Genomic DNA, 228,466 nt, shown 5'->3' on the forward strand with positions numbered 1-228,466 from the left:
GGCCTGCCCGGCGCGCGCGTCCCCCCCCTCGGCCGGCTGCGGAACTTCTGGTCACGCGGGGGTGGGCTTGCACTGCACCAACGCCGGCGCGGCCCGGTGGTTGGGCCCCCCGCCGCTGTACGTTTGCCCCCGAACAGATCAGTCCCCGGTAGTCTCTATCGAAATCTCGAGTCTCAGTCGTCGCTGACCACTCGATTTTCCAATCGACTTGCCGGGGGCCTGGCCGAATCCTGTGGGCTCCACCGCTCATTTTGACGGACGTCTCCATCGCCATTGCGGCGTTCTCCGGTGTTTCGGTGTATACACAAGTGTCCTCCACCTTTGCCCGTAGTCAATACATGCGGGCACATCGGTGGCAATTTTTTTCTCGGCCCGCTACGGCGACCCGATCGCGGCGCGGATTCGGGCGACGAGGCTGTTCAGGCGGGGCTGATGCGAGCCCTGCCAGTAGATCCGGCCGCACTCCGGGCACTCGCGGAAGGTGTCGTAATAGCGGCGGGTGAGGGGTTGGAGCCGATCGATGATGTCCTGCTTGGGCACGTCGGTGAGCAGGCCGCCGCAGCGCAGGCAACGGGTGAAGGGGGCCAGCCGATCGGCCAGGTCGAGGCGGCGGATCACCTCCACCAGCTGTTCGAACGGGCGGTTCGAGCGGACGAAGACGCCGTGGGTCACGTTGCGCCGCTTCAGAAGTCCGCGGTCGCGGGTGAGCAGGATGCGATTCTCCGCGGCGGCCGTCGCGGCGAGAGTGGCGTCGTCGGCGTCCCACTCACAGCGAGCGTCGAGTCCCATCAGTCGCAGCAGCGGTCCGAGCCCGCCGAGATTGACATCGACGACGAAACGCGGATCACGCAGCGGATGGGGGCGTACCCGGGTCAGCGGGCCGATATCCAGCGTCTCGAACATCGGGTAGGCGACGAGCCGATCGCCCGGCTGCGGGTGGTGGCCGAAGCCTACGGATTCGCCGTTCACCAGGATCAAGTCGACCTCGGTGTGCGGGATACCGGCAGCCTCGACGACGTCTTTCACGGTCTGATGGGGACGGATCGGCCGAGGCTGCGCCGTGTACCGGACGTCCTGGTGCAGGAAGTCGTTCAGCTCGGCGTACACGCGCAGTTGAACACTGCCGGTCATATGACCATTGTCGGCCCCGGCAACGGCACCCGGCTGTCGAGCGGCGACCCCCGCGAGCGCGGCCTTCCCGATTCCCCCATCCGGTGCTATAAATTAGGGGAGGCTTACCTCTGAGTGGTGGGCCTCTTCGGAAAACAACTCCCGCCAGCGAGGCCCGCCCGTGTATGTCTGCATCTGCAACGCCGTCTCCGAAGACGATGTGCACGACTGCGTTTCGCGTGGCGCCCACTCCGTCCGACAGGTCAAACGCGCTTGCGGCTGGCGACCGGGCTGCGGCAACTGCGCGAGGCGACTGGCGGAGGTTTTCAGCCAGGCTCAGGCGTCGTCCGGCGCCGAGTCCTCAGCGGCCTGATCCGACACGCGCGCTCGCACCTCGCCGCCCCGTGTGATCTGTGCCACGATCACGCCATGAAGGGCGACAAGGACATCATTGCACTGCTCAATGACCAGCTGACGGCCGAACTCACCGCGATCAACCAGTACTTTCTGCATGCCAAGATGCAGGAGCACTGGGGCTTCCCGAAACTGGCCCAGCACACCCGCCACGAGTCGATCGACGAGATGCGGCACGCGGAAATCCTCACCGATCGAATCCTGTTTCTCGATGGGCTTCCCAACTACCAGAAACTCGGCCTGCTACGTATCGGACAGACCATCGCCGAACAGCTGCAGGCCGATCTGCAGATCGAAATCGACGCCGTCGACCGGCTGCGCCCGGGCATCGAGCTGATGCGCTCGCGAGGCGACGCGATCTCGGCTCGCCTCTTCGAACAGATCCTCGAGGACGAAGAGCAGCACGTCGACTACCTGCAGACCGAACTCGACCTCCTCGAGAAGCTCGGCGAAGCCCTCTATCTCCAGCGCTACACCGACGCCGCGGAGGACTGATCCTGCCTCGTCACAGTCGGCACACCATCGACCGTGGCGACACCCAGGCGCCGGGCCGTGAGCCGCGCGAGCGCGGCATCGGTGAAGACCGACAACCCGAGGTCGGGGTTGTAGCCGTGGATTTCCTTGACGTCGAGCTCGGCCAGGAAATAGAGGATCTCCCGCGAGATCACCTGACCAGGGACCAGCACCGGGAAGCCTGGCGGATAGGGGACGACGAACGTCGTCGACACCAGGGTCTTTCCCTGGGCGATCCGGCGCCCGGCCTCGCCGAGCAGGACGTGTTCGCGGTCGGACTCCTCATATCCGGCGTAGAAGGCCGATCGCATGTCGCCGAACGAGCTGGCGCCGTCGGGACGGAAGGCGGTGTCGAACTCGCTGAAGTCGGGTAGCGCGGGCAGATCCTTGGTGATCGCGTCGACCCGGCGCAGCTGCAGGGCGCGATCGGCCTTGCCGGCCGCGCTCTCGCTGCGCTCGAAGTCCATGGCGATCCGCCGCAGCACGTCGAGCAGGTACTGCACGCTCGACCAGGTGACGCCGATCGTGAAGATCAACAGCACGCTGTTGATCGAGGTCTTGTTGATCTGGATGCCGAAGCGGTCCATCAGGATCTTCCCGCGGAACTCGTATCCGTTCATGCCGGTCTTGCCGATGAACAGGGTGACCCGCGTCGCGTCGAGCACGAACTGATCGGACCGCCACGCCTCGTTCCACTCCGCCAGCCCACCCTGCCTGACCTGCCGGTACGAGCTGACCTCGGAGGCCCGGAACTCCTCGGGCACCAGGTCGGCCTCGTCCAGGATGCGGAACCACTTGCCGATCAGCCGGTCCTTGCGGACCCGGTGCCGGAAGACCAGCGCCATGTCGTAGACGTTGCGGACCAGCTGGAAGCCCTCGATGTCGACCTGCCGGCGCGCCAGGTCCAACGACGCCAGCAGTTGCTGGTTCGGCGACGTCGAGGTATGGGTCAGAAACGCCTCGGTGAACATCTCGCGGACGAGGGCGGCGAAATCCTGGTCGCGGATATGGATCATCGACGCCTGCCGAAGCGCCGACAGCGACTTGTGGGTGGAATGCGTCGCGTATACGCGCACCCGCGCCCGCCCGGGGTCGGGAAGCAGCCGGCGGTCGGCCCACTCGGCACGGTCCACGCCCTCCATCGACGCCTGCCACCGGCGGTACTCCTGGGCGTAACCGGGTGAGGACAATGTCGATTCGAGTTGCTCGGCGGCGACCATCGCGGTCCGCTGCCGGGCCCACGGCACCGCGGTCGCGAACGCGTACCACGCCTCGTCCCACAGGAAGCAGATGTCCGGCTTGATCGCCAGGACCTCCTCCATCACCCGCCGGGGGTTGTAGACGATGCCATCGAACGTGCAGTTGGTGAGCAGCAGCATGCGCACCCGGTCCAGCTGCCCGGCAGCCTCGAGGTCCAGCAACGCCTTCTTGATGGTGTGCAGGGACACCGCTCCGTAGATCGCGAACGGCGCGAGGGGGTAGGCGTCCAGGTACATCGGGTACGCGCCGGCGAGCACCAGGCCGTAATGGTGCGACTTGTGGCAATTGCGGTCGATCAGAACGATGTCGCCCGGCCGGGTCAGGGCCTGCACGACGATCTTGTTCGCGGTGGATGTTCCGTTGGTGACGAAGTACGTCTGATCGGCACACCAGGTCGCGGCGGCCTTGTCCATGGCCGCCCGGATCGTGCCGTGCGGGTCCAGCAGCGAGTCCAGCCCGCCGGAGGTGGACGACGTCTCCGCCATGAAGATGTTGCGGCCGTAGAACTCGCCCATGTCCTGCAGCGACTTGGAGTTGAAGATGCTGGCGCCGCGCGCGACGGGAAGGGCGTGGAATTGGCCGACCGGTGCGGCCGCATAGGCGCGCAGAGCATCGAAAAATGGTGTGGCGAACCGGTTCCGGATGCCGGCGAGCACTGTGCTGTACAGGTCGGTGACATCGTTGAGCCGATAGAACGTGCGGTCGTACACGTCCAGCTCGCCCTCGGTCTCCGCTGCGATCGACTCGTCGGTCAGCAGATACAGGTCGATATGAGGCCGCAGCTTCCGGATCCACTCACCGCATTCGACCCAGTCGTGGGTGCGGTCGGTCACGACCACGTCTTCGTTGGCGCCGAGCAGCGTGTTCATCAACGGCACCCGGTCGCGGGAACGCAGCGGCAGGTCATGCCGGATGATCGCCGCCTGAATCTCGCCGTTCAACGCGACGGCGGTGATGGCGTCCTCGATGCTCGTGACGACGAGCAGCTCGAACTGCACATCGTCGCACGGGTCACGAAGCGCCCGCAGGCTCTCCGCCAGGCTCTCGGGAGCCCCGGGCGGGGAATCGTCGCCGAGCACGACGGTATAGAACTGCTGCTGTTTGGTCCGAGCCACGAGCTCCTGATCGGCCAAGGGCGCGGAGGTGTCGAACAGGGCTGTGCGGTCGCCGTATTCGGAGAGCAGGCGCACGGCCAGCGACACCTCCTCGGTGAGCCGCGCCGTGGCCAGGTCGTCGACATATCTGTGAAACGCCGCCAGTCGCTCCGCTCCCGGATACAGCCAGTACCGCTCGTAGGCGCCGAGACGATCGAGCAGACGTCGCACCACGGCGGCCTCATGTGTGGTGTCCTGACCGGCACGGTCGACATCGGCCAGCTGACGGCAGGCGTCGTCGAGAAGATTCCAGGTATCGATTCGCGAGTACGACGGGTTGGCTACCGCCGCCAGCGCGGAAACACTGAGGCGTTTCGGTCGCTCACCGTCTCGGTGCATGTCGGTTCCGCCCCAATCAGTGCGGACGAGGTGGGTCTGCCGAAAACGGCAGATCGCTCTGGAACAGTCATCCCTGCAAGTATTGTGTCCCGTTGTCGAGCAAATTCCTAGCTCGCGTTCGGCGGCAGTGCGCCGCCACCGGGTTGCCCCGCGGCGACGCGCGGGGCGATGCCGTGAATATCGGATCTCGGGTTGTTTTACTGGCAGGGTGCTCGTTCAGGGCAGTCGTCAGCGCGTCGCCGATCTCGATGCACGCAGGAATCAGCAGGAACCAACTGTGAGGAGGGCTAGTGACGAACAACGTGATCCGCCGGGTTGCCGGCGCGGTCGGCAAGCTGGGTTTCGCGGGTGCCATGGCAAGTGCGCTGGTTCTGGGGCAGCACGCCGTCGCTCACGCCGCGGAGACGACCACGTTCCAGCTCCCGTTGATGGAAGTGTCCCAATCAATCGGAGGCCCCAGGCAGTTCACGATCGGCTTGACGGCGACCGTCGGCGAGCAACGCGGCGTCACCACCTTCGGTGTCGCCACCCCACCACAGTTCGACGGTGGCAGCATGCCCGACTCGGCCGTCCAGATCCACTGGGCGAACCTGACGACCGGAAAAACGGCGGTGACCGACCTGCCAATTCGAGCAATATCACAGCAATCCTGCGACTGCGCCCCGGCATCGGTGTCGGTGTTCACCGGAGCAGGCCGGATCGTCGCAGCCGCCACCGCCAACGGCGTCGCCATCAACCTGTCCTCGGGGCTGGGTACGTTCACGGCTTCTTGAGCCCAGAGGGCGGATGGGTGGTCGGTCGGAGCACGATGCTCCACGGGATGACGGTGCCGGGCTTGCGTGGATTCGGTTGCGGCAGACGGGAAAAGAACGGCGCGTTCTTCATCAGGCTGTCACCACTACGCCCCAGACGCTCGGCAATCACGACCGACACGATGTCGACCACCCACCAGGCGATCTCCTCGCGCCGGAAGTCCACTGCCAGTTGCCGGACCTCGTCGGGCCGCAGATACATGACCATTGCTCGGTACGTGTCGGCGGGCGTCTGCGGAGTCTGCGGTCTACCGTTCCCGGGTATGGCAAGCAGGGACATCGTGGTGACCGTCGGCGATGACGACTGGCTCACCTTGAAGGATGCAGCCGACGATGCGGGGATGAGCGTGGAGGCATACGTGTCCTGGGGCGTACGGCTACTGGCGATGCAGGCCAGACCCGGCGGGGCACCGCGACGCGAAAGCTACAGCGGCTCGACCGCGACCCGGCGCACCTACGACACCGCCGAGGTATCGGAGTCGGCGGCATGGGCGGAGACATTCACCGAGCGCTTATCGCACCGGGCCGACCGGCCCCACAGGGACTGACCGGCCCGCCGGGTTCCGTTTCTCGAGGGTCACGAAGTCCGGTGGCATTGCCCACCGTTAGCCTGTTTCTGCTGGTCAGCGCAACTGTCGTGGTTCGACGAAGATGGAGCCATGCGGACCGAGTATCACGAGAGTCTCGCTCGTCTCGCCACGCTGCTCGTGGCGATGAGTCTGCGCGATCGGACCGCGGTGGCGTCGGCGACGAACGCGTTGCTCAACGCCGACATCGAACAGGCCGAGCACGCTATCGACATGTGCACGGAGATCGAGACCATGCGTGATCACTGCGAACAGGCCGCCGTCGATCTTCTGGCCCGGCAAGCCCCGGTCGCCGGTGAACTGCGCCAGGTCGTGACCGCCCTCCAGCTCGTCGGCGACCTCGCCCGCATGGGCACCCTGGCCAGCCACATCGCCACCGTCGCCCGACGCCGGCACCCCGACCATGCCGTCCCGGACTCGGTCCGCCCCATTGTCGCGAGCATGGGTGCGGCTGCGGTTGCCATAGTCACCAGCGCCGCAGCGGTTTTGGAGTTTCGCGACCCCGACGACGCCGCGCAACTCGATCAGCAGGACGACGTGATGGACGAACTGCACCGCGAACTGTTCACCGTGGTACTCGCTCCGGACTGGCACGGCGGAGTAACTGCCGCTGTGGATCTCGCTCTGCTAGGTCGCTACTACGAGCGGTTTGCCGACCACGCCGTACAAGTCGGACGCCGCACCATCTTCCTCGCCACCGGCGAAAACCCACAAACCTGGCTCGCCGATCGCCAATCACTCGACACCTGACCGAGCGCGAGACCTCTGACACGGAATGCTTGTCCAACATCGCATAATCGGCATTCCAATGCGTTGGTAGGTCCTGGGGTCAGCTGCCCGATCGTCCCAAGAGGTTGTTCGGCTTCGGAACTCGAGGTGCTCCGCTCGCGAACCGGCCACGTGACGTGATCATCTGCGAAAGACGCTGTGTAACAGCACATTCGAGATGGCAGGTTTCTGATCATGCTGATCGTCGACGCACACTCGCCATCACCGGCGAGGCCATGATCGCGGCCCGCCCGGACATCCTCCTCGTCATGACCGACGGGCTCGATTCGATCGGTGGCACAACGGGATTGCTCAAAATCCCGGGCATCGCACAAACCCCCGCCGGGCACGCGCACCGGATCATCGACATGTCCGACAGTGTCCTACTCAGCTTCGGCCCCAACACCGGCAGAGTGCTGGCCGCACTGCGATCGGCGATATTCCGCTGATCGACAAGCAACCCCCTCGGATATCGAACATGCGATGCGGCGCCCGCACGTGCGAAGGACCCGTCCGGCTGCCACGCACCTTCATCGATGTCGGGTCCGCGGAGGGCTTCGCGCTGAAACGCTGAACGCGGACCCCTGACCGGGGCCTGGCGGCAGCGTACGAACATCCGGTCCGGACGAGCGCCGACGGAGATATTCTGGCTGGTGCCCGCTGGTAGATCACGAGTAACCGATGGTCGAGAACGATCCCTGCAAGACCCAGCGTGATGTCGGCGTCGATGTCATCACGGAGCTGAGAACTGCCGGTTTCGAGGACGCGGTGGAGATCGGGCGGGGCGGGTTCGGAGCGGTGTACCGGTGTCGCCAGGTCGGTGTGGATCGCACGGTGGCGGTGAAGGTGCTGACCGAGGAATTCGACGAGAATCGCGAGCGGTTCCTGCGCGAGCAGCGAGCGATGGGTCGGTTGACCGGACACCCGAACATCGTCGGCATGCTGGAGGTCGGTGCCACCGGCAGCGGTCACCCCTACCTGGTGATGCCGTACCACTCGTTCGGCTCGCTGCAGACGCGCATTCAGCGCGACGGCCCGTTGCCGCTGCCGGAGATCCTGCACCTCGGGGTGAAGATCGCCGGTGCGCTCGAAACGTCGCATCGCACCGGCGTTCTGCACCGCGATATCAAGCCGGGGAACATTCTGCTGACCGACTACGGTGAGCCGGCGTTGACGGATTTCGGGATCGCGCACATCACCGGCGGTTTCGAGACCACGACCGGCACGATCACCGCTTCTCCGGCTTTCACCGCACCCGAGGTGCTCAGTGGGGAGGCTCCGAGCCGGGCCTCGGATGTCTACGGGCTGGGAGCCACATTGTTCTGCGCGCTGACCGGTCACGCGGCCTTCGAGCGCCGCAGCGGTGAACAGGTGGTCGCTCAGTTTCTGCGCATCACCCAGCAACCGATTCCGGATCTGCGCGACAACGACATTCCCGAGGATGTGTGCACGCTGATCGAGGGTGCGATGGCGCGCAACCCGCTCGACCGCCCCACCGCCGCGGAGCTGGGAGACCAACTCCGGGAGCTCCAGCGCCGGTACGGCTTCCTGGTCGACCGCATGCCCCTGCGGGCCGAACCTGGAACCGAGTCCTACTCGGTGGCGACATCGGCGGACACGGCACCGAACGGCGCCGGGAATCTTCCGCTCGAGTTGACCAGTTTCGTGGATCGCCGCATCCAGGTGACCGAGGTCAAGAACCTGCTCGCCGGTTCGCGTCTGGTGACGCTGACCGGGATCGGCGGGGTCGGTAAGTCGCGGCTCGCACTGCGTGTCGCGCACAAGGTGACCGGAGAGTTCACCGACGGCGTGTGGCTGGTCGAGCTGGGCGATATGCGGGATCCGGCATTACTGATCGACATCGTCGCCACCGCGCTCGGCCTCCGCAGCAGAGGGGGCGGACCGATGCTCGACGTGCTGGTCGGATATCTGTCCACCCGCAACGTGCTGGTGGTGCTGGACAACTGCGAGCAGGTGATCGACGCGGTCACGGCACTGACCGAATCGCTGCTGAGGGCCTGTCCGGAGGTGCGGATTCTGGCGACCAGCCGCGAGGCTCTCAATGTCAGCGGAGAATCGGTGCTCACGGTGCCCCCGTTGACGATTCCCGATCCAGCGGTCAAGTCGGCATCGAGAGTTGCTCGTGAAGACGCCGTGGCCCTGTTCGCCGAACGAGCCGCCGCGGTGGTGCCCGGCTTCGAAGTCGACGACGACAACAGAGCCTGCGTGACCCGGATCTGTGCTCGCTTGGACGGACTCCCGCTGGCGATCGAACTTGCGGCGGCCCGGCTGCGCACGATGTCGCTCGACCAGATTCTGACCCGGCTCGACGACCGCTACGGTCTGCTGACTCGCGGACGGCGCGGCGCCCCGATGCGACAGCAGACCCTGGCCTGGTGCATAGGCTGGAGCTATGACCTGTGCACGCCGGACGAACAACGGTTGTGGACCCGATTGTCGGTCTTCGCAGGCGGTTTCGAGCTCGACGCCGCCGAACAGATATGCCGTGGCGACCTGACGCAATCGGAGTTGCTCGACTCCTTGTCCGCACTGGTCGACAAGTCGATTCTGATCCGCGAGGAAGTCGATCGAACTGTCCGCTTCCGGATGCTCGAGACCGTCCAGGAATACGGTAGGCACCAGGCTGAGGACGCCGGCGAGTACATGGATTCCGTTCGGCGACACCAGGATTGGTGCTTCGGTCTGGCGCTGCAGGCAGAGGCGGAATGGATCGGACCGCACCAGATGCAGTGGGTTGCCAGGCTGGAGCGGGAACTGCCGAATCTCCGTAAAGCACTGGAATTCGCGCTGTCCGAGGCGAACGAGGCAGCGTTGCGGATGACGATGGCCCTCTACCCGTTCTGGATAATGCGCGGACGGCTCAGCGAGGGCCGCCGCTGGGCCGCTCGTGCACTCACCCACACGGCCGGGGCGCGGACCATTGACCGGGCCAAGGCGCTCCATGCCGCCGAGGCAATGGCCACGCTGCAAGGCGACCTCGCCGATGCCACCGACAAACTGGCACAACTCAGGCACGTGGCCGAACAGACCACCGAACCCGTGGTTGGGGCTCTGCTCGCTCACTCTGCCGGCAACACCGTTCTGATGAGGGGCGACGCTGACGTGGATCACGCGCACAAGCTCGTGGCCGAAGCCGTCGAGATCTACGAAGCATTCGGTGAGCTCAGCCTGCAATTGGATGCGCTGATCTCCCTCGGATGGTCTTGCGCGCTCCTGGGTGACATGTCGCGGGCCATCCAATGCTTCGAGCGGGTGCTCGCAATCACCGAATCCGCCCACGAAACGATGCTCCGGTCCTGGACATTGTGGGCAGCGGGGTACACCGCTTGGCGCGGGGGCGAGCCCGACCGCGCTGCGCGCTTGCTGGAGGAGGGCATTCGGCTGGCCCGGCTGGCGGCGGATCCGCTCGTCGCCGCGGCCTGTATGGAGGCACTGGCCTGGGTCACGGCCGGGCAACACCCTGATCGACGCGCAGCTGTGCTGATGGGTGCCGCCGATTCGCTGGTGAGCGTTGCCGACAGCTCCGCCTTCGTGTTTCCCGTTCTGCGCGTTCACCGCGACGACTGCGTGCGCACCACCCGGGAGGCGCTCGGTGCGAGAGCATTCGAGGCGGCCCGCCAGGAAGGCGCCGCCATGACGTTCGATTCCGCTGTGGCCTTTGCGCTCGGCGAGCAGTCCAGCGCCGCCGCACCCGCCCAGGGTCCCGGTGCGACCCTGACGAAACGGGAGCGCCAGGTCGCCGAGCTCGTTGCCCGAGGTTTGTCCAACAGGGCGATCGCCGCCCAGCTCGTGATCTCACAGCGCACCGCGGAAGGTCACGTCGAACACATCCTGACCAAGCTCGGCTTCACTTCGCGCTTGCAGATCGCGACATGGGCGGCCGAGCAGCCCGAATCCTGAATCCGCTCACTCGGTTACCACCCGACAGGTTGCGGATCGAGGAACAATCGCTCATTCGGCAGGCGCGTTTCCGGCAGCGATTCCTCGAGCTCCTGCATGATCAATTCGATTGCACACCAGCACTTTCGGCGACAATCATGAATCAGATTCCGCGCGGCGGCCAAGGTTGCCCGGTAGTCGAACACCGTTCCGCCCAACCAGATCCGCACGTGCACATCGCCCTGGGCCGACAACCGGGCTTCCTCGGCACGGGTCAGCATCGAAGATCACCAGCCCTGATGTGGCCATCAACGCGCCACGCCGATGTCAACGCGTCCGACAATCGCTGCTTGAACCACCGCTGCTCCGAATTGTCGGATCGCCGGGTCCGCAGCCCTTCCTCGAGCAGCGTCATGAACCGCCGCCGGTCGACACCGAATGCCACCAACAGCTCGCCCGCGCTCGCACCACCGAACGGCGCCCACCGGATCGCGAATTCGATCACCGACCTCGCGTCCGGTTCGATCGATCTGCCGGACGTGAGAAACGCCAGCTGACTCAGCGCCGACCGAACCCAGAACGCGTCGCGACCTCGCTGCTGATTCCGTCCATCCATGATGTTCCCGAGCGGTAGTGGCTGACCTGTCCTCCACCACCTTCTTCGGGAAGCGCCGCTCGGACGACGGGATATCTACCTACCCCCATACCTGTTTTCTGCACGATCGGGCCCAGACGAGGCTATTCCTCGGATATCGCAGCCGAGGTCGCGAACGGGATGCCTGCCTGCAGCGACGTCCCCTCGCCCGGATGGCTGGTCAGCTCCATCCGGCCGCCGAGGGCTTCGATGCGATCTCGCAATCCGACCAGCCCGGAGCCCTTGGCCAGGTCGGCGCCGCCGATTCCGTCGTCTCGGATCGAAAGCTGGAGCTGGTGACCGACGGTGGTGATGCGCACGGTCACTTCGGTGGCCCGCGCGTGTTTGGCCGTGTTCGTCAGCGCCTCTGCCGCGATGTAATAGGCGGCTGTCTCGGTGGATTCGGGCATGGGCGTGCCGAGGTTCAGGTCGAGGTTCACCGGAACGGTGCAGCGACGGGCGAGCGCCTTCAGCGCCGGGCCGAGTCCGCCCTTCGACAGGATCGCCGGATGGATCCCGCGGCAGATCTCGCGGAGTTCGTCCGAGACGCCGACCAGGCCCTGCACGACGTCGGAAAGTTGCGCTTCGAGCGTGGTCAGCTCGGGTGGCACCGATGCCTCGGCGGTGCGGAGCGCGAGTCCCAACGAGACGAGGCGTTGTTGCGCGCCGTCGTGCAGATCACGTTCGATCCGGCGCCGTGCCTCGTCGGCGGCCGCGACGATGCGGGCGCGGGATGCGGTGAGTTCGGCCCGGGCCTCGGTATTCGCGATCGCGGTCGCGACGAGGTCCGCGAATTCGGCGAGGCGCTCCTCGGTGTCGGCCGGCAGGGGCCCGCGGCGCGACGATCCGGCGACGATCGCGCCCCAGAGGTGGCCGTCGACGACGATCGGCGCCCCGACGCCCGAGCGCAGACCCAGCTCACGGATGCGCGCGGCGGCGGAACCGGTCGCCTGGTCGTGGCTGTCCATCCGGGCGGTGCCGCCGGTGCGCAGCACCATCGCCGCGATGTTCTCGCCCTCGAGTGTGAACCGCTCGCCGACCGGCATCCTGGGCAGTCCGGGTTCGTCGCGTGCCGCGACGAACCTGCCCGAGCCATCGGGTGCGTAGCGGAACAGGGAGGCGTTGACCACGCCCAGACACCTGGCCGACTCGTACGCCACCGCGGAGAACACCTCCGACGATGTCGCACCGCGCGCGACCAGGGTGGCGACCCGCCGCAACGCGGCTTGCTGCTGGGCGACGAGGTCGGCGGCACGGCGGCGGCGATTCGCCTCCGCGGCATGCGATCGGGCCACTGCCGCAAGGGTATTGGCCAGAAGCGCCACGCAGAGGAAGACCGCGATGGTGACGCCGTTCTGGACTGCGGTCGGACTGGATTGCTCCGGCCAGTTCTGGAAATAGCCGAAGGCGATGGCGCTGGCGACCGATGTCGTCACCGCCAGGCCGAGTCCCCACACCGTCGACACCACCAGAACACCCAGCAGATAGACGACACCGAAGGCATTGCCGGGAGCGATCTGCCCGAGCCAGAGGACGAGAACCGACTCCGCCGCAATGAAGAACGCGGCCACCGCGACGCCCAACGGCAGGGGCGGGGTCGTCGGGCGCATCGACCACGACAGCACATGTGCACGCATCGAGAAGAGGGGCTTATCGGACTGGTAGCGCGCGGATTCTGCACCTGGCGTGGAAGTTTGCCAGTCGTGCACTTCAGACCGTTTCCACATCATCACCCAGCGTTCACGTCAAGCCGACGGGCTCGGACAAGGTCCTCGAATTGGATCTCGATCGTCACCTTGCAGCCTACGTACCGTCCGGCACCTGTTCGGCGATGGACATCGGAGTGGCGGGTCAGCGGCTCGCGACGCGGTCCGGGACGGCACGCACGGCCGTCACGGCGTCCGCGCGTTCACGAAGATGCGCCGCGCCCACTCGGCGTGCGCCAGCAGGTCGCCGTCGCGCCCGGACGGCAGCGACAGCAGCAGCCCACACGCGGGCCCGCCTGCCGAAGTCCCGACAGGCAGCGTAATTCCGCAGGTGCCCAGGTAGCTGAGGACCATCGTGGTGCGCAGAGTGGCGGCATTCGCGCTGTCGTAGCCGGCCGGGTCGCGGAGATCGGCCAGGCGTGGCGGTGGGTGACGCACGGTGGGGCACAGCAGTGCCGCTCCGTCGAGTTCAGCGGCGAATTCCGCGCGCAGGGCGCGCATCCTGGCGTACACCGGGGCGATGGAATCCGCTGTGTGCGAGTTGCTTTCGAGCCTTCGCCGGGTGGCGGGCTCGATCGGCAGGCCGGAGCCGAGACGGTGACGGTGCAGACGGTATGCCTCCGCGCCCACGATGGTGCCGCCACCGTCCATCAATTCCTGTGCAGCACTCAGCGATGCCATGTCGCGCCTGCGAATATCAGCTCCGGCGCGGCGGATTTCGGCAAGTGCGGCCTCGAAATCGGCGGCGATCCCAGGCGTGACGTCTTCTGTCCACTCGCCGCCGGGAACGATGAATCGACGAAGCGGCGAGTGCTCGCCGTGTCGAATGGGCGCGAAAATCCGGTCGAGAGCGATGATGTCGTTCACGCTGGTGGCGAGGATGCCGGTGCTGTCGAGTGTGCTGGACAGGGGCGCGAAGTCGTTCGCACCGTAGCGTCCCGGGCTGGCGCGATACCCGACGATTCCGCAGTAGGCGGCGGGCACCCGTACCGATCCCGAGGTGTCGGTGCCGACCGCCAGCGGGACGATGCCGCGCGCGACCGCCACCGCGGATCCGGATGAGGAGCCGCCCGGGACCAGCTCCGGGTCGACGGGATTGGCCGGGGTGCCGAAGTGGAGGTTGATCCCGAGACCGGAGAAGGCGAACTCGCTGAGGTTGGTCTTGCCGATGGTGACCAGCCCGCTGTCATGGGCGCGCCGGACGAGGCGGCTGTCCACCGCGGCGGGTTCGTCGTGCAGGTGGCCGGCCGAGCCGCTGGTCGTGACCGTGCCCTGGATATCGAAGACGTCCTTCCACGCGATCGGGACTCCGTCGAGCGGACCGCGCCGGGTGCCGCGCAGGCGGCGGCGATCGGCAGCCGCGGCCTGGTATCCGGCGCGCTCGGCGGTGACGGTGATGAGTACCGCGGTCGAATCCGATTGCTGGGCCCGGTCGACGGCGACGGCGGCCAGGTGGGCCGCGGTCGTGCCGCCCGCTGCGAGTGCCTGAGCCATGGCGGTGGCGGTGGTCATGGACAGGACGCTACCCAGCAGCATTTCCGCTTCGGTATGTAGGAAGATCCACCGAATTCCAATGATGCTGTGTGATCATCCATTTCAACAGCGCCCGGTCGTTCGGTTGACTGACCTCCATGACAGTGTTGAGCCATCCGGAGCCGATTACCGTGCCGGCGAGGCGAGCCCGAGCGGTGACCCTGAGCGCCGGTGAGCGGTTGCGGATCACCGACGTCGATGGCGGCCAGGTGGGTGATGTGTTCGCCTACAACGCCCACGACCTCACCGAGCACCACAGCGCCTCTCACACGCGCACCCACACCGCGCGACTGTTTCCCGCGCTCGGCGAGTCATTCGTGACCAACCGGCGGCGACCGATCCTCACGTATGCCGACGACACCTCGCCGGGTGTGCACGACATGCTGATCGCCGCCTGCGACCCGGAACGCTATGCGGCGTACGGGGATCCGGGACACGCCAACTGCGCCGACAATCTGCGCCACCTGTTGACCGAGCTGGGATACGGTGCGCCGCCGTTCATTCCGCAACCGATCAATGTGTTCATGCGCATTCCGGTAGCCGCGGACGAGAGCCTGACCTGGCTCGAGGCCGCCACCGCGCCCGGGGACGCCATCACCTTCCGCGCCGAAATGGACTGCCTGGTGGTGGTTTCCGCCTGTCCGCAAGACCACAACCCCATCAATGGGGCGCGGCCCACGCCACTGGCCCTGACCGTCCTTCCCCCGACCAGCGAGGAGAACCACCGATGACCACCACCGAACTCGCCCACCCCGCGCTCGAGCCGTTCGGGCTGGACACCCTGAAACTACGCAACCGATTCGCCGTGGCGCCGATGACCCGGGTCTCGGCCGCCCCCGATGGCACTCCCACCGCGCAGATGGCCGCGTATTACCGCGAATACGCGCTGGGCGGATTCGGCCTGATCGTCACCGAGGGCATCTATCCGGACGCCGCCCACAGCCAGGGTTACTTCAATCAGCCCGGCCTGGTCACCGAACAGCACGTCGCGGGCTGGCGCGCGGTGGTCGACGCCGTGCACGCGGCCGGGACTCCGATCGTCGCGCAGCTGATGCACGCCGGAGCCATTTCCCAGGGCAATGCGCACGGTTTCGAGACCATCGGGCCGTCCGCGGTGGCGCCCCGCGGGCAGATGATGGTCGATTACGGCGGAGTCGGTGGAGCGTGGAACGCGCCCCGGGAGATGACCGCGCACGACATCGACGATGTCGTGGCCGGTTTCGTCGCGGCGGCGGAGAACGCCCGCGCGGCTGGTTTCGACGGTGTCGAGATCCATGGGGCCAACGGCTATCTGCTCGATCAGTTCCTGACCGACTACACCAACCAGCGCACCGACGAATACGGCGGGCCGGTGCGGAATCGCATCCGGCTCACCGCGCGGGTGCTGCGTGCGATTCGTGACGCCCTCGGGGACTTTCCGATCGGAGTCCGGCTGTCGCAGACCAAGGTCAACGACTTCACCTATCGCTGGCCGGAGGGTGAGGCCGACGCGCGCACCATCTTCGCGGCCCTGACCGAGGCGACGTACCTGCACATCGCCAGTGAGGGCCGGGACTTCCTCGAGACCGCGAAACTCCCCGGCGGCACGACCGTCACCCAGCTGGCTCGGGAGGTGTCCGGCCGCCCGGTCATCGCCAACGGGGGCATGCACAATCTGCCCCAGGCCGCCGATGTGCTGACCGGTGGGCACGCCGACATCCTGTCGCTGGGTACGGGCGCACTGGCCAATCCGGACCTGCCGCGCCGGGTCGAGGCCGGGGCCGAACTCTCCTCGTTCGATCATGAGATGCTGCACCCCATGGCAACTCTGGACTGCGCCGCGGCCTGGCGCGAGCGCACGGGCGAATGAGCGCTCGGACCTGGACCCGCGGCGGGGCCGCGGTGGCGACGCTGACCTTCGACGTGGACGCCGAGACGCCGATCCTCGCCGAGGGCCGGCACTACGCCGAGCACCCCATGGTGATGTCACACCAGGCCTACGGACCGGATGTGGGGGTGCCGCGCATTCTCGACCTGCTCGACGAGATGGGTGTTCCCGCAACGTTCTTCGTACCCGGTTGGGTCGCCGAGCAACGCCCGGGACTGGCCGCGTCGATCGTCGAGCGCGGGCACGAGGTCGCGCACCATTCCTACAGCCACCGGCCGCCCACCTCGCTGCCCGCCGGCGCCGAGCGCGCCGATTTCGAACGCGCCCTGAAGGTATTCATGTCCCAGGGCATCGAGATCGCCGGGCATCGCGCCGCGATGTGGAGCGCCAGTCGCGAAACCCTTTCCCTGATAGCGGAATACGGCCTGGCCTACGACTCCTCGCTGATGGGCGATGACCGGCCGTACCACGTGGACACCCCACAGGGCTCGGTCATCGAACTGCCCGTGCACTGGTCGTTGGACGACTGGGAGCAGTACGCGTACCTGCCCGCACCGCGCATCGGCTCGGTCATCGAGTCGCCGGTCAAGGTCGAGCAGATGTGGCGGGCCGAGCTCGACGGCATGCGTCACTACGGCTGCCTGTTCAACGTGTGCATGCATCCGTTCCTGACCGGTCGTCCGGGCCGAATGCTGGCCCTGCGCAACCTGATCGCCTACGCCCAGGAATGCGGAGACGTCACCTTCGCCCGCTGCCGCGAGGCAGCGACCTGGGCACGGGAGGACGCCCACACTCCGGCCCGTCCCCTGCCTGCCTACGACGTGGACGAAGCCGTCTACCCGCGGTAGCACACGCTCACGGGCCCGGCGGTTCGGCCACCAGGGCCAGGTACAGGTCGATGGTGTCCTCGAGGCGATTGACATTGCGGCCGGTCAGCTCGGTGATGCGGGCCATGCGATTGCGCAGGGTGTTGACGTGGACGTGCAGGGCAGCGGCCGTGACCGCCCACTGGCCGTCGTGGGCGAGGAAGGTGCGCAGGGTGTGCTCGAGATCGGTGTGGGTGCGGGCGTCGTGGTCACGGATGACGCCCAGCACCTGCTCCGAGAACCGTTGCCGCACCTGGTCGTCGAGCAGGCCGAGCAGCATCCGGAAGGTCGCGATATCGGCGAAGACAGCGGTGTCCGGGCCCTGCTGCACTCGCAGGATCTGGCAGACCTCGCGGGCGCGCACCAGCGATTCCCGCAGCCCGCCGGCCGTGGCGATATCTCCCACGCCGATCACGACCCGGTCGGCGGAGACCCGTCTGCCGACCTCCGCGGCCAGGTCGCGGGCGAAGCGCGCCAACTCGTCCGCCGAGCGCTCCCACAGGCAGATGGACACCACATCCCGGCTGCCCGCCGCGGTGAAGACGGGTATGCCGTGGGTGGCGAAGAACGCGCCGATCGCGTGCGCGATATCGCCGGGCAGGGCATCGGCGTCGGAGGCGGCGACCGGTGCGGACACGAGCACTCCCAGCGGCCGGTCCGGCGGCACGCCATAGGCGCGCAGGCGGCGAATCACCTCACCGCTACTTCGGGGGCCGGAGAGGATCATCTCCAATAGCTCGGTGGCGAAACGCGCCTCGATGGCGTGTACGGCCTGCTGTTTGGTGACCTCCAAGCTCAGGAAGCGCGCCGCCTGGGCCAGCGCGTCCCGATCGGCAGCGGTGAGAGTCGCCGCCGGTTCCAGGCAGTAGAGCCCGGCGTCGATCTCCCCCATCGCACCCTCCACGAGATACAACGCCGCCGGTCCGGGCCCGAGCAGATCGACCTCGATCGGCGGCGGGGTGCGATTGAGCGCGGCCGCGGCCATCCGCACCTGCTCATCGGTGGGCTCACAGCCGATACTGGCCAGACGGCGACCTTTGCGGTCTACCACGAGCAGCGGCAATTCCGTTTCGCCACGCAGGATTTCGAGTACGCCCGCCGCACCGCTGCCGCGCGAGAGAGCGGTGGCGAGGGCGTCGCCACGATGGACAGTGGCAGTCAGTTCCGCCTGCAGCACCTCGTTCTGGATCCGGGCGGCCGCTCGGGTGAGCGCGGCGAACGGCACCCCGGCACACAGCTCGATGAGCGGCAATCCGTGCGAAAGGCACAGCGCGGCAAGCTCTTCGGGCAGCGACGGGGTTTGCGCCGTGAGCCCGAACACCAACCCGGCCGCACCCGCCCCCGCGACGGCCGCCACGAACCGGTCCGCCGAAACATGTGACAGCCACAGGCCATTGGTGAGCACGAGTTCGCCGGACCGGACATAGGGCGACGGGTCGGCGAGCTCCGTCGTGTGCAGCCAGTGGATCTCCGTCCCCAAGGATTCGGTGAGTTCCGCCGTCACGACTCGCAGCCCCAGGGCAGGATCCGCGACGAGTCGGCCAATAGTCAACACCTGGTGGAATGTACACGGAGAGCCGGTAATTGGTGGATGAACATCCATCCCTTCGCTGGCATTGACGGTGCTGTTATGAGGTACCTCACTACGAAGGAACTCCGCTATGTCCTCTCCGCAACCACCCGGCACCGCTGAGATCACGTCCCCCACCGATACCGGCGTCCGCTTCGACGAGCACGGCATCCTGCCCATTCCCGACCAGCAGCGCGACTGCTCATCCTGGGAACTGTTCTGGATCTGGTGCGGCGCGAATATCGCTCCCATCAACTGGGTGCTCGGTGCGCTCGGCATCACCCTCGGGCTCAGCCTGTTCGAGACCCTGATCGTCGTTGTGGTCGGAAATCTCTTCGGCTGCGCGATATTCGGCCTGTTCAATGTGATCGGTCACCGCACTGCCGTCAATCAGATGGTGCTGGGGCGCTCGGCCTTCGGTATCAGCGGCGCGGCGCTGCCGGCCATCGTGCAAGGTCTGCTGACCATGGCCTGGGTCGGCGTGAACAGCTGGGTGGTGCTCGACCTGGTACTGGCCGTACTCGAGCAGATAGGCATCCGAGGTGGTCTGGGGCTGAAAATCGCTGTGGCGGCGGTCATCATGGCCGTGCAGCTCGCCCTCGCGCTGTACGGCTTCTACGCCATCCGCGCCTTCGAGAAGTACACGGTACCGCTCACTGTCGCGGTCATGGTGGTGATGACGGTGGTGGCGCTCGCCCGAACCCACCTCGACTGGTCACCTGCCAAGGCCGACTCCCCCGCCGAAAAGCTCACCGCCATCACGCAGCTCGTCACCGCCATCGGCGTCGGCTGGGGCTTGACCTGGATCCCCTACGCCGCCGACTACAGCCGCTTCGCCCGCCCGGAGCTGCCCGCCCGGACCGTCTTCTGGGCTTCGGCCTCCGGCATGTACATTCCGACGGTCTGGCTCGCTGCCCTCGGCGCCTGTCTCGCCAGCGCCGGCGGCAGCGCCGACCCGTCCACCTTGGTCGTCGGCACCTTCGGTGCCCTCGCGATCCCCGTACTCCTGCTGATCATGCACGGCCCGATCGCCACCAATATCCTCAACCTCTACTCGTGCTCGCTGGCCGCCCTGACCATCGGCATCCGCACCGCCCGGTGGAAGATCACCCTCTTCGCCGGTGCGATCGCCGCTGTCGTTCTGGCGATCTTCATCAACTCATCGAGCTTCGCCCACGCCTTCGACAATTGGATGGTTTCCATACTCATGTGGATCAGTCCCTGGATGTCCATCCTGCTCGTCGATTATTTCCTGATCCACCGCCGCACCCCGTCGATCCCCGACCTGTACCGCGATGCCACGATCTCGGCCTACGGCAAGGTCAACATCCCCGGCCTGGTAAGTGTCGTGGCCGGCTTGCTCGCCAGTTGGAGTTGGCAATACGGTCTGGTCCCCGCGATGCAAGGCCCACTTGCCAAGGCCCTGGCCAATACCGACTTCTCCTGGCTATCGGGCAGTCTTGTCGCCGGTGGGCTCTACGCCTTCCTCACCGCCGCCCGTCGGCGGCGCCGCCCGACGGGCTCGTGCCGAGAGCGCGGGCGAGCGTGAACGTGCCGGCGCCGGTGACGGTCACCAGCTCACACACTCTCCGGAGACGGCCCGGCGATCGGCATGGCCCAGGCCATGATCTTGTCGATCTCGTCCAGGTCGGAATCGTCGAGCACGATGTCCGCGGCGCGGAGGCTGTCCTGGATATGGCCGGCCTGCCGGGCGCCGACGATCGCGACCTGTACGGCGGGATTGGCCAATGTCCAGGCGATCGCCAGTTGACCGACCGTGATGTTGTGGTCGGCGGCGAATGTCTCCAGTTCCCACAGGGCTGTCAGATTCTGCCGGTAGACGTCGCCGGTGAAGTCGGGGCTCGTGCTGCGCCAGTCGTCATCGGCGAATGTCGTATCTCGATGCAGCGTTCCGGTCAGCAAGCCATGTGCCAGCGGCCCGTACACCAGCACGCCGACGTTCTGAACCCGGCAGTACGGCAGCAGGTCGTCCTCGATGTCCCGCCGGAACAGGTGGTATGGCGGTTGCACCGTCTCCACCGGCAGCACGGCGGAGAATTCCGCGATCTGCGCCGGGCTGTAGTTCGAGACCCCGACGTGGCGGATCTTGCCCGCGGCGACGAGGTCGGCCAGCGCGCCCGCGGTCTCGGCGGCCGGCACGGCCGTATCCGGCCAGTGCACCTGATAGAGGTCGATGTGGTCGACGCCGAGCGCGGCCAGGCTGGCCTCGACTCCCCTGCGCAACCAGTCGGGGCTCGCGTCGCGGACCAGGCCGGCTTCGGTCCTGCGCAGCCCGCCCTTCGTGGCGATCACGAGTTCTTCACGGGCGCTGGCGAGTTCGGGGCGCAGCGCCCGGCCCAGGATCCGTTCGGACGCACCGAAGCCGTATGCCTGCGCGGTGTCGAAGAAGTTGACGCCGAGATCACGGGCGCGCCGGATCGCCGTGATCGCGGCGTCCTCGTCGAACCGCCCCCAATCACCGCCGAGTTGCCAAGTGCCGAAGGCAATTCGGGAAACGTGCAGTCCGCTTCTTCCCAAAATTGTTGTCTTCATGTCGCTCTCCGAATCTCTGTAGGGGTCTTGCTGCCTACTGTCGCGCTTCGGAAGGCGCCTGTCGCCACGGCCAGCGCCCATCGACGATTCCTGCCAGCAGCAATCCCGGCCTTCCCGGCAGCTGCACCTGCCCTGCGTTGCGCAGGACGGCGGCCCTGCGTCGGCGCAGCACGGCGGCCCTGCTGCGGCGCAGCCCGGCGGCCCTGCGTCGGCGCAGCACGGCGGCCCTGCTGCGGGGCGCGGGAGCGGCCCGGGTCAGCGCGACTCGAGGAAGGTGATCACCGCCAGCACCCGGCGATGATCGTCGTGGGTCTCGGCCAGATTCAGCTTGGTCAGGATGCTGCGCACGTGCTTCTCGACGGTGCCTTCGGTGACCCACAACTGCCGGGCGATGCCGGCGTTGGAACGCCCCTGCGCCATCAGGGCCAGCACCTCGTGCTCGCGTGCGCTGAGCGCTGCGAGCGGATCGTTGCGCCGGCGGGCGGACACCAACTCCGTCACCAGCGCCGGATCGACGACCGCCGCGCCCTTGGCGATTCGCTGGAGCGTGTCGATGAAATCCTCCACATCGGTGACCCGGCTCTTGAGGAGGTAGCCGATCGCCCGGCCGCCGGCCAGCAACTCCATCGCGTGCTCGACATCCGAGTGGGCCGACAGCACGAGAATGCCGGTTTCCGGGAATTCGTCGCGGATCGCGCGGGCCGCGTCGAGCCCCTCGGTGGTGTGGGTCGGCGGCATTCGAATGTCGACCACCACCAGATCGGGCCGCGCGTCCCGGACCAGCTCCAGCAAGCGCGAGGCGTCTCTGGCCTGGGCCACGACGTCGAAACCCGAACGCGTGAGCAGGCTCGCCAACCCCTCCCGGAGCAGCACATCGTCATCGGCCAGCAGCACCCGCAACGGAGTCGTCACTGAACTCTCGCCTTCCTTGCTCCGGACATGGATGGCCGATAGAGGTCGAGCATAACCGGGCCGATTGCAGGTAGCCGCCATACCCACTGTGGTGCTGGCCGGGAGCACCGATGGATGTCAGCAGCGACGACACCGGCTCGGGTGACAGCGATTCTGGAAGTCCCAGAAGGCAAACCGAGGAGCTGATCGGTGATGGGGATGTTCGCACCACCAGAAAGGCAAGACCATGACCAACACGGCGCCCAGAGCGACGACGACCGATGCCGGTATCCCGGTACAGAGCGACGAGCACTAAACCTCTGGCCCGAATAGTCCACCACCCCAACACATTCAGGAGCACCATCATGACCACCCACATGGAATCGGCAATCGCGTTTCGCGCGTCGTCACGACTGGCCGGCAATCTGCAGCAGGTCCTCGTCGAGCTCACCGCTCTCCACCTCAACGGCAAGCAGGCGCATTGGAACGTCGTCGGTCACAACTTCCGTGACCTGCACCTGCAGCTCGACGAAATCGTCGATGCCGCACGCGAAGCCGGTGACACCATCGCCGAACGGATGCGCGCCCTCGACGCGGTGCCGGACGGCCGGCCCCAGACGGTCGCGGCGACCAGCCTCCTGCCGGAACTCCCGGCCGGTGAGCAGCACACCGCCGTGATCGTCGACCTGATCACCACACAGATTCGCGACGTGGTGGCGACACTGCGCGCCGTGCACGACGACACCGATACCGAAGATCCGTCCACCGCGGACCTGCTCCATGCCGTCATCCATCAACTCGAGAAGCAGGCGTGGCTGCTCAGCAGCGAAAACCGCACCGCGGGATAGACAGCGGCGATGTCGGACGAGGCGATGTCGGACGAGGGGAGGACGATGGATCGGGCTCGGTCCGCCCGGCCCCACTGGCCTTCGACCTGGAGACGGCCGCCGCTCACCCGGTCGGCCGACGACGACAACGAGGAGTGTGTGATGACCGGAATGACAGTTGGTTTCATCGGGCTCGGCGCAATGGGACAGGGCATGGCCGCCAGCCTGCTGCGGGCCGGCCATCGGCTCCGGGTCTGGAACCGCTCCCCCGAGCCGGTCGCCGCGCTGGTCGCCCAGGGCGCCGACGCGGCCGGAAGCCTCGCTGACGTGTTCGCCGCCGAGGCGGTCGTGTCCATGCTGGCCAACGACGACGCCGTCGAACAGCTGCTGCTCGACCCGGCGCTGCTGGCCGGCGCGAAGGCCGCCGTGCACGTCAACATGGCGACAGTCTCGATCGCGCTCGCCGACCGGGCCGCGGCCCTGCACACCGAGCACGGCATCGGATACGTCGCCGCGCCCGTCCTCGGCCGGCCCCAGGTCGCCGCCGCCGGCGAACTGAACATCCTCGCCGCCGGCGGTGACACGGCGCTGGCGCAGGCGGCACCGTTGCTGTCCGCGATGGGCCGGCACACCTGGCCTTTCGGCACCCGCCCCAGCCACGCCAACGCCGCGAAGATCAGCGCCAACTTCCTGATCGCCTGCGCCATCGAGTCCATGGCCGAGGCGTGCAGTTTGGCGGAGTCCCACGGTGTCCGGCCCGCCGACCTGGTCGAAATGTTCAGCGGCACACTGTTTCCCGGTCCGATCTACACCGGCTACGGCGCGATGGTCGCCGAGCGCCGCTACGAACCGGCCGGCTTCCGGCTGCCACTCGGTCTCAAGGACGTCAACCTGGCCCTGACCGCCGGCGCCGCGGCGAACGTCCCGCTGCCCTTCGGCAGCGTGCTGCGCGACGCCTTCCTCGACGCCCTCGCCCACGGCGACGCCGACAAGGACTGGGCCGCCGTTGCCGCCGTGGCCCGCCGCCGGGCCGGCCTTCCGGCGTAGCCGAGGCAGCCCCTCGGCACCACAACTCGGCTGGTCAACGACCTATAAACCGGAACTGCAGACATCGAACCGGTCCCACGGAGTAGCGTGCGATCCATGAGCGCATGCGAGGTTTGCGGTAACGATTACGCGATGCCGATCGTCGTCGAAGCTCAGGGAGTACGGCACGTTTTCGACTGCTTCGAATGTGCGATCCACCGAATGGCACCCATCTGCGAGCACTGCGAATGCAAGATCATCGGTCACGGCGTGGAGGCAGACGGCAGGTTCTTCTGCTGTGCGCACTGCGCCCTGTCCGAGGGTGCCAGAGGCCTGGTCGACCACATCTGAAATCCCCAACCCGACAACGAGAACGGGGCCGAAGCCGCACAACCCGCGGCTTCGGCCCCGCCGGGATCATCAGGCGCTCAGATCGCCAGGAAGAACAGCACACTCGTGGCGAGCGCTGCGGTGAGGCGGCCGACGTTGGAGGCGTGGAAGCGGCCGATTTCGGTGCGGACATCGTCCGGTACGGCCTCGGCTTGGCTCCATTGTGCGACGGCTTGGTAGATCGGCAGGTTGAACACGGCGGTCCACACGAAGAAGCCGATCAGGAACACGCCGCCGCCGGTCAGGGCGCAAACCTTGGCACTGGTGTCCGGTTGCATGGAGGAACGCCATCCAGACGGCGCTGATGTTGGGGATGATCGTGAGCGTGGACAGCACGCGGTTGGTGGCGGCGTGTTGGAGGAAGTTCTGGAAGCTGCGTGCTGCGTCGGCGTCGCTCTGCTGATTCCACATGCCGCGCATGACGGTCGAGAGCGTGGTCATCAGGCCAATCAGCATGGCAGCCGGCAGGTGGGGTCGGTCGAGCATCGAATGTCGTCCATGTGGTGCTCAGGGTGCTGTGACCGGGGTGTTGCAGCTGGCGGGGGGATCGACCAGCTCGCAGTCGGCGGGGGCGCGGACCGGTAGGTACTCGGCGGCCACGCCATTGTGGGCGATGATGTCGCGGTAGGCGTCGACCGCGTCGGTGGGTACGCGGTTCAGGGCCGGGTCGCTGCGCACGTTCACGGTGTAGAGGCCGAATCGTGGTGTGTAGGAGCCCCATTCGTAGTTATCGGTCAGGCTCCAGTAGTTGTAGCCGATGAGGTTCATGCCGTCGGTCTTCGCGCGCTGCAGCCAGTAGACGGTGTCTCGCAGATGCTCGGAGCGGGTGTAACCGTCTGCGCGGGGTTGCCCGTTCTCGGTGGGCATGCCGTTCTCCACGATCCATAGTGGCTTGCCGGGAAACCGTTGCGAATAGTGTTGCAGCGCAAAGTAGATACCCTCGGGCCGGACCGGAAGATCCCACATTCCCGCCGGGGCGGGCGCCGAGCCCCCGGGCGTGTTCGCGGCGGCGAGGTCCGGTGGTTGGTAGCCGAAGTAGTAGTCGATGCCGATGAAATCGAGTCTGTCGCCGATGCGTTCCAGCAGAGGTCCGTTGAGCTGGGACTCCGCCCCGGCAACGTAGCCGACATTGCTGGTCACCAGCGCGTTCGGCTGCACCTGATGGATATAGTCGTAGATGCTGTTGTGCGCCTGCGCCACCTCGTTCAGCATCCGGTCGGCATCGGTCCGGTTCTGACGTACCTCGTGCATGATGTAGGCGACCGGCTCGTTTATCGTCACCCAGATCGGGTTGCGAGCCGCGTAGCGGTCGACCACCTTCCGCATATTGGTGAGCCAGTCCGCCACCATCCCGGGATTGCGCCAGCCGCCCACGTCCGCTTCCCAGCCCGGATACACCCAGTGGTCCAGCGTCAGCATGGGGCGCATACCGGCTGCCAAGATGGCGTCGATCACGTCGTCGTAGAAGGCGAAGGCGGCCAGATCCCATACTCCCGGTTGGGGTTCCAGCCGTGCCCATTCCACCCCGATCCGAAACACCTTGACGCCGAGGTTCTCGGCCAAGGCGATATCCGACCGGAACCGGGAATGGAAATCGACGGAATCGCCGAGCCGATCCCAGCCCGGATTGTCTTCGATGTAATGGGTCCAATTGCTGTCGGGTGACTGGCCTTCGGATTGGAATCCGGAGGCCGCCACACCCCAGAGAAAATCGTCGCCGAGCACGCCGATGTGTCTTTCCGGTGCGGTGCGGGCGGCCCCGGGCACCAGGAGCAGGGTGGCGGCCATGACCAGCCCGGCCGCGACGAGACAGCGAAATCGAGTGCGCATCAGCACTTCCCCAGGACCAGTACTCGAAATGAGTGAACGCGGTTACTTACTCCTGGATAGCTGCGATTCGTCTCGGGAATATGCCAGGCCGATAGTGGTTTGGCACAACCACGGTCGAGATCCGTGCCAATGCCTTGTGACGGCTGGAGCTGCGCCCGCGCGGGGCAAGCGTTCCAACAGTGGCGTGAAGATCCTGTGTCCCAACGTCTACAGTGCGTTCGCCGGCAGACGCGGGCTGACCGTGCGGCCGCGCTCACCGGTCCATGACGACCTGGTCCGCCGCGGCACTCACAAAAACTGAATCACGATCATTTCAGAAACTGGTCCACTGACCATTTCACCGTGATCTAATGCTGCCCAACTCGGGTGCGGCAACCCCTCGACGACCGTGTCGCGGGACACCCGAGGTCTGTGGGAGAAACGATGATGGACAGCAGTATGCGGCGGGCCGCCGGTTCGATGGCCGCGTTCGCGGTGGCGGCCGGTTTCGCGGTCGCCGCGATCCCCGGCACGGCCTCGGCCGCATCGGGAACGGTCACCTGGACCGACGGGAACAGCAAGTTCACCCGGACGGTCTCGGACACCAACCCGATCGCCGGCGAAACCATCACCGTCACGACGATGTTCGAGCGGACCGGCATCCCGGTCGAGTACATCTACTCGGTCAAGGACGCACACCCCACCTGCCTGACTCCGGTCGCGGGCTCGGGCAGGATGGGCGGCGACCAGGTCACGCTCGACACCTCGGCCCCGGACTCGGTGAGCGCCTCCTTCAGCATCGTCAAATACCCTGTGTACCCGAACATCTCACCGAAGTCCCAGACCTTCGAGGTGCAGTACACCGTGGGCGTCAACTGCGCCCGCGACACCCCGTTGCCGACCTCCATGAGCTACAACGGCTCCCTCGGCTCCGGCAACTACACCGACAAGGGCCCGAACATCACCGTGTCCAGCGACGCCGTATCGACCACCACGCTCGCCCCGGTGAGCGGCGCCCAGGTCAACAAGGCCGTCACTCTGCAGGCAACCGTCTCCCCGGCGGCCGCGGGCGGCACCATCCAGTTCAAGGCGGGCGACCAGGTTCTCGGTGACATCCCCGTCGCCGCCAACGGCACCGCCTCGATCGTCTGGACCCCCGGCGCCGCGGGCACCTACAACATCGCAGCCACCTTCTCCGGCCGCACCGGCGTATCCGGTTCCACCACCACCCAGGCAGTGACCGTGGCCGATACCCCGACCCCCACCCCCACTCCGACCCCCAAGCCCAGCACCGGCTCCTTCGGCTGATAGCCGCATCCGGCACGCCATGACCGCTGCGGTCGGGGTTACCCCGACAGCAGCGGTCTCGTAAACGGAATCTATTGCGGCCCAAGAACATCCGTCAATACCGATGACCCACCAAGCCCTGGGCGAACCGGCAAACTGCGAAAGTGCTGTGTGGTCCAACAGGTTTGACGTAACCGCGCCGGCTGGCGGACAGGCCGGACATCGTGATTCGCGCGGTGGGTGCCTGCACGGCGGTGACGAGTCTTCACCCGAAGAGCTGAACTAATTCAGCAGTGGCGGCTACCATGGATGCATGAGGTCACTACCCTTCAGCGAGCTGATCAGGAAACAGACATCGGTGTTCCCGCTCCTGGAGGATGCCGACGTACTGCTCGAGCGGCGGGACGCGGAGAACGTCGTGCTGATGCGCGACGAACGGTATCGGGCGATGGATGGCGCGCTGCGCATCGCGGCCAGGTCGCTCGCTCTGGTAGCGAAGGCGAACCGGGTAATGGCGGAAGAGGTGCTGGCTGTCGAACTGCCCTGGCTGGTTTGGCTGCCGCCGGAGCACCGCAGCGAAGCTGTGACGGAATTGCTCGACGATCTGCTCGCCGGGGTGGACACCGGCTACTACCTGCCGTTCATGCGGAACCTGATCGCGTGGAAGCACACTGCCCAGATCCACACCGATCCATCGCTGGTCGCGCAGCTCACCGGACCGTTCCAGCGTGCCGAGTTCAGTGAGGTGCAGCGACCTGGAAATACCGGATGAGCAAACTGAAGCGCGGCGACGAAGCCCCGCGCCCCAAGCCGTGGCGAATCCTGCTGCACAGTACCCAGACGGCGCGCGGCTGGACGGAGATGCAGCGGAACGCAATCGATGCGCTCGACGGGCCTGGGTCGACATCACCGCCGACCCCCGCAGCGTCGCGAAGCCCCAACGGCAGCACCGCCTGAAAGCCGATCTGAAATCGGTCAAACTCGGCGATGAGGAATTCGAGCAGTGGCAGTACGAGGTCACCGCGGGTGGACGTATCTGGTACGCGATCGACGACGCCACCCGAACCCTCTGGGTTACGAAGGCCGACATGGGACACCCGAGCATCACCGACAAGGGAGAAGGCGGCGGTCGCCGAATTCGTTGACACACACCCAAGATCGGGAAGTGGCAAACGGAACATAGGTCCGGTCGCATCGAACAGCTCAGGCCCGGAGATCCGTAGGACCTGAGCCTCGCGTTCGAGTGGACCTGACAGACCAGCATACGAACCGGGTGGTGCTGGTCGACGCTCCTGAAATCGTGATCCGGGCGGTACATGCCCCGCTGGTAGATCACGATCATGCCAAGTGGCATGTCGCACCTAGCGCGTCGCCGGCCAGATGTACATCATGTACATGATGTACATCTGGCCGCAACGGAAGAGATCGAGGGACCGATGACGACCACAGAGCGAATCACGTCTGTCGAGCGATACAGCTCCATGAACAGCGCTAGAGAACACTTCGCCCAAATGCTGACGGCCGCCGAAGAGGGCAACGTCGCCGTGGTGTCTCGTAAGGGTAAGGATTCCGCGCTCGTGGAGGTTGGGCGGCTCCGGTGGCTGCTTTCCCACATCATCCGTGTCCACGAACCGCAAGTAGTGCGGGAAAACAACAACTGGGTCGCATACCTGCCAGGTCTTCCACTGGCCGTGGAGGAGCCCGACCTCGATACGGCGATCACCGCCTTGATCGAAGCCATGCGCGAGTACACCGCTGACTGGCAAGACCATCTCCATGCCGCGCTCAACCATCAGAAGAACGTCGACTTCGTGCAGTTCGTGGAGCTATCCACGGACGAACAGCTGAGAGAGTGGTTGACGGCGGCCGAACAATGACCCAATACCCTCCGGGTAACAAGAAGGCCCACGAAACGTTCTGCCACCACGATGAATGGGTACGAGTCCGCAACGCCACAGGTGGCGTGGTCAGGCACCACAGCACATGGGAACTGCCGCTTTCGGACGGCCGCGTCTTGCGTACCCGGATCTCGCGGCCAATGGACAACACCGATTACGGATCCAAGCTGTGGTGCCAGATCCTGAAGGACCAACTCGAGGTCAGCGAAGCCCAGTTCTGGGCATGCGTAAACGATCAAGTTCGTCCAGCACGCACCTCGGGGTCTGTCACGATCCCCGACAAGGAGCCAATCCCTCTCGGTGTCGTCGAGAAGCTCATACGCCTGGTTCACCTGACCCCAGAGGAAATCGAGGAGATGACCAAAGATCAGGCGGTAGCCCGGCTCAACCAATTCTGGGCTGAACAGTGAGCTCCGCCCACACTCCTCATGTGCGTGAGAGCGAGAAGAAGCAGTGAGTCCACCGCCTTTGGCACTGGCTCGGCTCTCCACCTGCGTCTCGCGCAAGGTTCGGATTGCCCGGTTACGGAGCGGGATTCGCTCGCACAATCATCGAAAAACTACGCGAGGCCGCAGGTCATCAACCTGCGGCCTCGCACATTTCTTGTGGAGCTAAGGGGACTCGAACCCCTGACCCCCACACTGCCAGTGTGGTGCGCTACCAGCTGCGCCATAGCCCCGGATGGTTGCCGCGCGGTTTCCCGGGCGACTGGGAGAAGGTACACCAGGGGACCCCCTCTAGTGCAAATCGGCTGGAAATATGGGTGGGCGGGGGGTGGGTGGGCGCGCGTACAGTGGGCGGTGATTCGTTGTCGTCCGGGGTGGTTCGCGGGGAAGGCGGCCGCTCCGCGGGGAAGGTCGGACGCCGGTGAGGCTGATCAATGGCCGGTACGAGCTGCGGGAGCTGGTCGGCAAGGGCGGGATGGCCGAGGTCTGGGATGCCTGGGATCGGCAGTTGCGCAGGCAGGTTGCGGTCAAGGTGCTCGACGCGGGCAGTGTCGCGGTGCGGGCGCAGGACGAGCAGGTGGCCTGGCAGCGGTTCGAGCGGGAGGCGCGGATCGCGGCGCAGATGAACTGCACCAATGTGGTGATGCTGCACGACTCGGGGGTGTTCGCCGAGAACGGCTGCCGCTCACCGTTTCTGGTGATGGAGTTCATTCACGGGGAGAATCTGCGGCAGTTCATGCGAGACCGGGAGAACTGGTCGCTGCCGGCGCTGGCCCGGATTCTCACCGACGCGCTCAGCGGCCTGGTGTACGCGCACTCCAAGCAGGTGGTGCACCGCGACATCAAGCCCGAGAACATCATGATCTGCCGCGACGGCACGGCGAAGCTGGCCGATTTCGGCATCGCCATCGAGATGCGGGAGAACATGCTGCGGCTCACCCGCACCAACCAGGTGGTGGGCACACAGAACTATTCCGCGCCCGAGTATCTCGAACACGGCAGGTTCACCCATCTCAGTGACGTGTACTCGTTCGCGGTGGTGTGCCATGAGGTGCTGGAGGCGGTGTTCGCGCCGGCGCCGCTGCCCAGCCGGCTGAAATCGGTGCTGGATCAGGCGCTTTCGCCGGATCCGGCGCTGCGTTTCCAATCCGCGGCCGAGTTCCAGCACTACTTCCGCGACGCGGTCCACTCCGAGACCCGCAACCTGGCCCGAACCGTCGAGGGCCCCAGGCCGGAACCGGTCACCGTGCCGGTGCGCGCGCAGACCAGCGTCCTGACCCCGGGCCCGCCGGTGCGACTGCCGGAGGAACGGCACGGCGTCGACCTGCCCGAGACCGGGCTGTGGGGCATCTTCGTCCGCCCGGCCCTGGAATACCGCCAGCGCGTGCTGGAGGGGCTGACCCGCGACGATCCCCGCTACATCGGCGGCGTGCTGCTCGGCGCGGCCGGTGCCGGAATCGTGCTGGGCTGGCTGGTTTTCGTGCTGCTCGCCTGGGTGATCGTGTCGATCGCCCACCATCTGTGAGGAACTGCGATGAACAACCGACGGGCCGGCCTGGCCTGGCAGCAGTACGTGTACGCCGGATCCCGCTCCTGGCACTGGCTGCGGGTGGCGTCCGCGGTCGGTGGGGCCTCTTTCCTGGCCACGCTGCTGTGGCTGACCTACACCGTGCTCTGAGGGGTGACCGTGCGAATCGTGTGCCTGAACTGCCTGGCGGAGTTCAAGTTCGATACCGCCCGCCGCTCCTGGATCTGGGTGCTGCGCCAGCCCAACGGCGGGTTCGCGACCCGCGTCGGGGACTATTCGCGGCGCCTGGATCGGCGCTGCCCGAACGGCTGTGAGATCGACGAGGAGATCCTCGACCATCCGACCACCGTGATCGGCTTCGTCGGCGAATCCGCCTCGTCCAAGACGCATCTCATCGTGTCGATGATCTATTCGGTCATGAACGACCCGATGCTGGCCCGCGAATGGTCCATCGTGCCGTCCCGCCGCTCGACGAAGATGCTGGCCGCGCTGGAGAACACGCTGATGAACCGGCAGGCCATCGGCTATACCCAGAAGCGCGGCTACGTCGGCGCGCAGCAGCGGCAGGAGAACGGCATCGGGCCGCTCGGCGCACCGCAGCCGCCGGGTCTGCCGCAACCGCCGCGCCCGCCGCAACCGCCGATGGCGCAGCAGCAGACCCGGACCCACGCCTGGAGCGGCTGGCAGGTCCGCACCCCGATCTTGATCAAGTTCACCTCGCTGTCCACCAGGCGCACGGTGAATCTCGCCTTCGTGGATGTCGCGGGCGAGGATGTGGCCGACGCCGAGATCGCGGCCAAGGTGAGCCCGCACCTGGCCATCGCCGACTTCCTCTGGTTCGTGGTGCCGTCCACGCTGAACAAGCAGTACCTGGCCATCATGCGCGAGCACGCGGGACCGGCCAACGAGGAGAGCCTGAACAACAATGTCGAGCACTCCCAGACCGTCGGCCGCACCAAGATGATGATCGACCAGATCGCCAAGCTGTGGCGCACGGCCAACAGCTATCCGCTGGATCTGCCCATCGAGCCGCCACGCCTGCACGCCTCGACCATCATCGCGAAATCGGATCTGCTGTCGCTGATCAACCTGCCCGAGGTCGGACTGGTCGCGCCGCCGCCCGACTGGGCGGATACGCCGTACAGCCTCAATGGTGCGGGCAACCTGTATCAGCCCGGCCAGATCGACTATCGCTCCGACGCCACCAGAAGCCTGGTGCGCAAACTGTTTCCGGCCGTCGACGCCACGCTGTCCATCCATTTCCCGCACAACCGCTACTTCCCGGTCTCGGCGGTCGGGTGCGGCAAGCGGGCCGACAACACCTATCCGGTGTTCAAGCCGTTCGCGGCCGTGGACCCGGTCATCCACATGCTCGACCGCATCGACCGGCTACGGGCGGACCGATGACGGGTTTCGCGCAGCTGCTGTGCGGCTGGGCCGTGGTGACGCTGGAGTCCTCCGGGACCGGGGTCGGCGTGGTCGCCAGGTCCGGAAACTGGCCCGCCGCACTGGGATCCACCACACGGGAGCTGGGGTCGCTGGTCAGTTGGGATGGTTCGCCCGCGTCGCCGGAGGCGTTCGCGCTGGAGTTCACCGTGGTGCGGGGACTCGCGGTGGCGGTGCTGAAGACGCCCGCCAATGACCGGCCGGGCACCTGTGTGGCACACCTCGTCGCGGGTGGTCGCGGAACACTCGACGGTGCAACGACTTTGAGCCTCTACGACGCGGGACGCTTCCGCACCTCGCTCGACGACGCCGAATTTCCCACCGACCACTGGCCGCCACTGCCGAATTCCGTGGAGTACAGTCCCGCCGTCAGCGCCGCGGCCGACGCCTACCTCGACCTGGACTGGCTGCCCGCGCTGCTCGGCTACACCCTGGCGCATCTGGCCGGGCGCGGCCCCGCCATCGAGCTGCACGTCGAGAGCGGCACGGACGCCGTGGCCATGCTGCGGGCACTCTACGGCCTGCTACCCCGGAACAGCCTGCGGGACTTGACCTTCTGCACCTCCAGCACGCCGTCCTCGACTCCCGCCGCGATCACCGCGGTGACCCGCGACAGCCCCGCCCCGCCCGGCGGCGCGCGCCGGATCGTCACACCGGGCGACCCCGGCGACGAATCGGACCCGTTCGTCGTGCTCGGGCAGCAGATCATCGGCCACCGGCGCGCCGGTGTCACGCTTCCCGAATCCCTGTCCACCGCAGACGAAATCGGCCACTGGTGCTATCGACGGCACCTGCGCGCCCTGGGTCCCGCCGAGCTGGACGACGACCACCTGGCCGAGGTGATCACGGACCCGGAGCTGAACCCCGACTGGCTCCGCGACGACGCGGTGGCCGGGCGCGCCGTCCGTCTCGCCATCGGAAGACCCAGCGTCGCGCAGGCATTGGCGCGACTCGACCACCGTCCCGGCGTCCGCCGCACCTTCGAGCAGGTTCTCACCGACCGTATCCTCACCGACGGCCGCGACCGCACCCGTACCGTCGAGGTGGCCCGGCAGCTCGGCATCGATCTCAGCGGGGCGCTGGCCACCTCCGCCTGGCACCGCCTGGAATCCGGGACCGCTCCGTTGACCTCGTCCGATGCCGAATCGGTGTGGCCGCGCCTCCAGCGGGACTGGGCCACCGGCGAAGTCGAGCGTCGCCGCATCGTCGCCGCCCATCTGCTGCGCCACCGCGCCCTGCGCGAGCAGGCGATCGGCTCCCGCGACCGGGCCCTGGTGTACGAGGCCCTCAGCGCCGAGGTCGACGATCCGGGCACCCACACCGGCGGCAGCCGAATCCTGCGCCGGGCCATGCACACCAACCTGGGCATCGTCGCCCAGCTGGTGGTGAACGTCTCGTGCAACGGCCGCGATCGCTATGCGCTGGAACAGATCCTGGCCTGCGCACCCGCCGACCTGCTGCCCACGCTGCTGGCCGAGGCCACCCGCTACCCCGCGATCGACGCCACAGCCCTGCTGAAGGCCCTCACCCTCACCCGCTCCGAACCGGCCGAACTGGTGGCCGCCCTCCGCCCCGCGTGGCGCACGCTGCGCAAGACCCTGAACCTTCCGGAACCGATCGAGACCCTGGTCGTCCTCGCCGTCCCGGCGCCCGCCGACGATCAGCAGCGAGACGGACTCCGCGTGCCCCGCAGAGCATTCGGATGGAGCAGGCAGCGCGGCACCTGGTCCCGCGCCGAACTCACGACCCTGCTGTGCACCCCGGCCGACGAACCACTGGCAGCCGAATCGCCCACCGGCACCTTGTCCGCTGCTCTGACCGCGGACCTCGAATTCGTCGTCTCCGCCCTGGTCTCGCGCTCCCGCACCCCCGACGCCGTCCCCGCCCTGCGCCGCATCCTCGCCCTCACCCCCACCGATCAGCTCCCCACCCTGGTCACCGCCTGCGCCCGCCAATGGGACATGCCCCCATCCACCCTCCTGCAAGCGGTGGCAGCCCTCGACCTCCCCCCGGCCGATCTGACCGAAACCCTCACCGGCGGCTGGCCCTGGCTCCGAACCCGCCTGGACCTCCCCCAGGCCATGACCGCCCTGCTGGTCCTGGACCCCGCGGACAGCCTGCCGCCCGCGGCGACACTCATACCGCAGGAACAGGATTCACGCCGTGCCTGGCAGTTCTGGCGTTGACACGGCCTGAATCAGCGGCAGCTCCGCGTCGCCGACCAGCACCCGGTACCGTCGCAGCACGTCCTGGAGATCCGCGTCCTCCGGCACCGACTCGCGCGCCGACCGCACGATCATCGCCGCCTGCTCCAGCAGGATGCTGCGCCGCTCGGGATCGGTTGTGTGATCCGAGATCTGGGCCAGCGCTTCGAGCTGCCGGATCATGACCGCGGGCATGCCGCGCGCGGACTGTCGAATCTTCTCGAAGGCCCGCTGCACCAGCCGCTCGTAACTCGCCTGCGCCGCGATGACGCGGACATAACCGTTCTTGCCGCGGTAGACCGGGCTCGGCTCCCACGCCACCGCGGCCCGCGACAGGCAGTCACCGAGCCAGTCGACACAGGTCAGGGCGGTGAAGGTGTCGTTCACCGCGGTGGACAGCGCGCGCACGGCGATTTCGACCAGCTGGTCTATGCCGAAGGAAATGTCCTGGGTCAGCGACCGGGTGGGCCCGGCCACGTGCCCGCGCGAGAAGTTCTCCGCTATCCGCCCGGCCGCCGACGCGGGCCACACGGTGGCCACCACCTGTCCCTCGGTGAGGAAATGCCCGGGCCGATAGGGCAGGTGGATCACCGCGTCCGCCTCGGTCGCGAGCCGCACCAGCTGCTCGTAGCGGATGTAGCGCAGGTATCCGCTGCCGGTCACCCGGACCTCGCCGCCCTCGCCCGCCATCCGTTCCAGCAATTCGGCCGCCGTCGGCCCGCAGTGCGGGGTGGTGGGCGCGTCGCTGCGCTGCGCCTCGATTCCGGCCGCCACCTCACCCGCGATCTCGGCAATGACATTGGGCAGCTGGATCGCCATGGCGATGTGATTGATGAAGTAGATCAGCACGGCGAGATCGAGCACCAGCGACGCGATCGACACCGTCGTGGTGATGTGCGGCACGAAATCCGATCCGATGGACACCAGGGCGGCGATGGCATAGACGAAGGTCGCCACGAAGGTGCCGAGGGTGACCTGGGTGCCCCGATCGCGAATGAAGGTGCGCAGCATGCGCGGACCGAACTGGGTGGAGGCCAGCGTCAGCGCCAGGATGGTGATGGAGAAGACCACACCCACCACGGTCATGATGGCGGCGGCAATGGCCGTCAGCACCTGCCGCGCCGTGTCGGGCGGGCCGCCGATCACCCAGGACGGAAACGTGAACCCGCCCTGATATGCCGCCCGGTCCAGCAGGTAGGTGATGGCGAACAGCCCGATGGCCGCGAGCACTTCCACGGTCGGCACGAACCACAGATTGGTCCGCAATGCTTCGCGGTGGCGGTCGAATTCGAGGGGTATGCCGGCCACGGTGGAGCCTCCTGCGCTGTTCCGGCGTCATGTCCTGACGCCGACCAGACTTCCCGGCTCACCCATCCGAGATCCCCGGACGTCTGATCACCGTACCCCCTGCTCAGCGCCACGCGGCGCGCAGGGTCAGCGAACGACATCCATCCGTTGCAGGTCGACCTGCTGATCGCCCCGGAGGAATCTGCTCACCTCCGGGGCGAGTTGATCGGAGATCACGACCAGACCCAGATGGCCGTCGTGGTAGACGTGCAATCGCGCGTCGGGTATCAGCCGGGCCATGATCTTCGCGTTCACGAGCGGGATGATCGGATCGTCGTCGCCCGCCAGGATCAGCGTCGGCTGGCGGATCAAACCGAGGAACGGGAGGCTGGTCCATCCTGTGCCGGCCAGCAACTGCAGCAGGTAGCCGCGAGCGGAGGACGTCGTCGAGTGGCCGGCCAGCAGGGTTGTCACCCGATCCGGATCCGTGCGCAGCCGGCCACCATAGAGTTCCGCGGCGATCCTGGTGGCGTACTCGGCGTCGCGGTATCGGCGCGGAGTGATCATCTTGCGCAGCACCTTCGGGTGCGCGGGGACCATCATCCAGCCGGTGGCGGTGCTGACCAGGACCACCCGCCGGCAGCGCCGGGGGTTCTGCAGGGCGATCTGCTGAGCCAGGCCGCCACCCCAGGAGATGCCGAGCACATCGAAGGTGTCGTAGCCGAGGTGGGTGAGCAGTGTGGTGACCCGGCCGGCCAGCGTGGTCAGGAGATAGGGCCGCCGGGGCAATGGCGAACGACCGATCCCCGGTGGGTCGAACCGGATCACCGGAATCGCCGGATCGAGCTCGTCGACGAATGGCTGCAGCAGCTCGAGGCTCGCGCCGATCCCATTGCACAGCACCAGCGGGACGCCGACGCCGGGACGGACCACAACGCGCAGGCGGTCGCCGGATACCGTGTACTCCCGGGCATTTTCACTCGCCATTGGGTGTCCTCGTGGGTATCGGAGCACGATCCGAGCACCAGAGTACGCATCGCTCCATCCGGGATGAATGTGCTCGACCACATCGTTAGCGGCATTTCATGTTTCCCGGGCACATAGGTTTGCCCGCGCGGCTCTCCGACGATTGACAGGTGCGGGTCATCGGCGACCTTCGCCCATCTCATCGAACGTGAAATCGTCTCTCCCAGAAGGACTGTCATGACCGATCTGGATGTCTCCGCACCCCCGGACCTGATCCTCACCGAGGCCACGACCGGGATCGCCCGCCGGTTCCTGCCAGGGCGCCCGGGACTGAGCCTGCTCTTGGCGATGGCGCGGCGGCCCCGGCGCGTCGCGAACCGGGCGGCAACCCTGGTCGCGGAGCTGACCCGTATCGCGGCCGGCTCCTCCACCGTCGCCCCGTCCAGCCGGGACAAGCGGTTCGCCGATCCCGCCTGGACGGGAAATCCGTTGCTGCGCCGCGTGGTACAGGCCTATCTGGCCGCCGGGATCGCCGCCGAGGGCCTGGTGCAGGACCTGCCTCTGGAGTGGCAGGACGCCGAGCGGATCAAATTCCTCACCACGAATCTCGTCGAGGCGCTCGCACCGAGCAATAATCCGCTGCTCAGCCCGGTGGCCTGGAAGGCGATCATCGACACCGGCGGCGGCAATCTCCGCACCGGCGCACAGCAGCTGATCAGTGACTTCAGCCATGCCCCGTTCATCCCGTCCATGGTCGATCAGTCCGCGTTCCGCGTCGGGTCCGACCTCGGCATCACCCCGGGCGCGGTGGTGCTGCGGACGCCGATGTTCGAGCTGATCCAGTACCGGCCGCAGACCGAAACCGTGCGCACGGTACCGCTGTTGATCATCCCGCCGACCATCAACAAGTTCTACGTGCTCGATCTGGCGCCGGGGCGCAGCCTCATCGAGTACCTGGTGGGGCAGGGCCAGCAGGTGTTCGTGGTGTCCTGGCGCAATCCCGATGCGCGGCACAGCAAGTGGGGCTTCGACGCCTACGTCGAGGCCGTCGCCGGGGCGTTCGACGCCGTCGACGAGATCACCGGTCACAGCACGGCACACGTGCTCGCCGCCTGCTCGGGCGGGCTGCTCGCGGCGATGGCGGCGGCCTATCGGGCCGAGACCGCGGGCTTCGACCGGCTGGCCAGCCTCGATCTGCTGGTCACCATGTTCGACCAGGCCCGTGAGGACGCGTTCGGCGCGATGGTGGACGAGCAGGCCGCCGCCGCCGCGATCGCCCGCTCACGGCGGCAGGGTTATCTGGACGGCAAGCAGCTGGCCGCGGTGTTCGCGTGGCTGCGCCCGCGAGACCTGGTCTGGAACTACTGGGTCAACAACTATCTGCAGGGCCGCAAGCCGCCGGCCTTCGACATCTTGTTCTGGAATGCCGACACCACCCGGATGCCGGCGAAACTGCATCGCGACTTCCTCGACACCGCGCTGGGCAACAAGCTCGCCCGGCCCGGCGGCGTCACCGTGCTCGGCACCGAGATCGACCTGAAGCGGATCACCGCCGATTCCTATGTGGTCGCGGGCTCGGCCGACCACCTCTGCCCGTGGACCAACTGCTACCGCAGCAGCCAGATGCTGGGCGGCAAGGTGCGTTTCGTGCTGTCGACCAATGGCCACATCGCGGCCCTGGTCAACCCGTCGGACAATCACAAGTCCAGCTATCGTGTTTCCGACGACAACAGCCTCGACCCCGAAGCGTGGCAGCGCACCGCCACCACCGAACAGGGTTCGTGGTGGCCGGATTTCGCGCAATGGCTGGGCGACCGCTCCGGTGAGCTGGTGCCCGCACCGGCGCATCTCGGCAACGCCCGATTCCAGCCGATCGAGGCCGCTCCGGGCAGTTACGTGCTGGACCGATAGGAGGCGGACCGCCGCCAGGCCGCGCGGCGCAGCAGGCGCAGACCATTGAGGCCGACGATCACGGTCGAGCCCTCGTGTCCGGCGACGCCCAACGGCAAGGGCAGGGTACCGATCAGGTCCCAGATCACCAGGACCGCAATGAAGATCGCGGCGATGGCCAGGTTGGCCGCCACCACCCGGCGAGCGCGCCGGGACAGGGCGATGACGGCGGGGATGGCGGTGAGGTCGTCGCGCACGACCACGGCATCGGCGGTCTGCAGGGTCAGGTCGGAACCCGCTCCGCCCATGGCGATTCCGGTGTCGGCGGCGGCGAGCGCGGGTGCGTCATTGATGCCGTCGCCGACCACCGCGACCCGGTCACCGGCCGACTGCAGCGCCCGCACCGCATCGACCTTCTGGTGCGGGAGCAATTCGGCGCGGGCGTCGCTGAGCCCGACCCGAGCCGCGAGCCGATGCGCGGCGCGGCTGTTGTCTCCCGTCAGCAGAATCGGGGCGGATCCCGTCACGCGGGCCGTGAGATCGATCGCGGTGGCGGCCTCGGGGCGGAGCTGATCGGTGATCGCCAGCACTCCGATCGGGCGCGCATCACAGGAGACGACGACCGCGGTGAATCCCTTCTCCTGCAATTCGTCCACGGCCGTGCGGGCGGCCCGGTCCCCGTCCGGCGCACCCTGCCCGGAGCTCGGCAGCAGCGCCGCCGGAGAACCGACCGCGATCCGGCGCTGCCCGATCCGGGCGCTGACGCCGCGCCCGGGATCGGCGGCGAATCCTTCGACGGCCGGCAGCTGCCGCCCCGCGGCGCGGGCCGCGCGCACGATGGCCGCCGCGAGCGGGTGCTCGCTGTCGAGTTCGGCGGCCGCCGCCAGCCGCAGCAGCTCCGGCTCGCTGAATTCCGGATCGACACTGCGGATTTCGTCGACGTGCGGGGCGCCGCGGGTCAGTGTCCCGGTCTTGTCGAAGGCGACCCGCGTGGTCACGCCCAGCCGCTCCATGACCACGGCCGACTTGACGAGCACGCCGTGCCGCCCGGCATTGGCGATGGCGGCCAGCAGGGGCGGCATGGTGGCCAGCACCACCGCGCACGGGGAGGCCACGATCATGAAGGTCATGGCGCGCAACAGGGCTCGCTGCAGCGGGTCGCCGAGGGCGAGGGGAATCGCGAACACCGCCAGGGTCACCGCGACCATGGCGAGGGAGTACCGCTGCTCCACCTTCTCGATGAACAGCTGCGTGCGCGCCTTGGTGTGCCCGGCCTGTTCGACGAGGACGGCGATGCGCGCCACCACCGAGTCCTCGGCGCGGCGATCCACCCGGATCCGCAGCGCCCCGGTGCCGTTCAGGGTGCCGGCGAACACCTCGTCGCCGCCGGTCTTGTCCACGGGCAGCGGTTCGCCGGTGATGGTGGCCTGATCCACTTCGCTGCCACCGTCGATCACGGTGGCGTCGGCGGCGATTCGCTCGCCGGGGCGGACCAGGACCACGTCGCCGATGTTCAGGTCGGCGGCGCGCACGGTCTCCTCACCGGTGACGGTGAGCCGGGTCGCGGTCTCGGGCGCGAGGTCGAGCAGGCCGCGCACCGAATCCTCGGTCCGCGCGGTGGCCAGCGCCTCCAGCGCCCCGGAGGTCGCGAAGATGACGATCAGCAGGGCCCCGTCGGTGATCTGCCCGATGGCCGCCGCGCCGAGCGCCGCCACCACCATGAGCAGGTCCACGTCGAGGGTCTTCGCGCGCAGTGCCCGGAGCCCGGCCCAGCCCGGCTCCCAGCCGCCCGCGGCATAGCAGGCCAGGTACAGCCCCCACCACAGCCAGCTCGGCGCGCCGGCCAGCTGAGCGGCCAGCCCGAGCAGGAACAGTGCGAGGGCGACTGCGGCCCATCGCATCTCGGCCAGCTCGAACAGGCGGGTCCGGCGGACCGCCACTTCCGGCTGCGCGATTGCCTGCACCGGCGTCGCCACGACCACGACTCACCTCCATTGCTACCCCTGACCGCCGCGACGATACCAGAACACATGAAGACGTCTTCATGTGTATAAAGTTCCTCGAGGTACCCTCCTGTGTTATGGGACATGGCGTCGAGGGCCGCGATCGGCCGACGGCACGGCTGGACGCCGACGCCGCCACCCATGTCGCGACCACCCTGCAGGCGCTGGCCACCCCCAGCCGGCTACTGATCCTCAGCGAGCTCCGCCAGGGCCCGCTCGCGGTCACCGAACTGGCGTCGTCGATCGGCATGGAGCAGTCCGCGGTCTCGCATCAGCTCCGCCTGCTGCGCAATCTCGGGCTGGTCGTGGGCACCCGGACCGGCCGCAGCATCGTCTACAGCCTCTACGACAACCACGTCGCGCAACTGCTGGACGAGGCCATCTACCACAGCGAACACCTGCGCCTGGGGCTCGCGGACCGCCCCACCACCGCCTGACCCGGACGCAATCGGCGGGCCGCCCCGACGAGAAGCCTTGCGAGGCAGATCAGTTGGGTGCGAGAGCGCCGGGGTGGTAGCTGACCGCGGGGTTCCAGAGGAAGAAGCCGTTGTAGCCCGCCGCGTAGGTGGCGTCGATCTGCGCCTTCACCTCCGCGTCGCCGTAGGCCACGCCGAGGCTGAAATCCTGGAGCCACGGGATGATCTGGGCGTCGGTGCCCGCGGTGCGGGCACGGAAGTCCTGCAGGGACCGGAAGATGATGTCGTAGGGCTGGGCATTCGGATTGGCGACCTCGTATTCGCCGGAGTGCCAGTGGCTCGGATAGAGCATCGGGGCCAGGAAGTCGGTGTAGCGGGCCATGGACGGGATGTCCTGGGCGATCTCGTCGGGGCGGGTGGCGGCGATGCCGAAGACGGCCGCGCTCAGCGAGGCTCCGGCATCGTGTACGGGTTCGCGGCAGTCGCGCAGGAAGTTGGCGATGGAGTCCGACGGCGATTCGGCCAGGCCCGGGAACTGCATACTCGCGAGATTGCCGTCGGGGCGGCGGATGTAGTCGTACATGACGCCGTCGAAGCCGAGCCGGGCCGCCTCGACCGCGAGATCCCGGTTGTAGGACCGGATTTCGGGGCTGGCGAAGTTGGTGAAGGCGATCGCGCCGTAGCCGCTGGAGTACGGCTGGCCGGACGGGTTCTGGATCACCCAGTCAGGACGGCCGTTGTGCCAGGCCCAGCCGGCCAGGGTGGGATCACGGAAGGCGACGATGCGGCCGACCACCTTGATGCCCATATCGTGCAGCTGCTTCAGCGCGGCGGGCGCGTCGTAAATCGTGGTGGCGGCGCCGGATTCGCGCGCCAGCGGTACCTGCGAGTCGTAGCCGACCATCCCGTCCTCGTCCTTGATATCGAGTTCGACGGTGTCGATGCGGCCCTCGCGTGCCATGTCGAGCACGGCATCGCGCATGGGGTCGTAGGCCCAGGCGTAGGCGGTGACATGAACGGCCCGGATGCGCGGCAGTGCCACCTCCACTCGCAGCGGGGCGGTGACGCGGTCGCCCGCGGCGCCGGTGGCCACGACGGTGGTGTCGAGCGGTGCGTGCGGCAGCTGGATCTCGAAGGATCCGTCCTTGGCGGGCTGGACGGACCGGTCGCCCACCGACACCTGCTTCGCGCCGATCGCGGTGCCGCGCACCGTCACCGGATCACGATAGGAGGTCGCGGCGGCCGTCGGGGCCAGCTCCAGGCGGGCCGGGCGGGTGTCGGCGCCGGCGGCCGAGGGGCGACTGCGGCCGAAGACGAACACCAGCGCGGCGAGCACCAGAACCACGACCGCGCCGATCGCGAGCAGGGTGGACCGCCGGCGGCGGATCGACCGGAGTCGCATGAGCAACGTACACACCAACTTCCACTGACAGCTGTTGGCATCACTATCGCGCCTGCACGCAGGCGTCGGCCGTTTTTCGCCGAGATCACCTCAAAACCGTTGTCGCCGCGTAGCGTTGCGGCGATGAAGGCGTCGAGGACGCTGCGGATGGTCGCGGCGGCGCTGCTGTGCGCGACCGCCACCGCCTGCGGAGCAACCACCGCCACCGTGCCGCGCCCCGCGGCCGTCACCGCACCCCCACCGACCTCGAGACCGCCGGATCCGGCCACGGTGGCCGCCAATGAGCTGGGCCGGATCCCGATCCTCATGTACCACCGCATCGAGGCCGAGCCCGGCAGCGAATACGACCAGACGCCAACGAAATTCACCACCGAGCTGGACCGCCTCTACACCGACGGCTATCGCCCGATCACCATCGCCCAGTATCTGGCGGGCGCCATCGACCTACCCGCGGGCACTCACCCGGTGGTCCTCACCTTCGACGACTCCACCCGAACCCAGCTCACCCTCGGCGATTCCGGCGACCCCACCCCCGACTGCGCGGTCGGCCTGCTCGAGCAATTCCATTCCCGCCACCCGGATTTCGCCGCCACCGCCACCTTCTACGTCAACAACGAGGCGTTCGGAGACGACCCCCGCGCCCTGGCCTGGCTGGTCCGCCACGGCTACGACATCGGCGCCCACACCGCCACCCACCCCAACCTGGCGCACCTGTCCCCCACCGACGTTCAGCGCGAACTGGTCCAGAACGTCCGCGCCATCACGACCTCCGCACCCGGCACCGTCGTCCACTCCATGGCCCTCCCCCTGGGCGTCTATCCCGCCGACCACGCCCTCGCCACCTCCGGCACCTGGGACGGCACCCCGTACACCTTCGCCGCCGTCCTCCTCGTCGGCGCCGACCCCGCCCCCTCCCCGTTCGCCGCCACCCTCGACCCGACCGGCCTCCCCCGAATCCGCTCCGGCCGCACCGCAGTCCCCTTCGACTCCACCTACTGGCTCGACTGGTTCGCGGCGAACCCCACCGCCCGCTACACCTCCGACGGCGACCCCGCCCACCAGTCTTTCCCCCGCCCCCTCACGGATCAGCTCTCCCCCCGCTTCTCCGCCACCGCCCACCCCTACTGATCCGGATGAAGCTCCCGGAACCTGATTCGGTGCGATGACCACCTGATTCGGTGCGATGACGCGGCCGCCGGTGCCACGGTGGACACCGCCTTCCTGCTGATCGTGCTGGTCGCCCGCTGCATTCTGTCGCTGACCGTGGTGAATGTACTGGCCAGTCACTTCAGCCGATTCCTCACCGTGTTCACCGCCCTGGCCGAAGCACTACTGCTTTGGCTCCTCATCCGCTACGGCACGCGATACTGTTCGGTGTGAGCGCATTTCGGCACAGCCCTCCCCCGGCACGGTCGAGAGGGCGAGTTCCGCGCAATGCCGAGTTGCTACTCTGCGTGGCCGCGCTGGCCCTGATCGCCTTCGCCTACCTGGCCATGACCTCGGCCACCGGCAATGGCTTCGACGGCCAGAGTGTTCGCGCGCTCGGCGTTTTCACGGTCTTCGTGCTGGTCACCCATCTGGCCGTGCGCCGCTGGGCGCCCGCCGCCGACCCGGTGCTGCTGCCGTGCGTGGTGCTGCTCAACGGCATCGGGCTGGTGCTCATCGACCGGCTGGACCGCGCCGAGGTGGTGAAGGCCAAGAACGCCGGCGAACCGATACCGTCCTCGGACTCGGCGCATCAGCTGATCTGGACCGGCCTGGGCATGCTGCTGTTCGTGCTGGTGCTGGTCTTCGTGCCCGACCACACCAAACCGGCCCGCTACGGCTACACCTGCGGACTGGCCGGGGTGGTCGCGCTGCTCATCCCCGCCCTGCTGCCCTCCCGCTTCAGCGAGGTCAACGGCGGCAAGAGCTGGATCCTGATCAGCGGGTTCTCGATTCAGCCCGGTGAGTTCGCCAAGGTGCTGCTGATCATCTTCGTGGCCGCCTTCCTGGTCGCCAACCGGGACCTGTTCACCACCGCCGGAAAACGCTTCCTGGGCATGACCTTCCCGCGCCTGCGGGATCTGGCCCCGCTGCTGCTGGTCACCTTCATCGCGGTGCTGGTGCTGGTGTACGAGAAGAACCTCGGCTTCTCGCTGCTGGTCTTCGGCACCGTGCTGGCCATGATGTACATCGCCACCGGGCGGGCCGCGTGGCTGCTCATCGGCCTGGCCATGTTCTCGGTCGGCGCGGTCATCGCCTACCAGCTGTACGGGCACGTGCGGGTCCGCGTCGAGGTGTGGCGAGACCCGTTCGCCACCTATTACACGACCGGATACCAGATCTCGCAGGGCCTGTTCGGCATGGGCACCGGCGGGCTGGCCGGGACCGGGCTGGGCAGCGGGCGGCCGCAGGACGTGCCGTTCGCCGGTACCGACTTCATCATCTCCACCATCGGCGAGGAGCTCGGGCTGATCGGCCTGGCCGCCGTGCTGGCGCTGTTCCTCATCCTGTGCGTCCGCGGTTTCAGCGCCGCCCTCACCACCCGCGACGCCTTCGGCAAGCTGCTCGGCGGCGGGCTGGCGTTCTCGATCGGCTGGCAGCTGTTCGTGGTGGTCGGCGGTGTCACCAAACTAATTCCGCTGACGGGTCTCACCACCCCGTTCATGTCCTACGGCGGTTCGTCGCTGCTGGCCAACTACATCATCCTGGCGCTGCTGATCCGCATCTCCGCCGACGCCCGCTCGGCCCCGCCGCCGCCCACCCGGCCCACGCCGACGGTGCCGCCGATCGCGGACGCCGTGACCGAGCACGTCTCCCGCCGCCTGCTGCCCCGCCGGCGCTGAGCCGAAACGCAGTGTCGCCCGGCGTAAATGGGAGGAAGCTGGTTCGGTGACCTCTTCAAGTTCAGCGAGCCGGACGGCGCTCGACAATGTCCGCGTCTTCGACGGCCGCGCGCTCACCGAACCCACCACGATCGTCATCGACGGCGACCGCATCGGCACCGACGACACCGGCGCGGAACGCCTCGACGCCGGCGGCGCGATCCTGCTGCCCGGCTTCATCGACGCCCACGTCCACATCCGCGACGCGCAGACTCCCGGGCTGCTCGCCGCCCACGGCGTGACCACCGGGCTCGATATGGCCAGCCCCGCCGAGGTGGTGGCCGAGCTCCGGAATACCGTCGGCACCAGCGATATTCGCAGCGCGGGCATGGCCATCGTCGGCCCCGAGGGCATGCACGGCAAGTTCCTCGGCGAACCCGCCATCATCCGCAGCGCCGACCAGGCCGAATCCGCTGTCTCCCAGCGCCATTCCACCGGCTCCGACTACATCAAGCTGGTGCTGGAGGCCCCCGGCGACGGCGGCCCCGACGCGGCCGCGGCCAAAGCCGTTGTGGCCGAAGCTCATGCCCGCGATCTGCTCGTCATCGCCCACGCCGCCACCCCCGGCGCATACGCCATGGCCCTCGATGCGGGTGTCGACATCATTACCCACATCCCCGCCGGCGTCGCCCTGCCACAGGCCGATATCGCCCGCCTGGCCGCCGAGGGCAAGGTCGTCGTCCCGACTCTGACCATGATGGAGGGCATGGCCGCCGCCCGCGGCGTCCCCGGAGCCTTCGCCGACGCCCTGACCAATGTCGGTGCGCTGCGCGCGGCCGGCGTCCCCATCCTGGCGGGCACCGACGCCAACTCCTCCCCCGGCGTGCCCGTGAACCCGGCCTTCGGCGCGAGCCTGCACCACGAGCTGGAGCTGCTGGTCAGCGCGGGACTGTCCCCCGCCGAGGCCCTCGATGCCGCAACCGCCCTGCCCGCGAAGTACTTCGGCCTGACCGATCGCGGCGCGATCTCCCCGGGTCTGCGCGCCGACCTGGTTCTGCTCGACGCCGATCCGCTCGCCGACATCACGGCCACAACGCATATCCGCGGCGTCTGGTCTGCGGGAATCCCGGTCCCCCGGTAACTTTCATGATCGGGGAGCTCCGGCTGCGGTCAACCGCGCAAACCCGCACCCGGAGCTCCCCGATCCGGCCCGCGCTACGGCAGAGCGCGCGCGACCGCGCGAACGGCACGCAGCCGGCCGTCGGCGAGCGCCCGGGTCAGGTTCTCGATCTTCACCGGGAAGTTCGGGACGAAGGCCTGCAGCCCAACGGGATTCGGCGGGGCGGCCAGAACGGCCCGCATGATCGGGCCCGCCTGGTCGGTGAGGTCGTCCCAGTGGTCGAGGGCGAAACCGGAGCGCTCCAGGGTGACGCGCAGATCGTCCGGGGTCACCAGGTGGCTCTGCTCGGAGCGGTCGGCCCACGGGACGGGGAAGTCGGGGCGGGCGCCGGAAGCGGTGGTGATGTCCCAGATGGCCAGCAGGCCATCGGGATTCAGCAGCCGCCGTGCTTCCCGGTACAGCGTGGCCTTGTCGGCGATGTTCATCTGCACGTGCTGGCTGAAAATCACGTCGAAGTCGCCGTCGGCGAAGGGCAGCGCGGTGACGTCGCCCTGCCGCACGGAGATCCGGTCGTCCAGCCCGACCAGGCGATTGAGCCAGCGCGACGTCTCGCAGTAGTCCTCGGTCAGATCCACAGCGGTGACCCGGCATCCGTAGGTTTCCGCGACATACCGTGCGGTGCCGCCGATTCCGCTGCCGGCATCGAGCACCCGGGACGCCGGGGTGAGACCGGCCAGTTCCGCCAGCGCACCCGTGGCGATCCGGCCCATGGTGTGGAAGTCCTCGACCAGCGCCAGGTCGGCGAGCCGTAGCCGATCGAGGTCGTGCCCGGCCGCGAGCAGGGCCTTCTCGATATCCGTCCGGGAGTTGCCGGAGGCATACGGGGTATCGATGGAAATGTCGTTCATATCAGCACTTTTCATTCGAAGGCCGGATGACGGACCACGATGTTTCCATTGGTCACATCTACGATTATGCGAGCTCATGTAACCGTCGTCAACATCTCTGCCGAATGTGCAATCCTGACGTTATGAGTCCAGCTGCCCCCGACCGCCGCACCACCTATCATCACGGCGCCCTGCGCGCGGCCCTCGTCGACGCCGGGCTCGTGCTGGCCGACGACGGCGGACCCGACCGAGTGGTCCTGCGCGAGGTCGCCCGCACCGCCGGGGTGTCGCATTCGGCCGCCTACCGGCATTTCACCGATCGTGAGGCCCTGCTCGCCGAGGTATCCCGCCGCGCCCGCGCCGCACTCGCGGCCGAGATGCGCCGGCGCATCGCCCGCACCGACGATCCGCGCGGCCGCCTGCACGCGGTCGGCACGGCCTACATCGATTTCGCGCTCACCCACACCGGCCTGTTCCGCACCGCCTTCGGCGCACACTCGCCCGCCGCATCCGATACCGCGGACGAACCGGCCGACGACCCGCACCGCATCCTCGGCCAGGTCCTCGACGAGACGCAGGCCGCCGGACTCCTCGACCCGGAGCTGCGGCCCGGTGCGGATATCGCCGCCTGGTCGGCGGTCCACGGCCTGGCCGCGCTGTTGCTGGACGGGTCACTGCCCACCACCCGCGCCGACATCGATTTCGCGGTCGATCAGGTGCTCGGCCTGGTCAACCGCGGCCTGTTGGACGACCCGGCGCGCGGGTGACCCATGATGGGGGCGTGAATCGGATCCGGGAATGGTTGCGGCCCTCGCACTGGGGGTTGCGGATTCGGTCGGCCATCGCGGCCGCGCTGACCGTGGGTGCGGTGCTGCTGCTGGCGGCGGGAGCCATGCTCGGACTGCTGAATCGGTCGCTGCTGCGGGAGATCGATACGGCGGCCGGCACGCGGGCCGAGACCATCGCCGGTGAGCTGACCCGGAATTCGGTGGCCGAGCTGCCGAACTCGCTGTTCGAGGCGACCGGACAGATCGGAGTGGTGCAGGTCATCGACCCACAGGGGCGGATCGCGCGGGAGTCGAACGCGAAGCTGGCGGCACCGCTGCTGGACCCGGGGACAGTGGGCGCGCGAGAGACCGCGCGCCGGCCGGTCTCCGCGTACGACGAGGATCTGCGGGTGTCGGCCCGCACCCTGTCCGCGCCGGATGGCCGGTACCTCGTGCTGGTCGCGGGCGACAGCGAATCGGCCGAGCACGCGGTGAAGCGGGTCGCGGTCCTGGTCGCGGTGGGCGGGCCCCTGGTGGTCGCGGCGGCCGCGCTGGCCACCTACCTGCTGGTGGGGCGGTCACTGCGATCGGTCGAGGAGATCCGCAGCCGGGTGGCGGGCATCGGCGCGGCCGGACTGTCGGAGCGGGTGCCGGTGCCGGTGGCGCGCGACGAGATCGCCCGGCTGGCCGAGACCATGAACGACATGCTCGCCCGCATCGAGGCCGGGCACGCGGCCCAGCGGCGCTTCGTCGGCGACGCCTCACACGAACTGCGCAGCCCGCTCGCCGCGGTCACCGCCGCCCTCGAGCTCGCCCGGGACCGGCCCGAGGTGCTGGACGCCGAATTGATCGGCGGCACACTGCTGCCCGAGACCGAGCGCATGCGGCACCTCATCGAGGATCTGCTGACCCTGGCCGCCGCCGACGAGAGCGGGCTCGACATGCGCACCGGCGATGTGGATCTCGACGATCTGGCCGGCGAGCAGGCCGCGTCCCTGCGGGCGCGGGGCGGCCGCACGGTGCGGACGGCGATCGAGCCGGTGCGGATCCGTGGCGATCAACCGAAACTGGCTCGGGCACTGCGCAATATCGTCGACAATGCCGCCGCGCACGCCCGCACCACGGTGGCGGTGACCGTCCGGCGCGACGGCGACACCGCCCGGGTACTGGTGGACGACGACGGCCCCGGCATCCCCGCCGCCGACCGCGAGCGCGTCTTCGGCCGCTTCGTGCGGCTGGAGGCCGACCGCGCCCGCGCCACCGGTGGCTCCGGGCTCGGCCTGGCCATCGTCGCGGAAATCGTGGCCGCGCACGGCGGTTCGGTCAGGATCGGCGAATCACCGTGGGGCGGAGCCCGATTCGTCATCGACCTGCCCGTCGCCGGACCAGTCGGGGTCGACCATGCGGTAGCCGACGCCCCGTAGCGTCTCGATGCTGGTGCTGCCGAACGGCGCATCGATCTTCTTGCGCAGGTAGCCGATGTACACCTCGACCACGTTCTCCGGACCGTCGTAGTGGGCGTCCCACACATTGCGCAGGATCTCGATCTTGGTCAGCGCCAATCCCTTGTGCCGCAACAGGAATTCCAGCAGCCCGAATTCGCGCGGGGTCAGCGTCAGCGCGGTCTCGCCGCGCCGCACCGTGCGCCGCGCCGGGTCCAGGACGAGATCGCCCGCCGTCAGCAGCACCGGCCGCTGCGGTGCGCGCCGGCGCAGCAGCGCGCGCAGCCGGGCGATGAGCACCACGAAGGAGAAGGGCTTGGTCAGGTAGTCGTCGGCGCCGAGATCCAGCGCGTCGGCCTGCTCGTAGTCGCCGTCCTTGGCGGTCAGCATGAGCACCGGCGTGGTCACGTCCCGGGCGCGCAGCCGGCGCAGCACCTCGTAGCCGCTCAGTCCCGGCAGCATGATGTCCAGCACGATCACATCGAAGCTGTCCTCGACCGCCGCCCACAGTCCGTCGGTCCCGGTGTGGGCGAGCTGTACGACGAACCCCTCCAACTCGAGCCCGCGCTGCACGGTCCGCGCCAGCCGCTCCTCGTCCTCGACCACCAGCACCCGCACGGGCACCAGCATGCCCGACGATCCGGCCGCGGGGCGGCCCGGCCCCGCCCGGCCGCGCTCTCAACGTTCTCTCAGCGATGCCATGGCAACCTCGGTGGCATGCTGTCCTCACCCCCTGCGCAGAAGGAAGCGTCCACCACGAAACGGCCCGCCGGATTCCCCGGCCGCACCCTCACCGGCACGTTGGTCGCGCTGGCGCTGGCTGCCGTGATTGTCGTCCTGACCTGCGTGGTGGTCTGGTACAACGGCCCGGCCGGACCGGATTCCCCCTGGTTGCAGTGGTTCATCGACCAGCGCACCGCGACCTGGACCGGCCTGGCGAAGGCGGTGAGCGCGGCCGGGGACACCACCTCGGTGGCGATCTACGCGATCCTGGCGTGCGTGCTGCTGGCGTGGCGGAAGTACTGGGACCAGGCGGTGCTCGTCGCCGTCGCGGCGGCCGGCGCGGGGGTGCTGGTCTTCTTCGGCAAACTTCTCGTCGCCCGCGATCGGCCCCCGGTGATCGACCATCTGGTCACCGAGACCAATCACTCCTACCCGTCCGGGCACGCCCTCGGTTCGACCGTCGTGGCCGGCATCCTGGTCGCGGTCCTCCTGCCGGGCCTGGCCCGCCGGTTCACCCGCATCCTGGTGATCACCGTCGCCGTCCTGTTCGCCGTGGCGGTCGGCCTGTCCCGCCTCTACCTGGGCGTGCACTGGCCCACCGACGTCCTGGCCGGCTGGCTCATCGGCGCGTGCTGGCTCTCGATGTGCCTGACCCTGCGCGCGTACACCCGCCTGGTGACCGACCGCCTGCCCGGCTCGTTGCGCTGAACCGGACCGGCGGCGGCACCGCACGGAGGTAGCGCTCAGCGCAGCGTGACCGTGGTCGGCAGGCTCGCGAAGCCGCGGTTGTTGGAGGCGTGGATGCGCTGCAGCCCCGCCGGGTCGACCTCGAAATCGGTTACCCGCGAGGCGATTTCATGCAGCGCCGTGCGCAGTTCCAGCAGCGCCAGGTTGGAGCCGAGGCAGTGGTGGCGGCCGCTGCCGAAGACCAGGGAGGCGGAGGTGTCGCGGTCCAGGTCGAAGGTGTCCGGATCGGCGAAGACCTCCGGGTCGCGGTTCGCGGCCCCGGTGAGCAGCAGGATGCGGGCGTCGGCGGGAATCGACACGCCGTGCAGTTCGACCGGTTCGGTGGTGGTGCGCAGCTGGGTCTGGGTGGCCGGGTCCCAGCGCATGGCCTCGGCGATCCAGTCGTCGATGCGGCCGTCGAGGGCCTGCCGGCGCTGGTCGGGGTGCAGCCAGGCGGCGTGCCAGGCATTGCCGAAGGTGAGCATGCTGGTCTCGATGCCGGCCCCGACCAGCAGGATCAGGACGCCGACGATCTCCTCGGGGGTGAGCCGGTCATCGCCGTCGGCGGCATCCAGCAGACCGGAGAGCAGATCCTCCTGCCGGGACTTGCTGCGCTCGATGGTGAGCTCGGTGTAGTAGCCCACCAGCGCGCCGATGGCCTGCATGGCCTCCGGCCGCAGATCGGTGGACTCCTCCTCGGTGTACATGATCTCCATGCCGAGCTTGCGCAGCATCTCCCGATCGTTCTCGGGCACGCCGACCAGCTCGGAGATCACCTCGGTCGGGAAGGGCCCGGCGAATTCGGCCATGAGGTCGAAGCTGCCGCGCTCCAGCAGCGGTTCCAGCAGGCCGGTCGCGATCTCGCGCAGCCGCGGCTGCAGCGACTGCACCCGGTGCGCGGTGAACGCGCGCGTCACCAGGCCGCGCAGCCGGGTGTGCTTGGGCGGGTCCATGGCGACGAAGGAGAAGAACCGTTCGGCCTGCGGCCCCCAGAAGGCCGGTTCCATGCGCAGGCCGTTCACGCTGGAGAAACGGTCCGAATCGCGGAGTGCCGCGAGCACGTCGGCGTGGCGCGAGAAGGCCCAGAAGTCGTCGGTGTCGTTCCGGTAGACCGGGGCCTCGCTGCGCAACCTGGCATAGTAAGGGTACGGATCGGCATGGACATCGAAATCGAACGGGCTGTAGCGCAACTGCATGACGAACCTTCCGGCGATGCTGCGGGGGCGGGCGCACGGCTCTGCCGGTTTCCGAAGGTACAGAGTCGCTACCGATCCGCAACTGGAGCTGACAGATTCAGACAGTAGCCGAAAAGGATTGTGAGCGTTTTGAACTCGGAATCAGCGGCGGACCGCGTCGACACCACCAAACCGCATCCGGCGCGCCGGTACGACTACTGGCTGGGTGGCAAGGACAACTTCCCCGCCGATCGCGAGTCCGCCGACGCGGTGTCCGAGGCGTTCCCGACGGTGCAGCTGTCCGCGGTGGAGAACCGCAACTTCCTGCGCCGCGCGGTCGCCTATCTGACCGGTGAGGCGGGCATCCGCCAGTTCCTCGACATCGGCACCGGCCTGCCCACCGCCGGGAACGTGCACGAGATCGCGCAGGGCATCGCCCCCGAGTCCCGGATCGTCTACGTCGACAACGACCCCATCGTGCTGGTGCACGCTCGCGATCTGCTCAACAGCTCCCCCGCGGGCCGGACCGCGTATCTGGACGCCGACCTCCGAGACCCGCAGCACATCCTGACCCATCCCGACCTGCTGGCCACCATCGACCTGAGCAAGCCGGTCGCGCTCATGGTGGTCGCGGTCGCACACTTCATGACCGACGAGCTACGGCCCTACGACCTAGTCCGGCAGCTCACCGACGCCCTGGCCCCCGGCAGCTACCTGGTCATGTCGCACGCCACCAACGACTACCTCGACGAGCACGACCTGGCCCGCTCCGCGGAGGCCAATGCCCGCAGCGGCGTGCCGTTCCAATTGCGTTCCAGCGCCGAATTCGCCAAGTTCTTCGACGGATTCACCCTGATTCCGCCGGGCATCACCGCGGTCACCCTCTGGCGGCCCGAGGAGTACCGGCCGCATCCGCGTCCCGAGGCGGTGTCCATGCTGGGCGCGGTGGGCCGCATTCCCTGATCCGGCCGGCCCGCTGCGCGCATGATCAGAGCCTGCCGACGTCCTCGAGCACCCGCCGGGTCTGGGCGAACAGCATGCCCACATTGACCGACTTGCGGCACACCACCACCACGACCACGTCCTCGCGGCTCTCGGCACGCACGAACAGGTGGGTGAGATTGTCGCTGTTGACCAGGATCTCCTGGAAGTAGTGGTGGTCCAACCGGATTCCGCGCCGCTCCTTCCAGATGTTCTCGATCATCAACACATTGCGGCCCTGGAACAGTTCCAGGGCGGCCGTGGCCAGCAGATCGAGGACCTCCCGGGGATGGTTGTCGACGGTCTCCACCGCCAGCAGCATCCCGGTGGCCATGTCGATGGCGCCCGCGGCGATGCATTCGGGCACCTCCGAGCGCAGGACCTTCACCAGCGTCGACACCCGGTCGGTCATGCTGCCGGGGGCACCTGCATTGCTCGATGTGTTCATTGCGTCCTCTCTGGTTTCCTCGGGGTGAGGGGTCGTTGACCGCCGCGCGGCATGGGCTGCGGCGGTCTCGGCGGGAGCACATCGTTGATGCCGCCGGCGCCACGGCGGCGGCGCGGTAGCAGGGACCGCCCGGGTGCGTCGCGGGGCGGCTCGAGGGCGACGACAGCTCCCGTAGTCATGCTCGAACTCCTGGGAAGTAGGCACGGCGAAATGAGGCGTATCGCAGCCCGGAAGCATCGGAATGTGAAAGTTGCGCGCCTGGTCGACAATTCGACGGCGAATCGCACCGAACCCGTTCACCGCGTGTGGGATATCGTGACAGCCCAGCAGTTTTAGAGCAACGGATTCCGGTGAATCGATTACCTAAGTCCCACGACATTGCGCTACCCGGCGCGCAGGGAAACCAGCATCACCAGCACAAGCGATCCGCTATATGCGCCGCCCACGAGTTAAGCGCGCTTGACGGTCACATCACGAAAAAATATTGCCGCAAAATATGAACCGTCCGGTCGAATTCATTTGTCCGAATTCGATTTATCGCCGCCCGGCACAACCGGCCGGCGCCAGCAGATCCGCGGCGGCCGAACCGGTCCATGGCCGCCACCACCTCCGCGCCCGCGCACAGCGCACCCAGGGCGCAGGCGCAACCCAGCAGCGCGGCCCCCTTGCGCCGCAGGGTTTCCAGGCATTCGTCCAGCATCCAGCTGGCCAAGCTGTGCAGGGCGTCCCCGACCAGGACCGCGTCCTCGATGCCCCACAGCCGCCACACCGCCGGGCGGCCGCGGCGCAACGGTCAGCGGCGGCTCGCTCGATCGGCGAGCACGCTGACGAAGGGGCCGAGCGGACCGGTGATGGCCGGCCTTGGACGGGAGGCACGTAGGGTCTGCTCGGAATAGCGGCCGGTGCTGGTGTGCCAGTGCATATTTCCGGCCATGTGATCTCGCAGCCGGTCGACATGGCCGAGCAGCGCCGCTCGCACCTCGCCGGGCAGCTCGTGGTCGGCGAAGAATTCGGGCAGCCGTTCGCGCGCGACGAGTTCGAACTGCGTCAACCGTTCATTGGCGAGATCGACGACGATATCGGCCGCATGCTCTCGGGAACAGCCAAGGAAGGACTGGGTGAGATACACGAGATTGTAGATCTCCTCATCGTATTCGATCTCCTTCTGATACGAATAGAGATCGTTGACGAGGGCAGCGTAGTCGTGGGCCGAATTCTGCAGCTGCCGAACAATACTGGAGTCCGATATTTCCGAAATCCTTGGGTCGGCGGCAATTTCGGGCGAATACAGGGCGTCCAGTGCGCAGAACAGCGGCCCGCCCGAGGTGAGGCGTCGCTGCTCGAGATAGTCGACGGGATCGGGCAGCCGGTGCCGAATCTCGTTCTCCAACACGTACTCCCAGCCCTCGAACAGCTCGATCAGGGCCGCCCGCAAGCGCTCACGCCCCGTCTCGTCACAGCCGGCCGCGGTATCGCGCCACAGCGCGGCCAAGCCGTATTCGAGTGCGGTGAGCGGCGCGGGCGGGCTGTCGGTGAGCTGAAGTGGCAAGCGCCGCAACTGATCTCGGCCGGATACCGGTTCCACCCGGAACACCCGGGTGGCCAGGTCGTCGGCGTAGGTGCCCCAGGTGCACCAGCGGGTGCGCAGCAGCAGCGCGGCCGCATCGGCCCCGGGATCGAGCATGGCCATCAGCCCCGCGAAATCGGCGGCGGCCACGGTCTCGGCCGTCCAGCCGACCCGCGGATCCAGCAGCCCGACGGCCGCGGCCCACCTCGGCCCGTCCGCGCGAGCCAGCGCCACCTGCGGATGCATCGACACCCGATACGGCATCACCAGCCCGCGCACCGGCAGCGGTCCGGATGTTCGCGGCGGCGGAACGTGCTGCCGGAGCTGGATTCGCAACCCCGGCGCGAGCCGGGCGGCCGCGGTGCCCAGCCCGGTCGGACCGCGGTCGACGCCGCTGTTCATGTAGCGGCTCGACCTCAGATGCCACTCGTGCCCGCCGGACTGCCAGTCCTGCAGGCCCCCGGTGTACCGCGCGACGGCCAGCTGTTCGGCAGGGGTGGCCGCGTGTTCCACGAACAGCTGTGGCACCTCGACCGACGCGGTGTCCTCGAACTGCTTCAGCCGCGAGGTCAGCATGTCATTGGTCAGTTCCGCGGCCGCCTGCGTGGGCAGGCCCAGGAACCGTTCCAGCACCAGCACCATATTGGCGTTCTCGCCCTCGACCCGGACCTCGCGCTCGTAGGAGAACAGGTCGTTGCGCAGATGCACTGCGTCGGAGAAGGTTTCGCACAACACCCGCAGCGGCCGCTCGGCGGCGAAACGGCCGGGCACCTCGGCGCCGCAGGCGAACTCCACCAGATTGGCCGACCAGGGCGCGCCGCCCACCCGGCGGCGCATCTCGATGTACTCGACCGGATTGGCCACCCGGTCGCGGGCGATATTGTCCAGTTCCCAGAGGGATTCGACCATGAGGTTGTGGGTGGAGCGGCGCATGCGCTGCCGCCAGCCCGGGGACATGACCGGCACGGTCCGGGCCCAGCAGTCGGCCAGTCCGGCCTCCGACGGCGTCTCGGGTTCCGGTGCGGGACGGCCGGGTTCGGCCATGAACAGCTCCAGGCGCGCGAGATAGCGGGTGGCCTCGGACCGGTTGCCGGTGTACTTGTACTCGGCCAGGAACCAGTCGTCGAAATAGAAGACCCAGATGTACCACTCGGTGAGCAGCGCCAAAGCCTCGGCGTCGCAGTCGGGATGGGTGTACGCGCACAGCAGCGCGTAGTCCATACGGTCCAATCTCTCGGCGTCCCAGATGGGTTTGCCGTCGACTCCGAGTTCGCCGAGCATGCCCATGCGCAGCGCCCACGCGCTGGAGTGCGCGCGGGCGTACCCGTGATGGGGATTGAGCCGGGCGGGATGCGGGGTGTAGAAATCGGGCAGGGTGAAGGGCTTCAATTCAGGGCCCTCTCGCTGGAGGTTGTGCACTCCGGTCGCCGGCGGCACCGGTATTGCGCTGCTGTTTGCGATATGTCGAACGAACCGCGTCAGAACTCTCACTGCGACAACGTGATCAGCGTCACAACCATGGTAGAGGCCCGTCGCCGTCTCGCCAACACCTCGCAATCTTCGCCGACCGACCAGTACCTCCCGAACCGGCCCGCCCGCCCCCACCCGAGATAGCCTGGGCGCTGCGCCACCCGCACCCGCCACCCACACCAGGAGGATCGTCCATGCCGAATCCCGCCGCCGACCGCGCTCCGATCCTGCAGCGACTGGGCGACCGTGGCCGGGTGCGCGTGATCGTCGCCGGTGGCGGCACGGGCGGCCACACCTATCCGGCGGTGGCGGCCGTGCGGGCGCTGCGGGATCTGGCGGCCGAGACCGGGGCCGCGACCGAGGTGCTGTGGGTGGGCGTGCCCGACAGCCTGGAGCAGCGGGTCGCGGCGGAGAACGACATCGACTTCACCGGCATCAAAGCCGGCAAGCTGCGCCGCGACCGCAATCCGCTCAAGATGCTCAACAAGGACAATGCGCGGGATGCCCTGCGCGTGCCGGTCAGCGTCCTCACCGCCCAGGGCGTGGTGCGCCGGTTCCGCCCGGACGCGGTCCTGTGCACCGGCGGCTACGTGTGCGCCCCGATCGGGATGGCCGCCGCGCTGCGCCGGCGGCCGCTGGTGATCCACGAGCAGACCACCGGCGTCGGCAAGGCCAACCTGCTGCTGGCCCGGATGGCCGACCGCATCGCGCTCAGCTCCGAGGCGTCGATCGCCATGCTGCCCGCGCGCGCCCGGGACCGGGCCGTGGTCACCGGCAACCCGATTCGCCCGACCCTCACGACCGGCGATCCGGCCGCGGCGGTCAAGGCTCTCGACTGGGAGGGCTACACCCCCGGCCTGCCGACGGTCTACATCACCGGCGGTGCGCAGGGCGCGGTGCAGATCAACGAGCTGATCGGGCAGCTGCTACCCGAACTCCTCCACTCCGCCAATGTGATTCACCAGTGCGGACGACTCTCCTTCGAGCAGGTTCGCGACCACGCCGCCACCCTCCCGGAGGACGTGCGCGGCCGCTACCTGGTGCGGGAGTTCGTCGGCCCCGAGCTCCCCGATGTGCTGGCGCTCACCGACGTGGTCGTATCCCGTTCCGGCGCAGGAACTCTCGCCGAGCTCACCACGCTGGGCAAGCCCTCGGTGCTGATTCCGTACCCGCATTCGGTCGGCGGCGAGCAGATTCGCAATGCCCGAATCCTGGCCGACCACAACGCCGCTCGCGCCCTCGTCGGTGACGACGCCACCGTCGCGAACCTCCGCACGGCCCTCACCGAACTCCTGACCGATGCCGGGACCCGCGCCGCCGTGTCGGCCGCCGCCCGCGCCCTCGGCCACCCGGAGGCCGCCACGGACCTCGCCCTCACCGTCCTGGATCTGGCCACCCGCTGAGCACGGATCACGAAAAGCCGTACGCCGCTACGCGATCTATTCCACATGCCACTCTCAGTCGGAGTGGGTAGGGTCGGAGGTGTCAGCAAGCCCTCGGTTACTCCAGGGATTGCTACCCGAGAGATTGGAGATGCCATGCAAATCCAGGTCTTCGCCGACAAGAACATCGGCGGCGGCGCGATCGCCGAGGAAGCGACGGACACCATCGCTTCGATTCTGGATCGATTCGCTGATCACCTCACCCGGGTCGAGGCCCACATCACCGATGTGAACGGGCACAAGGGTGGTTCCGAGGACAAGAAGTGCAGCCTCGAGGCACGGCCCAAGGGCCAGCCACCGGTGGCGACCACCCACCGCGCGGCCACCGCCGAGGACGCCTACACCGGAGCCGCCGACAGCATGGCGCACCTGCTCGACAGCAAGTTCGGGCGGCTCCATCACGCCAAGGGCGGTGAATCGATCCGCCACCTCGTGTCGGACTGAGTCCGGCCGCGGGCCGCTGCCTGCGACATTCGGTTACGGAAGGAGCCCGAGGCGGCGTGCGCGCACGACCGCCTCGTGGCGGTTGTGTGCGCCGAGTTTGGTCATGGCGCTGCGCAGATAGCTCTTGACCGTCTCCGGTCGCACCGAAAGTCGCTGCGCCGCTTCCAAATTCGTGCAGCCCAGCGCGACGTGGGCGAGGACGTCCAGTTCCCGGGGCGCGAGGCTCACCGCGTCGTCCGGGGCCGCGACACCCGACACCAGGCGCGCGAGCTTCTCGGTCACCTCGCGCAGGCGCCGGCGGGCCGACGCCTCCGAGACCACCTGGGTGATGCCGCGCAGTTCCGCGTGCAGATCCCGGAGTTGTTCGGTGACAACGGCATTGGATTCGGCGACGAAGGCATGGGCGCTCGTCGTGGACTCCCGCGCGCAGGACAGGCGCAGCCGCCGATCCACTTCGTCGCGAATGGCCAGTTCCGTCGCGAGCCGGCGCCCGGCCTGCACCATCTCGTCGGCGACGCGGTCGCCGATCACCCCCGAGTCCCGATTGGCCACGTACAGCACCGCGCGTGCCTCGCCCCGCACCACCACCGGCACCGCCACCACCGCGCGCAGTCCCTCGCCGAGCACCGGGGCGTCGTAGTGGTGGGTGATGGTCGAGGCCGAGCGATAGTCCGACACCGAGCGCGGCTTGCCCGTCACCACCGCCGAGCCGCCCAGCCCGGAGCTGGGTGCGACGGCCAGCCCGCGCATGCCGTTGGTGCGGGTGCCGACGAATTCGCTGAGCACCAGCATGCCCGCGTGCACCTCGCCGCCGAAGACGACCGGAAGCTTGCTGGCGGAAGCGAGAGTGCGCAGCTCAGCACGCAGAGCGTCGCCGTCGCTGGGGCGCAGGAGCCCGTCCGTGGCCGAAGTCATCGGTCAGCCCCTTTCGGGGGTAGTCCAGGGTGAGTGTGACGTAGATCCTACTGGTGTGAGCGAGAGCACGAGCTACACCTTCGGAGTCTGGGACGCTCCCCTGCTGGGCGAGACCATCGGCGCCAACCTGGACCGGACCGCGGCCGCGCATCCGGACCGCGAGGCCCTCATCGACTACACCACCGGTATCCGCTGGACCTACCGCGAATTCAACGCCGAGGTCGACGCGCTGGCGCTGGGCCTGCTGGCGGCCGGCATCGGCAAGGGCGACCGGGTGGGCATCTGGGCGCCGAACTGCCCGCAGTGGACGCTGATCCAGTACGCCACCGCCAAGGTCGGCGCGATCCTGGTCAATATCAATCCGGCGTATCGGGCGCACGAACTGCGCTACGTGCTGCGCCAGTCCGGAATTCGGATGCTGGTCGCGGCACCGTCGTTCAAGACCTCCGACTACGCGGCCATGATCACCGAAGTGCGCCCGGAGTGCCCGGAGCTCGAACAGGTGGTGCTGCTGGACAGCCTCGAATGGCAGAGCCTGTCGACCAGCGGCCGGGCCGCGAATCCGGAGCTGCTGGCCGCCGCGCAGTCGGCGCTGTCCACCGACGACCCGATCAATATCCAATACACGTCCGGCACAACGGGTTTCCCCAAGGGCGCGACCCTGAGCCACCACAATATCCTCAACAACGGCTATTTCGTGGGCGAGCTGTGCGGCTACACCGAGCAGGACCGGATCTGCATCCCGGTGCCGTTCTACCACTGCTTCGGCATGGTGATGGGGAATCTGGCCGCCACCACGCACGGCGCGGCCATGATCATCCCGGCACCGGCCTTCGACCCGCGCGCCACCCTGGAAGCCGTTGCGGCCGAACGCTGCACCTCCCTGTACGGGGTGCCGACCATGTTCATCGCCGAACTGGCCGATCCGGAGTTCGACACCTACGACCTGTCCTCGCTACGCACCGGCATCATGGCCGGATCGCCGTGCCCGGTGGAGGTGATGAAGCAGGTCATCGAGCGCATGGGCATGCGCGAGGTGAGCATCTGCTACGGCATGACGGAAACCAGCCCGGTCTCCACCCAGACCCGCGGCGACGATTCGCTGGTGCAGCGCACCGCGACGGTCGGCCGGGCCGGGCCGCACATCGAGGTGAAGATCGTGGACCCGGTGACCGGGGTGACCCTGCCGCGCGGCACGGCCGGCGAACTGTGCACCCGCGGCTACTCGGTGATGCTCGGCTACTGGGGCGAACCGGAGAAGACCGCCGAGGCCATCGACGCCGCACGCTGGATGCACACCGGCGACCTGGCCACCATGGACGACGAGGGCTACGTGGCCATCACCGGCCGCATCAAGGACATGGTCATCCGCGGCGGCGAGAACATCTACCCGCGCGAGATCGAGGAATTCCTCTACACCCATCCCGACATCGTCGACGCCCAGGTGATCGGTGTGCCCGACGTCAAATATGGCGAGGAATTGATGGCGTGGATCCGGATGCGACCGGGTACACCGCCCTTGACCGCCGAGAGTCTGCGTGAGTACTGCGCCGGCAAGCTCGCCCACTACAAGATTCCCCGCTATGTGCACGTCGTCGACGAGTTCCCGATGACCGTGACCGGCAAGATCCGCAAGGTCGAGATGCGCGAGATCGGCGCGCGACTGCTCGGCCTGACCGAGGAGAACGCATGACGAACACCGAGGCCTACCGCGCCGCCCGCGACGGACTGCTGGCCGTGTCGACGGACTACGACGCGGCTCTGCGCGAGTTCGAATGGCCACGGCTGACCGGCGAATTCAACTGGGCCACCGACTGGTTCGACCACATCGCCCGCGGCAACGACCGGCCCGCGCTGTGGATCGTCGAGGAGGACGGCTCCGAACAGCGGATCAGCTTCGCCGAGATGGCCGAGCGCTCGGACCGGGTGGCCACCTGGCTGGCCGGGCTGGGCGTCGGCAAGGGCGACCGCGTCGTGCTCATGCTCGGCAACCAGGCCGAGCTGTGGGAGGCCATGCTGGCGGTCACCAAGCTGGGCGCGGTCATCATGCCCACCACCGGGGCGCTGGGCCCGGCCGATCTGAGTGACCGGATCGAGCGCGGCGGAGCGCGTTTCGTCATCGCCAATCACGGCGATACGGGCAAGTTCGACGAGGTGCCGGGCGACTACACGCGAATCGCGGTGGGCGAGCCGGTATCCGGCTGGCACGACTACGCCGCCGCGGCGTCCGTCGAATCGGCCGGGCCGTTCCGGGCCGTCACCGAGGTGACCGATCCGCTGCTGGTGTACTTCACCTCCGGCACCACCAGCAAGCCGAAGATGGTGCAGCACTCCCAGATCAGCTACCCGGTCGGTCACTTGAGCACCATGTACTGGATCGGTGTCCGCCCCGGCGACGTACATCTGGCCATCAGCGCGCCCGGCTGGGCCAAGCATGCCTGGAGCTGCTTCTTCGCGCCGTGGCTGGCGGAGGCGACCGTATTCGTCTACAACTACGCGCGTTTCGACGCCGCGGCCCTGCTGGCGCAGCTGCGCCGGGCCGAAGTGAACACATTCTGCGCGCCACCCACGGTGTGGCGCATGCTGATCCAGGCCGATCTGGGCGAGCGTCCGGCGGGGCTGCGCGAAATCCTCGGCGCGGGTGAGCCCTTGAACCCCGATGTCATCGCGCAGGTCGAGAAGGCGTGGGGCCTGGTCATCCGCGACGGCTTCGGACAGACGGAAACCACCCTGCAGGTGGGCAATACGCCCGGCCAGCCGCTCAAGCCCGGCTCCATGGGGCGGCCCGCGCCGGGCGTGCCGGTGGTGCTGGTGGATCCGATCACCGGGCAGCGCGCCGAGGAGGGCGAGATCTGCCTGGATCTGGCTGCCGCGCCGGTCAATCTGATGACCGGCTATCTCGGCGATCCGGAGCGTAATGCCGCGGTCATGGACGGCGGCTACTACCATACCGGCGATGTGGCCGTGCGAGACGCGGACGGATACATCACCTATATCGGGCGCACCGACGACGTTTTCAAGTCCTCCGACTACAAGGTGTCCCCCTTCGAGCTGGAGAGCGTGCTCATCGAGCATCCGGCCGTGGTGGAGGCGGCCGTGGTGCCGCAGCCGGATGACACGCGGCTCGCGGTGCCCAAGGCCTACGTCGCGCTGGCGGCGGGATGGGAGCCGGACCGTGAAACCGCCCGCGCCATCCTGGAATACGCCCGCGATCACCTCGCGCCCTACCTGCGTGTCCGCCGGCTGGAGTTCACCGAGCTACCGAAGACGATTTCCGGCAAGATCCGCCGCGTCGACCTGCGCCAGCGCGAGGAGCGGGCGCACGCGTCCGGCGAGACCATCCCCACCGAGTACCGCTACGAGGAAGTACTGAGCGACACCATCCGCTGAAACCGCACCGCCCCATGCCCCTACGACAGACCGGAGCTCCCATGCCCCATACCGCGGAATCCGCGACCGCCTACGTCATCGCCGCCCTGGAGGCCAAGGGGACGGCGACCCGTGAGGACTTCGATATCCCCGGGATCGTCAGCACGACGCACAACATCACGCAGACATGGGATTTCCAGGCGGTCGACCGCCGCCGGTTCTGGGGCATAGCGGCCACCTTCCTGCGCGCCTGACCCGCAGAAAAACCAGGGAGCGACACCCGCTCGCCGGACCCGCAGGAAAATCGGGGACGAGCGGGTTGTCTCACAGTTCGGCGAATTCGCGGTTTCCGGCCGCGAATTCGCCGCACCATTGGCTGATGCACACCTCCGACTCCGTGCTGCTGCCACGTTTCGTCCTGTCGCGCGCCGCGGCCGCGGGCCTGGACCCGGCCCGCCTCGCCCGCGAGGCCGGCATGCCGGGCTGGCTGCTGGAGGACGGCGATGCCCGGGTGTCCAGTGACTACTTCCCGCGGCTGTGGGAGCTGCTGGAGTACGAGCTGGACGACCCGGAGGTCACCCTGCGGGCCACCGCCAGTTACCGGCTCGGGGAATTCGGGCTGATCGACTATCTGATCTCGACGGCCGAGACCGTCGGCGCGGGTTTCGGCGTGATGGGCCCGTGCGTGGGGGCGATCTCCACCAACTTCCGCCTCGAGCCCGGCGCGCAGACCGAGACCGAGTCCACCTTCGACATCTACACCGTCAATACCGAGGGCCGCGGCCGCGACCTGTCGGTACAGATGGCGCTGGCCTCCCTGATCTCGCGCCTGCGCCAGACGACCGGCCGCCCGATGGATCCGGTGCGCATCCGGTTGCGCGAGCGCGCGCCCCGCCGCCTCGACGCCTTCACCGAGCAGTTCGGCACGGCGCGGCTGGATTTCGGCGCTCCGGTCGACCGGATCACCTTCCACAACGCGGACTTCGAGCTGGCCCAGATCACGGCGGACCCCTTGCTGGCAGCGGTATTGCGCCGCCACGCCGCCACCATGCCGCCCCCGCCGCCGCGCGCCACCGAGTGGCCGGACCGGGTGGCGGCGGTACTGGCCGAGGTCCTGGACGGCACCGACGCGCTGCTCGACCAGGTCGCGCGCCGTCTCTACACCAGCCCGCGCACCCTCCAGCGCCGCCTCGCCGAATCCGGCACCACCTGGCGCCTCGAGGTCGACCGCGCCCGCAAACGCCACCTCGAAGATCTCGAATCCGGCTGGGCCGCCGAACACGACGGCGATACGCCATGATTCGCCGAAGTTCCCGGGGGTACCCACTCCGGCGAGGTGACCCGAGGTGGCGTGGGCGAGGCGGTGTGGCCGGGCGGATGGAGCAGCGATCATGACCGCCTCGGACAGTGTGCTGCTGGCCCGGTTCGTGCTGACGCGAGCCCGGGCGGCGGGGCTGGATCCGGTGGAATTGGCGCGGGCGGCGGGAATCGGGGCCGGCGCGCTGGACGGGTCGCCGGGAAGCATTCCGGGGCAGTGCTATCCGCGATTGTGGGAATTGTTCGAGCGCAGGGCGGAATTGCCGCACGTGGGACTGCGGGCGGCCGAACGGTACGGAATGGGGGAACTGGGGATGATGGATTATCTGCTCGCCACGGCGTCGACCGTGGGCGAAGGGTTCAGGGCCGCAGGGGAATTCGGATCCGCGCTGTCGACCACGCGGCGCCTGGCCGTGGTCGGCGAGGACGACCGGCACGTCACCTTCGCGGCGGAGACGACCGGGGAGGGCCGGGGCGCGGAGGTCGCGGCGCAGGCGAGCTTCGCCTTCCTGACCGGTCGCGCACGCCTCGGTGCCCGGACGCGGATCGCGCCGGTCGCGGTGACCCTGCGGGAACGCCCGCCGCGCCATCACGCACCGTATACCGAGTTCTTCGGCACGGCCGCGGTCGATTTCGGCGCCGATGCCGACACGCTCACGCTGCGCCACGCGGACCTGGACCGGCGGCAGTTCACCGCCGATCCCGGGCTGGCGGCCGTGCTACGCCGGGCCGCCAGGGCGGCGACCCTGTCCACCCCGCCCGCGCGCGCCTGGGCCGATCTGCTTGCCGCCGAACTCGATTCACTACCGTCGCTGGACACGGCGTCGATCCACGGCATGGCCCGGCGGCTGGATACCAGCCCGCGCACCCTGCAGCGGCGACTGGCCGCGGCCGGAACCAGTTGGAGCCGGGAGCTGGCGAGCGCGCGCCGCCGGGCGGCGTGGTGATGGGCGGCCGTGACTACTCGATCCGACGCTCACGACAGCATTCTGATGGCCCGGTTCGCACTGGAGCGGGCGGCCCGGGCGGGGCTCGACCCGGAGCGGATCGCCCGGCTGGCCGGGGTCCCCGCCTGGCGCGAGGGTGGCGAAGGGACCCGGGTGTCGTCCCGGTACTGCCTGCGGGTGTGGGAGCTGCTCGAACAGGAAACCGGTGACCCGGATATCGCCCTGCGCGTGCCGGAGGACAGTGCGACCGGCGAATTCGGGCTGCTGGAGTATCTGTTCCTGTCGGCGGAGACCCTGGGCGCGGCGCTGGAAGCCTGCGTGCGCCACACCGGCAGTCTGACAACGAGTTACAACTTCCGGATCACGCATCGCACCGAACACGAGGTCTGCTACGAGGTGCTGTCCGGGGTAGAGGACGGTCGCGGGCGGGAACTGTTGGTGCAGGCGGCTTTCGCGCTCCTCGTGGGCCGGGGCCGGGCGGCCACCCGCTCCCCGATCGTGCCCGCGCGGGTGACCTTCCGGCAGGCCGCGCCGGCCGACCTCGCCGCCGTCACCGAGCTGTTCGGCACTCGCGCAATCGATTTCGGGAGCCTGGTCGACTCCCTGACGCTGCGGGCCGCGGATCTGGCGCTACCCATGAAGTCGGCCGATCCCGAGTTGACGGCCGTGCTGCTGTCCTACGCGGCCACACTGCCGGCCACTCCCGAGTCCGGCGTCACCTGGCTGGAACGGCTCGGCGACGTCCTCGACGGCGCTCTCGACGAGGGCACGGCGACACTGGAAGTGGTAGCGCGGCGTCTGCTGACCTCACCAAGATCACTACAACGCCGCCTGACCGAGGCCGGAACCACCTGGCGCCGTGAGGTGGACCGGGCGCGGCGCCGCAGATTGCAACGGGCCGAACACCTTCCACGCGCTCAGCAGGCGGAATTCCTGGGATACGCGGATCCGGCCAGCCTGCGGCGCGCCGTACATCGCTGGCGCGATCGCGACGATTCTTGAAAGATGGACCCCGCGCGCAGGCCGAAATCGCACCTACCGTACGGTATTCCGGCAACCACACAGCAAGGTTGGCGTGTACCGGCCCGGTTTGGCGTCTTCGGAACTCCCGCGCGACGCGGGCGGAAATGAAACTGGACGGAAACGCCACGACGTGCCCGCCGCGAGGCTCGCCACGGCGTTTGCGATGCGTGGTTGTGGCCGACGCTGTCCACGGCCACGCGTTCCCATCCGGTCCCGGTCCTCGATTGGAGCTTCCTCGTGCCCCACACCGCAGAAACCGCCACCGCCTATGTCGTCACCGCCGTGGAGGCCAAGGGCACCGCCACCCGGCACGACTTCGACATCCCGAGCATCGTCAGCATCACGCACAGCCTCACCGAGAGCTGGGATTTCAACAGCGTGGACCCGAACATGTTCTGGAACATCGTCGCCACCTTCCTCGAGCACTGAGCTCGGCCAGGCCCGGCAGGTCCGCGATCTCGCCCGCGTCGATGAACTTCGCGACCGCGTCGTTCGCGCGCGCGGCGTAGTCGGCGGTCATCATGAGCGCGGCCGCGCCGATCACCACGACGAACGCGCCCGGGGTGGTGTCGGCCCGCTCGTAGCCGATGAACCGCAGGATGATTCGCTCGTCGACGACAGTGGACTGCTGGAAGAACGCCGGTGACCGCGCCCAGGCGAACCACCATCTCCTGGTACACCGGCGCCTTCAGCAACTGCGACAGATGCGCCGTCGCAACCGATTCCGGCTTCGGCGATACTGTGGGCTCGGTCATATGCGCTTCTGATCGAGCGACCCGGAATTCCGGCGGCCACGGGCGAAACATTGCATGTCCGAATTTGACGAATCAATCCTCTACTGCCAGAATTTGCGGCGTCAATCAGCACCTCGCTAGGCGAGGCTCCTGTACGAACACAGGCCACTGATCCGACGACGTCGAGAGACGCCCAGGGTTAGGACAGGTTTCCCCGGATTAAGGGGTCACCCGAAGTGGCTTCCCAACGTCATTGTCATTGGGTATACGTCGTGCAGTGCCGAAGCTCTGACGAGAGGGGTGCTCGCCCGCCGGCCTGCTGCCGTGGCGACTCCTCGTGTGCACCCTGGTCAGCGCCCTCGTGCGCTCCGGCCGCAAGGAGGTGAGGACGACCCATGACCCCCGGCGATAGTTCGTATCCGAGTGATCCGTTCCACTCACCCGTTTGCGGGTGGAAACACGCCACACGACTCTGACCTTCCACCACACCACGCACGATGCGTATCCCCATTACGCGGCCGTGTAATGCGTGCTGGCCTTTTCACCCTCATTCGAAATGATCCACCCAGAATTTCGGAGGTTCGCCAATGAGGAAAATCACCGCGTACACCCCGGCCGCCACCGTCCCCGCCCCGGCCGTCCCCGCGCCGGTGCTGAAGACCGTCGCGAGCCAGGCCGACCAGGATGCCGCGTTCTCCGCGGCGGTCGACCAGTTCGGTCTGGCCACCTCGATGGGCACCCTGATCGGCACCCTCATCGGCGGCGCGGCCGGTTGCGCCATCGGCGCCGCGGGCGGCGCCATCGCCGGCGTCACGGTCATGTCGGTGCCGACCGGCATCGCGGGCTGCCTCACGGGCGCCGCCATCGGTATTCCGCTGGGTGCGGCGGCCGGTCTGGTGCTGACCGGCGTACCCGCCGCTATCGCGGTCGGCATCGGCCTGGCCCAGCGCCTGTCCGCGCCCGACTCCACCCCGGCTCCCGCCGGCGCGGCGCCTGCCCCTGCCGTCTAGCGGGCGGGTCCGATTGTGTCGGTGAAACCCGTTGTGGCGGTGATGGTCTCGACCATCGCCGCCGCTGCCTTCTGGTCCGGCAGCAGGTTCGGGACGGTCACACACCGTCTACCGAGAGCGTGGCCTGCATGAGAGTCATGGCCCCCGCGCACGGGTCCGGTTGCGCCGCGTGGTCGCGGTTCTGGACCCACCAGGTGACGGTGCCGGTGTCGGACGTGGTCACGGCGCAGGTGCTCGGATCCTTCGGGTCACGCCAGTACATGCCGCCGAAGTGCTTGATCACCAAACGCTCGACCTGATAACCGAATTGGTCAGCGATCTGGACCTCACGGCTCAGGGTGTCGTTCTCCAGCCAGGCGTAGGCGATGTCGATCGCGCCGCCGTTCGGGCTGGTGGCGGTCCAGTTGCAGATGGTGGGGGCGCTCTGCTGCTCGAGGCCCGAGACGTGCAGGTTGCTCGCGATCTTCCGATCCTCCAGCGGGCCGCAGCCGGCCAGCAGGTTCGGGGCGTCGGCGGCGCGCACGGGTGATTCCCTCGGACCCTGCGAGCACCCCGCCAGTGCGGCGATCAGTAAGGCCGCCACGGTGATTCGCGTTCGAACCGTACGCATTACCCCTGTCCCGCCTTCGTCAGGGTGGACGCCGCCAGCTGTTCCAGTCCCGCGCAGGGCCCCTTGGCGGTCTCGGTGATCGCGGCCCGCTCCGACCAATCGATGAAGTCGCTGTTCCCGAACGGAAGTGCCACCTCGCACGACTGCGGCCCCTGCCATTCGATGCCGGATTGCCCGGCCACCTGAACGTCGGACGGGCGCGCGTCGGTGATCTGAGTCCGGCGCTCCGCGAGCGGACTGCCCCGGAACCAGTGGAATACCACCGCGTAGTCACCGCCCGCGGGCCGCTGCCACGCACATCCCAGCGGATTCACCGCCACTCGCCGCAGCCCATTGAGCCCGGTCGCCTGACCGACATCGGCATCGGCCACCCCGCCGCACAGTCCGATGGTGTTCGGCGCCGGCATCACCGCCGCCCTGGATGTGGTCGTCGCCGGGGCCGCCTGCTGATTCGACGAGCCGCCGCAGCCCGCGATCGCCGCCCCGATCAGGGCGATCCCCGCCACCGCACCCACCGCTCTCATCACGCCGACCAGCGTAGGCGAACCGCCTGAATCGTGCGCTCGGCGACGCGGCGGACGATTTCCGACCTGGCGCCCAGCGTGCCCGGATCCCGGGTCGACCTTCCCCGCGTACGCGCACCCGGCTGCGCCCGGTGGACTATCTCGGCATCGGTGTCGGCGTGCTGCTGATCGCGATGGACGCGGCGGCGGCCCGAGTCAGTTCTCCCGGCGGGCGCGGGCGCGGCGTTTGCCCTCGTGCATGGCCTGCACCCGCGCCACCGGGATGGTGTGCCCCTCGGCGATGAGATCGGCTGGGAGAGATTGGGGTTCGGGCATGGCCTCGGCCCAGGGATCGCGGTCGCCGAGCATCTTGGCCGCCGTGCGAATCGTGAAGTCGTGCGGGTCGATGCCGGGCAGGTCCGCCCAGGCGACCGGGAACGAGACGGTCGCGCCCGGGCGGATCCGCGGGCTGTAGACCGACACCACCGTCGCGCCGCCGGCGCGGGTCGAATCGAGAAAGACCTTGCCGCCCCGGTCTTCTCGAATGAACGCCGTGGTGGCGAGCTGCGGATCGAGACGTTCGGCGCGGGCCGCGATCGCCCGGGTCGCCGCCGCGGCATCCTCGAGGTCGACGCCCGGCACGACCGGGACGAAGATGTGCACGCCCTTGGAGCCACTGGTTTTCACCGCGCCCGCCAGCCCGTCCGCCGCCAGCGCTTCCCGAATGAGCTGCGCGGCCCCGACCACCTGGGCGAAGGGCTGATCCGGCGCCGGGTCGATATCCAGCACGAGATGCGTTGGGCTGCCGGAATAGTCGGCGAGACCGTCCGCGTACAGCAGTGTCACGTGATACTCCACCGCGCGCTGATTCCCGAACCACAGCAACGTCCGCACGTCATCGCACAGCGCGTAGGACACCTCCCGTTTCGAACTGCCCGCCCACAGCGTCACCCGCCGCACCCACTCCGGTGTGTACTTGGGCAGGTTCTTCTGCATGAACGGCTCCTGCCCCGGCCGCACCCGCACCACCGACAGCGGCCGCTCCCGCAATGACGGCACCATCCGCTCGCCGATCGCCTCCAGGTAGTCGATCAAATCGCCCTTGGTGGCCTCGGCCCCGTCGAACAAGGGACTGTCGAGACTGGAGAACTTCAGCCCGGCCCGCACGTCATCGCCCATCGGCCCACCATGCGCCACACCCGTACCGCCGTCAACCATCCCGGCCGTGACGGCCCGCGCGGTCACCCGATATCGACGACCCTTGCCCAGGCGGGCGGACGGTCCGGTACGTAGTCCGGATCGTCTTCCCGCCAGGCGGGGTCCCGGCGGAACAAGCCCACGACCGTGCGGCAGGCGGGGCGGGCCGCCGGCCAGGGTGTCTGACCGTCCGTCAGCACCACGACCACATCCGGACGGGGTTGCGCGCGTATCGCTTTGGCGAAGCCGGTGCGCAGATCCGTTCCCCCGCCGCCGATCAGCGGGATGCCCTCGGCACGGCACAGCGGATCCGCGATCCGGGCCGCGGCGTCGCACGACAGCACCGTGACCAGGTCGCGGCGGCCGCCCACGGTCCGGGCGATGGCTGCCGTTTCGAGCAGCGCGCTGCCCAGTTCGGCGTCGCTGACCGACCCAGAGGTATCGATGATCACGGTGACGCGGGGTGGGGTGTGCCGCAGGCTCGGCAGGACGACGCCGGGCACTCCGGCCGAGCGCCGCGCGGGCCGCCCATAGCTGTAGTCCGCGCCGACGCCGGGGGCGGAAGCCGCCGAGCGGATCGCCGCTCCCAGCAGATCCCGCCACGGCTGCGGCGGGTGCACCGCCGCCTCCGCCCACCTGCGCCAGCCCTCGGGCGCGTGCCCCGGACGGCCGACAATGCCCTGCGCCACGCGAAATCGGACGGCGTCGCGTTCCTGTTCACTCAGTCCGTCCGCGCCGTCCGGCCCCAGTTCCCACTCCCGGTCGAGGCCGTCGGCGCCGCTGCCGCAGTCCAGCCAGGCCAGGTCCGCGGTGCGCGGCCCGAGGCGGAACTGACGCAGGTAGTCCTCCATGAGCTCACCGGAGCCCAGCCCCAGCGTCGACGGCAGCACCGCCCCCTCGGGCTGGACCAGGCCGTCGCCGAACGCGTCGTCGTTGATCTCGGCATCCGCGGCGATATTCATCCGCAGTCGCTCCGCCGGGCCGGTCAGGTCGTGCTCCCGGGCGAATCGGTCACTGCGCCTGTGATGTTCGCGCAGCAGATGCGACACCTCGTGTACCAGGACCGAGGCCAGGTCCTCCACCGGCGTGTAGTTCACGAACGCCGGCGACACATAGCACCGCCAGTACCGGTCCACGCCCATCGTCGGCACCCGCGGCGACTCGACCAGGTGCAGCGCGAACAGCGCGGTCGCCAGATACGGCCGGGCCCGGGCGGCCAGCAGCCGGGCGGCGAAGAGCTTGTCGAAGTCGATCCGCGCGGTGTCCGGCGTCATCGGCGCGCCTGCGCGGCGACCCGGGCCGCGGCACGATCCGCGCCCTGCGACACCGACACCATGCCGGCCAGTCGTTCGATCGAGGCGGGTACGTCCCAGTCGTCCCGTCGCAGGGTGGCGAGGGTCGTCGCGGGGACGACCACCAGGTCCGGGGCACCGGATTCCACGGCCTTCACCAGCAGCGCCCACGCCGCGTCCCAGCGGGATCGCTCCGGCCGCAAGCGGACTGCCGCCACCACACCGTCGAGCACGGCCTGACGGAGATCGCCACGCTCGGGCAGCTCGGCGGCGGCCGGGTCGGCGAGCAGCACCTCCGGATCGGGCAGGTCCATCCGGTCGATGCCGGCCAGCAATTCGAAACCGGGACCGTCGCCGACGGCGCCTCGGACCAGCAGGGACAGCACATCCCGTCCGGAGCCGGCCGCGGTGGCGAAGGCGATCAGCCGCACGGTCATCTCCCAGCTGCGCGGCGACGGCCAGGCGCCACCCCTGCGGGTTTCGGAGCTGGGCAGTTGATGGACGAGTGTGGGACGCGCCGCGAGCAGCACGCACACCGCACGGCGGGCGAAAGCCACTGCCTCCGTGACCTTTTCCGGAGCGAGCGTGGGCAAGGTCGCGCGCGGCCAGGTACCGCCGAGGCCCCGGACCACCACATCGTGATCGTGCGTCCACTGCAGGTGCACGAAACGGTTGGCCAGCGGCGGACTCAGCTCCCAGCCGTCGGCCGCCGAGGCACGCGGGTTGGCGGCGGCGACGATGCGGACACCGTCGGGCAGGCGCAGTGCACCGATCCGCCGCTCCAGGACCAGGCGGAGCAGGGCCGCCTGCACGGCCGGCGGAGCAGTCGACAGTTCGTCCAGGAACAGCAGCCCGCGACCCGCCCGCACCAGCCGGACGGCCCAGTCCGGCGGCGCCATCGGCACGCCGTGCGTCGCCGGGTCGTCTCCGATGATGGGCAGGCCCGAAAAGTCCGACGGCTCATGGACACTCGCGATCACGGTGGTCAGAGGAAGATCCAGGGAGGCGGCGAGCTGGGTCAGGGCCGCGGTCTTGCCGATCCCGGGCTCGCCCCACAGCAGCACCGGCAGGTCGGCGGCGACCGCCAGTGTCAGCGCGTCCAATTGGATGTTCGGGCGCGGCTCGGTGGTCACCGCGCCCAGAAGGTTCAGCAGTTCGCCCGCGACGTCGAGTTGGGAAGGGTGGGCGTGCTCCGCGGCCGGAGCGCACGTGGTTTCTACAGGCATGTGTGAATCACCTTTGGGTGTAAAGGAATTGGGGACAGATCAGCGTGCGGTCGCGTGGCGGGGATGCGCGCGGCTTGCGCTGCGGCGGCGGGCATGATCGCGCTCGGCCGCCGGTGGGGTCAGCGCTGGCCTGGTCAGCCCGGCCCGGAACAGCCCGTAGCCGATCCGCCGTTGCGCGGCAGCCTCGAGCTCGTCTCGCAGCGCTCCCGCACGCAGTAACGCGTCGGGTCCGAGCAGACCTTCTACGACGGCCAGCGCACCGGCGGTGTCGCCGTGGTCCAGCCGTTCACGAACGCCGACAAGACAATCCGGATGCCGATGCGCCCGGTCGATGGCCTGCAGACAGGGCAGCGGAGTGCCGGTCAACGCGACCAGCAGCTCCTCCCTGCGGACCTCCGCCGGATCGTGGTCCAGTGCGGCCAGCACCCCGTTCACCAGTCCGATGCGGTGCAGCTCGCCCCGGCAGTCCACCAGGTGCGGCCGGCCCGCCGGGTCGGCAATCGGGGAGATATCGGCGGGCGAATGATCCGTTACCAGCGCCGACGCAACCAGTGGATGCAGCCGATCGGGCGTGATGGCACCGGCACGAAGCAGTTCCAGATCGGGCAACACCCAGGTCGCCGCGTCCGGCAGCACCGGCAGCGCAGATATCCCGCCCCGCGGAAACGTCTGCTCGATCCGCATAACCGGCGAATCATCCTCGGGCACAGACACATCGACGACGATCCGCCGCCGTGCGCCACACCGAACCAGAACCGGCCCGGCCCGGCGCCCATGCGCCTGCAGCAGTATTCCCGCCTCAGCCGCCCATCGGTCGACGGCGCACCCCGGCGGCACCAGCTCCGACAGCCCGGAGCCCGGCATGCCTTCGTCGGCGAATCGCGCTGCACCGGAACGCATCCGCAGCTCATCACTGCTGCGGGCATCCCACAGATGACGGTGCAGATCGAGCCGGAACCGCCGGCTGGGGCGGGAATGCGGGTGCAGGCCGGCACCGGAGCGGGATCCGCCCCAGAGTGCGAGGCTGATTCGCTGGCCCGCATCCGCCCAGGCGGGCGCGGTCCGGACCACCAGATGCACAGAATGCTCTCTGCCACAACGGATTACTGATCCTTCCGGATCGTATCGTGCCAGGGTGATCGTCAGCCCCGGCCGAAGCAGACCGTCAGGAGCAATCCGCGGCATGTGCCAGCGCAACAGGTCCGGCGCCAAGTGGCGCAGATCGGCCCGCACCCGAGCGGCGAGTTCCCGGCCGTGGGCGCGCACCAGCGAACGCATATCGATATCGACATCGAAACCCGCTGCGGCACAAGCCCCGGCCCAGTCCCCGACACAACGCCGGGCAGTCGCGGTCTCGATCATGGACGGCGGCACGGCGTACTCACGCACGCGCAGCCAGAAGGAAAAGCGGGAATCGTCCCAATTCGTACTCGAAGTGCGCATCAGCACTCACCTGGCACGAACGGGACCCCCAATCTTTGTTCAGAAGGAGTCAACACCCGGCCGAGAATAACCCCTTCCACCGATCCGGTCCAGCCGCGGCGCATTACCGCGAGCCGACACAGGAAATGGTGAAACAGGAAGGGGCCTAACGGACCAGCGCGCCAACCGCAGGGTTCTGGGCGACCGGCCGCGCACGCCGGGTGCCGAGCAGGAACAGCGCCACCAGCAGCACGCTGAACCAGACGTAGGTGTTGCCGATGAGGTGCTGCCAAGGCGTCCAGTGCGATTCGCGATGTTCGCCGTCCGGGAGCCAATTCTGCGGGCCGATCACGAAGATCGCGGCCGTGATCGCGGTGACCAGATACCAGCCCACGGCACGGCGCCAGGGCAACCAGGTCGCGTAGCCGAGCATCGCCAGCAGGGCCGGGGCGATCCAGATCCAGTGGTGCGACCAGGAGATCGGGGACACCAGCAGCGTGAAGACCGCGTTGATCCCGAGGGCCAGCGGCGGGAAGTCCGCCGCGCGGCGCATGGCGGGCACCACCAGCGCCAGCAGTGCGGCGCTCAGTACCAGCCACAGAATCGTGAGCAGTGGCTTGTGGATCTCGAACCGAGCCAGCACCGCCTGAATCGACTGATTGGTGTGGAATGCCGAACCGCTGAGCCCCGACACATTGCCCAACCCGCCGAACCAGTACTTCACCGACGCCTGCGGCAACACGGCGAAGGTCAGCGCGGTCGCGACGGCACCGGTGATCGCGGCCGTGACGGCGGCCTTGTAATCACGCCGGATCAGGAAGTAGAGGATGAACGCGGCCGGCGTCAGCTTCACCGCGGCCGCGATGCCGATCAGCATGCCGCGCCGCCATTTCGGCTTCTCCGTCAGGCAGTCGGCCACCACGAGCACCATCAGCAGCAGATTGACCTGCCCGAAATCCAGCGTCGAGTGGGTCGGCTCCAGCAGCAGGGCCAGCGGCGTGGCGCAGGCGGTCACCCACAGCCCGAGCCGCTGCCGGCTCTCCCCCGGCCACACCCGCAGCGCCACCAGATAGAACGAAATCGCCAGCGCGGCCACCGAGGTCACGAAGAACCCGGTACGAGCCACGTCCCAGGGCAACGCCGCGAACGGCGACAGCACCAGCGCGGAGAACGGCGGATAGATGAAGGGCAGCCCGATCCCGATCGTGGTCTGCGGCAACTGCCCGTACATATCGCCGCCGTGCCATAGCGTCTGCACGCCCAGCCGATACACCTGCAGGTCGATGAACCCACCGGTGATCTGCTTGAACGGCCACACGGGCAGCATCAGGCACAGCGCGGTGAAGGCCACACACAACGCCGGAACCAGCCACATCACCCGCCCGAAACGGCGGGTCAGCGACTTCGGGTCAGCAACAGCGGTAGAACAACTCATCCGACATCACATTATCGGCGTCCCCTCCCAGGCGTGCACCCGCACCCACCGAGACTCGCCAATGGGTATCGATGCCGGTCGCAGACAGCCGCGCGCACCGCTCGGACCAGCGCAGCCGCCGCGTCCGTGTGGGGCTCCCGACCGCTAGTCCCGCCGCCGGGACGACTCCGATGCCGTATCGGGGTTCGGCTCGTCCGTGCCCGCGGCACACGTATCGGATGCGGAGGCAACACGTTCGAGCGCCTCGATATCTTTCTCGATGACGCCGTAGAGCAGATAGGCGAGCACGAAGCCGATGATGCCGCCGATGCACAGGATCCGGACCGCCCAGATAATGGATTCGATCTCCGCGCCCGGAAGGAAGGTTATGCCGGGCACGCCGACCAGCGGCACCGCGGCCGCCACGGTGAGGTAGAAACCGGTACGCCCGGCGAGGCAGCCCAGGTGGTCGATATCGGCGGCGTCGGACCGTCCGTGCACCAGGAAAAGGGGATACAGGCACCGCACCACGTACCAGGTGACCGCGAAATACGGATATGCCACCGCGATTGCGCCGCACACGACGACCGCCAGCACGGAATGCACGTAGGTGCCGCGTGGAACGCCGCCGGCGATCAGGTTCAGCAGCGCCGGGATGATCACGCCGCAGAGCACCCAGAACACGAAGGCGATCCGCGCCGCCCGGCTGCCGAGCCGCAGCGCATCGATACGCGTCCGAGTGAGGGTCTCGTCGCTGTAGTTCCATCCGAGCCGCAAACCGATGGGTACGACAATGAGGCGGCGCGACGCGTAGAGAATCAGGATTCCGCCCACCGCGAAAGCGAGTGGAATCAGTACCGAGGCGACATAGTCGAACGACCGCTGGGCTGCGGGCGTGAGCTTACTGATGATGAGCGTTTTGTTGTAGTAATAGTTGTACCCAGCCGCCACCACATTCGGTATTCCGATCGCTATCGCGATCATCGGCAGCGGCCACAGCGGTCCGGTCGGCCGCCGGGAGTGCGGCGGCGGGTCGGCCAGGTCCCGGGCCCGGGGGTCGAGGCACAGCTCGAATTGCTGAGCCAGCTCCGCGCCATTGACCCACCGATCGTCCCGCCGTGGCGACAGACAGGTCAGCAGCACGCGGCGCAGCGAGGCCGGGCAGTCGGCGGGCAGGTCGTCCAGGAATTCCGCGGCGATCGGGCGGCGGCGGAGCGCGAGCTCCTGCTCGACGTAGTCCTGCGAATCCTTCGCCTCGACCCGGGGGAACGGCCGCCGTCCGGTCAGCAGCTCCCACAACACGACGCCGAGGGCGTAGATGTCACTGCGTGTGTCCAAATCGTCGACCGTGCCGGGCAGCGTCGGGTGGCTCGCCGCGAGATGCTCGGGCGACATGTAGGCCAGGGACCCGCCGAAGTACGCCACCGGACTGCTGCCCGCGAGGTGGTCGCTGAAACTGATATTGAAATCGGCCAGCTTCGGCACACCGTCGGCGGAGAGCAGGATATTCGCGGGCTTGATGTCGCGGTGCAGTACACCCTGTCGTTCGGCGTAGTCCAGCGCCTCGGCGAGCCGGCGTCCGAGCCAGGCCACGGTCTCCGGCCACGACAGTGCGGCGATTTCCTCACGCACCCGCAGGCCCGTGGTGCGGATCTCGCCCTTCTCCTCCAAAGCCGCGTCGACGGCGTCCAACAGCAACCGCCCGCTTCGCAGCTCCGGCGGGGTCGCCCGGACCCGCTTCAGCACCGCCGCCAGCGTTCCACCCGGCAGGTACTGCATGTACAAGAGCTTCAGCCCGCGGTCCGGCAGCACCCGCTGGTCGTAGACCCGAACGATGTACTCGTGCTCCAACCGGGCGAGCGTCTGGGGTTCGAAGCCGTGGTCCGTGGAAACCTTCACCGCCACCAGCCGCTGCATCGAGCGCTGCCGCGCCAGGAACACCTTGGCGAACGAACCGTGGCCCAACTCCAGCAGCAGATCGAAATCGTCGATCCGATCCCCCGGCTCGAGTTCCTCACTCACGATCGGCGCGCTCGACCGCTCACCCACCGCCCGATCGGCCAATGGATCGAAGGCAGCGGTGGCATCGCCGGTCGGCCGATCACCCATTGCGCATCACCTCGAGCTGAAACCCCGAGCCATGATCGATTTTATCGCGCGGCGAGTTGCAGAGCGCACCGATCTTCGTGGAGCCTGGGGCCATCCATGGGCACGGATACGACGGAAATCCGAGTGGCCGCCGCCGGTGGACGAGCCGGGTTTGGGCACCGGGCGATGCGAATGGCGATGAATTGCACAGCTTCCCGGGCCAGGCATCGGAATTACGTTGCGAGTCAGCGAAATACGTCCGCTTCGGGCAGCGGCGCTCCGTTCACGGTAGCCGCGGGCGCCGGCGGACGGGCCCGGGAAGCCACCGCGGGAAGGGATCTTCACCAGCCGTTTCGGAGGTGGGGCGGGACTTGTCGGTGGGGTCACATACCTTGGGCGCATCGTGATCGACCGGGAGGGAGAACGATGGCCTCGAATCCGAGTGCCACGCCGGGTGAACCGGCTTGGGAAAGCGCTTCTGTGGTGCGGGTTTTGCCCGCTGTCGCGCCGCGGAAATTGAACAAGGTGCCGTTCGTCGAGCTGGCCGACGGACGCCTGCAGGGGGTGGTGTCGAGCGGCTCCGATATCTCACGGGTGTACGTGGCATCGGTGACCGCGGGGACCCACGGGCTGAGCTGCAGCACCAACAACAACCGGCCGTGCGGCGGGTTGAACCAGGGGTGGGCCTGCAAGCATCTGGACGCGCTGATCGATGAAGCGGTGCTCCAGTACGGGCAGGACCGGGTGGCGCGGTTCCTGCGGGTCGAGGTTCCCGAGGGTTCTCGACTTGCGCACTGTCTCAATGGAACTCGTGATCCGGCTCCGGCCGCCGCGGTGTTCAGCCGGTTCCTGCGGCATCTGACCTATCTGGAGCTGCCGGGTAGCACGGCGCCGATTCCGGAGCTGCACTGGTTCCCGGCGGGGGTGGGTCGCTGATGCAGGCGGTACAACTGGCCGCGCTGGTGGATGCGCCCGCCGGCGTAGAGGCAGCCCTGGACGCGGTGAGCGGGTTCGATTCCGCTCTGGTCAATGGCTTCGCCCGGGTTTCCGAACCGCAGAGCGCGGCGCTGGCGGCACTGGCCGCGGCGGTGGCGGGTTCGCCTCTGGCCGAGGCGGTTTCGGCGGCGGTGTCGAAGGTGAGCACGGGCGCGATCGGCGCGGATGAGCTGTCGGCGCTGGCCGCCGCCCGGGCCGCCCTGCTGGGCGCGGTGCACGATGCACTGGTCGGCCAGGCCGATACGGCCATGGGCCGCAATCGATCCGAGTGGACGGCGTCGCCGGATGCGGTCGCACCGAGCCCGCTCGCAGCGGGTTCCCGCGCCTGGCTGGGTGAACTGGCCATCGCCGGATGGCGCGGCGTGGACCACGACCTGGTGGCAGCCGCGGATCAGACCGTGGAGTCGCTGCTGGCCGAACCCGCGCTGCGGCGGCTGGCGATGCTGCTGGACGGCTTCACCGCCGAACTGGGCGCGTCCGCACCGATCGCCACCATGGACCGGGTGCCCGCGCGACGCTGGGCCGATCTGTGGACGCGCGCCCTGCTGCTGTCCTGGCGCGGCGCGGAATCCGCTGCCACCGAGCCGGTTTCGGGTCGTCTGCTCCCGCTCGGCGTGGACCTGCACGAGCACGGGACCGCCGTACAGGCACAGGTGCACGGCGTGCTCGAGGTCGCGGGCGCACCGGCCCGCCGGGTGCGGGTGTCGGTGGCGGCGGCCAAGGTGGACACCATTGTGGGACCGGCGGTGTGGCAGCTGCTGGGCGCGCATCGCCAGTTGCTCACCGCGCTGGCCGGGCAGCGCGCGCTGGAGCTCACCGACATGCCGCTGACAGCGACCGGTGACCTGCTGTGGGATGACGATCGGGCGAAGGCTGGGGAGGCCGCCGATCCGTTCGTCACCGCCACCGTGCAACTGCCGCAGGCGCAGGCCCCGGCCGTCGCGCCGCTGGATCGCGATCCGGTGCACATCGCCGAACCGGTTGTGCTCGAGGGGTACCGGTTCCGCGACGGCGCACTTGAGATGGGTGAGCAGCGGATCCGGGTGGAGCTGGACGCGCTCCCGTCCGCCGGTCCGCTCACTCCGGCCGGGGTGACCGGGTCCAGCGCCATGATCGGATTGCTGCGCTGGGATGCGGGCGTCTGGTCGGTGCGGCCGCTGGCCGTGCAGCGCAAGGTCAAGGGTGCGCTCACCGCGTTCCACAACGGTGATTGGGCGCTGGGCCCGACGGATCCGAAAGTCGCCAAGGCACAGGCCAAGTCGGGCGATGCCGTGGCGGTGCTGCGCGAACGCGCGGGACGGTTGCTGCGCAAATGACGAATCATGAAACGCGACGCCAGATCCTGTACTGGCGTCTCCTGGCCGGTGTCTTCACCGGAGATCAGCAACCGGCGCTGGAGCAGGCCAGCGCGGGCATCGTCGACGAGCTGGGTCTGCCGCTGGCCGTACTCGATCCGGGCATCTCCATCGACAATGTGGTGCAACGCTATCCGGAGATGCAAGCGGAGTTCGAAAGCCTCGACTTCTCCGAGAACGGGGACTCCGCGACCGAGGGGGCGGCGGCCGACGACGCCGGGAACGAGACCGAAGCCGCCGCGCCCCAGTCCATCGGCGCGGCCGATGTCCGCAGCGCCGCACTGGTTTCCAAGCTGCTGCTGAACGTCTTCGCCACCGGCTCCGGCCAGGTCAGCGCCACCCAGCTGGCGGGCTGGCAGTCCGATGCGAACTGGCTGCGGCGCTGCCTGGGCGAGGAGCAGGCCGGCGCCGTGCAAGGCGTGCTCACCGGCCTGGAAGGTGAGCTGGTGTCCCGCATGCGGCTGCGCGAGGTACTCGCCGATCCGCACCTGGCCGCCCAGCTCACCCCGAGCATGTCGCTCATCGAACAACTGTTGCGCGACAAGCACAATCTGTCCGGCGTGGCCCTGGCCAATGCCAAACGCCTCATCCGCCGCTACATCGACGAGGTCGCCGAAGTGCTGCGCACCCAGGTGCAGCAGACCAGTGTGGGCACCGTCGACCGCTCGGTCCCGCCCAAGCGCATCCTGCGCAATCTGGATGTGGACCGGACGATCTGGAAGAACCTGCCCAACTGGAACCCCCAGGACGAGCGGCTGTACGTCGACCGGCTCTACTACCGTCAGACCGCCAAGCGCACCGTCCCCGCCCGCATGATCGTGGTGGTGGACCAGTCCGGCTCCATGGTCGACTCCATGGTGAACTGCACCATCCTGGCGTCGATCTTCGCGGGCCTGCCCAAGGTGGATGTGCATCTCATCGCCTACGACACCCGCGCCCTGGATCTCACCCCGTGGGTGCACGACCCGTTCGAGGTACTGTTGCGCACCAATCTCGGTGGCGGCAACGACGGCCCGGTCGCCATGGCCATGGCCCAGCCCAAGATCACCGACCCGAAGAACACCGTGCTGGTGTGGATTTCGGACTTCTACGAGTTCGACCGCTCCCAGCCGCTGTTCGAGGCCATGGAGGCGGTGCACCGCTCCGGGGTGAAGCTCATCCCGGTCGGCTCGGTGAACAGCTCCGGCCACCAGAGCGTCAACCCGTGGTTCCGCGAACGGTTCAAAAATCTTGGCACCCCGGTGATTTCCGGACGCATCCAGAAGCTCGTGCACGAACTCAAGAACTTTCTCGACTAGGAGACCAGCCATCATGAACGACGTTTTGCGCGCCCCCGCCGAGGTCAAGTACGCCGAGGAACTGGATTGGCTGGAGTCCATCGACGACGGCCCCAAGCCGTTCGCGTGGCGGCTGAGCCCGAAGATGGTGCGGCTGTTCATACTCGGCTCCGAACGCGCCGACGGACTGGACCGCGAGGTGGAGCAGAAGTGGTTCGGTGACCGCAGTTTCGTCGAGCGCAGCATTGTCACGCTGGCCTCGGACCGGGGTCTGCTGCTCATCGGCGATCCGGGTACCGGCAAGAGCTGGCTGGCCGAGCTGCTGTCGGCGGCCATCAGCCGCAATTCCACGCTGGTGGTGCAGGGCACCGCCGGCACCACCGAGGACCACATCAAGTACTCGTGGAACATCTCCATGGTCATCGCCAAGGGTCAGTCGCGGGAGTCGATGATCCCGTCCCCGATCATGACCGCCATGGAGCAGGGCGTGATCGGCCGCTTCGAGGAACTCACCCGCTCCACCAGCGATGTGCAGGACGCGCTGATCTCCATCCTGTCGGAGAAGTACGTCTCGATCCCCGAGCTCGATGACGACAATGTGGTGTTCGCGCAGCCGGGCTTCTCCATCATCGCCACCGCCAACAGCCGCGACCGCGGTGTGAACGACCTGTCCTCGGCACTCAAGCGGCGCTTCAATTTCGTGCGAATTCCGGTGGTGTCCAACAAGAAGAGCGAGGCGGAGATCGTGCGCTTCCGCACCGCGGAACTGCTGCGCCGCCACTCCATCGAGCTGGAACTGCCGCCCACGCTGCTCGACATCCTGCTGGAGAGCTTCGCCGATCTGCGCGCCGCCGCGGCCGCCGCCACCAGCGACGACGACAAGCTCGAGTCGGCGCTGTCCACCGCCGAGCAGATCGGCGTGCTCGAGGACGCCATCCTGCACAGCCAGTTCTTCGGTGCGAAGGAACTGCGCGCGGAGACCCTCGCCGGTTCGCTGGTCGGGTCGCTGGCCCGGCGCACGCCCGAGGACCTGGCCATTCTCAACAAGTACCTGCACGGCGTCGTCGAGCCACGCACCAAGGACAAGAAGGGCGATGCCGCCTGGGGCGAATTCCTCGAAGGCGGCCGGGCGGCGATCGCGAGGCTGTCGTGAACGTGCCCGACACCCGGCCCGCGCCGAATACCTTTGCCGCGCTGCGAGATCAGCTGGCGGACGCGGCCGTCGCGTTCGCCGGCGCACCCGGGGCGGCGGGCGACATCCTGGCGGGCATCGTCGACGATGTCGACCGGGCGCTGTCGGAGCGGCTGGAGATCTTCCCGGTCTGCCACCACTCGCCCGCCTCCGGTCTGGCCATGGTGCGGCGGCTGCGCGAGAAGCAGCCGAGCGTCATCTACCTGGAATTGTGCGAGGACATGCGGCCGCTGATGGACGAGCTGCGCAACTGCCGCCTGCCGATTGCGCTGCAGGCCTTCGCCACCGAGATCGAGGGCTTTCCCGCGGAATGGGCGCCGCTGTCGGTGGTCGCGCCGATCACCGAATCGTCGGCCGAGTACCAGGCCATCGCCTACGCGCTCGATACGCCCGGCGTCGAACTGGTGCTGGTGGATCGGTCCACCGATCACGTCTTCCAGTGGGCTCCCGAGACGAAGAAGCAGTCCGAGACACCCGCCGACGGCGAGCAGCGCGAGGACGACGGCCTGCACGGCGGCGCGGTCGGCCTCGAAATCGGTGATCTGCGACCGCGTTTCGCCGAACTGGAAGAACACCTGCTGCACCACGGCAAGGTCCGGCACTGGTCGGAATGGTGGGACCAGTACGTCGAGCAGCCCCTGGTGGACGCCGACTACGACACCTACCGCCAGGTCATGGTGATGATCGGCAGCCTGTTCCGGCGGCTGCGGCGCGGCAGCACCGTCGAGGACGAGGACCGCGAACGGTATATGTGGACCCGCATGCGCGAACACCTGGCCGCCAACGACATCGATCCGGCACAGGCGTTGTACGTGTGCGGCGCGGCCCATGCGGCCAGCCCGGTCGAACAGTTCGGACTGGCCGCGTCGGAGCCGTTCGAGATCTCGCCGCGCTCGGCCACCACATGGCACTACGGGCTGATCCCGTCCAGCCACTCCGCCATCGAGGCGCAGTTCGGGCTGGCCGGCGGCGCGGTGTCGATCGCGGCGGCCACCTGGGCGAAGGGGTTGCGGCGCGGCAAATTGCAGTCGTTCCAGCTGGAAGGCCAGCAGGGAGCGAAGAAGCGCGCCAAGCAGCCGCCCCTTCCGGCGGAATCGGAAGCCGAAGTGACGGACCGGCTTTCGGGCTTCCTGTCCCGGCCACCGGTGCTGGACCCGCTCGACGAGGCCGAGCTCCTGGAGTGGTCGGTGGATATCGTCCGGCTGGCCCGGCGCAACGGCTACCTGGCCAGCACCGCCGACGCCATCGCCATCTTCGAGACCTCGATCCTGCTGGCGGGCTTGCGCAATCGTGCCCGTCCGACGCCGTACGACTTCCAGGACGCGGCCGTCACCTGCCTCGAGAAAGACCGGGTGCCGGGGCGGCGGGATGTGCGGCGGCTGTGCGAGATCCTGCTCGGCGGCGACCGCATCGGCCAGGTCGGGTACGCGGCGCTGCCGCCACTGGCCCGCGACGTGCTCGATCGGCTGGCACCGCTGGGACTGGATCTGTCCAAGCGGACGCTGCAACGCGCGCTGCTGGACCTGAAGGCGAATCCGGACCTGCGGCCGTGCTCGAATCTGCTGTGGCTGCTGCGCAGGCTGCTGCCGCAGGACGCGCTGCGGCCCATCATGGGCTCGCGCGGACTGGGTGAGACCTCGATCCAGGAGAGCTGGGACATCGGGCTCGGCAAACACCAGCGCTCACTGGTGGAGCTCGGGTACGAGGGCGTGTCGGTGGAGCAGGTGCTGGAGCAGCGCCTGCGGCGCGCGGTCGCCGCGCCGGACGCGACCGCGGCCGTGGCGCTGGGCGCGGTCGAGGACGCGCTGGTGTATCTGGGATCGGTCCGGCTCGCCGACGAGCTGGGCCATCGTGCGGTCGAACTCCTCGCCGCGGAACGGACAGTGGACGACGCGCCCGTCGTGCTGCGGCGGATCCGGGTGCTGCTCAACTACTTCCGCTCCACCGAGGACGGCCTACCGGCATGGTGCGAACGGTTCGTGACAGCGGGGTACGCGCACTACTGCACCCTGCTGCCCACCGCCTTCGCCGCGGAGGAGACCGGGCCAGGGCAGGTAGCGGCCATGCTGGGCTTCCTGTTCGGGATGGAGAATCTGGCGCTGTCGCTGGGCTGCGATCACACCCAGCTGGAACTGGCGGTGCTGCAATCACATCCGGAGGCACCGGCCAAGGTGGCCCTGCTGTGGGCGGCGCGGTTCCAGCTCGGCCTGCTGACCATGGCCGAGCTGCGCGCGCGGTGCGACGGGATGCTGGCCAATCCGCTGGTGCTGCCGACGGTTCCGCAGTACGTGAGCGGTTTCGTGCAGGCCATCGACCCGGCTCCGGCACTGAAACCCTTTGTGGTGGAACTGTTGTCGAAGGCCTTCGGCACGCTGCCGGACACGGTGCTGCTGCCCTGGCTGCCGAAGTTGATCACCACCCTGAAGGATCAGGCGGGCGACCTGATTCCGGGCCTGGTCCGGGAAGCGGGCCGTACCTTCCCCGGCGCGTTGCCCGCCGTGGACGCCTTCGTCCCGCCCTGGTCGGCCGAATTCACCACGGCCGCACCGCCGGTGGCCGCGGCACCGCGCGGGCCGGTCACCGAACTGCTGGCCGCCCACCCCGCCGCGTGCGACGCGCTCAGCGGACTGCTCGGCATCGACGGCGGCTGGCAGGAGGCCGGCCCGGCCGGAAACCACGAGGTAGCCGGCCTGCTCGAGCGGTTCCCCGGCACCGCTGCGGCATTGACCGCGCTGCTCGACGTGCCGGCCGCGCGGAGCTGACGCGGGTCCGGCCGGCTCGTCCTTCCGACGGACGGCCGGCCGGACAGTCATTCGAACCGTGCATTGCTGGTAGGCGGGCCGCACAGCACAATTCATACGGTTCGGTCTCGAATTCGGGAGCGCCTCGCGCAGGGCGCGAGAACACGTTACAGTCCGCCCGTGAAATATCTTGTGGGATGCGCAATGGCCCTGTCGTTCGCGGCGGGTTCACCGGTGGCGCAGGCGGATTCCGCACCGACCTGTACCGACACCCCGAACGCCTACACCGCCGGCTGGCAAACCGGCTGGGCCACATATCAGGCCGAGCAGAAGAGTCCGTCGTCCGGCACGTCGTCGCGGACGGTCGATCTGCCGATCACCATCAATGCGCCGATCGCCAAGGTATGGACGGTGTACTCGAACCTGCGCAACGACATCGGGCGGCATCCTTTCCTGAAGGACATCATCACGCATCGCACCTGCACCGACGGCGTCACCGAAACCATCGATTTCACCGCGCTGGAGAACGTTCCGATGGGCTCGGTCGACTACCCCGCGAAAACCCAGGCCGAACAGCGCCTCTATCCGGCTGATCATTACTACCTGACCGACAGCTATGACTCGCCCGGAATCATCACCCATCAGAAGATCACCTTCGTCGACAACGGCAACGGCACCACCACGGTGAACGAGCACCTCACCTTCATCGCCAACCCGCTGCTCATCAACTTCACCGTCGACAATGGCGTTTCATCCCACCAGGCGTACCAGGCCGCCCTGAAACGCGACATCGAAAACGGCACCCTCTGACTGCGACAAGGCCCGGTCCTGATGGACCGGGCCTTTCTCGTTTGGCACGCCAGAAAGCGACTGCTGAGCAAATTTCGGCCTCCGGAACATCCGGCCCGGCGAGCGAGCGACCTTGACATCCTCTGCAAAAGTGTGTGCACTTTAGGGCGGATCCCTTCGTCACCGCGGGTCTGCGAACCTTCGTTGTGCATCGGTGGCGCCTCAATGAGGGCAGCGTCTCGATGCGCCTGTCACTCGGTCGCGGTACATACGAATGGCAGTGAGCGAGTGGGGCATACCGCCCGTTCATCGCCAGAGCCGCTGACAAGGCATGGGCTGCAATGCTTCTCGCATATCGTGATCGATTTGTATTGCCGCCAGCCCCATTTCGTACACTGCCCGCGAAAAAGCGTGCGCTGCCACGGAGTCGGCCGCATAGTGCAACGGCGGCCAACCCGGGAAGTGGACAGTGATGTGGCATTGCATTACGCCGGTGGTTCCTTCGGCGTACCGGACCGATCGCCGCTTCCGCCCGCCAGGATCGGAAGGAGCAGGCGTGAGCTGGAGTGGATCGTGTTGACGCCCTCGATCCCGACGGGTGCGTGGCTGAACAGCAGCATGGGCTGGAAGTCCTCGCGAGTGTCGTCGCTGGTGAGGATCAGCCGGATGCGGTGCCCGCGCTGGAACAGGCGGGCGTTGGCGACCAGCGGGATGCGGTAGTCGACCGGCTCGCCCACACGGATGGGGATCCACGCCCGCGCCGGGAGGACGGGCCGGCCCGTCTCACTCGCCCCCTCGTCGACGTGGCGCATGCCGGCGCGCAGCCAGCCCTGGGTGACGTCGGTGGCCGTGCCGTCCGGGCCGACGTCTTGCAGGAGCAGGATCCATGCGGTGTCCGTCGCGCCGCTGGTGGCGGTGAGCCGTAATTCCGGATGACCGACCATCTCGATGTCTTCGGGAAGCGGGTCGCTGGTCCAACTCAGCTGTGCGGGCATCGCGTCCGCACCGTCGGTGGCGTAACTGAGCGCGCCCGGCCGCTCGTCGGCGGTAAGGGAGCCGTCGGCGTTGAGGGCCAGGGCGGTGTGGGTGGCCGGCGGGGGCCAGGAGTCGGCGGTGCGCCACTCTTCTGCCCCGGGCAGCCAGTAGCGGATGGCAGGGCCTTCGAGAATGCCGGTGTCCGCCCCCTTGAGCCAGTGATCGAACCAGGCGAGCCTCGACGTGCATGCTTTCCCATGGCCACGGCAGGCCGTAGGCCCCGAGCATGGCCATGCGCACGTGCGGGTTGTGGGCGAGGGCGTCCCAGGCTTCGAAGAGGCCGGGCAGGTGGAGGGGGACACTGGACCACTCGCCGCCGAGGTAGACGGGTATGTCGACATCGGCGAGCAGTCCGGTCAGATCACGCTCGTCCCACCACGCATCGCGGGTGGGGTGATCGGTGACCACTGCCTCGAGCAGGTCGTTCCATGGGTGGGCGGCGTGGCGGAAGCGGCTGACCTGCTCCAGGCGGTGGTGTACCTGGACGGCGTCGCTCCGGCTGAACCGCCGGTGGACGGCCGGGATGGCGAGGAACCGGCGCAGAAGACGGGACAGGCCCGCGCGGTAGAGGCGGTCGCCGTGGGCGGACAGGACGCCCAGCGCATGGATCCAGGGGGTGAAGAAGGCCGCGCTCAACAGGCCGTTGTGGTACGCGGCTTCCCGGGCCTGAACGGTGACGTTGAAGGGGAACAGGGCCCTGAGGTGCGGCGGGCGCTGGGTGGCCGCCTCCAACTGGGTCATGGCGTAGTAGCTGATGCCGATCATGCCCACGTTCCCGTCACACCAGGGTTGCGCGGCGACCCACTCGACCAGGTCGAACAGATCCTTGCGCTCCTGCTCGTCGAAAAAGGTGTAGACGCCGCCGGAGCCGACGGTGCCGCGCAGGTTGGCGATGACATGGGCGTAACCGCGCGGCACCCAGAAGTCGCTGTTGCCGGCCTCGATGATGGCCGCGGGGGCGCCCAGGTCCTGGAGCTGGCGGGGGTAGGGGGCCGCCGCGATGAGGGCGGGGAATCTGCCCTCCGCGTCGGGCCGGCGAATGTCGGCCAGGAGCTGGGTGCCGTCACGGACCGGGACCGGCACATTGTTCTCGCGGGTCGTCCCGTGGCCGGCGGTGGACAGGTTGCGGTACCGGCGACCGGTCGTCTGCGGTCCGTTGAGCTGACGCTGACCGGTCTCCACTCCAGCGGTCTTGAATCGAGCCATCGCACCTTCATTTCCACGTGTACTGAAATTAACTGTCCTCACCGTACGCGCACCGACTCGCCACGGGCAAGCATAATTTCCATACGTCGTGAAAATATGGTAGGTCCGAGGGAATTCGAGGCCGCGGACCGGGACCGCTGCATCGTCCTCGCAGGTCACCCCACTAGACGGGGGACGGATCGAGGTGCTGACGACCGGCGGTGTGCGCCGGAAATCGAGGTGCCGACGGGCCACGTCCGGCCCGGTCAGTCGCTCGCGGTCAGGCGTTCCCCGGGATGTCCTCGCCCAGGTCGCCCGTGAGGTAGTGCTGCACAGTCGGCGCGATCAGGCGGATGACCTGCTCGGTCGGGATGTCGGCGATGCGGTCGATCCCCCAGACGTAACGCGTCATCGCCAGGCCCACGATCTGCGTGGACACCAGACTTGCGCGCACCTCGGCCTCGTCGCGGGGAAGGCTCGCCGACACGACCTGCAGAACGAGGGCGGAGAAGATGGAGCGGAGGCGCTCCATGGCGAAGGGCTCGTGACTTGCCGCGAGGAGGATCGAGCGCAGGACCTCCGCGGTGGCCGGATCGTCCCACATGCGCACCGCCACCTCCACGAAGGCTCGCCCGCGCTCCTCCAGCGGCACCTGGGCGGCCTCGGCAATGCGCTCACCGAAGGCGGCCGGCGGCTCCAGTGCCGCTTTCAGCAGTCCGGGCTTGTTCGAGAAGTAGTAGTTCACCAGGGTGGGATCGACATCGGCGGCCTGAGCCACCGAACGCAAGGAGGTCCCGTTGTAGCCCCGCTCGGCGAAGGACTTGCGAGCCGCGGCCAGGATGCGGTCCGCCTGCGCGCCACGTTCGCCACGCGGACCTCGTCCCGCTCGTGCCGCCATGTCCCGCTGTCCCCCTTTTTTGCCCGTTCCGTGCTCGCGTGATCGCCTGCGGATGCTGTTTCAGCACCTGCTCGAACATATTTCAACATACCGTGAAATTGCAACCACCAGCCGGAACGGACACCCAGCAGGACCTGGGCAAGGCGCTGCCCCTCCGTCAGGCTGTCGCCCTGTCGGCGGCGGGGAGCAAGTCCAGGGCTATGTCGACGATGAGGTCCTCCTGTCCGCCGACCAGTCCGCGGCGTCCCACCTCGAGCAGGATCGTGCGCACGTCGATGCCGTAACGCCGCGACGCCGCTTCGGCATGGCGCAGGAAGGACGAGTAGACCCCGGCGTACCCGAGGGTGAGGGTTTCGCGGTCTACCCGCACCGGACGATCCTGCAGCGGCCGCACCAGGTCGTCGGCGGCGTCTTGCAGCGCGAACAGATCGCAGTTGTGCTTCCAGCCGGCCAGATCGGCGACCGCGACGAAAGGTTCGATCGGGCAGTTGCCCGCCCCCGCACCGTGTCCGGCGAGTGAGGCATCGACCCGGGTGACGCCTTCTTCGACCGCCACCACCGAGTTGGCCACCGACAGCGAGAGGTTCTCGTGCGCGTGAATGCCGATCTCGGTGCCCGGATCGAGCGCCTGACGGTAGGCGCGAACCCGGGCACGGACACCGTCCATGGTCAGCCGGCCACCGGAATCGGTGACGTAAACGCACTGCGCCCCATACGATTCCATCATTTTCGCCTGTTCGGCGAGGCGAGCCGGTTCGGCCATGTGCGACATCATCAGGAATCCGGAGACATCCATGCCGAGTTCCCGTGCGGTGGCGATGTGCTGGGCCGACACATCGGCTTCGGTGCAGTGGGTGGCCACGCGCACCGACCGGACGCCCAGCCGGTAGGCCTGCTTCAGTTCTTCGATGGTGCCGATGCCGGGCAGCAGCAGCGTCGTCAGCCGGGCGTTCGTGAGATTGGCGGCGGCGGCCTCGATCCATTCCCAGTCGGTATTGCTCCCGGGCCCGTAGTTCAGGCTGCCTCCGGCGAGACCGTCGCCGTGGGCGACTTCGATGCCGTCGACACCCGCCGCGTCGAGCGCGGCCACGATCCGGCCGACGTCGTCGGGCGTGATGCGATGGCGCACCGCGTGCATGCCGTCGCGGAGTGTGACGTCTTGGATGAACAGCTGGGTGGTCATCGGAGCGCTTCCTGTTCTGCCGGGGCGGCGGCGATCGTGTCGGCGATGGATTCGGCGTAGCGCACCGCCGCCGAGGTCATGATGTCGAGGTTGCCCGCGTATGCCGGGAGATAGTGGGCGGCTCCTTCGACTTCCAGGAAGACCGACACCTGATGCGTGGGCGCGGCCGCCGTGTCCGGGCCGAGCAGGGTGCGCACCGGTTGATCCTGCGGGACGGCGCTGATCTGAACTCGTTGCTTGAGGCGGTAGCCGGGCACGTAGGTGGCCACCTGCGCGACCATCTGCTCCACCGATTCGCGAATCGCCCGGTGGGTACCGGAATCGGGTGCCGTGATCAGGCACAGCACCGTATCGCGCATGATCAGCGGCGGGTCCGCGGGATTGAGGATGATGATGGCCTTGCCGCGCCGGGCGCCACCGACCGTTTCGATCGCGTGCGCGGTGGTCTCGGTGAACTCGTCGATATTGGCGCGGGTACCCGGCCCCGCGGATTTCGAGGCGATGGACGCGACGATCTCGGCGTAGGCAACCGGTGCGACGCGGGAGATGGCGGCGACGATCGGGATGGTGGCCTGCCCGCCGCAGGTGACCATGTTGACGTTGGGCGCGTGGCGATGTTCGTCGAGGTTCACCGCCGGTACGACGAACGGGCCGAGCGCGGCCGGCGTCAGATCGATCAGGCGTTTGCCGAGCGGTTCGAGCACCGCGGCGTGGGCGGCGTGGGCTTTGGCGGAGGTCGCGTCGAAGACCACGTCGATCTCGTCGAAGTTCGGCAGCCTCAGCAGGCCCTCGACGCCGTCGGCCGTGGTCGGGATGCCGAACCGGCGGGCGCGGGCGAGTCCGTCGGATTCCGGGTCGATGCCGACCATCGCACCCATCGTCAGCACGTCCGAGTGCCGGATCACCTTGATCATGAGATCGGTGCCGATGTTGCCCGACCCGATCACCGCGACCTTCAGCCCGGCGGGTTTGTCGTTCATGATTCTCACTCCTGGACGAAGTTCGCGGTCACCGAGCCGAGTCCGGTGATGTCCGCGGTGACGGTGGCGGGGCCCTGGATCGGGGCCATGGGTCCCAGCGCTCCGGAGAGCACGATCTGCCCGGCGCGCAGTGGCCGACCGAACTCGCGGGTGGTCCGTGCCAGCCAGGCCAGGGCGTGCAGCGGATCGCCGAGGCAGGCGGCGCCGGTTCCGGCCGACACGTGGACACCGTCGATCGCCATCCGCATCCGCACCGAAACGGGGTCGAAGGTATCGAGGGTGCGGCGTTCGGAGCCGAGAACGAACAGGCCGCTGGAGGCGTTGTCGGCGACGGTGTCGCCGAACGTGATGTCCCAGCCCGCGATGCGGCTGTCGACGATCTCGAGCGCGGCCACCGCGTAGCCGACCGCGCTGCGAACCTGCTCGTCGTCGAGCGAGCCGTCCACCAGGTCCTGTGCGAGCACGAACGCGACTTCGGCTTCGACCTTCGGTTGCAGCAGCCGGCTCAGCGGCACGGGCGTGTCCTGCCCGTAGTGCATGTCGTCGAACAACACTCCGAAATCCGGTTGGTCGACGCCGAGCTGCCGCTGCACGGCCGGGGAGGTCAGGCCGATCTTGCGGCCGACGACCTGGGCGCCGGCCGCGATGCGCCCGGCGGTCAGCAGTTCCTGCACCGCATATGCCGCGGCCACGTCGTCGGCACCGATCAGATCGCGGACCGGCGCGCACGGGGTGCCGGAGCGGGCAGCCGCGCCGAGCATGTCGGCGGCGATCGCGGCGGTGTCCGCGTCCGCGGAGCGTCGGTCAAGGCTTGGAGGTGGTGGCATCGGAAACTCCGGATTCGTGACGAAGGCTGGAACAGCGATCTCACTGTCACCGCGGGCAGGACGCACCCGCCAGCATTCCGTTCCACTGAGCCGAACGCCCGCCGGATAGGGTGGGCTGGGCCCGCAGGGTTGGAGGTCGACGATGTCAGCTGCAGTTGCCGGTCGAGTGGTGGACGGTTCGACCGTTCTGGGCAAGACCATGGCGGTACTCGAGGCGTTCTCGATCGACGACGCCCCGTTGAGCCTCGCCGAGCTCGCTCGGCGGACCCGCATTCCGAAGGGCACCTTGCACCGGGTGCTGTCGGACATGGTGACGGTGCGGCTCCTGGACCGGACCGAGGCCGGATATCGGCTCGGCGGGCATCTGTTCGAGCTGGGTATGCGCGCGTCGGTCGAGCGGAGTCTGCTCGAGGTGGCCATTCCCTTCCTCGAGGAGCTGAACGCGCGTATTCACGAGACCGTGCATCTGGGCGTCCTGGATGGCACGGATGTCGTGTACCTGACGAAGATCGGCGGACGGCGGCAGGCCAGCGCTCCGTCCCGGATCGGAGGCCGCATGCCGGTGCACTGCACGGCCATCGGCAAGGTGTTGCTGGCCAATGCCGATGCGGCGCTCCGGGATCAGGTACTGGCGGGGCCGCTTCGTCGCTACACTCCGCGGACGATGGTCCAGCCGGGCACGCTGCGCAAACAGCTCGATCGGATCGCGGCGGACGGCGTGGCCTTCGAATTCGAGGAGTCGGCCCCTGGCCTGGTGTGCGTGTCCGCCCCGATCCGCGACGCGGACCGCGTGGTGGCGGCGATCAGCGTGGCGGGCCCGTCCCACCGGTTCCATCCGGACGCCCACGCGGCAGCGGTCCGCGCGGCCGCCGAGGGTATCGGCCTCACCCTCACCCGGCGGGCCCGGCTGTTGAGCACGCCCACCGCGCTCCCCGGCGGATGATCCGCGGTCAGGCGATCGAGCCCAGGCGATCCGAGACGCCGTCGCGAGCCCGGCGGCCCGCACGGACCGGGCGGGAACTCTCCAGGAATTCGCTGCCGAGCAGGCGATGCCGCAGCGACCGCGTGTCCTGGTTGGGATCGATTTCGAACTGCTCCCGCAGACGTTGCGCACACAGCGCGTACCACTGTTCCGCCTGCTGCAGCTCCCCGCGCCGGGCGTGGATCGTCATCAGTCGGCGAAAAGCCGCCTCGTTCGCCGTATCGATGGCGAGGGTGCGGCGGCACGCGTCGGCGGCGTCGGCGAGTTCTCCTGCGTCGAGCGCGTATTCGGCCAGCGTGTTCAACGCGCTCAGGATCATCGAACGCAGCCAGTGCCGGTGTTCGATCACCCAGCTGTCGGATTCGCCGTCGAGAAACTCGCCCGAGTAGAGTGCCGCGGCCCGTCGATACAGGTCCAGCGCCTCCTCCCGCAGGCCGCGCGCGGCGGCGTCACGTGCGGCCGCGGTAAACCGCTCGAATTCCTGGCAATCGACGATCACATCGTCACTCACGTCCATGATGTAGCCGAAATCCCGGAACTCGATGCGCAGGTCTCGCCGTTCGGTTCCGAAGTGGGCATCCAACGTTCTGCGCAGGGTGTGCACCGTCACCTTCAACGACGTACTGGGCCCATCGATGTCCGGCCACAACAACTCTCGTAGCCGCTCCTTGCCCACGACGCTGTTGCGGTTCACGAGCAACACTCCGAACAGTGATCGAGCTTTGCTCGCACGCCACCGGACACAATCCGCACCGGAGTCCGAAATGGAGAACTCGCCCATCATTTTGACATGAATCGACCGTTCACCAGATGCTCTCAATGAAAACTCCTTGCGTCATGGGCGAACCGCAGAAATATTCAAATCTATTTCGCCACAATCCATCTCGCAGCCCATTTCCGCTGGCGGCTATGTTCGCACGGCCAACTTGCCTGCGCAAGTGGATGTTTCGCAAATCGACTCAAGCCACGAGACTTCTTCGCACGACCCACGAAACAGTAATGTTTCCTTCACGCCGCTACCTGGCCGATCGGACGAAAAGTCATGTTCCGCTCATGTTTTGCGGCTGCGCCGAGTCGTCTGCGATCATGATCGAGTGTCCGAGCTGGGGCGCCTCCGACGCGCACCTGTGCAGTCGCGCAGCAGGGAACGTGTCGAGCGCATCCTGGACGCGGCACGGGAACTCGTGGACGAGCACGGCGTGGACGCCGTGACGACCCGCGCGATCGCCGAGTGCGCCGCCGTGCCGATCGCGACGCTCTACCAGTTCTTCGCCAATCGGGAGGCGGTGTTCCGCCAGCTGCTCGACCGCGACCTGGACCGGATCGACCGGCGGGTCGCGGCGGAGATCGAAACGCTTCGCGCGGACAGCATCCCGCACGCGATCGACCTGTTCGCCGCCGTGCATCGCACCCACTTCCTGCGGCATCTCGAATTCGTCGCGCTCTACTTCGCCTACGGCGACAGCGACGTGGTCCACGTCCATCAGCGCCGTTCCGCGCACTCGTTCGGCCACCTGCTGCTGAAATCCGGGGTGATGCCCGCACACACCGATCCCCGGGTGTTCGGGGTCGCGATCGCGATCGCCGAGGGGACCATCGAACACGCCTACCGGGATGCTCCCCGCAACGAGTGGGTGGTCAGCCAGGGCCGGCTGGTACTGCGGCTCTATCTCGAAAGCCACTGCGGCTGAGGCCCGATCGCGCCCGCTGACCCCTAACCCGGTCCTAACCGCCCCTGGTTAGCGTCGCGCCATGTCCAGTTACCGCACGAGCAACGGCCGGCCGAAAAGCCGGGGTCGCTCAGATAGTTACTGCGTGTTTGGTTTTCCTCGAGGACTGCTCGAGCCGGGATTCACATACTCGGGGCGAGAACAGCGACGTTCGGGATTTGTCTCGCAGTAGCCATGGCTACCAGCAGGATTCGGAAGACAACATGAACGCCAGTGTGATCGCCATGTTTCCCGGCCAGGGTTCCCAGCGCGAGGGCATGGCCGCCCACCTGATCCGGGAGCACCCCGGCACGGCGGGGGTGGTATTCGAGCGCGCCGACGAGGTGCTGGGCCTGCCCCTGGGCAAGCTGTGCGCCGAGGGCGACGCGGAACAGTTGCGGGCCACCGAGATCGCGCAACCTGCGATCCTGGCCACCTCCTTCGCAATCTTCGAGGTGCTGCGCGCCGAGGGCTTCTGCCCCGACATGGTGACCGGGCACAGCCTCGGCGAGTTCACCGCCCTGGTCGCGGCCGGGGTGCTGGACCTCGCCGACGCGCTGACCCTGGTGCGACGCCGGGGCGAGCTGATGGCGGAAATCGCCGCGGCGATACCGGGTGCCATGACGGCCGTGTCCGGGGTGCCCGCGGCGCGGATCGAGGAGATCTGCGCGGGAGTGGCCGGCGTGGTCGAACTCGCCAACTACAACGCCCCCGATCAGTCGGTCATCTCCGGCACGGCGGAGGCGGTGGACGCCGCCGTGGAGTTACTGCGCGAGGAAGGCGCGGGCTCGTTGGTCGCGCTGCGGGTCGGAGCGCCGTTCCATTGCTCGCTCATGGCCTCGCTGGAGGAGCGGTTCGCGGCCGACCTGCACCGCGCCGAATTCCGCGACCCCGCCATCGATATCCTCAGTTCCGTTACCTCGCAGAAGATTTCGAGTGGCAATGACGCCCGCGACCTACTGCGCCGACAGCTCACCGCCCCCGTCCGCTGGATCGAGGTGATCGGCACCGCCGCCGATCTCGGCTGCACCGACTACCTCGAGATCGGCCCCGGACGCGTGCTGTCCGGCCTCGCCAACCGCATGCTGGGCGCGGCCACCGTGCGCAGCACCCAGGACGCGCGCCGCATCGCCGCGGCCATCGCCGCCTACGCCTGATCCGCCGAATCCGGCCGATCCTCACCCCTGTGGCGTCCCGCGCCCCAGGGGACCCAACGGTGTCCCCACCACGAAGGAAGAGATAACCATGCCCGAAACCAGCACCGATTTCGCTCCCGCCGTCATCGACGCGATCGCCGACGCACTGGGCATCGACCAGTCCGAGGTGACCCTCGACGCCACCCTCATCGACGAGCTCGGCGCGGAATCCATCGACCTGCTCGACATCCTGTTCCGCATCCACCGCGACACCGGCGTGAAGATCGCCGTCGCCGATGTCCAGGAGCTGCTGCAGGGTGGTATCCCCGACGACGAGTTCGGTGACGAGAACGAGATCGTCTCCGACATCGGCCTCGCACATCTGGAAAAGGTGCTGCCGCAGTTCGATCGGACCAAGCTGAACGGCCCGCTGCGCGGTGAGCAGGTGCTCGGCCTGGTCACCGTGCGCAATCTGGTGGACCTGGTCGCCCAGCGCGCCGCCGCCGGTCCGGCCGACGCCGAGGCTGTCGCCTGATGTCCGGCGACTTCGCCGGCCGGGTCGCGCTGGTCACCGGCGCGTCCCGGGGCATCGGGCGGGCCGTGGCCCTGACCCTGGCCGGTCGCGGCGCGGCCGTGGCCGTCAACTACCGCTCCCACAAGGACGAGGCCCTCGAGGTGGTCGCCGAGATCGAGCGCTCCGGTGGGCGCGCGGTCGCCATCGGGGCCGATGTCGCCGACGGCGGCGCGGCCCGCGATCTGGTCGAGCAGACGCGAGAACAGTTGGGCGGCTTGCACATTCTGGTCAACAACGCGGGCATCACCCGCGACGGCCTGCTGCACGACATGGATCCCGAGGTGTGGTGGGAGGTCATCCGGGTGAACCTGGGTGGCGCGTTCAACTGCACCCATGCCGCGGCCGGGCACCTCATGGCCCAGGGCGAGGGCTCGATCGTGAACGTGTCGTCGATCATGGGCGAGAAGGGGCTCACCGGGCAGTCCAACTACTCCACCTCGAAGGGCGCGATGAACGCCTTCACGCTGGCCTGCGCGGTGGAGATGGCCCGGTTCGGGGTACGCGTGAATGCCGTTCTGGGCGGGGTGATCCCGACCGATCTGATCGGTGACCTGCTGCAGCGCGACGGCGGGCGCGGGCGCACCCATGTCCCCATGCGCCGCTACGGGACCGTCCAGCAGGTCGCCGAGGCGGTGGCCTACCTGGCCGGTCCGGCCGCCGACTACGTGACCGGCGAGTTGCTGCGCGTGGACGGCGGACTGGCGGTGCAGCTCAGCAATGGCCGCCTGGTCTCCCGCTGAATCGGAAAAGGAGTGACTGCCATGCGATTTCATCTCATCGACCGCATCGAGTCCTGGGAACCGTTGCAGCACATCACCGCTCGCAAACTCACCTCGGTCTACGAGAACGTCTGGCAGCCCTCCGCCGCCGGCCCGGTGCTGCCCTTCGGCCTGGCGCTGGAGGCGCTGTGCCAGGCCGGCGCCTGGCTGGTGCTGCTGAGTTCGGCGCACACCCGCCGGGCCGCGCTGCTCACTGTGGGCGAGGTGACCGTGTACCGCGACGCGGTGCCCGGTGACGTGCTGCGCATGACCGCACAGGTGGTGCACGCGACGCCGGAGGCGGCGGTGGTGGACGGCTGGATCGAGGTGGACGGCGAGCGAATCCTGTTCGCCCGCAACATCATGTGCGCCCTCATCGAGGCCGATCGGCTCGACGATCCGGTCGACACCGAACGGATGGCGCGCCAGCTGCTCGGCGAGGAGCTGGTCTGATGCGTGCCACGAACGCGGCGGGACTGCGGCGGGTGGCCGTGACGGGTGTGGGAGCGGTCACCCCCCTGGGCATCGACGCGCCGACCACCTGGGCCGGAATGATCGAGGGCCGCAATGCCATCGGAACATTGACCACTTTCGACTGCACCACCTTCCCGGTCCGGATCGCCGGGCTGGTGCCCGACGCCTTCGATCCGGCCACCGCCGTCCCGGCAGCCGCCGACCGGCGCTGGGTGTCGCGGCCGGGGTTGTTCGGGCTCGCCGCGACCGGCGAGGCCCTGCGGTCGGCGGGCCTGGACCCGCTCACCGAGACCCCCTACGCACCGTCGGATCGCGGTGTCGCCATGGGCGCGAGCGTGGGCCGCCCGGATCTGAACCTGGTGCTGAAGGTATCCGAATTGCGTTCTCGCACCGGGCAACCCGATGCCTTCGTGCGGCCCGCGCCGTCGGCGACCCTGACCGGGAATCAGAACCTGGCGCTCAATGCCATGGTGCGGCTGATCGGCGCGACCGGGCCCATGGTGGGCATCCACACCGCCTGCGCCGGCTCCGGGCACGCCCTCGGCGAGGCGTTCCGGCTGATCCAGGAGGGCGATGCCCGCATGATGGTGGCGGGCGGCTACGACTCGCTCACCACCTGGGCCGACATTCTCGGATTCGGTCTGCTGGGCGCGATGACCGACCGCTACAACGACAAGCCCGCCAAGGCGTCCCGGCCCTTCGACGCCGACCGCAGCGGGTTCGTCATCGGCGAGGGCGCCGTGGCCTTCGTCCTGGAGGATCTCGAGTCCGCGCTGGATCGCGGTGCGCCGATCCTGGGCGAATTGCTCGGGTACGGGTCCACCATGAACGCCTGGCGCATCACCGACTCGCCACCGGACGGCTCGGGCGCGATCGAGGCCATGGAGTCCGCGCTCGGCGAATCCGGCTTGGGCACAGCCGATATCGACTACATCGCCGCGCACGGCACCAGCACGCCGGGCAACGACGTCTCCGAGACCCGGGCGATCAAGAAGGTCTTCGGCGACGACGCGCACCGGCTGGTGGTGTCCTCACCCAAATCCATGACCGGGCATCTCACCGCCGCCGCGGCGGCGCTCAATCTGCTGGCGGCGCTGGGCGCACTCCGGGATTCGGTGGTGCCGCCCACCCTGAATCTCGACACCCCGGACCGGGCACTGGATCTCGACTACGTCCCCCATCGCGCGCGCTCCATGCCGGTGCGCGCGGCCATGATCAATGCCCTCGCGTTCGGCGGTTCCAATACCTGCCTCGTGGTGGGCACACCCCAGGAGCTGCCATGACCGCGTCCTACACCGTGCCCACCGCACTCCCGGCGCCCGCCGACGTCCCGGCAGCGGGCATCGGCACCCCGGGATTCGATCGAATCCTGGAGGTGAGTCCCGGAATTCGCGCCGAGGCCCTGCTGAATGTGACCGGCACCCTGCCGTTCTTCGACACCCATTTCCCGCGCCGGCCCATCCTGCCCGGTGTGCTGCTGACCGAGAGCATGATCGCGCTGGCCGTGCTCGCGGCCGGGGATCCGCTGCTGCGGCTGCGGGCCGCCGAGGGGCTGCGCTTCCGGCGCTTCGTGACGCCCGGTGACCAGGTGCGCATCACCGTCGAAACGGCCGGTGCCGGCTCGGATCCCGCCGAATCCCGGTGGAGGGCCACCGCCCGCGTGGGCGAGGCCACCGTCGCGGCCGTCCGCACCCTGCGCCTGGTCCGCGGACCCGTCGCGCAAGCGAATGGGAGCACCGCGTCAGCGAACGGGAGCACCGTGGAAGCGAACGGGCGTACCGCCGAGGCGAAGTCGTGAACGCGCGGCGCGTCGTGATCACCGGGATCGGTCTGGTCACGGCGCTCGGCGAAGGTGCGGACGACACCTGGTCGGCGATCGTGGCCGGGCGCACCGCCATCGGCCCCCTGCGCGCCTACGATCCGTCGCCGCTGCGCACCAGGCTCGGCGCGGAGATCCCCGACTTCGATCCCGGCCGGTTCCTGTCGCTGCGCTCCATGCGCACCTCCACCCGCGGCGACCAGTACGGCGTCGCGGCGGCCACCCTCGCGCTGCGGGACGCGGGACTCGAGAAACGCGACCTCGGCCACCGCACCGGCCTGTATCTCGGTGGGAACAAGGACATCTGCCAGCGCGACGACTCGATCGCCGATATGGAGGCCATCCGCGGCGCGGACGGCGGACCGGACATGCGGCGGCTCGGGGAGCTGGCCCGCTCGATCGTGCCGCCGCTGGCGTACGTGGAAGGTTTGCAGAACGGCGGGACCTACCACATCTCCTCGCTGTTCGGCCTGCGCGGACCCAATGCCTTCTACGCGGGCGCGGCGGATTCCGGGGCGACCGCGATCGGGCGGGCCATGCGGGCGATCCGCCGGGGCGAGGCCGATATCGCGGTGGCGGGCGGGTACGACGACGCCACCAACTGGTGGGCCATGGCCAAGCTGGACGGGCTCGGGGTGCTCTCGCCGCGCAACGAACTGGGCGGCAAGGCTTTTCGCCCCTTCGATAAGGAGCACAGCGGTTCGGTCATCGGTGACGGCGCGGCGATCCTGATCCTCGAGGAGCGTGATCGGGCGCTGCGACGCGGCGCGCGCTGTTATGCCGAGCTCGCGGGCTACGGCATGGGCAACGACTGTGTCCGCGTACCCGCCTCCGATCGGGACGGACGGGGACTGGCCCGCGCCATCTCGACGGCCCTGTCCGACACCGGAGCGCCGGCGGTGGACGCCGTGTTCTCCCACGGCTGCGCCACCGCGCTCGGCGATGCCAGTGAGGTGCGCGCCCTGCACACCGCCCTCGGTCCCGAAGCCCACCGGGCCGCGGTGACCAGCGTCAAACCACAGACCGGTCACTTGGTAGGCGGAGCCGGTGCGCTCAATGCCGCACTCGCGGGACTGGCCCTGGCCTCCGGCGTCGTGCCCGCCACCGGCAACCACGAAACACCCGCGCCCGGCTGCGATCTCGACATCGTGTCCGGCGCCGCGCGCCAGGCGAATCCGCGGGTCGCGCTGGCCCTGGCCCGCGGCCTGGAAGGCCAGGCCGTGGCGCTCACCCTCACCGCATCGAACTGACCGACAGGAACTTCGGCCATGCACGAAACCCCTCATCCCGCGCCGCACCGGCGCATCGTGATCACCTCGCTCGGCGCGATCACCGCGCACGGCGTCGGCGCGGAGGAACTGTGGCAGCGGGTGCGCGGCGGCGAGGTGGCCATCCGGCCGCTGCGCGAGCTCGCGGTGCCCGGACTCGCCGGAGCCATCGGCGGCGAGATCCTCGATCCGCCGCGCCCCAAATACGACTACCTCACGCCGCTGGGTCTCACCGACCCCGAACCCGCCGTCGACTACGCGCTCATCGCGGCCGAGGAGGCCATGGCGGGCGCGGGTCTGGGTGTGCTCGAGGACGGCGCGCCACCACGTCCGGACGCCCTGCCCGCGCACCGGTGGGGGGTGGCGTTCGGCAGCTGCAACAGCGGAATCCGCAGTGCCGAGAAGGCGGTGCGCCGCGCGGTCGCCGCCGGCCGGTCCGTCGACGCGGACGGGCTCGGTCTCGGTGACGACCGGCATCTGCTGCTGGTGCCGCCGCAGTTCTGCGCGGAGGCGCTCAGCGCGGCGTTCGGGCTGAAAGGTCCTGTGCTGTCGGTGAATACCGCGTGCGCGTCCAGCGCACACGCGCTGGCGCACGCGGTCGAACAGATCCGCGCGGACCGGGCCGACGCCATGCTGGTGGGCGGCAGCGACGCGCTCACCGAGATGGCCTACTACGGATTCACCAGCGTCGAATCGCTGTCCACGCGCCCGGCCCGGCCGTATTCCCGTGATCGCGACGGGCTTTCGCTCGGCGCGGGCGCGGGCATGATGGTGCTGGCGGCCGCCGAGGTGGCGCTGGCGGCCGGTGCGCCGATCATCGCCGAGGTGCTCGGCTACGGCATGTCGGCCGACGGCTATCACGCCACGGCCCCGCATCCGCAGGGCGCGGGCGCGGCCCGGGCGATTCGCGCGGCCATCGACACCGCCGGTCTCGCGCCCGAGGACGTGCCCTACATCAACGGCCACGGCACCGGCACCCCGAAAAATGATGCGGCGGAGAGCAATGCGGTGCGGGCCGCACTGGGCGAGGCCGCGTCGACGGTGGTGCTCAGCAGCACCAAGTCCATGATCGGCCATCTGCTGGGTGCGGCCGGGGCGGTCGAGGCCATCGTGACCATCCTCGGACTGCGCGATGAAATGGTCCCGCCGACAGCCGGTTTCGCCGCGACCGACCCGGCCTGCGGCCTGGATCCCGCACCCGAGGCGCGTGCGCTGCCCATGCGGGTCGCGGCGTCGAACAACTTCGCATTCGCCGGAGCGAATGCCTGCGTCGTGTACGGACGGCCCGGTACCGCCCGCACCGATCTCGACCCCGTCGCCGCCGACGAGGTCGTCGTCACCGGGATCGGCGTGCTGATCGGCGAGGCATCCGATGCCGATCAGCTCTGGGACGCCTGGGCCGGTGACACCGTGACGACGGAGCCGCACCAGGGATTACGGCTCGCCCGCGTCGGCACCGACCCGGGTGCCGATATACCGGCCAAGGCCCGCCGGCGCATGGACCGCCTCGGGCAGCTGGCGGTCGCGACCAGTCAGCAGGCGCTCGCCGCGGCCGGACTCACCGCCCACGAGGGCGTGGGCGTGGTCGTCGGCACCGGCATCGGGCCGATGAGCAGCATTTCCCGATTCTTCGAACCGACCGTGCTCGGCGGACCCACCCAGGGCAACCCCGCCATCTTCCCCAACACCGTCTTCAATGCCGCCGCCGGACAGGTGGCCATGGCCTTGGGGGCCAAGGGCCCGACCTCCACCCTGACCTCGGGCCACGCCGCCGGGGCCGCCGCCCTCGGGACCGCGTTCGACCTGCTGCGCGCCGGACGCGCGGACGCCGTGCTGTGCACCGGCGCGGACGAGCTGTCCCCCTACGCCCTCGACGCGTACCGGGGCGCGGGGCTTTTCACCGGCCGCCACGGCCGGGGCTTCCGGCTCGCCGAGGGCAGCGTCACCCTGCTGCTGGAGCGGGCCTCGGCGGCGCGGCAGCGGGGCGCCACCCCGATCGCGGTGCTCGCCGGGTACGCGACCACCTCCGATGCCCTGGGCATCGCCCGGTGGGATCCGCGCGGCCGCGGGATGGAACGGGCCATGCGCGACGCCCTGGCCGCGGCCGGGGTATCCCCCGCCGACCTCGCCGCCGTCTGGACCGCCGCGGCGGGCCTGCCCGTGGTGGACGGCCCGGAGCGGCGCGCCATCGACCGGCTCGGTCTCAGCGCGAATTGCGCCCGGCCCGAGCCGAAGCGGGTCCTGGGCGATCCCATCGGCGCGGGCGCGCAACTGGCCGCCGCGCTGGCCATCACCGCCTGGCAGCGCGGCGACCACGGCCCGGTGCTGGTCAACAGCTCCTCGCTGGGCGGCACCCACACCAGTTTCGTGCTGCGGCATCCCGCCGCGGTCATCCACTCGTGAACGGAGACACCACATGCCGAATCCCGAACCACGTCACGTCTCGATCCTGGCCACGGGCTCGTTCCTGCCCGGCGACCCGATCGACAATGCCACCCTGGAGCGCCTGTGCGGCGCCCTGCCCGCCGAGGTGCTCGACAATATCCAAGTACGCCAAAGGCATTGGATGATCGATCCCGCCACCGGCAAGCACGGCACCGGCACCGGCACCAACACCATGGCCGCCACCGCCGCACGACGCGCCCTCGCCCGCGCGGACATCGATCCGGCGGAGGTGGACCTGCTGGTGGTGTCCTCGGCCAGCCCCGAATACCAGCTGCCGGCGGTGGTCACCTACGTCCAGGAGCAGTTGGGCCTGGCGCACTGCGCCTCCATCGAATTCCGGGCCGCCTGTACGGGTTTCGTGCAGGGACTGGACTACGCACGGCGCCTGCTCGCGGACGGCACCTACCGCACCGCCGTGGTGATCGGCGCGGAGGCGATCTCCCCGCTGCTGGCCCCGATGTACCTGGGCATGGACCCGGAGTCGGTGCGCATGCGTGACCGGCTCGTCATCAACTCCTTCGGCGACGGGGCCGGGGCGGTCGTGCTGCGCGCCGGAGAACCGGGCAGCGCCGACCCGGATGGCGAATTCCAGTTCGCCACCGCCTGTTTGGGCGGTGACCGCAAGCCCGGCATGCAGATCGTGGGCGGCGGCACCCATGAGCCCGTGGCCGATCAGGCCAAACGCAAGCGCCTGGTGGAGATGAAGCTCGATGTCTCCGGGACCGCCACCTTCGGACCGAAGGTCTTCGTGGCGGGCATGCGCGACATGCTGACCCGCACCGGGCTCACGGTGGCCGAGATCGACGCCTGCGTGCTGCCCGAGGGCAATGCCGAGTACTTCACCGCCGAATTCGATGCCGCCGGAGTCTCTCCCGAGGACCAGGCGGTGCTGGCCAAGAACATCGTGGAGAACCTCGCCACCGTCGGCGCGACCGGCTCGGCCGCCGTGCCGCTGGCCCTCGACGAGGGCTGGGTACAGGGCCGCGTCCGGCCGGGCGACCGGGTGCTGCTGCTGGCCGTGGAGGCCAGCCGCTACCTGTACGCCGGCCTGTCGCTGCGCTGGGAAGTGCCCGCGCCCGGTGAGGAGACCGCGAATGTCCACGCCTGAGCCGGTTTTCACCCCCGAGGACAATGCGCGCATCATCCGGCGCGTGTTCGACGAGTTCGTCAACGCGGGCGACTTCTCCGTGGTCGACGAGATCTACGCGCCGGACATGGTCGATCACCAGCCCCTGCCCGGCGCGCCGGAAGGCACCGAGGGCGTCAAGCACACCATCGCCGGTCTGCGCCAGGGCTTTCCGGACCTGCACGTCACCATCGAAGCGCTCAGCGCGCACGCCGACTATGTGGTCATCCACAACACCTGGCGCGGCACCTTCACCGGTGAGTTCCTGGGCATGGAACCCACCGGGGAACGGATCGAATTCCACGGTGTCGTGGTGTGGCGGCTGTCGAACGGACTGATCGCCGAGCGTTGGGGCATCGGCGTCGAGTCCTCCATGCTGGAGGCGCTGGGCCTGGGCTGGCTGATGTCCGGCGCATTGGCCCGCAAGGGCCGGCGCCGCGGCGGCGGGATGGATCTCGCGGATCTGGCGGCGGCCGCCACCGCGCTGACCGCGACGGAACAGCCGTGACGGCCCGACCATTCACCGTCCTCATCTCCGGCGGCGGCATCGGCGGCCTGGCCGCCGCACTCGCCCTGCGGGAGCGCGGCATTCGCGTGCGGGTGTTCGAGCGGGCCACCGAACTGCGCGATGGCGGTGCCGGACTGCACATCTGGACCAATGGCACCATCGCGCTGCAACGGCTGGGCGTACTCGACGAGGTGCTGGAAACCGCGCCGATCCAGCACATCACCCACTTCGGCACCTGGCGCGGTGACCTTTTCGGCGCGTGGCCGGTCGGCGACTTCGTCGACCGGTACGGCGCTCCGACCATCGCGGTCGAACGCTCGGTGCTGCATCGGGTGCTCAGCGCGGCGGTGTCGGCGTATCCGGCCGGCACCGAGATCCGCACGGGCGCCGGAGTTGCCGGCTTCGAGCAGGACCACGCGGGCGTCACCGTGAAACTGTCCGACGGTGAGCGGGTGCACGGCGACGTCCTCATCGGCGCGGACGGCATCAATGGCGCGGTGCGCCCCGGACTGCTCGGCGAGCGCCCGCCGCGCTACACCGGCTACATCGCCTGGCGCGGCAAAGCCGTACTGCGACACGAGAAGATCCCGCCGGGCACCTTCTACGCGCTGTTCGGTCCCGGTACCCGCTTCACCTTCTACGACGTCGCACCCGGCGTCGTGCACTGGATGAGCGTCGCCAACGGCGCACCCGGCGGCCGCGATACGGGCGACGTCCGGGCGATGCTGCTCGCGCGCCATCGCGGCTGGATGCCGCCGATCGCGGACATCCTGGAAGCCACCCCGCCGGAGGCCATCATCCGCAGCGATGTGCTGGATCGGCCGCCGGACCGGCGCTGGGGGTCCGGCCGGGTCAGCCTGCTCGGCGACGCCGCCCACCCGATCACCTTCAATATCGGCCAGGGCGCGTGCCAGGCGCTCGAGGACGCGCTGGTGCTCGCCGAGGAGTTGGATACCACCGATCCCGTGAACGCGTTGCGCCGCTACGAGAAACAGCGCCGCGCCCGCACGGCCGGTCTGCAGCAGGTCGCCCATCGCATCGGCCGGCTGGGCGCGCTGGAGAACCCCCTGCTCATTCGGCTGCGGGAACTCGGCATGCGCGCGGTGTGGCCGCGGCTGGTGTTCCGGATCGCGGAGCGCGACCAGATCGCCTACGCCACCCGCTGGCGCACGCCAGCGAAACCACTGCCGGACAAGAGTTTTCAGACAGACGGAGCATGACATGAAGCAATCCCAAACGGAGAGCGACTTCTTCGGCGACTTCGCCGAATCCTGGTGGGACGACGATTCCGCCATGAAAGGGCTCACCTCCTTCCAGCGCCCGCGTTTCGAGTACTTCGACCGATTCGTGAAGGACTGGTCGGGCAAGAAGGTTCTCGACGTCGGCTGCGGCGGTGGCTTCACCACCGAGTTCCTCGCCGGGCGCGGGGCCGTGGTCAGTGGGATGGACCCGTCCGCCCGCCTGGTCGCCGCCGCCCGCGCGCACGCCGAGGCCACCGGCAAGGCCATCGAGTACGCGGTCGGGCGGGCCGAGAAGCTGCCGTACCCCGACGCCGCCTTCGACGTCGTCACCTGCGTGGACGTGCTCGAGCACGTCGATGATCCGGAGCTGGCGGTCCGTGAGATCGCCCGCGTGCTGCGCCCCGGCGGAATCTTCTGCTACGACACCATCAATCGCACGCTCATGGCCCGGATCGTCATGATCTGGATCCCCGAGTACCTCACCGGCATGGTGGCCCGCGGCACCCACCATCACCACCAGTTCATCAAGCCCGCGGAGCTGCGCCGCCACCTCGACGCGGCGGGCCTGACACCGCTGGCGAAGCAGCGCGGGCTGACCATTCTCGGCAAGCGGCGCGACGGCAACCTGCTCATGTTCACCACCCCGGACCTGTCCTCCACCTACATCGGCGCGGCGGTGCGGTCGTGAAGGCGGTCTTCTACCGGCGCTACGGCGACGCGTCGGTCCTCGAATACGGCGAACTGCCGGTGCCCAAGATGGCACTCGACGGGGTGCTGCTCGACGTCAAGGCGGCCTCGGTCAACCCGATCGACTGGAAGGCCCGCGAGGGCTATCTGGATCCCTTCGCCGACACCGTGTTCCCCATCGTCCCCGGTGCCGACGTATCCGGGGTGGTACGCGAAATCGGCATCGGCGTCACCGAATTCGCCGTGGGCGACGAGGTCGTCGGCTGTGTCCGCGAGGACTATCTGAGCCGGGGCGCCTTCGCCGAGGTCATGCCGGCCCCGGTGCGAGCGCTCGCGCTCAAGCCGCCGAATCTGGGCTGGGCCGAGGCCGCCGCCATGCCGCTGGCCGCGCTCACCTCCTACCAGGCACTGGTGCGGGTGCTGGATGTGCGACGCGGCGAGACGGTGCTGGTGCACGGCGCGGCGGGCGGCGTCGGCAGTGTCGCGGTGCAGCTGGCGGTGCACCTGGGCGCGCGCGTGATCGGCACGGCCAGCGACCGCAATCACGCCTTCCTGCGCGAACTGGGCGCGGAGCCGGTGAATTACGCTGTGGGACTGGCTGATTCGGTACGAGCGCTGGCGCCGGCCGGGGTCGATGTGCTGCTCGACGCGGTCGGCAAGCGCATTCAGCGCACGGTGCTGCCGCTGCTCGCGCCGCACGGCCGGTTCGCCTCGGTGGTCGATCCCAAGGCCCGTGAACTCGGCGGCGCGTACGTGTTCACCCGACCCGACACCGGGGATCTGCCGGTGGTGGCCGCACTCGCCGGCAAAGGCGTGTTCCGGGTGCCGGTCGGCGCGGTCTACCCGCTGCCCGATGCCGCGCAGGCGCACTTGCTCAGTCAGGGCGGGCATGCCCGCGGAAAGGTGGTGGTCGCCGTGGACGCGGCCGCCTGTGCGGAGGAAAGACCTTACGATGAACGGTAATTCGATGCTCGCCCGCCGCACCCAGGCGATGGTGCGGCAAGCGGCGTGGTCCCAGGCACTGGCCCGCATCGCCATCGGCACCGGCATGCTCACCGCGCCCGCGGCCGTCGCGAAGTCCTGGTCCGGTGAGTACGACGAGGACGCGTCCTCGCTGCCGACCCGCGCGTTCGGCACCCGGGACGTGGTGATCGGGCTCGGCACCCTCTGGTCGCTGCGGCGCGGACATCCGGTGCGGCACTGGTTCGTCCTGGGCGTCGCGCTCGAACTGGTGGATGCGACCGTGACGCTCAACAAGCGCGCCCGCCTCGGCCTCACCGGGCCTCCGGACACCTGGGAGTTGCTCACCGCGGCCGGATTAGCGGGCGGAATTATGGTGGCCGCGGCCTTGCGCGAGTAATACCTGACCAACTCCGCTTATATCGGATCACAGCCCGGACCGGGTGGGAACTGGACATCGTGACAATCACAGTTCGGTGAAACCTGTTGTGCCGCAAGGTGCAACATACTATTCACGACACCTTGCGACGATAACTACGCCGAGGATTCTTCCCATGAATTATTTCTTACTGTCCGCCATCGGAATTTCAATCATGACGACGGCTGTGGTCTACGGGACGGATTTTTTCTGCGCCCTGGTGCTGCGCACGGCGCTGGCTCGCATCGACGACCGCGCGCTGACCGCCGCCACCGGACGCATTCACGAGGTCGCCGACAAGCGCATGCCGATTCCCGGCGCCGTCGGCGTGGTCGCGGCGGTCGTCGCCACCGGGGCCGCCTTCCTGGACGGGAAGGCGGCCGCGGGCATTCTCGCGGCGGCGGCCGTGGTGGCCCTGGCCATCTGGCTCGGCATCTACGCGCGGGTCAGCGCGCCGGTCAACAAGGAACTCACCGCCGCGGTGCTGGCCGACCGGGTGCCGGTCGACGTCCGGGACCTGCAGCGCACCTGGGACGGCGTCATCGTGGTCCGCGTAATCCTGCAGGGAATCGCCCTGGTCGCACTATTTCTCGCGGCACTCTCGGTGTAATCGAGTGCGCCGCATCACAACCCGCGCACAGTCGCGCGATACGGCGGGAAACGAAGGCGTGGCAATGATTCAGTTCAAACTCCTGGGGCCCGTGCAGCTGCACGTGCACGGCAAGATCGTGGACCTGGGTCCGCCCCGGCAGTGCAGCCTGATGGCCGCGCTGCTGGTGGATTCGGGCCGGCCGCTGTCGATCGACACCCTGATCGACCGGGTCTGGGGCGACTCCCCGCCGGCCGCCGCGCGCGATGCCGTCTACACCTACGTCGCCCGGCTGCGCGGTCTGCTCACCGAGGCCACCTCCGGCACCGGCGCGGACCCGGTCCAGGTGCACCGCGGCCCCGGCGGCTACATGCTCTCCACCCCGCCGGAATCGGTCGACCTGTGGCACTTCATGGATCTGGTCGACCGGGCCCGCGCCACCGACATCGACGATCCCGATCGGGTCGAGCGGCTGTCGGCGGGGTTGAACCTGTGGAACGGCAGTGCCATGACGGGTCTGGACAGCGAATGGGCCCGGCGGCTCAGCGAATCCCTGCACCGGCTCAAGCACGAGGTGACCGCGGACTGGGCCGACGCGGAGATCAGGCGCGGCAATCATTCGCTGGTCATCAACCGGCTGCACACCACGTTGCTCGAGGATCCGCTGGTGGAGGGATTGCAGGAGCGGCTGATTCGCGCCTACTTCCTCAATGGCGAGACCGCCCAGGCGCTGCGGCAGTACGAGCTGGCGCGACGGCTCATCGCCGACGAACTGGGCGCGGACCCGAGTCCGGGGATGCGGGATCTGCACAGCCGTATCCTGCGCGGCGACCTGCCCGAGCTGGACGCACCGGCCTACCCGCCGCTCACCGTCCGCGCCGAATCCGGTGGGCTCCGGCCGCGCGGCCTGGCCGTCGCGCCCGATACGCTGCCGCTGGCTCCGCTCGGATTCAGCGGCCGGGACACCGAATTGGCGACGCTCACCGGCATGCTGACCGACGATCCCGCACCGCGGCCGGTGCTGGTGACCGGCGGCGCGGGGGTCGGCAAAACGGCGCTGGTCCTGCAGGCGGCGGACTGCCTGCGCGACCGCTTTCCCGAAGGACTGCTCTACGCCGACCTCGCCGAGGGGCCGTGCACCACCCCGGAGACGGTGCTCGGTCGGCTGCTCACGGCGCTGGGCATACCGGCCGACGCCATGCCGAAGTCCCTGGCCGAGCGGGTCAATCTGTACCGGGCGCGGCTGGCGCATCGGCGGGTGCTCGTCATTCTGGACAATGCCGCCACCGAATCCCAGGTCATCCCGCTGCTGCCCCCGGGCGGCGTCGGCACCGCCCTGATCACCAGCCGATTCGCCCTGGGGCTCACCACCGTTCGCACCTTCGTCCTGCACGAACTGTCCCGCACCCAGGGGCTGCAGATGCTGGTCGCCACCGTCGGGCGCGCCCGCGTGCTGCCCGAATGGGAGGACGCCGGAACGGTCGCCGACCACTGCTCCGGCATTCCGCTGGCCTTGCGCGCCGTCGCCTGCCGCATGACGACGCGGCCCCATTGGACCTTCGCCCACATGCTCGCCCGGATCAGCGATGAACAGCGCCGCCTCGAAGTGGTGTCGTATCAGGCGCTGGACATGCGCGCGAGCCTCGATCTCACCTTCGACCGGCTCGACCCCACCGCCGCCGGATTGTTCCGGGAGCTCGGTCGCCGGATACCGGCCGGAACCGAGTTCACCGCACCGGCATTGGCCGATCTGCGCGTCGATCAGGTGGAGGACGTCCTGGACCGTCTCGTCGACGCCTACCTGCTGTCCGAGGTCGGACGCGACGATGCCGACCGCACCCGCTACCGAATGCTCGACATCCACCGCATCTACGCCAAGACCCTCGGAGACTGATCATGTCGCGTTCCGTGCAACACACCACCCCCTACCCGTACCCGGACTCCCTGTTCCATCGCGTCCTCGGCTCCCGCGACTATTGGGAGCAGCGCATTCGCGAAATCGACGGCCCCGACGCGGAATTGGCCGCCTTCGATGCCGCGGGCGGCCTGGCGACGGTCACCGTGAACACCGTCATCCCGGCCTCGGCGCTGCCCGGGCCGGCCGCGACCTTCCGGCCCCACGGGGTGCGCTACCGCTACAGCGAGTCGTGGAACGAACCCGAGGACGGCGTGGCGCGGGGACGGATGCAGGGTCGGGTGGAAGGCATGACCATCTCGCTCACCGCCGATCTGGTGGTGCGCCGCACGGAGATCGGGTGCGAGTTCACCATGTCGGGCTCGATCGAGGCGCGAGTTCCCCTGATCGGCAGGCTGATCGAGGCCGATATGAGCAAGACCTTCGCGAGCACCGCCGCCGCCATCGACGAATTCACGATGAACTGGCTGGAGAACGCGGAATGAACGACCCCGTGCTGATCACCGGGGCGACCTCGGGCCTCGGTCTGGAGACCGCGAAATACCTGGCCGCCGAGGGTATTCCACTGATCCTCGGCTGCCGCGACCCACAGCGGGCCGAGGCGGCGGTTCAGCGGATCCGCGCGCACGCGCCCGATGCCGGGATCGAACTGGTCGAACTGGAGCTGGCCTCGCTCGACTCGGTCGACGCGGCCGTGGCGGAACTGCGCCGCCGGAAGAATCCGCGGCTGGGCGCGGTGGTGTGCAATGCCGGCCTGCAGATCGTGGACCGCGTGCGGACCTCAGAGGACGGCTATGAACTCACCTTCGCGGTCAATCACCTCGGGCATTTCGCGCTCGTCACCGGGTGCGCCGATCTACTCGCCCCCGGCGCGCGGGTCGTCGTGGTGTCCAGCGATGTGCATCAGGGGCCGCGCAAGTCCATGGGCTTCCCCGCGCCGCAATGGCGTCACCCCCGGGAGCTGGCCGACCCCGACGACCAGCGAGACTCCGGGGTGGACGGCCGAATCCGTTATGCCACCAGCAAACTCGCCAATGTCTACTTCACCCATGAGCTCGCGCGGCGTTGGCACGACCGGGGTATCACGGCCAATGCCTTCGATCCGGGGCTGATGCCGCAGACCGGGCTGTCGCGCGGCTACCCGACCGTGGCGCGCATCGGATTCCGTTTCCTCGCGCCGGTTCTCATCAAGGTCATGCCCATTGCCCGCACCGTCACCCGGTCGGCGGCGGACCTCGCCTGGCTGGTCACCGCACCCGAACTCGCCGGCACCACCGGTAAATACTTCACGGGGGCGGCGGAGGTGCCCAGCGCACCGGAGTCCTACGACGAGGAGCGGGCCACCGAACTCTGGCGGGTCTCCGAGGACCTGGTCCGGGCCGCGCGCCACGTGCCGCCCGCCGAACGGCGTTGAGCCCCATGCTGACTCGCATCGCGCTCTTCGCCCAGCGCCGCGCGCGGGCCGTGCTGGCGATGGCGGGGCTGGCCGCTGTGCTCTGCTACGCCGTCGGCTGGTCCGCGCCGATGCACCTGCAGTCCGGTGGCTTTCAAGCGCCAGACTCCGAATCCACCTGGGTGGACCAGTATCTCGAACAGCATTTCCCGGGTGCCGCACCGAACGTCGTGCTGCTGCTCACCTCGCTCGACGGCATCGACGGCCCGGCAGCCACCACGGTGGGACGGCAGCTCACCGATGAACTGCGCGCCGATTCGGATCTGCAAGGCGTGCAGTCGTATTGGAACGTCGCGACCGAGATGCGGCCGGCCTTGCGCAGCAAGGATCAGCACAGCGCCGTCATCGTGGCCTTCGCGCGCGGCGATGACACCGCCGCGCCCAAGGTGGCCGACGCCATCGCCGAGAAGTACAACGGCACCCGCGACGGGGTCGAGATCCGGGCGGGCGGTGAAGCGGTCGCGCTCGCCCAGATGAGCCGCCAGGTGACCCTCGATCTGGTGCTCATCGAGTCGATTGCCGTCCCGCTGGCCGGTATCGCCCTGGTGCTGGTGTTCGGCAGCCTGATCGCCTCGATGCTGCCGCTGCTGGTGGGTGTGGTGACCATCGGCGCGGCGCTGGCGGTCCTGCGCGGGCTGGCCGCCGTCGGGCATGTCTCCATCTTCGCGTTGAACATGACCACCGCGCTCGGGTTCGCGGTGGCGCTCGACTCCAGCCTGTTCATGGTGAGCCGGTTCCGGGAGGAGATCGCGGCGGGCGCGGACACCGCCGAGGCCGTGGTTCGCACGGTGCGTACGGCCGGGCGCACCGTGTTGTACTCCGGTCTGACCGTGGCCCTGTCGCTGTCCGCGCTGCTGGTGTTCCCGCTGTACTTCCTGCGCTCGTTCGCCTACGCGGGGCTGGCCGTGCTGGCGGCGGCGGTGTTCACCACGCTGCTGGTGCTCCCGGCGGCCCTGGCGCTCATGGGTTCCCGGGTCGACGCCTGGGATGTGCGGCGTTTCCTGCGCCGCCGGCTCGGACGTCCCGACCCCGTACCGGTTCCCGTCGAAGACGACCGCTGGTACCGCTTCGCCATCGGTGTGATGCGCCGTCCCGTGCTGTGGATCACCGCCGTGGTGGCGGTCCTGCTGCTGCTCGGATCGCCGTTCCTCACCGTGCGTTTCGGCTGGGCCGACGATCGGGTGCTCGCCGCCGGCTCCAGCCGTGATGTCGGCGACGCCTCCCGGTCCGGCTTCTCCGAGAACCTGACCGCGGGCATCCTGGCGATCCTGCCCGATGATCACGGCGACACCGCGGCGGTCGGCGACTACGCGAAGACGCTGTCCCAGATTCCCGATGTCACGTCGGTGCTGTCGAGCGCCGGGGCCTACGCAGGCGGATTCCAGGTGGCCGGACCGCAATCCGCACTCGCCGGGGACGCGGGCACGTATCTGCGGATCGGCACCCGCCTCGACCCCTATTCCACGGCGGCGACCACTCAACTCGACCGCCTGCGCGCGGTCCCCGCCCCGGGCCGGGTGCTCTTCGGCGGACCGGCCGCCCGCAATGCCGACTCGGTGTCCGCCCTGGCCCGGCGAGTTCCCCTGGCGCTGAGCATTATCGCGGTGTCGATGTTCCTGGTGCTGCTGATGTTCACCCGCAGCGTGGTGCTGCCGATCAAGGCACTGGTGCTGACGGTGCTGTCGCTGGCGGCCACCTTCGGCGCGATGGTCTGGATCTTCCAGGACGGACACCTCTCGGGCGTACTGGGATTCACCTCGACCGGCTATCTGGTCCCGACCATGCCGATCCTGATGTTCTGCCTGGCCTTCGGCGTATCCATGGACTACGAGGTGTTCCTGCTGTCACGCATTCGCGAGGAGTATCTCGCCTCCGGCGCAACCGGTCGCGCGGTCGCCGTCGGAATCGCCCGCACCGCACGGATATTCACGGCCGCCGCGGCCCTGCTGGCCATCGCCTTCGTCGGCATGGTGTTCTCCGGAGTGTCCTTCGTCCAGCTCTTCGGTCTGGGACTCACCCTGGCCGTGCTGGTCGACGCGACGATCATCCGCACCATCCTGGTCCCGGCCCTCATGCAGACCATGGGCCGCCTCAACTGGTGGGCTCCCGGCCGGCGGGCAGCGGGGACTTCTATTGTCGTCAGCGGTCACCACTCGGGATCAGCGCGGTAGATCTCGCGGTATTCCTTGGCGAAGGTGCGGCGGCCGAGCAGACGCCAGGCGAGCCGGGTGGGGAGCGGCAGCTCGGCGAGGACCTTCCGGCGATCGGTGCCGGGGACGCCCTGCAGGATGAAGCCGAGGAAGATCAACTGGCGGTCCTTGGGCAGGTGCTCGCGGCCGCGTTCGCCGAGAGCCCGCCACTCGACCGCGGTCATGACGTTCCCGACCACGGGCAGGATGTGCCGCTCCTCCTCGGTCATGTGCTCGTCGAGGGCGTCGGAGAGCGCCCGCAGCGTGGCTGCGAGCCGGTCCCGAACCGATGAGTCTGCGGCGGTGGCGAACTCGGCCCCCTCGCGGTGGGCGCGCTCGGTGAGTTCGGAGATCCGCTCGTGCTGTTCCTCCATACGCAGCACCAGGGCGGAGTCGGCGGGGGCGCGCTCGAGCAGGATCGGCCACATCAGCTCGTCCTCGCCGGTGTGGTGGTGGTGCAGGCCGGTGCCGAGTTCGTCGAGGAAGGCCATCAGGCGGCGGGCGCGCTCGGCGTCTCCGGTCGGCACCGCCGCGACGAGGCCGGGTAGAGCGCTGAAGTGCCTGCGGAAGGCGTTGTGCACGACGATCATGTCGTAGGTGTCGGGGCGGCCGGATGCGATGCCGGTGGTGCTCATGCTGCGCTCCTGTTGTTGTCGGGTACCGAGGCCACTGTGTGGCCCGCGGCTTGCAGCCCACTAGCAAGACACTGCTCAGCCCACTTGCAAGACACTGCGTTCGAGCCCGTCCTAGACTTGGCCCGTCATGGTTCGGATTCGGGTACTGGGCGCGCTGACCGCGGCGGACGGGCGTGGCGAACTCGATCTCGGCGGCCCGCGGCAACGCGGCGTGCTGGCGCGTCTGCTGGTCGCGCGGGGTGAGGTGGTGCCGATCGATCGCCTGATCGATGACCTGTGGCGAGGTGAACCGCCGCCGCGGGCGCTCGGCGCATTGCAGGCCTACGTCTCCAACCTGCGGCGGTTGCTGGAGCCGCAGCGGGCGCCGCGCACGCCCGCCACCGTTCTGATCAGCCGGACCCCGGGCTACGCGGTGCGTCTCGCCGCCGAGGACGTGGACGCGTGGCGCTTCGTCGCCGAACTGGAAGATGCCGGGCGGCAAGACAATCCGCGCGATCGACGACAAACGCTGGAACGCGCGCTCGCCCGCTGGCAGGGTCCCGCGTACGCCGCCTTCGCTGCCGAGCCGTGGGCGACCGCGGAAGCGGCGCGGCTGGAGGAATTGCGGCTGGGCGCACGCGAGAAACTCGCGGCCGCCCTGCTCGAGCTGGGCGAGCCTGCGCTCGCCGCGGCCGAGGCCGAGGTGTTGAGCAGGGAACACCCGCTCCGTGAGGAGGCGTGGCGGCTGACAGCGCTGGCTCGATATCGGGCGGGCCGCCAGGCCGACGCGCTGAGCGCCCTGCGGCAGGCCCGCGGCGTTCTCGCGACCGAACTGGGCATCGATCCGGGTCCGGCTTTGACGCGGCTGGAGTCGGACATTCTCGCGCAACGAATCCCGCTGTGCGAGCCGGTGATTCCACTCCAGGAGCCAGCTTCTGCGACCATCGCGACCGGAAGCGCACCACCGGCCGGACCGGGTCCCGAATTGTTCGGCCGCAGCGCGGAACTCGCCGCGCTGCGCGAAGCGGCCGCCGGTGCCGGCCCGCGGTCGGCGACCGTGGCGGGCGAAGCGGGCAGCGGGAAATCGACTCTGCTGCGGCACTTCGACGCTGCCTCGCGCGCGTCGGGGCACCGGGTGGTGATCGGCCGCTGCCCGGAGGACGACGCCGCTCCGTCGGCTTGGCCATGGGTCGAGATCCTGCGTGCCCTGGCCCGTGAGCACGATCCCGGAGACTTCGCGCCGGCCCTGGCGCCGCTGCTCACCGATGGCGCCGGCGCACCGGACTCCGGCCACGCCCACGGCCGCTTCCTGCTGCATCGGGCGGTGTGCGGCTACCTCACCGCCGTCGCCGCCGACGCTCCGCTGGTGATCCTGCTCGATGACGTACACCGAGGTGACGCCGAGACCGCGGCCCTGCTCACCGCGGTGGCGACCCAGGTGCCCGGGCTCGTCGTGATCGGCTACCGTCCGGACGAGGTACCGCCGGCGTTGGCCGACACGCTCGCCGCCCTGGCCACCTCCGTCCGCGCCCGGGTTCACCTGCGCGGCCTCGGCGTCGAAGACAGCGGTCGCCTGATCACCGCGCTGACCGGCAGCACACCGGCGTCCGCCGTGGTCGCGACCCTGCACGAGCGCACCGGTGGAAATCCGTTCTATCTCGTCGAGGTCGCACGCCTGCTGCAGAGCGAGGGCGAGCTGGTCGCCGCGGCGGAGGTTCCGGCTGGCGTGCGAGATGTGTTGCGCCGCAGGTTCTCCCGGCTTCCCGAGACCGGGGTGGCGCTGCTGCGCCTGGCCGCGGTGATCGGCCGGGAGTTCGATGTCGCGATGCTGATGCACGCGGCCGAGGTATCCGAGGACGAGGTGCTGGACGCGGTGGAAGCCGGGGTGCTGGCCGGGCTGCTGGACGAACCCGCCAGCGGCCGAGCGCGTTTCACACACGTGCTGGTGCGTCAGACGCTGCTCGGCGATCTGTCCCGGATCCGCCGCGACCGATGGCATCGGCGGGTCGCCGCCGCGATCGAGGAGATCGATCCGGGCGATCTCGCGGCCCTGGCCCACCACTACGGCGAGTCGGTGAGCCCGGAGACGGCACGACGGGCCGCCGACTACGCCGTGGCGGCAGCCGAACAGGCCGAGCGGCGCTACGCCCACGACGTCGCCGCGGCCGGGTACGAACGCGCGGCCGCGGCGCTCGAGCGCCACGCGGGCGCCGATACCGTCGAGGAACGGGTCGCCATGCTGTGCCGGGCGGGTCGCAGCCATCTCGCCGGTGGAGCTGGGCTCGCCGCTCGAAGCGCTCGGCATCGGGCCGCGGCGCTGGCCGAGGAGGCCGGCCGGGCCGATCTGCTGGTACGGGCGTTCACCGCCTGGGAGACACCCACCCCGTGGATGAATCGGCAGTGGGGCGTGGTCGAACACCGGGTCGTCGGTTGGATAGAGGACGCGCTGCGTTTCCCCGGCCTCACTCCCGCCGACCGGTGCCGATTGCTGGTGACCCTGGTCGACGAGATCGGCGGCGAGGCAGGCGAACCCGCCGCGGTGGCCGCCGCTCAGGCGCACGCCCTGGCCCGCGAACTCGGTGAGGACGCCCTACTCGCTCCCGCGCTGCAAGCCATGGCCTCGCTCTACGACTCGCCGGACCGCGGCCCGCTCGCGGCCGAGCTGATCGAGGTCGGGCGCCGCACCGACCGCGGTGATTACCTGCTCCTCGGGCACACCGTCGCGCTCCAGGCCGCCGCGTCCACGGCCGATATCGCCACCGTCCGCGAGCATCTCGAGGCGGCCACCGTGCTGGCCGACCGTTACCAGTGGCGGCAGGCTCAGGTGGCGAACGCGATGGCACGCGGGCTGGTGGCCCTCGCGACCGGTGCCCCCGACACGGCCGAGCAGCACTATCTGCGAGCCAACGAATTGCTCACCCGCGCGGGCATTCTCAACGCGGGCGGAATCCTGGGCATGGCGCTGTTCGTGGTGCGGCTGCACCAGGGCCGCGCCGGCGAACTGGTCGAGATGATCAGAGAGTTCGCCGACAGCGCCGTCCCCGCGAGCGTCGACGCCATGGTGGATTTTCTGGTGCTGGCCCTGCTCGCGGCCGGCGACCGGATGGAAGCGGCCCGGGTCCGGCGGCGGGCCCGGCCGATCCGCGACAATCTGTTCCGATCGCTGTTCCTCTCACTGCGCGGCATGGCGGTCGCGACGCTGGGCACGGCCGACGAGGCCGCCACGCTCTACCGCGATCTGCTCCCCTTCCGCGACCGGCTCGGTGGCGCGGACACCGGTTCCTACTCGGTCGGTCCGGTCGACACCGTCCTCGGTGACCTGGCGGCCCGGCACGGGGATGCCGGACTCGCCACCGAGCATTACCGGGCCGCGCTCCGCGTCGCCCTACGCTGTGGCAACACGACTTGGATAACGGCTGCGGCCGGACGCCTCGAGCACTGACGCTTCACTGGTCGCTCACAAGCCGGACCCGGACCATCACTTCCGACGATCCCGACCGACCGAGGAGTACCCCGTGCCACATACCCGCCGCTTCCGCGCGGCCACCGATCTGTACCTGAAGACCGTGACCACCGCGCACCGCAAACTGCTCGACCTCAGCGGCGGCCGCGTCGGCACCCGATTCAAGAAGATGCCCACCCTGGCTCTCACCACCACCGGACGGCGAACAAGGTTGCCGCGCACCGTGATTCTCACCGTCCCCGTCGTGGAGGACGACAGTTATCTGATCGTCGCTTCGCGCGGCGGAGACGACATCTCCCCGGACTGGTTCCACAACCTGTGCGCCGATCCCGCGGTCGAGGTGTCGTTCCAGCACGGCGCGAAGCAACCGATGACCGCCCGCGTGCTCACCCCGGAGGAGCGCGACCGGCGGTGGCCACAGGTCGTCGCCGCGTACCCGGGATACCAGACCTACCAGAAGCGAACCGCCCGACAGATCCCCTTGGTCCTGCTCTGCCCACGCGAGTGAACGACGTCGCCGCAGGAGCCCGGCCCTGCGGATTGGTGCATCGCAAAGAAAGGCAGCGGAGCCGCAGGTCCATGACCTGCGGCTCCGTTGTTCTGTGGACCTGACGGACCAGCATACGAACTGGGCGGTGCTGATAGACGGACCGGACATCATGATCAGGGCGGTGGGTACCCGACCGCGGTTGTCGGCTGTTCAGTCACCTTGGAGCAAAAGCCGGAATGACGAATGAGCGGGCGTCAAGGGCCGCACGGCGCGAAAGTCCTTCTCATCCAACGTCAATATGTCGTTGGTGAGATAACGCTCGGCGAGCACCACAGTGACCGCATCGGCCAGATCGAGCCGGAGGCCACGATACTGCTCGATGATCTTCTGGGCGACCCGGAGATCATCGCGGTCCACCTGGGGTACGAGCACCGCACCCTCCTCAGCCGAGGTGAGCAGATCATCGAGAACGAGATCGGCTGTGCGGCGGTCTTTTCCGAATCGTGCGATGAGCAGATGATCGACCTCGTCCAGCACGAGTGGCGAAACAACCGCGACAGAAGTGGCAAGGAATTCACGCGCCCGTTCGTGCAGTTCCGCGGCGCGATCGTAAGCGGCGATGATTGCCGAGGTGTCGGCGATGAAGAAGCTCACTCGCCGTATGCCTCCCCGAGCAAGTCCTCACTGTTGGCAGCGAATCCAGGATCGCCGGAATCGAACGACGGCCACGGCCGGGTACGGCGAACCCGGTGCGACCGCAGCAACACCAGGTCGATCCCCTCGCGGATCAAATCAGCTTCCGATCGCCCCGCCGCTTCGGCAGCCTCCTTGAGACGGGCAGCCTGCTCAGGATCCAGGTACACGCTCGTTTTGGCCTTCATGAACGTAGGGTACCGCGTAGGGTACCCGCCGGGCTCGCACATTGCCGGAAATGAAACAGAGCCACAGGTCAATGACCTGCGGCTCTGTCGTTCTGTGGAGCTAAGGGGACTCGAACCCCTGACCCCCACACTGCCAGTGTGGTGCGCTACCAGCTGCGCCATAGCCCCGTGTTCACTTCTCTGCCGGCGGGGTGTTGCCCTGCCTGCTTGAACGAAGTTACACGACCGGTGTCGAACAAACCAAATCGCCTGTACAGAGGCTGGCGGCGGCGATCTTCTCGATGTAGTCTCGAACGCATGTTCGATAGCCGAGAGGTGGAGGCGATGGGCGAGGAAGAGCTGATCGACGCGCTGCGGCGGGCACACGGGGCGGCGGCGTTCGCACAGGCGGCGGAAATCACAGCGGTGCGGGAGGTGTATCGCCGGCATCGGGCCGGGAATGCCGCGCCGGGGGCGGGCGGGGTGCGCGCCGGGGAGTTCGCCGCGGCGGAGATCGCCGTGGCGGTGCACGTATCGGAGGCGGTGGCGGCGGCCCTCATCGATATCGGGTTGGCGCTGGATTCCCTACCGCAGACCAAGCACGCCTTCGCGGCAGGGCGGATCGACCTGCCGCGGGTGCAGGTGATCACGGACAGTCTGCGCGGCCTGCCGCACGAGGTGCGAGAAGTGCTGGAGCCCAAGCTGATCGAGGCGGCACTGCGCTCGGATCCGGCCCGATTACGCCAGACCGCCCAGCGCTGGGTCACCCGCCTGAACCCCGAGGGTGAGACCCGCCGCCGCGAGGAGCGCGAGCAGGATCGCGACGTCCGCATTCGCGCGGTCCAGGACGGCATGGCCGTATTCGACGGCCTACTGCCCGCCGCCGGAGCCCAGGCGCTCGCCATGCGGCTACGCGAAATGAGCCTCCAGGTCTGCGAGGCCGATCCCCGCACCATGTCCCAGCGCCGCACCGACGCGCTGGTCGCGCTCGCCGACGGCTCCGGCCGCCTGCGCTGCGGCTGCGGCCGGGGGCTCGACTGCCCCAAGGCCGATGCCCCCACCACACCCCGCCGCCCGCTCATCCAGGTCGGGGTCTCCGCTGAAACCCTGCTCGGCCTGCGCGACGATCCGGCCTTCCTCGCCGGCTACGGCCCCATCGACGGCGCCCTCGCCCGCACCCTTGCCGAACACGCACGTTTCCAGGTGATTCCTGAGTATTTCCCGAACGAGGCCGCCCAGGAGACGAACGCGACGGACGGAGCGGCCACCCAGCGCCCCGCGCCGGCCGACGCGCCGGGTCCTCGCACCTCGCGCAGGCCGGAGTCGCGGACCATCCCGGTCCGGCCGGCTCCGTGGGAACGCGCCATAACCACTCTGGAATCGAAACCCGTGGCGGTGCGCGCTTTTTCGAGCGCGCCACCCCGCGAGGTCCGCGCCGTCGATGGCCTGTGCCGCTTCCCCGGCTGCACCATGCCCGCGGCGGAGACCACGCTGGTCCAGTTCGAGCCGCACCCCTCCCGCGGCGCCACGGGCCCGAATCCCGCCTACCGCGCCGTCCTGTGCACCCATCACCATCGGCTGAAGTTACTGGCCGACAGGGGAAAACACCCCTGGCGCGTCTATCTCTCGGACACCGATCGCATGCGCTGGATCGACCCCAGTGGCGAGTCGCACGAAACCGTTCGCGAAGGTGCGCGCTACCTGTTCCCCCACACCGATATCGACGCACCCGCGAGGCCGCACCCCCTGCGCGTCGTTCCCGACCCCCTCGAAACCACAACGGCTGGAGCACCTTTCACCCAGGACCTGGCCTACCCGATGGAGTCCCACATCCTCATCCACCCCCAGCTGTCCCGCGCCACCCCGGACAACGACATCCCCGAAACCCCCACCCGCGCCGCATCGCGCTGACCCGCAAGATCCCTTCCCCCGACCAAGGAGCCGAGCCCCCAGCCCGGCTCCCTCCCCGGGGTGCGGCTCACTTCTCCGTTCCCCCGAGGGCCGCACCCCACCCATTCCGCCCGGCATGCGGTGATGCACGAGAACATCCGAATTCCTGTGCACCACCGCATGTTCTGGCCCACCACGGCATGCTGGTCGCATGAGCGACCACGAACCGAGCCCGGAAGCCGACCTGCGGGACCCACTGCTGCTGGAACAGCGGCGGCAGCTACTGCGGGATCGGCTGCAGACCCTTCGCGCGGACCTGGCGGACCTGACCGCCGCCTACCGCGATCTCCCCGACTCCGGCCCGCTGCTCGATACGCCGGGCACCGGCGCCCTCACCACCCCGGCCTACTGCGTCGCCGGCGCCGCCGAGGTGTTCGACGAGGCGCTCATCGAACTCGATGCCGCCGAGGACGCGCTGGGCCGGGCAGCCACCTACACGGGTCGCCTGCGCCGGCCCGTCCTCGACGCCTGAAGCCTTACCGCCCAGCCTATTTCGCGGCGTCGAGGACCCAGTTCTTGTTGTTCACGTCGACCTTCTTGCCGTCGATGAAGACCGACGGGGTGGCGGCGCGATTGTTGAGGGCGTCGTTGAGGGCCTTCAGCGCGGCTTCGGCGTGGGCGCGGCCGGTGTCGGCGCGATCGCCGGAGGTGATGCACTTGGCGACATCGTCACCCGCGCCCGCCTCCTTGGCGATGGCGGCCAGTTCCTTGTTGTCGTGGTCGGAACCGCCCTCGGCGGGTTGCTTGGTGGTGAACAGCAGCGCGTGGAACTTCGAGTAGACCGGACCGTCACCGGCCTGGGCGACGCACTCGTTGGCGGCCACCGCGCGGGTGGAGTAGTCCTTGCTGCCCGATCGCGGGTCGAGGAAGTTCACCAGGCGGTACCGCACCGCGACCTTGCCGAGGTCGACCTGCTGGGCGATCTCCTGCCCGTAGATCTTCTCCAGCTGACCACACGCCGGGCACAGCGGATCCTCATAGATGTCAATGGTTTTCGCATTGGGCTTGCCCAGCACAATGGCTCCGTCGGAATCCAGCGCCACCGACACCGCAGGATCGTGCACCGGACCGTACCCGTCGTTGCGCACCTCGTCCCCGCCGCCGCGATTCCACAGGTAGAGGGCCGCCACGATCGCCACGACAACGACAACGGCCAGCCCGGCCAGCGCGTAGGTGGTCTTGCTCGAGACCGGCCGCGGTGTGTGCTTCGAAGTCGGTTTGCTCACCCGCAACACTCTGCCCGACGCCCCCACCCGAGCAACACCCACCCCGCCCCACCAAAATCTGCGGCCGGCCCGCTAGGCGGCGGTGGCTGCAACGGATTCTCTCCGGCGGAGGGTTTCCGGTACCAGCAGCCAGACCGCCGACGCCGAGGCCAGCAGAGCGCCGGTCACACCGAGGGCCACGCCGTAGGAGACGCGGTCGGCGAGCATGCCGATCGCGTAGGGGCCCAGGAAGGTGCCCAGGTCGGCGGACATCTGGTAGCCCGCGAGGACCGGGCCGCCCCGGGTGCCGGGTCCGATGATGTCGGCGACCGCCGCTTGCAGGGCGGGGGTGAACATGCCGGAGCCGATGCCCGCCACGCAGGAGGCGACCAGGAGCCAGACGAGGGTGGGGGCGAGGCCGATGCCCGCGGTGCCGGCCGCGCAGACCAGGGTTCCTGCGATGAGGAAGGGCTTGCGGCCCACCGTGTCCGACCACCGCCCGGACAGGAACAGCACCGAGGCATTGCCGAGGGCGAAGGCGGTCAGGGCCACGCCTGCGAGGGCGGCTTCCTGCTTCAGCACCTCCACCACGATGAGCGGCACCAGCGCCATGCGCACACCGAAAACGGCTGCGCCATTGCCGAAGTTGGCCCACAGCGCGGCCCGGTAGGCGGGCCGGGCCAGCCCCGCGCGGAAGGTCATCACGGGCGCACCGTTCGATTTCTCCGGCAGGGCCAGCGGGGAATCCCGCAGCGCCACATAGACGATGAGGCTGGCGATCAGCAGCGCCACGCAGTAGATGAGGAACGGGGCGCGCAGGCCGAGGAAGGACAGCGCACCGCCGACGAGAGGCCCGCTGATCGAGCCGATCAGGAAGCTCGTCGAGTAGACCCCCGACACCCGCCCCCGTTCGGCGGGCGGTGACATCCGGATGACCAGCCCCAGCGAGGACACCGTGAACATCGTCGACCCGATCCCACCCAGCGACCGCAATACCAGCAGCTGCCAATAACTCTGGGCCAGCGCACACGCACCGGTCGACACCGCCACGATCAGCAGCCCGGTCAGATAGACCGGCCGCTCCCCCAGCTTCTGCAACAACCGACCCGCCAGCGGCGCGAAGATCAACCGCATCAACGCGAACGCGCTCACGATGAACGAGGCCGCGGCCACCCCCACATCGAAACTCCGCGCGAACTGCGGCAACGCCGGCGCCACCAACCCGAACCCGATGGCGATCGTGAACGCGGACCCCACCAGTACCCAGATCTCCACCGGCAGCCGATGCCGCCCACCGACCGGCGCCTCGACCTCACTCACCACGACACACCGCCCACCCGGATCCGCCCGGCGCACACACCAATCCATTCATTCGCCACACCTGACCGAAGGCCGCGCTATTCACCCGTGAGGGCGTGTCCGACGATCTCCTCGGCCGCGGCCTGGACCTGCGCGAGGTGCTCCGGCCCCTGGAAGGATTCGGCGTAGATCTTGTATTTGTCCTCGGTGCCCGACGGGCGGGCGGCGAACCAGGCGTTCTCGGTGGTGACCTTGACGCCGCCGAGGGCCGCGCCATTGCCACGGGCGCGGGTCTGGATGCCGGTGATGGGTTCGCCGGCGATTTCGGTCGCGGTGATCATGTCGGGCGTCAACGCCGCCAGGCGGGTCTTCTGTTCCGGGGTGGCGGTGGCGTCCACGCGGGCGTAGGCGGGTGAGCCGTAGCGTTTTTCGAGTTCGGTGTAGCGGGTGGACGGACTCTGCCCGGTGACGGCGGTGATCTCCGCGGCCAGCAGCGCGAGCAGAATCCCGTCCTTGTCGGTGGTCCACACGGTGCCGTCCATGCGCAGGAACGACGCGCCCGCGGATTCCTCGCCGCCGAAAGCCAGGCTGCCGCTGAACAATCCGGGCACGAACCACTTGAACCCGACCGGCACCTCGTAGACGTCGCGGCCGAGCACGCCGACCACCCGGTCGATCATCGAGGACGTCACCACCGTCTTGCCGATCTTGGTGAGCGCGTCCCACCCCATCCGATTGGCGATCATGTACTCGATCGCCACCGCCAGGTAGTGATTCGGATTCATCAGTCCCGCATCGGGAGTCACGATCCCGTGCCGGTCCGCGTCCGCGTCGTTGCCGGTGGAAATGTCGTAATCGTCGCGAATCGCCACCAGCGACGCCATGGCGTACCGCGACGAGGGATCCATCCGGATCCGCCCGTCGGAGTCCAGCGTCATGAACCGCCAGGTCGGATCGACGAACGGATTCACCACCTCGAGCTCGAGGTCGTACCGCTGCCCGATCTCCTCCCAGTAGTCCACCGAGGCCCCGCCCATAGGGTCCGCGCCCAGCCGAATCCCGGCGCCCCGAATGGCGTCCAGGTTCAGCACATTGGGTAGGTCCGAGATGTAGCGGTCCAGGTAGTCGTAGCGCTCCACGTTGGTGGCCAGCGCCTGCGCCAGCGAAGTGCGCTTGACGTCGGCGAGCCCGGTGCGCAGCAGCTCGTTGGCGCGCGCGGCAATGGCATCGGTGGCGATGGTGTCGGCGGGGCCGCCGTGCGGCGGGTTGTATTTGAAGCCGCCGTCGCGCGGCGGATTGTGCGAGGGCGTCACCACGATGCCGTCGGCCTGGTGCCGGGTCCCGCCCCGATTGTGCCGCAGCACGGCGTGACTCAAAGCCGGTGTGGGCGTGTACCTGTCGCGCGAGTCGATGACGGCGGTGACGTCGTTGGCGGCCAGCACCTCCAGCGCGGTGGTCCAGGCGGGCTCGGACAGCGCGTGCGTATCCCGTGCCAGATACACCGGCCCGGTGATGCCGCGCGAGGCACGGTATTCCACGATCGCCTGGGTGATGGCCAGGATGTGCGCTTCGTTGAAGGCGCAGTCCAGGCTCGACCCGCGATGTCCGGAGGTGCCGAAGGACACCAGCTGCGCGGCATCCGACGGATCCGGAATCCGGCTGTAGTAGGCCGTCACCAAGTGCGCGATGTCCTCGAGGTCCGTGGCCCGGGCCGGTCGTCCGGCTCGATCGTGGGCCATGCTCGCACCTCCCTTCCGTATCGCCTGCGCCCGGCTGGTCATGAGAATCACGGCCACACCCACTGCCCGAGGAAGGCACCGAGGTAGGCCGCGGCCAGGCTTGCGCCGACGCCGATCACGACGTTCGCCACCGCATAGCTGTAAGCGCCCTCCTCGGCCAATCGAACCGTTTCGTACCCGAACGTGCTGAACGTGGTCAGCGCGCCGCAGAACCCCGTTCCCACGGCAGCCAGGAGCCAATGATTTGCTCCCGCACCGATCAACGCGCCCAGCACGGCCGAACCGCCCATGTTCACCGCCAGTGTGCCCAGGGGGAGAACACTATCGAATCGATGGGCCACCGCGCGATCCACCAGATACCGGACGGGCGCCCCGAAGAGCGCGCCGAGGATCACCAGCAGCCCTGTCACCGCCGCACTCCGGCGAAGACCTCGACCGGCGAGAGCGCCACCGTCACCGAATCCAGCAGGTCCGCATTGCCTTCCACGAACGCCCGCAGCCGTGCGGTGTCGTCGATGATCATCACCATCACCGGCAACCGCTCGGCCAGATCCAGCAGCCGGGCGGTGTGGATATGGGAGGACACCCCGTAACCCTCGACGCCGCGCCACACACTGGCCCCGGCCAATCCGGCATCCCGGGCACGCCGCACGATCTCGTGATAGCGGGGCCGGTGCCGATAGGTGTCGTCCTCGCCGAGCAGCACCGTCAGCCGAGACGCGGGTACCCACTGCCGAACCATGTCACTCATCGCCTGCCCCCAATCGTCGTGCCGTCTCCGATACCCATCGTGTCGCACTCACGCCCAGCAGGACCGAAATCAGTCCTGCCACCACCGTTCCCCCGAGGTAGGCCAGTCCGGCGCCGACCCGGCCCGATTCGAGCAGTGTACGAACTTCCACCGCGTAGGTGGACATGGTGGTGAATCCGCCGAGAATCCCGACCCCGAGAAAGGGCCGCAACAGCCGGTGCGCCACCCAGATCTCGGTGATACACACCATCAGTACCCCGATGAGGAAGCAACCGATCACGTTGACCGCCAAGGTCTGCCACGGAATCGAGCCGTGGTGCGGCACCCACAGGCTCATGGCGTAGCGCGCTTCCGCGCCGATCGCGCCACCGAGGGCGATGATGCCGAGCAGGGCGGCGTCCACGCCCGCGACTCTCGCTGCCACCGCCCCTCCTCTCTAATTAGCCAAATCATTGCTGTTCGGCGTGTTGATGAAGCCGAACAGCAGCCCGGAACTGCGAGGATAGTGCCGCTTGCCCGGAGTTGTCCCATCGGCCTCGAGGAGTCAAGTTGGCGGTGCGGCAGTCGATCAGAAAGTTGCTGGTTCAAGGGTTCGGAATCGCCACGGTACTGGTGGCCGCCATGGCCGCCACCCCCGCGGCCCATGCCGGGGCGATTTATCCGGTTTCCGACCCGGACGGGTTCTACTACGCCACAGGGAATCTCGCCGCCGCCCATAACGGTGACGTCCTGGATTCCCGCCTGGTGCCCAACCATCCCTGGCCCGGAGCGACGGTGTGGCAGCTGAAGTTCCGCTCCACGAACTCCACCGGCGTGCCCATCGCCGCGGTGACCACCCTCATCACCCCCGGCCCAGGCCCGCGACCGTTGCTGTCGTATCAGCCGTTCGTGAATTCCCTGGGCATGCAGTGCGCGCCGTCGCACGCCCTGTTCAACGGCGGCGTGCGGGAGGCTGCCGCTTTTCCGCTGCTGCTGGCGCGCGGCTGGGCGATCGCCGTGCCCGATCACCTCGGCCCCGACAGCGCCTACGGCGCGGCCCGCATGGGCGGGCAGATCACCCTCGACGGCATTCGCGCGGTCGAGCGTTTCGCCCCGGCGGGACTGGGTGATTCGCCGGTCGGCCTGGCCGGTTACTCCGGCGGTGCGATGGCCACCGGTTTCGCGGCCGCCATCGCCCCCGACTACGCGCCCGAGCTGCCGATCGTCGGCGTCGCGGAGGGCGGCGTGCCGGTCAATCCGGGCAAACTGGCCATCCAGGTCGGCGATACGCCCCAGCCGCTGTTCGGCCTGGGCTTCGCGGTGGCAGTGGGCATGGAGCGCGAGTACCCCGCCCAGATCCAGCTGGACAGCTCGCTCACGCCCTTCGGCTTCTGGATGCGCGACCGCATCGCCAATTCCTGCGTGGACGACATCATTACGGTCGGCGCGAACCACAGCATCGGCGACGTCTTCCACCCCGGCAAGGAGAACGACCCGGACCTGATCCACACCATTCACGCCAATGCCCTCGAGGTCGTCCCGGAGCTCATCCGCCAACCCCTCTACGAATGGCACGGCAGCAACGACCAGGTCCCCCTGGACCTCGCCCTCGAGACCGCGAACCGCTACTGCGCCGCCGGCACCCCGGTCCAGTTCGACATCATCCCCGGCGCCGACCATGGCACCGCCATGGGCGGCGCCGCCGCCGCCGTGGACTACCTGTCCGACCGGTTCGCGGGCCTGCCCCCGCCCTCCAACTGCCGCTGATCGCGGTAAGCCGAAAAAGAGGCGGCCCCACTCACTTTCGTGAGCGGGGCCGCTTCCACATCCGGAACTCAGTGCGCCAGAACGGGTTCGCCCTCCGCCGGAACCGGCACCTTGTTGGGCATGATCAGACCGGTGACCACCGCGCCGACCACGAAGATCGCTGCGGCCCACCAGAAGGTGGTGGTGTAGCTCTTCACCGCGGCCTCGGCCAGCACCGCCGCCGACGCCGGCACGTGGCTCGACGCGTAATTGTCGAAGGCCGTCGAGGCCAGCGTGCTCAGCAGCGCGGTGCCGATGGAACCGCCGACCTGCTGGCTGGTGTTCACCATCGCCGAGGCGACACCGGCGTCACTGTGGTGCACGCCCGAGGTCGCGCCGCTGAAGGCCGTCGACATCGCCATACCGAGACCCAGGCCCATCAGGACCAGGCTGGGCAGGATGTGGCTCGCGTAGCCGGTGTCCACGCCGATGCGGGTCAGCAGCACCATTCCCACTGTGGCGAGCAGGAATCCGCTCACCACGGTCACCTTCGGGCCCACCCGGGGAATCAGCAGGGCGGGCACGGTGGTGGAGGCCGCCACCATGCCGGCGACCATGGGCAGGAACGCCACGCCGGTGCGGATCGGCGAGTATCCCAGCTGCTGCTGCATGTAGTAGGTGAGGAACAGGAACATGGCGAACATGCCGATGCCGATGGTGAACACCGTGACGTAGGACGCGCCGCGGGTCTTGTCCAGCACTACCCGCAGCGGCAGCAGCGGATGCGCGACCCGCTGTTCCAGCCAGGCGAACACGCCGAGCAGCAGCACGCCGCCGATCAGGAAGGACAGCGTCAGGCCATTGGTCCAGCCGTCCGACTCGGCGTGCGAGAAGCCGTAGACGATGGCGAACAGCGCGGCGGTCACCGCCAGGGTGCCGGGCAGATCCAGCTTGGGCCGCTCGGTGGCGGTGTGCCCGGCCAGCAGCAGTACCGCGCCGACCAGCGCGATGGCCGCGAAGACCAGGTTCACGTACATCACCCAGCGCCATGAGGCCCACTCGGTGAGCGCGCCGCCCAGCAGCAGGCCCAGGGCGCCGCCGGCGCCGGCGATGGCGCCGAAGATGCCGAACGCCTTTGCGCGCTCGGCGGGTTCGGTGAAGGTGACGGTCAGCAGCGACAGCGCGGCGGGCGCGAGCAGCGCCGCGAACACGCCCTGCGCGATACGGGAGCCGACCAGCACCTCGAAGTTGCCGGCCGCGCCGCCGACGGCCGAGGCGACCGCGAAGCCGACCAGGCCGGTGATGAAGGTGGTGCGCCGTCCGAACAGGTCGGAGAGCCGTCCGCCCAGCAGCAGCAGGCTGCCGAAGGCGAGCGCGTAGCCGGTGATGACCCACTGCCGATCGCCATTGGAGAAGCCCAGATCGGCCTGCGCGTGCGGCAGCGCGATATTCACGACGGTCGCGTCCAGCACGACCATCAGCTGGGCGACGCCGAGTACGGCGAGCACCCACCAGCGCAGCGAGTGCGATCCGCGCCGCGACGCGGCGGCCGGTGCCGCGACCTCTTTCTCGAGAGCTGTTGTCATGGTGGTTTTCCTCGTCCCCTAGGATTAGTGGAGAACCGGTCTCCGCTTACCGGTAGAAGCTACCAGCAAAACGGAGACGGCTCCTCCAGATAATCCCGATTGCTGTTAGGATCAGGGTGTGAATCACGTCACCACCGCGCCCCCACCTCGGCGTCTGCGCGCGGACGCCGCCCGCAATCAGCAGCGCATCATCGCGGCCGCCCGCGAGTTGTTCGCCGATCGCGGGCTGGAGGTCACCCTCGACGATGTAGCCGAGCGCGCCGGCGTCGGCGTCGGCACCGTCTACCGCCGCTTCGCCAATAAACAGGAGCTCATCTCCGAGGTCTTCGACCAGATGGTCACCGAACTCGCCGGGGCCGTGGATGTGGCACTGCACCATCCGGACCCCTGGGAGGGCCTGGTCGATCTGTTCGAGTACTCGTGCCGGCATGTCGCGGTCAACCGCGGCTTCGGCGAGGTCATCCTCGAATTGCACGACAGCATGGATCGCTTCTGCGCCATGAAGGATCACATCCGTCCCGGCATGCAGGCGGTCATCCAGCGCGCCCGGGACGCGGGCGTGCTGCAGCCCGACATCGAGGCGGGCGACTTCTTCGCCATGGTGAACATGGTCGACGGCATTGCCGGATTCGCCCGGCCGGTCAATCCCCAGGTCTGGGAGCGCTACATGGCGCTGATTCTCAATGGCGTGCGCGGCGACGGCGTGCCCCGCCTGGCGCTGGCGCAGCCGCCGCTCACCGAGGACGAAGTGGAGCGGGCCAAAGCCGCGGCGTATACCCCGCGCAAACGGTAGCGCGCATCACACTCGCGGTTTAAAGTTGGTCGCATGACCAACTCTTGGGTGAACTGGGCCGGGGATCAGAGCTGTACCCCGGCGGCCATCGCCGAACCGAGCTCGCCCGAGGACGTCGCGGCAGTACTCGCACAGGCCGACGCGAACGGGCACTCCGTCCGGGTCGCCGGATCGGGGCACTCCTTCACCGAGACCGTGCTCACCGACGGCACCCTCCTGCGCCTGAACAAGCTGAACCGGATCCTGAACGTGGACCGCGAATCCGGGCTGGTCCGGGCGGAAGCCGGCATCACGCTCAATGCCGCCAGCAATGCGCTGCACCCACTGGGCCTGGCCTTCCCCAATCTCGGCGACATCGACGTGCAGTCCATCGCGGGCGCCACCGCGACCGGCACCCACGGAACCGGATCCAAGCTGCAGAACCTCTCTGCCGCACTGCATTCCGTCGAGCTCATGCTCGCCGACGGCAGCCGGGTCGAACTCAACGAGCAGACCGACCCCGACGGCTGGCGCGCCGCCCGCGTGAACGTGGGCGCGCTGGGCGTGGTCACCGCCGTGACCCTGCAGATGGTGCCGTCCTTCGTCCTCGAGGGCATCGAACGGCCGGTCCCGGTCGAGGAGGTGCTGGCCGATCTCGACAGCTACGTCGAGGGCAACGAGCACTTCGAGTTCTATATGTTCGCCCACAGCCCGCTGGCAATGACCAAGCGCAACAACCGGGTCGAGTTGCCCGAGCAACCGCGCGGCAGGGCCGTGGACTGGTTCTCCGACATCCTCATGACCAACTACACCTTCGACGCGCTGTGCCGGCTCACCCGCCGCCGCCCCAGCCTGATCCCGCTGATCCAGCGCAGCGCCGCCTACGCGGGCAGCTACCGCCGCCAGGTCGAGCGCTCCTACCGGGTCTTCGCCAGCCCCCGCCTGTTCCGCTTCACCGAGATGGAATACGCACTGCCACGCGAGCATTCGGCCGACGCCATCCGCGAGATCAAGGAGGTGGCCAAGCATTTCGACACCCCGATGCCGATCGAGGTGCGCTGGGTCGCCCCCGACGACGCCTTCCTCTCCCCCGCCGGCGGCCGCGAGACCTGCTACATCGCCGTACACCAGTACCAGGGCATGAACTACGAGCCGTATTTCCGCGCCTGCGAACGCGTCTTCGACCGCTACAACGGCCGCCCGCACTGGGGCAAGCGGCACTTCCAGACCGCCGCGACCCTGCGCGAGCGCTACCCGGACTGGGACAGGTTCGCCGAGGTCCGCCGCCGCTTCGACCCGAAGGGGCGCTTCACGAACGAGTACATCGAGCGCGTCCTGGGTCCCGTGCACTGAAAGTGCCGGCCACCGCGCACCGAAAGAGTGCAGATGGCGCGCCGAAAGAGGACTACTATCGATTGCTGAAAGATCGCTGTAACTGCCCGAGCGTGACCGACGTAGGGAGGGTTCCGATGCCTGAGCGGCGGATCGAAGTAGGGAACCACGACGATGCCCACTGATGACGACTCCGATGACAAGGTCGAACGCCTGACCGACGATCTGCGCACCACCGCCGACGATCTGACCACCGACCTCGGGGTCACCGCCTCCGACCTGAGAGAGCGAGCCGAATCGGCGGCGGGAGCGCTGGCCGAGCGGGCCAGCGGCGCCGCCGCCGAACTGGCCGACCGGGCACAGAGCGCGGCCGCCGATCTCGCCGACATGGCGAAGGCCTTCGCCGACAAGATCACTCCCGAGGATCTCCAGAGCACTCTGGAATCGGTGCGCGCCAACCTCGACCACGCCGCCCAGGACGTGCTCGCCGCGGTCAACGAGATCGTCACCGCCCTCAAGAACAGGGCCGGCGGAAAGTAGTACACACTCGACCCCGGTTCCGGGCCGCACGGCCCGGAACCGGGGTTGTTCGCTTTCATCCGGCCGCTTCGTTCGTTCCGGACGACCCCGCGGGGTTGCCGATTGTGTGCCATCACCGACCAACCGTCCGGAGTGATGCGCGTCAAGGGGGCTGTGCCAGGTGCGCGCCACACCGCGACCAGCCCTTAAACTCCCATTCAGAAGATAACGAAAACGTCTCGGATTGGATCAAGCGCGCATCATGCTCAAAGGCTTCAAAGACTTCCTGATGAGGGGCAATGTCATCGATCTCGCGGTGGCCGTGGTCATGGGCACGGCCTTCACCGCCATTGTGACCTCGGTGACCAAGGGTGTGATCGAGCCGCTGCTGGCCACCCTCGGCGGCAACAAGGAATACGGCCTGGGCTTCCAACTCCTGTCCGACAAGCCGTCCACCTTCGTCGCCCTCGGTCCGATCATCAGCGCCGGCATCAATTTCCTGTGTGTGGCCGCGGTCCTCTATTTCGTGCTCATCCTCCCGATGAACACCCTCAAGAACCGGCTCAGCAAGCCCACCGCGGTGAAGGCCGATCCCACCGAACTGGAGCTCCTCACCGAGATCCGCGACCTGCTGGCGAAGCAGAACGCGAACAAGTGAGCCGCACACCCCGGGTAGTCTTAGCCAGGTTGTTGCCAGCAGCTTGACCTTTGCCTAGCCGAGGAGGCGGAAGACGTGGGCCGCATCCCACCCCGGGAACAGTCGGACGATCTGGCGAACCGGGTGGAGCCCGCGCCGGCGAGCCGGTGGGCCATGCTCGCCGTGTTGTGCGCGAGTCTGCTGCTGGTGGCCATGGACGCGACCATCCTCAATGTCGCGCTGCCTTCGCTCATCGATCACATGGCGCCCACTCCGATGGAACAGCTCTGGATCGTCGACCTGTACGGCCTGGTGCTGGGCGGCCTGCTCATCACCTGCGGCGCGATCGGCGACCGCTACGGCCGCAAGCGGCTGTTCCTGTCCGGCTTCGTGCTTTTCGGCCTGGCCTCGATGGTGGCCGCGACGGCGCACGCGCCCGCGCAGCTCATCGCGGGGCGCGCGCTGCTGGGCGTCGGCGGGGCCATGGTGATGCCGTCCACCCTCTCGCTGATCCGCAATATCTTCTCCGATGACCGGGAACGCACGCTGGCCATCGGCATCTGGGCCTCGGTCGCCGGTGCGGGCGCGGCCATCGGCCCGCTGGTCGGCGGCCACCTGGTCGAGGCGTTCGGGTGGTCGGCGGCCTTCTGGCTGAATGTGCCGGTGGTGATCATCACGGTGGCCGCCGGACTGTGGCTGCTGCCGGAATACCGATCGCCGCAGCACGGCAGCCTGGACTGGGCGAGCGCGGCGCTGTCGGTGCTGGGCGTCGTGGCGCTGGCGTGGGGGATCAAGCATGTGGCCAAGGGCAATCCGGCCCCGATCGATCTGGTGATCATGGCCGCCTCGGTGATCCTGCTGGGGTTGTTCGCCTATCGGCAGCTGAAGTCGCAGGATCCGCTGCTGGATGTGCGGCTGTTCCGCAATCGCGCGTTCACCGCGGCGGCGCTGGCCACCCTGCTGGCCATGCTGGCCATCGGCGCGGCACTGTTCCTGATCTCGTTGTGGCTGCAATACATTCACGGCTACTCGCCCTCCCAGGCGGGCATGCGCACGCTGCCCGCGGCGCTGGCCACCCTGTTCGGCTCGCTGTCCACCCCGTGGCTCATGCAGCACGTGAGCGTGCGCGCGCTGATGGGCGTCGCACTGGGCGCGCTGGCCGGGGGTTTCGCGGTGCTGGCGGCAGTGCCGGACACCACCTATCCGACTGTCGCGCTGGTGCTGGTGTGCCTGGGCATCGGTGACGGCATCGCCATCACCACCGCGGCCGCGGTGCTGGTATCGGCGGTGCCGGCCGAGCGCGCCGGCCAGGCGGGCGCGGTCGAGGAGACCAACTACGAGCTGGGCATCGGCCTGGGCGTCGCGCTGCTGGGCAGCATTCACGGTCGTCTGTTCACCGGCCACATGACCGGATTGCCGCTGCAGGGCGACGATCTGGCCGAGGCGCGCGGCTCGGTGGGCGGCGCGGCCCATATCGCCGAGAGGATCGGCGGACCCACCGGTGACGAGGTGCTGCGCATCGCCCAGCACGCCTACGATGCCGCGCTCACCACCACCTCCTGGATCTCGACCGCCATGGTGGGCACGGTCGCGGTGCTCACCGTGATCCTGGTCCCGCGCGGCTTCAAGGCCACCGCCGCGCACTGATCGGCACGCCGTATCCGGTTATGCCAGTGACACTTTGAGCTGGGCCAACGCCGAGCGGATGCGTGCCTTCACCGCCGGCAGCCCGATGCCCAGCTGCGCCGCGACCTGTGGGTAGGTGAGACCGCCGTAGAAGGCCAGCACCACCGATTCGCGCTGATAGGGGGTGAGCGTGGCCAGGCCGCGACGGATGGCGCGCTCGTCGTGGCGGCGCAGGATCTCCTCGGCCACCACATCGATGGCGGGCCGGTAATCGCAGACGCCCCAGCGGTGTTCGTGCCCGGCCGCACTGCATTCGCGCCGCACCCGGTCCACCGCCTGATGGTGGGCCAGGGTGGTGAGCCAGGTCAGGGCATTGCCGCGGGCCGGGTCGAAGGCAGCGGCGCTGCGCCAGACCTGCAGGTAGACCTCGTGACAAGTTTCCTCGGCATATCCGGTGTCGCACACGATGTTCAGGGCTCGGGAGTAGACGAGGCCGCGGGTGCGGCGATAGAGCTCCTCGTAGGCATCCCGATCGCCCGCGCCGATCCGGCGTACGAGCGGATCGAATTCACTGCCGCGCCGGGTGGATCGGGACGCGGCGGGCCGGACGGATGGGCTGGGATGCGAGTGGGTTGCCGGGTGGGCAGCGGAATATTTCGATGCACGTGAGGAATTCACGATTGCCCCCAGATCGACGGAAAGCGAGCACAAACTTGCCGAAACGAGCCGTCGAGGACTGGGACGGTCGCCAACCGCGAACGGAAACCGGCCGGGGACAGGGGCTTTCGGTTCCGCCAACTCACCAGGCTACTCCACGACCACCCTGTTCCCGCCGTGATCTATTTTCGGGGATGGAATTCCGGGCAAAGTGTGCGAATCCGTCGCCGATCAAATCCGCAGGCCCAGTTCGACTATGCCGTGGGCGACCGCGTGCACGGTGACGCGATTGCGCCGCGCGTGGGCGCGGATGAGTGCGAAGGCGGCATCGGGGGTGGTGTGGCGGGCGTGCGCGATCACGCCCTTGGCCTGTTCCACCACGATGCGAGTGGTGAGGGCGTGCTGTAACTGCTCGGTCACCCGCTGCTGGCGCTGCACCAGGTTGGCGGTGACGATGTGGCCGGTGGCCATCCCCGCCAGCAGCGTGGCGACCGAGAGGTCCTTGCCGGTCCAGTGCCGCGGGTCGCGGGAATACAGGCTCAGCACACCCGCTTCGGTGTCGTCGAGGCGCATGGGGACCGCGGCCACCGAGGAAATCCGGTGCCGCCCGGCCAGACTCGTGTACTCCGGCCACATGTCGCCGTAGCTACCGATATCGGTGACGGTCACCGACGCGCCGCAGGCGTGGGCGACCACGCCGGGTCCGCGGGCGTGATCGCGCTGGCAGACCTCCAGATCCAGCAGCTCCTCGGGGATGCCGCCGAAGAGTTCAGACCGGTCACCCCGCAGTTTCGGGGACAGCGCCACCGTCACACCGCCCGGTTCCAGCACATCGATGGCACTCTGCATCAATTCGTCCAGAATATGGGGCAGTTCGGTTGCCGCCGGTAGCAGTCGCGCGAACCTGGCCAGCACCGCCACCAGCAACTCACTGTCGGACACCGTGATCACCCCTCGGCGAACGTCGGGGCGCCCGCCATGAAAGTCTTCCTGTGCCGCTCTTGCCGTCAGCTCATGGTATTTGCCGGGCGGGGTGCTGCGGAACAGTTGCGCTCATTCGGCTTCGATCCGAATCTCCCGCTCCACCACCCGCCGCGCCACCTCCACCAGGGAAAGCCCATGGGTGAAGGCGTATCCGCGCAGGCGGGCATAGGCATCGGCGATCTCGATGCCGAGCCGGGCGCTGGTCATCCCGGCCGCCTGGTGAATCCACCGGCTGGACAACGGCTGTGCCCACTGCCGGGCGTCGTCGCCGGTGGCCAGCACCAGGCTGGCGGTGACCAGATCCGCGATGTGCAGCGCCGCCGACAGCAGTCGCGGCCCCGGCCGCCCGACCGAATCGCGGTACAGATCCACCGCGCCCAGCCGAATCGTGCCCAGCCGCAAGGGCATTGCGAACAGGGAACCCGACACCGGCTCCCCCGAGAGCGCCTCGGCGAACCCGGGCCAGTGCTCGCAGTCGGCGCTCAGATCGGTGATCACCACCGGCACCCCCTCGGCCACCGCCGAGACCGCGGGCCCCTCCCCCGCGGTGGCCTGCGCCCCCTCCACCCGCTCCGCGAAAGCGTCACTGGCACACCAGGGTTGCATGCCGGCGTCGCGTTCCTCGAGCACGATGGCCGCGCGCCGGACCGGCAGCACCCGCACACACGCGGTGCACACCGCGCTCAGACCGCCGCCGGCATCACGCACGGCGCGCAGGAACTGTCCCGTCAGCTGGTCGAACTGCGACGAAGCCATCACCATCGAACCGCCCCACAATCATCGCCCGGCGATGAGTAATTCGGTGCCCGGGGCCAGTATCACCGTCACAGCTCGACAACGAACAGGGCCGAAAGTCACTGTGGCGGAGGATGGTCAGGGCTGATAGGCCACACCGAGCCGGGACAGGCCGCGCAGGTCGTAGGTGTGGGTGGCGACCGCGCCCAGCAGCAGACCCACGGTGAGGCCGAACACCGTCATCCAGATACCGGTGCTCAGACCCGCCTCCAGGTGCCCGTCGAAGAACAGGATGGCGCGCACCGACAGGTAGATCTGGTGCATGGGCTCGAAGCTGGACAGCGCCGCGATCCAGCGCGGAATCGCCTCCACCGGAATCGAACCCGACGAGGACGGCAGGCCCAGCACCACGAAGACGATCATGTTGATCAGCAGCCCGGCGGTGCCGAAGGCCGCCAGCACCGACAGCCCGGTCACCCCCACCGCGATGATGGCCAGCGTGCCGTAGAGGAACAGCGGCAGCGGCTGGTCGATCGGCATGCCGAAGAGCCTCGCGATGCCCATGAACATGCCCGAGAGGACCGGTGCGGTGATGACGGTGATGGCCCACTTGACCAGCAGGGTGCGCCAGCGGCTGATGGACGCCGGCTCCGGCGCGCGGAACCACGGGCCGTACTCGGCCGGGGCGTAGCCGAGCACATTGTCGATCATGGAGTGGATGATCATGGCGCCGCTGAAGCCCGCGAACAGCAGCACGAGGGTGTAGAAGAACGCCGACAGGCCCTGGCCGGTGCCCGCGGGCAGCGGCCGGTACGGACTGACCACGACGTCGACGGGCTTGGCCAGCTGCAGCCGTGCCGCGCCGGACAATTCGGTCGCGGGAGCGCCCGCCTTGGGCGCCAGCTTGGCCTTCACCTGATCGGTGAGCTGCGCACCGACGGTCGTATTGACCTGCGCCATGGCGCGATCGGTGATGCGCTGCATGATCGAGGACGCGTAGGTGCCCGCACGCGGATTGGTCTGCACGGTGATGACCGGGCGCTCCACGTCGCCGGGGACCACCGAGGCCGCCGCCAGAATGGACAGCCGCTTGGTGAAGTCGCTCGGAATGATGATGGCGCCGTAGATCTGGCCGTTGCTCAGCTGCTGGCGGGCGTCATTGATGCCGACCAACCGCAGATCGATCCTGTCCTTCGGAATCTGCTCGGTCAGCGCACCGGTGATCTGGTCGCCGACATTGAGGGTCTTGCCGTCCATCACGTCGCCCACATCCTGATTGACCAGGGCGACCGGGAAGTCGTGCAGGTTCTTCTCCGGATCGGAGGTGTAGCCGAGGTACATGGTGCCGATCAGCGCCGCGAGCAGCGTGAGCACCAGCATCGGGCCGATCCAGCCGCGCAACGGCACGGCCCGCTGGGCCGGGGTCGCCGCCGGGGTCGCCGTGGCCTCCGGGCCGGTCGGGGAGGCACTGTCATTCGCCATGCGACGAATGTAGGCAGCGACAACAAAGTAGTCAACGCCAACATCCCCGAGTGTGTCCGATATCCTGCTCTCACCATGAGCATCGCCAAGCGCAAAGCCCGCGAGGTGGTGGAGCGCGCGCGGTCCTACCACCACGGGGACCTGCGCGCCGAACTACTCCGGCGCGCCGAGGAGACCCTGCGCGGCGCGGGTGTCGACGGCCTGTCGCTGCGGCAGCTCGCCCGCGACACCGGCGTCAGCCACGCCGCGCCCAGCCGGCACTTCCGCGACAAACAGGCACTGCTGGACGCGCTGACCGTAGCCGGATTCGAGCGGCTCGGAGCCGGCTTCGAGAAGGCCGCCGCCACCGGCGCCTTCCTGGAGCGCCTGCACGCCATGGCCCACACCTACCTGCGCTTCGCCATCGACAATCCGGCACTGCTGGCACTCATGTTCGCGCGCAAGAACAGTCCGACGCCGGCCATCGGCGAGGCCGCCGCCCGCGCCTTCACCGTGCCCATCGAAATGGTCACCGATGCGCAGGCGAGCGGCGAGGTGGTGCCCGGCGACGCGCGGCGCATCTGCCTGTCGGCGGTCGCCGCGCTGCACGGACTGGCCGCCATCATGGGGTCGGGCCTGGTCGACGCCGAGGAGGCCGACGGTCTCTTCGACGAGATGGTCAGCCACATGATGAACGGTTTGCGTCCGCGACGCTGACGCCGCGTCCGCGAACCGGGCTGCGGAGATCCGCGAACCGGAATCCGTGGGCCCGCACCCGTAACCTTTCAGGTGTGGCGATCGAGAAACGACAGTGACGATCGAAGGCAGGCAGTACGGCGGACGCGCCGTGACCGAACGAAAAGCCGAGCGCCGGCAGCGCTTCCTCGACGCGGCCATCCAGATTTTCGGTGAGCGCGGCTACGCCAACTGTTCGCTGGCCGATGTGTGCGCGGCCGCCGGACTGTCCAAACGCCAGTTCTACGAGGAGTTCCAGACCCGCGAGGACGTGCTGGTCGCGGCATATGACCAGATCCAGGACCAGGCCGGCGCCGCGCTGGCCACCGCCCTGAGCGCCATGGGACCGGACCCGGACCCGACCGACACCGTGACGCGGGCCCTCTCGGCCTTCCTCGGCTCGATCGGCGCCGACCCGCACCGCGCCAAGGTTGCCTTCGTCGAGGTGGTCGGTGTGAGCGAGCGCATGGAGCAGCACCGGCGCGATCGGCGGCACGCCTGGGTCGCCACCCTGTATCTGGCGGTGGAACCGCTGGCCGGTTCGGGCGCGCGGGTGCGCGGCGCGGGCGAGCTCGCGGGCAGCGCCCTGATCGGCGCGATCAACGGCCTGGCCCACGAGTGGCTGCTGTCCGAGCCGCGCCCGCCGGTGAGCGACCTGGTGGAAGTGCTCGTCCCCATGGCGGTTTCGCTCATCGTGCGGGATCCGGCCTAGGCGGTCACCTCACACCGAGCCGGTCACATCAGCTGCCGCATGAAGTAGGTGTACTCCAGCGCGCTGGTGTGCGCCTTCTCGTCGTTGTTCGCGCCGGACCCGTGGCCGCCCTGGGTGGCCTCGTAGAACAGGTACGGATCGCCGAATTCGGCTAGTCGGGCGGCGAACTTGCGCGCGTGCTGGGGCCCGACCCGGTCGTCCTTGGTGGTCGTCCAGATCAGCGGCTCGGGGTACTGCACGCCCTTCTTCAGCTGTGCGTACGGCGAAATGGACGCGAGGAAGGCACGTTCGTCCGGATCGGCCACCGATCCGTACTCCCCCACCCAGGACGCGCCCGCCGCGATCTGCTCGTAGCGGACCATGTCCAGCAGCGGAACCTGGATGTCCACCGCACTCCACAGGTCGGGATGCTGCGTGAATTCGACACCCATGAGCAGCCCGCCATTGGACCCGCCCTGGATCCCCAGCCGCCGCGGCGAGGTGATCTTGCGCGCGACGAGATCACCGGCCACGGCCGCGAAGTCGTCGAAGGCCTTCTGCCGGTGGGTCTTCAGGGCCGCGTCGTGCCAGGCGGGCCCGTATTCGCCGCCGCCGCGGATGTTCGCGATGACATACGCGCCACCGTGTTCCAGCCACGACTTGCCGAGTAGCCCGTTGTAGCCGGGCGTGGACGAGGAGGCGAAGCCGCCGTACCCCCACAGGATCGTCGGGGTGCTGCCGTCATATGGCAGCGTGGCCGGATGCACGATGAAGTAGGGCACCTTGGTCCCGTCGGGCGAGGTGGCCTTCAGTTGCTCCACCACGAACCCGGACGAATCGAACCGTGCGGGTGCGGCTTTCACCTGGTTCAGCCGTCCGGTCGCGGTGTCCAGGCTCCAGATGGTGGACGGGGTGAGCATCGAAGTAACCGAGAGGTAGGCCGTCTCGCCCTGGGAATCGGCGTCCACGCCGGAGACGGTCGCATTGTCGGGCAGGGGAACCGGTGCGGACGTCCAGCCGCCGTCGGGCTGCGGGGTATAGACGGTGGCGCGGCCCTTCACGTCGTAGAGCGAGGTCACCACCACGTGGTCCCGGGTCGTCATGACCCCTTCGAGGGTCTCCTGCGGCCCGGGTTCGTAGACGAGCGTGACCTTCGGCTGATCCGGGTGCGCGGTCAGGTCGTCGGCGTCGAGGGACACCAGTGAGCCGGACTTGAAGGTGGCACCGGCGGCGGTCCAATCCTGTTGCAGCGCAACCAGCACCCGATTGCCGACCATGCCCTGGAGCCCGGACTTCGCCGGCAACCCCAGCCGCAGGGGCTGCGCGCCCGCGAGCAGGCTGACCTCCGACTCGTAGAACGACGGCCGCCGCTCCACCAGGTTCATCCGCCGCCCTGCCCCGTTGTCCAGCAGCACCGCCGCGGTGGCGAGCCCATCACCCTGGCTGCCGCGGGCGATCTCCACCGCCTGGTCGAGCGCCTGCCCGCGCCCCAGACGCTTCACGACGTACGGATAGCCCGAGGTGGTCTTCTCCCCCGGCTGCCATTCCCGCGACACCAGCAGCGTGTCGGTGTCCACCCAGGTGGCGTACTGCTTGCCGCGGTCGAGCACGAATCCGCCGGCCACGAACGTCCCTGTCCCCAGATCGAATTCGCGCAGTGTGACGGCGTCCTCGCCACCCTCGGACAGCTCGACCAGGCATCGCCGATGGGTGACCGGGTCGCAGGACATGCCCTTCCACACCCAGTTCTTGCCCTCGTCGCGGGCCAGGGCGTCGAGATCCAGAACGGTGCGCCACTGTGGTTGCGGCGATTCGTAATCCGCGACCGTCGTCTCCCGCCAGATGCCCCGCTGATGGTCGGCGTCCTGCCAGAAGTTGCCGATCATCCCGTCGTGGAACTCCGGCACCGGCAGGCGATCGGCCGCATTCGCCAGCGCCTTCGCCTGGGCCAGATTGTCGGCGTAGCGCGAATCCTGTTCCAGCACGCCGAGGGTCTTCGTGTTCTCGGCCGCCACCCACGATTGCACGCGGGGACTGTCCAGCTCCTCGAGCCACTGATACGGGTCGCTCGCCGTGCTCGATCCCCCGCACGCGGCCAGCAGGACCACCGCCAGACCCGTGAGGGCGGCCCGGATTCCGCTCTTGCTCCAAACCATGAAATCCCCCATCCCATGATCACGAGGCGACCCCGATCGGGGCGTCAGCGAGCCACCCTACCGCCACCCACCGACAACCTGTCGATGCCTCCTGCCGACAACCTGTCTGCGCCTCCTGCCGACAACCTGTCGGTGCCGGGCGGCAAGATCACGGGCATGACCGACGAGGAGAGGCGCTGGGCCGATCCGCACGCCACCACGGCGGTGCGGAAGTTCCTGCGCCGGCACCGTCGAGCGGTGGAGACCGTGCTGACGGCGGCCCGGCTCGACGGGCTGGACGAATTCGCCGATGCCGCAGCGGAATACGCCGCCAACCCCGGCGGGCCGGTCACGCCGGAGGGCGCGGCGGTGGTGTTCGCCATCGCACAGCAGGCGGCGATCGCGTATCGGACCGGGCCACAGCGGGAGCAGGAGTTCATCGACCGGTTCATCGACAGCTGGATGAACGAGCACGGGTACGCATTCGCGACCGCGGTCGCCGAGACACGGCGGGGCCTGTGCATCGAGAAACCCGAGCCGCGCGCGGGTCGGATGACACCCTGGCTGCGGGCGATCACGCCAGGCGAGGAGCCCGAGCCCGCCGCGGAGACATTGAGTCTCCGGGTGCATGCCCGGCTAGGTGCGCAACCTTCTTCTCCCGGCGGGGACACACCACACGCCCCCGCGGACCCGAAATCGGTGACCACCGACCAGATTCGGCGACTGGAGGCGGCCATGGTGGACGGCCGGCGATGGCGGGCCGCGGCACACCGGCGGCTGGTGCTCGAGGATCCCGCGCTCGGTCAGCTGGCCCGGCGGCTGGTGTGGGCGAGCTTCGACGGCCGCGGCACCGTGACGGGCACGTTCCGAATCGATGCCGAGGGCGGGCTCCGGACCGTGGACGAGAGGCCCGCCGAGCTGCCGCGCGAGACGCTGGTGGGCGTGGCCCACCCGCTGCACCTCGCGGAATCCCTGGCAACGTGGCGGAATACGTTCGCCGGCAACCGATTACGCCAGCCGTTCGAGCAGCTGGAGCGATGCACGTTCACCCTCACGCCGGAGGAGGCGGAAGCGGATCACCTGTCCCGATTCATCGATCGCCAGGTCCGCACCGATCGGGTGTTCGGACTGCAACAGCTGGGCTGGGAGTTGTCCGGAGCGCTCCTGTATCGCCGGTTCGGCCCTTCCAAGGAGGTGGCCGTCACGCTGGACCCCGGGCTCGCGGGCGGTTATCGCTACGAGCCCGAACTCCAGCGGGTGCTGGCGGTGGAGCTCCGGGGCGGCACGTTCGGGTCGTTCGATGCCGTCACCGCCTCGGAGCTGATCCGTCAGCTGGACCGGCTGGCGGCGTGACGTCCGGCGCGGCGCCCGAAGAAGGAGCCCGCGCCGAGCTGGGTGCCGCTGGCATAGCCCTTGCCGTCCTGGGCCAGGGTGGAGGCGGTAGCGCCCGCCGCGTAGAGCCCCGGAATCGCTGATCCGTTGTCCCGCAGCACTTCCGAGTCGGCCGAGGTGCGCAGGCCGCCGAGGGTGAAGCCCGCGTACAGCGCCTTGCCCAGGGTCAGGTCGAAGGCCGCCCACGGCCCGTGATCCTGCGGCTCGAGCCATTCGGCCGCCTTGTGGAAATCGGGATCCTCGCCGCGGGCCGCGTTCTCGTTGTAGCGGTCGAGGGTGGATCGCAGTGCCTCGTACGGGATTCCGAGCGCGGTCGCCATCTCCTCGACGGTCTCCCAGCCGTCGATGAACGGCGCGAGCGGGAACATGGGCCGTTCCATGTGCTCGGAGTCCACGATCAGGTAGGCCACCGCGCCGGGCTGATCGAGCACGAAGGCGGAGGTCCGCGCGTGATAGGAATCTTCGGCGACGAAGCGTTCGCCCCGCTGGTTCACCACGATTCCGGTCAGCAGCTTCGCGGGCGGATACACGGGCGCGGTGACGAAGGCCTGGTCCATCATGCGGGTCACGCCGCCCGCCGAGACGCCGAGCCGGATGCCCAGCCCGTCGTCGAAGGGCGTCCCGAGCACGAAGGGTTTCTCGGTCAGCCACGGCACGTGCTCGGCCACCATGTCGGTGTTCATGACGAAGCCGCCGGCGGCCAGCACCACCGACTTCGCCCGCACCGCACCGGTGGTGCCGAGGTGCTTCCAGCTGACGCCGGCCACACTGCCGTCGGCCTCGGTGATCAGGTTGGTCACGCCGGTCTCGTACCGCACCTCGACGCCGAGCGCGGCGGCCCGCTTCACCAGCAGCTCGATGATCATGGCCGCGCCCTGGGTGTCTCCGGGCACCGGAACCTTGTGCCCGCGCGGCGCGGGCGTCGCCTGATCCCGGTAGGGCCAGACCTTTTCGTTACCGGTGTACATCAGCCCCTGGGTGCCGGGCTGGATGACCGCCTTCTCCGGGTAGTAGCTGCGCTCGAATTCGAAGCCCAGGCTCTCCAGCCAGTCGAAGTGCTCGACGCTGCCGTCGCAGTAGGCGCGGATCTTGTCCGGTTCGGGATCGCGCGCCACCGACAGCAGGTACTTGTACATCTCCTCGGCCGAATCGTCGTGACCGGTCGCCCGCTGCACGGCGGTGCCGCCACCGAGATAGAAGTGCCCGCCCGCCAGCGCGGTGGTGCCGCCCGCTACACCGGCCCGCTCCAGGACGAGTACGCGAGCCCCGTTGGCGGCCGCCTCGACCGCCGCGCAGCCGCCCGCGATGCCGAATCCGGCCACGACCACGTCGACTTCGTCGGACCACTCGGTAATCGACGCCGCCGCAAGGGTTTCCGGGATCTGTGTGCTCACTGCGCATCCTTCTTGATCTGCTCGAAGAACAGCCGCATGTTCGGCCCGATCTCGGCGAGTTCGATGAACGGCACGCCCGAGGCCGCGCCTTCGAGGTAGGCGAAACGCATCTGCCCGCCCATGTTGCCCTGCTGCACCACCGGGATCCCCTGCGCCGCAGCGTCTTTCAGCGCGGCGTCGAAGTCGTCGGGTTCCAGGCAGACGTGGTGCAGGCCGGGTCCGCCGCGTTCGAGGAATTCGGTGTAGATGGAGCGGCCCCGCACCGGCTGGATGAGTTCGAGCTGGGTGTCGCCGCTGTAGGACAGCGAGATGTGCGCGGTGAAGTCGGCGGGTTCGCCGCGGTAGACGCAGCTCTCGGGCCCGAAGTGGACCTCGGGCATGCGCATCCAGCCGCCGGCGCCCATGGTGGTCTTCAGGAACTGTTCACCGGCCGCGATGTCCTCGACCACCCAGGCGATCTGGGTGACCGGGCCGCGGGCCACACTTGTGCTGTCCACCCGGGCAGTTAATCACAATCGCTTAAATTGGCAAGGGTTACTCGTCGTCGGGATCCGGATCGGACGGCGCCGTCCACCCTTTGTTGCTGAGGCCATAGAACGTCGAGACCAGCAGATACAGCACCAGAGCCGTGATCGGCGACAAGAACCCGACCCCGATGCACACCGCGTAGACCAGGATGCCCGGCCAGGCCCGCCAACTCTCGCGCCGCGCGTAATCCGCACCCAGACCGGGCTTCAACATCTCCGGCCGCTTCGCCAGCCGCCACCACATGGGCGCCCACGGCACGGTCATCATCACCCCGACGATCCCGTACAGCGCCACCGCCACCACGGCGTCCCGGCGCGTCCCGTGCACCACATTGTCGGCCACCACCATCGTCGGGAACGGCACCAGCGAAATGCCCAGTAGCAGCATCAGATTCCACCATCGCAGCACGTGGTCGATGCGCCGCAATCGCCCGAAGAAGGTGTGGTGGTTCATCCACACGACGCCGATCGTCATGAACGACGCCAGATAGGCCACGTACGCCGGCCAGATGTGCGCCAGCGCCTGCAGCAGGCGCCCGGGCTCGTGGTCGGGCACCCGGACTTCCAAAATCAACAGGGTGATGGCAATCGCCATCACCCCGTCGCTGAACGCTTCCACCCGGGCGGTTCCGGCGAGCGTGCGATCCGGAACCGATCCGTCACTCATGGACGGAAGCGTAACCCGATTCCGTGATCGCTTCAGATCGCTTGGCCCGCTTGATGGTTCGAACCGTGATCGCCATCAGCACCACGGTGACCCCGATCATGAGCGCGCTCGACAGCCAGGCCATGGTGTGGATGGGCAGCCGGTAGGCGAGCACCACCCGCAGCACGGACTCACCGACCAGGCCTGCGCCCCACATCCCGGCGATCCGGTTGTGCACGCGGCGCACCAGCGGGTTGGTGCGGAAGTTGTGCTCCATCTCCGCGAGCTTCGCCGGTGAGTTCGCGAAGGCCTTCCGGGCCGCCACGTAGGTCAGCGGCTTGCCCAGCAGTGCGCTCACCCCGAACGCGAGACCGATGACGGCGGTGGTGAGCGAGTCCCGCACGATCATCATCCGGGCGTCGCCGCTGATCAGCGAGCTGGCGATGCCGAAGACGAAGCCCGCCAGGATGAGTGCGGCCAGGGCATCGACGCGCCGTGCCCGGATCACCTCGACCAGGACCACGACGCCGGAGAACACCGCGCCCGCCAGCAGCGCGAGGAAATCGGAGTACCCGGCCCAGTGCAGGAGGTAGTACGCCGCGAGCGGCACCGCGATGTCACGGGCGGTGGGTGCGAGCATGCGCAGCAGGTTCGGCCGGTCCTGCGACTTCGGCGCGGGCACTGCGGCGATGTTGTCGGCCATGGTCGGAACTCCTGTAATCGGTTTGTGCGCTACAGGAATGACGCTACGGTCGCGCCGACCTCGCCGAATCTGCCAACCATCACCTCCCGGCCATGACAGTTGTCATGCCGGCGCCGGACACGCCGTCCGCCGCCATCCCCGCTTCGGGCCGGCGGAAGACGATGATTTCCGGAGCCGGGCGTCGTCTCCATTCCCGGGGACCGAAATACCGATTCGAGGAGTTGACCATGTCCTACGTGACGCAGCCGGGCGATCCGGTCTGGACCGATCTCTTCACCACCGACACCGACAGCGCCATCGATTTCTACGGCGAGCTGTTCGGGTGGAGCGCGGATGTCGCGCCCGAGTACGGCGACTACATCACCTTCCGCAAGGACGGCCTGGCCGTGGCGGGCGGGATGCGCAATGACGGGAACAGCGGGCCCGACCAGTGGACCGTGTACCTGGCCAGCCCGGACGCCGACGCGACCGCGGCGGCCGTCACGGCGGCCGGCGGAATGATCGCGGCGCCGGTGACGGCGGTCGGGGACCTCGGCAAGTTCGGCGTGTTCGGGGACAACGGCGGGGTCGGGATCGGCGTGTGGGAAGCCGGGACCATGGCCGGGTTCGAGCAGCGCGGCGTGGCCGGCGGCGGGCAGTGGGAGGGGCATGTGGGCGCGCCCTCGTGGTTCGAACTGCACACGCGCAACTACGACGACGCCCTGAAGTTCTACCGCGAGGTCTTCGGCTGGAAGGACCCGTTCACCATCGCCGATACGCCCGAATTCCGGTACACCACCATCCATTCCATGACCCCGATGCTGGGCGGGGTGATGGACTCGAGCGGCTTCCTGCCGCCGAGCGTGCCCGGATATTGGACCGTCTACTTCGGCGTCGAGGACGTGGACGCCGCCGTGCGCAAGGTGGCCGAGCTGGGCGGCAGCGTGGTGCGGCCCGCCGAGGACACCCCGTACGGCCGGCTGGCGGCGGTGGCCGACCCGTCCGGCGTGCGATTCAGCCTGGGCGGCAACAAGTCCTGAACGAGCGCTCTTCGGCGTGTACCCGATCGATAGCCGGCCCCGGACAGGACGAACGGCCCGGTCCCCACAGTGACCGGGCCGTTCGGATCATCCCGCGGCGACGTGGTCGGCGCCCCAGCAGCGCTTCGGACGCCGCCGCGGGAAACTCAGCCCCCGGTGACGACGGCGCGCACGCCGGTGGCCAGGGTCTGCTGCCTGCCCAGTCCGGCGACCTCCACGACCACGACATCGCCGTCGCGCAGATAGGGTTTCGGCTCCGGCCGGCTGACCGCGACGCCGGCCGGGGTTCCGGTCAGCACCAGATCACCGGGTTCCAGGGTCATCAGCGTGCTCAGGTACCGCAGCAGTTCGCCAACCCCGGCGACCATATTGCCGGTCGTACCCGCTTGCCGCTGTTGGCCGTTCACCCACAGCTGCAGGCTCAGCGCCTGCGGTTCGGCGACCTCGTCGGGTGTCACCAGCCACGGGCCGATGGGGGTGAAGGTGTCGAAGGACTTGCCCTTCACCCAGGTCGGTTCGCCCGCAATGCCATTGCGCTCGGTGACGTCATTGGCGGTGACATAGCCGCCCACCGCCCCCAGCGCGGTGGCGGCGTCCGGGCAGTCGCGCAGCGCGCGGCCGATCACCACGCCCAGCTCCACCTCGTGGTCGGTGGCGCGGCTGCCGGGCGGCAGCTCGATGGCGTCGTAGGGACCGCTCACCGTGGTGCCCGGCTTCAGGAACACCACGGGCCGTTCCGGAATGGCCGCACCGATGGCGGCGGCGTGGTCGGTGTAGTTGAGCCCGATGCCGATCACCTTGCCGGGCCGGGCAATCGGTGCGCCGACCCGCGCGGCCGGATCCACCTCGGGGAGAGTTCCGGCGGCGAGCGCGGACCGCACCGCGCTCAGCGCCGCCGGATCACCCAGCAGCCGGCCGTCGATATCGGCGGTCACGGACGACAGATCGCGCAGCGCGCCCTCATCATCGATGGCCACGGGACGCTCGGCGCCCCGGGCCCCTACGCGCAGCAGTTTCATACGTCGCCTCCCGGCTGCTTCATTTCTCGGCCCCCGATTGCTCGGCGGCCATGGCCGCCACCCCCGCGCCACCTGGCAGGTGCTCATGCGCTATGCGAATACCCAACTGCTGCAGCAGCATTGCTCCGGCACTCAGGCAGCGCTGTTCGTCCGGCTCGATCTCGATGAGCGAATACGCGGCGGCGAACCCGGTTTCGCGCAACCGGTCCGCCGGCAACGTGTTCCGGCCGCACACGGCGACCACCGGCACCCCCGCGGCCCGCGCGGCCGCCGCCACGCCCGCGGGCGCCTTGCCGTGCAGGGTCTGCTCGTCGAGCTTGCCCTCACCGGTGACGATCAGGTCCACCCCGGCCAGCCGCGCGTCGAAACCGACCAGCTCCAGCATCAATTCGATACCGGGCCGCAGAGTCGCGCCGAGGACGGCGAGCGCGGCGAATCCGACACCCCCCGCGGCGCCGGCCCCCGCCGCGTCGCGCCGATCCGACCCGAGTTCCGCGGCCAGCCGCTGCGCCCACTGCCCGAGCGCGGCGTCCAGCTCGGCCACCTGGGCCGGATCGGCGCCCTTCTGCGGTCCGTAGACCGCAGCGGCCCCATTGGGCCCGGTGAGCGGATTGTCGACATCGCAGGCCACCGTGACCTCGACGCCGTCCATCCGCTCGCGCAGGGCGGTCAGGTCGATGGCGTGCACCCGGGTGAGAGCCGCCCCGCCGTCGCCGATGGGCAGCCCATCCGCGTCCAGCAGCCGGGCGCCGAGTGCCTCCAACAGACCTGCGCCGCCGTCGGTTCCGGCACTGCCGCCGATGCCGAGCACGATGCGGCGGCACCCGGCCGCGACCGCGGCCGCCATCACCTCGCCGGTGCCCCGGCTGGTGGCGGTCATCGGTCGCAGCCGGCCTTCCGGCAGCCGCACCAGGCCCGACACATCCGCCATCTCCACGACCGCGAGATCGTCGCGGCGGGCGTAGGCGGTCAGCACCGGTTCCCCGGTCGGCCCCGACGCGGTCAGCGGGACCGCGTCGAAACCGGCTGCGAGCGCGGCGGCGACGGTGCCGTCACCGCCGTCGGCCACGGGCACGACCGCCACCGAGGCGTCGGGACGCGCCCGCCGGATTCCGGCTCGCACGGCGGCCCCGACCTGCGCCGCGGTCAGCGAGCCCTTGAATTTGTCGGAGGCGATCAGCACACGAGCCATGGGAATCCTCTAGTCCAGCGGGACGGTTGCGGTCGGGGCGTCGACGAAGGCCGAGGCCAGCTCCTCGAACTCCACGACCTCGTTGATCTCACGCGCGCCCATGGACACATTGGTGACGCGCTCGAGAATGCACTCGACCACGACGGGCACCTTGAATTCGGCCATCAGCGACTTGGCCTTCTCGAAGGCGGGACCGATGTCCTGCGGCTCGAAGACGCGAATCGCCTTGCAGCCCAGACCCTCCGCGACCTTGACGTGGTCCACGCCGTAGCCGTTGACCTCGGGCGAGTTGATGTTCTCGAAGTCGAGCTGGACGTAGTAGTCCATCTCGAACGCCCGCTGCGCCTGCCGGATCAGCCCCAGGTACGAGTTGTTCACCAGCACATGGATGTACGGGATGTTGAACTGGGCGCCGACGGCCAATTCCTCGATGAGGAACTGGAAGTCGTAGTCCCCGGACAGCGCGACAACCTGCTCGTCCTTGCACGCGGTGGCGACACCCAGCGCGGCGGGCAGGGTCCAGCCCAGCGGACCGGCCTGACCGGCGTTGATCCAGTGCCGCGGCTTGTACACGTGCAGCAGCTGCGAGGCCTGGATCTGCGACAGTCCGATGGTGGTGACGTACCGGGTGTCCCGGCCGAACGCCTTGTTCATCTCCTCGTACACGCGCTGCGGCTTGAGCGGCACGTTCTCGAAGTGCGTCTTGCGCTGTCCGGTCGCGCGGCGGGCACGCACCTGCTTGGCCCAATCGCCGTGGTCGGTCAGACCACCCACGGCGTCAAGGGATTCCGCGACGGCGATGAACTGCTCCAGGGCCGCGCCGGCGTCGGAGACGATGCCGTAGTCGGGTGCGAAGACCCGGCCGATCTGGGTCGGCTCGATGTCGACGTGCACGAACGTGCGGTCCCTGGTGTAGGTGTCGAGACCACCGGTGTGGCGGTTGGCCCACCGGTTGCCGATACCCAGCACGAAGTCCGAGGCCAGCAGCGACTCGTTGCCGTAGATGTGCGAGGTCTGCAGACCCACCATGCCGGCGTTCAGCTCGTGATCGTCGGCGATGGTGCCCCAGCCCATCAGGGTCGGGACCACCGGAACACCGGTCAGCTCGGCGAATTTCACCAGCAGGGCGTCGGCGTCGGCATTGATGATGCCGCCGCCGGCGATGATCAGCGGACGCTTCGCGGCGTTCAGCATCTGCAGCACCTTGGCGGCCTGCGCCCGCGTGGCGGCCGGGCGAGCCACGGGCAGCGGCTCGTAGGTGTCGATGTCGAACTCGATCTCGGCCAGCTGCACGTCGATCGGCAGATCGATGAGCACCGGGCCCGGACGGCCTTCGCGCATGAGCCAGAACGCCTTCTGGAAGGCGCCGGGCACCTGGGCCGGCTCGAGCACGGTGTGCGCCCACTTGGCCAGCGGCTTCGCGATGGACGCGATGTCGACGGCCTGGAAGTCCTCCTTGTGCAGCTTGGACACCGGGGCCTGGCCCGTGATGCAGAGGATCGGAATGGAATCCGCGCTGGCGGCGTACAGACCGGTCACCATGTCGGTGCCCGCGGGGCCCGAGGTCCCGATGCAGATACCGATATTGGCGGGCTTGGCCCGGGTGAAGCCCTCGGCCATGTGCGAGGCGGCCTCGACATGGCGGGCCAGCACGTGCTTGATACCGCCGTGCGCCTTCATGGCGCTGTAGAACGGGTTGATCGCGGCGCCCGGCAGGCCGAAAGCCTGTGTGGCCCCTTCCTTTTCCAGGATCAGGACCGCCGCGTCGACGGTGCGCATGCGCGCCATAATCAGTTCTCCTTGTCCAGCTTGCCGCTCAGGCGCTCGACGCCGCGCAGCAGTGCAGAGTGGTCCAGGTGGCCGTCGCCATTGGCGCGGGCCGAGGCGACCAGCTGCGCGATGAGCGAGCCGGCCGGGGTCACCAGACCGGCCTCGCGCGCGGCAGTGGTGAAGATGCCCATGTCCTTGTGGTGCAGGTCGATACGGAAGCCCGGCGCGAACTCGCGGTTGATCATCTTGTCGCGCTTCTGGTTCAGCACGGCCGAACCGGCCAGGCCGCCGCCGAGCACGTCCAGGGCGGGGCCCAGCTCGACGCCGTAGGCCTCGAGGAAGACCACGGCCTCGGCCACGGCCTGGATATTGCTGGCCACGATGAGCTGGTTGGCGGCCTTCACGGTCTGGCCCGCGCCATTGGTGCCGACGTGCACGATGGTCTTGCCGACGGTGTCGAAAACCGGCTTGGCGGTGGCGAAGTCCTCGGCCGAGCCGCCGACCATGATGGACAGGGTCGCGTTCACCGCGCCCGGCTCGCCGCCGGAGACCGGGGCGTCCAGCAGGCGGAAGCCACGCTCGGCGGCCTGCTTCGCCAGCTCCTGGGTGACATCCGGGCGGATGCTGGAGAAGTCGATGATCAGCGCGCCGGGCTCGGCGGTCTCGAAGACACCCTTCTCACCGGCGAGAACCTCCTGCACGTGCGGGGAGTCCGGCACCATCACGGCGATGACCTCCGCGCCGCGCACGGCGTCCGCGATCGAGGTGACAGCACGGCCACCCGCGTCGACCAGCGGCTGGGCCTGGGCCGGGTTGCGGTCGAAGCCCTTGACGGCGTGGCCGGCGTTCTGGAGGTGGACGGCCATCGGGCTGCCCATGATGCCGAGGCCGATGAAAGCGATGTTGGTCATGATCTGTTCCCTAATCCTCTGTATGGCAAGTTCTCTGGGTCTCTGGACGGCGGGCTACTTCGCGGCGCGACGCTCGCGCGGCAGCCATTCGAAGGCGTCCTCGGAACGGCCGGACGGCTTGTACTCGAGGCCGACCCAGCCCCGGTAGCCGCGCGACGCGAGGTCGGTGAGCTGAAGCTCGAGCTGGAGCTGGCCGGTGCCCGGCTCGTTGCGGCCCGGGTTGTCGGCGATCTGCACGTGGGCGATCCGGTCGGTGTACTCGGAGATCACCTTGTCCACGTCGTCACCGTTCACGGCGAGGTGGTAGAGGTCGGCGAGCAGGCCGATATTGCTGACGCCCGCGTACGCCTGCACCTTGTCGATGACGGCGAGGCCGTCGACAGCCTTCAGCAGCGGGTAGCGCGGCGCGCCGGAGGCGGGCTCGACCAGGATGGTGGCCCCGATCCGGGAGGCGGCCACGGCCGCCGCCGCCAGGTTCTCGACGGCCAGCTCGTCCTGCTGCTCCGGGGTGGCGTCGTCGGCACGGTTGCCGTAGAGGGCGTTGAAAGCCTTGGTGCCCAGTCGTTCTCCGATGCCGACGGTGACATCGATATTGTCCTTGAACTCCGCGGACCGCGACGGCCAGGAGACCAGGCCGCGGTCGCCGCCGGCCATGTCACCGGCGAAGAAGTTGAGGCCGACCAGCTGCACGCCCGCGTTCTGCACGGCGGCGACGAACGCGTCCACGTCCCGGTCCGACGGGACCGCCTCGGCGAAGGGCCACCAGAACTCGATGGCGTCGAATCCGGCCTGCCGCACGGCTTCCGGGCGCTCCAGGATCGGCAGCTCGGTGAACAGCAGCGAACAGTTCACGGCGTAGTTGAGCGAGTGGGTCATCAGGAATCCCTCCAGTTCGTTCCCGCAGCGCTTCCGCCATTTTCCACAATGCGGAAATATTTTTTCGGGATATGAAAAGGCTAGTGCTCCCGAAACAACCCCGTCAAGAGAGTTCCGGGAGCTACCGGCCAGTACGGCACGAGATATACGAAATTGCCGATTCAGTCGCGGATATCGTCGTCCAGGCGCTCGCCCAGATCGTCCTTGCGATCCTCGGCTGCCGCGAACACCGAAGCGCCCGCCTTGTTTCCACCCTTGATCTCGTTGAACACCAGGTTCAACGCGATCGCCACCACCGCGGTGGCGGAGATGCCGGAGTGCATGATCACCCCGAGCCAGGTCGGGAACCTGTCCCAGAACGTCGGCGCCGCAATCGGAATCAGGCCCACGCCCAGGGCCACCGCGACGATGACCATATTGAGGTTGCCGGTGAAGTCCACCCGCGCCAGCGTGCGGATACCGCTCGCCGCCACGGATCCGAACAGGACGATGCCCGCACCGCCCAGCACCGGATACGGAATCCCGGCCACCACCGCGCCCACCACCGGGAACAGGCCCAGCAGTACGAGCACCAAACCGCCTGTCGCGACCACGAATCGGCTCTTGATGCCGGTGAGCGCCACCAGTCCCACGTTCTGCGCGAAGGCGCTGCACGGGAAGCTGCCGAACACCGGCGCGACCGTGGTGGAGAGCATGTCGGCCCGCAGGCCGGCCGCCACCCGCGCCGAATCCACCTCGGTGCCGACGATCTCGCCGATGGCGAGGATGTCGGCGGTGGTCTCGGTCATGATCACCAGGATCACGATGGTCATGGACACGATCGCCCCGGCCTCGAAGGTCGGCCCGCCGAAGTGCAGGATCGGCGGCAGCGCAATGATTTTCGCCTTGCCGACGGCCGAGAAGTCGGCGTGGTGGGTGACCACGGCCAGCAGGGTGCCGATCGCGAGGCCGATCAGGATCGACAGCCGTGAGATCGCGCCCTGGAAGAGCCGGCTGATCACCAGAATGATGAGCAGGGTCAGCCCCGCGAAACCGATATTGCCCATCGAGCCGTAGTCGGCCGCCTTGGGATTGTTGCCCATAGCCCACCGGAATGCGGTGGGCAGCAACGAGAGTCCGATCACCGTGATGATCGTCCCGGTCACCACGGCCGGGAAGAGCCGTACCAGCTTGGCGAAGAAACCGGACAGCACCAGTCCGATCAGACCGGCGACTATGATCGCGCCGAAGACCGGCCGGAGTCCGCCGTCGCTCGCGATGGTGACCATCGTCGAGACACTTGCGAACGAAATGCCCTGCACGATCGGCAGTCTGGAGCCGACCGCCCCGATGCCGAGGGTCTGTAGCAGGGTGGCCAGACCGGAGAGGAACAGGCCCGCCGTCACCAGCAGGGCCATGTCCGAAACCGAGAGCCCGGCCGCACCGCCGACGATCAGCGGCGGTGCGATCACACCGCCGTACATCGTCAGAATGTGCTGAGTTCCGTAGACCACCAACTGGCCCAGGGGATGTCGCGCATCCTCGGGACGGGTGAGGGTCTCTGTCACGCGGCTCTGGTCATCACCCATCGCCGCACCTCCTAGATCAGCACTGAGCCATTCAGCAAAAGCCCGGGGTGGCGAGCCAGGCGTTCCCGGCCTCGTTGGCGTCGTCGCGCTCGACGGTGGCCTCGATCAGGCCGTAGGGACGGTCCGCGGCGATGAAGACCTCGCCCGGGTTGTCGACATTGAAGGGGCTCAGGTCCACCAGGAAGTGGTGCTTGTTCGGGGCCGAGAAACGGATCTCGGCGACCTCGGTGAACTGCTCGAGCACCGCGCGGCCCATGGAGTAGAGGGTCTGCTGCAGCGCCAGCGAGTGCACCACGGCGAACTGCCGCAGGATGGTCTTGAGGATGGCGTCGTAGGTCTTGTCCCAGTCGACGTCGGTGTGGTTGTAGCGCCAGCGGGCCACCAGCGAGGTCGCCATGATGCGGTCGTTGGTCGGCTGCAGGGTGGTGTACTTGTCCTTGAAGAAGCCGTGGAACTCCGAGCCCGTGGTCTTCAGCAGGGTCAGGTCCTTCACGCCGGAGACCACGTGGGCCTTGCGATCCGGGCCGACACCGTCGACATTCACCACGGTGGTGCGTACGCCCCGGCCCGACTTCACGAACGAGTGATCGTGGCCCTGGCCGTCGACCTCGATGCGATCCCAGGCGTACTCCTCGATCTCGACGCGCGCGCCGGTGGCGGTGGGGGCCCGGGAGATGAAGTGGTCGGCGAGGGTGAGGCCGAACTCCTCGATGGAGTGCACGCCCTTCTCCTTGGCGAAGGAGAAGGCGGTGTTCTTCTGGGTGTCGGTGGGCAGCACGTCGCCCTGGTCGCCGGTGATGTGGGCGTCGGCGAAGTCGCCGCGCAGCGCCGAGGAGACGTTGAGGTCGCGGATCTGGTGGCGCGGGGTGTCGCGGTAGACGCGGACGACGCGGTTCTCGGCCTTGCCGTACTGGTTCTGTCCCAGCTTGATTGCCATGTGAGTTCAGCTTCCTCGGTAGGTGGAATAGGCGAAGGGGCTCATCAGCAGGGGCACGTGATAGTGCTCGCCCGCCGCCCCGGCGACCTTGAAGGTGATGGAGACCGACGGGTAGAAGTAGGTCTGATTCGTTGCGGCGGCATAGCTTTCGATGTCGAAGGTGAGCCGGTAGACACCGGCAGCGAGCCCTTCGGGGCCGAGATCGCGGATCCGGCCGTCGTCATCGGTCTTGCCCTCGGCCAGCACCCGCGCGTCCGGGCCGACCTGTTCCAGCCGCACCTCGACACCGGCCGCGGGCTTGCCCAGCGCGGAGTCCAGGATGTGCGTCGTAATGGTGCTCACTGCTCGAATACCTTTCGCAGGCGCAGGACCGCGATCTTGCGCAGCTCCGCGGCCACCACGGCCGCCTCGGTGGCATCGTCGTTGGTGAGGCGCTGGCGCAGGCTCGACAGAATCTGCTCGGCGGACAGGCCGGTGGCGCAGATCAGGAAGACCCGGCCGAAACGCTTCTCGTAGGCGCGGTTGCCGTCCAGCAGCTGCGCGGCGAGGGCCACGTCCTGACCGACCCCGGCCTGCTCCTGGCGCGACCACGCGGATCCGGTGTCGGTGCCCGACACGCGGTCACCGATGCGGGGGTGCGCGGCCAGCGCGCGATCCACCTCGGCTCCGCTCAGGGCGCCGGCCAGCTCGCCGGCCCGGGCGAGCACGCTGTCGATATCGGCATAGGGCCGGGCCGCCAGCACGCCATCGGCCCACGCGGGCACGTCACAGCAGGTCAGCAGGTCCGGCCGGAGTTGTTCCCCGGCTGTGGAATTGAATTCGCTCAACGTCACCATCGGCGCTACCTCTCTCGGATAGCGGAAGGGTGATTCCGCTACTCGAGAAGAGTGTCACGGGCCACAACAACTCGTCAACAATTTGTTGAAAATATACAGAGGCCGCAGGTCAGGGCGCTAGCTGAGCATACGTGCCGACCACCCCGGAACGCGGGCAGCGGCGGCAGGCCGACCGTGGTCGACCCGCCGCCGCCGATCATCGCACCGGGGCCGGCTAGGTATTCCGCGCGGCCGGTACCGCTGCCAGGGCGGCGCTGGTACGGGATCCGAACAGCTGGTGCAACACCAAGGCCGCCAGACAGCCCGCACTTATCCCCGACGCCAGGATGATCGACACCGGTCCCGGCAGACCGGCGTAGAACGAGGGCGCGACCGTCGGTGTCATGCCGATGAACAGCGCGACGCCCACGATCAGGGAGTTGATCGGATCGTGCAGATCGGCCTTGGCCAGGGTGCGGATACCGCTCGCGGCGACCGTCCCGAACAGTACGAGACCCGTTCCGCCCAGAGCCGGTTTCGGCACCAGCTCCACCACCGCGCTCGCCACCGGGAACAACCCCAGCAGCACCAGCAGCGCACCGCTGGCGGCCACGACGAAACGGCTGTACATGCGGGTGAGCGCCACGAGTCCGACGTTCTGGGCGAAAGCGCCGCAGGCGAATCCGCCCATGACCGAGGCCAGCATGGTGCCGACACCGGCCGCCCGCAGACCACCCGCGATGTGCCGCTCCTCGGCGGGCCGGTCCACGATCTCGCCGAGCGCGATCATGGTCGCGGTCGACTCGGTCATCACCACGAGCATCACGATGCACAGCGAGACGATCGCACCGATCTGGAACAGCGGAGCGCCGAAGTGCATGGGCGGTATGAAACCGACCAGCGCGCTGTCGCGCACCGGGCCCGTATCCAGCAGTCCCAGTGGCCATCCCGCCAGCGAACCCGCGACCAGTCCGATCAGCAGGGCCAGCTGCCGCCCGAACCCCTCGAGGAACCGATGGCACAGCAACACGACCACCAGCGCGATCGCCGCGTCCAGCAGGTTCTTCAGCGGCACATGCGCCGAGCCCATGGAGCCCTCGCCCGCGCCGCTGATCCAGCCGAGCGCGACCGGCAACAGCGACAGGCCGATGAGCGAGATGACCGTGCCACCCACGATCGGCGGGAAAAACCGGTGCAGCCGTGAGAAATACGGCGCGGCGAACACGGCCAGCACGCCCGCCACCAGGGTGGCCCCGAAGATGACCGGCAGCGCCTCGCCCGGCGCGGCATCCTTGGCGATGGCCAGGATCGGCCCCACCGCCGCGAACGATCCGCCATTGATGAGCGGCAGCCGCGCGCCGAACTTCCACCAGCCCAGGGATTGCAGCAGGGTGGCCAGTCCGGCGGTGAACAGACTCGCGGTGATGAGCATGACCGTGTCCCGGGTACCCAGGCCGACCGCGGCGCCCACGATCAGCGGTGGCGCCACGACTCCGGCGACCATGGCGGCGATATGCTGCAGGCCGCCGGCGAGCAACTGCCAGGGCGGCGGGACGACATCGACCGGATGTCGTTCGGGCGCTTCGGGTTCCAGGACCGACGGTGCGGTGGACTCCGGCGCGGCGGGAGTTCCCGGGACGCCGGGTGCGGATTCAGCAGTCACGGGCGGGCCGGCCCCCTCGATCAGCGGAGGAAGCAGCACTTCCGTCGCGTAGCCGGCCCGATCGCGACGGCCGGACGACCGTCGACAGTCTTCGGTATGGCGTCGAAACTCTGTGGCCCGCAGGTGAACCGCGTTCGCTCAACGTCTCCATTGGCGCAACCTCTCTCGGATAGCGGAAGGGTCATTCCGCTATCCGAGAAGAGTGGCACGGGCCACATTGGCCGTCAACAATTCGTTGAATATATATCGGTCGGCCGACAGACCGGTCAGGCGCGTTCGCGGTTCAGATAGTTGTAGACAGTGAAGCGAGTGACACCCAGCGCCGCCGCCACCGTCTCCGCCGACTTACGGAACGTGAAGGCGCCCCGCTCTTCCAGCAAGCGCACAGCACGCTGCTTCTCGACACGCGGCAGTCCGGCCAGCGGCCCGCCCAGCTCCGCCGCCACCTCGTCCAGCAGCCGCTCCAGGCCGCCGAGGGTGTCGGACTCGGGCGGACCGAAACGCACGCAGGCCAGGGTCGTTCCTTCCCACACGAGGGGGACATCGTCGGCGGTGGCCTCCTGCGCGGGCACCAGGCGGCCGCCGGTTCTCTCCAGCAGCGGGGCGAGGGTCACCAGCACGGGGTGCGACTCGTCCATCGGCGAACGCTCAGTCATCCTGCTCGACCTGCATGGTCACCCGGGTCGCCCCGTGCGCGAAGGCGGTCACCATGATCTCGCCCAGCACCGGCAGCAGCCGGTCGTCGGTCCCGGCCACCGAGGTGCCGAGCGGACCGAAATCGCATTCCAGACCGGCCGATTCCGCGAGTTCGAGAGCCGCTCTGGCATGCGGCGGCGTATCCCCTTCGCCATGGAACGGTTCGGTCGTGAACTCCGCGCGTAGCCGCATGGGCCTCAGGCTACTGGGCAGAACAGGTGATCTACGATCTGCCCTAGAATTCCGGCATTCGGAAAAACTGAGGAGGACCGGGGTGCCAGCAGCGAAGGAGCCCAAGAGCGGCACCGGCGGCGTGCAGTCCATCGAGCGCGCGTTCGCCCTGCTGGAGCTGATGGCCGACGAGGGCGGCATGATGGGCCTGTCCCAGCTCGCCACGGAGTCGGGGCTGCCGCTGCCGACCATTCACCGGCTGGTGCGCACCCTGGTGGATCTGGGCTACCTGCACCAGGAGCCGTCGCGCAAGTATGTCCTGGGCCCCAAGCTGATCAAGCTCGGTGAGAGTTCCTCGCAGATGCTGGCGGTGCTGGCCCGCCCGCACCTGTCCCGGCTGGTCGACGAGCTCGGTGAATCCGCGAACATGGCCATGCTGGACGGCGATCAGATCGTCTATGTGGCGCAGGTGCAGTCGCGGCACTCCATGCGCATGTTCACGGAGGTGGGCCGGCGGGTGCTGCCGCACTGCACGGCCGTGGGCAAGGCCATCCTGGCCGGTGGGGCGCCGGACCTGACCCGAGAGCTGTTGCAGCGCACCGGAATGCCGCGCTACACCGACAACACCATCACCGATCCGGAGGAGTTCGCCCGGCAGCTGGACGAGGCCGCGCGCACCGGATACGCCATGGACGAAGGCGAGCAGGAGCTCGGCGTGCGCTGTGTGGCCGTCGCGGTACCCAAAGCGCCTGCCCGGCTGGCGATTTCGGTGTCCGGCCCGGTGGGCCGGATGACCGAGGAACTCATCGACCGCGCCGCGCCGCTGCTGACGGAGGTCGCCGCCGCCCTGTCCGACGACCTCCGATAGTTCTCGAATCTCCTACGCAGCAATCTCACCGGCAATGCTCGGTCGGCTACCGGACAGCGATGTCGTAATCGACCTCATAGAACCCGCGAAAACTCGCGGACCAGGCCTCCGATACCTCGCAAAACCGGTCGCTGCCAACAATTCCCATAATCTGGACAGATCCGAGAGGGTTCCGGTTTCGAATCCTGATGCGAAGTCATCGACATCTCGGAATGAGGTTTTCCTATGGGCACAAGGCAGCCCACAAGTTCGGTTCAGCTTTATCGGCGTGCGGCCCGGGTCGCCGTTGCGGGGGCTCTTCCCCTCTCTCTGGTTCTCCTGGGAGTAACACCCGCCCTGGCCGAGGAAGCGCCAGCGGCCGTGGCGAATCAGCCGGCCCTGGATATCCCGGACTCGTCGATTCGCATCGGCACCCTCCAGCTCGACCGGCCGTTCTTTCTGACCCCCGAGCAGACCCAGCAGATCAATACCGCGACCACGGGCACGGAAACCGGTCTGGCGCAGTCGCTCGAAGCGGCCGGGCTCGACCATGCCCGCTCCACCAGTGTCGCGAAGGCCGTCCTCGGTGACGCGGCCATCGGCGCGTCGGTCGGGTCCGTCCTGGCCAGTCCGATCGCGTGGACCGGCGCACTGGTCGGCGTGGTCTCGGGCGCGATCGCCGGACTCCCTTTCGCACCGATCGGCCTGGTCATCGTCCCGGCCATCGGTGGCGCCATCGGCTACGCCATGGTCGCCGCCCCGTTCATGGCGCTCGGCGCCGGTGTCGGAGCGGCCGTCGGCGTGGCAGACGGCCTGATCAACCCGGCACCGGCAACCCAGCCCGACCCGGCCGCCCCAGCCCAGCTGAACGCTGCGCAGCCCAGCTGAACCCCGGCGATCCATGGCGAAGACGGCCGGAGCGGCGGCGTAGATTGTGATCCACGCTGCTCGGGCCGTCTTCTTCGATGAAGGGATCCGGTGATGGGTGTGTCGACTCGATGCCGAGTGGGTGCGGTCCTGGCGATCGTGCTGACCGTCGCCGCCGGCGCCTGCGGATCCGATCGGGGCGGTGAGACGCAGAGATCCGGCACCAATTCCCCCGAAGCCGCGCAGATCGCCGATATCGTGCGCACCAAACTGACCCAACTCGACCTCACCGCAGCGGTTTTCGGGGTGTGGCGGGGCAAGGAGCCGATCACCATCGGCGCGGCGGGCGACTCGCCGCTGGGCATCCCCGCAACCACCGACATGCAACTGCGGGTGGGCCAGCCCATGGAGCCGATGCTGTCCACCGTGCTGTGGCATCTGGACGCGGCCGGCACCCTGTCCATGGATCAGCCGATCGCCACATGGCTGCCGACCTTCCCGCGCGCCGACCGGATCACCCCGCGCATGCTCGCCGACAGCACCTCCGGAATCTCCGACTACGTCACCGACCCCGGCTTCCTGAAACGCTTCGCCGACAATCCGTTCCACACCTGGACCGCCCAGGAGCTGTTCGACCTGGCCAATGCCCGCCCGCCCCTGTTCGATCCCGGCACCAGCTTCGCCTACGCCCACAGCGACCTGGTCGTCCTGGGCGAAGTGCTGCAGCTGGCCAGCGGCAAATCGCTGGGCGATCTGATCTCCCAGTACGTCCTGGGCCCGCTCGGCATGCGGCATTCCGCGGTGGTCCGCACCGCCCGGATCGACGAGCCGATCCTGCACGGCTACACCGACGAGCGAAAGATCTTCGAAGACGCCACCTTCTGGAACCCGACGGCATTCCTGCACTCCGGCAACATGAATTCCACCGTCACCGACGTGGGCCGCTGGGTCCGGGCCCTCGGCACGGGAGAACTGCTCTCCAGCAGCCAGTTCCAGCAGATGATGGCCCCCTCCACCGCCGGCCTCGGCCCGCTCACCGCCCAGAAGTACTTCGCCTTCGGCGTCCCCCACCTGGCCGACTGGCTGTTCATGAACCCCGCCTACGGCGGCTACGACGGCATCGCCCTCTACGACACCAAATCCGACACCACCATCGTCGTCTACGCCACCCTGGGCCCGACCGCCAAGCCCGACACCGACAACGCCATCCCCATCGGCGCCGCCATCGCCACCCTGCTGGTGCCCGACCGCCCGCCGCCCCTGCCCTGACCTGGAACATCCGTGGAGATCATCGGGGAAGGAGTGCTCAGCGGATAGGCTGAGCGCGACGCCCGGGTCCCGACGCAGGTCGGTCGAGAGGAGTTAGCGATGAGCGCCGAGGATGCCGCCGCCGCACCGGCCCTGGCCGGTGACCTGTCGGGAATCGTCGGGCGACATCTGATCTATGCGTACGAGAACGGCTGGAAGTTCGACCTGTACGTGCGCAATTCGCAGACTGTCGCCTTCCGCTGCCTGATGGGACCGATGTTCGGGCGCTGGTCCACGGCGCAACCGGCCAAGATGATCCAGCTCAGCGGCGATATGTACAAGATCGCCTGGGTGGAGCCGACCGGTGCGGTCACCGTGCTCATCGTGTGGCTCCGCGAGCGCCGGGTGCACACGACGATCTGCTATCCGAAGTGGATGCTCGACTTTCCCGAGAGCACCCTGGGCCACTACGAGGACGCCATCCCGCAGATCATCGCCGACCGCGACCAGGGTCCGACCTACCCGCAAACCCTGGTCGCCTCCACCGGCCGCATCACCTACCTCGAAACCCGGGGACCCGACGACGACACCGTCATCGACTGCCCACCGGCCAAACTCCCCCTCGATTACGCGAATCGCACCAACTGATTCGACGGGTCACCGATGAGTTCTGCGCGCCCGCGGCGTCTATGCCTACAACACGCACCCTGTGAACCCGGTGAGGGAGGATTCTGTGAGCACCAACCCGCTGCCGCCCGTCGTCGACATCGACACCTGGCGGACCGAACTCGAAGCACTGCGTATCCGTGAGAAGGCCGCGACCCGCGAACTCGACGCCATCGCGGCCCAGCGCCGCCGCCTGCCGATGGTCGCACTGCCCGACTACACCCTGGAAGGCGAGGACGGCCCGGTCCGCCTGGCCGACGTCTTCGCCGGCAAGTCCCAATTGATCGTCTACAGCCACATGTGGTTCCCGGGCGAGGAATGGCAATGCCCCGGTTGCACCGGATTCACCTCGCAATTCACCCGTTTGGAATTCCTGGACCTCTACGACGCCCGCTTCGTCATCGTCACCCAGGGCCCGATCGACGAGGCCCTCGCCTACAAACGCCGCGTCGGCAACCAGATGCCCTGGTACTCCACGGCCAACAGCCCATTCGGCTCGGACATCGACGCCCCGCCCGGCGGCGGCTTCGGCGTCAACGTCTTCCTCCGCGACGGCGACACCGTCTACCGCACCTGGCACACCAACGGCCGCGGCGTCGAACAACTGACCCACACCTTCCCCCTCATCGACCTCCTCCCCTACGGCCGCCAGGAAGACTGGCAGGACGTCCCCACCGGCTGGCCCCAGTCCCCCACTTACAACCGCTGGCCCAGCTCCAAAGACATCGCCGCCACCTACGGCAGTCCGAATCCCTGAGGCCGCCAATGGAATAACGAATATCCGGCCGATCACGAGTCGAGTTGCGTTCCTGTCCAACACGATTCACAGCAAACCGGCGGTTCCGTTCATTGTTTGTAACAGGTTCCCGTTAGGGTTGCGGCGTGTTCCTTCGACGTGATCGTTCGGGCCTGTCCGAGCTGGCGCGCGATCCGCGCGCCGACCACTATCCGATGCCGACGGTGCCCGAGGGCTGGTATGCGGTGTTGCGCAGCAAGCACCTCGGGTCCGGAAAGATCGTGAATCTGCACTACTTCGGGCGGGCGCTGATCGCCTTCCGGGGCAGCGATGGCCGGGCCACTGTCCGCGACGCGCACTGCCCGCATTACGGCGCCCACCTCGGTGCGGGGGGCCGGGTGGTGGACGGGCAGGTGGAGTGCCCGTTCCATGGCTGGCGTTTCGATGCCGACGGTGCCTGCGCCTCAGCGCCTTTCGCATCCCGCCCGCCGCGGGTGACACTGGGCGGATTCCCGGTGCGCGAGCACAGCGGGCTGATCTTCGTCTACTCCGGTGCCGGCGAACCGCTGTGGGAAGTGCCCGAGATTCCCGAGGCCACCGATCGCGCCTTCGCCCGCCCCATCGACGATGTCCTGCAATCGCGTATCCACATCCAGGAGATGCGCGAGAACATCGTCGACGAATCCCACTTTCACCACATCCACGGCCAGAGCGAGCCCCCGGTCCAGGAACTCATCCCCGACGGCCCCTTCGCCGAAATCCACACCCGCTTCTGCAAACCCGTCCTCGGCTACCCGGTCGACAACAGCTTCGACGTCTTCATGTACGGCCCCGGCGTCATGGTCGTCCGCACCACCGGCGCACTGATCACCATGACCGCCATCGCCCTCACCACCCCCATCGACGACACCACCAGCGAGCTCCGGATGCTCTACTACATCCGCCGCCGCCCCGGCTTCCCCTTCGCCGCCCCAATTCTCAAACTCGCCCTCCGTCTGGTCGCCTTCGGCGAGGTCCGAGAAGAACTGGCCATCTGGGACCACAAAATCCACCGCCCCCGCCCCGTCCTCCTCCCCCACGAGAAGGGCATCAAGTCCCTCCGCCGCTGGTACACCCAGTTCTACCCACCCCAATCCCCTCAGGCCCTGGAAGATCTGGCACTGCCCGGCACTACCCGCGACCTGGAACCTCTCCACTAGAAGTCAGCCCCATATCGGCCCTAGAAAACGAGAGGGCCCGCGCTGTCCGGTACCGCAGGATGAGGAGCCTCAGTACCGTGGTGCGATGCCCGGAAATGGTTGACGTCCCTATGTTTCCGGTATGCGAGTGATGATCGTCGCGATGCTGGTCCTGCTGTGCTGGGGAATCGGTGGGGGCAAGGCCGAAGCGCAACCCGGACCTGCCGATCCCGAGCAGGAGCAGGTGGCCTTCGACAGCGACGGGGTGACGCTGCGCGGGGCGGTCTACCGGCCCACCGGGGCCGGGCCGCATCCGGGAATCGTGCTCGTCGGCGGGTCGGGACCGGGGCCTCGGGCCGAATACCATCCCGAGGCAGCAGCTTTCGCGCGCGCGGGCTTCACTACCCTGGTCGTGGACAAGCGCACTGTCGGATACTCGACCAGCCACCGGGACTTCTCAGTACTGGCCGACGATGCGCTCGCCGGGGTGCGACTGCTGCGCGATCGACCCGATGTGGATGCCGCTCACGTCGGGCTGTGGGGGTTCAGCGAGGGCGGCTGGGTGGCGACACTCGCGGCGTCCCGCTCGTCGACGGTCGGGTTCGTGGTCACCATCGGCGGGTCAGGACTGACACCGTTACGCACCCAAACCTGGTTTCTCTCGAATCTCCTGCGGCACAACGGTGTTTCCGGCCACCTGCCGGATGCAGTGAGCGGCCCCGGTGCTGCCGTGGTCGACGGACTCGGCGCGTTCCCGGAAGCGGACTACGACCCGGTGCCCGCTCTGCGGCAAGTGCGAGTGCCCGTGCTGGCGCTGTGGGGCGACCACGATGTGAAGGTGCCAAGCGGCGAGAGCGCGGCGATCTTCCAACACGAACTGGCAGCCGCCGGAGATCACTCGGTGACAACATGTTTCGTACCACATGCCGGCCACAACGGCCATCGCACTACCGACGGCTTCGACAGCGTCGGCGGCGAGATCTTCGAGGGCAAGCCGCTCGGCGAACTCGACCCCGGCTACACCGACGTCATAACCGACTGGATCCACGCGATAGCGGCCGATCAAGCACCACCCACCAGCGCCGCCACCCCGCCCCAGCAGCCAGCCAGCCGCGCGCCAGGCACCCACCCCGGCCTCGAATACGCAGCACTGGCTGCCCTTTTGCTCGGCTTCGCCGCCTACCCACTCTCCGCCCTCGGTCGGATGATGCTCCGCCGCAGTCCATCCAAGGCCGGCCGCGGACCCCACCGAACAGCACGGGCAGTATCCGCCATCGGCCTGCTGGCCACCCTGGGCACCGTGACCTACGTCGTAGGAATCGTGGCCACAGGTGCCAAGCTACCGCCAACAGCCTTCACCGTCGGCCAGCCCCTGCCCTGGCTCCTGCTCCACGCGCTGGCATTGGCCGTCCCCCTGACCGCAGCCATCCTGGCCCAGTCCGCGTGGCGCGCCCGAGCCCGAATGGACGCCCCGCTCCGTCGGCAAACGCTCGTACTGCTCACAACTGCAATGGCATTCGTGCCTTGGGCCCTGCACTGGCAATTGTTCAGCCGATGAGCAGGCTCACCACCGCAATCCGAGCATCGCCCCGGAACGTCCCCCTGATCAACGGGACAACAGCGCCAGTTGCGTCATCTTCCGTGCCACCGCCCCAACTTCGGCTGCGGACAGCGGGAGCGAAACATATTGGCAGGCAGCGACATCAACACCATTGCCGTGAGGACGCACCGTTCCCACTACACCACCGACGTAGTAGCACCGCGTCGACTCCCACCCTCGCCGGGACTGAAGGTCAAAGAAGTATTCGACGAACTCACAGAGATAAGCGGGCTCGCCTGCCAGGCGAAGTCCCGTCTCCTCCAGCAGCTCCCGATCGAGAGCATCCAGACGCCCCTCTCCAGGCTCGAGACCCCCACCGGGCAAATCCCATCTCCCCTTCTGCCCGGTGCCGTCTCGAACCAGCAGCACCGCATTATCGCAAAGTGCCACGAGGTAGGCGGACGTCCGTTGGACCAGTTCATTTTCGGGCACCAGGTGAGCATCGCCGTTGATGTCACAACACAGATACATCCTGCTCATGCGGCCTCCGGGTCGGGCCGAACCTCCCACGGACACAAGTAAACCTGCGCCCAGCCTCGCTGAACGCCCTGGTGAGCATGATCCGCTCAGGCCTGGCAACACGCCAGAGCCGAAACGCAGCGATAGGCTAGCCCCATGGCCGACGAACAAGAAGTCCCAGCCGAGCTACCCGCGGGTGAAGCTATCGAGTCGCCAGAGGAGGCGACCAAACGGAAGTTCCGGGAAGCATTGGACCGAAAGAATGGCCACGCCTCCACAGGCGGTTCCGCCCAACACTCCGCCAAGGTCCGCGGCACACACGCTCAGGCAGGCGGCAAACGCACCTTCCGCCGCCGAGCGGGCGGCTAGACGCGGGAGCGTCACCATAACTCCGGCTGCCACGTGCACAGCAGAATGACGAAGGCCCGGTCCGTGTGGACCGGGCCTTCTCAGTGGAGCTGCCGGGAATCGAACCCGGGTCCTCCGCCGCATCTTCAGGGCTTCTCCGTGTGCAGTTCGCTATGCCTCTGCTCGGATCTCCCGGTCACGCGAACAAGCCGAGATGACGATCCCAGTCGCTGTTAGGTGTCCCGTCCGGCGCCGCGACCGCGTCGGACGGTAGAGCCCTCTAGCTGATGCCAGGGACCGGGTCGAGGGCGAACCCGGGCTGACAGACACGCTTCGTTGCTTAGGCAGCGAGAGCGTAGTCGCGCTGATGAGAATCGGCGCTTATAGGGTTACAGCGACGCTTATACGGTGGTCTCCTGCCTGCACCGACACGCTTCCCCTGAATCAACGTACGCAGTCGAAACCGTTCAGCCCCGAATGTGTTCACCGATTCAGATGAACTACCCGGCTCTCACCGGGCTACCTATCCTAACACCGAACAAACCTTGGTTCATTCCATTAACGCGCCGTCAGCCGGGGGTCCCGGGTGTCAGCCGCGCATGCCCTTGATGCGGCGGCCGAGTTCGCGGGTGACCTCGCGTTCGGCGTCGCGTCGGGCCAGGTCCTGGCGCTTGTCGTAGTCCTGCTTGCCCTTGGCGAGGGCCAGTTCGACCTTGACCTTGCCGTCGGAGAAGTACATCGACAGCGGGACCAGGGTCAGGCTCGACTCCTTGGTCTTGCCGAGCAGCTTGTCGATCTCGCGGCGGTGCAGTAGCAACTTTCGGGTGCGGCGCGGCGCGTGGTTGGTCCAGGTGCCGTGCCCGTACTCGGGTACGTGCAGGCCGCGCAGCCACACCTCGCCGTCGTCGATGGAGGCATAGGCGTCGACCAGCGAGGCCTTGCCCTCGCGCAGGCTCTTCACCTCGGTACCGACCAGCGCGACCCCGGCCTCGTAGGTCTCGAGGATCGCGTAGTTGTGCCGCGCCTTCTTGTTGCTGGCGATGACCTTGCGCCCCTTTTCCTTCATGTCTCCTCTATCGTCCCGTCGCTGCCCGGAGTGCCCAACCAGCTTACGGATGCTCCGGCCCGAACCCGCACGGTGACGGAATCGGGCCTCGTTGTTCAACCACGCCGGCCGGCGTCTTGTTCCGGTGGCCGGGACGCGTCCAGCCCGTCCCGGCGGGCCCGCTGTTAGTCATGAGAACAGCGCTGGCGTGAGCCAGTTCACAGCGACTCTCCTCGAAAGGAATTCCGTGCATACGGCTTTCATCCGCATCAAGGTCGATCCCGCGGCAGCCGACCGGGTCGCGCAGGCGATGCTGACGCTGACCGCGCCCACCCTCGCCGAACCGGGCTGCCACACCTACGAGTTCTACCGCGACCAGGACGACCCGTCACTGTTCCTGTGCTTCGAGCACTGGGATTCACGCCAGGCGCTCGACGCTCACGGCTCGACTCCGCACGTGCAGGCCTTCCTCACCGAGTTCGGGCCGCACATCCAGGTGTGGGAGCAGAACCATACGACCGCGCTGGCCTGAACCGGTCCCGGCCGGAAGAAAATGTTCCGGCCGGGCGGTGCCGTGCCTCTCGCTGCCCGTACTGCTCAGACATTCTCCCGCGAGTCGAGCACGACCTTGGCGCCCGGAGCGGCCGCGACCTGCAGGGTCCGCAGGCGCAGCAGGACCGGGTTGTCCGTCAGGAGCTTCGCGGTATTGGCCAGCGAGCGCAGGGCGGCGGCCTCGGCGCGGGCGCGCTCGAGTTCGGCGCGGCCGCGTTCGCGCGCCAGCACCGTTTCGAGGGCGGCCTTACGGAGCTCGCCCGAGAGCATGAGGTCCTTGGCGCGAAGGCTCTCGACACGAATGCCGAGGCGTTCGACGGCGGCCGCCACGCGCTCGGCGCCCGCGCCGAGCCGGGTACGGTCGGCGATCAGTTCGTCGAGGGTGTGCGCGGCCACGAGATCGCGGGCGACCTCCTGGACCGTCGTGTAGAGCACCGTCTCCGCGGACTGGGCTCCGGTGGTGAAGGTCACCGGATCGGTGACCACCCAGTCGCCGACGAAGCTGACGCGCAGCGACAGACCATCGCGGGTCAGCAGCTCCTGGCCGCCGACCTGCAGCAGACGCGGGCGCATGTCGACCGTCACCAGGGTGCAGCGCTCCTTGTTGAAGCGGTGCCGGCCGGGGCCGAGAACCTCCCGCAGGGTGCCGTCCTCGAATCGCAGCGTGCGCTGGTATTCCATGACCGTCTTGTATTCCATGACCGTCGTGAACATGTGTATCTCCTTCCCCCACAGTGGTTTCGGCGTGACCGGGCACGCCTCGCCCGGTCACGGGACCGCGGCGGGGGCGTCCCCCGACCGAAGTCGGGGAGCCCGCAGGGCCACGGCACCGCACCCGACCGGGCGAGGCGTACCGGTGAAGGGAATCGAACCCCGGCAGATTTGTTCTGTGCCAACCTGAATGACGTGGCCGCCCTCGAACGGGGAATACGATCCGGAGATTCCGGGGCACCCCTCGAACGACCGGGACCCACGGTAGTCACGGTATCGCGGTGCACGCCAATGATTTTCGGGCACGGATGAGACGTGAAATACAGAAAGGCCCTTCAGCATTCGCTGAAGGGCCTTTCTCAGTAGTCCCGACGGGATTTGAACCCGCGCTACCGCCTTGAGAGGGCGGCGTCCTAGGCCGCTAGACGACGGGACCAGGTCGCTCGCTGCGATCCGTGGACCGCGGCAGCTCCGAAAGCTTATCGTGCCGCCGCCCAGCAACCAAATCGCCTGCTAATGGACGTGCGCGAGGTCATTTCCGGACATCGATCACTGGTAGTCGGGCGGGAGCTCGTCGAAGTCCGGTGGCGCTTCGTCGGGCCAGGGGATCTCGTCGGCGGGGGTGAAGATGGCCGGGCTCGGTTTCGGCGCAGCAGCCGGCGCGGCGCCGAACCGCGAGGAGCGCCGCTCGGGGACCGCGGATTGCGGGCTCGCGCTCGAGGCCGCGGACCGAGATCCCTGGGACGACGCCGCCGACCGGCCGGTCGGCGCGGCGACGGCGGAACCGGAAGCCGGTGCGGAGCTGGATGTTTCGGCGCCCGAACCGCCGGCGGCGATCACTTCCAGGACGCCCTCACCGTATTTGGCGCGCTTGTTCTCCCCGATGCCGGAGATGCCCGCGAGGTCGGACAGGGTGGCGGGTTTGCGGGTGGCGATCTCGCGGAGGGTGGCGTCGTGGAAGACCACGTAGGCGGGGACGCCCTGCTCCTTGGCGGTGGCCGCGCGCCAGGCGCGGAGCTTTTCGAACAGGTCGGTATCGGACTGGCTCAGGTCGGCGGCGGCCAGGCGGGATGCCTTGGCGGGCTTGGCGGTTCGGGCGGCCTTGGCGCGTTCGGGCTCACGCCGGAACATGACCTGCCGCTTCTCGAACAGCACCTGATTGCTGGCGTCGGTGAGAGTGAGCACACCGTAGTCGCCGTGCACGGCGAGCAGACCCTGGGCCAGCAGCTGACGCACGACGCCGCGCCACTCGATGTCGCGCAGCTCGGTACCGATGCCGAACACCTTCAGCTCGTGGTGGGCGTGCTGCTCCACCTTGGGATTGCGCTTGCCGATCAGGATGTCCACGATGTGGCCCGCGCCGAAGCTCTGACCGCGTTCGCGTTTGAGCCGCAGCACGGTGGAGAGCACCTTCTGGGCGGGCACGGTCCCGTCCCACGCCTCGGGCGCGTTTAGGCAGGTGTCGCAGTTGCCACAGCGCTCACCCTGCTGACCGAAGTAGGCCAGCAGCTGGACGCGGCGGCACTGCACGGTCTCGCAGAGCGCGAGCATGGCGTCCAGGTGCAGTTGCAGCTGGCGGCGGTGCATGGCGTCGCCGTCGGAGGAGTCGATCATCTTCCGTTGCTGCACAACGTCACTGAGGCCGTACACCATCCACGCGGTGGAGGGCTGCCCGTCGCGACCGGCACGGCCGGTCTCCTGGTAGTAGCCCTCGACCGACTTGGGCAGATCCAGGTGTGCGACGAAGCGCACGTCCGGCTTGTCGATACCCATGCCGAAGGCGATGGTGGCGACCACCACGAGCCCGTCCTCGCGCAGGAACCGCGCCTGGTTGGCCGCGCGGGTGCGGTTGTCCAGCCCCGCGTGGTACGGCACGGCTTCCACGCCATTGGCGGTCAGGAAGGCCGCGGTCTTCTCGACCGAATTGCGCGAGAGGCAGTAGACGATGCCCGCATCGCCGGCGTGCTCGGTCTGGATGAACGAGAGCAGCTGGTGCTCGGGCCGATTCTTGGCCTCGATCCGGTATTGGATATTGGGCCGGTCGAAACTGGCCACGAAGTGCTTGGCGCGGGTGAGATCCAGCCGCTCGGCGATCTCCTTGCGGGTGGCCTCGGTCGCGGTGGCGGTGAGCGCGATGCGCGGCACGTCCGGCCAGCGCTCGTGCACCATCGACAGGCCCAGATAGTCGGGCCGGAAGTCGTGGCCCCACTGCGAGACACAGTGCGCCTCGTCGATGGCGAAGACCGAGATCTTGCCCCGATCCAGCAACTGCGCGGTGGACTCCAGCCGCAGCCGCTCCGGTGCGAGGTAGAGCACATCCAGCTCGCCCGCCACGAATTGCGCCTCGACGGTGCGCCGTTCGTCGGGGAACTGGGTGGAGTTCAGGAATCCGGCGCGCACGCCGACGGCATTGAGCGCGTCCACCTGGTCCTGCATGAGCGCGATGAGTGGTGAGATCACCACGCCCACGCCCGGGCGCACCAGCGCCGGAATCTGATAGCACAGCGATTTACCGCCGCCGGTGGGCATGAGCACCAGGGCGTCGCCACCGGCGATCACCTGGTCGACGATGTCCCGCTGCGGTCCGCGAAAACTGTCGTACCCGAACGTCTTTCGCAGCACCTGGTGCGCCGGATCACTTCCGGCGTCATCCAGGTTTCCGACTACGGTCTCGACCTCCGGCGCACTCACGCCCGCAATCCTACGGACACCGCCCGACACCGGAATGCCGTTGTGGCCAATGGCCCGGACTTCGCACCCTGTGCGAGTCGAGAAGGCTTTGGGGGTGGAGCGTGGCCTCTATTCGCGGACGTAGTATCGAAGCGCGGCATATGCCGTGAGAGCGGCGAATCCGATACCGATCGGTGTGACGATCATCGCAACGGCCGCGATGTCGTCGCCCGTGATCCGCGGCAGCACCTGGTCGTTGAACAGCGACCCCAGCGCCCGGTTGATCACCAGCGGTTGCGCGACGAACAGACCGCCCACCGCCAGCACCGATCCCACCAGCGCGGCCAGCACCGCCTCCAGCAGGAAGGGCAGCTGCGTGTACCACCGCGTGGCGCCGACCAGCCGCATGATGCCGACCTCGGTCTTGCGGGCCAGTGCCGCGACCTGAACCATATTGGCGATCAACAGCAGGGCGGCCAGCGCCTGCAGCGCCGCCAAACCGAAGGCCGCATTACGCAATCCGACGAAGAAGCTGACCAGCCGATCCACGATGTCCATGTCATTGAGCACGGTCATGACGCCGGGCCGCTTGGAGAAATCGTCATAGATGGACCGGTATTTGGTGACATCGTCGAGCTTCACCCGGAACGAGGAGGGCAGCCCGTCCTTGCTCACCTCGTCGGCGAGCCCGGGCTGATCCTTGAAGGTGGTCTCCCTGACCTCCTTCACCGCGTCCTGGCTGTTGACGAACTGCACGTTCGCCACATAGTCGTGCTTCTTCAGATCCGCCATGAGCGAGGCGCACGGCTGCCCGGTGCAGTCCGGATCGGTCTTGGAGACCTGATCGTCGAGATACAACCGGATCTCGACGCGCTGGACGTAGTAGTCCTGGATCTTGTCCGCCATGCGAACCGCCAGCAGACCGCCGCCCAGCATGGTCAGCGACACCGCGGTGGTGAGGATCATGGCGATGGTCATGGTGACATTGCGGCGCAGGCCGGTGAAGACCTCGCTGAACAGGAATCCCGCGCGCATTATCGGCCCACCCCGTACACGCCCATCTCGTCGTCGCGCACGATGCGCCCGCGGTCGAGTTCGACCACGCGCCGGCGCATGGCGTCGACGATGGTGTTGTCGTGGGTGGCCATGACGACCGTGGTTCCGGTCCGGTTGATGCGTTCGAGCAGCGTCATGATGTCCTGGCTGGTCTCCGGGTCGAGGTTGCCGGTCGGTTCGTCGGCCAGCAGTACCAGCGGCCGGTTCACGAAGGCGCGAGCGAGCGCCACCCGTTGCTGTTCACCGCCGGAGAGCTCACCCGGCAGCCGGTCGGCCTTGCCGGCGAGGCCGACCATGTCGAGCGCCTCGGGCACCGAGCGATTGATGAATGCTCGTGATTTGCCAATCACTTCCAGCGCGAAGGCCACGTTCTGTTCCACGGTCTTCTGCTGCAGCAGCCGGAAATCCTGGAACACGCAGCCGATGCGCTGGCGCAGTTTGGGAACCTTGCGTCCGGGCAGCCTGTCGACCCGGAAGTCGGCGACCCACACCTCACCGGTGGTCGGCTTCTCGTCCTTGAGCAGCAGCCGCATGAACGTGGACTTTCCGGAGCCCGAGGGCCCGATAACGAAGACGAACTCGCCTTTTTCGATATCGACGGAGATATTGTCCAGCGCCGGCCGCGTCGAGGTCTGATACGACTTGGTGACGTTGCGCAGGGTTATCACGGGGAGCCAGTGTAGCCAGCACGCCGCCGCGGCCGACTACACCGCGCGGACTCGGGCTCAGCGGCCCGTGTGCTCGGAAGTGTTTGGCAGATAGTTGCTGAGCATGGTGTTCACGATCGGCGGGGTGCTGTTGGTCTCGTGTTGGGTGGGCTTGACGAAGACATACAGCACGAATGTTCCTACCCACACGGCCATCAGGATCGCCGTGGACTTACGCATTCTCTTAATCAGCACCGACACTGAGACCCTCCCGGCGCAACGCGGCGGCCACCCGCACCCGCATCTCGCGCCCGACTTCGAACTGTTTGCCCGGCAGCGTCCGGGCCACCATCTTGATGTTCATCTGGTTGACGGTGAGATCTTCGACACCCATGACGGTCGGCTCGTCCAGCAGCAGTGCTTTGAGCTTGCGATCGGCGAAGGCCTTGGCCCCCACCTCACGCAGGATCTCGTTGACCTTGTTGATGTCGGCGGTGGCGGGAACGGGCACGTCGATGGCGGCGCGCGCCCAATCCTTCGACAGGTTGGTCACTTTCACGATCTGACCGTTCGGGACGGTTATCACTTCGCCGTCGGCACTACGCAGCGTCGTGATGCGCAGCGTGACGTCCTCGACCGTACCCTCGGCCTCGGTCGAATTGCCAGTGACCGCGATGCGCACGACATCGCCGAAGCCGTACTGCCTTTCGGTGATCAGGAAGAATCCGGCGAGCAGGTCCTGCACGATCCGCTGCGCCCCGAAACCCAGGGCGGCGCCGAGCACCGCGGCCGGGGCGACCAGTCCGCCGAGCTCGAAACCCAAGCGCCGCAAGACTTCCAGCGACACCAGGAAGTAGACGATGGACAGCACCACCCAGGTGATGACCTGCGCCAGCGCATGCCGATGCTTGGCCGCCTCGGACCGCACCAGCGAATCGCTGCTGCGGAAGCCGGCGTCGATCTTGCGAGTGATGCGGTCGCGCACGAAGGTCGCGGCGCGACTGAACAACATGGCGCCGACGACCAGCAGCACGATCTCGAGACCGCTGGACCGCAGCCAGTTCGCGAAATCGGCTCCGGTGCCCGCGGCGAGAATCGAACTCATGCCCTACCCCTGGGTCGCCTGCTCCCGCATGCGCCAGCGAATGACGCAACTTCGGAAACAGCTCACTGGTTCTGGCCTTCTCGCATCCTCCAGCGGATGCCGGACTCGATGAAAGCATCGATGTCGCCGTCGAGCACGGCGGAGGGGTTGTTGACCTCGTAACCGGTGCGGAGATCCTTGACCATCTGGTACGGGTGCAGCACGTAGGAGCGCATCTGGTTGCCCCAGGACGCGCCCTCGTTGGTCTTGAGCGCGTCCATCTGGGCGCGTTCTTCCTGGCGCTTGCGTTCGAGCAGCTTGGCCTGCAGCACGCGCATGGCCGAAATCTTGTTCTGCAGCTGCGATTTCTCGTTCTGACAGGTGACGACGATGCCGGTCGGGATGTGGGTGAGGCGGACCGCGGAGTCGGTGGTGTTGACCGACTGGCCACCGGGGCCGGACGAACGGTAGACGTCGACCCGGACCTCGTTCTCGGGAATCTCGATGTGGTCGGTGGTCTCGACCACCGGCAGCACCTCGACCTCGGCGAAGGAGGTCTGGCGGCGGCCCTGGTTGTCGAACGGGCTGATGCGGACCAGGCGGTGCGTGCCCATTTCCACCGAGAGCGTGCCGTACGCGTAGGGCGTCTTGACCGCGAAGGTCGCCGACTTGATGCCCGCCTCCTCCGCGTACGAGGTGTCGTAGATCTCGACCGCGTACTTGTGGCCCTCGGCCCACCGCACGTACATGCGCATGAGCATCTGCGCCCAGTCCGCGGCGTCGACGCCGCCCGCGCCGGAGCGGATGTTGACCAGCGCCTCACGCTTGTCGTATTCGCCCGAGAGCAGGGTCCGGACCTCCATGGCCTCGACATCGGCGTGCAGGCTGGCCCGCTCCGAATCGGCGTCGGCGAGCGCGGCCGTGCGATCCGCACCCTCTTCCGCCTCGGCGAGCTCGTAGAGCACGGGCAGATCATCGAGCCGCTGGCGAAGGTCGCGCACCCGGCGCATTTCACTCTGCGCGTGGGAGAGCTGACTGGTCACGCTCTGCGCGTGTTCCTGGTTGTTCCACAGCTCCGGGTCGGCCGCCTGCTGCTCCAGCTCGTCGATGCGGCGAGCCAGCTCGTCGATGTCGAGCACCGACTCGATGGTCTTCAGAGTCGTGTCGAGTTCGGCCAGATCAGCGGAGACGTCAGGATGCACGATGTTCAAGGCTACCCCGCCTCCGCTCCCCCGCCTCCCCGAGCCTTCAGCGGACGGCTGAGTGCCGCAATCACTTATGCACCCGTACCGACATTGGGAGCCGAACCGATTTTGGACGTACCCGGGGAGTTACCCCGATCGCTACGAAATCAGTTGTCATCTCTCGAACGGGACAAGGACCGCCACCAGGCGCTATCGCGACATTCACCCGGCGACGGCGCGCAGTCCGCCCGGGCGGCGGCCGACGAGGCGGTCCAGGGCCGTGGCGGTGGCGTCGTCGGCCGGGAGGTAGACCATGAGGAATTGGTCGTCGTCGGCGGAGAGGTTCAGGGTTTCGTAGGCCAGGCGCAGGGGACCCGCCTCGGGGTGGGTGAGGCGGCCGACGCCATTGGTGTCGGGAAGGCCGGGGAGGGTGTCGAGGCGGCGGGTGAATTCGGGGCCGACGGTGGCGGCCAGTTCATCCATGAGGGCATCGACGTGGGGATCGGCGCGGCCGGGGCCCTGTTTGAGGGTGGCGACCACCTTGTCGGCCTTGTGTTCCCAGTCCGGGTAGGCGTCGCGGGCGCGCGGGTCGGACAGGACGTAGCGGGCGTAGCTGCCGGGCAGACCGCCGTCGAGCAGGCCGATCGGGCCGAACAGGGCACGGTAGCCGTCGGTCACCGCGAGGATCTCGCTGAGCCGGTTCATGATGGCCGCGGGTGCGGGTTCGAGTTGATCCAGCATGGCCTGCACGGCCGGACGGATGCGGCGGTTGGGCCCGGAACCGCCGCGGCAGTTGAAGTTCGGATCCCCGGCCTTGGCGAAATTGAGCAGGTGCACCCGTTGCGCCGGGGTCAATCGCAGCGCGTCGGCCAGCGCGATCAGCACGGGCGCGGACGGGTGCCGGTCGCGGCCCTGCTCCAGCCGGGTCAGGTACTCGACGGAAACTCCTGCGAGTGTGGCCAATTCGGCGCGGCGCAGGCCGGGCGTGCGGCGGCGCGGACCCGTCGGCAGGCCCACTTCGGCGGGCGTGACCGCCTCCCGGCGTAGCCGCAGGAACAGGCCCAGCTCGTTCTCACTCACGTATTCGACGCTAGCAACGGGCGCGGCTCTTATCGTGTCCCTGCCACTACCACCCTCAGCGTGGTCTCCCTAGCGCCCGGCCGAGCTCGCAGAGTTGATCTCGAGCGGCCGACCGGCCGCGGCGAATCTCGAAGGAGACACACAATGACCAGCACTCCCCTGCGCCTCGCGGTGATCATCGGCAGCGTCCGCGAGGGCCGCTTCGGACCGGTGGTGGCGAACTGGTTCACCGAGCGAGCCCGCGCCCACGGCGGGTTCGAGGTGGATGTCATCGACCTGGCCGACTACCCGCTGCCGCACGCCCTGCCCGCCGTCTCGCCGCTCATGGACCCGAACCCGGTGCGCCCCGGCAATACCGCCGAGCTGGCCGAGCGACTGGCCGACGCCGACGCCTTCGTGGTCGTCACGCCCGACATCAACCGCAGCTTCCCGGCCTCGCTGAAGACCGCGATCGATTGGCACTTCACGCAGTGGGATCGCAAGACGGTCGGATTCGTCGGCTACGGCGGCAGCACCGGCGGCCTGCTGGCCATCGAGTCCCTACGCACGGTATTCAACGAACTCAACGCCCACACCGTCCGCTCCACCGTCACCTTCCCCCGCTACTTCCTGCACTTCGCCCCCGACGGCACCCTCCCGAACCCCACCGAGTTCGACGACTCCGCCAACCACCTCCTCGCGCAACTCCACTGGTGGGCAACCGCCCTCACCGCTGCCCGCACCGCCGCCGTCCCCGCGTGATCGGCGAGTGGCACGCCGGCGAGCACGAAAACGGGCAATTCACCTCACTGGTGTGCCACTCGGTGTTGGGGACGTGGGACACCACCTGTTAACGGGGGAGGACTAACGTGCTGGGGCGTGACCGGATATTCCGCTGACCTGGAACTCGCACTGAAGCTGGCCGACGCGGCCGATGGGATCACCCGTGAGCGGTTCGGGGCGCTCGATTTGAAGATCGATTCCAAGCCGGATCTGACGCCGGTGTCGGATGCGGATCTGGCGGTCGAGCGGACGCTGCGGGAGATCCTCGCCGTCGAGCGGCCGGGGGACCTGGTGCTCGGCGAGGAGTTCGGCGGGGACGTCGAATTCAGCGGCCGGCAGTGGGTCATCGACCCGATCGACGGGACCAAGAACTTCGTGCGCGGGGTGCCGGTGTGGGCCTCGCTCATCTCGCTGCTCGAGGACGGCGTGCCGGTGGTGGGTGTGGTCAGCGCGCCGGCGCTGGCGCGACGCTGGTGGGCGGCGACCGGTCACGGCGCGTGGAGCAGTTTCGAGCAGGGTGAGCCCCGGGCCATCTCGGTGTCGGCGATCGCCGAGCTGGGTGCGGCCAGCCTCGCGATCTCCAGCCTGTCCGGCTGGCGGGCCATCGGACGCCGGGCCAAGCTCATCGCGCTCACCGACGAGGTGTGGCGGGTGCGCGGGTACGGCGACTTCTTCGGATACACACTGCTGGCCGAGGGCGCGGTCGACATCGTCACCGAACCCGAACTGTCGCTGTGGGATATGGCGGCGCTGGACATTCTCATTCGTGAGGCGGGCGGCACCTTCACGGCGCTGGACGGCAAGCCGGGGCCGCACGGCGGGAGCGCGGTGGCGACCAATTCGCATCTGCAGGACCAGGTGCTGGCGGCCCTGCAGGCCTGATCCGGGCCGGGGGTCCGAGCCTCAGCCGAGTTGCCGCATGGCGGGCCACATCTCGGACCAGGGGCGGCGGGGTGTGCGGCACAGAATGATCGCGCGCCCCTGCTCGAGATTACGGATGTTCAGGCCATTGTCCGAGCGCCCCAATGGTTCCGGATCCACGCAGAAGCGGCTCACCCGGTCGGCGGGCATGCCGAGGACGAGCGCCTCGTGCGCGCCCGGCGGCGGGCCCCACCACCAGTACGCGTTGCGCACGCTGTGCGGGGTCGGCAGGTTGTAGCGGCCGCCGAAGTGTTCGAGGGCGGCGGCCTCACCATAGTTGGCGGTGAGGAGGTCGGCGTCGGGCGCGGAATGTGCTCGGACATCGGCGATCTGCGCGGTGAACTGCGGCCAGCCGACGGTCTCCCCCGCCTCCTTGTTGATCGCGAGCAGAGCCGACGGGTCCCGGAGGGCGGACATCGGGGGCACGGGCAGGAAGACCACCGCCGAGAACACCGCATTCAGCGCGATGACGAAAGTCAGTGCGGCAAGCCGTATTCGATGCCCGCTCAGCCGCGGCTCCAGTCCGACGGCGCCCGCGGCCACCAGCAGCGGATACATCCCGCCGAGGTAGTACGCCTTGCCGACCATGACCAGGTAGCCGACGAACAGCATCGCGTAGGCGACGGCGAAGGCCCGGTAGCGCCGCCACAGCCACCACAGGCCGAACGCCCACAGGGGCACCAGCAGCACGCCGATCAGCCCGAATTGCAGGAGCACGAACCCGATTCGCGAATTCGAGCTGCCGGAGGATCCGCCCGCGATGGCCCGGCTCAGCGCCCACTGCGGCCAGCCGTTGCGCGCCTGCCACACCACGTAGGGCGCGCTGATCACCGCCGCGATACCGAGGGCGAGCGGGAAATACCTGGTGGCGAACACTTCTCGCGGTCCGACCAGGAGCAGTGAGAAGGCCAGCGCGGCAAGGGGAACCACGATCAGGGCCTTGGTCTGCACCCCGATTCCGGCCAGCGCGCCGATCGCGAGCCACCATCGTGGATCGGCATCCGACCGCAGCAGACACAGGACCAGCAGCATCAGTACCGACCACACCGCGAGATCGATGTCCGCGGTACTGAGGGTGTGCCCGGCACCGGCCACCACGGCCGCCGACGCCATGGTCCCGGCCGCGACCGCCTGCGCCACCCGGCCGCCGCCGATTTCATGGGCGGCGAGTCCGGCGCAGATCACCACGGCGGTAGCCGCCAGCGTCGCCGGAAGACGCAGCAGCAGTATGGAATTCGGATCGATGGCCGACATCGCGCGGGCCAGTAGTGGCACCAGCGGCGGCTGATCGGGATAGCCCCAGTCCAATCGCCGTCCCGCGGCCAGAAAGTAGAGCTCATCGCGGTGGTACCCGTACCGGCCGGAGAGGGCGGTCATCACGACCGCGAAAACCCCCGCTATCCAGTAGATTTCGCCACCTCTAGCAGTGACCGGCCGCTGTTCCATCCCCCGCATCGTCGCATCTCCGGGGGCGGCCGGGCCACCGGTGCTGCGGGAGTACCCCGGCGCGGGCTGCGGTCCCGCCGCCGGGCGCGTTGCGACGCTCTGCTACCTCAGCGTCGCTACGCGGTCGTTTCTCAGCCGAGCGGGACGCAGACCGAGCCGAAGTCGAGGAACGGGCCACCGGGGACGGCCGAGCCGACGCCGACCGAGCCGAGTCCGAGTTCGGTGCCGACACCGTTCAGGCAGCCACCGGCGCCAGATCCGGTGCCGAGACCGACCCCGGAGCCGGTGATGCCCACGTCGATGGGCTGCAGCTGCAACGGTTCAGCGTTGGCCATGGGGGCGGCGAGGAAGAGACCGGCGGCAATCATGCCCGCCGTTCCGAGCGCGATCTTCATATGTATGAAACCTCCATCAGGAGCGAGTTATGCGCCGACACCCTAGCCCACCCCGGGGAGTGTCTGAAGCGTATTTGTTTCACTAGATCCGAGCGATACCGGTCGGTAAGTTCGAACGACTGCCCTGACCTGCCGATTCGACAATCCTCGACGCCAGTTCTTACTCTGAAGTAAGATAGTCTTACTCAGGAGTAAGATTGCTGGGCAGGATCACCCACCTCCTCGATAGAAAACTGGTGATTATGAGCACTCGAGACACCGCAACGAAGCGGGATACCTCCGCCGTTGGCCTCAACCCGGTCAAACGCGACTGGATGGGCGCGGCGATGCGGGTCATGACGACCATCACGGGATCGGAGCTGGCGGAGAAGTACAAGCTGCGCAAGCCGATCGAACGAATCACCTACGAGGGCACCAAGACCGGGTTCCGCACCCTGGGCGCGGCGACCCGGGTGTTCGAGAAGGTCGCGGGCGGTGGCGCTCCGAAGCGGCTGCCCGCCAACGAGTCTCGCAAGAAGGACTACTTCGACCTCACCCCGACCGACGAGCAGCAGATGATCGTCGAGACGGTGCGCGACTTCGCCGGCGAGATCCTGCGCCCGGCCGCGTACGAGGCCGACAATTCCGCCAAGGCCCCGCGCGACCTGCTCGAGCGCGCCGCCGAGCTGGGCATCACCCTGATCAACGTGCCCGAGGAGCTCGAGGGCGCGGCGTCCGAGCGGGGCGCGGTCACCAATTCGCTGGTGGCCGAGGCGCTTTCGTACGGCGACATGGGCCTGGCGTTGCCGATCCTGGCGCCGAGCGGTGTCGCGATCGCGCTGTCGCAGTGGGGTACCGACGCGCAGCAGCAGACCTACCTGGGCGCCTTCACGGGTGAGAACGTGCCGCAGGCCTCGGTCGTCGTCGCCGAGCCGCAGGCCCTGTTCGATCCGTTCGCGCTGCGGACCAAGGCCACCCGCTCCCCCAGCGGTTTCCGCCTCAACGGCGTGAAGACCCTGGTCCCGGCCGCGGGTGACGCCGAGCTGTTCATCGTCGCCGCCGAGCTGGACGGCCGCCCCACCTTCTTCATCGTCGAGTCCGACACCGACGGTGTGGTGATCGAGGCGGACCCGAGCATGGGTATGCGCGCCGCGGGCCTGGGCCGGCTGGTGCTGAACAATGTGGCCGTGCCCGCCACCGCCCTGCTGGGTGACTCGGAGGGCGCACAGCGCGCCGAGGAGTACGCCGACGCCGTGCGGCTGGCCCGGCTGGGCTGGGCCTCGCTGGCCATCGGCACCGGTCAGGCCGTGCTGGACTACGTGATTCCGTACGTGAAGGAGCGTGAGGCGTTCGGTGAGCCGATCGCGCACCGCCAGGCGGTCGCGTTCATGGTCGCCAATATGGCGATCGAGCTGGACGGTCTTCGGCTCGTGACGCTGCGGGGTGCGTCGCGCGCGGAGCAGGGGCTGTCCTTCGCCCGCGAGGCCGCGCTGGCCAAGAAGCTGGCCACTGACAAGGGCATGCAGATCGGGCTCGACGGCGTGCAGCTGCTCGGCGGCCACGGTTTCACCAAGGAGCACCCGGTCGAGCGCTGGTACCGCGATCTGCGCGGCGTCGGCGTGGCCGAAGGCATCGTCCTCATCTGACCCGACTTCTCAACGGAGAGACCACCTCATGATCAATCTCGAACTCCCCAAGAAGCTGCGGGCCAGCGCCAACCAGGCCCACCAGGTCGCGCAGGAGATCTTCCGTCCCGCGTCGCGCAAGTACGACCTGGCCGAGCACGAATACCCGGTCGAGCTGGACACCATGGCCGCCATGGTCGAGGGCCTGTCCGACTCCGGCTCGGCCGACGTCTCCGGCGCCACCGGCGGCCGCAAGGCCGGCGAGAAGACCGAGGGCGCCGGGTCCGCCAAGGACGCGCACGCCACCGAGCTGCTCGGAAACACCAACGGCGGCAATATGTCCGCGCTGATGAACGCGCTGGAGACCTCGTGGGGCGATGTCGGCCTCATGCTGTCGATCCCCTACCAGGGTCTCGGCAACGCCGCCATCGCGGCGGTCGCCACCGATGAGCAGCTGTCGCGGTTCGGCAAGGTGTGGGCCGCCATGGCCATCACCGAGCCGTCCTTCGGTTCCGACTCCGCGGCCGTGTCCACCACCGCGGTGCTCGACGGCGACGAGTGGGTGCTCAACGGCACCAAGATCTTCGTGACCGCCGGTTCGCGCGCCACCCACATCGTGGTGTGGGCGACCGTCGACAAGTCGCTGGGCCGCGCGGCCATCAAGTCGTTCGTGGTGCCGCGGGATGCCAAGGGCCTCACCGTGTCCCGCCTCGAGCACAAGCTGGGCATCAAGGCCTCCGACACCGCCGAGCTCCGCCTCGAGGACTGCCGCATCCCCAAGGACAACATCCTGGGCTCGCCGGAAGTCAATGTGGAGAAGGGTTTCGCGGGCGTCATGCAGACGTTCGACAACACCCGCCCGCTGGTCGCCGGCATGGCCGTCGGCGTCGGCCGCGCCGCCCTCGAGGAGCTCCGCACCGTCCTCACCGACGCGGGCATCGAGATCTCCTACGACAAGCCGGCCAACAACCAGCACGCCGCCGCCGCGGAATTCCTCCGCCTGGAGGCCGACTGGGAAGCCGCCTACCTGCTGTCGCTGCGCGCCGCGTGGATGGCCGACAACAAGAAGCCCAACTCCCTCGAGGCTTCCATGTCCAAGGCCAAGGCCGGCCGCATGGGCACCGACGTCACCCTCAAGGCCGTCGAACTCGCCGGCACCACGGGTTACTCCCAGCGCACCCTCCTGGAGAAGTGGGCCCGCGACTCGAAGATCCTCGACATCTTCGAAGGCACCCAGCAGATCCAGCAGCTCATCGTCGCCCGCCGCGTGCTGGGACTGGGCAGCGACAAGCTGAAGTAAATTCAGACACAACGGAAACCGGTGCGGGCCGTATTCTTGGCTCGCACCGGTCTTCTTGTTTCCGGACGCCCTGGTCCGTGATGGGTTAGAGTCCGAGCGCCTTCAGCAGGTTGCCGATAGCCGGGAGGGAGTCGGCGCTGCCGGTGCTGGTTTGCGCGGCGGACACGGCCACGGGCAATGTCGCGGTCGGGGGGCGGGAGCCAGGGTATCCAACGCCGCCGGCGCAGCCATACGCTTCGTATGGTGTGTGCACCTGTGGTGGTCGGCGTCCGCTGCACGGTGGCAAGCAGATTCGGGCCCGGCGTACCGGTAGTCGAATCGGTCTCGGTTCACACTGAATCCCCGATCTCGAAGTCGCCGATCGACGGACGACCAGCGCTGGCCGCTGGGTACGTGCTGAAACTGGCGGTCAACTGGGGCGCGGCCGGGCGGCGGCCACAGTATGACCTGATCCGTGACGCCGTCGGCTGGCCCACGCGACTCGGCGACACCAGCTGGGAGTTTCGCGCTCTGGTTGCCCAAATATGATCTACGCGGATAGGTTTCGCCGGTGCGTGGATTCAGTAGGCGGATGCTATTGGGGGCCGGCGCTATCGCGGCTGGGGGGATGATGCGGGCGGGGACGGCTCGGGCGGGTGTGCCGGTGGTGGGGCCGGCGTTCGATGCCCAGTATCGGGCCATTACCAAGGTCGCCGGGGGGCGGTGGCACTGCCTGGTCAGCGATCTCGGGTCGGGGCAGCCGGTTCCGGTCGTCGAGGAGGACGCCGACTTCGTCATCGAGGGGGCCAGCGTGCAGAAGCTGGCGGTGATGACCGCGGTGATGACCGAGGTGGATGCCGGGCGGATCAAGCTGTCGGACACCACGACTCTGGATGCCGACACGGTGGCCGAGGGCAGCGGGCTGTATCTGAACCAGGCGGCGTTCGGGGATCAGCTGACGGTGGCGAATCTGCTGACGACCATGCTGCAGGTGTCGGACAACACCGCGGTGCGGCTGTTGTCGCGTTTCGTGTCCGGGGATCAGATCAACGAGATCTTGGATCGGCTGGGGTTCAAGGCGACCCGGGTGCTGCCGATACCCGGTGAGAGCCGGTTCTATCTGGGGAACACGACGGCGCGGGAGAACAACGATCTGCTGTTCCGGCTGGCGTCGGGGACGCTGCTGTCGAGGGAGTCGACGCAAGCGGTGCTGCGGATCATGACGTGGACCGCGGTGGGATACACCGACGGGATCCGGCGGAACATGTCCTCGGAGGAGCGGGCGCGCTTCGCCACCAAACACGGTGCGTCCGACGACAAGCGGCACGACACCGGGATCATGTTCGATGCGGCGGGCGCGCCGCTGGTGGTGTTCTCGTTCTTCGCCGATCAGGCGCCGGACGCGGACAACTACGGGGCTACGAATCCGGTGGTGGAGGCGCATGCCACGCTGGGGCGGTCGCTGTTCGACACCTACACGCATCTGTCGCCGCTGCAGTCGTTCATCGATCCGAAGAAGATCGCCTCGGGCGGGCACTGAGCCGGCGCGGGAAGTATCAGCCCGCCAGCAGATTTCGCATGGCGGTGAAGACCTCGGAGGCGCCGCCCAGCGACCAGCCGCCGTCGACCGGGATGACGGCGCCGTTGACGTAGGTGGCGTACGGCGACGCCAGCCACAGGCAGCAGTCGGCGATCTCCTGGGCGGTGCCGTAGCGGCCCAGCGGCACGGATCTGGCCACCAGCTCGGACAATTCGGGAGTGGGAGCCAGGCGGGCCATGCCCTCGGTGTCCTCGATGGGGCCGGGAACCACCGCATTCACCCGGATGCCCGCCGCCGCCCATTCCAGCGCCGCGACCTTGGTGAGCATGTCCACGCCCGCTTTGGCGGCACAGGCGTGCGCCTGCAGGGTCATGGGCACGGTCGACTGCGGCGCCGAGATGGTGATGACCGACGCCCCGGGCGTGCGCAAGTGCTCGCGAGCGGCGCGCAGGACATTGAAGGTGCCCTTCAGATCGATGTCCACCACGGCCCCGAAGGCCCGCGCCGACATGGATTCCGTTGCGGCGGGGAAGTTCCCGGCCGCGCCCGAGACCAGCACGTCCAGCTCCCCGAGCTCGGTGCAGGTGGCGGCGAGGCCCTCGGCGACCGCCTCGTAGTCACGCACGTCCGCGACGAAACCCAGGGCGGTGACCCCGCATTCACCGAGCGAGTCGACGGCTGCGCGCACCTTGTCCGGCGTGCGCGAGAGCACCGCCACCGAGGCCCCCGCCCGCGCGAAGGCTCGAGCCACAACGAGATTGATGCCGCTGGTACCGCCCGCCACGAAGACCGTCCGGCCGGAGAAATCGAAGAGGTCGCTCATCAACTGATTTTGCGGCGCGGTATCGGCGCCGATACCTGGATCGACCGGTTCGATACCGGATGGTGGCGCGATCAGGCCACCGCGAGCACGGTCAGGCCGCCGCGAAGCGGACGGCCAGCTGGGTGCGGCTGGTGCAGGCGGTCTCCGCCAGCACCCGGCTGAGGTGCTTCTTCACGGTGTCGACGCCGATGAACAGGCGCTCGCCGATCTGCCGGTTGGTGAGTCCGCGGGCCGCCAAATCCGCGACCTCCCATTCCCGGGGCGTCAGTTGCCAATTCGCGGCGGTATCACGCCGTTCCCGGTCCCGGGTGAGCTGATCGGCGACCAGCGGGGCGAGGTGCCGCCGCAGGGAGTGCAGGACGGCAACGTCCCGTTCCGACACCCGTAGCGAGTCCGCCACTGCCATACCGACATACAGCACACCGGCGGGACCGCCGTCCACCAGCATGGCCGCCTTGTCGTTGATTCCGTTGGGGCGCAGGAAGTCCGTCAGGAACGGAGTGGCGCCGGGAACTTCGCTGAGCCGGATGACGCCCCGGGTCCGCAAGAGATCGGCGACCAGCCCCCCGCGCAGGGGATCCGCTTCGATCCAGCGCGTGGCGTAGTCGGCGAGGAACTCGGAGGTGTACCCGCCTTGGATACCGCAGCCCTCACGGATCGCCTCGTCGAGCGAATCACCGTGCAGCACAGCGACTCCGGTGAATCCGAACCAGCTCCGCAGGGCCAGCAGCAGCCGCTCCCGGAACTCGGTCAGATCTCCGGCCCGATCCACCGATTCGAGCACGCCGATCAGCCGCCGATGGTCCTCGGCACTCAACGGGTCGCCCTCGGGGAGCGGGCGGGGACGGCGAGTGGGGTCGGTGAGGGCTCCGGTCACCGGTCCATATTCCACCTTTGGGCCATACCGTGGCACGCCGCGCGCGGGCATTGTCGGTGACAGCACTCCGGCGGACCCGCCGGAAGAACCGATCGAGGAAGCGACCCATGACTGCACAGACCTCCCGCCGCTGGCTGATCACCGGAGCCAACAGCGGTTTCGGCGCGGCCTTCACCCAGGCCGTGCTGGCCGCCGGGGACGAGGTGGTGGCCGCGGTGCGCCGCCCCGAGACCATGGCGGACATGGTTGTCGCGTACCCGGACCGGGTGCAGGTGGTGACCCTGGACGTGCGCGACCCGGCCGCCGCCGAGCGGGCGGTGAAGGAGGCCGGGCGGATCGACATCCTGGTCAACAATGCGGGCTACGGCATCGTCGGCGCGATCGAGGAGACCACCGAGGCCGATCTGCGGGACGCCATGGAGGTCATGTTCTTCGGCCCGCTGCGGCTGACCCAGCTGGTTCTCCCCCAGATGCGCGAGCGCCACGCGGGCGCCATCGTCCAGCTGACCAGCATGGGCGGGTTCCTGTCCTTCGCGGGCGTGGGCGCCTACAGCGCCGCCAAGGGCGCGCTGGAGCTGGCCAGTGAAGCCCTTGCCGCCGAGGTGAATCCGCTCGGCATTCAGGTGCTGATCGTCGAACCCGGGGAATTCCGAACCGGTTTCGCCAAGCCCGCCGCCCTCACCATCGGTTCCGCCATCCCGGACTACGCCGGCACCGTGGGCGCCATCCGCGACGGCCTGCCCGCCTCCGACCAGCAGCAGCAGGGCGATCCCGGCAAGGCCGCGGCCGCCGTCCTCGCGGTGATCGGTCAGGCGGACGCCCCGCTGCGCCTGGCCCTGGGCCCGGACGCGGTCGGCGCCATCCGCGGCAAGCTGGCCACCGTCGCCGCTGAGCTGGACGCCACCGCCCACCTGGGCCTGACCACCGGCTTCGACGAGGTCTGAGCCCGGATATGCGAACAGCCCGCCGATCGGTCGGCGGGCTGTTCGTATGAGCGCCGGATTACAGCGCGGCCAGCGACGCGCTTCCGGTGCTCATGGCGGCGACGATGTTGGCGAGTGCGGCGAGAATCTCCATGGGGTACCTCATCGGTTCGGGGAAGGGGAACCCGCAGCCTGGGCGACCCAGGTTACGAGCGAGCTATCAACAGGTGAACGCGGTAGGGCCATTCGCTCAGAGTTGCCGTGTGTCTGTTGTGACCGAATTTGTGTAACGGCCGTCACAGGCCGCTGTTACGGTGACGCTACCGCCGTCGGGTCCGGGCGGTGGACGGCTCGTCAACGGAGGTGGTCCGTATGGCCTCGGTTCTGCATTCGGCTCGGCAGCGCATGGCGCACACCGGTGAGGCACTCAAGGGCCTGAGGCGTTTGCGGGAGTTGGGGTTGAGCGATCCCACCGATCCGGTGGGGACGGTCCGATTACTCAGGGACGCCAGGGTTTTCGGGCCGCCGGCGACCGCGGTACGGCGCGCGGCGCGCCTGTTCGGGGACCGGCCGGCCCTCGCGGACGAGCGGGGTGAGCTCACCTACCGGGAGCTGGACGAGCAGTCGAACGCGCTGGCGCGCGGATTGCAGCGCAACGGCGTCAAACCCGGAACCGTGGTGGGCGTGCTGGCCCGCGATCACCGGGGCCTGGTGCTGACCATGGCGGCACTGGGCAAACTCGGCGCGCGGCTGGCACTGATGAACACCGGATTCGCCAAACCGCAGTTCGCCCAGGTCTGCGAGCGCGAGAACGTGCGAGTCGTATTGCACGACAGCGAATTCCTCGGCCTGCTCGACGCCCTGCCCGAGGATCTTCCGCGCATACTGACCTGGGTCGACGAGGGCACCGAAACACCGTCCGGCACAAAAACTCTGGACGAGCTCATCGCGGCCAACGCGCCGACGCCGCTGCCCGCGCCGAAGCAGCCGGGCGGCTTCATCATCCTCACCTCGGGCACCACCGGCCTGCCCAAAGGCGCCCCGCGCGAACGCACCGGACCACTCTCGACGGTGCAGATGGTGGACCGCATCGACTTTCCGCAGCAGGGCACGATGGTCATCGTCTCCCCCATCTTCCACTCCACCGGATTCGCGACCTGGCTGACCGCGTGCGCCTTCGGTAACAAGGTGGTGATGGCGCGCCGCTTCGACGCCGAGCGGACGCTGCGCCTGATCGCCGAGCACCGCGCCGACATGCTGGTGGCGGTGCCGACCATGCTGCATCGAATGGTCGAGCTGGACAAGGAGATTCGCCAGCAGTACGACACCTCCTCGCTGACCGGGATCGTGCTGGCCGGTTCGGCGCTGTCGCCGGAGCTGTCGGTGCGCACGGCCGAGGTGTTCGGGCCGGTGCTCTACAACCTCTACGGCTCCACCGAATGCGCGATCGCCTCGGTCGCCCGGCCCGAGGATCTGGCCCTCGCACCGGGGACGGCGGGGCGGGCGCCGCTCACCTGCGAGGTGGCGCTCTTCGACGACGACGGGCGGCGCGTCCTCGCCAAGAACGTGACGGGCCGAGTCTTCATCCGCTCGGGCTCACCGTTCAAGGGCTACACCGACGGGCGGATGAAGGAGGTCATCGACGGGTACATGTCCAGCGGCGACGTCGGGCACTTCGACGATCGCGGACTGCTGTTCATCGACGGCCGCGACGACGACATGATCGTCTCCGGCGGCGAGAACGTCTTTCCGCAGGAGGTCGAGAACCTGCTGCTGGAGCGCCCCGACGTATTCGATGCGGCAGTAGTCGGCGTGGACGATGTGGAATTCGGTAAGCGCCTGCGCGCGTTCATCGTTCCCGAGCCCGGCGCGAAGCTCGCGCCCGAGGAGATCAAGACCTATGTGAAGGCCAATCTGGCCCGCTACAAGGTGCCGCGGGACGTCTTCTTCCTGGACGATCTGCCGCGCAATGCCACCGGCAAACTGCTGCGCCGGGTCCTCGTGGAGTACGAGCCACCCGTCGCGAGTCAGTAGGCGGCACAGCGCCGAGCCAGCAGGCGGCACAGCGCCGAGTCAAGAGGCGGCACAGCGCCGATGGCGTCCGCGACACGGCGGCAATCCTGGGATCCCCACCACGAGCTGCGCGGTTTATTCGTAACCGCGAGTAACGGAGACCTCGGCCACACCCCGGCTGCCTGCGCTTGCTAGGGTTAGCACCGCACTGGATCTCGATGTTGCGGTCCGTCGGCCGACTCGTCCGGCGGGGGATCGCGGAAGGTTGTACCCATGTCACTTGCCCTTCCATCGGCTGGCACGGTTCTACGCAAGGCCGGCGATACGGCGCTCAGCGTCAATGCCATGGTCCGAGGGGGACTCTTCAATCCGTTGCGCCCTGATCACGCGGTGCGCTCGGCGCTCAATGTGCTGAAGTTCGGTCCGTTCGCGGGCGCGGTCGTGCATGCGGCCAACACCAATCCCAAGTCCGCGGCCATTGTCGACGAGCGTGGTGAGCTGACCTTCGAGCAGCTCGACCAGCAGTCCAATGCCTTCGCGCGCGGCCTCGCCGCCCAGGGCCTGGGCCCCGGCGATGTGATCGGTGTACTGGCCCGCGACCACCGCGGCATCGTGCTCAGCCTGGTCGCGGCCGGCAAGCTGGGCGTGCGCGCGGTACTGATGAACACCGGCTTCGCCAAGCCGCAGTTCGCCGATGTGGCCGCCCGCGAGAACGTCAAGGCGGTGCTGCACGACAGCGAGTTCTTCGATCTGATGTCGGCCATTCCGGCCGAGATTCCGCGCATCCTGACCTGGGTCGACGAGCAGGACAATGCCGACCCGTCGATTCCGACCATCGAGTCGGTGGCGGCCGGGCAGTCCACCGCGCCGCTGGCCCCGCCGGAGAAGCCGGGCGGCATGGTCATCCTGACCTCGGGCACCACCGGCACCCCCAAGGGCGCGCCGCGCGACAGGGTCAGCCCGTTCATCACGGCCCAGTTCCTGGATCGAATCCCGTTGCCGCGCAACAGCACCGTGGTGATGGCCGCCCCGATCTTCCACGCCACCGGCCTGTCGCAGTTCACGCTGTCGATCGCGCTGGGCAACCGGGTGGTGTTCCAGCAGCGCCGCTTCGATCCCGAGGGCACGCTGGCCAATATCAAGAAGTTCCGCGCACAGGGTCTGACCGTGGTCCCGACCATGCTGCAGCGCATCCTGGACCTGCCGGAAGAGACGCTGGCGAAGTACAACCCGGCGGAGACCCTGAAGGTCGTCTTCGCCGCCGGCTCGGCCATCCCGCCGGACGTCGTCACCCGCACCCTCGACTACTTCGGCGAGACCCTCTACAACGTGTACGGCTCCACCGAGTGCGCGGTCATGACCGTGGCCACCCCGTCGGAACTGCGCAAGGCCCCGACCACCGCGGGCAAGGCGCCGGTCGGCATTCGCGTCGCGCTCTACGACGAGAACCGCAAGCGCATCTCCGCGCCCAACGTGACCGGCACGATCTTCATCGAGAACGGGCACTCCTTCAAGCAGTACACCGACGGCCGCACCAAGGAGTACGTGGACGGCCTGATGTCCTCCGGCGACGTCGGTCACTTCGACACCGACGGGCTGCTGTTCATCGACGGCCGCGACGACGACATGATCGTCTCCGGCGGCGAGAACGTCTTCCCGCAGGAGGTCGAGAACCTGCTGTCCAACCGCCACGACATCCTGGAGGCGGCGGTGGTCGGGGTGGACGACCGCGACTTCGGAAAGCGCCTGCGCGCCATCGTGGTTCCGGGGCCCGACTCCAAGCGGGACGTGCAGGAGATCAAGGACTACGTGAAGGAGAACCTGGCGCGCTACAAGGTGCCGCGCGAGGTGATCTTCCTTGATGAGCTGCCGCGCAATGCCACCGGAAAGCTGCTGCGCAAGCCGCTGATCGAGATGGAAGTCACGGAGAATTAGCCAAAGCCGTTCACACCCCGCCGGTTAACGGCAGGGTACGGATAGGGGCGAGATCAGGCCTGGCTATTATCAGCGCGTGAACATCGAATCCGGCCGCTCTACAGCGCATTCCCGCAGCGATGCTGCGGTATTGCGCGGTGGGGCGGCCGGTTCGGTATCCGGGGCGCTCGCGGTGGCCGCGCACGGCTGGATCTCGGGGGCCGCGCCCCTGGAGTCCGGTCCACTGACGCTGCTGGTCGCCGCCTCGGCCGCGGTCGGCGCGGTGGTAGCGAGCGTGCACACGCTGCGCAGCACGGCGCTCGGGCTGGTGGTCGCGCTGATCGGCGGGCAATTCCTGGGTCACTTCAGCATGATGTGGGGCTCGCCGGGCAGCATGCACCATCACCACCACAATGCCTCGATGTGGAGTCCGGCCATGCTGGCCGCGCACATCGTGGCAGCGTGCGCGGCGGCCGTCGTCATCCTCGGTGCGGAAGCGGCCTATCGGATCGGCACCACGGTGCTGTCCTGGGCGCTGCCGCTACCTGTTTCACTACCGGTGCTCACCGGGCCGCCGCTGCTGCCCATCGCGCACCGGGATCTCGTCGTGCTGCGCATCTTCGCGGCCGACGTCTTCCGCACTCGCGGACCACCCGCGCTCGTTCGAGGCTGATTCCCTTCTTTCCACACCCGGGCACACGGACTTTCGCGTCCGTGTGACTTCGCCGTACACCCGCGTCCGTCGCGGTGGCGTCATGCGCGTCCGGGCATCCCCATGACCGCTGTGCGCACGCGGTGGCAGTCGCGTGCGCACCATGAGGGGGTCATGGTGTGCCCTGACATGCGTCGCCTCGACGTGTTCGCTCCCCGTACCGCGTGTCCCCGGGTGTTCCCTCGAACCCGAAAGATCGCTGGTGACAATCACTGACAGCGGTGTCGATACGACACCGCCGCCCTCCCCTACCCGGACGACGGAGCCGCCGTCCGGCCGGCCCCCGAAACGTGGCGCGGGCAATGCCTTTCAGGCGCTCATGCTGCGACTGCACTTCTACGCCGGCGTCTTCGTGGCGCCGTTCATCCTGATCGCGGCCGTGACCGGTGCGCTGTACGCGATCTCGCCGACGCTGGAGACCGTCACCTCCAGCGGCCTGCTGCACACCGATTCGACCGGCCCGGCCAAGCCGTTGCGAGAGCAGGTCGCCGCCGGGCAGGCGGCCGAGCCGAAGCTGGCGCTGGTGGCGGTGGCCCCGGGACAGCACGCCGGGGAGACCACGCGCGTGCTCTTCAGCGATCCGTCGCTGGGCGAATCCGAGCGGCGCGCGGTGTTCGTCGACCCGGTGACCGCGCAGCCGGTGGGCGACAGCGTCGTCTACGGCAGCTCGGGCGCGCTGCCCATGCGCACCTGGATCGACCAGCTGCACAAGGATCTGCACCTGGGCGCGTTCGGCCGCTACTACAGCGAGATCGCGGCCTCCTGGCTGTGGCTGGTGGCGCTGGCCGGTCTGGTGCTCTGGTACCGGCGGGTGCGGGCGCGGCGCGAGAAGCGGTCGCCCGGCTGGCTGCTGCGGCCGGACCGGTCGCGGCCGCGGGCCCGGACACTGAATTGGCATGCGGTGGTGGGTGTCTGGATCCTGCCGGTGCTCCTGCTGCTGTCGGTCACCGGTATGACCTGGTCGAAGTACGCGGGTGAGAACGTCACTCAGCTGCGGCAGGCGATGAGCTGGACCACGCCCGCGGTGAGCGCCAAGCTGCCCGGGTCGACCGGTCCGGCCATGTCCGCGGGCGGCGAACACGATCACCACGGTGGCGCTGCGGCCGCGGCCATGCCTCCCGCCGACAGGGCGGCACTGGTCGACACCGTGTACGGCGTCGCCCGGGCCAACGGCCTGACCGGGCCCTTGGAGATCAGCATTCCGGCCAAGGACGGCATGGCCTTCGTGGCGCAGGAGCTGCGCCGGCCCGGCCAGTACACCCGCGATGCCATCGCGGTGGACGGCGCGACCGGCAATGTCACCGACAAGCTGCCGTACTCCGACTGGCCGCTCATGGCCAAGCTCACCAACTGGGGCATCCAGTTCCACATGGGCCTGATGTTCGGCCTGGCCAATCAGCTGCTGCTGCTGGTCATCATGGCCGGGCTGGTCACGGTGATCGTGCGCGGCTACCTCATGTGGTGGCGGCGCCGCCCGACCAAGGAGTCGATGCTCGCCGTGGGCAAGGCCCCGCGCCGGGCGCTGGCGCAGACCCCGCTGATCATCCTGGCGCCGTTGGCCGCGGCCGCCGCGGTGGTCGGCTGGTTCGCGCCCATGATCGGCATTCCGCTGCTGGGCTTCCTGGTGATCGACGTGCTGGTGGGTGTGGGAGCCCGCCTGCGCGCCACCGCCTAGTTCACGAAAACCGCTGAGCGACACGGCCTCCGGGTCGTGCCGCCGGCCGGTCACATCATTTCGCGGCTCACGCACAGAGTAGAGCCGCGCCATCCGTGCGGACCCTGACCCGCACTGACGAAAGACGAAACCTGATGAAGCTCAACAAGTTCGCCGTGTCCGCCGCCCTCGTGACGACCGCACTCGGGGTCACCGCCGGAACCGTGAACGCCGCACCCGCCCAGTCCGACGCGGGTGTCGTCAACTACACCGCCACCGCCGGCGAGAGGGACCTGACCATCCGCACGGATGCCGGGTCGCTGGTGGTGGACAACGGTGTTCTGAAGATCGAGACCGCCGACGGAACCACGGTCGCGGGCACCGAATTGTCGTTCCGAGTGGACGATTTCGTCTTCCCGATCGCCGCCGACATCCACGACCGCGTCGCCACGCTCACCCCGCAGTTCGATACCGCCCACGCGGTCTACCAGCCGGTCGCGCTGCCCTTCGAGAACAGCGCGCCCTGGAAGTCGGACTACGAGCGTGAACAGGCCGCCTGGAGCCGCATGACCAGCACCATCTCCATGGGCGCCACCATCGGCACCCTGGCCGGCGGCCTCGGCGGCGCGGCTCTCGGCTGCCTGCTCGGCGCCGTCGGCGCCGCCGGCCTGGTCACCCTCGGCTCCGCAGGCGTCCTCGCCGCCATGTTCGTCCCGCTCCTCGGCGCAGCCGGCACCGGCTGCCTCATCGGCGCAGGCGCCGTCGGCTTCGTCGGCACCATCGCCGGCCAGCTCTTCGTAACCGCCCCGGTAGCCATCGCCGCCGCAGTCCAGTACTTCACAACCATCACCCAGCCCTCGATCACGCTCGCGAAGTAACCCGAAACCCGTTGCCGCCGACCGATCCACCAACTCCCCGATCGGCCGGCGGCACCGTGGTTCCGACCGAAAACAGGCCTCCCGCCACCATTTACACCGACCCGGACGACAGCAGCACACCAACGGTCACTGCTGACATACCGCCGAACTGACCGAGGCCGGGCGAATGACCCACACGCACTACAGTTTCGCGGCTCGGCGGACAGCGCGTTGCTCGGCGGAGGGTTACCGCTCGGGTCCGGCCGCACGTGGATCCAGTTACGGCGGACAGCCTCTGACGACGAGTTGGAGGTACAGCGCGGGTCAGGGAAGGCGGTGGGCGCCGGCGGAGGGGGTTGCCGTGTAGTCGCGGGGTGGGGGGAATCCCTTGGTGGCGAAGGATTCTCGAATGGCAGTGACGATGTTGGGGGTGTCGTCGCGGTCGGCGAGGGCGAGGATGCTGCCGCCGAAGCCGGCGCCGGTCATGCGGGCGCCGTGGGCGCCGGCGGCGAGGGCCGCGTCGACGGCGGTGTTCAGCGGTGGGGCGGAGACTTCGAAGTCGTCGCGGAGGGATTGGTGGGCGGCGGTGAGGAGGGGGGCGATGGCGCGGGGGTCGGCGCCGGTGCGCAATTGTTCGGCTATTTGCAGGACACGGGCGTTTTCGGTGATCACGTGGCGGGCGCGGCGGCGGAGCAGGGGGTCGGTGAGGCGGTCGGCTTCGGCGGCGAAGGGGATGTCGCGGAGGGTGGGGGCGTCCAGTTGAGCTGCGGCGGCGGCACATTCGGCGCGGCGGGCGGCGTAGTCGCTGTCCACCAGGCGGCGGGGGGTGCCGGTGTCGATGATGAGCAGCGTCAGGCCGAAGGCGGCCAGGTCGAAGGGGATCTGCTCGGTGGCTCCGGTGCGGGTGTCGAGGAAAAGGAGGTGGCCTGCGGTGCAGAGGAGAGAAGCGGACTGGTCGAGGGTGCCGGTGGGGACGCCGGCGTAGACGTTTTCGGCGGTGCGGGCGATGTCGATGAGCTCGGTGTCGGTGACGGCGGGGGCGAAGAGGTCCCGCAGAGCGATGGCGACCGAGCAGGACAGGGCCGCCGAGGAGGACAGGCCCGCGCCGATCGGGACGGTGCCGTCGAGATCGAGGTGGACGCCGGGCACCTCGTGGCCGCGGCGCTCGAATTCGCGGATGACGCCGAGCGGGTAGCGCGACCAGGCGGGGAATTCGGACCAGCCGCCGGCGGCGAGGGCGGCCATGGTGGTGTCGACGAAGTCACCGGGCGCCTGCCGGGATCTCAGCCGCACCACACCACCCGGCCCGGCCGCGGCGGTGCAGGTCACACCCAGTGGCAGGGCCATCGGGAGCACGTAGCCGTCGTTGTAATCGGTGTGCTCGCCGATGAGATTCACCCGGCCCGGGGCCCACCAGCGTCCCGCCGTCGTTTCCACTTCCGGCTCCTGTTCACAGGTTCGCGCAGGCCGTACGGTTCGATTCGCTGGGGAGCATAACGAGTCTCGCGGAAAGTGATCCTGCGGGTTCGCCGAACTCCGCTCCGGAGCGGCCGTTTTCATGTCATGATCGGTTCGGTTGCCCAGATAGTGGCAGCGCCTTTTCTCTACCGGGCACTCTGCCACCGCTGCGCGGGACCTATGCTCGTACCGCAACACTCGGTTGATGATCGGCGGTGTCTTTTCGAGTACTGCTCGGATAAGGGGGGCTGGTGGGAACGGACGTACAACCGGCCGAACGGTCTGGTCCGCGCTTCAAAATCTGCTGGCGCACCACGCTGTTCATCGGTGGCGTGCTCATTCTCGGACTGCCCATGGTGGTCAATACCCGCGCGGTGGCCCTGGGCACCCTGTTCGTGTCGGTGGCCATCAGCCTCACCATGATCGGGCTCGGCGTACGCAGGTACCACCCCCGCCATCCCCTGCCCTGGTATCTGCTGTCGGCGTCCGCCGTGCAGTTCGCCATCGGCACCGGGCTGCGCCACATCTCCGAATCGCAGCGCCACCCCTTCGACGATCTCTTCACCCTCAGCGGATACTGCTGCGTCGGCGTGGCCGCGGTGCTGTGGCTGCGCCCCCGGCAGAACAGCACCGACCACGATCTGCTGCTGGACTCCGGGCTGATCGGCCTGGGCGCGCTACTGCTGTCGTGGACGTTTCTCATCTCACCGGTTCTGCACATGACGCACCACACCTACTTCACCACCATCACCTCGGTCGCGGATCCGATCGTGGACGCCCTGCTGCTCACCGTGATCGTGCACTCGGTGATCACCTCGGCGCGCTCGGAAACCTCGCTGCGACTGGTGCACCTGGCCATGCTGGTGATCCTGGCCGGTGACCTGGCCTACAACCTGGAGACCGCGGGCTCGGCGGTCTTCGGCCGCCAGATCCAGCTGCTGCCACTGCAACTGGGCTTCACGCTGATCGGCGCGGCCGCCCTGCACCCGAGCATGGTGGTCCTCGGCGAGCCGCGCGACATCCATCCGCACCGGTCCCGGCAGCGGGCCAGCATCATCGCCATCGTCATGATCGTGGCCTCGCTGGTGCCGGTGGTGGGCTCCAGCCTCGACACACTCGACCGCGTGGTGGTGTCCTCGCTCTTCGCCCTCCTACTAGCGGGCGTACTACTACGCAGTGAACGCGCCATCGAACGCAGCGCCCGCAGCGAACGGCGCGCGCAGTATCAGGCAGACCACGACATGCTCACCGGACTCCTGAACCGCGCCGCCCTGCTGCGGGCGCTGCATCGTAATCGGGAGCGTTGGGCCGGACAGCCTTTGGCCCTGCTGTTCATCGACCTCGACGGCTTCAAGCGGGTCAACGACAACTACGGCCATGCGGTGGGTGACGAGCTCATCGCCAATGCCGCCGCCCGCATCCGCCGTGTGATCCGCCGCGATGACGCGGCCGCCCGTTACGGCGGTGATGAATTCGTGGTGCTCGCCCCGCTGGCGCAGCAGCAGGTCCGCCAGCTGGCGGAGCGGCTGCTCGCCACCCTGGGAGAACCGTTCGAGCTGAGCGCGGCCGAGGTGCGAATAGCGGCCAGTATCGGAATCGCCTGCACCAAGCCACGAGAGACAGAGACCACCGTCTACGAGCTACTGCGCGAGGCGGATTCGGCCATGTACCACGCCAAGGAATACTCCCTCGGCTACATCTTCCACGACGACCTGCGCCGCAGCCGTCCCGAATCCGGTCCTCGTACCTGGCAGCGCGAATCCGCGGTATGACCCGGAAGCGGCCCAGCCCCACACGAAATGGGTTGGGCCACCGGTCCTCGCGCCGGAGTTACTCGCGTGGAATCTCGTCAGGCCAGGTCTTCGAGTAGCCGACGGGCCGATTCGAGTTCGGCCTGCAGCTGCGCGACCTTGGCCTGCTGGGCGGCGCGGACCGACTCGTGGATGGAGTCGACGACCTCGGCGAATTCGGGGTGGAGAATCTTGGCGGCCTGGGCCACAGCGGAACTCGTGACCGGCAGGCCCTTGATGGTGCGCTTCTTGCCGTTCACGACATCCAGGGTCCACTCCCCCTCGGCGGTGCCGCTGAGGGTGACCGTCACCTCGGGAGCCTTCGGCTTCTTCGCGGCGGCGCTGTTGGCGGCATTGCGGGCCGGACGCGACGCGGCGGGCTTGGCCTTGGCCTCGGGCGCGGATTCCGCAGCCGGCTGCGGGGTCTCGACCTTGGCTTCCGGAGCGGGCGAAGCGCTCGGCGCGCTGGCCGGCATCGTCACGGGAGACGACATCGTCACGGTGGGTTCCTTCCTGGTTGCCGTTTTCGGTTGAGCTCCGGCCGGTTTGGCCGGGTTCTGCCGGGCCGGTTTGGTCAGGGTCACCTCGGTGGGACCGAAGGACAGCACATCCTTCGAGCCCGTCGGCTTCACCTGCAGGAAATCCCCCTCGGACGGATCCCCGAGGGACATCACCTTTCCGGAACGGCCTTCCGGGACGCCGACCGCCACCGCGGTGAACCACACCATCGGTGGCCGGCCCGCGTCGATTTCCGCGGCGATCTGCCGAATTTCGGTATCCGACAAGGGCTGTGGCTTGGTACGGGTCGACATGGGGCACTCCGGGCGGACGGGGCGGACATCTGCGTGCCAAGAGCATGCACCATGGCACCGACAAATCCACATCCGGAGAACGCACATGGTCACCGCCCGAGAGCCAGTGAACCGTCAGCTATTCCTACTGGTGCGGCCCACAGAGCATGGCCGGCGCTGGTGATCCTAAGCGTCCGCCCCTGTCCCCGCGCAACTTTCGAGGCAGCGCGACCGCGCGGCCGCCCGATTCGCGAGGATCGGTCAGAGTTGCTCGACCCCGCGCAGCACACACCGGACGGTCTGTGGCCGCGACACCGGATTCAGCCGCGTCTCGGTGGTGAAGTCCTGTGTCGAGCCCGGCGCCACCAGCACCTCGGTGCGTGTCCGTTCCAGATCGGTGGACTCCGGCGACATGAAACTGATCACCACCAGATACCGGTGCTCCACCACGTCCCGATTGCTCACCACCGCCGTCGCCTGCCAGCCCGCCGAGGTCCCCGCGCAGGCGGTCACGAAGGCGCTGCGCTGCATCTCGCCCGAGTCGCTGGCGGCCATCTCGCTGTTCGCCTGGTGTGCGTGCGCGGCATCGGTATGGGCGCATCCGGTCAGCAGCGCCGCACATCCCGAGACGACGCCGACGAGACCTCGGCCGGGGGTGATCATGAATCTCCCATTCCACCGCGCACTTCCGCCCCCGCACTCCTGTTGCGGCTGATTAGCCGCGCGCCGAGAGTACCCCAGCTCGACCGCGTGTCGTCACATGACGGCATAGGCGTGTCGCGCCCGGAAACCGGCCGTACGCTCGCCTTTCGCGCGCCCGCGCGGACCTGCCTACGATCGATCGGGTGAAGGTTCTCGGAGCATGCCCACTCGACTGCCCGGACGCCTGCTCCTGGGTGGTGGACGTGCAGGACGGCCGGGCGACCGGCCTGCGCGGCAACCGCGAGCACCCGGTCACCCGGGGCGCGCTGTGCGTGAAGGTGAACCGCTACCTCGACCAGGTCCACTCTCCCGAGCGCCTCACCCGGCCATTGCGCCGGGTCGGCCGCAAGGGCGGGGGCCGCTTCGAACCGATCACCTGGGACGAGGCCCTCGACGAGATCGCCACCCGGCTCACCGGCATCCTCGCCGAGTACGGCGGCGAGGCCGTCTGGCCCTTCCACGGCACCGGCAGCCTCGGCTACATCCAAGGACTGGAGGGCTTTTCCGGCCGGCGGTTCTTCAATGCGCTCGGCGCCTCCCTGCACGACCCGACCATCTGCTCCGTCGCGGGCAGCACGGGGCTGAAATACACCCTGGGCACCGCGGGCGGCATGGACCCGGAGCAGCTGGCGCAGTCGCGGCTGATCCTGCTGTGGGGCACCAATCCGCTCAGCTCCGGCCATCATGTCTGGAAGTTCATCCAGGACAGCGGCGCGTACACGGTGGCCATCGATCCGGTGCGCACCCGCACCGCCGAACGCTGTGACGAACACCTCGCCCCGCTGCCCGGCACCGACGCGGCGCTGGCGCTGGGGCTCATGCACGTCATCGTCGGGCTGGGCGCCGAGGACACCGAGTTCCTGGAAACCCGCACCGAGGGCTGGCCCGAATTCCGTGAGCGCGTCGCGCAGTACCCGCCGGAGCGGGTCGCCGAGATCACCGGGCTGCCGGTGGAACGCATCGTGGGTCTGGGCGAACGCATCGCCCGCACCCGGCCCACGGCCATTCGCGCCTCGCAGGGGATGCAGCGGCACGCGGGCGGCGGGATGGCGCTGCGCACGCTGGCCTGCCTGCCCGGTGTCACCGGCGACTGGGCGATTCCCGGTGGCGGACTGCACTATTCGACCAGCGGGCACTTCCGGCTCGACACCCCCGCGCTGATGCGATTCGATCTGCTGCCGCATCCGGTGCGGACACTGTCCATGACCCGCATGGGCGAGGTGCTGCTGGACACCGACGGGCCGCCGGTCAAGGCGCTGTTCGTGATCGCGGCGAATCCGGTGGGGTCCAATCCCGATCAGCGCCGGGTGATCGAGGGCCTGTCCCGCGAGGATCTGTTCACCGTTGTCCTGGAACACTTTCCGACCGACACGGTCGACTACGCCGATATCGTCCTGCCGGCCACCATGCAGCCCGAGCACCTCGATGTGCTGGCCGCGTACGGCAATCTCTATCTGGTCTGGAACGAACCGGCCGTGACCCCGCCCGGTGAATGCCTGCCCACCACCGAGACCTTCCGCCGATTGGCCCGGCGCCTGGGGCTGACCGAACCGGCGCTGTACGACTCGGATGAGGATCTGGCGAACCAGCTGCTGAAACAGTACGACGTCGACCGGCTGCGCGCCGACGGCTTCCTGAAGATCGATCCGCGCCCGGTGCCGGTGGACAAGCTCCGGTTCGTGTCGGACCGCGCGGCGCGGGCGGGCCACGATCCGCTGGCCGGGTACACCCCGCCCGCCGATCCGGGCGACGGACTGGTGCTGATCTCCGCGGCGTCGCACTACTTCCTGAACACCAGCTTCGGCGTCGATCCCGAATTACGCAGGCGCGCAGGCGCACCGACCGTCACGATCCATCCCGGGGACGCGGAAGCGCGCGGCATCGCGGACGGCGATCCGGTCACCGTCCACAATGATCGCGGCTCCTTCGAGGCCGTCGCCGAGGTGTCCGACCGGGTCCGGCCCGGTGTCGCCGCGACCACGAAGGGCCGCTGGGCCAAGCACTCCGGCGGTGCGACGGTGAATGCGACCGTCGCGGAACGTGATTCGGACTTCGGCGGCGGCGCGGTGTTCCACGACAACCGGGTATCGATCACCCCGCGCCGCTGACCGCGCCGGTCAGGAGGTGGCGTCGAGGGTCTCCAGGACCCGCCGCGCCTGGTAGTCCGCGCCGAGCTGGTTGGGGTGGAACGGCACCGCGAGCCCGACCGGGCTGCCCGAGAACGGCAGCAGCCCCTCCACCCAGCGGGTGCCGACGGGCTGACAGGCGTCGTGCCCGGAGCTGCCGTCGTAGGTATCGACGAACTCGACTCCGGTCTCGGCGGCCACCCGCCCGAGCATGTCGTGCAGTTCGATCAGCTTCTGCCCCAGCCAGATGGCGTCGGGGTCGGCGATAGGGATCTCCGGCCAGCAGCCGCCGTCGAGGCCGATGCCCTCGAAGTAGTCGAGCAGCAGGATGCGGGCGTGCGGGGCGCGCTCGCGAATGCCGGCGATGGTGGCGGCCACCCGGGGTTCGGTGCGGGCGATGTTCTGCGACATCCGGTCGACGCCTCCCACCACCATCTCGTTCAGGCAGGGGCTGACGGCGGGGTCGAGGGTGATGCAGTCGGTGACGGTGGCCGCGAGACCCGCGTCATTGCCGCCGATTTCGAGGGTGACCAGGTCGGTGTTCTCGGTCAGCCGGTCGTACTGTGGCGCGTTGTCGCCGAGCGCGGTGTGCTGCGGCCGGGTCATGTCGGCGGTGACCGCGCCGCCGCAGGTGGCGTCGCGGAACACCGGCACGGCCAGGGCCGCGGCGACCTGCTTGGCGTAATTGTGGACGCTCTGCACGCAGGGCACCGGGGTGAAGGCGGTGGTGAGCTGGCTCAGGGTGGCGTCGGCGGCCCAGGAATCGCCCAGGGCCACATACTCGTTGACGGCTGCGCCGGTGTCTGGGATGGCGGGTTCGGCCTGGGCGACGGTGGTGGGCACGAGGGCGGCGAGGGCGGCCATGGTCAGCAGTGCACGCGAGGTCTTCATGTCGGTTCTCCCCTGGACCAGCCCAATACCGAACATAGAACTGTATTCAGCTCGGAAACCTAACAGCTGCAGGACCGCGGCGCGCGGCGAATTGCGACAATCTTCAGTCGCGACCGCTCCCGGCCCCGGCTCAGACCCGATCCACCGACTCCCAGCGCTCGCGCCCCGGCGACTCCACCCGCTCGTAGCCCAGCAGCACATCGTGGGCGACCTCGCCGTCGGCGACCGTTACCCGGCTGAACACCGCTGGATATCCCCGGGCCATCACGGTGTAGCGCCCCTCCGCCAGATCCGGCACGGCATAGCGGCCGGTGTCGTCGGTGCGGGTCACGGCGATCAGATCACCGGCCTCGTCCAGCACCGTGATCTGGGCATCGGGCACGCCGTGCCCGCAGTCGTTGCAGGCCGATCCGGCCAGCACCGCGCGCGGCGCCAATTCGATGTCGTGGCGCAGCATTCCGCTGTCCGGCACGGTCAGGGTGACCGCGGAGGGACGCATGTGATCGGCCACCGCGACCAGCGTGTAGGTGCCGGCCAGCACGCCACGGCAGATGAAATCGCCCTCCGGGGTGGTGACCGTCGAGCCGACCACGTCACCGAACGCGTCGGTGAGGGTGATGGTCGCATCGCCCAGCGGCGCACCGCGTCCCACCGACCGCACCACGCCCGACACCTCACCGGATCCGAGCAAGGCCACATCCAGGCGGTGCGGGCGGCTGCCGACCGAAATGGTCACCGCGGCGGGCTGATACCCGAACGCCGACACGATCAGTACGTAGCCGCCCGCGCGCGGGACCGCGATGACATAGCCGCCGTCGGGTTGGCCGACGGTGCGCGAAACCTGGCGTCCGTGTTGGTCGATGAGGGTGAGCACGGCGTCGGGCACCGACTGCCCGTCCTCGCGGTGCACGCACCCCGACACCGACAGCCCCGACGGCTCGGCGCTATGGAATTCCGGCTCCGGCTCCGGCTCGAGTTCGGGCTCGATTTCCGGCTCGGCGATCTCCTCCACGACCGGCGTCGGAACATCCTGCAGCGGAATCTCTTTCATGAACGCGAGCACGAACGCCGCCACCACCGCCACCGCGGCCGCCACGACGAACACCCCGGCCATGGCGTGGGTGAATCCGGTCAGGATGGGTACGCGCAGCTGGTCCGGCAATGCCGCGATGCCGCTGGTGTTGCTCTGGATCCGGCCCAGCTGCCCGGCGTCGAATCCCGGTGGCAGCTGCCCGCCGAAGGCCGCCAGGATCTTGTGCGGCAGCAGGTTGAACAGGATGGTCAGGAAGACCGCGACGCCGAGCGTGCCGCCCATCTGCCGGAAGAAGGTGGCCGACGCGGTGGACACACCCATATCCGAGCGCGGCCCGGCGTTCTGCGCCGCGATGATGAGCGTCTGCATGCACCCGCCGAGGCCGAAACCGATGATGCCGCAGTACAGCAGCGGCTGCCACAGCGGGCTGTCGTAGTGCACCAGCGCGAACAGCACCGACCCGGCGCCGATCACCAGCGAGCCGAGGATCGGCAGCACCTTGTAGCGCCCGGTGAATTTGGTGATGAGCCCGGACAATTGCGCGCCCAGCATGATGCCCACCACCAGCGGCAGCATGAAGAGCCCGGAGCGCGTGGGCGAATATCCGCGCACCACCTGGAAGTACAGCGGCACCAGCACGATCGCGCCGAACATGGCGACACCGACGATGAACCCACCCAGGATGGCGATGCTGAAGGTGCGATTCGCGAACAGCCGCAGCGGAATCAGCGCGCTGTCCTTCATGAGGAATTCGACGATCAGGAACAGCACCAGTCCGGCCGCCGCGATGCCGTAGCAGAGCAGCGCGCGATGGGAGGACCAGCCCCAGTCCCGGCCCTGCTGGGCGACGATCAGCAGTGGAACCGTGCCCGCCGCAAGGGTTATCGCCCCCAGCCAGTCGGTGCGGTGGCGGTGCCGCGCGAAGGGCACGTCCAGCACCTTGCCGACCACCAGTAGCGCCAGCACCCCGATCGGCACGTTCACCAGGAACACCCAGCGCCAGCCCGCGAGCCCGAGAATGTGGTCGGCATTGGAGAAGAAGCCGCCCAATACCGGTCCCAGCACCGTGGCGATGCCGAAGACCATCATGAAATAGCCCTGGTACCTGACCCTTTCGCGGGGCGGCACGATATCGCCGATGATGGTGAAGGCGAGCGACATGAGCCCGCCCGCGCCGACGCCCTGCAGCGCACGGAATCCCGCGAGCTGGTACATGGAGGTGGCGAAGGTGCAGCACACCGAGCCGACAACGAAGATGCCGATGGCGATGAGATAGCAGGGTTTTCGGCCGTAGATGTCGGCGAGCTTGCCGTAGAGCGGCGTCGAGATGGTGGCGGTGATGAGGTAGGCCGTGGTGGCCCAGGCCTGTTTGTCGAAGCCGTGCAGGCTGTTGGCGATGCGGACGATCGCCACGCTCACGATGTTCTGGTCCAGCGCCGCCAGGAAGACGCCCAGCAGCAGGCCGGACAGGATGGTCATGATCTGACGGTGCGACAGCGTTCTCTCGATCGGCGCTGCCCGGTCGCTCGGTGCCGGGGCGGCCGGTGCGACCCGGACCGGCGCCGCCACCCGTGCCGGGGTGGACACCGATGTCTGGGTGGAGATGTTGGTCATGTTTGGGGCCCTTGTCGGATTTCGGCTGTCCGTGCGTGCGGTGCTACTCGAAAAGACCTCGCCATGAAGCAATTCGGGCAGCTTACTCCCGCCGATCGGGGCCCCTCACACGAGGTGGTGGTTACGCCTCCGTTTGCGCGTAGAGCGGAATACCGGTGTGGAAGAAGCGAATGAGCCGCCCGATGCGCACGCAGTGGTCGGCCCCGCGCTCGAAGTGGTGGGCCAGCAGCGCGATATCGATGGCCATGGCCGACCCGTGCGGCCAGCCGTCGTCGGCCGCCAGCTCCACCAGCCGCCCGCGCAGCCGCTCCAGGTTCTCGTCGCGCGGCACCAGGGCGCGATCGCGCGGCGGGTTCTGTGCCGCAATGACTTTGCCCGCCAGATCGGTGAGATCGGTGACCGCGGCGGACATTTCCGCGAGCAGGTCGAGGACGTGCTGCGGGGCCACCGCATTCGGGTAGCGGCGCACCACCACATCGGCCACCCGGCTCAGGGCGCGGCTGACCGCCAGCAGGTCGTCGGCGATCTGCATGGCCGTCACCACCTGGCGTAGGTCGCGGGCCACCGGCGCCTCCAGGGCCAGCAGGATGACCGACCGGTCCTCACATTTCGCGTGCTCGATCTCCACCTGCTCTTCGAGCGCGAACACCTCGTAGGCGGCGGTCAGGTCGCTGCCGAGGAGCGCCGTCGCGGCCCGTTCGGAAGCCTCATGCGTCAGCCGCGCCATATGCGCGAGCTCATCGGTCAGCGCTATCAGCTCGCTGGAGAATTTCGTGCGCACTCGCATATCTTGGCCGCCCACCCGCATGCCTGCACACTATCGCGGCAAAACCTTTATCCCCGAATGGCTCTCGGTTCTCGTCCCGAGCCAGGAACCGACCGCCCAGTCGGGCGTCCGGCGGCTCCGTGGCTACTACCTGGCCGCGGGGCCGTTCTCGGTGCGGTGCAGTACCCAGGTGCCGCGGCCCGCGGCCTTGGCGCGGTACAGGCCCACATCGGCGTCGTCCAACAGCTTTTCGGCATTCGCGCCGGCAACCGGAGTGACAACGGCGCCGATGCTGGCCGAAATCGACAGCAGATCGCCGGGACCGACCGGAACCGGGTCTCGCAGCGTCGCGAGCATGGTCTCGGCGGCCGCGTGGGCCGTGTCGTCGTCGCAGGGCGGTGCGAGCAGCGCGACGAACTCGTCTCCTCCGATGCGGGCCGGCGTGACCGTCGGCGAGGTCAGGGTCGCGTCGAGCCTGCGGCCGACCTCGGCCAGCACGCTGTCTCCCGCGTGGTGGCCGTAGCGATCGTTGATCATCTTGAACCCGTCGAGATCGAGGAAGCACAAACCGATGTGATCGCCGGGACGGGCCGCCGCCACAATGGCCTCCAACTGCTCGAGCAGGCAATGACGATTCGGCAGACCCGTCAACGGGTCGTGACGGGCCTCCCACCACAGTTTCTGCTGCATGGCCCGCCGTTCGGTGATGTCCTCCCCGACGGCGAGCACGCGCACGTCACGCCCGTCCGCGTCGTGCACCAGGGTCATCGTCCATGCGCCCCAGCAGACGGTGCCGTCGGGGCGACAGAAGCGGCCTTCCACGTGCGCGGTACCGCTTCTGCGCTTGAGCAAACCGACGACCGCGTGCCGGAGCTTGTCGCGGTCGTCGGGGTGCATCAAGTCCAGCGCGGACACCCCCGGCAGGTCCTCCTGGTTCATCCCGACCATCCGTGCCGTCGTGGAATTGGCCTCGAGGGTGATGCCGTAGTCGTCGTAGAGCGCGATAGCCACCGCGGCGTTGTCGAACACCACGCGGAAACGTTGCTCGGCAGCGTCCTGGCTGCGGGCGTGGACGTCCAGCAGCTCGGTGGTGTAGCCGCGAGCAAGCTCGCCCAGGAGCGCGCCGAACCGCTGTGCTCGATCCGGGCGCGGTGACCGCTCCAGCAATCCGGCCAGTACCGCCGCGGTCGAGGTCATCATGGCGGGGACCGTCAGGTTCGACCGGACCATCTCGACCCCGACTCGGCACGCGGGCGACGGGTCGAACGACTCGGCCGACAAGGCGGCTTCCAGCGTGACGATCCATCTCGTCGTCAACTGGCGGATGTCGGGCGGCACAGCTGTCGGCACGCCACCGCAATCGACCAGGGCCGCCGACCATTCCCGCGCCATCTCGGCAACCTCACGACTGTCCATCCGTGAGGACCTTCCTCCATCGCCGGACCATCGAGGTCCAGCACTTCCCTCCCCACTCGCTAACAATGAGCATACGAAAGAACCGCTGTGCCGTGTCCGTGTCGACCGACTAGGCCGGCGCGGGCTCGGCCGCGGGCCGCACCCGGGCCCGGGCGGTGCCGAGAATCGAGCCCAGGATCACCAGCGGGAAGCCGATCGCCATGCCCGCGGTGAGGGGCTCGTCCAGCAGCGAGACGCCGATCAGCAGTGCCACCGCGGGATTGATGTAGGTGATGACGGTGGCGCGCGACGGGCCGACCTCGCCGATCAGGGCGAAGAAGACCACGAAGGCCAGCGCGGTGCAGATCAGGCCCAGGCCCACCACCGACCAGCTCGCTCCGGCCGGGAAGCGAGAAGGCATCCGCCACAGCGCGAACGGCAGATAGATGGCGGCGGCGAAGATCAGCGACCCGGTCACCACGCCGATCGGCGGCAGCTCGGCCAGCTTGCGGTCGATGATGATCGGGCCCAGCGCATAGCCGATGACACTCACGCCGATGGCCGCCAGCGCACCCAGATTCGAGACGTCGATGTCCAGACCGACGAGGGCGGTCACGCCCGCGAAGCCGATCACCAGGCCGAGAATGCGCCGCGGATCGAGGCGTTCGTGCCCGAGTCGGGTGGTGAGCACGATGGCGATCAGGGGCACCGCCGCGATCAGCAGACCCACCGTCGAGCTGGTCAACCTGGTCTCGGCGCGCCCGATGAGCAGCCACGGACCGGTGATCTCGACGATCGTGTACACCAGGACCCAGCGCCAGTGCCGCAGCGCCGGCCGCAGCACCCGGGTGGACAGCGCGATGGGCAGCAGCACCAGCGCACCCAGGAGGGTCCGCCCGAAGGCCACGAACACCGGATCGAAATCCCGCACCGCGACCCGGATCATGGCGTACGGCACACCCCAGATCACACCCATGCCCAGGAACAGCAGCCAACCGCGCTTGCTCACCGCCCCACCCCACAACCTCGTCGCACGACACACTCCTTCCGAACCCCCGGGAGCGTAAGCCACGCCGCCGACACGCTGAATCGGTCGTCCGAACGCCATGGGCGTCCGAACTATTTCGGTCCGGCATGCGATACCTGCGAACAGAGCGATGAAAACTTTCCCAGCGAGAAACATTGCCCACTGGGCACGTTTTGCGCATACTGGAGTCATGCCGGACGAACAGACCCTCGGTCTCCGCGAACGCAAGAAGCTCGACACCCGGAAAGCCTTGAGCGACGCGGCACTTCAGCTCATGTTCGAGCGCGGCCTGGAGAACGTGGTGCGCGAGGACATCGCCGCCCGTGCGGGAGTGTCCGTGCGCACCTTCAACAACTACTTCTCCGGCAAGTACGACGCGCTCGCCTACCGGCATCTGGCCCGAATCAACAGCGCCGTCGAGATTCTGCGCGCCCGTCCGGCGAACGAGCCGCTGTGGGAGTCGCTCACGGCGGCACTGCTCGAGCCACTCGAGGCGGAACTCGCCGAGTCGCCCGGGTATCTGCCCTCGCCCACGGAACTCGCCGAGGTCCGGAAACTGGTGGCAGCCCCCGAGACTCGGGCCCTGCTGGCCAAGGGCGTCGAAGACAACCTGATCATCGCCATCGCCGAACGCACCGGCACCGACCCGGAACTCGATCTGTACCCGCGGCTGGTGGCCGGGGCCGCCGGCGCCGCGCTGCAGGCCGCCTTCGAGGTCTATGTGCGCACGGCGCCGACCGTCCCCGTCACCCATCTGCTCCGCCAGGCCCTCACCGCGCTCGCGGCGGGCCTGCCGCAACCGCCGGCATAGCAGCGCCGCTCTCGCCGGTTTCTCCAAATACCCTCAACGACAAGAGGTTTATTTGCCATGCCCGAAAACACCGTCGACATCGTCATTGCCGGAGCCGGACCCAACGGCCTGATGCTCGCCTGCGAACTCGCACTCGCCGGCCTCCGCCCGATCGTGCTGGATCGGCTACCCGCACCCAGCCCCGAACCGAAGGCCAACGGCCTGGCCGGGCAGGTGGTCCGGGTCCTCGATATGCGGGGGCTGTACGGCGCGTTCAGCGGCAGCCCGGCCGCACCGGCCCCGACCCCGCGCTACATCTTCGGCGGCCTTCCCCTGGATCTCACTGCCGTACAACCGAATCCGGTACACCTCGTCTTCAAGCCGCAACCGGAGATGGTGGAGATCCTCACCAAGCGCGCCATCGACCTCGGCGTGGACCTGCGCTGGGGACACGAGCTGACCGGCATCGAACCCGCCGGCGACCAGGTCGCGGTCACGGTGTCCGCGCCCGACGGGCCCTACCCGCTGACCGCCCGCTTCCTGGTCGGGGCGGACGGCGGAAAGAGCCTGGTGCGCAAGCGGATCGGGATCGAGTTCCCGGGCATCACCTCCGACGGGCATGTCAGCCGAGTCGGCCATGCCGCCCTGCCCGACGAGTTCCGTTCCGGCGACGGCGGCATCGAGATTCCCGGGGTGGGCCGGTTCGGACTCGGCCATCACCGGCTCGAACGCGGCATCTTCATCTACGCCGAACTCGATCCGGGACGGCCGATCATCGGAACCATGGAATTCCAAGGCGGCGAGCAGTTTTCCGACGACGAACCCCTGGCGTTCGAGGAACTGCGCGCGAGCGTCGAACGCGTCCTCGGCGCCCCGCTGCCCATCGCGCCGCCGCCCGGCCCGGGTCCGCACACGCTGCGCCGCACGATCGGCCAGAACACCCGGGTCGCGCAGCACTACCGGCAGGGCGCCGTCCTGCTGCTCGGCGATGCCGCGCACGTGCATTCGGCGATGGGCGGGCCCGGACTGAACCTCGGCCTGCAGGACACCGTCAACCTCGGCTGGAAGCTCGCGGCCGAAATCCGGGGCTGGGCTCCCGAGGGCCTGCTCGACACCTACGAGTCCGAGCGCCACCCGGTGGCCGAACGTGTGGTGATGTACTCGCTCTCCCAGGCGGCTCTGGTCTCCCCCGGTCCGGAAATCACCGCTCTCCGAGAGCTTTTCGGCGAACTGCTGCGGCTCCCGGCGGCGGCCGCCCATATCGCCGGGCTGCTGGCGGGCTCGGACATCCGCTACGACGTCGGCGACGATCATCGGCTGTCCGGCTACTTCTTCCCCGACTGCGCCCTCGAAACAGCCGGTGGCCCAACCCGGATCGCCGAACTCCTGCGTGACGCCCGGCCCGTCCTGCTGACCTTCGACGCCGCCCTCGATCCGGTCGCCGCCGCGGCGGGCTGGACCGACCGCGTCACGCCCATCGCCGCCACCGCCACCGACGCACCCGCCGCGGCGCTGCTGATCCGGCCGGACGGCTATGTGGCGTGGGCGACCGACGACGCCACCCCGGCCGCTCAGGAGAGTCTCCGGAACGCGCTGTGCCGATGGTTCGGCGCACCCACTCCCGGCGCCGCGGCCGGTTAGGAGGGTCGCGGGCTCGATCAGGAGTCGCCAGGCAGCCAACCTGATCGAGCCCGTCGGCACTGCCGCCGGGGATGTCCGGAGCCGTGGCCGCTGCGACCAGCGTGATCGCGCCGGCCGCAGGGCCACGGGTCCTGGGAATACGCGTGCGGTCGAACTAGAGTCCTTCCATGGCGACATCGGCGGCGGAGTCGGCGGCGGGCGGTAACGGGGCGGCGGAGGCCGGGCGGGCCGCACGGAAGCAGGTGCCACGGCGATCGCTCGGTGAGTGGAAGCCGGCGGCGGATCGGGAGGATCCGATAGCGGTGCTGGAGCGTCAGGCCGCGACCCGGGTGCCCGAGCTGGTGGAGATCCGGTACGCGCGCATGGCGGCCGGGCAGTTCCCGTTCTATCGGGGCGCGCCGGCGATCATGGCGGCCGATCTGGCGAGCGGGCCGAACACCGGGCTCACCGTGCAGCTGTGCGGCGACGCGCACCTGTCGAACTTCGGCTTGTTCGCCTCGCCGGAACGGTCACTCGTGTTCGACGTCAACGACTTCGACGAGACCCTGCCCGGGCCGTTCGAATGGGATGTGAAGCGGCTGGCGGCCAGCGTGGCGGTGGCGGCGCGCGCCAATGGGTGCGACGACGCCGAGGCGAGCGGGGCGGCGGCCGCGGCGGCGCAGGCCTATCGCGAGGCCATGGTGCGGCTGGCGGGTCTGGGCGAGACCGACGTCTGGTACGAGATGGTGGACGCCGAACGGGTCGCCGAGCTGCTGCGCCCGCACGACCGCAAGCAGACCGAGAAGGTGATCAGCCGGGCGCGGGCGCGCACCAGCCTGCAGGCGCTGGACAAACTCACCGAACCCGGACCCGATGGCGCGCCGCGCATCAAAGCCGAGCCGCCGCTGCTCAGACCGATACCGAGAGAGCTGCACTCCGAACTGCTCTCGGTGCTCTCGAACTACCGGGACACGCTGCCGGAGGAGCGCCGGGTGCTGCTGGATCGGTATCAATTGCGGGATATCGCTTTGAAAGTCGTGGGCGTGGGCAGCGTGGGCACGCGCTGCTTCATCGTGCTGCTGACGGGGCGCAATACCGGCGATCCGCTCTTCCTCCAGGTGAAACAGGCCGAGAATTCGGTACTGGCCGCACACCTGCGGAGCAGCAGGTTCCAGCATCAGGGGCACCGGGTGGTGCACGGGCAGCGGCTCACGCAAGCGGCCGGTGACATCTTCCTGGGCTGGGCGACCGGCTCCGACGGGCTGTTCTACTACTGGCGACAGCTGCGAGACATGAAGGGCTCCTTGGTCATCGACGAGATGTCGGCGGCGCAGCTGCGGCAGTACGCCAGCTTGTGCGGGCACACGCTGGCGCGTGGTCACGCGCGATCGGGAGATCGGGTGGCCATCGCCGCGTATCTCGGCAGCAACGACGTCTTCGACCGGGCCATGGCAGACTTCGCGCTGGCCTATGCCGATCAGACGGCGTCCGATCGCGAATCCCTGCTCGCCGCCATCGAATCCGGCCGCGTCACCGCTGCCGAGAACCTCTCGCCGGAGAAGAACGGCCAATAGGCGTGCCGGTCGCTACTCCGGGTTGACGGCGATCACCAGCTTGCCGGTCGAGGAGCGACCGGCCATCAGCCGGTGCGCTTCCGCGGCCTCGGCGAGCGGGAACTCGGCAGTGATGGGCAGCCGTACCTTGCCGGAAGTGGCCAATTCGAAGGCGTGCGAGGCGATCTCGCGCAGAACGTCCGGGGCCTCGACGCTCAGGCCGAGAATGGAGAACCCGGCCACCGAGCGGCCCTGCGGGTAGAGGTCGGGCGCGCCGACCTGCCACGGGCCCGCACCGCCCGCATTGCCGAAGGAGACCAGGCGGCCGAAGCGGGCCAGGGAATCCAGTGTGCGGCGCAGGGTTTCACCGCCGATGGACTCCAGCGCGAGGTCCACGCCGCGACCGCCGGTGGCGGCGGCGACCTCCGCGTCGAAGGATTCGTTCAGAAACGCTGCGTCATAACCGTATTCGCGGGCGTACTCGGCCTTGGCCGGGCTGGACACCACGCCGTACACCGCGGCCGCGCCCGCGAGCTTGGCGATCTGCGCGACCACCGTGCCGACGCCGCCGGCCGCGGCCTGCACCAGCATGGTCTCCCCGGGCTGCAGGCGGCCGACGGTGTGCACCAGGGCGTAGGCGGTCGGCAGCACCGTGGGAAGCGTTGCGGCGGTGCGCAGATCGACGCCCTCCGGCACCGGGAACACCGTCGCGGCCGAGACGACCGCGACATCGGCGTACGCGCCGCCGTCGGTGATGGCAGCCACCGGCTGGCCGACCCGCAAACCCTCGACACCCTCGCCCACGGCCCGCACCCGCCCGGACAATTCCAGCCCCGGCACGAACGGCAGCCCCGGCACCCGATAGCCCACGGCCCGCGCCTGGAGATCGGCGAAATTGACTCCGACATAGGCCACGTCGATGGACACCCGGCCGGGCCCCGGCTCCGGCACCGCGAGCTCCACCGACCGCAGCACCTCCGGTCCGCCGAATTCGTCGAATCGAATCGCACGCATGCCGCCACACTCCCTCTCCGCCTGCTCACCGGCGGGTCGAACCACATCATCCGAACACCGGACGCACCGCCTTGCAGCACCCGGGCGTCACCGGCTATTCCGCATGCTGCCCTTGAAGTCTCACTCCCGCCACCCGGTCCGGCGGGACACCGCAACCCCGAGCGATCGCCCTTCGTCGGACAGAGCGGTGCGCCTTGGTCAGCCGGAGAGAACGACCTCGTCGGCCTGAGCAATGGACCACGCCGGCCGCAGGGATCGGCCGTCGCCACCCGGTCCGGTGAGCCACCGTCCGTCGGAGCGATGGGTCCTCGCCCGTCGGAGCAATGGGCCCGGTCAGCCGGAGCGGTGGGCGTTGCGGGCGGTGCCGCGGTGGGCGGTGACCGTGGTGGGGTCCTCGGGCCAGGAGTGTTTCGGGTAGCGGCCGCGCAGGTCGGCGCGGACCTGGGGCCAGCCGGTGCGCCAGAAGGACGGCAGGTCGGCGGTGACGGCCACCGGGCGCTGGGCCGGGGACAGCAGGTGCAGCAGGATCGAGGCGCGGCCGCCGGCCAGGCGCGGCGGCTCGGTCCAGCCGAAGATCTCCTGCACCTTGACCGCGAGCACCGGCGGATCCGCGGAGTAGTCGAGGCGGACGCGGCTGCCGGAGGGGACCTCCAGGCGTTCGGGGGCGAGCTCGTCCAAGCGTGCGGCCTCGGGCCACGGGAGCAGGCGGCGCAGGGCCTGACCCGCGTCGGCGCGCTCCAGGTCGGCGCGACTGCGGGCGGTGGAAAGCTCTGGGGCGAGCCAGGTTTCGGCGTCGGCCAGCAGGGTGTCGTCATCGACGGCGGGCCAGGGCGCGCCGAGGGTGCGGTGCAGGAAGTCCAGGCGCTGCCGCAGGCTGCGGGCATCCTCGCCCCAGCGCAGCAGGTCCAGGCCGGTGGCGCGCAGTCCGCGCAGCAGGGCCGCCGACACCAGGCTCGGATCCGGATCCCTGAGCGGCTGCTCCGACAGCACGATCGCGCCGAGGCGCCGCATCCGGCGAGCCACCAGATCGCCGTCGGCCCAATCGACCTCGTCGGCGGTCTCCAGGAGGTTCGCGGCGGCCTGCCTGGCGAGCTGCTCATCGGCCTTGGCGGCCAATCGGATTCGTCCCTCGGCCTGACCCGGGTCGCGCCCGGCCACCGCGATGGCGAGCCATTCGGCATCGCCCAGCCCGCTGCCCGGTGGCAGGGTCACCGCGGTGCCGCCCGCCATCAGGTAACTGGCCGAACCGGGGGCCCGGCGGCGGGCCAGCCGTTCCGGATAGGCCAGTGCCGCAACGAGAGCCGGGTCGTCCACGCCGTCGCCCTCGACTAGTTTCGCCAGCCGCTGCGCCTCCCGCTGCCAGCGGGCGGGCCGGTCGTCGCGCAGGCTCCGCAGTGCCGCGGCCAGATCGATACCGGGAGCCAGGGAATCGTCATCGAGCAGCGCGACCACCTCGGCGGCCGCCCGCGCCCCCACCTCGCGCGCGCCGTCGAGCAGTGCGCGCGCCAGGCGCGGATGCAATCCGACGGCCGCGATCCGCCGTCCCCGATCCGTCACCGCCCCATGGTCATCCACCGCGTCGAGCGCCCGCAGCACCGCCCGCCCCGCCGCCAGGCCACCCGCCGGCGGGGCATCCCACCAGGCCAGCGCCTGCCCGTCGACGGTGCCCCAGCACGCCAGTTCCAGGGCCAGCCGGGTCAGATCGGCGGTGCGGATCTCCGGTTCCGGATACGCGGGCAGGGTCGCGTGCTCGTATTCCGGCCAGCACCGCCACGCCCACCCCGGGCCTTCCCGGCCCGCGCGTCCGGCCCGCTGCTCGGCCACCGCGACCGAAACCCGCACGGTCGCAAGCCCGGACAACCCGCGCCGATGATCGATGCGCGGCACCCGCGCCAGCCCAGAGTCCACCACCGCCCGCACCCCCGGCACGGTCAGACTGGATTCGGCCACCGCCGTGGACAGCACCACCCGCCGCCGCGTGCCCGGCCGCAGCGCCGCGTCCTGGGCCGCGGCGGACAGCCTGCCGTGCAAGGGCAGTACGTCCACATCGGGCAGTCCCGACAACTGGTCGGCGGTCCGGCGGATCTCCCCCGCCCCGGGCAGGAAGACCAGCACATCACCCGCACTGCCCGACAATGCCTGGCGGGTCACCCGCGCCACCTGCTGCTCGATCCGCTCCCGGGCGGCCGGCGGCACGTATTCCAGCTCGACCGGATAGGCCCGGCCCCGCACCTCCAGCACCGGCGCGGCGGGCTCCCCCTCCCCGCCCAGCAGCACCGAAAGCCGGTCCGCCGCAACGGTCGCCGAGGTCGCCAGCACCCGCAGGTCCGGCCGTAGTCCGGCCCGGGCATCCAGGAGCAGGGCCAGCAGCAGATCCGCGTCCAGGTGGCGTTCGTGGCACTCGTCCATGACGACCACGTCGACCCCGGCCAGCTCCGGATCGTTCTGCAGTCGCCGCACCAGCAGCCCGGAGGTCACCACCTCGATCCGAGTCCCGGCCCCTATCTTCCGGTCTCCGCGCACCGCATACCCGACGGTCTCTCCCACCCGCTCGCCCAGCAGCGCCGCCATTCGCGCGGCCGCCGCCCGCGCGGCCAGCCGACGCGGCTCCGCCACCACCACCCGTCCGCCGGTGTTCGCGGCCAGGGCCAGCGGAACCAGCGTCGTCTTGCCGGTTCCGGGCGGCGCGACGAGCACGGCGGTCCCGCACTCGCTCAGCGTGGCCGCGATGCGGTCCAGCGCCGGGCGTACGGGGAGGTCGGGAAGATCAGGCAGCTTCATTACCGCTCAGTCTGCCGCCCCGGCGACGCGCCGCCGCCACCGGCGTGGGCGGCGACGACCCGGAGCGACCGATACCCTGACCGGTTCGTACCGCTACGCGCAGCGGGCGGAACCGGACTAGGGTGAGTCAGCCGATCTTGGACGAGGAGCCGCACACCACATGGGAATTCGATCCCGCCGCTGGTCGAGTCATTCCGGATTCCCTGCGGCGCCCGCACTCTCGGGCGTCGTCGCACTGGGTGTGATGCTGCTGCCCGCGCCGCCCGCCGGGGCCGCACCGCATCCCTGGGCGCCCGCGCCGGTGAACAGCTGCGGTGAGACCGGATTCGATCCGCTGGATCGCCGAGCGGACCCGAATGGCGCCCCGCCGCAGGGCAATCAGACCATCAAGGTCCCGGTGCCGGTGCCCCAGATCATCACCGTCCAGGTGCCAGGCCCGAAGCCCGACAACACCCGTGTCGATCCGGTCGCGCTGCCCGCCGATCCCTGCGCCAATCCGTGCCCGGACGTCCGCGACACCGTCCCGGCCCCGGCGAATCAGCCCGGCGGCGGCAGCGCGTCGCTGCCGCAGGTCGAGATCACCACCGAGCCCGAACCCATCCCGATCGTGGTGCCGGGCGGCGAACCACCCGAACCCCAGGACGCGCCCACCGCGGCCGTCCAGGCCGCCACGCCGGCGCCCGTGGCCGCGGCGGTGGCCGCGCCGCAGGTGGATTCGGTCCAGCTGGTCAACCAGGTCACCGGGCAGGGATCGGTCAATCGCACGGATATGCGCTGGTCGGTCGACGGCACCGACCTAGGGCTCATGTGGGAGACCAAGCCCGGCCAGGTCGCCGTCATGTTCGGCGACACCTTCGGCAAGGGCTGGAAACCTACCGGCGCCGGCACCGACCAGCAGGACTGGCGCAGCAATGTGCTGGCCTACAGCAGCACTCGCGATCTGTCGCAGGGTCTGATCCTCGACGACTTCGTGCAGAACAGCCGCTGCCACGCCGCCGAACTGCTCGACAGCCGCAAGATCAAGAACTTCGAGACCACCACCATCCCCACCTCGGGATTCGCCGTCGGCGACCGCCAGTACCTGACCTACATGTCGGTCAACCACTGGTCCAAGATCCCCGGCATGTGGTCGACCAACCTGGGCGGCATCGCCTGGTCCGACGACAACGGCCGCACCTGGACCAAATCGCAGTGGGCCCGCTGGGACAACCTGTTCGGGCTCGGCCGCTTCCAGGTCGCCACCATGGTTCCGCACGGCGACTACGTCTACATGTTCGGCACACCCAACGGCCGCCTCGGCGTCATCGGCCTCGCCCGCGTCCCCGTCGACCAGGTCCTGAACAAGTCGGCCTACCAGTACTGGATCGACGGCACCTGGACCCCCGCCGACGGCCCCAACGAATTGCTGGCCACCCCACTGGTTTCCGGCACCGCCAGCGAACTGTCCATCCATTACGACACCGAGTCGAACCAGTGGCGGATGGTCTACCTCGACGTCACCCGCAACCAGATCGTCCTCCGCACCGCCGCCGAACCCCAGGGCGCCTGGTCGGATCCGACCCCGCTGCTCAGCACCGACGACTACCCCACCGCCTACGGCGGCTTCATCCACCCCTGGTCCAGCGCCAAGGACCTCTACTTCACCATCTCCACCTGGAACAGCTACAACGTCTACCTCATGCACGCGACGCTGAAGTGACCACGCGGCGCTGAAGTGATGGCGACCCGCTGAGCACTCCCGCTCGATTGCCGCGAGGTGTCGGTTACGCGACGGAACGGTGGAGATCCCGTCCGGCGTCGTGATCTTGTTGGCCGGCGGCGCGATGCTGACACGACCGAGCCGGGTCCGGGATCAGGTCGAAGGGAGCGCGCGTTGGGGTTGCGACGTCGTCAGGTATTGACCGGGATCATGGGGCTGGGCGGCCTGTTCGTCGCCGGCAGCGTGCCGTACCGGGGCAACGGGCTGCTCCCGCGCGCCTTGCGGCCCGCGGCTATCGTGTTTCCGCCGGTGGCTGGCGGGCGTGAGTTGAGTCCGCGCCAACTCGGCCGGGTCGGTGTGCTCAACGGGACCTTGACCTCGGTCTCCTGGATCGACGAAACCGGTCGACCGCTACCGGGCGCGCTCTCCGCGGATCGCCTGACCTGGATCAGTTCCGAACCACTCGGCTACGGCCACACCTATACGGCGTCGGTGGTGGCGAACGGCGAGACCGGAGACGTCGACACCACCGCCGTCTTCACCACTGTCCGGCCCGACACGCTGACCAGCGTCACCTTCCGCTCGAACAATCTCCTCGATATCCAGGACGGCGAAACCTACGGCATCGGCCTGGTGCTGGTCGCGCACTTCGACGAGGCCGTCGACCGCGCCGCCGCGGAACGCGCCCTCCGGGTCACCACCGAGCCCCACGTGACGGGCGCGTGGTACTGGCTCGACGACCGCAATGCGCACTGGCGTCCGGAGAACTATCACACGCCCGGCACCCGGATCACGGTGGCGGCGAACCTGTTCGGCACCCGCCTCGGCGACGGCGTGTACGGCCGGGACGACCAGCGGGTCTCCGTGGTGATCGGCCCCTCCCACATCGCCATCGCGGACGACAACACCAAGCACATCGAGGTCTTCGAGAACGGCAACCTGGTTCGCAGCATGCCCACGTCCATGGGCCGGGGCGGCACCGCCGTGGTGGGCGGGCGGGTGTTGTCGTTCTGGACCCATCCCGGGGTCTACACCGTGCTCGACAAGGACAGCGTGGTCAGCATGGACTCCTCCAGCTACGGCCTGCCCGTCAACTCCGGCCTCGGCTACCGCGAAAACATCAGAAATGCCGTCCGTATCAGCCACGACGGCATCTACCTGCACGAACTCGCCGCGACGGTCTGGGCGCAGGGCAATACCAACGTCTCGCACGGCTGCCTCAACCTCAGTCCCGCGGACGCCGCCTGGTTCTTCGACTTCGCCAACCCCGGCGATGTGGTCGAAGTCCGCAATACCGGCGGCGATCCGCTCGACATCGGGCAGGGCGGTGACTGGACCATCCTCTGGCCGGACTGGCAGCGGGGCAGCGCCCTGGCCTGAGGGCCGTCAGCGGTCTGCGGGCAGGAAGTCGTCGAGCGTCGCCGCGACCAGCGCGGGCTGCTCCAGGGTCTGCATGTGCGGGGCGCCGGGCAGTTCGCGGTACTCGGCCACGGGGATGCGCTCGGCGACACCGGTCATGATCGCGGGCGTGGTCGAGGCGTCACGCTCGCCGGCGCGGACGAGCACCGGAGAAGCGAAGTCCGACAACCGGTTCTGTACATCGAGCCCAACCGTGCCCGCGGATGTCGTAGGCGAATACCGTTCGGCCTCTGGTATCGCGTTGCAGCCGGGCGATCGGCAGCGGGGTCAGCGGGCGCCGGACCGGGAATCCCGCGATCCTCTCCCGCATCGCCCGCTGGGCATCGAGCCTCCATTCCGCGTCCGCTCCAAGGTATGTGCGGACCCACCCCTCGTTGGGCCCGGACCGGGCAAATCTATCGGTGTTCCGACGGCGGGACGGGGATGGAACGCGCCTGCTAGGGGACATTTCGTGCCAAAGTGCATGATTCGATCCGTATGACTCGACCACGAATGGCGTCCAGATCACATTCAGGGTAAGTCGGCGGGTTCGGTCACGCTGCGGGCCAATCGTTCTCGGTCCCGGCGACGTTGTTGGTTGCGACACCTCGCAGGATGACGTCGAGTACGTCGCGCAGTTCGCCGGCTGTCCGCTCCTGGTCGGTCGCGCGACGGGCCCAGCGGTACACGACCCCGAGGTAGGCGTCGCGGAGGAGGTTCCCCAGCAGGACCGGATCCACGCGTGCGTCGATGTCGCCGCGCCGGACGCCGATCTCGACGATCCGCGCGAAAACCTCGGCGGTGTACGGCTCTTCGGTGAGGGGGCGGCCCGTCTTCACCCACGCCGTCAGCATGATCTCGGTGACTCCGCGCTGCGCCTCGCCGAGCTGGGCGAGACCGGCCATGCACCGGTGCAGCAGCGCGCCGGTGTCGCTCGCCCCGGTCCCGAGTGGCTGCTCGATCCGGTCGATCAGTGTGCGGCGCCGGTCCTCGGCCCACTCGGTGATGAGGTCTTCCTTGCGCGGGAAGTGATTGAAGAAGGTGCCGCGCGACACGTCCGCGCGTTCCGCTATCTCGTCGATTGTCGTTGCGTCGTAGCCCTTTTCGGCGAACAACTCCAGCGCGGACGTGTAGATCCGGGCACGGACCCGCTGCCTGTTGCGCTCCCTGCGGCCGATCACGGGTATATCGGTGGTAGTCACCATGTTTCGCTCCCCCTCAGGTCCGGCTCCCCACCGGTCCATGAATCACAGATCCTAACCCGACCCAACGCTCCCGGCCCCGGAACCAGTGGTTCCGGGGCCGGGAGCGGCGTCCTGTCAAGCAGCCAGGGAGCCCAGGAATCCCAGGAGTATCTGTGCGTCGTCGCCGTAGTCGACGTGCACCTTCGAGGCGTAGAAGGTGGCCATGTCGACGCCTTGGCGGCTCAGTTCCAGCAGATCGTTGATGCTGTCGATACCGCCGATGCTGAGCAGGGTTTGCGCGGCGACGCGGAGATCGCCCCGTACGGCGTTGGTGAGGGGGCCGAGAACGGAGCCGGCCAGGTCGAGTCCGGCCGGTGCGAGGGTCGCCACTTCGGCAGCCGCGGCGGACGCGTCGTTGCGGGTGAGGGATTCGACTGCGCGCCAGAGGGTTTCCTGCATGCGGCCGACATTCCCCGCGATGCGCAGGATGTCGATCTGGGTCAGGGCATCGGCGATCACGCTGGCAGCGGCGGTCCAGCCCGACGGGTCGATGGCCGCGGCCGCCCGGATGACCGAGCCGATGAGAGGCAAGTCCACTCCCGCAGCTGCCTGGACCATCGGAGCCAAGGCCATATTGAGGTTGCTCGCGATCTCGTGCGCACCGGTGATATCGCCCGCTTGGATCAGATCGGGGAGGTTGGCGAGGCTTTGCAGAATGGCGGGCAGGTTCGCCGCGGTCGCCGTCCAGCCGGCGCCGACCTTCACAGCCTGCGCGAGGAGTGTGCCGGGATCCGTGCCCGCGGGAATCAGGGATGCGATCATCGCGGAGTCACCGCTGAGCACCCGCCCGAGCGCAAAGAGGAACGGGGACGTGGCGGCATTGAGCGAGCAGTACAGATCGCCTTCGACGCACAGGGTGCGCACCCGATCGGTCAGCGCACCGAAATCCTGACTCCGCGCCCCGGCGATGCCGTGACCGGGTTGCGGGTCGCCCAGCGAGAGAGTGGTTCTCGGATCGCGATGCGGATCGGCCAGCAGCCCCACGCCGACCACCCGATCGGCGCTGATCGGTCCCTCGCCATTGCCGATCTCGGTCGCGAAATCGCCGATCCCGTCCGCACCCTGGCTGTACCCGGCGAGGAACACTCGCGTCGAACCGCACAGGCTGCTCGCCATCTGGTGCAGCCGGGATTCGAGGGTGCTCAGGGATTGCGCATAGCTCAGCCCCTGATCGAAAGCGCTCGCCGCATACGGGGCATAGAGCACGGTGATGTCGCTGCCGTACTGCCGTTGCAGCCCATCGCCGATCGGCCTGAGCATGCCGACCGGCACCATCGGATCCGCATCGAAACGCGTCTCCCAGGTCCCCGGCGCGAGAATCGCCGTATACGGGGTGCAGGGCAGTGCGCCGTGCGTCTCCGCCCGCGCATCGCCGGCCACCGTGGTCCCGACCGTGACGCCCGCGACAACCAAGATCGCCGCGCACGCTGTCGCCAGCCTGCTCATTGTCCAATTCCTCTGGTGCCGAAGGGGTTTCGGGCGGTGCGGCGGCAGGTCCTCGTTTCCGCTGCGCAGCATAGACAATTCTCGCCACTCACGGTCGGTTTCGCAGGCTTTTCAGACACATAATCGTTTCAGACCACGTCAGGGGCCTGCGGGCCACCACGCCGTGTCGGCCCTAGGCGACGGGCTCTGTTCGGTCTCCTGGGTACGCGATCGGGCAACACGGCGGTCTCCGACCAGATCAGCATCGCTACCGGGCCGCAGACGAAAAGCTCCGCGATGAGACGTTGTTCGGACTTCGGCGGGTTCATTGCACGAGCCTTTCGGCATCGCCGTCGCTCCGCGATGGCATGGATCGTGGGGAGAGCGACCGGAGTCCGTGCTGCGGGACTCGCACGGAGAAGTGGTGCATCCACTGCCCGGGGTGGGCCGCAATCTGCACGACCGTCCCCGGATCAACCTGGTGCACAGTTCCCGGCGCCTGGTACCCACGCCGCGAGCCAATCACGGCGAGGTCATCGGCCTCTTGCGCGGCTGCCCGGACCTGGCGGGGCCGGATCTGCAGATCATCTTCATCGATATCCCGCTGCCCAATCCCGTTGCGGCGGTGCCGAACGGCTTCACCGTCGGTATCTCGCCGAGGCTGCCGGTGAGCCGGGGCTCATTGCGAATCTCCTCGGCCGACCCGTTCGCGCCGCCGGTACTCGACCCCGGATACTTCACGGAGGCAACGGATATCGAGGTAGTACTGGCCGGCATCGAGGCCGCTCGCGAGATCGCGGGTTCGGCGGCGCTCGCTGCATGGGGCGTCACCGAGGTCGCGCCCGGACTCGACGTCACCGACGAGGCGCTGCTCGGCGACTACGCACGAAGGAATTTCGGCTCCTACCGCCACCCGGTCGGCACCTGCGCGATGGGTGAGGATGAGTCATCCGTCGTGAATTCCGAGCTGCGGGTGCACGGGTTGGCGGGGCTGCGCATCGCCGACGGTTCGGTCATACCGGCGATTCCGTCGGCCAATACGAATGCGACGGTATACGCGATCGCCGAACGCGCCTGGGATCTGCTGCGACGATCATGGCAATGACCGGTTCGCCTTCCAGGGCGATCAATACTGCACGTCGTGGTCGGATCGACGTGACTGGCACCCTCGATCCAGTGAATCTTCTTGGGCCCCGCAGCCTTCTGGAAGGCAGCGCTCCGATGCAGGACATCAAGACAGCCAAACGTCATGAGGCACTGAACTTCCAGCTGCCCGCGCCGCCGGCTCGCGAAAAGGCCCGGAACCTGATGGTTCCGGGCCCTTTGCCTAGTAGCGGGGACAGGATTTGAACCTGCGACCTCTGGGTTATGAGCCCAGCGAGCTACCGAGCTGCTCCACCCCGCGTCGGTGAATACAACATTACACACGAGTGGGGAAGGGAACCTAATCGACTGGTCAGAGCCTTTTTTCAGGGTCGGGAGGGAATCGGGTGCAGGGGTTCGGTGGTGCGGTCGGCGGGGGCCGGATCGGGTACGGAGGCGGCGAGGTAGCGGGCGGCGATCATGATCGCCAGGGCGGCGGCGAGGATCAGGAGCAGGGCCGTGATGGAGGTCCAGAACATGCGGTCGTAGAGGGCGATGTCGGTGCGGATGATGGCTCGGCGGGCGAACGTCATGGGGGCGATGTCTTTGAAGGGGCGGAACAGGAGTGGGGTGGTGCCGGCGGGGAAGACGCCACCGAAGGCGAAGATTTGGAACATATAGAAGGAGAAGGCCGCGATGGAACCTGCGACGCGGCCGAAGAGCACGACGAACAGTTGCGCCGTCACCGCTGCCACCAGGCCGACGAGGGCGATGACGGCGACCATGGCGGGCCACTGTTGCGGGGACCAGCCGAGCCAGCCGCCGTAACCGGCGGCGAGGGCGGACAGGGCGATGACGCACGCCGCGCCGACCGCGGTGCCGCGCAGGACGGGGGCCGCGGCGCGCCGCCAGGGTGAGCGGCCGCGGGCGGCTCCGCGCAAGGGGCGCACCAGCATCCACAGGACGATGGCCGCGAGGAAGGAGCCCATCACGACGAGCACGGGGCCTGCGCCGCGGGCGATCTCCTTGTGGCTACGGTCGCCGTCGCGGACGAGCTGGCTGGGTTCCTGGTTGCGGATGTCCATGCTGACGGGCTGGGCCATGACGTCGGCCGAGGCATTGGGGTCGGCGATGTGGGGTGCGGCGGCCGCACCGTCGCGCAGGCCGTTGTCGAGCTGGGTTGCGCCGTCGCTCAATTGGGTGACGCCCGCCCGGAGGTCGCGGCCGCCGGCGACCAGCTGGTCCAGGCCCGTGGACAGGTCGTTCGCACCGCTGCCGAGTTGCACTGTGCCGTCACGCAATTGGGCGCTGCCATCGGCGAGGGCCAGCACGCCGGAGCGGTAGTCGGCTTTGGGATCGGTGAGCTGCCGGGCCAATTCCTTTGTGCCGTCCCGCAACTGGGTCAGCTGGCCGACGAGGGAATCGGGGTCGTCCGGCCGGGCCTGACCGATCAGGCTCTTCAGCTGGGTGACCGCGTCGGCCACCGCGGGGTCCGGGTTCCTGCCCAACTGGTCGAGCAGCGGATCGAGTTGCGCCGCGAGCCGCCCGGCGGGTTCGAGGGCATCCAGCAGCGGCGTGACGACCTGGTCCACACCATCGCGGATCTGCCGTGCCCCGGAGCCGAGTTGATCGGTGCCGGTGACCAATTGGTTCGCTCCGTCGGCGAGCTGGACCGCACCGGCATGGAGCTGGCCCGCGCCGGTCGCGAGTTGCGCCGCGCCGGTGGCGGCCTGATCGAATCCGGCGGTCAACTGGTCGGAGCCGTCGGCGAGCTGCGTGGTGCCCTGGGCCAACTGGGTCGCCCCCTTCGCGGCGTCGCCGAGGCCGGAGCCGAGACTGTTCACGCCGACCAGGATCTGACCGGCGTAACCACGCCCGATGGTGGCCGCGATCTGGTTCTGCGCCTCGGTGACAACACTATTGGCCACAGCCGGTCCCAGCGTGCCGTTGAAGTCGTTGTACCAGACCATGATCCGAGCATGCTGCGGCGCGGAATCGGTCACGCTCAGCACGTTCCGGGTGAAGTCGGCGGGAATGACGACCGAGAAGGCGTACCGGCTCTCCCGCAGCCCGCGCACCGCTTCCGCGCTGCTGACCCGGTGGAACTGGAGTTCACCGCTGGACACGAGATTGTCGAGAATCTCGGTACCCATGTTCTGGGCCTTGCCGTCGGAGATGCCGCCGGCATCGTCGCTGGCGACGGCGACCGGAATCTGCTTCAGGTACAGCTCCGGATCCCACATGATCCACATGTAGACCGCCGAGACCAGTGTCGGCACCACCAGGAGCAGCACGATCGTGGCCCGCGCGAATGTGGATCCCCACGGCTTGCGCCGGAGCAGACCGCCGAGGCGACTGCGGATGGATGTCGATCTGTCTGCCACGGCGAACCCCGATACTGCGCACTGCCAAAGTCGGGCCCAAGCTACCTGGTCACCCGTCCAGAATGTGCGAATTCGGGGAAATACCCGCCCGGCTCAGCGGCTCGCGTCCACCACCAGGGCGGTGGTGTTGTCGGTGCCGCCGCGACCGAGGGCCGTCCCCACCAGCGCCTCCGCCGCCTGACCCGCCGCAGTCCCGTGGGACAGAATCGACTTGATGAGCGGCATGTTGAGCTTCTTACCCACCCCGTCGGTGCACAGCAGCAGCCTGCCCGCGCTCGATCCGGTGGCCGCGCGCCCGATGTCGCCCGGCTGCACGGTCCGCACCGAGGTCGTGACCAGATGCCGCATACCCGGCAGCGGGTCCTGCCCGCGCGCCCGGAAGTACTCGGCGACAGTGTGATCGGTGGTCATGCGGTGCAGCACGCGGCCGTTCCACCGGTAGGCCCGGCAGTCACCCACCCAGGCGATATCGCAGGGACCGTCCAGCTGACCACTGCTCGGCAGCACCGCGACCACCAGCACACTGTCGGCGCTCGACTCGGGTAGCTCTCGCAGCAATTCCCGCTGCGCCGCCAGAATTCCGGCCTGCGCGCCGTCCCCGACCGCCGCCCGCGCCGCGGTCTGCGCCACCAGCCGCGCCGCCCGGGCCGCCGCCAGATGATCCCCTACCCCGTCCGCCACCACGAAAGCGCTGCGTCCCAGCCGGGCATCGGTGAACGTGGCGAACGCGTCCGCATTGATCGTGCGCCGCCCCAGCCGGCTCACCCCCGCCCCGGCCACCAGGCCGAGCCGCGCCTGCGCATCGGCGTCGCCAGCGGCGACATCTCCCACCTCGATGGCTTCGGTGTGCACGACCGGACCTCCTGGGACTCCGTCTCACGGGGTGCTGTCCTGCAGCACTACTTCATTCAACGGCCGAAACCCAAGCTCCGCTCCCGAAATGTCTGTGTGCTTGCTGAGTAATTCGAGAGGTTCACGAGGTGCTACGCCGCTACGCGCAGCGCAGCACACTCGTCCCGAACCTGCTCGACCCTGGTCATCCAGGGTTGCGGCCACTGGATCCAGCAGGGGCGCCGGACGAGATCAACGTCGCCATCCTGGCCTTCCTCGACAAGGTCGGCTGACACAAATTCCGCGCGACTCTCCGCCGCCCCCGATACCCCGGTGGAGAACCCCGGCCTGGCCTCCTGAGGCGACACATCGGATGCTCGCTGGCATGAACGGAGAGCCTCGAATATGCGAAAGGGCCCGGAACCTGATGGTTCCGGGCCCTTCGCCTAGTAGCGGGGACAGGATTTGAACCTGCGACCTCTGGGTTATGAGCCCAGCGAGCTACCGAGCTGCTCCACCCCGCGTCGGTGAACACAACATTACACACGGGCTAGGAGATGCACCAAATCGGCTGGTCAAGCCAGGTTCCGGGGCGGAAGACAGGCAGGTGAGCGAGGGTGGCGGAGCGAATCAGACCGGACGGTTGCCCTCAAAGCGGAGTGATCAGGGTGAAAATCTTCCATTTGAGAGTCTCGCGCGTACGTTTGGACGTTCATTCGAGCATGAAACGTGACCGGAGTCACAAATTCTTGGTGAGTTGAATCACATCACGGCCAGATAACAGACCACTCGGGATTGGCATTTACAGCATAGCCAACCTGCATCAACACCGGTTTTCGGGTCATTCACTTCATGCAATTCTGAAGTTATCAAGACGTGATCTGCCGAGATTTACTCGTTATGGTCAGTTGCGGCCCGGATCAAACCTGAGATGGGCTCCGACCCGAACCGCTGCACGCCGGAAACCCTGTCCCGCGGTCGGGCACCCCGACTCCTGGGGACAGGGACACG

General features: G+C 68.5%; 207 protein-coding genes, 5 tRNA genes, 1 other RNA gene, 4 pseudogenes and 1 riboswitch. Of the genes and pseudogenes, 112 read left to right on the forward strand and 105 right to left on the reverse strand.

Going from position 1 to position 228,466, the window contains the following annotated elements:
• Positions 1-375: 375 nt before the first annotated feature.
• Positions 376-1,131 carry a Mut7-C RNAse domain-containing protein gene (locus tag ACFXKA_RS10790; protein ID WP_379427006.1) on the reverse strand — a complete coding sequence of 252 codons (756 nt, stop codon included), beginning with the start codon at positions 1,129-1,131 and terminating at the stop codon, positions 376-378.
• A 160-nt stretch (positions 1,132-1,291) separates the two neighbouring features.
• Between ACFXKA_RS10790 and ACFXKA_RS10795 the strand changes: the two genes are divergently transcribed.
• Together ACFXKA_RS10795 and bfr are read left to right on the forward strand one after the other, a co-directional pair.
• A complete protein-coding gene (locus tag ACFXKA_RS10795; RefSeq protein WP_379427007.1) occupies positions 1,292-1,483 on the forward strand; it encodes a bacterioferritin-associated ferredoxin in 192 nt (63 codons plus the stop codon).
• A 56-nt stretch (positions 1,484-1,539) separates the two neighbouring features.
• Entirely contained in the window at positions 1,540-2,019 is a 480-nt protein-coding gene (bfr, locus tag ACFXKA_RS10800) for a bacterioferritin (RefSeq protein ID WP_379427008.1), read from the forward strand.
• A 29-nt stretch (positions 2,020-2,048) separates the two neighbouring features.
• On the opposite strand, the pseudogene ACFXKA_RS10805 reads toward bfr, so the two are convergent.
• Positions 2,049-4,790 (reverse strand): annotated as a pseudogene (locus ACFXKA_RS10805) (aminotransferase class I/II-fold pyridoxal phosphate-dependent enzyme); the annotation flags it as partial.
• A 290-nt stretch (positions 4,791-5,080) separates the two neighbouring features.
• Here ACFXKA_RS10805 and ACFXKA_RS10810 point away from each other — a divergent pair.
• A complete protein-coding gene (locus tag ACFXKA_RS10810) occupies positions 5,081-5,563 on the forward strand; it encodes a hypothetical protein (protein ID WP_379427009.1) in 483 nt (160 codons plus the stop codon).
• Here ACFXKA_RS10810 and ACFXKA_RS10815 read toward each other — a convergent pair.
• Positions 5,550-5,810, reverse strand: a complete 261-nt coding sequence (locus ACFXKA_RS10815) for a hypothetical protein (protein WP_379427010.1) — start codon at positions 5,808-5,810, stop codon at positions 5,550-5,552. The two genes, ACFXKA_RS10810 and ACFXKA_RS10815, sit on opposite strands and share 14 nt — an antisense overlap.
• Positions 5,811-5,865: 55 nt before the next feature.
• On the opposite strand from ACFXKA_RS10815, the gene ACFXKA_RS10820 reads away from it, so the two are divergent.
• From ACFXKA_RS10820 to ACFXKA_RS10835, 4 genes and pseudogenes are all read left to right on the forward strand, one after another.
• Positions 5,866-6,150 carry a hypothetical protein gene (locus ACFXKA_RS10820; RefSeq protein ID WP_379427011.1) on the forward strand — a complete coding sequence of 95 codons (285 nt, stop codon included), beginning with the start codon at positions 5,866-5,868 and terminating at the stop codon, positions 6,148-6,150.
• A 111-nt stretch (positions 6,151-6,261) separates the two neighbouring features.
• Positions 6,262-6,939 (forward strand): phosphate signaling complex protein PhoU, encoded by a 678-nt coding sequence (gene phoU, locus ACFXKA_RS10825; RefSeq protein ID WP_379427012.1) that lies wholly within the window; start codon positions 6,262-6,264, stop codon positions 6,937-6,939.
• A gap of 239 nt (positions 6,940-7,178) precedes the next feature.
• Positions 7,179-7,406 (forward strand): annotated as a pseudogene (locus tag ACFXKA_RS10830) (ABC transporter substrate-binding protein); the annotation flags it as partial.
• Positions 7,407-7,638: 232 nt separating this feature from the next.
• Positions 7,639-10,878: a protein kinase gene (locus ACFXKA_RS10835; protein ID WP_379427013.1), complete on the forward strand. Its 3,240-nt coding sequence runs from the start codon at positions 7,639-7,641 to the stop codon at positions 10,876-10,878.
• A 14-nt stretch (positions 10,879-10,892) separates the two neighbouring features.
• On the opposite strand, the gene ACFXKA_RS10840 is transcribed toward ACFXKA_RS10835, so the two are convergent.
• The 4 genes from ACFXKA_RS10840 to ACFXKA_RS10855 all read right to left on the reverse strand — a co-directional run bounded on the left by ACFXKA_RS10840 (position 10,893) and on the right by ACFXKA_RS10855 (position 14,709).
• Positions 10,893-11,138, reverse strand: a complete 246-nt coding sequence (locus ACFXKA_RS10840) for a hypothetical protein (RefSeq protein ID WP_354835812.1) — start codon at positions 11,136-11,138, stop codon at positions 10,893-10,895.
• Positions 11,132-11,362, reverse strand: coding sequence for a hypothetical protein (locus tag ACFXKA_RS10845; protein ID WP_379427014.1), 231 nt, complete (start codon positions 11,360-11,362; stop codon positions 11,132-11,134). The genes ACFXKA_RS10840 and ACFXKA_RS10845 overlap by 7 nt, the downstream gene beginning before the upstream one ends.
• 233 nt (positions 11,363-11,595) lie before the next feature.
• The gene (locus ACFXKA_RS10850) at positions 11,596-13,128 is read right to left on the reverse strand and encodes a GAF domain-containing sensor histidine kinase (protein ID WP_379427015.1); all 1,533 of its coding nucleotides are present in this window, start codon (positions 13,126-13,128) and stop codon (positions 11,596-11,598) included.
• A gap of 255 nt (positions 13,129-13,383) precedes the next feature.
• Positions 13,384-14,709, reverse strand: coding sequence for an amidase family protein (locus ACFXKA_RS10855; RefSeq protein ID WP_379427016.1), 1,326 nt, complete (start codon positions 14,707-14,709; stop codon positions 13,384-13,386).
• A gap of 119 nt (positions 14,710-14,828) precedes the next feature.
• Here ACFXKA_RS10855 and ACFXKA_RS10860 point away from each other — a divergent pair, with 119 nt between their 5' ends.
• Genes ACFXKA_RS10860 through ACFXKA_RS10870 form a run of 3 tightly spaced genes read left to right on the forward strand, consistent with a single transcriptional unit; the run spans position 14,829 to position 17,445 of the window.
• A complete protein-coding gene (locus ACFXKA_RS10860; RefSeq protein ID WP_379427017.1) occupies positions 14,829-15,461 on the forward strand; it encodes a DUF1989 domain-containing protein in 633 nt (210 codons plus the stop codon).
• Positions 15,458-16,579: an NADH:flavin oxidoreductase gene (locus tag ACFXKA_RS10865; RefSeq protein ID WP_379427018.1), complete on the forward strand. Its 1,122-nt coding sequence runs from the start codon at positions 15,458-15,460 to the stop codon at positions 16,577-16,579. The genes ACFXKA_RS10860 and ACFXKA_RS10865 overlap by 4 nt, the downstream gene beginning before the upstream one ends.
• Positions 16,576-17,445, forward strand: a complete 870-nt coding sequence (locus tag ACFXKA_RS10870) for a polysaccharide deacetylase (RefSeq protein WP_379427019.1) — start codon at positions 16,576-16,578, stop codon at positions 17,443-17,445. Before ACFXKA_RS10865 ends, ACFXKA_RS10870 begins: the two co-directional genes overlap by 4 nt.
• Before the next feature lie 7 nt (positions 17,446-17,452).
• Here ACFXKA_RS10870 and ACFXKA_RS10875 read toward each other — a convergent pair whose 3' ends face one another.
• Positions 17,453-19,018, reverse strand: a complete 1,566-nt coding sequence (locus ACFXKA_RS10875) for a PucR family transcriptional regulator ligand-binding domain-containing protein (RefSeq protein WP_379427020.1) — start codon at positions 19,016-19,018, stop codon at positions 17,453-17,455.
• A 106-nt stretch (positions 19,019-19,124) separates the two neighbouring features.
• Here ACFXKA_RS10875 and ACFXKA_RS10880 point away from each other — a divergent pair, with 106 nt between their 5' ends.
• Positions 19,125-20,582 carry a purine-cytosine permease family protein gene (locus ACFXKA_RS10880; RefSeq protein ID WP_379427021.1) on the forward strand — a complete coding sequence of 486 codons (1,458 nt, stop codon included), beginning with the start codon at positions 19,125-19,127 and terminating at the stop codon, positions 20,580-20,582.
• A gap of 29 nt (positions 20,583-20,611) precedes the next feature.
• Here ACFXKA_RS10880 and ACFXKA_RS10885 read toward each other — a convergent pair whose 3' ends face one another.
• Together ACFXKA_RS10885 and ACFXKA_RS10890 are read right to left on the reverse strand one after the other, a co-directional pair.
• Complete coding sequence (locus ACFXKA_RS10885; protein WP_379427022.1) at positions 20,612-21,586, reverse strand: aldo/keto reductase; 975 nt, start codon at positions 21,584-21,586, stop codon at positions 20,612-20,614.
• A 255-nt stretch (positions 21,587-21,841) separates the two neighbouring features.
• A complete protein-coding gene (locus ACFXKA_RS10890) occupies positions 21,842-22,498 on the reverse strand; it encodes a response regulator (RefSeq protein ID WP_379427023.1) in 657 nt (218 codons plus the stop codon).
• 344 nt (positions 22,499-22,842) lie between these two features.
• On the opposite strand from ACFXKA_RS10890, the gene ACFXKA_RS10895 reads away from it, so the two are divergent.
• Positions 22,843-23,325 (forward strand): Dps family protein, encoded by a 483-nt coding sequence (locus ACFXKA_RS10895; RefSeq protein WP_379427024.1) that lies wholly within the window; start codon positions 22,843-22,845, stop codon positions 23,323-23,325.
• Between the two features lie 141 nt (positions 23,326-23,466).
• Positions 23,467-24,351 carry an NAD(P)-dependent oxidoreductase gene (locus ACFXKA_RS10900; protein WP_379427025.1) on the forward strand — a complete coding sequence of 295 codons (885 nt, stop codon included), beginning with the start codon at positions 23,467-23,469 and terminating at the stop codon, positions 24,349-24,351.
• A 407-nt stretch (positions 24,352-24,758) separates the two neighbouring features.
• On the opposite strand, the gene ACFXKA_RS10905 is transcribed toward ACFXKA_RS10900, so the two are convergent.
• Together ACFXKA_RS10905 and ACFXKA_RS10910 are read right to left on the reverse strand one after the other, a co-directional pair.
• The gene (locus ACFXKA_RS10905; protein ID WP_379427026.1) at positions 24,759-24,998 is read right to left on the reverse strand and encodes an anthrone oxygenase family protein; all 240 of its coding nucleotides are present in this window, start codon (positions 24,996-24,998) and stop codon (positions 24,759-24,761) included.
• 229 nt (positions 24,999-25,227) lie between these two features.
• A complete protein-coding gene (locus tag ACFXKA_RS10910; protein ID WP_379427027.1) occupies positions 25,228-26,550 on the reverse strand; it encodes a family 1 glycosylhydrolase in 1,323 nt (440 codons plus the stop codon).
• Positions 26,551-26,973: 423 nt separating this feature from the next.
• Between ACFXKA_RS10910 and ACFXKA_RS10915 the strand changes: the two genes are divergently transcribed.
• The 5 genes from ACFXKA_RS10915 (at position 26,974) to ACFXKA_RS10935 (ending at position 30,124) form a co-directional block, all read left to right on the forward strand.
• Entirely contained in the window at positions 26,974-27,837 is an 864-nt protein-coding gene (locus ACFXKA_RS10915) for an Ig-like domain-containing protein (RefSeq protein WP_354835852.1), read from the forward strand.
• 292 nt (positions 27,838-28,129) lie between these two features.
• A complete protein-coding gene (locus ACFXKA_RS10920) occupies positions 28,130-28,588 on the forward strand; it encodes a hypothetical protein (protein WP_379427028.1) in 459 nt (152 codons plus the stop codon).
• Positions 28,545-28,961 (forward strand): hypothetical protein, encoded by a 417-nt coding sequence (locus ACFXKA_RS10925; protein ID WP_379427029.1) that lies wholly within the window; start codon positions 28,545-28,547, stop codon positions 28,959-28,961. The genes ACFXKA_RS10920 and ACFXKA_RS10925 overlap by 44 nt, the downstream gene beginning before the upstream one ends.
• A 291-nt stretch (positions 28,962-29,252) precedes the next feature.
• Positions 29,253-29,693 (forward strand): prevent-host-death protein, encoded by a 441-nt coding sequence (locus ACFXKA_RS10930; protein WP_357278772.1) that lies wholly within the window; start codon positions 29,253-29,255, stop codon positions 29,691-29,693.
• Positions 29,690-30,124, forward strand: a complete 435-nt coding sequence (locus ACFXKA_RS10935; protein WP_379427030.1) for a cytotoxic translational repressor of toxin-antitoxin stability system — start codon at positions 29,690-29,692, stop codon at positions 30,122-30,124. Before ACFXKA_RS10930 ends, ACFXKA_RS10935 begins: the two co-directional genes overlap by 4 nt.
• A 196-nt stretch (positions 30,125-30,320) precedes the next feature.
• On the opposite strand, the gene ACFXKA_RS10940 is transcribed toward ACFXKA_RS10935, so the two are convergent.
• A tRNA-Ala gene (locus ACFXKA_RS10940) sits at positions 30,321-30,393 on the reverse strand.
• 188 nt (positions 30,394-30,581) lie between these two features.
• Here ACFXKA_RS10940 and ACFXKA_RS10945 point away from each other — a divergent pair.
• From ACFXKA_RS10945 to ACFXKA_RS10960, 4 genes are read left to right on the forward strand one after another with little or no spacing between them, the layout of a single operon-like run.
• Positions 30,582-31,685, forward strand: a complete 1,104-nt coding sequence (locus ACFXKA_RS10945; RefSeq protein WP_379427031.1) for a serine/threonine-protein kinase — start codon at positions 30,582-30,584, stop codon at positions 31,683-31,685.
• Between the two features lie 9 nt (positions 31,686-31,694).
• On the forward strand, positions 31,695-31,838 hold the full coding sequence (locus ACFXKA_RS10950) for a hypothetical protein (RefSeq protein ID WP_354835892.1): 144 nt from the start codon (positions 31,695-31,697) through the stop codon (positions 31,836-31,838).
• Between the two features lie 3 nt (positions 31,839-31,841).
• Complete coding sequence (locus tag ACFXKA_RS10955; RefSeq protein ID WP_379427032.1) at positions 31,842-33,095, forward strand: hypothetical protein; 1,254 nt, start codon at positions 31,842-31,844, stop codon at positions 33,093-33,095.
• Complete coding sequence (locus ACFXKA_RS10960) at positions 33,092-35,320, forward strand: hypothetical protein (RefSeq protein WP_379427033.1); 2,229 nt, start codon at positions 33,092-33,094, stop codon at positions 35,318-35,320. The genes ACFXKA_RS10955 and ACFXKA_RS10960 overlap by 4 nt, the downstream gene beginning before the upstream one ends.
• On the opposite strand, the gene ACFXKA_RS10965 is transcribed toward ACFXKA_RS10960, so the two are convergent.
• The gene (locus ACFXKA_RS10965; protein WP_354835898.1) at positions 35,291-36,646 is read right to left on the reverse strand and encodes a DUF2254 domain-containing protein; all 1,356 of its coding nucleotides are present in this window, start codon (positions 36,644-36,646) and stop codon (positions 35,291-35,293) included. The genes ACFXKA_RS10960 and ACFXKA_RS10965 overlap by 30 nt on opposite strands.
• 126 nt (positions 36,647-36,772) lie before the next feature.
• On the reverse strand, positions 36,773-37,612 hold the full coding sequence (phaZ, locus tag ACFXKA_RS10970) for a poly(3-hydroxyalkanoate) depolymerase (RefSeq protein WP_379427034.1): 840 nt from the start codon (positions 37,610-37,612) through the stop codon (positions 36,773-36,775).
• Between the two features lie 216 nt (positions 37,613-37,828).
• On the opposite strand from phaZ, the gene ACFXKA_RS10975 reads away from it, so the two are divergent.
• Positions 37,829-39,502, forward strand: a complete 1,674-nt coding sequence (locus ACFXKA_RS10975) for a PHA/PHB synthase family protein (RefSeq protein WP_379427035.1) — start codon at positions 37,829-37,831, stop codon at positions 39,500-39,502.
• Here the strand turns inward: ACFXKA_RS10975 and ACFXKA_RS10980 are convergent.
• Entirely contained in the window at positions 39,484-41,382 is a 1,899-nt protein-coding gene (locus ACFXKA_RS10980) for a heavy metal translocating P-type ATPase (protein WP_379427213.1), read from the reverse strand. The two genes, ACFXKA_RS10975 and ACFXKA_RS10980, sit on opposite strands and share 19 nt — an antisense overlap.
• A 179-nt stretch (positions 41,383-41,561) precedes the next feature.
• On the opposite strand from ACFXKA_RS10980, the gene ACFXKA_RS10985 reads away from it, so the two are divergent.
• Entirely contained in the window at positions 41,562-41,921 is a 360-nt protein-coding gene (locus ACFXKA_RS10985; protein WP_379427036.1) for an ArsR/SmtB family transcription factor, read from the forward strand.
• Between the two features lie 49 nt (positions 41,922-41,970).
• On the opposite strand, the gene ACFXKA_RS10990 is transcribed toward ACFXKA_RS10985, so the two are convergent.
• Positions 41,971-43,302, reverse strand: coding sequence for a putative glycoside hydrolase (locus ACFXKA_RS10990; RefSeq protein WP_379427037.1), 1,332 nt, complete (start codon positions 43,300-43,302; stop codon positions 41,971-41,973).
• Between the two features lie 123 nt (positions 43,303-43,425).
• On the opposite strand from ACFXKA_RS10990, the gene ACFXKA_RS10995 reads away from it, so the two are divergent.
• From ACFXKA_RS10995 to ACFXKA_RS11010, 4 genes are all read left to right on the forward strand, one after another.
• On the forward strand, positions 43,426-44,430 hold the full coding sequence (locus ACFXKA_RS10995; protein WP_379427038.1) for a polysaccharide deacetylase family protein: 1,005 nt from the start codon (positions 43,426-43,428) through the stop codon (positions 44,428-44,430).
• A gap of 78 nt (positions 44,431-44,508) precedes the next feature.
• A complete protein-coding gene (locus tag ACFXKA_RS11000; protein WP_354835908.1) occupies positions 44,509-44,682 on the forward strand; it encodes a hypothetical protein in 174 nt (57 codons plus the stop codon).
• Positions 44,679-46,130 (forward strand): FtsW/RodA/SpoVE family cell cycle protein, encoded by a 1,452-nt coding sequence (locus ACFXKA_RS11005; RefSeq protein WP_354835910.1) that lies wholly within the window; start codon positions 44,679-44,681, stop codon positions 46,128-46,130. The genes ACFXKA_RS11000 and ACFXKA_RS11005 overlap by 4 nt, the downstream gene beginning before the upstream one ends.
• A 46-nt stretch (positions 46,131-46,176) precedes the next feature.
• Entirely contained in the window at positions 46,177-47,250 is a 1,074-nt protein-coding gene (locus ACFXKA_RS11010) for an amidohydrolase family protein (protein ID WP_379427039.1), read from the forward strand.
• A gap of 74 nt (positions 47,251-47,324) precedes the next feature.
• Here the strand turns inward: ACFXKA_RS11010 and ACFXKA_RS11015 are convergent, their stop codons facing one another.
• Positions 47,325-48,137: an SAM-dependent methyltransferase gene (locus ACFXKA_RS11015; protein WP_379427040.1), complete on the reverse strand. Its 813-nt coding sequence runs from the start codon at positions 48,135-48,137 to the stop codon at positions 47,325-47,327.
• Positions 48,138-48,259: 122 nt separating this feature from the next.
• Between ACFXKA_RS11015 and ACFXKA_RS11020 the strand changes: the two genes are divergently transcribed.
• Both ACFXKA_RS11020 and ACFXKA_RS11025 read left to right on the forward strand, forming a co-directional pair.
• The gene (locus ACFXKA_RS11020) at positions 48,260-48,883 is read left to right on the forward strand and encodes a TetR/AcrR family transcriptional regulator (protein WP_379427041.1); all 624 of its coding nucleotides are present in this window, start codon (positions 48,260-48,262) and stop codon (positions 48,881-48,883) included.
• Positions 48,884-48,897: 14 nt separating this feature from the next.
• On the forward strand, positions 48,898-50,307 hold the full coding sequence (locus tag ACFXKA_RS11025) for a sensor histidine kinase (RefSeq protein WP_379427042.1): 1,410 nt from the start codon (positions 48,898-48,900) through the stop codon (positions 50,305-50,307).
• On the opposite strand, the gene ACFXKA_RS11030 is transcribed toward ACFXKA_RS11025, so the two are convergent.
• Positions 50,221-50,943 carry a response regulator transcription factor gene (locus ACFXKA_RS11030; RefSeq protein ID WP_379427214.1) on the reverse strand — a complete coding sequence of 241 codons (723 nt, stop codon included), beginning with the start codon at positions 50,941-50,943 and terminating at the stop codon, positions 50,221-50,223. The two genes, ACFXKA_RS11025 and ACFXKA_RS11030, sit on opposite strands and share 87 nt — an antisense overlap.
• A 99-nt stretch (positions 50,944-51,042) precedes the next feature.
• Between ACFXKA_RS11030 and ACFXKA_RS11035 the strand changes: the two genes are divergently transcribed.
• Positions 51,043-51,756, forward strand: a complete 714-nt coding sequence (locus ACFXKA_RS11035; protein WP_379427043.1) for a phosphatase PAP2 family protein — start codon at positions 51,043-51,045, stop codon at positions 51,754-51,756.
• A gap of 35 nt (positions 51,757-51,791) precedes the next feature.
• Here the strand turns inward: ACFXKA_RS11035 and ACFXKA_RS11040 are convergent, their stop codons facing one another.
• Entirely contained in the window at positions 51,792-52,970 is a 1,179-nt protein-coding gene (locus ACFXKA_RS11040; RefSeq protein WP_379427044.1) for a cytochrome P450, read from the reverse strand.
• Positions 52,971-53,090: 120 nt separating this feature from the next.
• Here ACFXKA_RS11040 and ACFXKA_RS11045 point away from each other — a divergent pair, with 120 nt between their 5' ends.
• On the forward strand, positions 53,091-53,912 hold the full coding sequence (locus ACFXKA_RS11045) for an SAM-dependent methyltransferase (RefSeq protein ID WP_379427045.1): 822 nt from the start codon (positions 53,091-53,093) through the stop codon (positions 53,910-53,912).
• A 25-nt stretch (positions 53,913-53,937) separates the two neighbouring features.
• Here the strand turns inward: ACFXKA_RS11045 and ACFXKA_RS11050 are convergent, their stop codons facing one another.
• The 3 genes from ACFXKA_RS11050 to ACFXKA_RS11060 all read right to left on the reverse strand — a co-directional run bounded on the left by ACFXKA_RS11050 (position 53,938) and on the right by ACFXKA_RS11060 (position 57,334).
• Positions 53,938-54,342, reverse strand: coding sequence for a hypothetical protein (locus ACFXKA_RS11050; RefSeq protein WP_379427046.1), 405 nt, complete (start codon positions 54,340-54,342; stop codon positions 53,938-53,940).
• A 502-nt stretch (positions 54,343-54,844) separates the two neighbouring features.
• The gene (locus ACFXKA_RS11055; RefSeq protein ID WP_379427047.1) at positions 54,845-55,168 is read right to left on the reverse strand and encodes a hypothetical protein; all 324 of its coding nucleotides are present in this window, start codon (positions 55,166-55,168) and stop codon (positions 54,845-54,847) included.
• A gap of 3 nt (positions 55,169-55,171) precedes the next feature.
• Positions 55,172-57,334 carry a germacradienol/geosmin synthase gene (locus ACFXKA_RS11060; RefSeq protein ID WP_379427048.1) on the reverse strand — a complete coding sequence of 721 codons (2,163 nt, stop codon included), beginning with the start codon at positions 57,332-57,334 and terminating at the stop codon, positions 55,172-55,174.
• A 275-nt stretch (positions 57,335-57,609) separates the two neighbouring features.
• Here ACFXKA_RS11060 and ACFXKA_RS11065 point away from each other — a divergent pair, with 275 nt between their 5' ends.
• Both ACFXKA_RS11065 and ACFXKA_RS11070 read left to right on the forward strand, forming a co-directional pair.
• The gene (locus tag ACFXKA_RS11065) at positions 57,610-58,818 is read left to right on the forward strand and encodes a glycosyltransferase (RefSeq protein WP_379427049.1); all 1,209 of its coding nucleotides are present in this window, start codon (positions 57,610-57,612) and stop codon (positions 58,816-58,818) included.
• Positions 58,819-58,953: 135 nt separating this feature from the next.
• Positions 58,954-59,301, forward strand: coding sequence for a ribosomal subunit interface protein (locus tag ACFXKA_RS11070; protein WP_354835934.1), 348 nt, complete (start codon positions 58,954-58,956; stop codon positions 59,299-59,301).
• 33 nt (positions 59,302-59,334) lie between these two features.
• Here the strand turns inward: ACFXKA_RS11070 and ACFXKA_RS11075 are convergent, their stop codons facing one another.
• Entirely contained in the window at positions 59,335-60,216 is an 882-nt protein-coding gene (locus tag ACFXKA_RS11075; protein WP_379427050.1) for a response regulator transcription factor, read from the reverse strand.
• Positions 60,217-60,271: 55 nt separating this feature from the next.
• Here ACFXKA_RS11075 and ACFXKA_RS11080 point away from each other — a divergent pair, with 55 nt between their 5' ends.
• The 7 genes from ACFXKA_RS11080 (at position 60,272) to ACFXKA_RS11110 (ending at position 67,301) form a co-directional block, all read left to right on the forward strand.
• On the forward strand, positions 60,272-61,909 hold the full coding sequence (locus ACFXKA_RS11080) for an AMP-binding protein (RefSeq protein ID WP_379427051.1): 1,638 nt from the start codon (positions 60,272-60,274) through the stop codon (positions 61,907-61,909).
• Positions 61,906-63,606 carry an AMP-binding protein gene (locus tag ACFXKA_RS11085; RefSeq protein ID WP_379427052.1) on the forward strand — a complete coding sequence of 567 codons (1,701 nt, stop codon included), beginning with the start codon at positions 61,906-61,908 and terminating at the stop codon, positions 63,604-63,606. Before ACFXKA_RS11080 ends, ACFXKA_RS11085 begins: the two co-directional genes overlap by 4 nt.
• 41 nt (positions 63,607-63,647) lie before the next feature.
• Positions 63,648-63,839 (forward strand): hypothetical protein, encoded by a 192-nt coding sequence (locus ACFXKA_RS11090; protein ID WP_379427053.1) that lies wholly within the window; start codon positions 63,648-63,650, stop codon positions 63,837-63,839.
• Between the two features lie 125 nt (positions 63,840-63,964).
• Positions 63,965-64,885: an AraC family transcriptional regulator ligand-binding domain-containing protein gene (locus tag ACFXKA_RS11095; RefSeq protein WP_379427054.1), complete on the forward strand. Its 921-nt coding sequence runs from the start codon at positions 63,965-63,967 to the stop codon at positions 64,883-64,885.
• Between the two features lie 91 nt (positions 64,886-64,976).
• Positions 64,977-65,849, forward strand: coding sequence for an AraC family transcriptional regulator ligand-binding domain-containing protein (locus ACFXKA_RS11100; RefSeq protein WP_379427055.1), 873 nt, complete (start codon positions 64,977-64,979; stop codon positions 65,847-65,849).
• 9 nt (positions 65,850-65,858) lie between these two features.
• On the forward strand, positions 65,859-66,851 hold the full coding sequence (locus tag ACFXKA_RS11105; protein ID WP_379427056.1) for an AraC family transcriptional regulator ligand-binding domain-containing protein: 993 nt from the start codon (positions 65,859-65,861) through the stop codon (positions 66,849-66,851).
• A gap of 258 nt (positions 66,852-67,109) precedes the next feature.
• Entirely contained in the window at positions 67,110-67,301 is a 192-nt protein-coding gene (locus tag ACFXKA_RS11110) for a hypothetical protein (protein WP_354835950.1), read from the forward strand.
• 10 nt (positions 67,302-67,311) lie between these two features.
• On the opposite strand, the pseudogene ACFXKA_RS11115 reads toward ACFXKA_RS11110, so the two are convergent.
• A pseudogene (locus ACFXKA_RS11115) lies at positions 67,312-67,509 on the reverse strand (manganese transporter); the annotation flags it as partial.
• 223 nt (positions 67,510-67,732) lie between these two features.
• A riboswitch (M-box (ykoK) riboswitch) is annotated at positions 67,733-67,913 on the forward strand.
• Between the two features lie 280 nt (positions 67,914-68,193).
• Here ACFXKA_RS11115 and ACFXKA_RS11120 point away from each other — a divergent pair.
• The gene (locus tag ACFXKA_RS11120; protein ID WP_379427057.1) at positions 68,194-68,616 is read left to right on the forward strand and encodes a hypothetical protein; all 423 of its coding nucleotides are present in this window, start codon (positions 68,194-68,196) and stop codon (positions 68,614-68,616) included.
• Between the two features lie 97 nt (positions 68,617-68,713).
• On the opposite strand, the gene ACFXKA_RS11125 is transcribed toward ACFXKA_RS11120, so the two are convergent.
• The 8 genes from ACFXKA_RS11125 to ACFXKA_RS11160 all read right to left on the reverse strand — a co-directional run bounded on the left by ACFXKA_RS11125 (position 68,714) and on the right by ACFXKA_RS11160 (position 78,389).
• Positions 68,714-69,226: a DUF3558 family protein gene (locus ACFXKA_RS11125; protein ID WP_379427058.1), complete on the reverse strand. Its 513-nt coding sequence runs from the start codon at positions 69,224-69,226 to the stop codon at positions 68,714-68,716.
• On the reverse strand, positions 69,226-69,750 hold the full coding sequence (locus tag ACFXKA_RS11130; RefSeq protein WP_379427215.1) for a DUF3558 family protein: 525 nt from the start codon (positions 69,748-69,750) through the stop codon (positions 69,226-69,228). Before ACFXKA_RS11130 ends, ACFXKA_RS11125 begins: the two co-directional genes overlap by 1 nt.
• Positions 69,751-69,945: 195 nt before the next feature.
• A complete protein-coding gene (locus ACFXKA_RS11135; protein WP_379427059.1) occupies positions 69,946-70,908 on the reverse strand; it encodes a DNA polymerase domain-containing protein in 963 nt (320 codons plus the stop codon).
• 62 nt (positions 70,909-70,970) lie between these two features.
• The gene (locus ACFXKA_RS11140; RefSeq protein ID WP_379427060.1) at positions 70,971-72,200 is read right to left on the reverse strand and encodes a VWA-like domain-containing protein; all 1,230 of its coding nucleotides are present in this window, start codon (positions 72,198-72,200) and stop codon (positions 70,971-70,973) included.
• Entirely contained in the window at positions 72,197-73,444 is a 1,248-nt protein-coding gene (locus ACFXKA_RS11145) for an AAA family ATPase (RefSeq protein WP_379427061.1), read from the reverse strand. The genes ACFXKA_RS11140 and ACFXKA_RS11145 overlap by 4 nt, the downstream gene beginning before the upstream one ends.
• A gap of 39 nt (positions 73,445-73,483) precedes the next feature.
• Entirely contained in the window at positions 73,484-74,887 is a 1,404-nt protein-coding gene (locus ACFXKA_RS11150) for a hypothetical protein (RefSeq protein ID WP_379427062.1), read from the reverse strand.
• Between the two features lie 145 nt (positions 74,888-75,032).
• Positions 75,033-76,301: a glycosyltransferase 87 family protein gene (locus ACFXKA_RS11155; protein WP_379427063.1), complete on the reverse strand. Its 1,269-nt coding sequence runs from the start codon at positions 76,299-76,301 to the stop codon at positions 75,033-75,035.
• Between the two features lie 144 nt (positions 76,302-76,445).
• Positions 76,446-78,389 carry a serine/threonine-protein kinase gene (locus ACFXKA_RS11160; RefSeq protein WP_379427064.1) on the reverse strand — a complete coding sequence of 648 codons (1,944 nt, stop codon included), beginning with the start codon at positions 78,387-78,389 and terminating at the stop codon, positions 76,446-76,448.
• 504 nt (positions 78,390-78,893) lie between these two features.
• On the opposite strand from ACFXKA_RS11160, the gene ACFXKA_RS11165 reads away from it, so the two are divergent.
• The 6 genes from ACFXKA_RS11165 (at position 78,894) to ACFXKA_RS11190 (ending at position 86,739) form a co-directional block, all read left to right on the forward strand.
• Positions 78,894-79,304 carry a hypothetical protein gene (locus ACFXKA_RS11165; protein ID WP_354835970.1) on the forward strand — a complete coding sequence of 137 codons (411 nt, stop codon included), beginning with the start codon at positions 78,894-78,896 and terminating at the stop codon, positions 79,302-79,304.
• Complete coding sequence (locus ACFXKA_RS11170) at positions 79,304-80,680, forward strand: hypothetical protein (protein WP_379427065.1); 1,377 nt, start codon at positions 79,304-79,306, stop codon at positions 80,678-80,680. Before ACFXKA_RS11165 ends, ACFXKA_RS11170 begins: the two co-directional genes overlap by 1 nt.
• The gene (locus ACFXKA_RS11175; protein WP_379427066.1) at positions 80,677-82,017 is read left to right on the forward strand and encodes a VWA domain-containing protein; all 1,341 of its coding nucleotides are present in this window, start codon (positions 80,677-80,679) and stop codon (positions 82,015-82,017) included. The genes ACFXKA_RS11170 and ACFXKA_RS11175 overlap by 4 nt, the downstream gene beginning before the upstream one ends.
• A gap of 13 nt (positions 82,018-82,030) precedes the next feature.
• On the forward strand, positions 82,031-83,149 hold the full coding sequence (locus ACFXKA_RS11180; RefSeq protein WP_354835976.1) for an AAA family ATPase: 1,119 nt from the start codon (positions 82,031-82,033) through the stop codon (positions 83,147-83,149).
• Positions 83,146-85,950, forward strand: a complete 2,805-nt coding sequence (locus tag ACFXKA_RS11185) for a DUF5682 family protein (protein ID WP_379427067.1) — start codon at positions 83,146-83,148, stop codon at positions 85,948-85,950. Before ACFXKA_RS11180 ends, ACFXKA_RS11185 begins: the two co-directional genes overlap by 4 nt.
• A gap of 159 nt (positions 85,951-86,109) precedes the next feature.
• Positions 86,110-86,739 (forward strand): hypothetical protein, encoded by a 630-nt coding sequence (locus tag ACFXKA_RS11190; RefSeq protein ID WP_354835980.1) that lies wholly within the window; start codon positions 86,110-86,112, stop codon positions 86,737-86,739.
• A 464-nt stretch (positions 86,740-87,203) separates the two neighbouring features.
• Here ACFXKA_RS11190 and ACFXKA_RS11195 read toward each other — a convergent pair whose 3' ends face one another.
• The 6 genes and pseudogenes from ACFXKA_RS11195 to ACFXKA_RS11220 form a co-directional block, all read right to left on the reverse strand.
• A complete protein-coding gene (locus tag ACFXKA_RS11195; RefSeq protein WP_379427216.1) occupies positions 87,204-88,094 on the reverse strand; it encodes a CocE/NonD family hydrolase C-terminal non-catalytic domain-containing protein in 891 nt (296 codons plus the stop codon).
• Positions 88,024-88,959: pseudogene (locus tag ACFXKA_RS11200) on the reverse strand (CocE/NonD family hydrolase); the annotation flags it as partial. The pseudogene ACFXKA_RS11200 and the gene ACFXKA_RS11195, both read right to left, overlap by 71 nt.
• Before the next feature lie 259 nt (positions 88,960-89,218).
• The gene (locus ACFXKA_RS11205; RefSeq protein ID WP_379427068.1) at positions 89,219-89,836 is read right to left on the reverse strand and encodes a TetR family transcriptional regulator; all 618 of its coding nucleotides are present in this window, start codon (positions 89,834-89,836) and stop codon (positions 89,219-89,221) included.
• A gap of 157 nt (positions 89,837-89,993) precedes the next feature.
• Entirely contained in the window at positions 89,994-91,019 is a 1,026-nt protein-coding gene (gene dmpG, locus ACFXKA_RS11210) for a 4-hydroxy-2-oxovalerate aldolase (RefSeq protein WP_379427069.1), read from the reverse strand.
• The gene (locus ACFXKA_RS11215; RefSeq protein WP_379427070.1) at positions 91,016-91,999 is read right to left on the reverse strand and encodes an acetaldehyde dehydrogenase (acetylating); all 984 of its coding nucleotides are present in this window, start codon (positions 91,997-91,999) and stop codon (positions 91,016-91,018) included. Before ACFXKA_RS11215 ends, dmpG begins: the two co-directional genes overlap by 4 nt.
• A 5-nt stretch (positions 92,000-92,004) precedes the next feature.
• Positions 92,005-92,826 carry a 2-keto-4-pentenoate hydratase gene (locus ACFXKA_RS11220; protein ID WP_379427071.1) on the reverse strand — a complete coding sequence of 274 codons (822 nt, stop codon included), beginning with the start codon at positions 92,824-92,826 and terminating at the stop codon, positions 92,005-92,007.
• 142 nt (positions 92,827-92,968) lie between these two features.
• Here ACFXKA_RS11220 and ACFXKA_RS11225 point away from each other — a divergent pair, with 142 nt between their 5' ends.
• Positions 92,969-93,769, forward strand: a complete 801-nt coding sequence (locus ACFXKA_RS11225; protein WP_379427072.1) for an IclR family transcriptional regulator — start codon at positions 92,969-92,971, stop codon at positions 93,767-93,769.
• Between the two features lie 7 nt (positions 93,770-93,776).
• Here ACFXKA_RS11225 and ACFXKA_RS11230 read toward each other — a convergent pair whose 3' ends face one another.
• Positions 93,777-94,592, reverse strand: coding sequence for a BTAD domain-containing putative transcriptional regulator (locus tag ACFXKA_RS11230; protein ID WP_379427217.1), 816 nt, complete (start codon positions 94,590-94,592; stop codon positions 93,777-93,779).
• Positions 94,593-94,902: 310 nt separating this feature from the next.
• On the opposite strand from ACFXKA_RS11230, the gene ACFXKA_RS11235 reads away from it, so the two are divergent.
• From ACFXKA_RS11235 to ACFXKA_RS11330, 20 genes are all read left to right on the forward strand, one after another.
• Positions 94,903-95,499, forward strand: a complete 597-nt coding sequence (locus tag ACFXKA_RS11235; RefSeq protein WP_379427073.1) for a TetR/AcrR family transcriptional regulator — start codon at positions 94,903-94,905, stop codon at positions 95,497-95,499.
• A gap of 242 nt (positions 95,500-95,741) precedes the next feature.
• Complete coding sequence (gene fabD, locus ACFXKA_RS11240; protein WP_379427074.1) at positions 95,742-96,674, forward strand: ACP S-malonyltransferase; 933 nt, start codon at positions 95,742-95,744, stop codon at positions 96,672-96,674.
• An 88-nt stretch (positions 96,675-96,762) separates the two neighbouring features.
• On the forward strand, positions 96,763-97,188 hold the full coding sequence (locus ACFXKA_RS11245) for an acyl carrier protein (RefSeq protein ID WP_354840754.1): 426 nt from the start codon (positions 96,763-96,765) through the stop codon (positions 97,186-97,188).
• Positions 97,188-97,967, forward strand: coding sequence for a 3-oxoacyl-ACP reductase family protein (locus tag ACFXKA_RS11250; RefSeq protein WP_354840751.1), 780 nt, complete (start codon positions 97,188-97,190; stop codon positions 97,965-97,967). Before ACFXKA_RS11245 ends, ACFXKA_RS11250 begins: the two co-directional genes overlap by 1 nt.
• Positions 97,968-97,988: 21 nt before the next feature.
• Positions 97,989-98,438 (forward strand): hypothetical protein, encoded by a 450-nt coding sequence (locus tag ACFXKA_RS11255; protein WP_354840748.1) that lies wholly within the window; start codon positions 97,989-97,991, stop codon positions 98,436-98,438.
• On the forward strand, positions 98,438-99,742 hold the full coding sequence (locus tag ACFXKA_RS11260) for a beta-ketoacyl-[acyl-carrier-protein] synthase family protein (protein WP_379427075.1): 1,305 nt from the start codon (positions 98,438-98,440) through the stop codon (positions 99,740-99,742). Before ACFXKA_RS11255 ends, ACFXKA_RS11260 begins: the two co-directional genes overlap by 1 nt.
• Entirely contained in the window at positions 99,739-100,257 is a 519-nt protein-coding gene (locus tag ACFXKA_RS11265) for a 3-hydroxyacyl-ACP dehydratase FabZ family protein (protein WP_379427076.1), read from the forward strand. Before ACFXKA_RS11260 ends, ACFXKA_RS11265 begins: the two co-directional genes overlap by 4 nt.
• On the forward strand, positions 100,254-101,528 hold the full coding sequence (locus tag ACFXKA_RS11270; protein ID WP_379427077.1) for a beta-ketoacyl-[acyl-carrier-protein] synthase family protein: 1,275 nt from the start codon (positions 100,254-100,256) through the stop codon (positions 101,526-101,528). Before ACFXKA_RS11265 ends, ACFXKA_RS11270 begins: the two co-directional genes overlap by 4 nt.
• Before the next feature lie 18 nt (positions 101,529-101,546).
• A complete protein-coding gene (locus ACFXKA_RS11275; protein WP_379427078.1) occupies positions 101,547-103,949 on the forward strand; it encodes a beta-ketoacyl synthase N-terminal-like domain-containing protein in 2,403 nt (800 codons plus the stop codon).
• A 13-nt stretch (positions 103,950-103,962) separates the two neighbouring features.
• Positions 103,963-105,099 (forward strand): 3-oxoacyl-[acyl-carrier-protein] synthase III C-terminal domain-containing protein, encoded by a 1,137-nt coding sequence (locus ACFXKA_RS11280; RefSeq protein ID WP_379427079.1) that lies wholly within the window; start codon positions 103,963-103,965, stop codon positions 105,097-105,099.
• Entirely contained in the window at positions 105,086-105,625 is a 540-nt protein-coding gene (locus ACFXKA_RS11285) for an ester cyclase (protein ID WP_379427080.1), read from the forward strand. The genes ACFXKA_RS11280 and ACFXKA_RS11285 overlap by 14 nt, the downstream gene beginning before the upstream one ends.
• Entirely contained in the window at positions 105,622-106,845 is a 1,224-nt protein-coding gene (locus ACFXKA_RS11290; protein ID WP_379427081.1) for an FAD-dependent oxidoreductase, read from the forward strand. The genes ACFXKA_RS11285 and ACFXKA_RS11290 overlap by 4 nt, the downstream gene beginning before the upstream one ends.
• Before the next feature lies 1 nt (position 106,846).
• Positions 106,847-107,554, forward strand: coding sequence for a bifunctional 2-polyprenyl-6-hydroxyphenol methylase/3-demethylubiquinol 3-O-methyltransferase UbiG (gene ubiG / locus ACFXKA_RS11295; RefSeq protein ID WP_379427082.1), 708 nt, complete (start codon positions 106,847-106,849; stop codon positions 107,552-107,554).
• On the forward strand, positions 107,551-108,516 hold the full coding sequence (locus ACFXKA_RS11300; protein WP_379427083.1) for an NADP-dependent oxidoreductase: 966 nt from the start codon (positions 107,551-107,553) through the stop codon (positions 108,514-108,516). The genes ubiG and ACFXKA_RS11300 overlap by 4 nt, the downstream gene beginning before the upstream one ends.
• Entirely contained in the window at positions 108,506-108,913 is a 408-nt protein-coding gene (locus ACFXKA_RS11305) for a hypothetical protein (RefSeq protein WP_354840720.1), read from the forward strand. The genes ACFXKA_RS11300 and ACFXKA_RS11305 overlap by 11 nt, the downstream gene beginning before the upstream one ends.
• Positions 108,914-109,106: 193 nt before the next feature.
• On the forward strand, positions 109,107-109,541 hold the full coding sequence (locus ACFXKA_RS11310) for a DUF1772 domain-containing protein (RefSeq protein WP_379427084.1): 435 nt from the start codon (positions 109,107-109,109) through the stop codon (positions 109,539-109,541).
• A 64-nt stretch (positions 109,542-109,605) separates the two neighbouring features.
• Complete coding sequence (locus ACFXKA_RS11315) at positions 109,606-111,414, forward strand: BTAD domain-containing putative transcriptional regulator (RefSeq protein WP_379427085.1); 1,809 nt, start codon at positions 109,606-109,608, stop codon at positions 111,412-111,414.
• A gap of 2 nt (positions 111,415-111,416) precedes the next feature.
• A complete protein-coding gene (locus ACFXKA_RS11320; protein WP_379427086.1) occupies positions 111,417-111,920 on the forward strand; it encodes a DUF2505 domain-containing protein in 504 nt (167 codons plus the stop codon).
• Positions 111,917-112,849: an SDR family NAD(P)-dependent oxidoreductase gene (locus ACFXKA_RS11325; protein ID WP_379427087.1), complete on the forward strand. Its 933-nt coding sequence runs from the start codon at positions 111,917-111,919 to the stop codon at positions 112,847-112,849. Before ACFXKA_RS11320 ends, ACFXKA_RS11325 begins: the two co-directional genes overlap by 4 nt.
• A gap of 5 nt (positions 112,850-112,854) precedes the next feature.
• Positions 112,855-115,059, forward strand: coding sequence for an MMPL family transporter (locus ACFXKA_RS11330; RefSeq protein WP_379427088.1), 2,205 nt, complete (start codon positions 112,855-112,857; stop codon positions 115,057-115,059).
• On the opposite strand, the gene ACFXKA_RS11335 is transcribed toward ACFXKA_RS11330, so the two are convergent.
• Positions 115,035-115,712 carry a hemerythrin domain-containing protein gene (locus tag ACFXKA_RS11335; protein ID WP_379427089.1) on the reverse strand — a complete coding sequence of 226 codons (678 nt, stop codon included), beginning with the start codon at positions 115,710-115,712 and terminating at the stop codon, positions 115,035-115,037. The two genes, ACFXKA_RS11330 and ACFXKA_RS11335, sit on opposite strands and share 25 nt — an antisense overlap.
• 127 nt (positions 115,713-115,839) lie before the next feature.
• On the opposite strand from ACFXKA_RS11335, the gene ACFXKA_RS11340 reads away from it, so the two are divergent.
• Entirely contained in the window at positions 115,840-119,133 is a 3,294-nt protein-coding gene (locus tag ACFXKA_RS11340) for a BTAD domain-containing putative transcriptional regulator (RefSeq protein WP_379427090.1), read from the forward strand.
• A gap of 73 nt (positions 119,134-119,206) precedes the next feature.
• Entirely contained in the window at positions 119,207-119,662 is a 456-nt protein-coding gene (locus tag ACFXKA_RS11345) for a nitroreductase family deazaflavin-dependent oxidoreductase (RefSeq protein ID WP_379427091.1), read from the forward strand.
• 192 nt (positions 119,663-119,854) lie between these two features.
• On the opposite strand, the gene ACFXKA_RS11350 is transcribed toward ACFXKA_RS11345, so the two are convergent.
• The 3 genes from ACFXKA_RS11350 to ACFXKA_RS11360 form a co-directional block, all read right to left on the reverse strand.
• Positions 119,855-120,298, reverse strand: coding sequence for a PIN domain-containing protein (locus tag ACFXKA_RS11350; protein WP_364608112.1), 444 nt, complete (start codon positions 120,296-120,298; stop codon positions 119,855-119,857).
• Positions 120,295-120,525: a ribbon-helix-helix domain-containing protein gene (locus ACFXKA_RS11355; protein WP_379427092.1), complete on the reverse strand. Its 231-nt coding sequence runs from the start codon at positions 120,523-120,525 to the stop codon at positions 120,295-120,297. Before ACFXKA_RS11355 ends, ACFXKA_RS11350 begins: the two co-directional genes overlap by 4 nt.
• 95 nt (positions 120,526-120,620) lie before the next feature.
• A tRNA-Ala gene (locus tag ACFXKA_RS11360) sits at positions 120,621-120,693 on the reverse strand.
• 129 nt (positions 120,694-120,822) lie between these two features.
• Here ACFXKA_RS11360 and ACFXKA_RS11365 point away from each other — a divergent pair.
• Entirely contained in the window at positions 120,823-122,415 is a 1,593-nt protein-coding gene (locus ACFXKA_RS11365) for a DUF222 domain-containing protein (protein ID WP_379427093.1), read from the forward strand.
• A 190-nt stretch (positions 122,416-122,605) separates the two neighbouring features.
• On the forward strand, positions 122,606-122,926 hold the full coding sequence (locus ACFXKA_RS11370) for a hypothetical protein (RefSeq protein WP_379427094.1): 321 nt from the start codon (positions 122,606-122,608) through the stop codon (positions 122,924-122,926).
• Between the two features lie 16 nt (positions 122,927-122,942).
• Here ACFXKA_RS11370 and ACFXKA_RS11375 read toward each other — a convergent pair whose 3' ends face one another.
• The 6 genes from ACFXKA_RS11375 to crcB (ACFXKA_RS11400) all read right to left on the reverse strand — a co-directional run bounded on the left by ACFXKA_RS11375 (position 122,943) and on the right by crcB (ACFXKA_RS11400) (position 127,872).
• Positions 122,943-123,680: a thioredoxin domain-containing protein gene (locus tag ACFXKA_RS11375; protein ID WP_354840690.1), complete on the reverse strand. Its 738-nt coding sequence runs from the start codon at positions 123,678-123,680 to the stop codon at positions 122,943-122,945.
• Positions 123,681-123,752: 72 nt separating this feature from the next.
• Complete coding sequence (locus tag ACFXKA_RS11380; protein WP_379427095.1) at positions 123,753-124,979, reverse strand: MFS transporter; 1,227 nt, start codon at positions 124,977-124,979, stop codon at positions 123,753-123,755.
• A gap of 77 nt (positions 124,980-125,056) precedes the next feature.
• Positions 125,057-126,697: a phosphoglucomutase (alpha-D-glucose-1,6-bisphosphate-dependent) gene (gene pgm, locus ACFXKA_RS11385; RefSeq protein WP_354840684.1), complete on the reverse strand. Its 1,641-nt coding sequence runs from the start codon at positions 126,695-126,697 to the stop codon at positions 125,057-125,059.
• A gap of 47 nt (positions 126,698-126,744) precedes the next feature.
• Positions 126,745-127,107 (reverse strand): fluoride efflux transporter CrcB, encoded by a 363-nt coding sequence (gene crcB, locus ACFXKA_RS11390; RefSeq protein ID WP_354840681.1) that lies wholly within the window; start codon positions 127,105-127,107, stop codon positions 126,745-126,747.
• Entirely contained in the window at positions 127,104-127,448 is a 345-nt protein-coding gene (locus ACFXKA_RS11395) for a DUF190 domain-containing protein (protein WP_354840678.1), read from the reverse strand. The genes crcB (ACFXKA_RS11390) and ACFXKA_RS11395 overlap by 4 nt, the downstream gene beginning before the upstream one ends.
• A complete protein-coding gene (gene crcB / locus ACFXKA_RS11400; RefSeq protein ID WP_379427096.1) occupies positions 127,441-127,872 on the reverse strand; it encodes a fluoride efflux transporter CrcB in 432 nt (143 codons plus the stop codon). Before crcB (ACFXKA_RS11400) ends, ACFXKA_RS11395 begins: the two co-directional genes overlap by 8 nt.
• A 131-nt stretch (positions 127,873-128,003) precedes the next feature.
• Between crcB (ACFXKA_RS11400) and ACFXKA_RS11405 the strand changes: the two genes are divergently transcribed.
• A complete protein-coding gene (locus ACFXKA_RS11405; protein ID WP_354840835.1) occupies positions 128,004-129,194 on the forward strand; it encodes a lipase family protein in 1,191 nt (396 codons plus the stop codon).
• 68 nt (positions 129,195-129,262) lie between these two features.
• Here ACFXKA_RS11405 and ACFXKA_RS11410 read toward each other — a convergent pair whose 3' ends face one another.
• Positions 129,263-130,759, reverse strand: a complete 1,497-nt coding sequence (locus ACFXKA_RS11410) for an MFS transporter (protein WP_379427097.1) — start codon at positions 130,757-130,759, stop codon at positions 129,263-129,265.
• Positions 130,760-130,877: 118 nt separating this feature from the next.
• Here ACFXKA_RS11410 and ACFXKA_RS11415 point away from each other — a divergent pair, with 118 nt between their 5' ends.
• The 5 genes from ACFXKA_RS11415 (at position 130,878) to ACFXKA_RS11435 (ending at position 135,666) form a co-directional block, all read left to right on the forward strand.
• Positions 130,878-131,552 (forward strand): helix-turn-helix domain-containing protein, encoded by a 675-nt coding sequence (locus tag ACFXKA_RS11415; protein ID WP_354840671.1) that lies wholly within the window; start codon positions 130,878-130,880, stop codon positions 131,550-131,552.
• 33 nt (positions 131,553-131,585) lie between these two features.
• Positions 131,586-132,884, forward strand: coding sequence for a D-arabinono-1,4-lactone oxidase (locus ACFXKA_RS11420; protein WP_379427098.1), 1,299 nt, complete (start codon positions 131,586-131,588; stop codon positions 132,882-132,884).
• A 153-nt stretch (positions 132,885-133,037) separates the two neighbouring features.
• Complete coding sequence (locus ACFXKA_RS11425) at positions 133,038-133,403, forward strand: hypothetical protein (RefSeq protein WP_354840665.1); 366 nt, start codon at positions 133,038-133,040, stop codon at positions 133,401-133,403.
• 223 nt (positions 133,404-133,626) lie between these two features.
• On the forward strand, positions 133,627-134,040 hold the full coding sequence (mscL, locus tag ACFXKA_RS11430; protein ID WP_354840662.1) for a large conductance mechanosensitive channel protein MscL: 414 nt from the start codon (positions 133,627-133,629) through the stop codon (positions 134,038-134,040).
• A gap of 75 nt (positions 134,041-134,115) precedes the next feature.
• Entirely contained in the window at positions 134,116-135,666 is a 1,551-nt protein-coding gene (locus ACFXKA_RS11435; protein ID WP_379427099.1) for an MFS transporter, read from the forward strand.
• Positions 135,667-135,684: 18 nt separating this feature from the next.
• Here the strand turns inward: ACFXKA_RS11435 and ACFXKA_RS11440 are convergent, their stop codons facing one another.
• The 4 genes from ACFXKA_RS11440 to ACFXKA_RS11455 all read right to left on the reverse strand — a co-directional run bounded on the left by ACFXKA_RS11440 (position 135,685) and on the right by ACFXKA_RS11455 (position 139,503).
• A complete protein-coding gene (locus ACFXKA_RS11440; RefSeq protein WP_379427100.1) occupies positions 135,685-136,323 on the reverse strand; it encodes a sigma-70 family RNA polymerase sigma factor in 639 nt (212 codons plus the stop codon).
• A 210-nt stretch (positions 136,324-136,533) separates the two neighbouring features.
• Complete coding sequence (locus ACFXKA_RS11445) at positions 136,534-137,244, reverse strand: ANTAR domain-containing protein (protein WP_379427101.1); 711 nt, start codon at positions 137,242-137,244, stop codon at positions 136,534-136,536.
• Between the two features lie 111 nt (positions 137,245-137,355).
• Entirely contained in the window at positions 137,356-138,042 is a 687-nt protein-coding gene (locus ACFXKA_RS11450; protein ID WP_379427102.1) for a GAF and ANTAR domain-containing protein, read from the reverse strand.
• 117 nt (positions 138,043-138,159) lie between these two features.
• Positions 138,160-139,503, reverse strand: coding sequence for a DUF3533 domain-containing protein (locus tag ACFXKA_RS11455; RefSeq protein WP_379427103.1), 1,344 nt, complete (start codon positions 139,501-139,503; stop codon positions 138,160-138,162).
• Between the two features lie 75 nt (positions 139,504-139,578).
• Between ACFXKA_RS11455 and ACFXKA_RS11460 the strand changes: the two genes are divergently transcribed.
• Both ACFXKA_RS11460 and ACFXKA_RS11465 read left to right on the forward strand, forming a co-directional pair.
• Positions 139,579-140,199 carry a TetR/AcrR family transcriptional regulator gene (locus tag ACFXKA_RS11460; protein ID WP_379427104.1) on the forward strand — a complete coding sequence of 207 codons (621 nt, stop codon included), beginning with the start codon at positions 139,579-139,581 and terminating at the stop codon, positions 140,197-140,199.
• A gap of 130 nt (positions 140,200-140,329) precedes the next feature.
• Entirely contained in the window at positions 140,330-140,929 is a 600-nt protein-coding gene (locus ACFXKA_RS11465) for a TetR/AcrR family transcriptional regulator (protein ID WP_379427105.1), read from the forward strand.
• A 23-nt stretch (positions 140,930-140,952) separates the two neighbouring features.
• Here ACFXKA_RS11465 and ACFXKA_RS11470 read toward each other — a convergent pair whose 3' ends face one another.
• The gene (locus tag ACFXKA_RS11470) at positions 140,953-143,064 is read right to left on the reverse strand and encodes a prolyl oligopeptidase family serine peptidase (protein ID WP_354840646.1); all 2,112 of its coding nucleotides are present in this window, start codon (positions 143,062-143,064) and stop codon (positions 140,953-140,955) included.
• Positions 143,065-143,148: 84 nt separating this feature from the next.
• Here ACFXKA_RS11470 and ACFXKA_RS11475 point away from each other — a divergent pair, with 84 nt between their 5' ends.
• Complete coding sequence (locus tag ACFXKA_RS11475; protein ID WP_379427106.1) at positions 143,149-144,396, forward strand: DUF4132 domain-containing protein; 1,248 nt, start codon at positions 143,149-143,151, stop codon at positions 144,394-144,396.
• On the opposite strand, the gene ACFXKA_RS11480 is transcribed toward ACFXKA_RS11475, so the two are convergent.
• From ACFXKA_RS11480 to ACFXKA_RS11495, 4 genes are read right to left on the reverse strand one after another with little or no spacing between them, the layout of a single operon-like run.
• Positions 144,372-145,829: an FAD-binding protein gene (locus tag ACFXKA_RS11480; protein WP_379427107.1), complete on the reverse strand. Its 1,458-nt coding sequence runs from the start codon at positions 145,827-145,829 to the stop codon at positions 144,372-144,374. The two genes, ACFXKA_RS11475 and ACFXKA_RS11480, sit on opposite strands and share 25 nt — an antisense overlap.
• Positions 145,826-146,326: a VOC family protein gene (locus tag ACFXKA_RS11485; RefSeq protein ID WP_379427108.1), complete on the reverse strand. Its 501-nt coding sequence runs from the start codon at positions 146,324-146,326 to the stop codon at positions 145,826-145,828. Before ACFXKA_RS11485 ends, ACFXKA_RS11480 begins: the two co-directional genes overlap by 4 nt.
• Before the next feature lie 37 nt (positions 146,327-146,363).
• Positions 146,364-147,023 (reverse strand): TMEM175 family protein, encoded by a 660-nt coding sequence (locus ACFXKA_RS11490; RefSeq protein ID WP_379427109.1) that lies wholly within the window; start codon positions 147,021-147,023, stop codon positions 146,364-146,366.
• Entirely contained in the window at positions 147,016-147,705 is a 690-nt protein-coding gene (locus ACFXKA_RS11495; RefSeq protein ID WP_379427110.1) for a VC0807 family protein, read from the reverse strand. The genes ACFXKA_RS11490 and ACFXKA_RS11495 overlap by 8 nt, the downstream gene beginning before the upstream one ends.
• Before the next feature lie 227 nt (positions 147,706-147,932).
• Between ACFXKA_RS11495 and ACFXKA_RS11500 the strand changes: the two genes are divergently transcribed.
• Positions 147,933-148,724 (forward strand): VOC family protein, encoded by a 792-nt coding sequence (locus tag ACFXKA_RS11500; RefSeq protein WP_379427111.1) that lies wholly within the window; start codon positions 147,933-147,935, stop codon positions 148,722-148,724.
• Between the two features lie 146 nt (positions 148,725-148,870).
• Here ACFXKA_RS11500 and ACFXKA_RS11505 read toward each other — a convergent pair whose 3' ends face one another.
• The 12 genes from ACFXKA_RS11505 to ACFXKA_RS11560 form a co-directional block, all read right to left on the reverse strand.
• On the reverse strand, positions 148,871-149,743 hold the full coding sequence (locus tag ACFXKA_RS11505) for a fumarylacetoacetate hydrolase family protein (RefSeq protein WP_379427112.1): 873 nt from the start codon (positions 149,741-149,743) through the stop codon (positions 148,871-148,873).
• 19 nt (positions 149,744-149,762) lie between these two features.
• A complete protein-coding gene (locus ACFXKA_RS11510) occupies positions 149,763-150,935 on the reverse strand; it encodes a glycerate kinase (RefSeq protein WP_379427113.1) in 1,173 nt (390 codons plus the stop codon).
• Between the two features lie 9 nt (positions 150,936-150,944).
• Entirely contained in the window at positions 150,945-152,723 is a 1,779-nt protein-coding gene (gene gcl, locus ACFXKA_RS11515) for a glyoxylate carboligase (RefSeq protein ID WP_379427114.1), read from the reverse strand.
• A gap of 2 nt (positions 152,724-152,725) precedes the next feature.
• A complete protein-coding gene (locus ACFXKA_RS11520; RefSeq protein WP_379399768.1) occupies positions 152,726-153,616 on the reverse strand; it encodes a 2-hydroxy-3-oxopropionate reductase in 891 nt (296 codons plus the stop codon).
• Between the two features lie 54 nt (positions 153,617-153,670).
• Positions 153,671-154,492 carry a hydroxypyruvate isomerase family protein gene (locus tag ACFXKA_RS11525; protein ID WP_379427115.1) on the reverse strand — a complete coding sequence of 274 codons (822 nt, stop codon included), beginning with the start codon at positions 154,490-154,492 and terminating at the stop codon, positions 153,671-153,673.
• 161 nt (positions 154,493-154,653) lie between these two features.
• Positions 154,654-156,060, reverse strand: a complete 1,407-nt coding sequence (locus tag ACFXKA_RS11530; RefSeq protein WP_379427116.1) for a nucleobase:cation symporter-2 family protein — start codon at positions 156,058-156,060, stop codon at positions 154,654-154,656.
• A gap of 31 nt (positions 156,061-156,091) precedes the next feature.
• Positions 156,092-156,997: a factor-independent urate hydroxylase gene (pucL, locus tag ACFXKA_RS11535; protein ID WP_356999686.1), complete on the reverse strand. Its 906-nt coding sequence runs from the start codon at positions 156,995-156,997 to the stop codon at positions 156,092-156,094.
• A gap of 6 nt (positions 156,998-157,003) precedes the next feature.
• Positions 157,004-157,348 carry a hydroxyisourate hydrolase gene (uraH, locus tag ACFXKA_RS11540; protein ID WP_354840832.1) on the reverse strand — a complete coding sequence of 115 codons (345 nt, stop codon included), beginning with the start codon at positions 157,346-157,348 and terminating at the stop codon, positions 157,004-157,006.
• Positions 157,336-157,833: a 2-oxo-4-hydroxy-4-carboxy-5-ureidoimidazoline decarboxylase gene (gene uraD, locus ACFXKA_RS11545; protein WP_379427117.1), complete on the reverse strand. Its 498-nt coding sequence runs from the start codon at positions 157,831-157,833 to the stop codon at positions 157,336-157,338. The genes uraH and uraD overlap by 13 nt, the downstream gene beginning before the upstream one ends.
• A gap of 214 nt (positions 157,834-158,047) precedes the next feature.
• Positions 158,048-159,475 carry a nucleobase:cation symporter-2 family protein gene (locus tag ACFXKA_RS11550; protein WP_379427119.1) on the reverse strand — a complete coding sequence of 476 codons (1,428 nt, stop codon included), beginning with the start codon at positions 159,473-159,475 and terminating at the stop codon, positions 158,048-158,050.
• Between the two features lie 266 nt (positions 159,476-159,741).
• Complete coding sequence (locus ACFXKA_RS11555) at positions 159,742-160,131, reverse strand: helix-turn-helix domain-containing protein (RefSeq protein ID WP_379427120.1); 390 nt, start codon at positions 160,129-160,131, stop codon at positions 159,742-159,744.
• Entirely contained in the window at positions 160,124-160,363 is a 240-nt protein-coding gene (locus ACFXKA_RS11560) for a thiamine-binding protein (protein ID WP_354840601.1), read from the reverse strand. Before ACFXKA_RS11560 ends, ACFXKA_RS11555 begins: the two co-directional genes overlap by 8 nt.
• An 82-nt stretch (positions 160,364-160,445) precedes the next feature.
• Between ACFXKA_RS11560 and ACFXKA_RS11565 the strand changes: the two genes are divergently transcribed.
• The 7 genes from ACFXKA_RS11565 to ACFXKA_RS11595 all read left to right on the forward strand — a co-directional run bounded on the left by ACFXKA_RS11565 (position 160,446) and on the right by ACFXKA_RS11595 (position 167,442).
• Complete coding sequence (locus ACFXKA_RS11565; protein ID WP_379427121.1) at positions 160,446-161,210, forward strand: IclR family transcriptional regulator; 765 nt, start codon at positions 160,446-160,448, stop codon at positions 161,208-161,210.
• A 360-nt stretch (positions 161,211-161,570) separates the two neighbouring features.
• On the forward strand, positions 161,571-162,077 hold the full coding sequence (locus ACFXKA_RS11570; protein WP_379427122.1) for a hypothetical protein: 507 nt from the start codon (positions 161,571-161,573) through the stop codon (positions 162,075-162,077).
• Positions 162,078-162,170: 93 nt separating this feature from the next.
• Positions 162,171-163,325, forward strand: coding sequence for a serine hydrolase domain-containing protein (locus ACFXKA_RS11575; protein ID WP_379427123.1), 1,155 nt, complete (start codon positions 162,171-162,173; stop codon positions 163,323-163,325).
• Between the two features lie 99 nt (positions 163,326-163,424).
• Positions 163,425-163,952, forward strand: a complete 528-nt coding sequence (locus tag ACFXKA_RS11580; RefSeq protein WP_379427124.1) for a phenolic acid decarboxylase — start codon at positions 163,425-163,427, stop codon at positions 163,950-163,952.
• An 85-nt stretch (positions 163,953-164,037) separates the two neighbouring features.
• Positions 164,038-164,727 (forward strand): DUF899 domain-containing protein, encoded by a 690-nt coding sequence (locus ACFXKA_RS11585; protein ID WP_379427125.1) that lies wholly within the window; start codon positions 164,038-164,040, stop codon positions 164,725-164,727.
• A gap of 125 nt (positions 164,728-164,852) precedes the next feature.
• Positions 164,853-165,905: a Rieske 2Fe-2S domain-containing protein gene (locus ACFXKA_RS11590; RefSeq protein WP_379427126.1), complete on the forward strand. Its 1,053-nt coding sequence runs from the start codon at positions 164,853-164,855 to the stop codon at positions 165,903-165,905.
• A 121-nt stretch (positions 165,906-166,026) separates the two neighbouring features.
• Positions 166,027-167,442: an alpha/beta hydrolase family protein gene (locus tag ACFXKA_RS11595; protein WP_379427127.1), complete on the forward strand. Its 1,416-nt coding sequence runs from the start codon at positions 166,027-166,029 to the stop codon at positions 167,440-167,442.
• A 48-nt stretch (positions 167,443-167,490) separates the two neighbouring features.
• Here the strand turns inward: ACFXKA_RS11595 and ACFXKA_RS11600 are convergent, their stop codons facing one another.
• Complete coding sequence (locus tag ACFXKA_RS11600) at positions 167,491-167,964, reverse strand: NUDIX domain-containing protein (RefSeq protein ID WP_379427128.1); 474 nt, start codon at positions 167,962-167,964, stop codon at positions 167,491-167,493.
• A 135-nt stretch (positions 167,965-168,099) separates the two neighbouring features.
• Between ACFXKA_RS11600 and ACFXKA_RS11605 the strand changes: the two genes are divergently transcribed.
• The gene (locus ACFXKA_RS11605; protein ID WP_379427129.1) at positions 168,100-168,312 is read left to right on the forward strand and encodes a DUF5302 domain-containing protein; all 213 of its coding nucleotides are present in this window, start codon (positions 168,100-168,102) and stop codon (positions 168,310-168,312) included.
• An 81-nt stretch (positions 168,313-168,393) separates the two neighbouring features.
• Here ACFXKA_RS11605 and ssrA read toward each other — a convergent pair.
• Positions 168,394-168,766, reverse strand: a transfer-messenger RNA (tmRNA) gene (gene ssrA / locus ACFXKA_RS11610).
• A gap of 114 nt (positions 168,767-168,880) precedes the next feature.
• Positions 168,881-169,357, reverse strand: a complete 477-nt coding sequence (smpB, locus tag ACFXKA_RS11615; protein WP_154787106.1) for an SsrA-binding protein SmpB — start codon at positions 169,355-169,357, stop codon at positions 168,881-168,883.
• Positions 169,358-169,583: 226 nt separating this feature from the next.
• Between smpB and ACFXKA_RS11620 the strand changes: the two genes are divergently transcribed.
• Positions 169,584-169,868 (forward strand): putative quinol monooxygenase, encoded by a 285-nt coding sequence (locus ACFXKA_RS11620; RefSeq protein WP_379427130.1) that lies wholly within the window; start codon positions 169,584-169,586, stop codon positions 169,866-169,868.
• A 65-nt stretch (positions 169,869-169,933) separates the two neighbouring features.
• Here the strand turns inward: ACFXKA_RS11620 and ACFXKA_RS11625 are convergent, their stop codons facing one another.
• From ACFXKA_RS11625 to ACFXKA_RS11665, 9 genes are all read right to left on the reverse strand, one after another.
• Positions 169,934-170,602, reverse strand: a complete 669-nt coding sequence (locus ACFXKA_RS11625) for a slipin family protein (RefSeq protein ID WP_379427131.1) — start codon at positions 170,600-170,602, stop codon at positions 169,934-169,936.
• A 360-nt stretch (positions 170,603-170,962) separates the two neighbouring features.
• Positions 170,963-171,035: transfer RNA gene (locus ACFXKA_RS11630), tRNA-Glu, on the reverse strand.
• Positions 171,036-171,148: 113 nt separating this feature from the next.
• The gene (gene recQ / locus ACFXKA_RS11635; RefSeq protein ID WP_379427132.1) at positions 171,149-173,290 is read right to left on the reverse strand and encodes a DNA helicase RecQ; all 2,142 of its coding nucleotides are present in this window, start codon (positions 173,288-173,290) and stop codon (positions 171,149-171,151) included.
• A gap of 108 nt (positions 173,291-173,398) precedes the next feature.
• Positions 173,399-174,304: a permease-like cell division protein FtsX gene (gene ftsX / locus ACFXKA_RS11640; protein ID WP_354840564.1), complete on the reverse strand. Its 906-nt coding sequence runs from the start codon at positions 174,302-174,304 to the stop codon at positions 173,399-173,401.
• Positions 174,304-174,993: a cell division ATP-binding protein FtsE gene (gene ftsE, locus ACFXKA_RS11645; RefSeq protein ID WP_354840562.1), complete on the reverse strand. Its 690-nt coding sequence runs from the start codon at positions 174,991-174,993 to the stop codon at positions 174,304-174,306. The genes ftsX and ftsE overlap by 1 nt, the downstream gene beginning before the upstream one ends.
• Positions 174,994-175,050: 57 nt before the next feature.
• The gene (locus ACFXKA_RS11650; protein WP_354840560.1) at positions 175,051-175,212 is read right to left on the reverse strand and encodes a hypothetical protein; all 162 of its coding nucleotides are present in this window, start codon (positions 175,210-175,212) and stop codon (positions 175,051-175,053) included.
• 4 nt (positions 175,213-175,216) lie between these two features.
• On the reverse strand, positions 175,217-176,077 hold the full coding sequence (locus ACFXKA_RS11655; RefSeq protein ID WP_379427133.1) for a mechanosensitive ion channel family protein: 861 nt from the start codon (positions 176,075-176,077) through the stop codon (positions 175,217-175,219).
• Positions 176,078-176,139: 62 nt separating this feature from the next.
• Positions 176,140-177,258 (reverse strand): peptide chain release factor 2, encoded by a 1,119-nt coding sequence (prfB, locus tag ACFXKA_RS11660; RefSeq protein WP_354840554.1) that lies wholly within the window; start codon positions 177,256-177,258, stop codon positions 176,140-176,142.
• A gap of 204 nt (positions 177,259-177,462) precedes the next feature.
• On the reverse strand, positions 177,463-178,320 hold the full coding sequence (locus tag ACFXKA_RS11665) for a helix-turn-helix transcriptional regulator (protein ID WP_354840551.1): 858 nt from the start codon (positions 178,318-178,320) through the stop codon (positions 177,463-177,465).
• A gap of 144 nt (positions 178,321-178,464) precedes the next feature.
• On the opposite strand from ACFXKA_RS11665, the gene ACFXKA_RS11670 reads away from it, so the two are divergent.
• Positions 178,465-179,061, forward strand: coding sequence for an NAD(P)H-dependent oxidoreductase (locus ACFXKA_RS11670; protein ID WP_354840548.1), 597 nt, complete (start codon positions 178,465-178,467; stop codon positions 179,059-179,061).
• A gap of 117 nt (positions 179,062-179,178) precedes the next feature.
• Entirely contained in the window at positions 179,179-179,964 is a 786-nt protein-coding gene (gene hisN, locus ACFXKA_RS11675; RefSeq protein ID WP_354840545.1) for a histidinol-phosphatase, read from the forward strand.
• Between the two features lie 21 nt (positions 179,965-179,985).
• Here hisN and ACFXKA_RS11680 read toward each other — a convergent pair whose 3' ends face one another.
• Both ACFXKA_RS11680 and ACFXKA_RS11685 read right to left on the reverse strand, forming a co-directional pair.
• A complete protein-coding gene (locus ACFXKA_RS11680) occupies positions 179,986-181,380 on the reverse strand; it encodes an ArnT family glycosyltransferase (RefSeq protein ID WP_379427134.1) in 1,395 nt (464 codons plus the stop codon).
• Positions 181,381-181,580: 200 nt separating this feature from the next.
• Entirely contained in the window at positions 181,581-181,844 is a 264-nt protein-coding gene (locus tag ACFXKA_RS11685) for a hypothetical protein (protein ID WP_379427135.1), read from the reverse strand.
• Positions 181,845-182,080: 236 nt separating this feature from the next.
• On the opposite strand from ACFXKA_RS11685, the gene ACFXKA_RS11690 reads away from it, so the two are divergent.
• The 3 genes from ACFXKA_RS11690 (at position 182,081) to ACFXKA_RS11700 (ending at position 186,267) form a co-directional block, all read left to right on the forward strand.
• Positions 182,081-183,469, forward strand: a complete 1,389-nt coding sequence (locus ACFXKA_RS11690; protein WP_379379276.1) for an acyl-CoA dehydrogenase family protein — start codon at positions 182,081-182,083, stop codon at positions 183,467-183,469.
• Between the two features lie 28 nt (positions 183,470-183,497).
• Positions 183,498-184,748 carry an acyl-CoA dehydrogenase family protein gene (locus ACFXKA_RS11695; RefSeq protein ID WP_354840533.1) on the forward strand — a complete coding sequence of 417 codons (1,251 nt, stop codon included), beginning with the start codon at positions 183,498-183,500 and terminating at the stop codon, positions 184,746-184,748.
• A gap of 643 nt (positions 184,749-185,391) precedes the next feature.
• Complete coding sequence (locus ACFXKA_RS11700) at positions 185,392-186,267, forward strand: serine hydrolase (RefSeq protein WP_379427136.1); 876 nt, start codon at positions 185,392-185,394, stop codon at positions 186,265-186,267.
• A gap of 16 nt (positions 186,268-186,283) precedes the next feature.
• Here the strand turns inward: ACFXKA_RS11700 and ACFXKA_RS11705 are convergent, their stop codons facing one another.
• Both ACFXKA_RS11705 and ACFXKA_RS11710 read right to left on the reverse strand, forming a co-directional pair.
• Positions 186,284-187,090, reverse strand: coding sequence for an SDR family oxidoreductase (locus ACFXKA_RS11705; protein ID WP_354840529.1), 807 nt, complete (start codon positions 187,088-187,090; stop codon positions 186,284-186,286).
• A gap of 91 nt (positions 187,091-187,181) precedes the next feature.
• Complete coding sequence (locus ACFXKA_RS11710; RefSeq protein WP_379427137.1) at positions 187,182-187,967, reverse strand: LuxR C-terminal-related transcriptional regulator; 786 nt, start codon at positions 187,965-187,967, stop codon at positions 187,182-187,184.
• A gap of 107 nt (positions 187,968-188,074) precedes the next feature.
• Here ACFXKA_RS11710 and ACFXKA_RS11715 point away from each other — a divergent pair, with 107 nt between their 5' ends.
• The 6 genes from ACFXKA_RS11715 (at position 188,075) to ACFXKA_RS11740 (ending at position 196,061) form a co-directional block, all read left to right on the forward strand.
• Positions 188,075-188,911, forward strand: a complete 837-nt coding sequence (locus ACFXKA_RS11715) for an SDR family NAD(P)-dependent oxidoreductase (RefSeq protein ID WP_354840523.1) — start codon at positions 188,075-188,077, stop codon at positions 188,909-188,911.
• A gap of 351 nt (positions 188,912-189,262) precedes the next feature.
• Positions 189,263-190,924, forward strand: a complete 1,662-nt coding sequence (locus ACFXKA_RS11720) for an acyl-CoA synthetase (RefSeq protein WP_379427138.1) — start codon at positions 189,263-189,265, stop codon at positions 190,922-190,924.
• Positions 190,925-191,176: 252 nt separating this feature from the next.
• Entirely contained in the window at positions 191,177-192,838 is a 1,662-nt protein-coding gene (locus tag ACFXKA_RS11725) for an acyl-CoA synthetase (protein WP_379427139.1), read from the forward strand.
• Positions 192,839-192,914: 76 nt separating this feature from the next.
• Positions 192,915-193,490, forward strand: a complete 576-nt coding sequence (locus ACFXKA_RS11730) for a hypothetical protein (protein ID WP_354840515.1) — start codon at positions 192,915-192,917, stop codon at positions 193,488-193,490.
• A 241-nt stretch (positions 193,491-193,731) separates the two neighbouring features.
• Positions 193,732-195,204, forward strand: coding sequence for a PepSY-associated TM helix domain-containing protein (locus ACFXKA_RS11735; protein WP_379427140.1), 1,473 nt, complete (start codon positions 193,732-193,734; stop codon positions 195,202-195,204).
• Positions 195,205-195,338: 134 nt separating this feature from the next.
• Positions 195,339-196,061 (forward strand): hypothetical protein, encoded by a 723-nt coding sequence (locus ACFXKA_RS11740; protein ID WP_379427141.1) that lies wholly within the window; start codon positions 195,339-195,341, stop codon positions 196,059-196,061.
• Between the two features lie 303 nt (positions 196,062-196,364).
• Here the strand turns inward: ACFXKA_RS11740 and galK are convergent, their stop codons facing one another.
• Complete coding sequence (galK, locus tag ACFXKA_RS11745) at positions 196,365-197,477, reverse strand: galactokinase (RefSeq protein ID WP_379427142.1); 1,113 nt, start codon at positions 197,475-197,477, stop codon at positions 196,365-196,367.
• Between the two features lie 272 nt (positions 197,478-197,749).
• Between galK and ACFXKA_RS11750 the strand changes: the two genes are divergently transcribed.
• Positions 197,750-199,270 carry a diguanylate cyclase domain-containing protein gene (locus tag ACFXKA_RS11750; protein ID WP_379427143.1) on the forward strand — a complete coding sequence of 507 codons (1,521 nt, stop codon included), beginning with the start codon at positions 197,750-197,752 and terminating at the stop codon, positions 199,268-199,270.
• A gap of 77 nt (positions 199,271-199,347) precedes the next feature.
• Here the strand turns inward: ACFXKA_RS11750 and ACFXKA_RS11755 are convergent, their stop codons facing one another.
• Together ACFXKA_RS11755 and ACFXKA_RS11760 are read right to left on the reverse strand one after the other, a co-directional pair.
• Positions 199,348-200,100, reverse strand: a complete 753-nt coding sequence (locus tag ACFXKA_RS11755) for a DUF6319 family protein (RefSeq protein WP_354840504.1) — start codon at positions 200,098-200,100, stop codon at positions 199,348-199,350.
• 240 nt (positions 200,101-200,340) lie between these two features.
• Positions 200,341-200,742 carry a hypothetical protein gene (locus tag ACFXKA_RS11760; RefSeq protein ID WP_354840501.1) on the reverse strand — a complete coding sequence of 134 codons (402 nt, stop codon included), beginning with the start codon at positions 200,740-200,742 and terminating at the stop codon, positions 200,341-200,343.
• A 182-nt stretch (positions 200,743-200,924) separates the two neighbouring features.
• On the opposite strand from ACFXKA_RS11760, the gene ACFXKA_RS11765 reads away from it, so the two are divergent.
• Positions 200,925-202,889, forward strand: coding sequence for a molybdopterin-dependent oxidoreductase (locus ACFXKA_RS11765; protein ID WP_379427144.1), 1,965 nt, complete (start codon positions 200,925-200,927; stop codon positions 202,887-202,889).
• 9 nt (positions 202,890-202,898) lie between these two features.
• Here ACFXKA_RS11765 and ACFXKA_RS11770 read toward each other — a convergent pair whose 3' ends face one another.
• From ACFXKA_RS11770 to ACFXKA_RS11790, 5 genes are all read right to left on the reverse strand, one after another.
• Entirely contained in the window at positions 202,899-203,798 is a 900-nt protein-coding gene (locus ACFXKA_RS11770) for an SGNH/GDSL hydrolase family protein (protein ID WP_379427145.1), read from the reverse strand.
• Positions 203,799-203,928: 130 nt separating this feature from the next.
• Entirely contained in the window at positions 203,929-206,445 is a 2,517-nt protein-coding gene (locus ACFXKA_RS11775) for an MFS transporter (RefSeq protein WP_379427146.1), read from the reverse strand.
• Positions 206,446-206,566: 121 nt separating this feature from the next.
• Positions 206,567-207,226 carry a PhoU domain-containing protein gene (locus ACFXKA_RS11780; protein ID WP_354840492.1) on the reverse strand — a complete coding sequence of 220 codons (660 nt, stop codon included), beginning with the start codon at positions 207,224-207,226 and terminating at the stop codon, positions 206,567-206,569.
• 132 nt (positions 207,227-207,358) lie between these two features.
• Complete coding sequence (locus tag ACFXKA_RS11785; protein WP_379427147.1) at positions 207,359-208,627, reverse strand: diguanylate cyclase domain-containing protein; 1,269 nt, start codon at positions 208,625-208,627, stop codon at positions 207,359-207,361.
• Between the two features lie 109 nt (positions 208,628-208,736).
• Entirely contained in the window at positions 208,737-209,615 is an 879-nt protein-coding gene (locus ACFXKA_RS11790; RefSeq protein ID WP_379427148.1) for a DMT family transporter, read from the reverse strand.
• A gap of 208 nt (positions 209,616-209,823) precedes the next feature.
• On the opposite strand from ACFXKA_RS11790, the gene ACFXKA_RS11795 reads away from it, so the two are divergent.
• The 3 genes from ACFXKA_RS11795 to ACFXKA_RS11805 all read left to right on the forward strand — a co-directional run bounded on the left by ACFXKA_RS11795 (position 209,824) and on the right by ACFXKA_RS11805 (position 213,617).
• Entirely contained in the window at positions 209,824-210,444 is a 621-nt protein-coding gene (locus ACFXKA_RS11795) for a TetR/AcrR family transcriptional regulator (protein WP_379427149.1), read from the forward strand.
• Between the two features lie 57 nt (positions 210,445-210,501).
• Positions 210,502-212,064 (forward strand): FAD-dependent monooxygenase, encoded by a 1,563-nt coding sequence (locus ACFXKA_RS11800; protein WP_379427150.1) that lies wholly within the window; start codon positions 210,502-210,504, stop codon positions 212,062-212,064.
• Positions 212,065-212,231: 167 nt separating this feature from the next.
• Complete coding sequence (locus tag ACFXKA_RS11805; protein ID WP_379427151.1) at positions 212,232-213,617, forward strand: DUF2252 domain-containing protein; 1,386 nt, start codon at positions 212,232-212,234, stop codon at positions 213,615-213,617.
• Between the two features lie 12 nt (positions 213,618-213,629).
• On the opposite strand, the gene ACFXKA_RS11810 is transcribed toward ACFXKA_RS11805, so the two are convergent.
• The gene (locus tag ACFXKA_RS11810) at positions 213,630-214,610 is read right to left on the reverse strand and encodes a zinc-binding alcohol dehydrogenase family protein (protein WP_379427152.1); all 981 of its coding nucleotides are present in this window, start codon (positions 214,608-214,610) and stop codon (positions 213,630-213,632) included.
• 333 nt (positions 214,611-214,943) lie between these two features.
• On the reverse strand, positions 214,944-217,391 hold the full coding sequence (gene hrpB, locus ACFXKA_RS11815) for an ATP-dependent helicase HrpB (RefSeq protein ID WP_379427154.1): 2,448 nt from the start codon (positions 217,389-217,391) through the stop codon (positions 214,944-214,946).
• Between the two features lie 160 nt (positions 217,392-217,551).
• Between hrpB and ACFXKA_RS11820 the strand changes: the two genes are divergently transcribed.
• On the forward strand, positions 217,552-219,090 hold the full coding sequence (locus ACFXKA_RS11820; protein WP_379427155.1) for a DUF4185 domain-containing protein: 1,539 nt from the start codon (positions 217,552-217,554) through the stop codon (positions 219,088-219,090).
• A 174-nt stretch (positions 219,091-219,264) separates the two neighbouring features.
• Positions 219,265-220,470, forward strand: a complete 1,206-nt coding sequence (locus tag ACFXKA_RS11825) for an Ig-like domain-containing protein (protein WP_379427156.1) — start codon at positions 219,265-219,267, stop codon at positions 220,468-220,470.
• 6 nt (positions 220,471-220,476) lie between these two features.
• Here ACFXKA_RS11825 and ACFXKA_RS11830 read toward each other — a convergent pair whose 3' ends face one another.
• The 3 genes from ACFXKA_RS11830 to ACFXKA_RS11840 all read right to left on the reverse strand — a co-directional run bounded on the left by ACFXKA_RS11830 (position 220,477) and on the right by ACFXKA_RS11840 (position 223,178).
• Entirely contained in the window at positions 220,477-220,656 is a 180-nt protein-coding gene (locus tag ACFXKA_RS11830) for an alpha/beta fold hydrolase (RefSeq protein WP_379427157.1), read from the reverse strand.
• A gap of 386 nt (positions 220,657-221,042) precedes the next feature.
• Positions 221,043-221,693, reverse strand: a complete 651-nt coding sequence (locus ACFXKA_RS11835; RefSeq protein ID WP_354840467.1) for a TetR/AcrR family transcriptional regulator — start codon at positions 221,691-221,693, stop codon at positions 221,043-221,045.
• A gap of 114 nt (positions 221,694-221,807) precedes the next feature.
• Positions 221,808-223,178 (reverse strand): cutinase family protein, encoded by a 1,371-nt coding sequence (locus ACFXKA_RS11840; RefSeq protein ID WP_379427158.1) that lies wholly within the window; start codon positions 223,176-223,178, stop codon positions 221,808-221,810.
• A gap of 403 nt (positions 223,179-223,581) precedes the next feature.
• Here ACFXKA_RS11840 and ACFXKA_RS11845 point away from each other — a divergent pair, with 403 nt between their 5' ends.
• Positions 223,582-224,262: a GMC family oxidoreductase gene (locus tag ACFXKA_RS11845; protein WP_379427159.1), complete on the forward strand. Its 681-nt coding sequence runs from the start codon at positions 223,582-223,584 to the stop codon at positions 224,260-224,262.
• A 226-nt stretch (positions 224,263-224,488) separates the two neighbouring features.
• Here ACFXKA_RS11845 and ACFXKA_RS11850 read toward each other — a convergent pair.
• The 3 genes from ACFXKA_RS11850 to ACFXKA_RS11860 all read right to left on the reverse strand — a co-directional run bounded on the left by ACFXKA_RS11850 (position 224,489) and on the right by ACFXKA_RS11860 (position 227,476).
• A tRNA-Met gene (locus ACFXKA_RS11850) sits at positions 224,489-224,562 on the reverse strand.
• 64 nt (positions 224,563-224,626) lie between these two features.
• Positions 224,627-226,624: a YhgE/Pip family protein gene (locus ACFXKA_RS11855; RefSeq protein WP_379427160.1), complete on the reverse strand. Its 1,998-nt coding sequence runs from the start codon at positions 226,622-226,624 to the stop codon at positions 224,627-224,629.
• A gap of 93 nt (positions 226,625-226,717) precedes the next feature.
• Positions 226,718-227,476, reverse strand: coding sequence for a PP2C family protein-serine/threonine phosphatase (locus ACFXKA_RS11860; RefSeq protein WP_379427161.1), 759 nt, complete (start codon positions 227,474-227,476; stop codon positions 226,718-226,720).
• A 128-nt stretch (positions 227,477-227,604) separates the two neighbouring features.
• On the opposite strand from ACFXKA_RS11860, the gene ACFXKA_RS11865 reads away from it, so the two are divergent.
• On the forward strand, positions 227,605-227,748 hold the full coding sequence (locus ACFXKA_RS11865) for a hypothetical protein (RefSeq protein ID WP_379427162.1): 144 nt from the start codon (positions 227,605-227,607) through the stop codon (positions 227,746-227,748).
• Positions 227,749-227,905: 157 nt separating this feature from the next.
• Here ACFXKA_RS11865 and ACFXKA_RS11870 read toward each other — a convergent pair.
• Positions 227,906-227,979: transfer RNA gene (locus ACFXKA_RS11870), tRNA-Met, on the reverse strand.
• Positions 227,980-228,466 lie beyond the last annotated feature (487 nt).

This window comes from Nocardia sp. NPDC059228 (genome assembly GCF_042754245.1).
Taxonomy (GTDB): Bacteria; Actinomycetota; Actinomycetes; order Mycobacteriales; family Mycobacteriaceae; genus Nocardia.

Bases quoted from the DNA above. Each gene is read 5' to 3' on its own strand.
- ACFXKA_RS10790 (WP_379427006.1), bottom strand. From the start codon at position 1,131: ATGACCGGCAGTGTTCAACTGCGCGTGTACGCCGAGCTGAACGACTTC.
- bfr (WP_379427008.1), top strand. From the start codon at position 1,540: ATGAAGGGCGACAAGGACATCATTGCACTGCTCAATGACCAGCTGACG.
- ACFXKA_RS10815 (WP_379427010.1), bottom strand. From the start codon at position 5,810: ATGGTCATGTATCTGCGGCCCGACGAGGTCCGGCAACTGGCAGTGGAC.
- ACFXKA_RS10820 (WP_379427011.1), top strand. From the start codon at position 5,866: ATGGCAAGCAGGGACATCGTGGTGACCGTCGGCGATGACGACTGGCTC.
- phoU (WP_379427012.1), top strand. From the start codon at position 6,262: ATGCGGACCGAGTATCACGAGAGTCTCGCTCGTCTCGCCACGCTGCTC.
- ACFXKA_RS10835 (WP_379427013.1), top strand. From the start codon at position 7,639: ATGGTCGAGAACGATCCCTGCAAGACCCAGCGTGATGTCGGCGTCGAT.
- ACFXKA_RS10840 (WP_354835812.1), bottom strand. From the start codon at position 11,138: ATGCTGACCCGTGCCGAGGAAGCCCGGTTGTCGGCCCAGGGCGATGTG.
- ACFXKA_RS10850 (WP_379427015.1), bottom strand. From the start codon at position 13,128: ATGCGTGCACATGTGCTGTCGTGGTCGATGCGCCCGACGACCCCGCCC.
- ACFXKA_RS10855 (WP_379427016.1), bottom strand. From the start codon at position 14,709: ATGACCACCGCCACCGCCATGGCTCAGGCACTCGCAGCGGGCGGCACG.
- ACFXKA_RS10860 (WP_379427017.1), top strand. From the start codon at position 14,829: ATGACAGTGTTGAGCCATCCGGAGCCGATTACCGTGCCGGCGAGGCGA.
- ACFXKA_RS10865 (WP_379427018.1), top strand. From the start codon at position 15,458: ATGACCACCACCGAACTCGCCCACCCCGCGCTCGAGCCGTTCGGGCTG.
- ACFXKA_RS10870 (WP_379427019.1), top strand. From the start codon at position 16,576: ATGAGCGCTCGGACCTGGACCCGCGGCGGGGCCGCGGTGGCGACGCTG.
- ACFXKA_RS10880 (WP_379427021.1), top strand. From the start codon at position 19,125: ATGTCCTCTCCGCAACCACCCGGCACCGCTGAGATCACGTCCCCCACC.
- ACFXKA_RS10885 (WP_379427022.1), bottom strand. From the start codon at position 21,586: ATGAAGACAACAATTTTGGGAAGAAGCGGACTGCACGTTTCCCGAATT.
- ACFXKA_RS10895 (WP_379427024.1), top strand. From the start codon at position 22,843: ATGACCACCCACATGGAATCGGCAATCGCGTTTCGCGCGTCGTCACGA.
- ACFXKA_RS10900 (WP_379427025.1), top strand. From the start codon at position 23,467: ATGACCGGAATGACAGTTGGTTTCATCGGGCTCGGCGCAATGGGACAG.
- ACFXKA_RS10905 (WP_379427026.1), bottom strand. From the start codon at position 24,998: ATGCAACCGGACACCAGTGCCAAGGTTTGCGCCCTGACCGGCGGCGGC.
- ACFXKA_RS10910 (WP_379427027.1), bottom strand. From the start codon at position 26,550: ATGCGCACTCGATTTCGCTGTCTCGTCGCGGCCGGGCTGGTCATGGCC.
- ACFXKA_RS10915 (WP_354835852.1), top strand. From the start codon at position 26,974: ATGATGGACAGCAGTATGCGGCGGGCCGCCGGTTCGATGGCCGCGTTC.
- ACFXKA_RS10920 (WP_379427028.1), top strand. From the start codon at position 28,130: ATGAGGTCACTACCCTTCAGCGAGCTGATCAGGAAACAGACATCGGTG.
- ACFXKA_RS10930 (WP_357278772.1), top strand. From the start codon at position 29,253: ATGACGACCACAGAGCGAATCACGTCTGTCGAGCGATACAGCTCCATG.
- ACFXKA_RS10935 (WP_379427030.1), top strand. From the start codon at position 29,690: ATGACCCAATACCCTCCGGGTAACAAGAAGGCCCACGAAACGTTCTGC.
- ACFXKA_RS10950 (WP_354835892.1), top strand. From the start codon at position 31,695: ATGAACAACCGACGGGCCGGCCTGGCCTGGCAGCAGTACGTGTACGCC.
- ACFXKA_RS10960 (WP_379427033.1), top strand. From the start codon at position 33,092: ATGACGGGTTTCGCGCAGCTGCTGTGCGGCTGGGCCGTGGTGACGCTG.
- phaZ (WP_379427034.1), bottom strand. From the start codon at position 37,612: ATGGCGAGTGAAAATGCCCGGGAGTACACGGTATCCGGCGACCGCCTG.
- ACFXKA_RS10975 (WP_379427035.1), top strand. From the start codon at position 37,829: ATGACCGATCTGGATGTCTCCGCACCCCCGGACCTGATCCTCACCGAG.
- ACFXKA_RS10980 (WP_379427213.1), bottom strand. From the start codon at position 41,382: ATGCGATGGGCCGCAGTCGCCCTCGCACTGTTCCTGCTCGGGCTGGCC.
- ACFXKA_RS10985 (WP_379427036.1), top strand. From the start codon at position 41,562: ATGGGACATGGCGTCGAGGGCCGCGATCGGCCGACGGCACGGCTGGAC.
- ACFXKA_RS10990 (WP_379427037.1), bottom strand. From the start codon at position 43,302: ATGCGACTCCGGTCGATCCGCCGCCGGCGGTCCACCCTGCTCGCGATC.
- ACFXKA_RS10995 (WP_379427038.1), top strand. From the start codon at position 43,426: ATGAAGGCGTCGAGGACGCTGCGGATGGTCGCGGCGGCGCTGCTGTGC.
- ACFXKA_RS11015 (WP_379427040.1), bottom strand. From the start codon at position 48,137: ATGAACGACATTTCCATCGATACCCCGTATGCCTCCGGCAACTCCCGG.
- ACFXKA_RS11020 (WP_379427041.1), top strand. From the start codon at position 48,260: ATGAGTCCAGCTGCCCCCGACCGCCGCACCACCTATCATCACGGCGCC.
- ACFXKA_RS11035 (WP_379427043.1), top strand. From the start codon at position 51,043: ATGCTGTCCTCACCCCCTGCGCAGAAGGAAGCGTCCACCACGAAACGG.
- ACFXKA_RS11040 (WP_379427044.1), bottom strand. From the start codon at position 52,970: ATGCAGTTGCGCTACAGCCCGTTCGATTTCGATGTCCATGCCGATCCG.
- ACFXKA_RS11050 (WP_379427046.1), bottom strand. From the start codon at position 54,342: ATGACCGACCGGGTGTCGACGCTGGTGAAGGTCCTGCGCTCGGAGGTG.
- ACFXKA_RS11065 (WP_379427049.1), top strand. From the start codon at position 57,610: ATGCCGAATCCCGCCGCCGACCGCGCTCCGATCCTGCAGCGACTGGGC.
- ACFXKA_RS11070 (WP_354835934.1), top strand. From the start codon at position 58,954: ATGCAAATCCAGGTCTTCGCCGACAAGAACATCGGCGGCGGCGCGATC.
- ACFXKA_RS11075 (WP_379427050.1), bottom strand. From the start codon at position 60,216: ATGACTTCGGCCACGGACGGGCTCCTGCGCCCCAGCGACGGCGACGCT.
- ACFXKA_RS11085 (WP_379427052.1), top strand. From the start codon at position 61,906: ATGACGAACACCGAGGCCTACCGCGCCGCCCGCGACGGACTGCTGGCC.
- ACFXKA_RS11090 (WP_379427053.1), top strand. From the start codon at position 63,648: ATGCCCCATACCGCGGAATCCGCGACCGCCTACGTCATCGCCGCCCTG.
- ACFXKA_RS11095 (WP_379427054.1), top strand. From the start codon at position 63,965: ATGCACACCTCCGACTCCGTGCTGCTGCCACGTTTCGTCCTGTCGCGC.
- ACFXKA_RS11100 (WP_379427055.1), top strand. From the start codon at position 64,977: ATGACCGCCTCGGACAGTGTGCTGCTGGCCCGGTTCGTGCTGACGCGA.
- ACFXKA_RS11120 (WP_379427057.1), top strand. From the start codon at position 68,194: ATGAGGAAAATCACCGCGTACACCCCGGCCGCCACCGTCCCCGCCCCG.
- ACFXKA_RS11125 (WP_379427058.1), bottom strand. From the start codon at position 69,226: ATGCGTACGGTTCGAACGCGAATCACCGTGGCGGCCTTACTGATCGCC.
- ACFXKA_RS11130 (WP_379427215.1), bottom strand. From the start codon at position 69,750: ATGAGAGCGGTGGGTGCGGTGGCGGGGATCGCCCTGATCGGGGCGGCG.
- ACFXKA_RS11135 (WP_379427059.1), bottom strand. From the start codon at position 70,908: ATGGGCGATGACGTGCGGGCCGGGCTGAAGTTCTCCAGTCTCGACAGT.
- ACFXKA_RS11140 (WP_379427060.1), bottom strand. From the start codon at position 72,200: ATGACGCCGGACACCGCGCGGATCGACTTCGACAAGCTCTTCGCCGCC.
- ACFXKA_RS11145 (WP_379427061.1), bottom strand. From the start codon at position 73,444: ATGCCTGTAGAAACCACGTGCGCTCCGGCCGCGGAGCACGCCCACCCT.
- ACFXKA_RS11150 (WP_379427062.1), bottom strand. From the start codon at position 74,887: ATGCGCACTTCGAGTACGAATTGGGACGATTCCCGCTTTTCCTTCTGG.
- ACFXKA_RS11155 (WP_379427063.1), bottom strand. From the start codon at position 76,301: ATGAGTTGTTCTACCGCTGTTGCTGACCCGAAGTCGCTGACCCGCCGT.
- ACFXKA_RS11160 (WP_379427064.1), bottom strand. From the start codon at position 78,389: ATGGGTGATCGGCCGACCGGCGATGCCACCGCTGCCTTCGATCCATTG.
- ACFXKA_RS11170 (WP_379427065.1), top strand. From the start codon at position 79,304: ATGCAGGCGGTACAACTGGCCGCGCTGGTGGATGCGCCCGCCGGCGTA.
- ACFXKA_RS11175 (WP_379427066.1), top strand. From the start codon at position 80,677: ATGACGAATCATGAAACGCGACGCCAGATCCTGTACTGGCGTCTCCTG.
- ACFXKA_RS11180 (WP_354835976.1), top strand. From the start codon at position 82,031: ATGAACGACGTTTTGCGCGCCCCCGCCGAGGTCAAGTACGCCGAGGAA.
- ACFXKA_RS11195 (WP_379427216.1), bottom strand. From the start codon at position 88,094: ATGTCGACATACCCGTCTACCTCGGCGGCGAGTGGTCCAGTGTCCCCC.
- ACFXKA_RS11205 (WP_379427068.1), bottom strand. From the start codon at position 89,836: ATGGCGGCACGAGCGGGACGAGGTCCGCGTGGCGAACGTGGCGCGCAG.
- dmpG (WP_379427069.1), bottom strand. From the start codon at position 91,019: ATGACCACCCAGCTGTTCATCCAAGACGTCACACTCCGCGACGGCATG.
- ACFXKA_RS11215 (WP_379427070.1), bottom strand. From the start codon at position 91,999: ATGAACGACAAACCCGCCGGGCTGAAGGTCGCGGTGATCGGGTCGGGC.
- ACFXKA_RS11220 (WP_379427071.1), bottom strand. From the start codon at position 92,826: ATGCCACCACCTCCAAGCCTTGACCGACGCTCCGCGGACGCGGACACC.
- ACFXKA_RS11225 (WP_379427072.1), top strand. From the start codon at position 92,969: ATGTCAGCTGCAGTTGCCGGTCGAGTGGTGGACGGTTCGACCGTTCTG.
- ACFXKA_RS11230 (WP_379427217.1), bottom strand. From the start codon at position 94,592: ATGATGGGCGAGTTCTCCATTTCGGACTCCGGTGCGGATTGTGTCCGG.
- fabD (WP_379427074.1), top strand. From the start codon at position 95,742: ATGAACGCCAGTGTGATCGCCATGTTTCCCGGCCAGGGTTCCCAGCGC.
- ACFXKA_RS11245 (WP_354840754.1), top strand. From the start codon at position 96,763: ATGCCCGAAACCAGCACCGATTTCGCTCCCGCCGTCATCGACGCGATC.
- ACFXKA_RS11250 (WP_354840751.1), top strand. From the start codon at position 97,188: ATGTCCGGCGACTTCGCCGGCCGGGTCGCGCTGGTCACCGGCGCGTCC.
- ACFXKA_RS11255 (WP_354840748.1), top strand. From the start codon at position 97,989: ATGCGATTTCATCTCATCGACCGCATCGAGTCCTGGGAACCGTTGCAG.
- ACFXKA_RS11260 (WP_379427075.1), top strand. From the start codon at position 98,438: ATGCGTGCCACGAACGCGGCGGGACTGCGGCGGGTGGCCGTGACGGGT.
- ACFXKA_RS11265 (WP_379427076.1), top strand. From the start codon at position 99,739: ATGACCGCGTCCTACACCGTGCCCACCGCACTCCCGGCGCCCGCCGAC.
- ACFXKA_RS11275 (WP_379427078.1), top strand. From the start codon at position 101,547: ATGCACGAAACCCCTCATCCCGCGCCGCACCGGCGCATCGTGATCACC.
- ACFXKA_RS11280 (WP_379427079.1), top strand. From the start codon at position 103,963: ATGCCGAATCCCGAACCACGTCACGTCTCGATCCTGGCCACGGGCTCG.
- ACFXKA_RS11285 (WP_379427080.1), top strand. From the start codon at position 105,086: ATGTCCACGCCTGAGCCGGTTTTCACCCCCGAGGACAATGCGCGCATC.
- ubiG (WP_379427082.1), top strand. From the start codon at position 106,847: ATGAAGCAATCCCAAACGGAGAGCGACTTCTTCGGCGACTTCGCCGAA.
- ACFXKA_RS11305 (WP_354840720.1), top strand. From the start codon at position 108,506: ATGAACGGTAATTCGATGCTCGCCCGCCGCACCCAGGCGATGGTGCGG.
- ACFXKA_RS11310 (WP_379427084.1), top strand. From the start codon at position 109,107: ATGACGACGGCTGTGGTCTACGGGACGGATTTTTTCTGCGCCCTGGTG.
- ACFXKA_RS11315 (WP_379427085.1), top strand. From the start codon at position 109,606: ATGATTCAGTTCAAACTCCTGGGGCCCGTGCAGCTGCACGTGCACGGC.
- ACFXKA_RS11320 (WP_379427086.1), top strand. From the start codon at position 111,417: ATGTCGCGTTCCGTGCAACACACCACCCCCTACCCGTACCCGGACTCC.
- ACFXKA_RS11325 (WP_379427087.1), top strand. From the start codon at position 111,917: ATGAACGACCCCGTGCTGATCACCGGGGCGACCTCGGGCCTCGGTCTG.
- ACFXKA_RS11330 (WP_379427088.1), top strand. From the start codon at position 112,855: ATGCTGACTCGCATCGCGCTCTTCGCCCAGCGCCGCGCGCGGGCCGTG.
- ACFXKA_RS11335 (WP_379427089.1), bottom strand. From the start codon at position 115,712: ATGAGCACCACCGGCATCGCATCCGGCCGCCCCGACACCTACGACATG.
- ACFXKA_RS11340 (WP_379427090.1), top strand. From the start codon at position 115,840: ATGGTTCGGATTCGGGTACTGGGCGCGCTGACCGCGGCGGACGGGCGT.
- ACFXKA_RS11355 (WP_379427092.1), bottom strand. From the start codon at position 120,525: ATGAAGGCCAAAACGAGCGTGTACCTGGATCCTGAGCAGGCTGCCCGT.
- ACFXKA_RS11365 (WP_379427093.1), top strand. From the start codon at position 120,823: ATGTTCGATAGCCGAGAGGTGGAGGCGATGGGCGAGGAAGAGCTGATC.
- ACFXKA_RS11370 (WP_379427094.1), top strand. From the start codon at position 122,606: ATGAGCGACCACGAACCGAGCCCGGAAGCCGACCTGCGGGACCCACTG.
- pgm (WP_354840684.1), bottom strand. From the start codon at position 126,697: ATGGCCCACGATCGAGCCGGACGACCGGCCCGGGCCACGGACCTCGAG.
- ACFXKA_RS11395 (WP_354840678.1), bottom strand. From the start codon at position 127,448: ATGAGTGACATGGTTCGGCAGTGGGTACCCGCGTCTCGGCTGACGGTG.
- ACFXKA_RS11410 (WP_379427097.1), bottom strand. From the start codon at position 130,759: ATGACAACAGCTCTCGAGAAAGAGGTCGCGGCACCGGCCGCCGCGTCG.
- ACFXKA_RS11420 (WP_379427098.1), top strand. From the start codon at position 131,586: ATGACCAACTCTTGGGTGAACTGGGCCGGGGATCAGAGCTGTACCCCG.
- ACFXKA_RS11425 (WP_354840665.1), top strand. From the start codon at position 133,038: ATGCCCACTGATGACGACTCCGATGACAAGGTCGAACGCCTGACCGAC.
- ACFXKA_RS11450 (WP_379427102.1), bottom strand. From the start codon at position 138,042: ATGGCTTCGTCGCAGTTCGACCAGCTGACGGGACAGTTCCTGCGCGCC.
- ACFXKA_RS11455 (WP_379427103.1), bottom strand. From the start codon at position 139,503: ATGGCGAATGACAGTGCCTCCCCGACCGGCCCGGAGGCCACGGCGACC.
- ACFXKA_RS11460 (WP_379427104.1), top strand. From the start codon at position 139,579: ATGAGCATCGCCAAGCGCAAAGCCCGCGAGGTGGTGGAGCGCGCGCGG.
- ACFXKA_RS11470 (WP_354840646.1), bottom strand. From the start codon at position 143,064: ATGGTTTGGAGCAAGAGCGGAATCCGGGCCGCCCTCACGGGTCTGGCG.
- ACFXKA_RS11475 (WP_379427106.1), top strand. From the start codon at position 143,149: ATGCCTCCTGCCGACAACCTGTCTGCGCCTCCTGCCGACAACCTGTCG.
- ACFXKA_RS11490 (WP_379427109.1), bottom strand. From the start codon at position 147,023: ATGAGTGACGGATCGGTTCCGGATCGCACGCTCGCCGGAACCGCCCGG.
- ACFXKA_RS11495 (WP_379427110.1), bottom strand. From the start codon at position 147,705: ATGGCCGACAACATCGCCGCAGTGCCCGCGCCGAAGTCGCAGGACCGG.
- ACFXKA_RS11500 (WP_379427111.1), top strand. From the start codon at position 147,933: ATGTCCTACGTGACGCAGCCGGGCGATCCGGTCTGGACCGATCTCTTC.
- ACFXKA_RS11505 (WP_379427112.1), bottom strand. From the start codon at position 149,743: ATGAAACTGCTGCGCGTAGGGGCCCGGGGCGCCGAGCGTCCCGTGGCC.
- ACFXKA_RS11510 (WP_379427113.1), bottom strand. From the start codon at position 150,935: ATGGCTCGTGTGCTGATCGCCTCCGACAAATTCAAGGGCTCGCTGACC.
- gcl (WP_379427114.1), bottom strand. From the start codon at position 152,723: ATGGCGCGCATGCGCACCGTCGACGCGGCGGTCCTGATCCTGGAAAAG.
- ACFXKA_RS11520 (WP_379399768.1), bottom strand. From the start codon at position 153,616: ATGACCAACATCGCTTTCATCGGCCTCGGCATCATGGGCAGCCCGATG.
- ACFXKA_RS11525 (WP_379427115.1), bottom strand. From the start codon at position 154,492: ATGACCCACTCGCTCAACTACGCCGTGAACTGTTCGCTGCTGTTCACC.
- ACFXKA_RS11530 (WP_379427116.1), bottom strand. From the start codon at position 156,060: ATGGGTGATGACCAGAGCCGCGTGACAGAGACCCTCACCCGTCCCGAG.
- pucL (WP_356999686.1), bottom strand. From the start codon at position 156,997: ATGGCAATCAAGCTGGGACAGAACCAGTACGGCAAGGCCGAGAACCGC.
- uraD (WP_379427117.1), bottom strand. From the start codon at position 157,833: ATGGTGACGTTGAGCGAATTCAATTCCACAGCCGGGGAACAACTCCGG.
- ACFXKA_RS11555 (WP_379427120.1), bottom strand. From the start codon at position 160,131: ATGACTGAGCGTTCGCCGATGGACGAGTCGCACCCCGTGCTGGTGACC.
- ACFXKA_RS11560 (WP_354840601.1), bottom strand. From the start codon at position 160,363: ATGCGGCTACGCGCGGAGTTCACGACCGAACCGTTCCATGGCGAAGGG.
- ACFXKA_RS11575 (WP_379427123.1), top strand. From the start codon at position 162,171: ATGGGTGTGTCGACTCGATGCCGAGTGGGTGCGGTCCTGGCGATCGTG.
- ACFXKA_RS11580 (WP_379427124.1), top strand. From the start codon at position 163,425: ATGAGCGCCGAGGATGCCGCCGCCGCACCGGCCCTGGCCGGTGACCTG.
- ACFXKA_RS11595 (WP_379427127.1), top strand. From the start codon at position 166,027: ATGCGAGTGATGATCGTCGCGATGCTGGTCCTGCTGTGCTGGGGAATC.
- ACFXKA_RS11600 (WP_379427128.1), bottom strand. From the start codon at position 167,964: ATGAGCAGGATGTATCTGTGTTGTGACATCAACGGCGATGCTCACCTG.
- ACFXKA_RS11605 (WP_379427129.1), top strand. From the start codon at position 168,100: ATGGCCGACGAACAAGAAGTCCCAGCCGAGCTACCCGCGGGTGAAGCT.
- smpB (WP_154787106.1), bottom strand. From the start codon at position 169,357: ATGAAGGAAAAGGGGCGCAAGGTCATCGCCAGCAACAAGAAGGCGCGG.
- ACFXKA_RS11625 (WP_379427131.1), bottom strand. From the start codon at position 170,602: ATGTTCACGACGGTCATGGAATACAAGACGGTCATGGAATACCAGCGC.
- ftsX (WP_354840564.1), bottom strand. From the start codon at position 174,304: ATGCGCGCGGGATTCCTGTTCAGCGAGGTCTTCACCGGCCTGCGCCGC.
- ACFXKA_RS11650 (WP_354840560.1), bottom strand. From the start codon at position 175,212: ATGCGTAAGTCCACGGCGATCCTGATGGCCGTGTGGGTAGGAACATTC.
- ACFXKA_RS11655 (WP_379427133.1), bottom strand. From the start codon at position 176,077: ATGAGTTCGATTCTCGCCGCGGGCACCGGAGCCGATTTCGCGAACTGG.
- ACFXKA_RS11670 (WP_354840548.1), top strand. From the start codon at position 178,465: ATGACCAGCACTCCCCTGCGCCTCGCGGTGATCATCGGCAGCGTCCGC.
- ACFXKA_RS11680 (WP_379427134.1), bottom strand. From the start codon at position 181,380: ATGACCGCCCTCTCCGGCCGGTACGGGTACCACCGCGATGAGCTCTAC.
- ACFXKA_RS11685 (WP_379427135.1), bottom strand. From the start codon at position 181,844: ATGAAGATCGCGCTCGGAACGGCGGGCATGATTGCCGCCGGTCTCTTC.
- ACFXKA_RS11695 (WP_354840533.1), top strand. From the start codon at position 183,498: ATGATCAATCTCGAACTCCCCAAGAAGCTGCGGGCCAGCGCCAACCAG.
- ACFXKA_RS11705 (WP_354840529.1), bottom strand. From the start codon at position 187,090: ATGAGCGACCTCTTCGATTTCTCCGGCCGGACGGTCTTCGTGGCGGGC.
- ACFXKA_RS11715 (WP_354840523.1), top strand. From the start codon at position 188,075: ATGACTGCACAGACCTCCCGCCGCTGGCTGATCACCGGAGCCAACAGC.
- ACFXKA_RS11720 (WP_379427138.1), top strand. From the start codon at position 189,263: ATGGCCTCGGTTCTGCATTCGGCTCGGCAGCGCATGGCGCACACCGGT.
- ACFXKA_RS11725 (WP_379427139.1), top strand. From the start codon at position 191,177: ATGTCACTTGCCCTTCCATCGGCTGGCACGGTTCTACGCAAGGCCGGC.
- ACFXKA_RS11740 (WP_379427141.1), top strand. From the start codon at position 195,339: ATGAAGCTCAACAAGTTCGCCGTGTCCGCCGCCCTCGTGACGACCGCA.
- ACFXKA_RS11755 (WP_354840504.1), bottom strand. From the start codon at position 200,100: ATGTCGACCCGTACCAAGCCACAGCCCTTGTCGGATACCGAAATTCGG.
- ACFXKA_RS11760 (WP_354840501.1), bottom strand. From the start codon at position 200,742: ATGATCACCCCCGGCCGAGGTCTCGTCGGCGTCGTCTCGGGATGTGCG.
- ACFXKA_RS11770 (WP_379427145.1), bottom strand. From the start codon at position 203,798: ATGAAGACCTCGCGTGCACTGCTGACCATGGCCGCCCTCGCCGCCCTC.
- ACFXKA_RS11775 (WP_379427146.1), bottom strand. From the start codon at position 206,445: ATGACCAACATCTCCACCCAGACATCGGTGTCCACCCCGGCACGGGTG.
- ACFXKA_RS11785 (WP_379427147.1), bottom strand. From the start codon at position 208,627: ATGGACAGTCGTGAGGTTGCCGAGATGGCGCGGGAATGGTCGGCGGCC.
- ACFXKA_RS11795 (WP_379427149.1), top strand. From the start codon at position 209,824: ATGCCGGACGAACAGACCCTCGGTCTCCGCGAACGCAAGAAGCTCGAC.
- ACFXKA_RS11800 (WP_379427150.1), top strand. From the start codon at position 210,502: ATGCCCGAAAACACCGTCGACATCGTCATTGCCGGAGCCGGACCCAAC.
- ACFXKA_RS11805 (WP_379427151.1), top strand. From the start codon at position 212,232: ATGGCGACATCGGCGGCGGAGTCGGCGGCGGGCGGTAACGGGGCGGCG.
- ACFXKA_RS11810 (WP_379427152.1), bottom strand. From the start codon at position 214,610: ATGCGTGCGATTCGATTCGACGAATTCGGCGGACCGGAGGTGCTGCGG.
- hrpB (WP_379427154.1), bottom strand. From the start codon at position 217,391: ATGAAGCTGCCTGATCTTCCCGACCTCCCCGTACGCCCGGCGCTGGAC.
- ACFXKA_RS11820 (WP_379427155.1), top strand. From the start codon at position 217,552: ATGGGAATTCGATCCCGCCGCTGGTCGAGTCATTCCGGATTCCCTGCG.
- ACFXKA_RS11835 (WP_354840467.1), bottom strand. From the start codon at position 221,693: ATGGTGACTACCACCGATATACCCGTGATCGGCCGCAGGGAGCGCAAC.
- ACFXKA_RS11840 (WP_379427158.1), bottom strand. From the start codon at position 223,178: ATGAGCAGGCTGGCGACAGCGTGCGCGGCGATCTTGGTTGTCGCGGGC.